The sequence below is a fragment of the Methylobacterium sp. A54F genome, from assembly GCF_053346035.1.
The window spans coordinates 54,037-277,880 of sequence record NZ_JBKFBF010000006.1 but is presented as its reverse complement, the minus strand read 5'-3'; the positions used below and the strand labels follow the sequence as shown (position 1 = coordinate 277,880).

The following is a 223,844-nucleotide window of genomic DNA, read 5'->3' as shown; positions in this document are numbered from 1 at the left end:
CATCGAGGTCACCATGGAGGACGGCCTGATCAAGGTCGTCACCCCGATCGACGACACGCCGGCCTCGAAGGCGGGGCTTCTCGCCAACGACGTCATCACACAGATCGACGACGATCAGGTCCAGGGCCTGACCCTCAACCAGGCCGTCGACAAGATGCGCGGCCCGGTGAACTCCTCGGTCAAGCTCAAGATCTCCCGCAAGGAGGCCAAGGAGCCGATCGAGGTCTCGCTCACCCGCGACGTCATCAAGATCAAGCCGGTTCGCTCGCGCACGGAGGGCGGCGACGTCGGCTACATCCGCCTGACCCAGTTCAACGAGCAGACCTTCGACGGCCTGCGCAACGCGGTGGACAAGCTCACCACGGAACTCGGACAGGACAAGCTCAAGGGCTTCGTGATCGACCTGCGCAACAACCCGGGCGGCCTGCTCGACCAGGCCGTGATGGTCTCCGACGCCTTCCTCGACCGCGGCGAGATCGTCTCGACCCGCGGCCGCAACCCCGACGAGACCCAGCGCTTCTCGGCCAAGTCCGGCGACATCACCAAGGGCAAGCCCGTGGTGGTGCTGGTGAACGGCGGCTCGGCCTCGGCCTCCGAGATCGTGGCGGGCGCCCTGCAGGATCACAAGCGCGCGACGATCCTCGGCACGCGCTCCTTCGGCAAGGGCTCCGTGCAGTCGATCATTCCCCTCGGCGGCAGCGGAGCGCTGCGCCTCACGACGGCGCGCTACTACACGCCGTCGGGTCGCTCGATCCAGGCCAAGGGCATCGAGCCGGATCTCGAGGTGCTGCAGGACGTGCCCGACGAGCTGAAGGGCAAGGACGAGACCAAGGGCGAGGCCGGCCTGAAGGGTCACCTCAAGCAGAAGGACACCGAGGAGCGCGGCGGTTCCTCGGCCTACATCCCGCCGGATCCGGCCAAGGACAAGCAGCTCACCGCGGCCGTGGACTTCCTGCACGGCATCCAGAAGGGCGCGGCCAACACTCAAAAGCCCAGCATGCCGAACTGACCCGCAGGCATCGGTGAAATGAAGCGCCCCGTCCGGCTCACCGCCGGACGGGGCGCTTCGCATTAGGGGAACGTTAACCCTATCGGCCCGCAATGGCGGCCCAGGGGCAGCGGCGCGGGGCACGGGTGCCAGCCGTCCCGGACGCCGAGGCCGTGGTGAGCGAGACGCCCGACACCGATATCCTGACGCAGCCCCTGGGGATTGCGAAGCCGCGGGCCCCGGGCCTCGTGGGGCGGCTCGCGCCCATCCGGGCCGCCGCGGCCTCGCCGCGCGCGGTCGCCATCGGCCTCGGGGGCGCCACGCTCCTTGGCCTCGCGCTTCTCCTCGTCCTGGGCGATCCGCGCGGCGGCGAGCCGCGCGCCGCCGTGACCATCGCCCTGCGCGAGGCGGAGCCGGCCCCGCCCCGCCCGCGCGCCGAACCTCCCCGCGAACCCGAGCCCGTCCCGGCGGCCGCACCTGCGCAGCGCAGCGCCGAGGAGGTCGAGAGCGCCTCGGGCGTCGTGGTCGTGCGACCGGGCGGCACCTCCGCGCCGAGCGAGGCGGTGGTGATCCGCGTGCCGTCACCCGAGCCCGCCGCCCTCGCGCCGGCGCCGGACCCGCGTCTCGCCGACCGCGGCCGGCACGGAACCCTGCCGAAGATGGGCGAGGGCCGGCTGCGCGCCCTCGACGTCTACGCCCGGCCCGACGACGGCGCAGGCCAGGGGCCGCGGATCGCCATCCTGCTCACCGGCGTCGGCATCGGCCAGACCGCCACCGCGAGCGCGATCACGAAGCTCCCGCCGGCCGTGAGCCTCGCCTTCGCGCCCTACGGAGAGGTCGAGCGCAACACGGCCCGCGCCCGCGCGGCCGGGCACGAGATCCTGCTCCAGGCGCCGATGGAGCCCTTCGACTATCCCGACAGCGATCCCGGGCCGCAGACCCTGCTGACTTCCCTGCGGACGCCGGAGAACGCCGACCGCCTGTCCTGGGCGATGAGCCGCTTTCCGGGCTACGTGGGCGTCGTCAACTTCATGGGCGCCAAGCTCATGGGCGACGCGGCCTTCGAGCCGATCCTGCGCGAGATCGCCACCCGCGGCCTCGGCTTCGTGGACGACGGCACCGCTGCCCGCCCGATCCCGGCGGCGCTTGCCGGCAAGACGCGGGTGCCGCTCGCTCGAGCCGAGATCGTGCTCGACGCCGTGCCGCGCGCCGAGGCGATCGACAAGGAGCTGGCGCGGCTCGAGGCGCAGGCCCGGTCCCGGGGCCTCGTCCTCGCCTCGGCGAGCGCCCTGCCGGTCACGATCGAGCGCATCGCCCGCTGGGCGCGCGATCTCGACGCCCGGGGCATCCGCCTCGTGCCCGTCAGCGTCCTGTTGCGGGCGCAGCCCGGCACCCGCGTGACCCGCGCCGAATAAACCGGGCCGGTCCGGAGTTCCGCGTTGCCGCCGGAGCGGCGGCTTTCTATGGTCGCCCGCGATGACGACAGAGCTTTCTCCGAGCCCTGGGCAGCGCGATCTGCCCTATCGCCCCTGCGTGGGCATCACCCTGATCAACCGGGACGGCCGCGTCTTCATCGGTCGCCGACGTCGGGAGGCGGGGCCCGAACACGTCGACGGCACCCTGGCCTGGCAGATGCCGCAGGGCGGCATCGACGCCGGGGAGGACCCGCGCGAGGCGGCCCTGCGCGAGCTCCACGAGGAGACGAACGTCGAGCGGAGTGCGGTGCGCTTCCTCGCCGAGACGCCGGATTGGCTCTCCTACGACCTGCCGCCGGCGGTGATGAAGCAGGCCTGGAAGGGCCGCTACCGGGGCCAGACGCAGAAGTGGTTCGCCTTCGGCTACCTCGGCAGCGACGCGGGCATCGACGTGCTGAGCCCCGGCGGGGGCGCCCACAAGTCGGAATTCGAGGCCTGGCGCTGGGAGCCGCTCGCGAACCTGCCCGGCCTGATCGTCCCGTTCAAGCGACCGGTCTACGAGGGTGTCGTCGCGGCCTTCGCGGGGCTCGCCTCCTGGGCCCGGGACGCTTGAGCGGAACCGCCTGAGTCCGGGGCCGGCGATGCGCTGGTGGACCATCCCGATCATCGCGGCCCTTGGGTGGTTCGTGTTCACGCTGACGCCCTTCTGGGCGCTCTACGACCTCGCCCAGGCCGTGCAGGCCCGTGACGTCGCGGAGGTGGAGCGACGCGTCAACTTCCGCACCCTGCGCCTCTCCCTCGTGCGCCAGACCACGAACGCCGCGCGGGGCGCGCTGGCCGGCGACGCGAGTCTCGATCCGCGCGAGCGCCAGAAGCTCAACGACGCCGCAGTCGGGCTCGCCCTCGCGCTGGCCGAGACCATGGTGACCGGCCAGACGGTGATCGACCTCCTCGACGACGGCTGGCCGCAGGGCCTCGACGTGGCGCGGCCGGCGGAGGTCGAGGCGGGGGCGGCCCACGGCCTGCGCATCGATCGGCTGAGCCGCCTCGTCGCCTACTACTTCGCCTCGGACATGCGGGGCTTCCGCACCGTCGTCATCCGGGTGCCGCCGGACGCCCAGCGCGACCGCCAGTTCCGGATCCGGATGCGCCTGCGAGGCTGGGTCTGGCGCCTCGTGGACATCGAGGTGACGGATACGCTCCGCGAGGAGATGGCGCGCAAGCTCGCCCGGACCCTGGCCAAGCTCCGGGCCGGCGAGCGCCCCGGCGGCCCGCTCAACCGGGCGCCCGCCGCGCCCGGTCCGGAGCGGTAGGTGCGCCTCGTCCACTCATCGCCGACGCGACCCTAGCGGCCCCTGGCGGGCTCCGCCGCTCCGGGGGCGCCCGGCTTCGGCTCGCGCGCCTCCTCGACGCTCTCCGCCTTCTCCTCGTCGGTGTCGCCGCCCTGTTCGATCGCCTTGTCGGGGTTGGCGACCAGCGCCTTCACGATCTCGATCAGGCGCTCGCATTCGGGCCCGTACTTGTAGGCGTCGAGCACGATCGCGGCGTCCCGCAGCGTGCGCAGATCGCGCACGGTCTGGCTGTTGGCACCCTCCCGCAGGGTGTTCTTCTGGGCGATCGTTTCCTCGAGCTTCGCGCCCTTCACGTCGCAGGCGGCCTGAGCCGTGCCGGCGAGGAGGATGGGGCCGAGGGCGAGGCCCAGGCGGGCGGCGCGGCGGAGGGCGCGGCGGATGGCGCGGCGGATGGCGCGGGACGTGCTGGCAGGGTTCATGATCGCTGCGGTCATGGTGGTGAAGGGCATCACGGTGAGGGGCCTGGATGCGGCCGCGCGCCGGCCGGTCAGGCGTGATGGGGGTGGCTGCGGCGCAGGAGATCGTTCGTCAGGGTGACGAGCTGGCTCGGACGGTAGGGCTTCGGGACAAAGACCGAGCGGGAAACGGCGTCGGCCTCGCAGAGGCTCCCGCGGCCGCCGGACGTGTAGACGACGGGCAGGTCGGGGCATTGGCTGCGCGCGTGGCGCGCCAGGGCGAGGCCGTTGGTGTTGCGGGCGAGATCGATGTCGGTGAAGAGCAGGTCGACGGTCTCACGCGCCAGGATGGCTTCGGCCTCGACCGCATCGGCGGCGGTCAGCACCCGGTAGCCCTCGTCGAGGAGCGCCTCGGCGGCCAGCTCGCAGACGACGGCCTCATCCTCCACGACGAGCACGGTTCCGGCCGTGACGGGGGAGAGGCTGATGGCGGCGAAGACGGTGGGAACGGCGAACGGGATCATGACGCAACTCCTACGCACCCGGCGCCGGGGCAGAGCCCACAACCGGATCGCTGGACCAACGGGCCCCCGCGCTCCGGCGTTCGCCGTGCATCTCTCGAATTGCTCAGGTTTGGTGAGCGAAGCCTTAACCCTGCTCCGGCCCTCCTGAACGGAGCGCCCGAATTGGTTAACGAACCCTTACAGCCACGCCTCGCGATTCCGGATTTATGACCCGCTCCTGGCAGTTGACCTTCGGCCTCCTCCTCACGGGGCTCGCCGGTTTCGTGGATGCCCTCGGCTTCATCCGGCTCGGCGGCCTCTACACCTCGTTCATGAGCGGCAACACCACGCAGCTCGCGGTGAGCCTCGGCCACGGACGTTGGGACCACGCGGTGATGCCGTGGCTCCTGATCGCGATGTTCCTGGTCGGCTCGACCCTCGGCAGCGGCCTGTCGATGGTCACGCCCGCCCGCTGGGCGACACCGGTGGTCCTCGCCTACGAGGCCCTGGTGATCGTCGCGGCCCTGTCCCTCGGGCTGGCGACGCCGGAGCTCGGCCTCGCCTCGCTGTTCATGGCCCTGGCGATGGGTGCGCAGAACGCGGTGCTCGGCTCGGTGCAGGGCTTCCGGGCCGGCACCACCTTCGTCACCGGCGCGCTGTTCAGCCTCGGCCAGAAGATCGCGGCGGCGCTGACCGGCAAGGGGCCGCGCTTCGGGTGGGTCGGCGACGCGGCGGTCTGGATGGCGCTGCTGGGCGGGGCCTACCTGGGGGCTGTGGCCTACGGCGCGTTCGGGCTCTATGCCCTTGTGCTTCCGGCGGGGCTCGCGGGCCTGCTCGCGATCACCGCCGCCCTGCTCGTCGCCCTCGGGCGCGCCGCCGCGACGCCCGCCTGAGGGCGGTCCATCCGGTCCGAAAGGCTTGACGTCCGCATGAACGCCTCCGCCCCGTCCCTCACGAGCCACGTCGCCCCGATCGAGGCCGGCGCGCACGTCACGGCCGCGCAGTGGCTGAAGGAGACCCTCGCCCTGGCCCTCGGGGACGGCAGCGTGGTCCTGGTCCGCGACGGCGAGACGACCCGCGCGGTGGCGCACCCGGAGGCCGGCATCCTGGTGGCAGCTGGAGATGGCGCCCGCCTCGTCACCGGCGGCGACGACGGCCGCGTCGTGGAGGTCCGGCCCGATGGCGCCGTCTCCGAGATCGCCGTCGCGAAGGGTGGAGCCTGGATCGACGCCCTCGCGCTCCATCCCGACGGCGGCCTCGCCTGGTCGGCCGGGCGCGCGGTCACGGCCCGCGACGCCAAGGGCCGCGATCGCACGCTCACCGCGCCCTCGACCGCCCGCGGGCTCGCCTTCGCGCCCAAGGGCTACCGCCTCGCGGTGGCCCACTACAACGGTGCCAGCCTCTGGTACCCGAACCACGAGACGCCGCCCGAGGTGATCGAGTGGAAGGGCTCGCACATCGACGTGACCTGGTCGCCGGACGGCCGCTTCGTGGTCACGACCATGCAGGAGAACGCCCTGCACGGCTGGCGCCTCCTTCCCGACCGCGGCCACATGCGCATGTCGGGCTATCCCGCGAAGGTGCGCTCGATCGCCTGGTCCGCGGACGGGCACTGGCTCGCGACGAGCGGCGCCGAGGCCTCGATCGTCTGGCCCTTCGACTCGAAGGAGGGGCCGGCCGGCAAGGCACCGCGCGAGTGCGGCGTGCGCCCGGCCCGGGTCTCGCGGGTCGCGTTCCATCCCAGGGCCCCGGTCCTCGCCATGGGCTACGAGGACGGCTGCATCCTGCTCGTGCGCTTCACCGACGCCTCGGAGCTGCTGGTGCGGCCGGCCCGGAAGGGCAGCGCGGTCTCGGCGCTCGCCTGGGACGCCAGGGGCGCGCGCCTCGCCTTCGGCTGCGCGGACGGCGAGGCCGGCCTGCTGACCCTGCCGGCCTGATCCGCCGGGCCGCGCGGCCTGGAACCAAGCGGGGACCCGTGCTCTTCTTCGGAATTCCCCCGGGAGGAGTGATTCGTGTTCCGTGTCATCCGGACCCTCGGCCTCGCCCTCGGCCTGCTCGGCGGGGTGATCGCGGCGCAGGGGCCTGAATTCGCGCAGCAATACGCGCAGCGCCTCGGCGGCGCCGTCGACGAGCTGCGCCGCCAGATCGCGAGCCTCGAAGCCGATGCCCGAGCGACGGGCAACACGCGCGACGGGGCGGTCGACCGCCTGCGCAGCAACGCGGACGCCCTGGTCGCCCGGCGCGGCGAGGCCGCCCGGCAGGACATCGAGCGACTGGCCCAGCTCAGCGCGCAGCAGCAGGCCCTGCAGGGCGCGACGAGCCCCCTCGGGCGGCTCGGGGCCGTGATCCGCAACCCGGACCTCCCCCTGGCGGAGGCCACCTACCGGGACTTCCAGCCCGCCGTGCCGACCACGGCCGATGGGCTGGTGGCCGGCCTCCTCGGCTTCCTGGCGACCTGGGGCGGCTGGCGCGTGGCCTCGGACGTCGGCCGGCGGGCGGGGCGGCGGATGGGCCGGGGCCGCAGGCGGACGGAGCCCACGACCGCCTGAAGAGGCCGACGCCGCGCCCGGTGTTGCCGTGGGTCTACAGCCGGACCTTCCGGCCTGCACTAGTTGGAGAGGGTTGAAGAGCGCGCGGTCGCCGTTCCGCGCCGGCATACGGTAGCCCAGACGCATCATGGCGCGCGCGTCCAACCCCACGATCGACCCTGCGCTGGACGCCGCAGCGCTCCTGCGCCGCGTCGCCTTCTTCGGGCTGTTCGTAATCCTCCCCGTGATCGCGCAGGTCGCGCGCCGCGCCGCGGTCATCCTGGCGCCGATCGTCATCATCCTGCTGATCCTCGCGAGCGCGATCGACGGCCGGCAGCGCCCCCTGCGGCCGGCCCTCGGGCGGCTCTTCGGGGCGCCGGGCTTCCTGGCCGGCATGCTGGTCATCCTGTGGGCGGCGCTGTCGCTCGCCTGGACGCCCTTCCTCGGCCCCGCCACCGAGCGCCTCGCCAACCTCATCGCCACGGTCGGGCTGACGCTGACCGGCTACCTCGCCCTGCCGGACCGGATGCGCTCGGCCAACCTCTACCTGCTGCCGCTCGGCGTCACGGCGGCGGCCCTCGTCGCCATCATGATCGGCCTGTTCGGGTCGAGCCTGATGCAGGGGACGCCGGACGAGGACAGGACGCTCTCGCGCGGCCTGATCCTGCTCCTCCTGCTCGCTTGGCCCGCCATCGCCTGGCTGCGCTCCCGCCATCGCGACCGGGAGGCGTTGGCGGTGGCCCTGGTGGTAGCGGGCGCCGTCGCGGTCTCCCCGAACGCGACGCAGATCCTGGCGCTCGGCATCGGCGCACTCTCCTTCGCGGTGGCGAGCTTCCGGCCCGCCCTCGGCGTGGCGCTGACGGCGGCCGCGACCGCGGCGGCGCTGGCCATCGCGCCGCTGATGCCCTTCGTGGGGCGGCCGATCGGCGCCGCCCTGTTCGGACCGGTGGCGCCCGGCGTGCTGTCCCTGAAGGCCTGGCAGAAGGTCGTGACCATGGAGCCCGTCCGGCTGATCACCGGGCACGGCTTCGAGACGGCGCTCCGCGGCCGCGTGGTGGGCCTGCTACCCAGCAACGCGCCGACCACCGCCCTGTTCGAGTTCTGGTACGAGCTCGGCATCGTCGGGGCCTTCGCGGCGGCCTTCGCGCTCTACGCCTCGATCCGCCGCGCCGGACGGGACGCGCCCGTGCTGGTGCCCGGCGCGATGGCGGCCTTCGCGAGCGCCTTCACGATCGCCTGCATCGGCGTCGGCCTCGCGGTGGCGTGGTGGCTCACTACGCTTTCGATCACTGTGCTGGTCTTCGTCGCGATCGAGCGGGGTCAGTTCCGCACCCGGCGCCCCAAGGTCGGCATCCTGCGCCGCGGGCGGCCCCCGGAAGCCTGAGCGGCCTCAGCTTTCCGCGGCCGCCTCGATGGCCGCCATGTCCGCGTCCGACAGGCCGAAATGGTGGCCGATCTCGTGGATCAGGACGTGGGTGACGAGGTGGCCGAGCGTCTCATCGTGCTCGGCCCAGTAGTCGAGCAGGGGCCGGCGATAGAGCCACACGGTGTTCGGCATCTGGCCGGTCGCCACTTCCCCCGACTGGGCGAGGCCGATGCCGCGGAACAGGCCGAGGAGGTCGAACTCGCTCTCGCAGGCCATCTCCGCGAGGGTCTCGTCGTCGGGGAAGTCGTCGACCACCACGCGGACGCCAGTACAGTAGGGACGGAAGGCGTCCGGCAACCTGTCCAGCGCGTCGAGGGCCATCGCCTCGATGGCGGCGAGGTCCGGGGCCCGAACGTCCGTCCAGGTGTCCGGGCTCACCGGACCTCTTCCTTCAGGGGCAGCACCCGGTCCTCCAGGAAGGCCGCGAGATCGTTCGTGATGTGATCGATGTGCGGCTCCTGGACCGCCTCCTGCTCGAAGCGCTCGCGGAAGGGGTCGAGGGTGCGGGGCACGACCAGCACGGTGGACATCCCGAGGTCGTGCGGCACCACGAGGTTGCGGGCGATGTCCTCGAAGAGGGCCGAGCGGGCCGGGTCCACCCCGTGGCGGTCGAGGAAGCGCTCGTAGGTGGTGCGCTCGGGCTTCGGCACGAAATCGGCCGCCGCGATGTCGAACACGTCCTCGAAATGATCGAGGATGCCGAGCTTCGCCGCCACGTTCTCGGCGTGCCGCCGGGAGCCGTTCGTGAGGATCAGCTTGCGGCCCGGAAGCCGCTCGATCGCGTCGCCGAGGGCGGCGTCGAGCTTGATCGTCGAGTGGTCGATGTCGTGGGCGAAGTCGAGGAAGTCGTGCGGGTCGACGCCGTCCTCGACCATCAGCGCCTTCAGCGTGGTGCCGTAGCGGTGATAGAAATACTTCTGCAGCGCCCGCGCCGAGAGCCCGTCGAGGCCGTAGAGGCGCATCACGTAGAGGGTGATGCGCTCGTCCACCTGCGGCCAGACCCGCGCGTCGCTCGGATAGAGCGTGTTGTCGAGGTCGAACACCCAGGTATCGACATGGCCGAAGCCGCGGGAGTCAGGCGTCCTGAAGTGGCTTTCGCCGGGAAGTAGCAAGGTCTGCTGCGCTTTGATCGATCGCCGGAGCCGGGTCTATGGCTCAGGTTCAAGCAGATGGGTGCCGGCGGCGCAAGGGCAAGGGCAAGGGCCGCGGGGCGGGGCGAAGGCGCGGGACGCCGCAGAACGCCCCGACCTCCGCGCCCGCGTCACTTCCGGCGGATCAGGGTGCCGGCGCCGTAATCGGTGAACAGCTCCAGGAGCACGGCATGATTGACCTTGCCGTCGAGGATGACCACGGCCTCGACGCCCTGGTCGATGGCGTAGATGCAGGTCTCGACCTTCGGGATCATGCCGCCCGTGATGGTGCCGTCGGCGATGAGGCGGCGGCAATCCTCCACGGTCAGCTCGGGGATCAGGTTCTTGTCCTTGTCGAGGACGCCCGGCACGTCGGTGAGCAGCAGCAGGCGCTTGGCCCGCAGCGCACCCGCGATGGCGCCCGAGAAGGTGTCGGCGTTGACGTTGTAGGTCTGCCCGTCCGCCCCGTAGGCCACCGGCGCGAGGACCGGGATCAGCTCGGCCTTCAGCACCGCGTCGAGCACGCCGCGCTCGACGTGCTCCGGCTCGCCGACGAGGCCGAGATCGAGCTGGCGCTCCTCGCGGCTCTCGGGATCCACCATGGTCTTCATGGCGCGCCTGGCGCGGACCATGTTGCCGTCCTTGCCGCACAGGCCGATGGCCCGGCCGCCCTCGGCCGAGATCCAGCCGACGATCTGCTTGTTGATCGAGCCGGCGAGCACCATCTCGACCACCTCGACGGTGGCCTCGTCCGTGACCCGAAGGCCGCCCCGGAACTCGGACTGGATGCCGAGCCTGTCGAGCATGCGCCCAATCTGCGGCCCGCCGCCGTGCACCACGATCGGCTTGAGGCCGGACTGCTCCAGGAGGACCACGTCCTCGGCGAAGTCCTCGGCCGCCGCCCGGTCGCCCATGGCGTGGCCGCCGTACTTGATGACCACGATCTCCTGATCGTAGCGCTGCATGTGGGGCAGGGCCTGCGCCAGGACTTCGGCCCGCACGTGCACGTTCGGGAGATCGGTCATCGTGGTCCTCCGAGACGCCCGGCGCGCGGGGGAGCCGCACCGGGTGCGGGCGGGCTTCTACATGAGTGCTGCGTCCGTGCGAAGACGGTTCCGCTCGGAGCCTCCACCGCGATCCTTGTGGGAACAGTTGTGAGGTGGGGGGATTTCCTGTCCGCTCGCGGCATTCGCCCTCGGCCGCGTGCGGGCCCTGGGCGGTCCCCGGAAGGGCTTCCCGCGCGACGAACCTGATGTCGGACCGACTGCAGCCTCGCCTTCAACGCCCCGAGATGGTCCAGCCCATCGCGCGGGGCGGTGGCAAGATCGACCGCTTGATGGGGAGCTTCACCCGGAGCCTGCCGCCGGGGGCGACGCTGATCGCCGAGGATAGCGACCACCGCTTCGTCTATCGCCTGCGCAGCGGCTGGGCCGGCCGCCTGCGGTACCTGCCGGACGGACGAAGCCAGTTCATCCTGATCTTCCTCCCGGGGGACCTGTTCGCCGTCAAGAGTCTGTTCGTCACCCATCACCCGGATGCGGTGATCGCCCTGTCCGCCATCACCGTGTCGCAGGTGGATCAGGCGGCGCTCCGCGAGGCCTACGACCGCGACGCCGACATCGCCGCCGCCTGCACCTGGCAGGTGGTCGAGGAGGAGCGCCGGCTGCATCGCTGGGTGACGGGGCTCGGCCGAGGCAGCGCGGAGGAGCGCATGGCGCTGCTGCTGATCGATTTCCGCGCTCGCCTGGTCCGCTCGGGCGTCCTCGCGCCGAGCGCGAACACCTACGAGCTCCCGATGACGCAGGAACAGCTCGGCGACCATCTCGGGATCACCAGCGTGCACGTGAACCGCGTCCTGAAGGTCCTGCGCGAGAACGGTCTCGTCGTCCTGCGCGGGCGCGAGGTCACGCTGCCAGATCCGGCAGCGCTCGCGCGGATCGCCAGCCCGCTCCTCGACACGCATGAGCGCACGGACCCGGCGATCACCGGCGTCGGCCTCGATCAGGAGACGCTCAGGAGCGGCGATGCGGGTACGAAGGGCTCGCCCAGGGAATAGACCTCGCGAACGCTCGGCAACTTGTGCACGTCAGCTTTCGACAATACTCGCTTTGGTATCGGTCGCATTATAGAAAGATCGACCTTTCCTGACGATCATCCCCGCTTGTGCGCTGGAAAACAATCATCCCGTCCGGGCCGGTCAGGGTTTGTTAACCAAGTTACGCAACCTTGAGGTGGCGTATCAGGAACAAGCGACCGATGCTCAACAGCGATCCGCTCCTCACCCGCCCGACGCTCACGAACACCAACCTCCTCGCCCATGCGCTGGCGCACCTGCGCCCCCGCGCAGATTCGGCCCGCGAGGTCTGGCGCCTGCTCACCGACAATTACGTGGTCGACCTCGATGCGGTCGCCACGCTCCTGCCCTCCGCCGAGGAGGAGCCCCGCTGGCTCGCCGCGCGCGGCTGAGCGCCATCGTCCCGCAGGGACCGGTCCCATCAGGACTGCGTGGCCGATAGGACACAGAAGTCGCCGTCAACGCCGGACTGGCACACAGGATGCTTAGTCCAGACAAAACGAGAGAGGGCAACGCCGAAGGCAATAATCACGCGGCGGCTCCCACGCCAGAGCACCACCGCGGACTTCCCGAACATCAATCAAGGGGTCCGTCATGTCCGAACTGCTCTCCGTGGCGCTCGTCTGCGCCGGTACCCTGCTGGCGCAGGACTGCTCCCGCGACACCGCGCTCGACGTCATCGTGGCTCCCGCCCGGACACCGATGGAATGCCTGCTGCACGCCCAGTCGATGGCGGCTGCTGCCGGTCTGCCGGGCGGTGACCAGCGCTATCTCAAGATTTCCTGCGAGCACCGCCACGGTGAGGGCCGTCCGGTGATCGCAGCCCGACAGGCCTCGTAGGCGCCGCGGCCCGATCGGGCGCCAGCCGGCACGCGATTCGACGCGGGGACCACCGCGCGCCGACGAAGGCCCTGTGCCATCTCGGCGTCGGTGAGGCCCGCTAAATCAATCGCAAATTGAATTTAGTCGCGGTTTGGGTGTGAGTGCAGTGATGTATTGTAATAAGGGTTGCATCGCTGCGTAATTGTGTACGCTGGGACTACATTTGTGGACGCTCAGGCAAGTGCGATGCCTTGAAGCAAGTTCGGGTCGGCTTCAGGCTCAGCGGGTCCAGGGATCCATGAGCACGCAATGCCGACATCAGCCAGTCCTACACCGTTCGAGCGCGGTCGCGCCGGCTCCTGCGCCGAAGGCGCTACATCGGCGTCCGGCCGGCTCGGTGCAGGCGGTTTCGACAGAACTGCGCGGCCTCTCGCGTGGCACTTCGGAGTGGCGGCCCTCCTCGCTCTCGCCGCGCCGGCAGCCCTGGCGGCCGGTGCGACCCGCGACGCCTGCTTCACCGACGAGAGCAAGCCGGACGAAATGATCGCGGGCTGCAACCTCGTCCTCAGCCAGCGCAAGCGCGAGACCACGACCAGCGTCGTGAATGCCTACTTCAATCGCGGTCTCGCCTACGCCAACAAGGAGGATTACGAGCGCGCCATCGCGGATTTCAGTGAGTCCATCCGTCTCGATCCGAGCAACGTCGACGCCATTCGCAAGCGCGGAGAGTCCTACGAGAGCCTGGAGCAGTACGATCGCGCCCTCAAGGACCTCGATCAGGCGGTCCGGCTGGATCCGAAGGATGCCCGGAACTTCGCGGCACGCGGGACGACCTACCGGAGCACCGGTGCCTACGAGAAATCGCTCAAGGATTACGACGACGCCCTGCGCCTCGATGCGAAGGGCAGCTGGATCCACTACGGCCGGGCGCTGACCTTCGAGAAGAACGATCAGCCGGACAAGGCTCTCCTTGATCTCGAGGCCGCCGCACGCCTCGATCCCGACGACGCCGACATCCAGCAGGTGATGAAGCGGGTGCGCGCCGTGGTGATGGCCAACACGCCGTCCGCTGCGCCCGCGGCCGCGCAGGCCGGGCCCGCGACCGTCGCGGAACTCGACGCGCAGGAGAGCGCGGTCGCCGCGACGTGGGCACGCCTGCCCTTCGGCGTGCGCACGAGCACCTTGATTGCCGGTTCGTCCGGAGGCTTCGGAATCTACGAGGCTCGCTCCTCGAACGTCTACAAGCCCGGCGAGGAGATCCTCGTCTATCTGGAGCCCATCGGCTACACCTGGGCGCCCAGGGATGGGGGCACCTACGGCATCGGGATCGTGATGGATTTCGAGCTCGTGACGAAATCCGGTGAGATCCTGGCCGGCCAGAAAGCCTTCATGGAGCAGGCTTTCGTCAGCCACCACCGGAACCGCGAGTTCTCCCTCACCTTCACGGGCACGTTCAAGGGACTGACTGCGGGCGATTACACGTTGGCCCTCGTCCTGCACGACAAGGGCAGCAGCCGGACAACCCGCGTCGAGAAGGCGTTCGTCATCAAGGAGTAAGCCAGCCGCCCGGGCGGATCGCTGCCTGGGCGCAGGCCGGTCCGGCCCGGGGGAAACGTGTCAGCCGACGAGGGTCAGCGCGTCGCCCGCACGGAGGCTCCCCCCGACCACCACCTCCGCGTAGATCCCGCAATCGCGGTGGCCGAGGTTGCGGTCGAGCGTCCACGGGATCTCGAGATCGCGAAGACCGCTCGCCGGGTCGACGTTCGTCGCCGCGCAGCGCTGCGTGCGCTGCGTGAGGCGCAGGCGAAGGCCGCTCGGCGCCTCCAGCGTCCGGCCTCCCATGTCCAGCTCGGCCCAGGCCTCCAGCCCCTCGACGAGGAGGTTCGCGCGGAAGCGCAGGGGGTCGACCGGCGCCCCGAGATAATCCTCGATCGCGCGGACGCTCGCGAGGTTGATGAGCGAGACGAAGCCGATCGCCGAGTCGGTGAAGCGATATTGCGGCGGGGCCGCGAGCACCCGCGGCTCGCCGCGCAGCGACCCGGCAAGCCGGCTCCGCATCAGGGCTTCGAGGGCGGCGCGTCCCTCCGGATCCGCGAGGTTCGCGACGAGCGCAGGGCCCTCGCCCGTCTCGACGGTCAGGGTCGCGGTCGCGTCGTCGTAGCGGGTCCGCAACTGCGCGAGGGCCTCGTCGCGCATCAGCATCAGGTACTTGGTCTTGGGCTGGTGGCGCGGCGCCACCGGGTTGAAGCCGGACGGGCCGTTCTCGATCGCGTACAGCCGGTCGCCGGGGAAGTAGCCGCTGAGTTCGAGTTCCGCCGCCTGCACCCGCTCCGGGCTCAGGCCCTTCACGGGATAGCGGTAGAGAGCGTCGATCTGCAGGTTCGGCATGCGCACAGCGTGGCCCTGAAATGCCGGGTCGCGCAAGTGAAGCTTCGCCCCTTGTGGTGCGAAATTACAACACCACATCCGTGTCACCGGCAGCCGATGGGTGCCGGTGCCTCCTGCGGCGGATAGCCGGGAGGCTTCGTTCCGGCGGACCCGTGCCCATGGCGGGGCGGCGTCCGCGGTAACGGGGAGGTGTGGACCAGTGAATTTCGAGAAGTACACCGAGCGCGCCCGCGGCTTCGTGCAGGCGGCGCAGAACCTCGCGATGCGCGAGGGGCACCCGCAGCTGCAGCCGGGCCACCTGCTGAAGGTGCTGCTCGACGACCCCGAGGGCCTCTGCGCGGGCCTGATCGACCGGGCCGGCGGACAGTCCCGCGTGGCCCTGGCACAGACCGACGCTTGGCTCGCCAAGCAGCCGAAGGTGTCCGGCAACGCGTCCGCCCCGCAGGCGACGCGCGATTTCGTGCGGCTCCTCGACACTGCCGAGAAGGCGGCCGAGAAGGCCAGTGATTCCTACGTCACGGTCGAGCGCCTGCTCCTCGCCTTCGCGGTCGAGAAGGACACGGAGGCCGGCCGCGCCCTGACCGCGGCGGGCGTCACCGCGGCCTCGCTCAACGGCGCCATCAACGCGCTGCGCAAGGGCCGCACCGCCGACAACGCGAGCGCCGAGAACGCCTACGACGCGCTCAAGAAGTATGCCCGCGACCTCACGGAAGCGGCGCGCGAGGGCAAGCTCGATCCGGTGATCGGCCGCGACGAGGAGATCCGCCGCACCATCCAGGTGCTGTCGCGGCGCACCAAGAACAATCCCGTGCTGATCGGCGAGCCCGGCGTCGGCAAGACCGCGATCGTGGAGGGGCTGGCCCTGCGCATCGTCAACGGCGACGTGCCGGAGAGCTTGCGCGACAAGAGCCTGCTCGCCCTCGACATGGGGGCCCTGATCGCCGGCGCGAAGTACCGCGGCGAGTTCGAGGAGCGGCTGAAGGGCGTTCTCTCCGAGGTCACGGCGGCGGAGGGCGGCATCGTCCTGTTCATCGACGAGATGCACACCCTCGTCGGCGCCGGAAAGGCGGACGGGGCGATGGACGCCTCGAACCTCTTGAAGCCCGCGCTCGCCCGCGGCGAGCTGCACTGCGTCGGCGCCACGACCCTCGACGAGTACCGCAAGCACGTCGAGAAGGACGCGGCGCTGGCACGGCGCTTCCAGCCCGTCTTCGTGTCCGAGCCCACCGTCGCGGACACGGTGTCGATCCTGCGCGGCCTCAAGGAGAAGTACGAGCAGCACCACGGGGTGCGCATCCAGGATTCCGCGCTCGTCGCCGCCGCCACGCTGTCGAACCGCTACATCACCGACCGCTTCCTGCCCGACAAGGCGATCGACCTCGTGGACGAGGCGGGCTCGCGCCTGCGCATGCAGGTCGATTCGAAGCCCGAGGAGCTCGACAACGTCGACCGCGAGATCGTGCGGCTCAAGATCGAGGGCGAGGCGCTGAAGAAGGAGACGGACTCCGCCTCCCGCGACCGGCTGCAGCGGCTCGAGAAGGAGCTGGCGGAGCTCGAGGAGCAGTCCTCCGCGATCACCGCCCGCTGGAAGGCCGAGAAGGACAAGCTCGGCGCCGCCGCCGAGCTGAAGCGCAAGCTGGACGAAGGCCGGACGGAGCTCGCCAACGCGCAGCGCCAGGGGCAGTACCAGCGCGCCGGCGAGCTCGCCTACGGCGTCATCCCGGGCCTGGAGAAGCAGCTCGCCGAGATCGAGGCGCAGGCCGAGAACGGCCGCGACGGCTTCGAGGAGGCGGTGACGCCGGCCCACATCGCGGGTGTGGTCTCTCGCTGGACCGGGGTGCCCGTCGACAAGATGCTGGAGGGCGAGCGCGAGAAGCTCCTCGCGATGGAGGAGGCGCTGGCCCAGCGCGTCGTCGGCCAGCGTGAGGCGGTCGAGGCGGTGGCCACTGCGGTGCGCCGCGCGCGGGCCGGGCTGCAGGACCCGAACCGGCCGATCGGCTCGTTCATGTTCCTCGGCCCCACCGGCGTCGGCAAGACCGAGCTGACGAAGGCGCTGGCCGGCTTCCTGTTCGACGACGACACCGCGCTCGTGCGCATCGACATGTCCGAGTACATGGAGAAGCACGCGGTCGCCCGCCTGATCGGCGCGCCCCCGGGCTACGTCGGCTACGAGGAGGGCGGGGCGCTCACGGAAGCCGTGCGGCGGCGGCCCTACCAGGTCGTGCTGTTCGACGAGGTCGAGAAGGCGCATCCGGACGTGTTCAACGTCCTCCTGCAGGTACTCGACGACGGGCGCCTGACGGACGGGCAGGGCCGCACGGTGGACTTCCGCAACACGCTGCTGATCATGACCTCGAACCTCGGAGCCGAGTACCTCGTCAACCAGCCGGACGGGCAGGACACGGATCAGGTCCGCGACGAGGTGATGGGCGTGGTCAGGAGCCACTTTCGGCCGGAGTTCCTGAACCGGGTGGACGAGATCATCCTGTTCCATCGCCTCAAGCGGGCGGAGATGGGGGCGATCGTCGACATCCAGCTCGGGCGCCTGCAGCGGCTCCTCGACGAGCGCAAGATCGCCCTCGACGTGGATGCTGAGGCCCGCGCCTGGCTCGCCGACCGGGGCTACGACCCGGCCTACGGGGCGCGGCCGCTGAAGCGGGTGATCCAGAAGAACGTGCAGGACCCGCTCGCGGAGCTCCTGCTCTCCGGCCGCATCCACGACGGCGAGACGGTCCCGGTCCATGCGGGTCCGCTCGGGCTGATGCTCGGCGACGTCTCGGTGGGCGCCGAGCGGCGGCCGGCCGGCGCGACGCTGAACTGATCCACGGCCCCGACGGTCCCCTCGGGGCCGCCGGGGCTTTCCTTCTGGCGGCGCAGGGGGGACAGTGTTCCCCCACGATGCCCGACGAACTCACCTACGCCATCGGCGATATCCACGGCTGCTGCGAGCTCCTCGAAGCCCTGCTCGAACGGATCCAGGCGCATGCCGGGGACCGCCCGCACCGCCTCGTCTTCCTCGGCGACTACATCGACCGGGGACCCGACAGCGCCGGCGTCATCCGCATCGTGCGCCGCCTGCACTGGAGCGACCCGGACCGGGTCACCTGCCTGATGGGCAACCACGAATCGATGCTGCTCGCATCCCTGCAGCAGCCGGGCGCCGCGACCCACTGGCTGCAGAATGGCGGCGCGGAGACGCTGGCGTCCTTCGGCCTCGACGCGATCGAGGATTTTCCGGGCGACGTTCTCGACTGGATCGAGGAGCTGCCGACCGTCCATGCGGACGCGCGGCGCTGGTACGTTCACGCGGGCTTCCGGCCGGGCGCCGCGGTGCCGGACCCCGACATTCACAACCGCCTCTGGATCCGCGACCCGTTCCTGTCCGGGGACCATGATTTCGGTCGCCACGTCGTGCATGGGCATACCCCGCAGAGCGGCGGCCGGCCCGAGCTGCGGCGATACCGGACGAACCTCGACACCGGCGCCGTCTACGGCGGCGCGCTCACGGCCGGCGTGTTCACTGCCGAGGCCGCTCCTGCGACGACGTTCCTCCAGGTCGAGGCGCGCCGCTATCAGGGCTGATTGCTGCGGGGACGGACGGGCCGGGCCGGGTTGCCGACGACCGTGGCGCCCGGCGGCACGTCCCGGGTCACGACGCTCCCGGCGCCGATGATGGCGTCGTCGCCGACCGTCACGCCGGGCATGATCAGGGCGCCCCCGCCGATCCAGACGTTGGAGCCGATCGTGATGGGCCGCCCGAACTCGAGGCCGGCGCTGCGCGAGGCCGGATCGCGCGGATGGTCGGCCGCGAGGATCTGCACGAGGGGGCCGATCTGCGTCTTCTCGCCGATCGAGACCGCGCACACGTCGAGGATCACGCAGTTGAAGTTCAGGAACACGCCGGCCCCGACGCGGATGTTCGTGCCGAAATCGCAGAAGAACGGCGGCCGGATCACCGCTCCGTCGCCGACCGCACCCAGGCGCTCCGCGAGGAGTTGCCGGCGCTCGGCGGGCGGCAGGGCAAGGGCGGCGTTGTAGCGGACGAGCCATTCCCTGGTGGCCGCCTGAGCAGCCTGGATCTCCGGATCGCCGGGATCGTAGAGATCGCCGGCGAGCATCGTCTGCATCGCGCTTCGCATGAGCTTCCCTTCATCGCCTAGACGGGCCTCGCGATGGCACGCCGACGGGTGGTTGGGAAGCGGGGCCGGGTGAGCGCTTGGGAGATATGGTCGAATCTCGCTCAGTCGGTTGCGGCGAACTCCGAGAGTCCTCGCCAAAGTACATAATTTCGATCGCTCGCCCGCGCCCGCTTCCGCGGGGCGTTCATGGTCCTTTTCTGTTGGCCCCCCAGTATAGAATTCGGAATGCCCCGGTCAGCGGCAAGGACTCTTCTTCCATGGGCCGGATCCGTGATGTCCTGAACTTGTTCGTCGTGCCGCCGGGCATGCCCGATATGCATGTCGCCCAGCTGCAGGCGCTCTCGAAGCAGGCACCGCTCTTCTACGGCGTGCTCTGGCTCAACGCCGCGCTGGTGATCGCGACCCACGTCGATCTCGCCCCTCCTGTGCTGACCTATGGGGCGCTCATCCCGCTCACGGCCTGCGCCGGACTCCGGGGGATTCACTACTATCGTCTCGCCCGCCGACCGATCACGCCGGATATGGCCTTCGATCAGCTCCGAACGCTGACCCGCGTCGTCGGGCTGCTGATCGTCGGGTCGGCGATCTGGTGCCTCCTGCTCGCCCGGTATGGCGGCGTCTACGAGCAGATGCATGTCCTGTTCTTTGCAACTTACAGCATCATAGCCAGCATCTTCGGCCTCATGCACATCCGTGCCGCAGCTCTGCGCGCCGCCACGGCGGTGGTTCCCATCGCACTCTATTTCCTGTTCCAAGACAACGGCGTCCTGCGCATCGTCGCGGTGGCGTTTCTCGTCCTCAGCGGCGCGATGGTCTACATGGCGTTGATCTACCACGAGGTCTTCTCCGCGCGGATCCTGCAGCATCTCGAGCTGCAGCGCCTGAATGCCGAGAACATGCGCCTCGCCAACGCTGACCTCCTGACGGGTCTGCCGAACCGCCGCAGCTTTTTCGCAAGCCTCGATGCCGTGCTGGCCGCCGGAGGAAACGGCGGCACGGTTCACCTCGCCCTGATCGATCTCGACGGCTTCAAGCCCGTGAACGACACCCACGGTCATCCCGCCGGCGACGCGGTCCTGCGCGCGATCGGTGAGCGCCTGCAGGTCTTCGACGGGCAGGGCTGCTTTCCGGCTCGGGTCGGGGGCGACGAGTTCGCTGTGATCATCGAGGGGCCGCGATCGGATGCGGACGTCCTGGCGCTCGGGCAACGGATCCGCACGGCCCTCTCGGAACCCATCGTCTACCGGGGATTCTGCCTCCGGGTCAGTGCCACGCTCGGCATCGCGCGGGCTGCGGACGCGGAGAGCGACGCGACGCGCCTCGTCGAGAATGCCGACTGCGCGCTCTATCACGGCAAGCTCGCCGAGAAGGGATCGGTGACGCTCTTCTCGCCGCAGCACGAGGGACATCTGCGTCGTCGCCTCCTCATCGAGCAGGCCCTGCGGCAGGCCGATCTCGAACGCGAGCTGCGCCTCGTCTACCAGCCCATCGTCGATCTCGACCGAAGCCGTATCGTGATGTTCGAGGCGCTGGCGCGCTGGGACAGCCCGGCTCTCGGGGCGGTCACACCGGGAGAGTTCATCCCGATCGCCGAGAAGGCAGGGCTCATACCGGCCCTGAGTGCGGTGCTGTTCGCGAAAGCACTGTCCGACGCGCGGCACTGGCCGGCGGATGTCCACCTAGCGTTCAACCTGTCGGCGCACGACCTCACCGCGCCGGCCACGGTCGAGCGCCTCTCGGACCTGATCGAAGCCAGCGGGATGTCACCGGGGCGGATCACCTTCGAGGTGACGGAGACGGCGCTGATCGACGATTTCGCGAAGGCCAGCGAGACCCTGCACGCCCTTCGGACCATCGGAGCCTGCCTCGCCCTCGACGATTTCGGGACCGGCTTCTCGAGCCTGAGCTACCTTCACAGGCTGCCGATCGACAAGATCAAGATCGATCGCTCCTTCGTCGCCGAGACCGTGAGCAAGCCGGCGTGCCGCGAGATCGTCCGCTCGGTGGTGGCGCTGTGCCGGAGCCTCGGCCTGGGTTGTCTGGCCGAGGGCATCGAGACGGAAGAGCAGGCGATCCTCATGCGGGGGCTCGGTTGCTCGACGATGCAGGGCTACTACTTCGAGCGCCCCATCCCCCCCGAGGCGGTCATCGACTGCCTGGCGGCTCAGGGCACTTGGCGCGATCCCGATCTCGAAGCGGCCGCCTGAGCCGGACCGCGCGGAACCTGCCCGCCGCCGGACGGTGCGAGGCGGCCTCGCTCCGTGCCACGCGGCGATGCTCGGCGGGGCGCGAGCAGCGCCGCGCCGGTCACGGCGAGCCAGCCCGCCATGAGCACGACGCCGCCGGTCGGTGCGGCCATCGGAAAGAGCGGATGGCCGGCCAGCGCGCGCAGGGCGAGATCGCCGCAGAAGAGGGCGAGGCCGAGGGCCAGCGCGAAGCCGGCGAGGCGCGCCCCCCAGGGGCGCACCAGCCCGGTGCCGCCGAGCACCGCGAGGCCGAGCAGGGCGGGCGCGTGGAGGAGCAGGAACTGCGCCGCGGTCTTCAGGGATTCGGCCCCGTTCATGTGGGCCGACGCGGCGCTGAGCCCGACGCCGAGGAGGCCGCAGGCGCCGGCGAGCGCCAGCAGGATCAGCTCGGGGAGGGGCATTCGGGTCAACGCCGGTCTCCGTTCAGGCGGGGCGCTCGGCGAGCAACCGGGCCACGGCGGCGCGCAATTCGGGGACGCCCCGGTCGTCCCGGCTCGACGTCAGGATGATCTCGGGGAAGGCCGCCGGCCGCCGGCTGATCGCCGCCGCGATGCCCGCGATCCGAGCCTCGACCTCGTGCTTCTTCAGGGCGTCCCCTTTGGTGAGGACGATCTGATAGCTCACCGCCGCCTTGTCGAGACCGTCGAGCACGTCGGTGTCGATGCCCTTCAGGCCGTGGCGTGCGTCGATCAGCATGAAGACCCGGGCGAGGTTCGCGCGCCCCTTGAGGTAGGCATGGATCAGCTCGGTCCAGGCCGCGACCTTGGCCTTCTCCACCGCCGCGTAGCCGTAGCCCGGCATGTCGACGAGGCTCAGGCGCTCGCCGATCCGGAAGAAGTTGAGCTGCTGCGTCCGGCCCGGCGTGTGCGAGGTGCGGGCCAGCGTGTTGCGGCCGGTGAGGGCGTTGATGAGGCTCGACTTGCCGACGTTCGAGCGGCCCGCGAAGGCAATCTCGACGCCGTCCATGGGCGGCAGGCGGCCGAGCGTCTGCGCGGCCGCAACGAAGTCGGCGGCGCCTGCGAAGAGCAGGCGGCCGGTCTCGATGAGGTCCGCGGCTGGCGTCTCGGCGCTCACGAGCCGCTCAGCCCTTCGCGCCGCCCTTGGCGGGCGCGGTCTTGTCGCCCCGCCGGAACGTGGACCTGAGATTGTCCCACAGCTCCACCTTCACGCCGTTGCGCCGCATGATCACGTATTGCTGGAGCACCGAGAGGGTGTTGTTCCAGGCCCAGTAGATCACCAGGCCGGCCGGGAACGAGCCGAGCATGAAGGTGAAGATGATCGGCATGAAGGTGAAGATCTGCGCCTGGACCGGGTCCGGCGGCGCGGGGTTCATCTTCATCTGCACGAACATCGTCACGCCCATGATGAGCGGCCAGATGCCGAGATGCACGAAGTCGGGCGCCGCGAAGGGCAGCAGGCCGAACAGGTTGAGGATGCTCGTCGGGTCGGGCGCGGCGAGATCCTGGATCCAGCCGAAGAACGGCGCGTGCCGCATCTCGATGGTGATGAACAGGACCTTGTAGAGCGCGAAGAAGACCGGGATCTGGATCAGCACCGGCCAGCAGCCCGCGACCGGGTTGATCTTCTCCTTCTTGTAGAGCTCCATCATCGCCTGCTGCTGCTTCATCTTGTCGTCTGCGTAGCGCGTGCGGATCGACTGCATCTCCGGCTGCACGGCCTTCATCTTGGCCATGGAGACGTAGGAGCGGTTGGCGATGGGCAGGAAGAAGATCTTCAGGATGAGCGTCACGACGAGGATCGAGACGCCGAAGTTGCCGAACAGGTGGAAGAAGAAGTCCAGCGCCCGGAACATCGGCTTGGTGATGAAGTGGAACCACCCCCAGTCGATCATCAGGTCGAACTGCTTGATCCCGAGCTCACGCTCGTAGGAGTTGATGGTGTTGACTTCCTTGGCGCCGGCGAACAGGCGCTGGGTGTAGGCACCCGTGGCGCCGGGTTCGATGCTGCGGCCGTCGGCGCGCACGCTCGCCTGGTAGACCTTCGTGGCGCCGTCGGTGCGCTCCGTGAAGGCGCCCGTGAAGGGCACGCCCTGGTCGGGGATCGCGGTGGCCGCCCAGTACTTATCGGTGATGCCGACGAAGCCGCCGGTCACGTTCGCCCAGGCCTTGCCCTTGGTGCTCGGGCCGCCGTAGGCCGGCTCCTTGGCGAGGTGGTCGTAGGTGTATTCCTGGAGGCCGTCGCCGCCGAGCACGCCGACCATGCCCTCGTGCAGGACGTAGTAGCCCTGAGTGTGCGGCTTGCCCCAGCGCGAGACGAGGCCGTAGGGGAACAGGGTCACCGAGCCCGAGCCCTTGTTCTCGACCTCGTCGCGCACAGTGAACATGAACTTGTCGTCCACCGCCAGGACGCGACGGAAGACGAGGCCGGCCCCGTTGTCGAAGCTGAGCGTCACCGGCTTGCCCGGCGACAACACTTCGCCGTCGGCTTTCCAGAGCGTGTCGTTGTTCGGCAGCGGACCCGAGTTCGTGCCCACCCAGCCGAACTCGGCGTAGTAGGGCGTCTCGGTGCCGGCGGGCGAGAACAGCACGATCTCCGGGCTCTTGTCGCTCACGGTCTCGTGGTAGTTCTTGAGGGCCACGTCGTCGATGCGGCCGCCCTTGAGCGCGACGGACCCGCGGAGTGCGGGGGTCTCGATCCGGATGCGGGGCGAGCGGGCGAGCGCCGCGTCGCGGGACTCCGGCGCGCTCTGGTTCGCCAGGGTGCCGGCGACGGGGGCGGCGGGGCCGCCCTCCTTCGGGCTCGGCGAGGGAACGCCGTCCGGCGTGACGCCCGCGGGCTGCTGGGCGGCCTGCTGCTGCTTGAGCGCCGCCTGCTCCTGGCGCTGCTGCTCGACCCGGGGCCCGGCCACGAAGTACTGCCAGCCGAGGAGCACGACGAGCGACAGGGCGATCGCCACGATCATGTTCGTCTTGTCATTGCCCATCGCTGGTTCCGTCGCAGGCGTGTCGGCCGGGGGAGGGGGCGCGGAGGTTGCCCGCGCCGCGAAGATCAGGTGTGGGCCGGGAGGCCGCTTCACCAGGGGAACGGCGCGCCTCCTTCCGGCGCGCGCCGGACGACGGCTTCACCACCACGGTGACGGCGCGGCGCACCTCGTCCTTCAGGGTCTCGAAGGAAGCCCCGAGGGCGGGGCGGCGGCCGACCAGGACGATGTCGGCGGGAGCCGCCGGCAGGTCGGGCGCGACGGCCGCGACGGCGGCGCGCAGGCGACGCCGGATGCGGTTGCGCTCCGTGGCGTGCCCGACCCGCTTGGTGAGGGTGTAGCCGAGATGCAGCCCGGCGGCGGGCTGCCCGTCGCGGATCTCGTCCGCGTCACGCAGGCGTCCCTGCGCGGTGATGTGCTCGGTGTGGAAGCGGCGGCCCTTGGCCGCCGCCAGGAACTCGGAGCGCCGCCTCAGCCGTTCGATCGTCGACAAGCCGTCCGATCCTGCGCTGGGCTCGATGCCGGTGTCCGGGGCACGCGCCGCCGCGGCGGCGCGCGGGCAACCTCAGGCCGAGAGGCGCTTGCGGCCGTGGGCGCGGCGGGCCGCAATCACCTTGCGGCCGCCAGCGGTGGCCATGCGGGCGCGGAAGCCGTGGCGACGCTTGCGCACGAGCTTGCTCGGTTGATAGGTTCTCTTCATGGCCAAGGCCTCCAAAGGTCGAGGCGCGCTCGCGGGCGGCGGCTGCCGCACCCGACCTTCACGCGTCCTTCTCGGGTGATGTCTGCAAGCACGAGGGGCGCCCGAAGGGGCGCCGCGTCGCAACTGCCGCGGCTGATAGTGGATGGGGCCCGTCGAGTCAACGTTTTGACCCTTCGTCGACCCCTCAGTGGCCCTCGAATTCCATGAGCGTCCGCACCGGAACGCCGAGGTCGCGGATCTTCTGCGCGCCGCCGATCTCCGGCAGGTCGATCACGAAGCAGGCCGCGACGATCTCGGCCCCGGCCCCGCGCAGGAGATTGATCGCGGCGGTCGCGGTGCCGCCGGTGGCGATCAGGTCGTCGACGAGGAGCACCCGGTCACCGGGCTTCACGGCGTCCACGTGGATCTCGATCTCGTCGGTCCCGTATTCCAGCGCGTAGGCCATCGAGACGGTCTTGTGCGGAAGCTTGCCCTTCTTGCGGATCGGCACGAACCCGGTCGAGAGCTGGTGCGCCACGGCGCCGCCGAGGATGAAGCCCCGCGCCTCGATGCCGGCGACCTGGTCGATCCGTCCGCCCGCGAAGGGGTGCACGAGGCTGTCGACCGCGCGGCGGAAGGCGCGCGGGTCGCTCAGCAGGGTCGTGATGTCGCGAAAGATGATCCCCGGCTTCGGGTAATCGGGAATCGATCGGATCGAATCCTTCAGCGCGATGTGGCGGCGGGCTTCCATCGGGACGGCTTCCTGGGATCGGGTCAGCGCGGCATTAAGCAGATGCGGTGCCCCCTGAACAGTGCGGGCTCAGGCGTTGGCCTTGCGCAGGAGGGTGACGAGGTTGCGCTGGAGCACCTCGTTCCCGCAGGCGACGGAGCGGGCGGCCAGCGGCTCGGCCCCGCCGTCGGCGGAGGTCACGAAGCCGCCGGCCTCGCGCACCAGGATGATTCCGGCGGCGATGTCCCAGGTCTGCAGGTCGCGCTCCCAGTAGAGGTCGAGGCGCCCGCACGCGACGTAGGCGAGGTCCAGCGCCGCCGAGCCGAGGCGCCGCGTGCCGCCCGTCACCGCCATCACGGCCGCGACTTCCTTGAGGAGGCGCGGATGGTTGCCGCGGCCGAGATAGGGCGTGCCGTAGGCCGCGAGCGCGTCCGCCAGGTCGGTGCGGCCCGAGACGCGCAGGCGGCGGTTGTTCAGGTAGGCACCCTTGCCGCGCTCAGCGACGAACAGCTCGTCCTTGACCGGATCGTAGATCACGCCCGCGACGATCTGGCCGTCGCGCTCGAGGCCGACCGAGATCGCGAAGTGCGGGATGCCGTGCAGGAAGTTCGCGGTGCCGTCGAGGGGGTCGACGTGCCAGGTGTGGCTCTTGTCCTGGCCCTCGATGATGCCGTTCTCCTCCAGCACCATGCCGTAGCCGGGCCGGGCCTTCATCAGGGCGTCCCGCAAGACCTCCTCGGCCTTCCGGTCGGCCGCCGAGACGAAGTCGCCGGGCCCCTTGCGCGAGACCTGAAGGTTCTCGACCTCGCCGAAATCGCGGCGCAGCCCGCGCGAGGCCTTGCGCACCGCATCCACCATCACGGTCATCAGGGGGGAGGAGATCATGGTGTCGGGACGCTCGCCGGAATCTGGGGATTTGCGCGCGGTTTAGCGCAAACCGCGGAAAGATCGACCCCGGCCCCGGCAGGGCGGCCGTGCACGGGACGCCGCGCCCGCCCGAAACGGGCGGGCCGGCGCCGCTGCACGGCCGAGCGCGGCGGCCCTCAGGCCGCCATCGCGGCCTTGAGGTTCTGGTCGACCTTGTCGAGGAAGCCGGTGGTGGAAAGCCACCTCTGGTCGGGCCCGACGAGGAGCGCGAGGTCCTTCGTCATGAAGCCGGCCTCCACCGTGTCGACGCAGACCGTCTCCAGCTTGCTCGCGAAGGCCGCCAGGGCCGCATTGTCGTCGAGCTTCGCCCGGTGCGCGAGGCCGCGCGACCACGCGAAGATCGAGGCGATGGAGTTCGTGCTCGTCTCCTTGCCCTTCTGGTGCTCGCGGTAGTGGCGTGTGACCGTGCCGTGCGCGGCCTCGGCCTCCACCGTCTGGCCGTCCGGGGTGAGCAGCACGGAGGTCATCAGCCCGAGCGAGCCGAAGCCTTGGGCCACCGTGTCCGACTGCACGTCACCGTCGTAGTTCTTGCAGGCCCAGACATAGCCGCCCGACCACTTCAGCGCCGAGGCCACCATGTCGTCGATCAGGCGGTGCTCGTAGGTGATGCCGATGGCATCGAAGCGCGACTTGAACTCGTTCTGGTAGACCTCCTCGAACAGGTCCTTGAAGCGGCCGTCGTAGGCCTTGAGGATGGTGTTCTTGGTCGACAGGTAGACCGGGTACTTGCGGTTGAGGCCGTAGTTCATCGAGGCCCGCGCGAAATCGCGGATCGACTCGTCCAGATTGTACATGGCCTGGGCGACACCGGCGTCCGGGAACTTGAAGACCTCCTTCTCGATCACCGTGCCGTCGTCGCCCTCGAACTTGATGGTCAGGCGGCCCTTGCCGGGCACCTTGAAGTCCGTTGCCTTGTACTGGTCGCCGTAGGCGTGGCGGCCGACCACGATCGGCTGCGTCCAGCCGGGCACGAGGCGGGGCACGTTGCGGCAGATGATCGGCTCGCGGAAGATGACGCCGCCGAGGATGTTGCGGATCGTGCCGTTCGGCGACTTCCACATCTCCTTGAGGTTGAACTCCTTCACCCGCGCCTCGTCGGGCGTGATGGTGGCGCACTTCACGCCGACGCCGTGGCGCTTGATCGCCTCGGCCGCATCGACCGTGACCTGGTCGTTCGTCGCGTCGCGGTGCTCGACGCCGAGGTCGTAGTAGTCGAGATCGATGTCGAGGTAGGGGTGGATCAGCTTGTTCTTGATCTCGGCCCAGATGATGCGAGTCATCTCGTCGCCGTCGAGCTCGACGACGGGCTTCGCCACCTTGATCTTCGCCATGATCCGCAGACCTTCCTGAAGCTGGGCCACCGGCGGCCGCCACGCAAGGCGGATGCCGCATTCCGGCGCCGTCCATAGCGCGGTGCAGCACGAGGCGAAAGGTTCGCGACCGGGCATGGCGCCTGACATCGGCCCGCCGCTGTCAGCGAGGGCGGCCCGGCGGTTCAGGGCAGATCTCGGCCGCTCCGGCGCCGGCGCTCTCGGTTGCTTTGTGCGGCGCGCGCCTCATGCTCGAATGGTCTCGGTCGAAGAGGTCCGGTGCCCTTGCGTTGCACGGCCGGTGATGCCAACCGCCGGAGCGTTGTGGGCTCGGCCCACCGGAACGAGCATCATGTCGCGATCAGGCCCCCGCGCTCCGCAGGGCGGAGACCCAGAGCTGCCGGTGGGCCTGCCGCCCGCCATCATCCTGGTCGAACCGCAACTCGCCGAGAACATCGGCATGACGGCCCGCGCGATGGCGAATTTCGGTCTGTCGGAGCTGCGCCTCGTCAACCCTAAGAACGGCTGGCCCAAGAAGGGCGTGCGTGAGGCCGCCTCGGGCGCCACGCACGTGCTCGATGCCGCCACGGTGCACGCGAGCCTCGCCGAGGCGATCGGCGATCTCTCCTTCGTGCTCGCCACCACTGCCCGGGAGCGCGGGCAGATGAAGCGGGTTTTCGGCCCGGAGGAGGGGCTCGCCGAGATCGCGGCGCGCGAAGGGCAGCGCACCGGGATCCTGTTCGGGCGCGAGAGGGTCGGGCTGACGAACGACGAGGTCTCGCTGGCCGACGCTATCGTCACCTTCCCGGTTTCGCCGGACTTCCCCTCGCTGAACCTCGCGCAGGGCGTGCTTCTGGTCGCCTACGAGTGGCGGCGCGCGAGCGGCCGGGCGCGGCTGCCCTTCTCGGGCGAGGCGCTTTCGCCGCCGGCGCCCCGCGAGGCGCTCGTCTCGCTCTTCGGATACCTGGAGGAGACCCTCGAGGCGGCAGGCTTCTACCCGCCCGAGAAGCGCGAGATCATGGCCCGCAACATGCGCGACATGCTCCACCGGATGGCGATGACCGAGCAGGACGTGCGCACCCTCCGGGGGGCGCTCCGGGCGCTCGCGCGAGCGGGCGGGGCAGGCCCCGGCGGGACAACCTGAAGCGGCTTTTGCGGACGTTCCCGTTAACGTGGAGTGCAGGTTTGCCCGTGACGATGGGCAACCATGCAGTGCGTGAGCCTCAGTCGCGTCGGCGGCGAATTCCTCTGTTCGGACCGTGAGGCAGCCTTCCAGGCGGACCGCCTGCCCGAGACCCTGCGCCATGCCGGGCTGCTCTTCGGCCTGTCGGCCGTCCTCAACTTCCTCTTTCTGGCGAGCGACTGGCGCTTCCACGGCACCGATCATTTCTGGGTGGCCGTGCCCGCCCGGCTCATCCTCGTCGCCGCGTCCATCGCCTGTCTCGCCAGCGTCCGGCGGATGCGCACCTTCCTGGCCCTGCAGCGCCTGATGCTGGGCTGGGAGGCGGTCGCGACCGTCTGCGTCGGCCTCCTCGTCTCCTCGCGGTCGGACATCGCCCTGTTCGTCGTCCTGCTGCTGCCGGCGATCTTCCTGCTCGTCGTGCCGACGAGCTTCCGCTGGACGGTCTGCGTCGGCCTCGCGAGCACCATCGCCCTGATGGCGTGCTACATGCTGCCGCCGCCCGTGCCCGACACGGCGCTGGGACTGGTGCTGGCCGTGTTCATCGAGGCGGTGGCGCTGCTTCTCGTGGTGGTCCGCTCCAATCGCCTGCGCCGCTTCGAATGGGCGGCCGTGCAGGCCGAGCGCCGGGCGAATGCCGAGCTGGAGGAGAGCCAGCGCCTGTTCGAGACCCTGTTCAAGGCGGTTCCGATCCCGGTGGTCGTCTCCACCGTCGCCGAGGGCCGCTTCACGGGCATGAACGATGCGGCCTATCGCTTCTTCGGCATCGCCGGGCCCGCGCAGCTGAGCGCGCTCACCACCCGGGATCTCATGGCGGGTGCCAACCGCCGCATCCTCCACGATGTCCTCCACCGCGACGCCCGCGTGCACGACCACGAGACCAGCCTGATGACCGCCGATGGCGGACGGCGGGACGTGCTGCTCTCGCTGGAGCCCGTCGAGATCGGCGGCAACGCCTGCGTGATCTCGACCCTCGTGGACATCACGGCCCGCAAGGCCACCGAGGAGGCGGTCCGCGAGGCGGCCAACCACGACGTCCTGACCGGGTTGCCGAACCGCGGCCTGTTCCAGGCGACCCTCGACGCCGCGATCGAGCGGGCGGCGGAGGAAGGCGGACAGGTCGGCCTGATCCTGCTCGACCTCGACGACTTCAAGGAGGTCAACGACACCCTCGGCCACGATGCCGGCGACGCGCTCCTCAAGGAGGTGGGCCGCCGACTCTCCGGCCTCGTCGGGCCGGGCGACCTCGTGGCCCGGCTCGGAGGGGACGAGTTCGTGGTCGTGACGGGGGACGACGAGGATGGGCTCGCGGCCCGCGCCGCCGCGGTGCTGGCGGTGCTGGAGCCCAGCATCGGCATCGGCGGCCGCAGCGTGACGCCGCGGGCGAGCCTCGGGCTTGCCGGCTACCCGACCCACGCCCAGAGCGCCGCCGATCTCCTGACGAACGCCGACCTCGCCCTCTACGCCGCCAAGGGTGCGGGACGGAACCAGGCGCGCCCCTTCGAGCCCGCGCTGAGGGCGAGTATCGAGGAGCGGGTGACGATCGCGCGCGAGATGCGGACGGCGCTCGCCGAGGGGCAGGTGGTTCCCTACTACCAGCCGAAGGTCTGCCTCGCCTCGGGCGCGGTGATCGGCTTCGAGGCGCTCGCTCGCTGGCGTCACCCGACACGCGGCGTACTCGCACCGTCCGCCTTCGCGTCGGTGTTCGACGATCCCGAGATCGGCGCCGCGGTCGGGACCTGCCTCGCCGCCCAGGTGGCCCGGGACGTCGCAGGCTGGCTCGACCGCGGGCTTGAGCCGGGCCGGGTCTTCATCAACCTGTCCACGGCGCAGTTCGCCGATCCCGGGGGCGGCGCCGGCATCCTGGCGACGCTCGGGAGCACCGGCGTCGCGCACGATCGCTTCGGCGTCGAGGTGACCGAGACGGTCCTTCTCGGCGACCAGGCCGAGCGGGTCGCCGCCATGCTCCAGCAACTGCACGGTGCCGGCATCCGCGTCGCGCTCGATGATTTCGGCACCGGCTACGCCTCGCTCACCCACCTGAAGCAGTTCCCGGTGGACGAGATCAAGATCGACCGCAGCTTCGTCTCCGACCTCACCCGGGACATGAACGATGCGGCGATCGTCACCGCGGTGCTGCAGCTCGGCCGCAGCCTCGGCCTGACCGTCGTGGCGGAGGGGGTCGAGACGGCGGAGCAGGCCGCCTTCCTGAAGGCGGGCGGCTGCGCCCAGGCACAGGGCTACCTCTACGCGCGCCCGACCGCACCCGATGCGGTGCCCGCGCTGCTCGAAGCCTGCGCGCGCGCGGTGCCGGTCGCCGCCTGATCGCGCAGCGGGGCCGGCTCAGCCGACCTTGGCGAGGGCCTGCTCGATATCCGCGATCAGGTCCTCGACGGTCTCGAGGCCGATCGAGAGCCGCACCGTCTCCGGCCCGACGAGGGCCGCTGCCCGCTCCTCGGGGCGAAGCTGGCGGTGCGTGGTGGTGGCCGGATGGATCGCGAGCGACTTGATCTCGCCGATGTTCACGAGGTGCGAGACCAGCTCCAGGCTCATGATGAATTCGAGGGCCGCCGGCTCGCCGCCCTTCAGCGCGAAGGTGAAGATCGAGCCGGGTCCCTGCGGGGTGTAGCGCCTCGCCAGCGCCTCGCCGGGCTGTCCGGGCAGGCCTGGGTAGCTCACCCACTCGACCTTCGGATGGTCCTTGAGATAGGCCGCGACGGCGCGGGCATTGGCACAGTGCCGCTCCATGCGCAGGGGGAGCGTCTCGATGCCGGTGAGCGTCAGGAAGGCGTTCATCGGCGAGAGGCCGGGCCCGAGGTCGCGCAGCCCGAACAGGCGGCAGGCCGTGGCGAAGCTGGTCTCCGGGAAGCGCTCGGAGACCACGAGGCCGTCGTAGTCCGGCCACGGCTCGGTGATCAGGTTGTAGTGTCCGCTCCGCGTCCAGTCGAAGCGGCCCGCGTCGCAGATCACGCCGCCGATCGTCTGGCCCGATCCGCCGAGGAACTTCGAGGTGGAGTGCACCACGATGTCGGCGCCATGCTCGATCGGCCGGATCAGCGCGGGCGAGGCCAGGGTGTTGTCGACGACGAGGGGCAGGCCGTGGCGCCTCGCCACCGCCGCGATCCCCTCGAGGTCCATCACGGCCGCGCAGGGGTTCACGATCGATTCGCAGACGATCGCCCGGGTCTCCGGCGTGATCGCCGCCTCGAAGTCCTCGGGCGTCAGACCCTTGGCGAACTGCGGCTTCAGGTCGTAGCGACCGTCGAGGCGACGCATCAGGCCGAGCGAGCCGCCGAACAGGCGCGAGGAGGCCACGTAGGCGTCCCCGCTCTTCATCAAGGTCATCAGGACGAGGAGCACCGCCGACTGGCCGGACGAGACCGCCACGGCCGCCTTGGCGCCTTCGAGGGCGGCCACGCGCCGCTCCAGGGCGGCCACGGTGGGATTGGAGCCGCGCGAGTACGAGAAGCCCGTGCTGCGCATCGCGAAGATGTCGGCCGCCTGCTCGGTCGACTCGAACACAAAGCCGTTTGTGAAATAGATCGGCTGGACCCGGGCACCGGTCGCCGGGTCGGGGCTCGCCCCCGCGTGGATGGCCTGCGTGGCGAAGCGGTGGGGCATCTTCTCGTCGGCCATGGTCTGCGACTTTGGGCTGAGGCCGCCTCAGGCGGCGCGGCTGACGAAGGCGCGGAGGGTCCGCACCAGGGTCGTCGGTTCGTAGGGCTTCGGGATGAAGCGGGCCCCGTCCGGCATGTCGTGCGGCCCCGGCGTGCCCATGCCCGAGACGACCAGGACCGGGATCGCGGGCCAGCGGTCGGCGACGAGGCGGGCCAGCGCGAAACCGTCCATCGAGCCCTGCGGCATGTCGACATCCGTCATCAGGACCTCGACGTCGTCGCGATTCTCCAGGACCTTCAGGGCCTTGTCGGCATGGCTCGCCTCCAGGACCGTGAACCCGGCATCCGCCAGGGTATCGGAGGCTTCCATCAGGAGAAGTCCGTCATCCTCGACGAGGAGCACGACGGGTTGCTCGGACGGATTGTCGGTCATCAGGCCAGCGATAATCCCTGAACTCGGAGTCCGGGGCCTATTCCCCACGCCAGCCTGCGTCAAGGAGCGGGCGCCGCCGGCGCAGTCGCACGATCCCGCCCCTGGTCCGCCGGCCAAGCGGCCTGGCTCTGCGGGACGGACTGAGCCGGGCTCAGCCGCGGGGGCCGAGCAGGATCACCCCCGCTCCGGCGAGGCAGATCGCGGCGCCCGCGACGTCCCACCGGTCCGGCCGCTGTCCCTCGGCAGCCCAGAGCCAGACGAGGGCCCCGGCGATGTAGACGCCGCCATAGGCCGCATAGGCTCGACCCGCTGCCTCACTGTCGACGCGGGCGAGCAGCGCGGCGAACACCGCGAGGGCGGCAAGCCCCGGCAGCAGCCAGAGCGTGGACCGGCCGAGGCGCAGACAGGCCCAGAACGCGTAGCAGCCGGCGATCTCGGCGAGCGCGGCCGCGGCGTAGAGGAGGAAGGAAGCCATGCGGCCTCCTTCCATGGTGGGGCAGGCGGAGCAAGCTCCCGCCAGACCGCGCAGCCTCAGGCCGCCGTGCCCAAAGCTGCGGAGAGCGGAGCATCGAGCGTCAGGACGACGCCGGTCGGCGGGAAGGTGAGATGCACCTCGCCGCCGAAGCTGTGGATCAGGCTGCGCTCGATCATCCGCGATCCGAAGCCGGTCCGGGTCGGCGGCGCGACCGAGGGACCGTCCGCCTCCTCCCAGCGCAGGTGCAGGCGCTCGGTGTCCTCCCCGCCCGCGAGGTGCCAGCTCACCGTGACGTGACCTTCCGGCACCGAGAGGGCGCCGTACTTGGCGGCGTTGGTGCCGAGCTCGTGCAGCATCAGGGCGAGGGTCAGGGCGGGACGGGGCCCGAGGGTCACGTCGGGGCCGACGATGCGGAAGCGGCCAGGCGCGCCGTCGCCGTGCAGAATGATCGCGCCGTTCACGAGGCCGCGCAGGTCCGCGCTCGACCAGGAGCCCTGGAGCAGCACGTCGTGGGCCTGCGCCAGCGCGACGAGGCGCGCACTCAGGGCTTCCCCTGCGGCCTCGCGGGAGCTGGCATTGCGCAATGTCTGCGTGGCCACCGCCTGCACCAGGGCCAGCGTGTTCTTCACCCGGTGGGCAAGCTCCTGCATCAGCAGCGTCTGGCGGGCCTCGTTCTGCTTCAGGTCGGTGATGTCCCGCGAGACGGCGAGGATGCGCTCGGGCTGTCCATCGCTCCCGTTGATCGGTGCCACCGCGATGTCCCACCAGGTCGGCGCGGCGTCGGTACCGGCGGCGCCCAGCATCGCCTGGAAGCGTCCGGAGCGGCCGGCCCGCGCCTCGTCGAGCGCCCGCATCACCTGTTCGCGGCTCTCCGGACAGGACCAGAAGCCGACCCACGGCCGCCCGATGAGGCCCGCGAAGTTCGCGACGCCGAAGATGCTCGGCCCGTTCTCGCTCAGCGTGATCAGGCGGCCGTCGAGATCGAGCACCTTCACGCAGTCGGTGCTGCTCCAGAGGATGCGGCGGTTGAACTCTTCGCTCGCCCGAAGCCGCGCATTCAGCTCCTGCGCGCTCGCGAGGCGCGCCGCGCCGGCCGCGAGGTCGCGCCGGTACAGCGCGACCGTGTGCGCGGCGGCGACCCGCATCCGCTCGGTCTCGGCCGAGGCCCGGTCCGCCTCGGCGCGGCTCGCACTGCGCTCGGCGGCGAAGATCTGGCCGAGGCGGCTGTTGCGTTCGGCTTCTGCCTCAGCCCTCAGGCAGGCCTGAGCCAGGAGCGCACGCAGTTGTGCGTTCTCGGCCTCAAGCGAGGCGACGCGGCGCTCGTCGCCGAGGCCGTAGCTCAAGATGCTCGTGCAGCCCACCGCACACCCCATCCGCGCCCGTCGGCTCCGGCCCCGGTTGATCCCGGGCGCCCGGCACGGCGCGTCGATCAGCCGATCGGCGAGGCGTTGCTACGCTGGGCCCACGCGTCGCCGGGCACGGACGGCTCAGGCCGTTTCTCGTGCCGGCGAGGCCCTCTGCGGCTCGCGATTCGGTAATGGCACGAGGCTAGCACGATCGCGCCCGGCTGCAAGTAAACTATATTGCGAAAAGAGTTCCGGGCGTCGGATCGACTGAAGACGGAATTGCGCCAGGCGCGATCACTTGTTCCGCCCAAGCAGCACCAGCCATCCGACCCCGAGGGTGAAGACGACCATCCCGATGGTGATGAAGACGGGCGTGCCGAGATCGATCAGGCGCGGCGCGAGCTGGGTGGCGAAGGCCGCGACCACCAGGGCGACGGCCACGCGCGCGGCCGCCCGCTCGATGCCGCGCGTCACCTTGTCGAGGCCCTTCACCTCGATCTCGACGGTGACGCGCCCCTGCTTCAGGCGCACCAGCATGAGGTGGATCAGCGTCGGCAGCTCCGAGGCCGCGCCGTAGAGCCCGACGCCGAGCGCCTCGGCTTTCCGCTTGAGGCCGTTCAGGGAGAACTGCCGCTGCATCGTGGTGCGCACGGTCGGTCCCGCGGCGGCGAACAGGTCGAAATTCGGATCGAGGTGGCGCATTACGCCGTCGGCGGTGACGAGGCCCTTGAACAGGATCGCGAGGTCGGTCGGCATCGCGAGGTCGTTCTCGCGGGCCATGGTCATGAAATCGGTGAGCACGAGCCCGAGGTTGAGCGGGATCGACGAGTGGCTCTCCACGAAGGCCTGGGCGGAGGCCTCGAGACGGGTCAGGTCCGGGTTGCTGGCGCCGGTCCAGTCGAGGAGCACGGCCATCAGCCCGTCCGCATCCTGCTTGAGCATGGCGCCGATCAGGACGAGGAGCTGGTTGCGCCGCTTCTGCGAGAGGCGCCCGATGATGCCGAAATCGATGAAGCCGATGCGGTTGCCGGGGAGCGCCAGCAGGTTGCCGGGGTGCGGGTCCGCGTGGAAGACGCCCTCGATGAGGGCCATGCGCAGGAAGGCGTCGGTGCCCTTCTGGGCGAGGAGCTTCTTGTCGACCCCGGCCGCCGCCAGGGCGGCCTCGTCGGTCGGCGAGATGCCGTGGATGAACTCCTGGACGAGCACCCGCTCCGAGCACCATTCCCAATGGATCTTCGGGAAGACGATGTCGTCCCGCTCGTCGAAGATCTGGGCGAGCAGCTCGCAGTTGCGCGCCTCGTTGAGGAGGTCGAGCTCGCCGTTGAGGCCGGCCGCGAGGTGGCGCATCTGCTCGCGAGGCTGGTAGCGGGCCATGTCCGGCCACTCGGTCTCGACGATGCGGGCGCCGTGGGCCATCAGGCGGAGGTCCGCGTCGATGATCTTGCGCAGGCCCGGCCGCAGCACCTTCACGACCACCTCCTCGCCGGTGTGGAGGCGTGCCCGGTAGACCTGGGCGATGGAGGCGGAGGCGATCGGGTCGGTGTCGAACTCGGCGAAGACCTCGTGCGGCGAGGCGCCGAGGTCGGCTTCGAGATGCGGCTGGATCACGTCCCAGGGCAGAGGCGAGACCTGGCTGTGGAGCTTCTCCAGCTCCTCCGTCCAGGCGGGCGAGAGGAGGTCGGGGCGGCTGGCCAGCACCTGGCCGAATTTGATGAAGGTCGGTCCGAGCGCCTCGATCGCCCGCCGCAGGCGCTCGGGCTCCGAGAGGCGCGTGACGTCGACGCGCGGCGTGCGCCGGGGAATCAACGGCAGGTAGCGCAGCCCCAGCCGATCCACGACCTTGGTCACGCCGAAGCCGATCAGGATCGTGGCGATCTCCGACAACCTCTGGCGGTCGCGCGCGGCAACGAAGGCGGTTTTCAACATCGAGCGGATGACCCGTTCATGCGCCAGGAGGACGTGCGCCCGGCAAAGCGCCAGCTTGAAGACTTTTTTAGGGTCGCGGGTCCAGCGACCCGGTCGTCCGGGCGCGCGCCTTGCGCCGTTCTCGGCGGGGAGCGTAAACCGTCGCTCGCGGTGCCGCAGCCCGAGGAGAGACCGATGACCGACCGCCTACCCGGCTTCAACACCCTGGCGATCCACGCGGGTGCGAGCCCCGATGCGGCGACCGGCGCGCGGGCGACGCCGATCTACCAGACCACGAGCTTCGTGTTCGACGACGTCGACCACGCCGCCTCGCTGTTCGGGCTGCAGGCCTTCGGCAACATCTACAGCCGCATCACCAACCCGACGAACGCGGTGCTGGAGGAGCGGATCGCGGCGCTGGAAGGCGGCACCGCGGCGGTGGCGGTGGCCTCGGGCCATGCCGCCGAGTTCCTGACGATGCACGCCCTGATGCAGCCCGGCGACGAGTTCATCGCGGCCAACAAGCTCTACGGCGGCTCGATCAACCAGTTCAACCACTCCTACAAGAACTTCGGCTGGGGCGTGGTCTGGGCCGACACCGACGATCCCGATTCCTTCGAGCGGGCGATCACGCCGCGCACCAAGGCGATCTTCTGCGAGTCGATCGCCAACCCGGGCGGGGTCATCACCGACATCGCGGCGCTCGCGGCCATCGCCAAGCGCCACAACATCCCCCTCGTCGTCGACAACACCATGGCGACGCCGTACCTGATCCGGCCCTTCGAGCACGGCGCCGACATCGTCGTGCATTCGGCCACCAAGTTCCTGGGCGGCCACGGGAACTCCATCGGCGGCCTGATCGTCGACGGCGGCTCCTTCAACTGGGCCGGCGACGCGCGCTACCCGATGCTCTCGCAGCCGCGGCCCGAATACGCCGGGATGGTGCTGTCGGAGACCTTCGGGAATTTCGGCTTCGCCATCGCGGTGCGGGTGCTCGGCCTGCGCGACCTCGGCCCGGCGCTCTCGCCCTTCAACGCCTTCCTGATCCTGAACGGGATCGAGACGCTGCCCCTGCGCATGCAGCGCCACTCCGACAACGCCCTGACGGTCGCGACGCACCTCAGCCGGCACGCGGCGGTGGAGTGGGTCAGCTATCCGGGCCTCGAGACCGACCGCTACCACGCGCTGGCCCGGCGCTACACGCCGAACGGGGCGGGCGCGGTCTTCACCTTCGGGCTGAGGGGCGGCTACGAGACGGGCGTCAAGCTCGTCTCGAACCTGCAGCTCTTCTCGCACCTCGCCAACATCGGCGACACCCGCTCGCTGATCATCCACCCGGCCTCGACGACCCACCGCCAGCTCACCGACGCCCAGAAGAGCGCCGCCGGGGCGGGTCCCGAGGTGGTGCGCCTCTCGATCGGCCTCGAGGATCCGGCCGACCTAATCGCGGACCTCGACGCGGCGCTCGCGGGCTGATCAGGGCAGCGCCCGGACGACCCGGAAGCCGTTGGCGTAGTAGCGAACGTCGGCGTCGTAGCGGAACCGGGCCGTCGGGCGGACGTAAGTCGCCGTGCTGTCGAAGGAGCCGCCGCGCAGCACGCGCTGGCCGCAGGATCCCTGCGTCCAGGGCGCCCCGTCCGGGGGGGCCCCGCGGTAGGATTCGTTCCAGCAATCCTCGACCCACTCGGCGGCATTCCCGGCCATGTCGAACAGGCCGAAGCCGTTCGCCGCGAAGCTCGCCACGTCGGTGAGCTCGGGATTGGCGACCCGGCGGCAGTCCCGGCAATTGGCCCGGCCGTCGCCGACCTGCGCGCCCCAGGCGAAGGCGGTCCCGGACCCGCCCCGGGCGGCGTATTCCCACTCCGCCTCGCTCGGCAGGCGGTAGGTCTGCCGGGTCTTCGCGGTGAGCCAGGCGACGTATTCCTTGGCATCGAACCAGCTGACGTTGGTGATGGGCCGGCTGCCGGGCTGCGCGTCCGCCGGGCTCGGCCGGTACTTGCAGGCGCCGGCCTCCACGCAGGCCCGCCATTCGTCGACGCTCGTCTCCCGCCGCGCGATGGCGAAGGGCTTTGCGAGCGTCACGCGGTGCACCGGTCGGTCGAAGGGCGTTGCGGCCGCGCCCATCTCGAAGCTCCCGGGCGGCAGGGGCACCATCTCGGGGCAGCCCTCGCAGTCGCGCAGGCTCTGGGCCGCGCGCGGTGCGGGCTCGGGTGCGCGCGACGGCGGCGGGGCGGGGGGCGGCAGGGCGGCCGTGACGACGGGAGGCGCCGGCGGCGGCGCGGCCTGGCGCTCCGGCTCCGCGGGCGGGGGAGGCGGCGGCCGACGCTGCGGGCGCGGCGGCTCGGGCTCGTCGGCCCGCGCGGAAGTTCCCGGGGCCGGCATCGCGGACGCGGTGGGATTCCTTGCGAAGCGGAATTCCTCGCTCAGGGACGAGGCGACCCAGGGCACCTGTTCGGCCTTCGAGGCGCGGGAGACGCCGATGCGGGTGTGCGAGAAGGCTTCCTCGGCGGTGATGTTCGGCGCGCGCAGCTCCTTGCCAAGCTCGCTCATGAACAGGCTGACATCGCCGCTCTCCTCCCGCACCGCCTTGCCGGGTGGGGCGGAGAACAGCACCAGCGTGCCCTCGGGCGCGTCGACCGGCGCGAGACCGGCCGAGGAGGCGCGGAAGCGCCGCTCGAAGGGGTTCGGCCGGGCGGCGTCGATCACCGCGATCTTCACGCGGGCGCCGCGCCGGTTCAGCTCGCTCAGGATCGCATCCAGGCTGAGCCCGTCGCGGCGCACCTCGGTCTCGGACCAGATCTGCGCGTTGACGGGGATGAGGTAGGTCTGGCGGCCGACCTGGATGCCGTAGCCCCCGAAATAGACGAGCGCCGCCGAGCCGGCATTGAGCTTGGCGTAGAAGGCATCGAGGGCAGCCTGGGTGTCCTCGCGCCGCAGGTTCTCGCGCAAGTCGACGTCGAACTCGCTGCGCCGCAATTCCTCGGCGAGGAGGCGCCCGTCCTTGGCGATCGTCGGCAGGGGTCCCGGCGCATCGGGATAGCGGTTGTTGGCGATGACCAGGGCGAATCGGCGCCCGGCGCCGATCGGGTTCTGCGCCTGCGCCGAGCCCGTGAGGGCCTGGAGCGCCGCGGCCGCGAGCACGAGGAGGCATCCGCACGCGGCCAAGCTGCGCCGGATCCGCGGCTTCGCGACGACGTCCTCAGCGGCTTGTCCTGGCATCGGGGGCGACCTGGGGCTGAACAGGGCTTTGGGGCTTGGCAGGGCTTGGGCCTTCGGCATGGCTTGGGCCACGGTGCTGCGAAAACGGAGAGTACGCAATAGTCGCCCGCGGGTTGTACCGGTCTCGCATGCTCTCTTGCGGAGGATCTGTGACGTGATACACAATTCGGCGTAGTAGCTTCGCGTTTCCGAGTGCCGTATCAGGTCGTTCTCGCGCTGCTCGCCGCCGAATGCCGTCGATCCGAGCGGCCGGGCAGGTTTCGATTGGCCCGCCACACCGGGGGACAGCGTGACGTGTTCCGGAATTCGGGAGGCGCTCGCCGGTACCGGCGCGGCGCTCGTCCTCCTGTTCGCCTGCTGCGAGGCCCGCGCCGAGGACCGGAAACCCGGTCCGACGGCGTCGCCCCCGGGGGCCGCCGTCTACTTCATCGAGATCAAGAACGGCAGCGTTCTGCCGCCGAAGGCGATGGTCCGCTTCGGCCTGCGCAACATGGGCGTCGCGCCGGCGGGCTCGGACCGGCCGAATTCCGGGCACCACCACCTCCTGGTCGACGTGCCGATGCCGCCCCCGGACCGGCCGATCCCGAACGACTTCAACCACCTGCACTTCGGTGCCGGTCAGACCGAGGCCGAGGTCGACCTGCCGCCGGGGGAGCATACCCTCCAGCTCCTCCTCGCGGACAAGGACCACATCCCCCACAACCCGCCGGTCGCCTCCGAGGTGATCAAGGTCCGGGTCGCCTCACCCGACGCGCCGGCACCCACCGCCGCGGCCGGTGCCGCCCAGCGGCGGCCCTCGCCTCCGGGCGCCCGGGTCTACTTCGTCCAGCCCCGCAACGGTAACGTCGTGGCGCGCAAGACCCTGATCCGGTTCGGCCTGACCGGCATGGGCGTCGCCCCGGCGGGCTTCGACAAGGCGAATACCGGGCACCACCACCTCCTGATCGATGCGGCCCTCCGCTCGCCCGACGAGCGCATCCCGAACGATTTCGAGCACCTGCATTTCGGCCTCGGGCAGACCGAGGCGCAGGTCACCCTGCCGCTCGGCACCCACAGCCTGCAGCTCGTCCTCGCCGACGCGGATCACGTGCCCCACAACCCGCCGGTGATGTCCGAGGTGATCCGCGTGACGGTCACCCGGACGGGCCGGCGGCCGAAGGCGCACCGGCGCCAGCGCCGGTAGCGGGCGAATCAGGCCGCCAGCCCCAGGGCGGCGCGGGCCTCGGCCGGCGTCGCAGCGCGGCGCCCGTGCCGCTCCACCGCCGCGACGGCGAGCCCGACGAGCTCGGCGTTGCTGGCCGCCAGCCGGTCCCGGGTGATCCGGATGTTGTCCTCGAGCCCCGTGCGCACCGCATCCGCGCCGCGCGCCAGGGCCCAGTCCATCACCACGGCCTGGTTGCGGCCGATGCCGGCCGCCGTCCACGTCGCCCCGGGCAGCACCCGCCGCAGCTCCGCGAGGAGGCTGTCGAGCAGGGGCTCCTCGGCCGGCATCGCGTTCTGCACGCCCATCACGAACTGCACGTGCGGGCGCGCATCGATCAGCCCCGCCTCGACGAGGCGCCTGGCGCCGTGCAGGTGGGAGAGGTCGAAGATCTCGATCTCCGGGCGCACCCCGAAGTCCCGCATCTGCGTCGCGAGGTCCGTGACGAGCGTCGCGTGGTTCTCGTAGACGATCGTCGGGAAGTTGACGGAGCCCGTGGACAGGGAAGCCATGTCCGGCCGGTGTCCGAGCGAGAGTCCGCGCTGGCTCGGGTCGCGTCCGCGGCCGCCTGTCGAGAACTGGACGATCATGCCGGGGCAGTGGCGGCGCAGGCCCTCCTGAACGGCGGCGAAGCGATCCGGGTCGGAGGACGGGCTCTCGTCGTCGTTGCGGACGTGGATGTGCGCGAGCGTCGCGCCGGCCTCGTAGGCCTCCCGGGTCGAGGCGATCTGCTCCGCCACCGAGATCGGGACCGCCGGGTTGTCGGCCTTGCGCGGGACCGAGCCGGTGATTGCCACGGCGACGACGACGGGGGATGGACTGGGCATGGAGCGGCCTCCTCGGCTTCCGGGCTGGTGCGGGATTATAGCCCGGCCGCCGGAAACCCGCTGCGTCCCGCCGCGCCGTTCGGGCGGGCGTTGCGCCGCGGAGCCGCACGGCGCGCGCCTTGCCCCGGGCGCCTGGAACCGGGATAGGTTGGAACCGGAATAAAATCGAATCCGCGGAGCCGGGTTGCCGCCGGCTGCAGGGAAGGACGAGCCATGGACGTCGACGCGCTCACGCTCTCGCGCATCCAGTTCGGCTTCACCATGGCCTTCCACATCATCTTCCCGGCCTTCACGATCGGGCTCGCGAGCTTCCTGGCCCGCCTCGAAGGCCAGTGGCTCTGGACCGGCGACCCGATGTACCGGAACCTCTACCGGTTCTGGGTGAAGGTCTTCGCGGTGTCCTTCGGCCTCGGCGTCGTGTCGGGCATCGTGATGAGCTACCAGCTCGGCACCAACTGGTCGCGCTACTCGGACTTCATCGGCAACGTGCTCGGGCCGCTGATCCAGTACGAGGTGATCACCGCCTTCTTCCTGGAGGCCGGGTTCCTCGGGATCATGCTGTTCGGCTGGGACCGCGTCGGCGACCGGCTCCACTTCCTGTCCACCTGCATGGTGGCCCTCGGCACGCTGATCTCGGCCTTCTGGATCCTGTCGGCGAATTCCTGGATGCAGACGCCCGCGGGCTTCACGATCGAGAACGGGCGGGCGGTGGCCACCGACTGGCTGAAGGTGATCTTCAACCCGTCCTTCCCGATCCGCTACGCCCACATGGTGCTCGGCTGCTTCCTCACCACCGCCTTCGCGGTGGCGGGCATGTCGGCCTGGATGATCCTGCGCGGGCGCAAGGAGCCGCCCGCCAAGGTCGCGGGGGCCCGGCTCTCGCTCTCCATGGCGATGTGGTTCGCGGTGATCTGCACGCCGATCCAGATCTTCGTCGGCGACGCGCACGGCCTCGCGGTGCTGAAGCTGCAGCCGACGAAGCTCGCCGCGATCGAGGCGAACTGGGAGACGCAGGCGGACATGCCCCTGCTGCTCTTCGCGATCCCGAACATGAAGGAGGAGCGCAACGACTTCGAGATCGGCATCCCGAAGCTCGGCAGCTTCATCCTCACCCACGACTTCTCGGGCGTGGTGCCGGGGCTGAAGGACGTGCGGCCCGACGAGCGCCCCCCGGTCTGGCCGGTCTTCTACTCGTTCCGGATCATGGTCGCGATCGGCATGGCGATGCTGGGCCTGAGCCTCTGGCACCTGCTCCTGCGCTATCGCGGCACCCTCTATTCCAACCGGGTCTTCCTGACCTGCGCCATGCTGATGACGCCCTCCGGCTTCGGGGCGGTGCTGTTCGGCTGGTTCACGGCCGAGATCGGGCGCCAGCCCTACATCGTCTACGGGCAGCTGCGCACCGCCGACGCCCACTCGCCGCTCACCGCCCAGGCGGTGACGACGTCCCTCATCGCGTTCCTGATCGCCTATGCGATCATCTTCGGCTTCGGCAGCTACTACCTCGCCAAGCTCCTCAGGAAGGGACCGGAGCCCCTGGAGGAGGCGGTGCGGGGGGATTCGCTGGCGGCCAAGCCCAAGCGTCCGCTCTCGGCAGTCAACGAGGACCTGAAGCCGAACCCGGCCTGACGCCGGTCTCGACCGGGAGCCGACGTGGGTCGTCGCGCTCCCGGTGCACCGGCGCTCAATGCCGCGACGGGCCGCCGGGGCGGCGCGGCGTGTCGGCATCGACCACCGGCGCGAGGCCGAGCTGGCGGGCGAGGGAGACGAGGTCCTTGAGGCGGCCCGTCTGGGTCTTGCGGCGCAGGTTCAGCCGGTGGGTCTCGACCGTCCGGACGCTGAGGGCCAGGCGGCGGGCGACCTCCTTGTTGCTGAAACCGGCGCTGAGGAAGCGCAGGACCTCGGCCTCGCGGGGCGTCAGCCCCAGGCCGTCGCTCGCCTCCGGCTGCGCGGCCGCGGCCTCGCCCTCCACGAGCCGGCCCATGCCCTCGGCGAGCGCCAGCACCGCGGTGCAGACCTCCCGGGGGGTCGCGGCCCGGGCCACGAAGGCGTCGGCGCCCGCGGCCATCAGCTCGCGCAGGTCGCCGGCGGTGAGCGCCTGGAAGGCCACCAGCGTGCGCAGGTGGGGCAGGCGGTCCTTCAGGGCCGAGACCCGGGCGATGCTATCGGCGATCCGGGTCTCGTCCACGAAGACGAGGGCCACGGCGTTGTCGGTGTCGGTCCGCGCGAGATCGGCCTCGTCGATCGTCCGGAGCGACGGCATGTGCTCCAGGGTTGCACGGAACGTCGGACTGAGCCCCTGCGGCTCGTCCATGATCAGGACTCCAACGGCTCTACTCATGCCGGTCTTCCCCTCGCTTCCCGGCCCGAAACAAGTGGGCTGGGTTGCGTAGGTAGACTTCAAGACTCGTTCCACGACGGGAGCGGGCCAAAACGGCGTGGGAGAGAGTTAATTAAGCATTGGGATAGTAAATTTCCGGTTTTCGTGTGCCCGGATGGCACAGGGCCGTTAACCGAAGCCGTTCCGTTTCGTGCCATCTCCCGCCATGACCGTCGCGCGGTGAGGCATCTACGAAGCGAGGACTGGCACGGCGGCGTTTTAGCCTGCCCGTGCCAGGATCAGGTCGGTCGTCGCCGAGACCACGCGGTCGCGGCCGCCGGTCTTGGCCTCGTAGAGCGCGATGTCGGCGCGCTTCAGCAGGCCCTCGACGGTCTCGCCCTCGCTCCACTCGCTCACCCCGAAGCTGCAGGTGAGGCGAATCGGCCCCCGGCGCCCGCGCAACCGCAGGTCGCGCGCGAGGCCGCAGAGGCGCCGGGCCGCGGCCTCCGCTTCGTCGAGGCTCTTGTGCGGCAGCACCACCGCGAACTCCTCGCCGCCGAGCCGGCCCACGATGCCGTCCTCGGCGAGCATCCGCGCGACCCCCTGGATCGCCGCGTCGCCGATATCGTGGCCGTGCTCGTCGTTGATGCGCTTGAAGTGGTCGATGTCGACGCAGATCGCGGCCATGCGGCCGTGGTTGCCGACCTGATCGGCCGCGTCGCGGGTCCGGGCGAAGAAGGCGCGCCGGTTGAGGAGGCCGGTGAGCGGGTCGGTCTCGGCGAGGCGGATCAGCTCGCCCTGCATCGACGTCAGGCGCTCGGCCGCCCGCAGGCGGGCGTGCAGCTCCTCGGCGCCGGGCGGCTTCTCGATGAAATCGTCCGCCCCGCTGTCCAGCGCCTCGGCGAGGTTGCGGGCGTTGCGCGCCGAGGACATGGTGATCACGTAGAGGGGCCGGCGCGCCTCGGCGAGGAGCCGGGCCGACCAGCACAGTTCGAGACCGGTCATCGGCCGGACCTCGAGGCTGGTGATCAGAACCCGGACGCTCGGCGTCTGGGCCAGGAAGGCGAGCGCCTGCTCGGAATCCGTGAACGCATCGACCCGATGTCCGCGCGGTTCGAGGAGGCCGGACACGATCTTCAGGACCACGCGGCTCGAATCGACGATCACGACGTGCATGGCAGTCCCAGTACAACTTCCCGAACGCAGAGACCGTCGCACCGAAAGCTTAATGCCGGGCGAAGATGCCTGAGGCGTCCCCTTCACACGCCCCGCCGCCCGTCACGCCGGACGGCCGCTACATCGTCGTGCGCGGACGCCTCTGGCGCCGGACCAATCCGGGCCTGAGCGAGGACCGGCGCAGCGCGCTGGTCGCGGACCTGATGCGGGCGCGGAGGGCCGTCGCCACGGCCAAGCGGACGGCCGACCCGGAGGCCCTGGCTGCCGCGCGGGCGGGCGTCGATGCCGCGAAGGTCGGGCTCGGCGAGCGGGGCCCGGTCTGGTGGACGGACGGCGCGCCGGACGAAACGCGCCGCCTCGCCCGCAACACGCGCTACGCGGCGTGGTTCGCCGCGCTCAGCGACGCGGCACCGACACCGAGATGATGCGGGGGCCGCCCTCGACGGGCGCCGTGTCCGCCTGCGACCAGGCGCCGTCGCGGCCCCGGTTGATCACTCGCGCGGAGGTGTTCCGCGGGCTTCGCGCGGCGGGCCGGTCGGCGTTGATGACGGTGATGGTCGGGGTGCCGACGGGCGCACGGGGGATCCCCGTCACGGTCGGGATGCCGTAGGTGCCGTAGCTCCAGGGGGAGGGGACGATCTCGCTCGGCCGCGGGAAGCGCGTCAGGGGCGCCCCCACGTAGGCGCCCCGCACCGCCTCGTCCGCGTAGCCGTATCCCACGGCGCCCTGCTCGGCGTATCCGTAGGGCGCGCCGTAGCCCCGGCCGGCGAACCGTGCGTCGTAGGCCAGGACCGGCCCGGTCAGGCCGGCGAGCATCGTGGCGGCCAGGATCAGGCGGGGCAGGCCGGTTTGCGGCATCGGGATCACTCCAACACGGGGTTTCGGGTCTCGGCGCGAATCTTGGCGCGAACGCTTTAGGCGAGAACCGGCAGGCCGTGAGGGTCGTTCCGGCCCGGCCCGGAGGACCAGCCGCGCAGAGTGCTGAGCCGGCGGCCGTGCACAGGCCGCGACGGGTGGCCCCGTCAGCGACAGGTCGTGATGCGGCGGACGATCCAGCCCTCGCCCTCGACCCAGAGGCGACGGCGGGCGCGGCTGCAATTGGTGTTGTCCTCCTCGTTCTCGACCGCCGCCGCGGGCTTCACGGGGTCGCTCGCCTCGGCGACCCGGGTCGGTCCATGGTCGGCCGCCGGCGCCGCCGCGACGGGCAGGGCGGCCATGAGGAGGAGGGCCGCCGAGAAGCCGGCGGTGGTGATCGTCGTGCGCGTCATCGTCGTGAATCCCGCTACGCACCCACCTCGGGGCACGCCCTTGTGGCCTGGACATGGGGGTGCGGCTTCACGTGCCGCATCTCTCTGCCCCAACAATCCCCGAGCGGCCCGTTCGGTTGCAGCGCGGAGGCTCCGGCCCTGACATTGTGTGGCGTTAGTATGGCGGCGAACCCCCCTGGTGCGACGATCCTGCTGCTTGGGCACGCGCGCGGTCGCCCCCGGCGACCTTGCGGCGCGTGGCCGGCAGCTATAGGCAGGGCGCTGTGAAGCAGAGCGCGGACTCATCCCAGGTCTTGGGCCAGGTCTCGCGCTCTGCCGTTCCTTTTTGAGAACATTTCTAATCTTTGCAAATCGGGTACAGGATTTTCCGCGCCTGATTTGAACGCTTCCAAACTGGAGATCGATCATGGCGGACGGCTCGACGTTCGTTCAGGCCTTCACGATCCTGTTTCGGGAAGGCCTCGAAGCACTCCTGGTGATCGCGGCGCTGGCGGCCTTCCTCCGGCGGGCCGGCGCCTCGGAGAAGATCACGCCGCTCTACCTCGGCGCCGGGGCGGCGGCGCTCGCGAGCCTCGGCATGGCCTGGGTGTTCGAGACCTACTTCGACGGCGCCCACAACGACCTGATGGAGGCGGGCGTCATGCTCGCGGCGGCGGCGCTGATGTTCTACATGAGCGGCTGGCTGTTCCTGAAGCAGGATCCCCGGGCCTGGCAGGCGGATCTCAACCGCATGGCCGAGCGGGCGCTCGGGGCCGGCACCGTGATGTCGCTGGCCGGTATCGCCTTCCTGGCCGTGTTCCGCGAGGGCGCCGAGACCGTCCTGTTCCTCCACGCGCTCGCCAAGAGCGCCAACGGCTTCGACGGCTCGCTCCTCGCCGGCCTCGGGGTCGCGGCCCTCGCCCTCGTCGCGATGTTCGTCGCCATGCAGTGGCTGGCCCTGCGCCTGCCGCTGCGGCCGATGTTCCTCGTCACCTCCGCCTTCCTGTTCATCATGGGCCTCAAGCTCGTCAGCGAGGCGATCCAGGAGTTCCAGGAGCAGGCCGTCCTGCCCTTCAGCAGCGACGGCGTCCCGGCCATCGTGGCGAACATCGGCCTCAACAACGGCACCTGGGAAGCGATCGGCGCGCAGGGCGTTCTGGTCCTGATCGCCCTGGCGTGCCTCGGCACCTGGTGGCTGCGCGGCCGCGGCAAGGCCGCCGACCCGAAGGTGGACGGCAAGGTCGACGGCAAGTACGCGGCGGCCAAGCCGGCCCGGGTCGGCTGAGCGCTGGCCCCGCTCGCGGTTGGAGCGGGTGCCGGGGATCGCGGCGGGACCTGGAGGCCTCCTTCGAGGCCCCCTCACGGGGGCACCTCAGGATGAGGTCGCAGGGTGGGAGACGCCGTCCGTGTTTCCCCGACCCGCGACCTCATCCTGAGGTGCGCAGCGAAGCGAAGCCTCGAAGGAGACCTCCAGGGATCGCCGCGGGAACTGGAAGCCGCCGCGCAGGCGCGGCCGGCAGCACAGTGAGATTCCTCAGGCCACTCCGCCGAAGGCCGCCAGGATGCGCGCCCAGGAGCGGGTGCCCTTGTGGAAGCTCCGCAGGTCGTACTTCTCGTTCGGCGAATGGATGCGGTCGTCGTCGAGGCCGAAGCCGATCAGCAGGGTGTTGCGGTCGAGCAGCCGCTTGAAGTCGCCGACGATCGGGATCGACCCGCCGGCGCCCACCGTGACCGGCGGCCGGCCCCACTCGGCCTCCAGCGCCGCCTTGGCGACGGACAGTTCCGGCATGTCGAAGGGCAGGGCGATCGCGCGGGAGCCCTTGTAGCAGATCACCTCCACCGAGCAGTCGGCGGGGATGCGGGCGCGCACGAAGCTCTCGAAGCTGCGGGCGAGCGCCTCCGGATCCTGGTCGTCCACGAGCCGGAACGACACCTTGGCGCTGGCCTCGCCCGCGATCACCGTCTTGGTGCCCTCGCCGGTGTAGCCGCCGATGATGCCGTTCACGTCGCAGGCCGGTCGGGACTGGATCAGCTCGATCAGCATCCGCCCGCGCTCGCCCGCCGGCTCCTTCAAGCCGATCGGGCCCAGAAACTTCTCCGGGCTGAGATCGAGGCCGCGCCACTGCTCCAGCACCTCGGGCGGCGTCTCGCGCACGCCCTCGTAGAAGCCCGGCAGCGCGACGCGCCCGTCCGCGTCGTGGAGGTCGGCGAGGATGCGCGACAGCACGTGGATCGGGTTGCGGGCGGCGCCTCCGAAGAAGCCCGAATGGAGGTCGCGGTCGGCGCACCGGACCTTCACCTCGAAGTAGGCGAGGCCCCGCAGGGACGTCGTGATGGCGGGCGTGGCCGGGTCCCACATCGAGGTGTCGCAGACGAGGACGATGTCGGCGCCGAGCCGGTCGCGGTTTTTCGCCACCCATTCGAGCAGGCCCTGGGAGCCGTTCTCCTCCGCACCCTCGATCAGGATGGTGACCCCGCAGGGCAGCTCCCCCGCCATCGCCTTCCAGGCGCGGCAGGCCTCGATGAAGGTCATCACTTGGCCCTTGTCGTCGGAGGCGCCGCGCCCGACGATCCGCGCCGCGCCGTCCGCGCCGGTGACGAGGCGCGGCTCGAAGGGCGGCGTCTCCCACAGGTTCAGCGGATCGACCGGCTGCACGTCGTAGTGCCCGTAGAACAGCACGTGCGGCGTGCCGGGGCGGGGCGCGTGCGCCAGCACCACCGGATGCAGCGCGGTCTCCTCGACCGTCGTCGCGAAGCCGAGCGCCGTGAGGTCCCGCTCCAGCCACCGGGCCGCGGCGCGGCAATGCTCCGCGTAGGCCGGGTCCGTCGAGATCGAGGGGATCCGCAGGAAATCGAACAGGCGGTCGAGCGCATTGTCGAGGTCGCGGTCGATGTCGTTGAGGATCGGGTCGAGCGCTGCCATCGGACGTCCTTCGGGCGAGATCGGCGGGTCCCGGAGGGTTACCCGAGCGGCGCCCGAAACGGAAACGCCGCGGCGGGCGGCCGCGCGGGGGAACGGGCGCAGATTGGAATTGTTATCGGCAGGAACGGCAGTGCCACGGCAGCGCCACGGCGCGCCCGGCCTGCCGCCCCTCCGCACGCCCCTCGTCCGGCCCGTCACGCGCCGCGTGCGATGCGGGCCCCCAACGCACGGGACTCGCCACCATGCTCATCGAAAGCGGTTCGCCGGTCCCGGCGGACACCCGCATCGGCATCCGCCTGACCATCAACGGGCAGGAGCGCGAGCTTCAGGTCGCGCCCTGGACGACGCTGCTCGACCTCCTGCGCGAGGGCCTCGACCTCACCGGCACCAAGAAAGGCTGCGACCACGGCCAGTGCGGCGCATGCACGGTGCTGGTGAACGGCACCCGGGTGAATGCCTGCCTGACGCTCGCCGTGATGAAGGACGGAGCCGAGATCACCACCGTCGAGGGGCTCGCCGCCCTCGCCAGCCGCTCCGGCACGAACGGCCTGCACCCGATCCAGGAAGCCTTCGTGGAGCACGACGCCTTCCAGTGCGGCTACTGCACGCCGGGCCAGCTCTGCTCCTCCGTGGGGCTGATGAGCGAGGGCCACGCCCGGTCGCGCGAGGAGATCCGCGAGGCGATGAGCGGCAACATCTGCCGGTGCGGCGCCTACACCAACATCGTCGACGCCATCGAGGACGTCATGAACCAGGGGGGCGCCCGATGAACCGCTTCGAGTACGTCCGCGCCGACACCGTCGCGGAGGCCGTGCAGGCCCTGAGCGCCGACCCGAAGGCGCGCTTCATCGCCGGGGGCACCAACCTCCTCGACCTGATGAAGTACGACGTCGAGCGGCCCGGCCGCCTCGTCGACATCACGCGCCTGCCCCTGAACGGCATCGAGGCCCGCGACGGCGGCCTGTCCATCGGGGCGCTCGTCACCAACGCGCAGGCGGCCTACGACGATCGGGTCCGGGCGCGCTACCCACTGCTGGCGAACGCCATCCTGGCGGGCGCCTCGGCGCAGCTGCGCAACGCCGCCACGATGGGCGGAAACCTGCTCCAGCGCACCCGCTGCTACTACTTCTACGACACGGGTACGCCCTGCAATAAGCGGCTGCCCGGCTCCGGCTGCCCGGCGATCGGCGGCGTCAACCGCATTCACGCGATCTTCGGAACCTCGGACAAGTGCATCGCCACGCACCCCTCCGACATGTGCGTGGCGCTCGCCGCCCTGGAGGCGCGCGTGCGGGTCAGCGGACCCGCGGGCGAGCGCTCCATCGCCTTCGCGGATTTCCACCGCCTGCCGGGCGACGCGCCCGAGACGGACACCACCCTCCAGCCGGGCGAGATCATCCTCTCGGTCGATCTGCCGGACGAGGATTTCTCCGGCCACTACACCTACCTGAAGCTGCGCGACCGGCTGTCCTACGCGTTCGCCCTGGTCTCGGTGGCGGCCGCCCTCGCGGTGGAGGACGGCACGGTGAAGACCGCCCGCCTCGCCCTCGGCGGCGTCGCCCACAAGCCCTGGCGCAACCGCGAGGCGGAGGCGCTCCTCGTCGGCAAGCCGGCCACCCGCGAGAGCTTCGGGCTCGTCGCCGACCGCATCGTGTCGGAGGCGCAGCCGCAATCCGCCAACGGCTTCAAGGTGGAGCTGGCGCGGCGCGCGATCGTGCGGGGGCTCGAACAGGCCGCCGCCGGCACGCCGCAGTCGCTCACCGACAAGCGCATCCAGTGAGGGCCTTCCGATGACCGAGACCTTCTCTTCAACCGGCCGCGACAGCTTCGTCGGCACCCCCCGCAGCCGCGTCGACGGCCCCGCCAAGGTGACGGGGCTCGCCAAGTACGCGGGCGAGTTCCAGGCGCCGGGCCTCGCCCACGGCACCGTCGTGTCGAGCATCGTCGCCAAGGGGCGGATCCGCTCCATCGACACCTCCGCCGCGGAGGCGGTGCCGGGCGTCCTCAAGGTGTTCACCCACGAAAACCGGCCGCGCACGGCCTTCCTCGACTACAATTACCAGGATGCGGTGGCGCCCCCCGGCTCGCCGTTCCGGGCGCTCTACGACGACAAGATCGTCTACAGCGGGCAGCCCGTCGCCCTCGTGGTGGCGGAGGACTTCGAGACCGCGCGCCACGCCGCCACCCTCGTCGCCGTGGACTACGAGGCCGAGGATCCCGTGACCGACACGAAAGCGGCGCGCGACTTCGCCTACCGGCCGCCCATGGACCGCGAGGGCATCAAGCCGCCGCCGAAGCCCTGGGGCGACGCGGACGGCGCCTTCGACAAGGCGCCGATCAAGGTGCGCGAGGACTACCGGATGGCCATCGAGCACCACAACCCGATGGAGCCCCACGCCTCGACGGTGGTCTACGAGGGCGACGGCAAGTACACGGTCTACGACAAGATCCAGGGCGTCTCGAACAGCCAGGCCTACCTCGCCAACGTGTTCGGCCTGAAGAAGGACGACGTGCGGGTGATGAACCCGTATCTGGGCGGCGGCTTCGGCTCGGGCCTGCGGCCGCAATACCAGCTCTTCCTCGCGATGCTGGCCGCCCGCGAGCTGGAGCGCTCGGTCCGCGTGGTGCTGACCCGCGACCAGATGTGGACCTTCACCTACCGGCCGGACGCGCTGCAGACCGTGACGCTCGGCGCCGACCCGGACGGCACGCTCCAGGCCCTGCGCCACGACGCCATCGAGGGGACTTCGCACTTCGAGGACTATCAGGAGGTCGTCGTCAACTGGTCGGGTGTGCTCTACAAGTGCGACAACGTCGAGCTGACCTACCGCCTGGCCAAGCTCGACATGTTCACGCCGGGCGACATGCGCGCCCCCGGCGCGGTCACCGGCGTGTTCGCCATCGAGACCGCGATGGACGAGCTGGCCTACGCGACCGGCCAGGACCCGATCGCGCTGCGCCTCAAGAACTACACGGAGTCCGACCGCACGGCGGGCGGCAAGCCCTTCGGCTCGAAGGCCCTGAAGAGCTGCTTCTCGCAGGGCGCGGAGCGGTTCGGCTGGGCGCGGCGCAACCCGGAGCCGCGCTCCATGCGCGAGGGCCGCGAGCTCGTCGGCTGGGGCATGGCCACGGGCGTCTGGGAATCGATGATGATGCAGTCCTCCGCCCACGCCATCCTGACGGCGGACGGCAGGCTCGAGGTCGGCAACTCCACGGGCGACATCGGCACCGGCACCTACACGATCCTGACGCAGATCGCCGCCGACACCCTCGGCCTCACCATGGACGACGTGACGACGAAGCTCGGCGACACCCGGCTCCCCGAGGCGCCGGTGGCCGGCGGCTCCTGGACGGCGGCCTCCTCCGGGACCGCGGTGATGAAGGCGTGCCGCGACGTCGGCCAGCAGGCCTTCCGGCTCGCCCGCCAGATGGAGAATTCGCCGCTCGCCAACGTCGACTTCGACCGCGTCGCGTTCACGAACGGCCGCATCGAGGTCGCGGGCGACCCCTCCCGCAGCGTCTCGCTCGTGGAGGCCATGCGGGCGGGCGGCGTCGACCGGCTCGAGGCCACCGCCGAGGGCGCGCCCGACAAGGACTTCAACGACGCCTACGAGGCCTACACCCACTCGGCGATCTTCGTGGAGGTGAAGGTCGACGAGGAACTCGGGCAGATCCGCCTCACCCGCGTGGTCTCGGCCATCGCGGCGGGCAAGATCCTCAACCCGAAGACGGCCCGCAGCCAGATCCTGGGCGGCGTGGTGATGGGCATCGGCTCGGCGCTGGAGGAGGAGTCGATGCTCGACCACCGCCTCGGCCGGTTCATGAACCACAACCTCGGCGAGTACCACGTGCCCGTGAGCGCCGACATCTACGACATCGACGTGATCTTCGTGGACGAGGAGGACAAGGCGAACCCCCTCGGCGTGAAGGGTCTCGGCGAGATCGGCATCGTCGGGACGGCCGCCGCCATCGCGAACGCGGTCTACCACGCCACCGGCAAGCGCATCCGCGAATTGCCGATCACGATCGACAAGGTGCTCGGCTGACGGCCGTGCGATGATCCCCGCCGGCCGGCGCTCCGCGACCTCGTGAGGCCGCGGAGCCTTGACCCGTCCGGCCCGGCACGCGAGATGCGGCGCGGGCGACATGGGGGCTTCGGCACGCCGCATGGGATTTCTGCTGGTCTTCCTCGGCGCCGGGATCGGCGGCATGGCCCGCTACGCCGTCGGCCTCACCGCCCTCCGGATCGGATCCGACTTTCCCTGGGGCACCTTCGCGATCAACGTCACCGGCTCGGTGCTGATGGGCCTGTTCACCGGCTGGGCGGCGGCGCGAGGCTCCTCGCAGGAGCTGCGCCTCCTCGTCGCCACCGGCATCCTCGGCGGCTACACCACCTTCTCGTCCTACTCGCTCGAAGCGGTCCTGCTCCTGGAGCGGGGCGACCTCGGCGCGGGGCTCCTCTACATCGTCGGCTCCGTCGTGCTCGGCCTCGCCGGACTGTTCGCGGGCCTGGCGCTGATGCGCGCGGTGCTCTGAGAGGGAGGCGATGGCCGATCTGCTGCAATCCTGGCGCTTCTGGGCGCTGCTCTCGGCGGTTTTCGCGGCCCTCACCGCGATCCTCGCCAAGGCCGGCGTCGCGCAGGTGCCCCCGGACGTCGCGACGCTCCTGCGGACGGCCGTCATCCTCCTGTTCGCCGGGGCCATCGTCGCGGCGACCGGGCAGGGGGCGGCGCTCGCGGCCGTTCCCCGCCAGGCGCTCGCACTCCTCGTGCTCTCGGGCCTGGCCACCGGTGCGTCCTGGCTCTGCTACTTCCGGGCCCTCTCGCTCGGCGAGGCCGCCCGGGTGGCGCCGCTCGACAAGCTGAGCGTCGTGCTGGTCGCCGTGTTCGGCGCGCTCTTCCTCGGCGAGTCCCTGTCCGTCCCGAACTGGCTTGGGGTGGCGCTGATCGCCGCCGGTGCCGTGCTGGTGGCGTGGCGCGGGTGATTCGCGCGCGAATAGAACGACTATAATCTGAAGCGGTTTTAAGATCAGAGAGCGCAAATTTCAAAGAACTCCAATATTGCGTCCCGGCCTTGCGTCATCCTGGCGAGCAGATCATGTCTTCAGCGCGCCGATCGAGGCCCGGTGCGGGCCCCGTCCGCGCCGTGGGCATGGAGGCCGGGATGGCGGGAGCATTGAACCTGATCAGGGGCTGCGCGCGGCTCGCGTGGTGGGATGGCTCCTGCCTCGACCTGCGCCTGCACAAGCTGCCCGCCCTGATCGAGTACGTGACGGGGGCCTCTCCCGTCGCCGCGGTGCACCGCGAGGCGAAGCGGTGAGTGCCGGCCTCGCCGCCGGGACCTGCGAGCAGGCGGAGCGCCGGGACCAGGCCGAACTGGAACTCGCCCTCATGCGCGCCTTCTGGAAGACGCTCGGCCATCGCCCGATGCCGCCGATGGCCGCGCTCGAAGCCGCGGCCCGGACCATCGGCCTGATCTACGACCAGATCGCCCGCGCGCACGAGGGGCCGGCCGGCTGCCGTTGCGGCTGGGAGCCCGATCGCGAGAGCGACCTGATCGTGCTGGAGGCGCAGCTCGCCGCGGCCCTGCTGCGGCCGCCGCACCGGACCCTCGCCGAGATGCCGGCGGCGGGCCGGGCCTGATCCGGCGGTTACGTTTCCCTCACACTCCCGGCCGATGATGGGCACCGCCCCTCGACCGGGAGACAGCCGATGGATGCCCTCTATCGCGGCCTCGAAGCCTCGCTCCTCGCCCTCGGCTTCGCCCTGGCGCTCGCCGCCTTCACGGCGATGGCGCTGCCCCATCCGCTCCCGCCGGCGAGCGCCGCGGTGACGCTGCCCATGGTGAGCGTCACGGCGGATCCGGCGATCCGCTGACCGTCACCGGGCGCGACGCAGGCGCCCCTGGTGCCCAGGCCGCGCCTCACTCCGCGGCCTGGGCTTGCCCCTGCAAGTGTCCCTGTTCCGGTCCCTGGGCCGGCGGCGTGCAGCCGGTCGCGCAGCAGCGGCCGGGCTGGCGGGTGGTCGGGGCGTTGTCGGCGGCGAGCCCGCGGTCCAGGAGGCTGCTCACCAGGGCGGCCTTCTCGCCGACCGGGTAGTTGCGCCAGATCTCGCGCTTCATGGCCTCCGGCGAACCGCCGCCGTGCAGCGAGATCACCGAGTACCAGCCGCCCTGGTGGCTCACCGTCAGATCCTCGACGAGGCGCGAAACCGCCATGCGGCGGTCCATCGGGATGTCCGCCCGCGCCCCCAGCACCGCCTCCAGGGAGGCCCGCGTCTCCGGGTTGTGGTCCTCGTCCGGGCCGGGCAGCGCGACGATCAGGCCGCCCGAGACGTAGTGGGCGATCCGGTGCATGTCGTAGATGCGGGTCGCGAGGAGGAGCTTGCCGATATTCGAGAACACCGGGTCCGGCATCACGGACCCGGCCGGGTCCGGCGCGCAGTACACGGACGCCGCGACGCCGCAGGCGAAGAAGCCCTCCGTGATGGCGATGAGCTCGACCATCGCCTCCCGGATATGGCCGTGCCGGTCCGGGTCGAGCCCGTTCGCCTCGGTCATCAGGGCGCCCGCGCCGATCAGGAGGTCGCCGAAGCCCGCCCGGGCGCCGATGCAGGAATGCCGGTGATGGGTGGCGTAGGTGGTGGTGAGGAAGCCGCCCTCCTCGGTCTCGCCCGCCAGGAAGACGCGCTCGTGGGGCACGAACACGTCCTCAAAGATCACCACGCCGGTCGACTGGCCGTAGGTGCCGGAGAACTTCGCGGCGGCCTCGCCGGGGCGGCCGGCCGGCCGCGCCACGATGGTGACGCCGGGCGCATCGATCGGCACCGCGCACGCGACAGCGCAGGCGGCGTCCTCGGGGGCATGGGTGCGGCACGGCATCACCAGGAATTCGTGCATGTAGGGGGCGCCGGTGACGATCGCCTTGGTGCCCGAGATCACGATTCCGTCCGGCCGCCGCTCCCGGATGTGCACGTAGGTGTCCGGGTTCGCCTGCGCGCCGGGGCGCTTGGCCCGGTCGCCCTTGGCATCCGTCATTGCGACGCCGAGGGTCAGGTCCCGCGCCTGCACGTCGTGCAGGTAGGCGAGGAGCCGCGGATGGTAGTCGGTGCCGTGGACGGAATCGGTGCGCTTCGTCGCCTGGAACAGCCCGTTCAGGGCGTCGTGGCTGAGGTAGCGCTGCGCGCAGCCCGAGATCTTGCACACGAGCCGCACGGCCTCGAGCTTGTCGAGGAGATCCTGGCCCGTCTCGTCGATATGCAACATGCGGTTGACGGTGCGGCCGGAGGTCCCCTGCCGGGCGAGCATCAGGCGCTCGTGCTCGGGCCGGCGTGCCAGGTCGTAGGTGATGCCGACCGCGTTGATGCCGGGGCGGAAGTTAGGGTCGTCGGCGACGCTCTCGACGCGTGCTCCGTTGACGAACACCCGCGGCCGGTAGGCACGGAGAGACTCGCGGTACTCGTCGGCGCTCATCAGCATGGGGGTCCCTCCCGGTGGGCGATCGCTTCCCTTGTGCGAAAAATCGAACAGCGTTAGATTTTCGTCAAGGGGAGACGCGCGCGTTGGCCGACAGATCCGGGCGAAGGGCCGCCGTCGCGGCGATGAAGCGGGACCTGATCCTCGAAGCCGCGCGGGCGGTGTTCGAGGCCGAGGGGCTCGACGGGGCGAGCCTGCGCGCCATCGCGGCCCGGGCCGGCTACACGCCGGCGGCGCTCTACTTCCACTTCGACTCGAAGGAGGCGATCTACGCCGAGGTCCTAGAGGACTCGCTCGGTGCGCTGGCCGCGGCCGTCGCCGGGGTCTCCGTGGCAGAGGCGGACCCCGAGGCGCGGCTGCACGCGGCCGCGATGGCCTTCTTCCGATTCTACGCCGAGAACCCGCGTGACCTCGACCTCGGCTTCTACCTGTTCCGCGGCGGCCTGCGGCCCGCGGGCCTCGGCCGCGCGCGCGACGAGCGCCTCAACGCGGCCCTGGAGGCGGCGCTCCTGCCCATCGCCCAGGCGGCCGAAGCGCTGGGCGCCGGGCAGCGCGCCGCCAGGATGCTGACGGCGGACGTCTTCGCCCACGCCACGGGCCTCCTCCTGCTGCTCCATACGGGGCGGATCCGGATGTTCGACGCCTCCGCCGCAGACCTCATGGAGGCGTATCTCCACCTGCGCATCGCCTCGCTCCGGGCCCCTCCGCCATGCTGACGCTCTCCGCCGACCGCTCGATCCTCCTCGTCGTCGACATCCAGGCCCGGCTGATGCCGGCGATCGACCGGGCCGAGCAGGTGATCGCGAATGCGGGGCGCCTGATCGAGGCAGCCGGCCTGTTCGGGGTGCCCGTCCTGTTCACCGAGCAGAACGCGGGCGGCCTCGGGCCCACCGTCGCGGAACTCGGCGCGACGCCGGAGGTCACGGCCCACAAGATGACGTTCGACGCGGTGCGCAGCGCGGGCTTCCTGGAGCGGCTGCCGGCGGACCGGGACGTCGTGGTGGCGGGCTGCGAGGCCCATGTCTGCGTGCTGCAGACGGTGCTCGGCCTGATCGGTGCGGGCCGCCGCGTCTTCCTCGTCGCCGACGCGCTCGGTGCGCGCCGTCCCGAGAACCGAGAGGCCGCGCTCGCGCGGATGGCGCGCCACGGCGCCGAGATCGTCACCACCGAGATGGCGGTGTTCGAGTGGCTCGGCACCGCCCGGCATCCCCGCTTCCGCGACGCGATCCGGCTCGTGAAGTAGCGGGTCCGGGAGGATCCGGCCGATCGACGCAGGGGATCACTCCAGCCGCACCACCACGCTGTCGCTCGCCCCCGACGCGTCGAGCACGGAGATGCGGGCGAAGCCCGCGCCGTCCGGGCGCCACTCCGTCTGGCGGCGGGGGCTCGCGGCGACCGGCAGGCTGTCGACCATCCAGGTCAGCGGCGGCACCCCGCCGAGCGCCTTCAGGGCGAGCCCCGCGGCGGGCCCTTCCGCGAGCCCGAGGTCGATCCGCGCGCCGTCCGGCGGGTAGGCGATCCGCAGCGGCGCCGTCACGGTGGCGGCGAGGGTCTTCGGGCCGTCGCGCCGGATGTGGCGCAGCGGCGGCGGCAGCCCGGCGGTCGTGGCGAGCAGCGCCCCGGGCGCCTGCGGCACGGGCTCCGGCTCGCCGCCGTACCGGCTGAAGGCATCGAACAGCAGGGGGGCCGCCACGAGGCGCCCGACGAGGCCCGGCACGCCCGCCCCGTCGGCCCGCCCGACCCAGACCGCGACGGTCACGCGGCGGTCGAAGCCGATCGCCCAGGCGTCGCGATAGCCGTAGGACGTGCCGGTCTTGTAGGCGATGCGGTTCGGCAGGGCGTTCTCGGGGGGCGCCGCTCCCCGCAGGATGTCGGCGACGTACCAGGCCGCCACCGCGTCGGCCACCGGCTGCCCCGCGGCGGCCGTCCCGGGCACGTCGGCGCGCCGCACGAGGTCAGGCACCGGGCCGCCGCGGGCGAGGCCCGCGTAGAGCCGGGCGAGGTCGGTCAGCGTGATGCCGAGGCCCCCGAGCGCCACCGGCAGGCCCGGCGCCGTGTCCCGCGGCAGGAGGATTCCGGCGCCCGCCGCCCGCAGCCGGGCGATGAGGCGGGCGGGGCCCAGCGCCTCCAGGAGCTCGACCGCCGGCACGTTGAGGGAGAGCTGCAGCGCCCGCCGGGCCGTCACCGTGCCCTGGTAGGTGAGGTCGAAATTCTCCGGCGCATAGGTCGCCGCGAAGCGGGCGGGCCGGTCGTCGAGGAGCGTCTCGGGGTGGGCGAGGCCGTTCTCGAAGGCGAGGGCGTAGATGAAGGGCTTCAGCGCCGAGCCCGGCGAGCGTACCGCCAGGGTCATGTCGATGGCGCCGCGCCGTTCCGCGTCGCGATAGCCGGCGCTGCCGACCTGGGCCAGCACCGCGCCGCTGCGGTTGTCGAGGACGAGGATCGCCGCCGACAGAACGGGGCCCGCGGCCGCCGCGCGCTCCCGCGCCAGGGTCTCCAGGCTCGCCTGCAGGCGCCCGTCCAGGGTGAGGCGCAGCACCCGCTCCTCCGGGGCCGCCGCGACGGCCGCCTCGGCCGCGTGGGCGGCGAGCATCGGGAAGGGCTTTCGCGCGAGCGGCACCGGCTCCGCCTTCGCGGCTTCGGCCTCCCGGGCGGTGATGACGCCGCGCTCGGCCGCGATGGCGAGCACCCGGTCGCGCGCCCGCCGCGCGGCCTCCGGAAAGCGGTCGGGCCGGCGCGCCTCCGGGGCTTGGGGCAAGGCGACGAGGAGCCCGGCCTCGGCCGCCGAGAGCCGGGCGGGCTCGCGCCCGAAATACGCGAGGCTCGCGGCCCGCACGCCCTCCACCGGGCCGCCGTAGGGGGCGAGCGCGAGGTAGAGGTCGAGGACGGCCGCCTTGCCGAGCTGCCGCTCCAGCGCCACCGCCCGCACCATCTGGCGGAGTTTCGCGGCGAGGGAGCGCTCCGGGCGCGGCTCCGCGAGGCGGGCCGCCTGCATCGACAGGGTGGACCCGCCCGAGACGATCCGGCCGTGCGCGAGCCACTGCCCGGCGGCGCGCAGCGTCGCGGCCGGGTCGATGCCGGGATGGGACGCGAAGCGGCGGTCCTCGTAGGCCTGCAGCATGGCGAGGAAGCGCGGATCGACCGCCGCCGCCGTGACGGGGAGCCGCCAGCGCCCGTCCGGCGTCGCGAACGGGCGCATGAGCCGCCCGTCGCGGTCGAGGACGACGGTGGAGCGCTCGCCCGCGCGCGTCAGGTCGAGGGGCGGCAGCCCGGCGGCGTAGCGCCAGAGGGCGAGGCAGGGCAGGCCCAGGAGGGTGAGGGTCAGGAGGGCGAGCGCCGCGCCCGCTCGCCCTCGCCCCCAAGCGGGCGCCTCGCGCCGCACCGCCGGCTACTTCGCCGGCCCGACCTCGACCGACCCGAAGGCGGTGCGGCCGAAGCGCTCGGGGCGGTACATGTCCTCGATCGTGGCGCCCGGGAGCACGTAGCTGCCCGGCGAGACCGCCCGCACCGTGTAGGCGGCGGTGAAGAAGGCCGATTGCTCGGGCGTCCGGTCGTAGGCGGCCACGAAGCGGTCGTCGCGGAACTCGGTGTGGACCGGCTGGACGTCGGTCTTCGCGAAGGCAAGCCCCTTGAGGGTGTCCGCGTCGAGGAGCTTCGGGTTGTCGATCTCGAGGCCCGCCGGCAGGCGGTCGACGAGGAGCAGGCGGGCGGCGCTGGCCTTGGCCTCCGTCACCTTGAGGACGACCACGAGCCGGTCGTTCTGGCGGATGCCGCCGGGCTCGACCACGCTGCCGTCGAGGCGGTGGAAGGTGCGCTCCACGGTGTAGCCGCGCGCCTCCGCGGGCTCCGGGCCGATCGGGTTGCCGCCGACGCCGACCGCGACCTGCACGGGGCCCCGGCCGGTGTTGACGATCGCCACGGGCCGCGCCTCCAGCGCCGCCGCCCGGAAGGTTCGGGCGAGGGCGCCGGCCTGGGGGGCGCCGTCCACCGTGAAGGAGAGGCCCTCGGCCTCCTTCGTCAGGCCCTGCGCGGCCAGCACCATCCAGGCGTTCTCCTGCGTGCTGGTGGGCCGCCCGCTCGCGCGTTCCTCGCTCAGCACGGCGGCGACGGGGGTCAGCGCCTCGCGGGTCGCGCCGAACTCCGCCGCCAGCGCGAGGAGGCCGGCCCCGTCGCGCAGGCGGGAGCCGTAATCGGCGCGGTAGGCTTGCGTGTCGCGGGTCGTGCGCAGGCGCGCCAGCGCCGCGTCGAGGGCGCGGGCCGCCCGGCCGCGGTCGCCCAGCAGCGCCAGCGCCGCCGCGATCTGCGCCTGCCCGAGGGGCGTCGCGAAGGCGTCGAGCTTCGTGTCGGCGAGGTAGCGCAGGTCGCCCATCACCGGGCGGCCGTTCCGGGCGAGCACGTAGGCCGCGTAGGCGAGGTCGCTGCCGCCGTCGCGGACCTCGGTGGTGTTGGCCACCGCGTTGCGCAGGCGGTCGAGGGCGCTCGTGAAGGCCGTCTGCGGCACCGCGAAGCCCCGCTCGCGGGCGCGGGTGAGGAAGTCGGTGACGTAGGCCGCGAGCCAGAGATCGTTCGAGCCCGAGGCGGACCACAGGCCGAAATCGCCGCTCGAATCCTGCCTGGACAGGAGCCGCTCGATCGCCCCGCGGACGCGGCTGTCCACCGTGTCGTCCAGCGCGAGTCCATCGAGGGTGGCGAGACGGTTCACGTAGAGGAGCGGCATCGCCCGGCTGACGACCTGCTCCGAGCACCCGTAGGGGTAGCGGTCGAGGGCCTGGAGGAGGGCGGCGACGTCCACGCCGGCGAGGGGCGAGGCCGAGACCGAGACCGTGCCGGTGCCGGGCAGGATGTCGGCGAGCATGTCGGCCGACAGGGTCAGGCCGGCGCCGGGCTGGAGCGTCTGCACGCTCCGGCGCACCAGGGCGCCGGTGCCGGGCGAGACCGCGAGCGCGAAGCTCTGCCCGGCGCTGCCGGCGAGCCCCGGCCCGGTCAGGGTCACGTCGAGGCGGGCGAGGCCCGGCCCCGCGGCGGTGATCGGGATGACGAGCTGGCCCTTGCCCCCGGCTTCGAGGCGCAGCCGCCTGTGCGCCGCCTCGGCGCCGACCAGCACCGGGCCGGCGAGGTCGAGGTCCACCGTGTAGTCGCCCGCCGGCGCCTCGACGTTGTCGAGCGCCACGAAGAAGCGTGAGCGGTCGCCGACGTTGAGGAAGCGCGGCAGCGTGCCGGTGAGCACCACGGGGTCGCGGATGATCACGTCGGCCTCCGCCTGGCCGACCCGTGAGCGGCTCCAGGCCGTCACCATCACGCGGCCGGTGCCGTTGAAGGCGGGCAGCGGGAAGTCCACCTGCGCGGTGCCGTCGGGCCCCACAGTGACGATCCCCGAATAGAGGGCGAGCGGCGCCTGCGTCGGGGGCGCCTCCCCGAGCTCCGCCCCGCCGTCGCCGCCGGAGCGGATGGCCCCCAGCGTCCCCTGCATGCCGTCGATCAGGTACCCGTAGAGGTCGCGGATCTCGGGGCCCAGCGCCTTCTGGCCGAAGTAGTAGGCGAAGGGGTTCGGCGCCTCGTAGCGGGTGAGGTTGAGGATGCCGACGTCGACGAGCGCCACCGTCACCCGCGCCTCCTCGCCGGGGCCGAGGTTCGCCACGCGCACCGGCAGGCTCAGGGTCTCGCGGGGGCGCGCCTTGGCGGGCGCCGCGATCGCCACGTCGAGGGCGCGCCGGTCGCGGTCCACCGAGAACCAGGCGAGGCCGAGCGCCCGCCCCGGCAGGCGCTTGGCCGCCTGGTCGAGGGGCCGGTAGGCGCTCGCCACGAGGTAGGCTCCCGCGCCCCACTCGGCCTTGACGGGGATCTCGACGGTGGTGCCGCCCTCCGGCACCGTCGCGGTGACGACCGCGTGGACCCGGTCGCTCACCACCGCGAGGGTCGCTGTGCCCTTGAAGGCCGGGGCGAGGCGCGCCCGCAGGGTCTCGCCGGCCGAATAGGCGCCCTTGTCGAGGGTGAGGTCGAGGAGGTCCGGCGCGTCCGCGGTCTCGCCGCCGCCCCAGCCCACCGCGAAGGTGACGCTCGCCGCCGCCCCCGGCTGCCCGGGCAGGCTCGCCTCCAGGCGGTAGCGGCCGAAGCTCAGCGGAGCCGAGACCTTGCCGGGCCCGTCCGCCCTGAGGTCGACGCGCCCGTCCGCGACGCGCCGCACCGACTTCACGGGCTCGAACGACCAGCGTCCGTCCGCCCGGTACCATTGATAGGTCTGGTCGAGGCGCGACAGGGTCCAGGTCACGCCGCTCGCGGCGAGGCGCCGGCCATCGGGCGCGGCGAGGGCGAGGTCGAAGGTGGCGGTGCCGCCCTCCGGGAGGTCCCCCGAGAAGCCCTTGCGGATCGCCAGCACCGGGCCTTCTGGCAGGATCGGCAGGGTGAGGCTGCGCGACAGGGCCCGGCCGCCGGGCTCGCCGACCTGGAGGGTGATGCGGGCCTCGAGCGGCCGCGGCACGGTGAGGCGCGGCACCGGTACGGTCAGGCTCGCGGCGCCCCGGGCGTCGGTCGTCGCGTGCTCCTCGATCTCCTGCGTCGTCGCCTCGACGGATTCGTCGTCGAGGCCCGTCGAGAAGCCGTCGAGCCCGGCGATGCCGGAGCCCTTGGCCGCCTGCACGCTGACGCTGCCCGAGACGTCGAGGCCCGAGCCCGGCGCGCCGTAGAGGTAGCGGGCCTGGACGCCGATGCGGGCCGGCTCGCCGGGGCGCAGGGTCGGCGCCCCGGGCGCGAGGCTGACCTCCAGGCGCTCGGGCACGTAATCCTCGACGAGGAAGCTCGCCTCGCCGAGGGCCGGAGCCTTCGGGTCCGTGTAGGCGGCGATCCGCCAGGTCCCGTGCAGCGCGCCGGGCAGGAGCGGCAGCGGCAGGGCGCGCCCGCCGATCCCCTGGTCGGCCACCTGCACCCGGCGGTACTCGACGCCGTCCGGGCGCTTCACCACGAGGGTCAGCGGCAGGCCCGTCACCGCGGCGCCCTGCGCGTCCCGGAGCGTCGCGGTGATCTGCACCGTCTCGCCCGAGCGGTAGACGCCGCGCTCGGGGAAGACGTGCGCCTCGATCGTGCCCGGGCTCGCCCGGCCCTTCACGCCGCGGTCCGTCAGGTCGAAGGCCGAGAGGTTGAGGTCGAGGAAGCCGTAATCGTCGCCCACCTGAGCCACCACGAGGCCGGGCGCGATGCCGCCCTCGCCGCGGGCGAGGCCGGGATCGAAGGCGGCGTGGCCCTGCGCGTCGGTCCGGCGGGTTCCCAGCACCTCGTTGTTGCGCGCGACCAGCCGGATCTCGGCGTCCGGCACCACCGCGGCGCTCGCGAGTGAGCGCAGGAACACGTGCACCCCGTCGCGTCCCTTGAAGGCGGTGAGCCCGAGGTCCGAGACCACGAACCACTGGGTCGCCTGCTGCTCGTAGCCGCCCTCCTCGTCCTGCTGCGGGCCCGCGCCGCTCGGGCGGGCCAGCATCACGTAGATGCCGGGCTCCAGCTTGCCGACCGCCTGGAGGACCGGGAAGGCGGTCGCGACCTCCTGGTTGATCTCGGCCTTGGCGGTGTCGAGGCTGCCCTTCCAGACGCGCACGCCCTTCTGGTCGGCGATGGTGCGCGCGGTGGCGCCGTTGAGCTGGCTGAGGAAATCCTCCGAGCGCAGCGCCGGCAGCAGGCCGCGGTCGCCGATCCGCAGCACCTCGACGTCGAGCTTCGGGGCGTTGACCGAGAGGAGCGGCACCCCCGCCTGCCCGGTCCGGGGCAGCACGTAGTTGCGGCCGGTGAAGCGCACCTGGGGCGAGCGGTCCCGGACGTACACCTCGTAATCGGCGGATTTCAGCAGGGCCTCGCCGACCGCGGAGGGCAGGCCCTGGCGGACCACGAAGGCGTAGCGGCTGCCGTGCTTCAGGCCGTCGACGCAGACCTGCTGGCCCTCCGCCGTCACGGCGGCGTTCGCGGTGCCCGAGATGGCGACGAAGGGCGCGAAGTCGGTCTTGCGCGCCACCGCTTCCGAGAAGGTGAAGCAGACGCGGGGCGCGGCCGCATCCGAATCCACCTTGTAGTCGAGGATGCGGAAGCCGTGCTCGGCGCGGGCCGCCTCGTAGGCCGCGCGCACGTCGCCGTCATCGGCGATGGCGAGGCTCGCCCGGTAGGCTTCGAGGGCGGGGCGCCACTCGGACTGGTTGCCGTAGGCCTCCGCCAGCACGGCGAGCGCCCGGGCCTCGTCGGGGGCGCTGCGCGCCCGCTGGTAGCTCTGGTAGGCGGCCGCCAGCGCCCGCCCGCGCAGGCGCTGGCGGGTCTGGTAGTCGCCGTGCTGGTCGTCGGAGCCCACCGCGTCGGCGGCACGCGCGTAGGCGAGCCAGTTGCGCGGGTCGGCCGGGTCGGCGGCCACCGCGGCGGTGAGGGGCCCGATGGCATCGGCCGCCCGCTCGGCCGCGATCAGCGCCTCGCCGTCGCGCCGCGACTGCGCGGCAGGCTTGAGCGGCTGGGCGGCCTCGCCGCGCAGCGCCGTCTCGAGGCGCACCGCGGCGCTTGCGAGCGCCTCCCGCACGAAGCTCTTCGGCGCGGGCGCGACCCGGGCGGCGGGGGTGGGGACGCCCTGCGCGGCGGCCGGGCCGACGAGCAGCCCGAGCCCCAGCAGGGCGAGGGCGCCGGCGCGCCACGCGGAACCGCCCGAGACCGACATCGCCATGATCCGCCTCGCCCCTGCCTCGTCCCAGCCTCGCGTTGGCCGGCGCGCGCCGCCGCCGAAGATTCGCGGGGCGCGCATCACGCGGCCGGGACCGTACCACTTGGCGTCGCGGCCGCAATGGCGACGCTCGGTGCTGCAGCGCGGCGTCCGAGCGGGAGGGGCGCGAGCCGGAGGGGCAGGCGTCCCCGGTCGGAGCGCGGATGCGGGGTTCCGCCTTTCGCGAACCGGCGACCCGGTTCCCCGTATTCCTGCGCCCGCCCCGCGATCGAACCAATGGCGGCCTGGGACGTTTGATGCGCCGACAAGGAGAGGACGTTCCATGAAAGCGCTGTGTGCAGCCGCGGCCATCGGCCTGACCCTGGTGGGCTCGGCCCTGGCGCAACCCTACGGCGGGTCCGATTACGGGTATCGGGACCGCGATTACGGCAGGGAGTACGGCGGGCGCGACCGCGGCTACCGGGATCGCGACGACGACGATTACCGCGGCCGCCGCGGTTACGGGGGCGGTTCCGTCGCCTTCGATGCCCGCGAGTACATGCGCTGCAACCCGGACGTGCGCCGGGCCGTCGAGCGCGGGCAGGTGACGTCCGCCATCGACCATTACCGGGTGTTCGGGCGGCGCGAGGGCCGGCGCCTGAGCTGCTGATCTGGCGCTGACCGCCGCGTTCTGCCACGCTTGGCCCGTTCTCCGGGCGGAGTCTGGCTCATGGCGTGTCGCGGTCGCATCGGGTGCCTCGCCGGCCTCCTCCTGGCGGCCGCGGGGCCGGGCCATGCCCAGCAGCCGGCGCAGCGCCCCCCGGCCGCCGCGCCGGACCCCGCCGTCGAGGCGATGCGCACGGCCTTCGAAGCCCTGCCGGAAGCCGACCGCCGCGCCCTGCAGGATGCCCTGATCTGGGTCCGCACCTTCAAGGGCACCGTCACGGGCGCGTTCGGGCGGCAGACCTACGAGGCGCTGACGGCGGCGGCGAGCCGGATGGGGACTGCCGATCCCCTCGCGCCGCCGGCGCGGGCGGCGATCCTGGCGGCCGCGGAATCGGGCCGCCGCGCCCTGCGCTTCAGCGTGCGGGCGGACCCCGCGAGCGGCGCCCGCATCGGCGTGCCCGAGGCGCTGGTGCCGAAGCGCAGCCCGGTCCCGGGCGGCACCCGATGGCAGAGCGAGAACGGGCGCATCACGCTGGAGACCCGCTCCTACCCGCCGGAGGGGCCGGGCCTCGACGCCCTGTTCGAGCGGGCGACCGCGCCATTCGCCGACCGCAAGGTCACCTACAAGCTCCGCCGGCCTGACTTCATCGTGGTGCGGGGCGAGACCGGCGCCGGCCGCTCCTACGTCCGCTACGACGCGGGGCCTGCGGGCGTGCGCGGGTTCGCCCTGAGCTACGAGCGGGGCGCCGAGGAGCAGGTCGAGCCCGTCGTCATCGCCATCGCCAACAGCTTCGTGCCGTTCCCGGCGGCCTCGGCCGAGCCGGGCCGGCCGGTCGCCGCGACGCCCGCGCCACCGCCGCCGGTGGCCGTTCCCGACCCCGCGCCCGCCGGGACGGGGCTCCGGGTCGCGCCCGGACGGGTGCTGACGGCCGCGGGCCCCCTGCAGGGCTGCGCCGCGCCGCGGGCGGGCGGCGCGCCGGCCCGCATCCTGAAGGCCGATCCGGCGCGGGGCCTCGCCCTGCTGGAGGCGGCGGGGGCTGCCTCTGCGACGCCCGCCCCGCGGCCGGAGCCGGTGGGGGCGGGCACGGAGCTCGTGGTGGTCGCCGCCGACCGGAGCGGCATCGCCGCGGCGCCCGGCACCGGCAGCCCGGCGGGCGGCGTGTTCGCGCCGCTGCAGCCGGGGGCGGCCGGCGCGCCGGTCCTCGACCGCGCCGGGCGTCTCGCGGGCCTCGTCGCCCGGTTCCCGGCCGCGCCGCGCCTCGTGGCCGGCGTGGTGCCGCCCACGAGCCAGCCCCTGACGCCGGCCTCCGCCGTGGCGGCCTTCCTCGCCGAGAACGGCATCGCCCCCGCGGGTCCCGCGGGGGCGGTTGCGAGCGCCAGCCTCGGCGCGGTGACGGCGCCGCTTGCGGGCGCCGTCGTGGCGATCACCTGCGGGCGGTGAGCGGGCGCGGGCCCCTCAGAGTCGTCCGGTGGCGATGAGCAGGATCAGGATGATGATCAGGAGGCCGCCGAGGCCGAAGCTCGGCCCCCGGTACGCGCCGCCGCCCAGGAAGTTGCCGCCGCCGAGGACGATCAGGATCAGGACGATGAGAAGAATAGTGGTCAGCGACATGGGCAGACTCCGATCAAGCTCCGGTTGTATGAGCTTGACCGTTCAAACGTCGCGGACCGGGATTCCGTTCAATGCATCCGGAACCATTTCACAGGAAACGGGATCCGGGGTCAGGCGCGCCAGTCAGGGAGGTCCGCGGGCGCGGCCTCCAGCCAGTCCGGCACCGGCAGCGCGCGCTCGCGCAGGAAGGCCGGGTTGAACAGCTTCGAGGCGTAGCGGGCGGCGCCGTCGCACAGGATGGTCACGATGGTGTGGCCGGGCCCGAGCGCCCGGGCGAGGCGGATCGCGCCGGCCACGTTGATGCCCGACGAGCCGCCGAGCGAGAGCCCTTCCTCCCGCATCAGGCCGAACACCACCGCGAGGGCCTCGGTGTCGGGGATCCGGAACGCCTCGTCCGGCCGGAAGCCCTCGAGGTTGCGGGTGATCCGACCCTGGCCGATCCCCTCGGTGATCGAGGAGCCCTCCGCCTTCAGGGTCCCGGTGGTGTAGTGGGCGTGGAGCGCCGAGCCCTCCGGGTCCGCGAGCGCGATGGCGACCCGCGGGTTGCGGGCGCGCAGGGCCTCGGCGACGCCCGCGAGCGTCCCGCCCGTGCCGGCGGCGCAGACGAAGCCGTCGACGGCGCCCCCCGTTCCCTCCCAGATCTCGGGGCCGGTGCCCTCCGCATGGGCCCGGCGGTTCGCGACGTTGTCGAACTGGTCGGCGAAGAAGGCGCCGGCGGGCTCCGTCGCGGCGAGGCGCTCGGCGAGGCGGCGCGCCACGTGGACGTAGTTGTTCGGGTTCGCGAAGGGTACCGCCGGCACCTCGACGAGGCGGGCGCCCGCGAGCCGCAGGGTCTGCTTCTTCTCGGCCGACTGGGTCTCGGGGATGACGATGAGCGTGCGGTAGCCCCGCACCGCCGCGACGAGGGCGAGGCCGATGCCGGTGTTGCCCGCCGTGCCCTCCACGATGGTGCCGCCGGCGCCGATCAGCCCGCGCGCCTCCGCGTCCGCGACGATCGAGAGCGCCGCCCGGTCCTTCACGGAGAGGCCCGGGTTGAGGAACTCCGCCTTGCCCAGGATCGTGCAGCCGGTCTCCTCCGAGGCCCGGCGCAGGCGGATCAGCGGCGTGCGGCCGATCGCGGAGAGGACGTCGGGGCGGGGGCTCACGCGAACACGTAGCCGCCGTTGATCCGCAGGCCCACCCGGTGGCCCGGCGGGTAGCGCACGCCGTCGAAGTCCTCGACCACCAGGGGCTTGCCGCTGCCGCGCTCCACCTCGATGCGCTGGCGCCCCTGGCTGCGGTAGGAGGAGCGCACGGTGCCGTCGAGGTGGGCCGCGGGCAGGTCGGTGAGCTGCAGCTGCCAGGGCCGCACGTAGAGCTTCACGGGCCCGATCTGGCCGGCCTGCGCGGCGACCGGGGTCGGCCGCCCGTCCACCAGCACGCGGCCACCCTCCGCGATGGCGTCGACCTCGATGGTGTCGCCGAGGAAGCGCAGCACGGTGGGGGAGGCCGGCGCCTCCTGCACCTCGTCGGGGGTGCCGATCTGCTCGAGCCGGCCCTTGTCGAGCACGGCCACCCGGTCGGACAGCTCCAGCGCCTCGTCCTGGTCGTGCGTGACGAAGATCGTGGTCTGGCCGGTGCGGTCGTGGATGTCGCGCAGCCAGCGGCGCAGGTCCTTGCGGACCTGGGCGTCGAGGGCCCCGAAGGGCTCGTCGAGGAGCAGCACCCGCGGCTCCACGGCGAGCGCGCGGGCGAGCGCGATGCGCTGGCGCTGGCCGCCCGAGAGCTGCGAGGGATAGCGGTCGGCGAAGCCCGAGAGACGGATCAGGTCGAGGAGGTCCCCCACCCGCCGCTTGATCTCGGTCTGCGAGGGCCGGTCGCTCCGCTTCCGGGCGTTCAGCCCGTAGGCGATGTTGGCCGCCACCGTCATGTGCTTGAACAGGGCGTAGTGCTGGAACACGAAGCCCACCGCCCGCTCCTGAACGGGCAGGCCGGTGGCGTCGTCGCCCCCGAACAGGATGCGCCCGCGGTCGGGGAAGTCGAGCCCGGCGATGATGCGCAGGAGCGTCGTCTTGCCCGAGCCCGAGGGGCCGAGCAGCCCGAGGAGCTCGCCCGCCCGCACGTCGAGGGAGAGGTCGTGCAGCACGGCCGCGGTGTCGAAGGTCTTGGACAGACCCTCGACCCGGATCGCGGTGGAGCCCGCGCTAATGGCGCGCCCCGGCCGCGAGCTCGCCCCCGTGCCGCCACTCCAGGACGGACTTGATGACGAGGGTGACGAGGGCGAGGCTGGCCAGGAGGGAGGCGACGCTGAACGCGGCGACGAAGTTGTACTCATTGTAGAGGATCTCCACGTGGAGCGGGATCGTGTTGGTGAGGCCGCGGATGTGGCCGGACACCACCGAGACGGCGCCGAACTCGCCCATCGCGCGGGCATTGCAGAGGAGGACGCTGTAGAGCAGGCCCCAGCGGATGTTGGGCAGCGTCACCGTCCGGAAGACGTGGAAGCCGGAGGCGCCGAGCGTCAGCGCGGCCTCCTCCTCGGAGGTACCCTGCTCCTGCATCAGGGGGATCAGCTCGCGGGCCACGAACGGGAAGGTCACGAAGATCGTGGCCAGCACGATGCCCGGCAGCGCGAAGATAATCTGGATGCCGTGGTCGATGAAGAACGAGCCGAACAGCCCCTGCGAGCCGAAGATCAGCACGTAGATCATGCCGGACACCACCGGCGAGACCGAGAACGGCAGGTCGATCAGAGTGATGAGCAGGCTCTTGCCGGGGAACTCGAACTTGGCGATCGACCAGGAGGCCGCGAGCCCGAACACCAGGTTGAACGGCACGGCGATGGCCGCGACGGTGAGGGTCAGCCGGATCGCCACCCAGGCGTCGGGCTCCCGGAAGGCGTCGAGGTAGGCGTCGAGGCCGCGCGCCAGCGCCTGGGCGAACACCGTGACGAGGGGCAGCACCAGGAACAGCGCCAGGAACACGATCGCGACCGCGATGAGCAGGGCCCGGACCGCCCGCCCTTCGGTGACGACGCTGCGGAGCGGGGCCTCCCGGGGCGCGGTGACGGCCGGAGCCGCGATGGCATCAGACATAGCCGAACCTCCGGCGGCTCCAGGCCTGGATCAGGTTGATCGCCAGCAGCGTCAGGAACGAGATCGCCAGCATGATCGTCGCGATGGCGGCCGCCCCGCCGTAGTCGAACTCCGAGAGCTTGATGACGATCAGGAGCGGCGCGATCTCGGAGACGTAGGGCAGGTTGCCGGCGATGAAGATGATCGAGCCGTACTCGCCCACGCCCCGCGCGAAGGCGAGGGCGAAGCCGGTGAGCACCGCCGGGATCAGCGGGGGCAGCACGACGTGGGTCAGGGTCCGGCCCCGGGTCGCCCCGAGGGTCGCGGAGGCTTCCTCCACCTCCCGGTCGATCTCGGCGATCAGCGGCTGCACGGTGCGCACCGCGAAGGGCAGGCCAATGAACACCATGGCGATGAAGATCCCCACCGGCGTGTAGGCCGCCTGGATGCCGACCTTCGCGAGCTGCGCGCCCACGAGGCCGTTCGGCGCGTAGAGCGAGGCGAGGGCGATGCCGGCCACCGCGGTCGGCAGCGCGAAGGGCAGGTCCACCACGGCGTCCACGAGGCGCCGCCCCGGGAAGGTGTAGCGGGTCAGCACCCAGGCCACCAGGAAGCCGAAGACGGAGGCCGTGAGCGCGGCCGCCAGGGAGGTCAGGAAGCTCACCCTGAGCGCGCTCGCCACGCGGGGATCGGTCGCCACGTCGATGATGCCGGAGACCCCGAGCCCGGACGCCTTCGCGACGAGTGCGGCGAGGGGCAGCAGCACCACGAGGCCGAGGCAGGTCAGCGCGTAGCCGAAGGTGAGCCCGAAGCCCGGGATCACGCTCGGGCGCCGGAGCAGGAAGCGGCGCGGACTGCCGGTACGGGGCGTCTCGACCATCGGCGGTTCCTATCGGCCTGCGCGGCTGATCTGGTCGAACAGGCCGCCGCTGTCGAAGTTCCGCTTCTGGATGTCGTCCCAGCTGCCCTGCAGGTCCTCGATCTTGAACATCTTGATGTCCGGCAACTGGTCGAGGTCGGCCTTGGCGGCGGCCTCGCGCTTCAGCGGCCGGTAATGGTGCTTGGCGAAGATCGCCTGGGCCTTGTCGGTGTAGAGGAAGGCCAGGTACGCCTCGGCCTGCTTGCGCGTGCCCTTGCGCTCGACGTTGCCCTCGACCAGGGCCACCGGCGGCTCGGCGTAGATCGAGCTCGGCGGGACGACAATGTCGAACTTGTCGGCGCCGAACTCCTGCAGCACCAGGAAGGCCTCGTTCTCCCAGGTCGGCAGCACGTCGCCGAGGCCGCGCTGCGCGAAGGTCACCGTGGAGCCCCGCGCGCCGGTGTCGAGGACCGGCACGTTCTTGTAGATCTGGCCCACGAAGGTGTCGGCCTTCGGCCCGTCCTTGTCCTTGCCGTAGGCGTAGCCCCAGGCGGCGAGGAAGTTCCAGCGCCCGCCCGCCGAGGTCTTCGGGTTCGGGGTGATCACCTTCACGTCGGGCTTCACGAGGTCGTCCCAGTCCTTGACGCCCTTCGGGTTGCCCTTGCGCACGAGGAACACCACCGTGGAGGTGTAGGGCAGGCCGGCATTCGGCTGCTTCTCGCGCCAGTCCGCCGGGATCTTCTTGGTGAGCCTCGCGATCGCGTCGATGTCGGACGGGATGCCGAGGGTGACGACGTCGGCGTCGACCCCGTCGATCACCGTCCGCGCCTGAGCACCCGAGCCGCCGTGCGAGGCGCGCACCGTCACGCTCTCACCGGTCTTGGCCTTCCAGTCCTCCGCGAAGGCGGCGTTGATCTCCCGGTAGAGTTCCCGGGTCGGATCGTACGAGACGTTGAGGAGGGCGGTCTCGGCCGTGGCCGGGCCGACCGCGAGGCCGGCCGACAGGAGGATGGCCGCGAGGCCCGATCCGAGGGCTCGGCGATGAAGATGCGTCACGGTCTGGTGCCTCGTGCATGCGCGCGGCAACCGGTTTCGGTCGCCGCGTCGGGGCCGCTCTGTTCTTTTTATAGAACGAATTCGCGACCGCCCGTCAAGCTGAGCATAAGGCTTGTTCCACGGGCTCGGCCTTGCGGCAGCCAGTCATGGATCAACCTTCTCGTGGATACGGGACAGTGAAGAAGAAATGGCTCCCTTCCGCACGTTTCGCAAAAAGAACGTGCTCGCGCCCCCGGTGCTGGCGAGGGGGTGCCATGCGCAACATTTTATGCAGGCGTGAAACGCAACCTTTAGTCGAGCCTGTGCAGGATGTCGGCGGGTCCAGTCGAGTTCGAGTTCTCTCCATGGATGATCGCCGGGCTGCAACACGCAACCGCGTCAACGAGGTCGGTTCCATCGCGGTCGACGAGCACACGTCGATCCCCTGTCTCATCTTCGATCTGTCGAGCCTGGGCGTGCGCCTGACGATGCTCGACGCGCACATCGTCCCCGACAGCTTCGTGCTGTCGTCGGGCTACATGTCCGAGGCTCGGGTCTGCACCACGGTCTGGCGCACGGACGAGGAGATCGGTGCCTGCTTCAGCCAGGCCGCGGCCTGACCGGTACCCGTCCGGGTCCCGGCCTCACGTCGCGTTGCACCTGCGGGTCGTGAGCGCCGGAGGTCGGGGCGTTGCGCCAGCGCATCGCCGGCAACCATGTCGCGCGATTCCGCGGGATTTCCGGCCGGTGTCGGAGACGTGCCGCGTCCGCGCCGGCTACAAGCGCGCGGCGCCTCGCCCAGGTCCAGCAACCCGCCAACCCGCGCGGACGCCGCATCCCGCTTCGTTCAACCGACCGCTCCAGCAGCCGGACCCCCACCCCATGACCGTGATCGCCCTCGTCGTCGCCGGCAACCTGATGCTCGCCGGCCTCTTCTCGCTGGTGGCGGTCGCCCTCGACTGACGGGCGCAGGGCCGCAGCTTCATCCGGCACCTTAAGATCCCTCACCCGGCTTTCTGCGAAAGCAGACCTCTCCCGACGGGGGAGTGGGAGCCCGTTGCGCGCTCTGAGCCGATCGGCAATCGCACCAACCGCAGCCGCGGAAACGCACGGCCAAGCTGACGCGGCCAGCGCCCGGCGATGCCGCGCGCGACCGACGATCCGGCTACTGCTGTCTTCAGCCCTTGGTGTGGTCGAGCTGCGCGAGCAGGCGTTCCATGGAGGGGCCGACCGGTGCCGCGAGGCTCTCGGCGAAGTGGGTGCGCAGGGTCTGCCCGAGATGCCGGCGCACCCCGGGGCTGAGCGTCCCGGCGGGCGTGCCGGCGCCCGGCCACGGGGCCTCGGGGGAGCGCGCGCGGTCCTGCGTCCCGCCCGGGCCGGCATCGGTGGAGATCTTGGACATGGCCCCGAGGCTCCCGTACGCCGCCGAAGGCAGGAGCTTGCGGCCCCTTGGTTAAGGTGACGTCACCATAGTCCAAAAAATCCGACGGTTTTCCCGCAAGCTCGCGGCAGCCACGCTGCGAGATCGGAGCGCGGCCACCAGCGCTCGCACACCCGCCGTTTACGGCTGCGGCCGATCCTGAGGCCCTCACCGACGCCCCACCGGGCCGGAGGCGGCCCGCGGCGGGCCGCCTCGCAGCGAGGATCCCGTTCATGTCGACACGCTCCGTCATCATCGACAACATCGTCCAGGTCGCCGACGAGCAGGAGAAGGCCCTGGCGCCCCTGACCGACGACCTCGTCCTCCTGGAATCCGGCCTCGATTCCCTCTGCTTCGCGATCCTCGTCAGCCGGCTGGAGGACGCCTTCGGGGTCGATCCGTTCACGGCCTCGGACGAGATCGTGTTCCCGGTCACCCTCGGCGACTTCATCGCGCTCTACGCGGCGTCGGCCGTCGATGTCGCGGCCTGAGGTGCGTTCCCTGCGGCAGGCCCTCGCCGACGCGCCGGCGGGCAGCCCCGGCGGCACGCTGCACGGGCGGGACCGCAGCCTCCCGTTCGGCGAGCTGCTGGACCTGAGCTGCATCCACGGCGAGGTCGCGGGCCGGCGGATCCTGCTCGCCGCCGGCGAGCAGTTCGCGGCGGCGCTCGCCCTGATCGGCCTCGACGGCCTCGCCGAGGCCGTGGTGTTGTGCCCGCCCGACCTCGATCCGGCCCACCTTCCGGTGATCGCCGAGCGGGCCCGCGCCGACAGCCTGCTCACCGACCGGCCGCGCAGCGCCTTCCCGGGGCTCGACCACCTCGCCCTGATCGACTGCGCCTGGCCGCCGGTCCCCGCCGCCCGGGAACCCGCCTTCGAGCGGCCCACGGAGTGGCTGCTCCTGACCTCCGGCACCACCGGGGTGCCGAAGCTCGTGCGCCACGATTTCGCGGGCCTCACCGCCGCGATCCGGCCCCGGCCTGAGGGCGCGCCGCCGCCGGTCTGGGCGACCTTCTACGATATCCGCCGCTACGGCGGCCTGCAGATCTTCCTGCGCGGCGTGCTGGGCGGCGGTTCCCTGGTGCTCTCCGCGTCGGGCGAGCCGGTCTCGGACCACCTCGCGCGGCTCGGGGCCCACAGCGTCACCCACATCTCGGGCACGCCCTCGCACTGGCGCCGGGTGCTGATGAGCCCTGGCCGCACCGCGATGGCGCCGACCTACGTCCGGCTCTCCGGCGAGATCGCCGACCAGGCGGTCCTCGACGGCCTGGCGGAGGCCTATCCGGCGGCCGCGATAGGCCACGCCTACGCCTCCACCGAGGCCGGCGTCGGCTTCGAGGTGACGGACGGCCGCGAGGGCTTCCCGGCCGACCTCGTCGGGCGGACCGGGGCCGAGGTCGAGATGCGCGTCGTCGACGGCTCCCTGCGCATCCGCTCGCGCCGCACCGCCTCCGACTACGTGGGCAGCGCCGGCCTCGCTCTCGCCGACGCGGACGGATACGTCGACACCGGCGACATGGTCGAGGCGCGGGACGGGCGCTACCACTTCACGGGGCGGCGCGGCGGCATCATCAACGTCGGCGGCCTCAAGGTGCATCCCGAGGAGGTCGAGGCGGTGATCAACCGGCACGCGGGCGTGCGCATGTCCCTGGTCGAGGGACGCCGCAACCCGATCACCGGCGCCGTCGTCCAGGCGAGCATCGTGCTCGCCGAGGACGTCGCGGAGCCCGAGGCGGTCCGCCGCGAGGTCCTGGCGACCTGCCGGCAGGCGCTCAGCCCCCACAAGGTCCCGGCGCTGCTGCGCATCGTGCCGAGCCTCGCCGTCACCGCCGCCGGCAAGCTCGCCCGTCACCCGGCCTGAACGGCCTGCCCGAACGCCTGAGGAACCCCGATGCCGAACGTCCTCGTCACCGGCGCGAGCCGCGGCCTCGGCCTCGCCATCGCGACGCGCCTTGCCGCCTCGGGCTTCGACGTGATCGCGGTGGCGCGCAACGACAGCGCGGGCCTCGCCGAGGCGCGGGCCGCCCACGGCAGCGCGCCGGGCTCCCTCCACTTCCGCGCCGCGGACCTTGCCGACATCGAGGGGCTCGCGCCCCTCGTCCGGGGGCTGCGCCGGGAGTTCGGGCCCCTCTGGGGGCTCGTCAACAACGCCGGGCTCGGCACCGAGGGCCTGCTCGCCACGATGCAGAACCCGCACATCGAGGCCCTGATCCGCCTCAACACCCTCTCGCCGATCATGCTCACCAAGTTCGCGGTGCGGGGGATGATGGCGGACGGGGCGGGCCGCATCGTCAACATCTCCTCGATCATCGCCGCAACGGGCTACAGCGCGCTCTCCGTCTACGCCGCGACGAAGGCCTCCCTCGTGGGCTTCACCAAGTCGCTCGCCCGCGAGGTCGGCCACCTCGGCATCACCGTGAACGCGGTCGCGCCGGGCTTCGTCGACACGGACATGACGGCGGGCCTCGACGGGGCGAGCCGCGAGCGGATCGTGCGCCGCAGCGCCCTGCGGCGCCTGCCGGAGGCCGGGGACGTGGCGGGCGCGGTGGAGTTCCTCCTCGGTCCCGGCGGCCGCAACGTCACCGGCACCGTGATGACGATCGACGCCGGCAACACCGCGTGAGTTCGCCCACGCCGCATTTCGCGGCTCCGCCAGACAAAGCGCAGATCCAACACAGATCAAGCTCGGCCGCTCGACGCAGCTTTGCTTGCCGGAACCCGCGCGGCTGCGGTGGATTGCCGGAGAGTGTCCGCAGGGAGGCGGGCCGACCGGCGCCCCTGCTGACCGAATGCTGTGCAGCACTCGGGTGCGGCGCCGCGTGACGCCTCCCGCGATGCGGACGGAGCCGCACCGAGGGAACCGCCATGTACGCCTCGCACAAGCCCCTGCGCGAGCAGGTCATCGTCGTCACCGGCGCCACGAGCGGCATCGGCCTCGCGACCGCCCGGGAGGCCGCACGGGCCGGGGCCGAGGTGGTGCTGACCGCCCGCAACAGCGAGGCGCTCGTCCGCGTGCAGGAGGAGATCCGGGAGGCCGGCGGCGCGGCGATTCACGTCGTCGCCGACGTCGGGCGACGCGCCGACCTGCAGGCCGTGGCGGACGCGGCCGTCGAGCGGTTCGGGCGCATCGACACCTGGGTGAACAACGCGGGGCTCTCGATCTTCGGCCGCCTGGAGGCGGTGAGCGACGAGGACCACGAGCGCCTGTTCCAGACGAACTTCTGGGGCGTGGTCTACGGCTCCCTGGTCGCCCTGCCGCATCTGAAGCGGAGCCGCGGGGTGCTGATCAACCTCGGCAGCGTCGCTTCCGACGTGGCGATCCCCCTGCAGGGCATGTACTGCGCCAGCAAGCACGCCATCAAGGGCTTCACGGACGCCCTGCGGGTCGAGCTCGAGGAGGCCGGTGAGGCGGTCGCCGTCACCCTGATCAAGCCGGGCTCGATCGACACGCCCTTCCCGCAGCACGCTCGCAACTACACCGACCGGGAGCCGAAGCTGCCGCCGCCCGTCTACGACGTCCGCGAGGTGGCCCACGCCATCCTGACGGCGGCCGTGCACCCGCAGCGCGACATCTACGTGGGGGGCGCCGGGCGCCTGATGAGCGCCTTCCAGGCGCTCGCGCCCCGGACCTTCGACCGCCTCAGCCGGGGGGCCGTGCAGCAGCAGCAGCGGGGCGAGCTGCCCCGCAACCCGGGCGGGTCCCTGGACGAGCCGGGCGACGGGGAGGGACATGCCGGCGGCGGTCATCCGGGCTACGTCCGCCGGCGCAGCACCTACACGCGCGCCTCGATCCACCCGGCGGCGACGGGCCTCCTCGTGACGGCGGGCGTCGCAGCGGCGGCCGCGCTGATGCGCGGCTCGGGCCGGCGCTGAGGGCGGCCGTGGCGGCCCCGATTCACCGCTCAGGCCGCCACGCTGCCGGGGCGCGTGGCGCGCAGGGTCTGGTACTGCGCGAGCATGCCCGCCACCATCGCCGGCACGCCGTAGCTGCCGGCCCGGGTCCGCGCGGCCTCGCCGAGGCCGCGGCGCAGCTTGCGGTCGGCGAGGAGCCGGACCACGGCGTCCCGGGCCGCGTCCGGCGCACCGGCCGGCACCAGGAGGGCGGCGTCCGCCCAGAGTTCGCGGTGGGCGGGGATGTCCGACAGAACGAGCGCGCAGCCGGCGGCGGCCGCCTCCAGCACCGGCAGCCCGAAGGCGGCGTGACGGGCGAGCGCGGCGTAGATCGGGCGCTGGTCGAGGCGGCGCGCCAGCTCCTCGGGCGACAGGGGCCCGAGGGGCTCGACGGAGCCGGGCCGGGCCGCCCCGCCGGGCAGCGGGCCGGAGGCGCATACCGGGACGGGCAGTCCCTCGGCGACGGCCTCGAGGTCGCGCGAACCGTCGGCCCGGTCCCAGGTCGTGGCGGCGGACAGGACGTAGGGGGCGCCGTCGCGGGGGTTCAGGTAGCTCCGGGGGCCGAGGCCGTGATGCACGACCGCGGGTTCGCGGGTCAGTCCGTAGGCGGCCATCGTCGCCCGCGCGGCCGCGCGGGTCGGCGCGATCAGGCGGTCCGCCCGGCGCAGGCCCTCGCCGGTGAGGTCGCGGCGCCAGGCGAGGTCGTCGGGCAGCGGCCCGGTCTCGGTGGCCTGCCAGAGGGTCGCGACGCAGCCGTGGCAGGTCGCGAGGGTCGGCACCGGGAAGCCGCCGCTCGCCAAGAGGCCGGCGCCGTGCAGGTGCACGAGGTCCACGTCGAGGCGCCAGGCCAGGGCCGCGAGGGCGTCCGATGTCTCGCGCACGGCGACGGCGCTGCGGGCGGTCCGCTCGCTCGGCTGACCGAGGAACAGCAGGTTCACCCGCGGATGGGCGGCGGCCTCGGCCCACCGGGCCGGGTCGGGCGCCGCGCCGAGCACCGCGAGGGTCACGACCGCGCCGCGCTCCGCCAGCCCGGCGGCGAGCGGCAGCGTGACGGGCCAGACCGTGTCCGCGGCCTCCGTGGTGAGCAGGATGCGCATGTCCACAGGGTCGTCCGCCAGGCCGCTCGCCGCTGCCTCGGCGTCCGGTCCCCTCGGGGCGGCCTCGTGCGGGAAGAATGGGCGCATGGTCTCGCGGACCCTCGTTCGATCCCCGGGGGAGGGGCGGTCGGTTCCGCACAGACCATGCAAACCACGCGCCCGTCATTAACGCATGTCAGTATTTCGGCCGCCGCTCAGCCTGTTCCTCGTCCGAAATCTGAATTTGGCGCTGATCCAGCCATTCGAGCCATCGTATCGGCTGCTGCTCGCGAGATGAAGGATGCCCATGAACGGTGAGGGTGACTGCCTGCGCCACGGAGACCTTGGCGCGAACTGCCTTCACCTGTGCGTCGACATGCAACGCATGTTTGCCGAGCGTACGGACTGGTTCACGCCCTGGATGGAGCGGGTGACCCCCCGCGTCGCGCGGATCGCGGAAGCCCATCCGGAGCGCACGCTGTTCACCCGCTTCGTCCCCGCCGCGCATCCGGGGGAGGGGCGTGGGACGTGGCGCGGATACTACGAGCGCTGGGCCTCGATGACCCGGGAACGCCTCGCCCCGGGGCTCGTCGACCTCGTGCCGGAACTCGCGCGGTTCGTGCCGCCCGCCGAGGTCGTCGATAAGGCCTATTACTCGCCCTGGCTCGGCACGGACCTCGACGGGCGCCTGCGCGACCGAAGGGCCGACACCCTCATCGTCACGGGCGGGGAGACCGACGTCTGCGTCCTCAGCGCGGTCCTCGGCGCCGTGGATCTCGGCTACCGCGTCGTCATCGTCACCGACGCCCTGTGCTCCTCCTGCGACGAGGCCCACGACGCCCTCATGACGATGTACCGGACCCGCTACGGCCAGCAGGTCGAGACGGTGTCGAGCGATGCCGTCCTGGCGGCCTGGCGCTGAGGACATTCAGCGGTGTGCGAAGGCCTGCGGCGCGCGCGGCAAGGATCAGCGCCGCCGCGGCAGCGATGAATGCCCGAAGCCCCAGGGTTGAAACGAGCATTCCCCAATAGCCGCCGCATCTACTCATCCTAAGGTTGAGCTGCTGATGCGCCCTGCACGCCCTGCGTCGGGCCGAAGCTTTACTACGAGTCCGGGCTGACCCACACTGGGACGACTTTGAATCGTTGAGTCGGCCGAGGAGTCGGAGAGCGAGGCAGCGGCGCGGGAACCGGAACGGCTTCCGTCCGCCCGACGCAGGATGCATCGGATGGCATGGACCGCACCCGGGGCCGCACCCGGGACAGCACAGGACGGTGCGCCGTCGCGGCTCTTCCGGATCCTCCTCGCCGGGGCCGGCATCCTCCTCGCCGCAATCCTCGTGATCGCCGCCGTGCTGATCATCAAGGGGCTGCGCGACAAGGAGCTCGCCGACGCCCGCCGGGAATTGATGACGCTCGACACCGTCCTGGCGGAGGAGACCGCCCGGGCGATGCAGAGCGTCGACCTCGTGCTGACGAGCGCCATCGAGGGGCTCGGCCTCGACGAGGCGGCGCCCGGTGCCGACTTCGCGCGCCTCGTCTCCGGGCGGGAGGTCCATGACAACCTGAAGGTGCGGGTCGCCGGCATCCCGCAGCTCGACGCGGTGTCGGTGGTCGGCGCGGACGGGCGCGTCCTCAACTTCTCGCGCTACTACCCCGTCCCGGACATCAACCTCGGGGACCGGGACTACTTCGCCTACCTGCGGGATACGCCGGTCCAGGAGCCCTACATCACCGAGCCGGTGGAGAACCGGGGCAACGGCACCTGGACGATCTACCTCGCCCGGCGCCTCACGGGGCCGGACGGGCGCTTCGCTGGCCTCGTGCTCGGTGCGATCAACCTCAGCTACTTCGACAACTTCTACCGCTCGCTCAACCTCGGCGGCCAGTCGGCCGTGAGCCTGTGGCGCCGGGACGGCACCCTGCTGACCCGCGAGCCGGCCGTGCCGGGCGTCGGGCGCCGGTTCAAGATCAAGGCGTTCGCCCCCGAGATCCTCAGCAAGCCGGCCGGCTTCTACGAGATCGCGGACTCGATGGACGGGGCCCGCCGCCTCGTCGCCACCCGCACCATCCAGGGCTACCCCCTCGTCATCAACGTCACCCGCACCCGCGACGAGGTGCTGCACGACTGGCGCTACGAGGCGATGCTCGGCGCCGGCGCGACGCTGCTCTGCCTGGTCGCGCTCCTCCTGCTGCTGTGGGCGCTCGGCCGCCAATCGCGCGCCAACCTCGCCCGCGCCGCCGCGATCGCCGAGCGGGAGGAGGCCGTCCGGGCGCGCGAGGTCGCGGAGGCGCAGCTGCGGCAATCCCAGAAGATGGAGGTGCTGGGCCAGCTCACCGGCGGCGTCGCGCACGACTTCAACAACATGCTCAACATCATCCTCGTGAACCTCGAGATGGTCGAGGCGCAGATCCCCGAGGGCAAGGCGCGCACGCGGGTGCAGAACGCCCTCGCGGGGGCGCAGCGCGCCGCGGCGACCACCCACAAGCTCCTGGCCTTCGCCCGGGCGCAGCCGCTCTCGCCGGTGATGATCGACGTGAACGCGCTGATCACCGACTTCTCCGAGCTCCTGCGCACCACGATGGGCGGGCGCGCCCGCCTGGAATTCGTCCTCGCCCCGAACCTGCCGCGGCTGTGCATCGACCCGAACCAGCTCGAGAACACGATCCTGAACCTGACCGTGAACGCGCGCGACGCGATGCCGGACGGCGGCACCCTCACGCTCTCGACGCATCTCGCCGCGGGGGAGGGGCAGCCCTCCCTCGTCGTGGCGGCCTCCGACACGGGGGTCGGCATGTCCGAGCAGGTGCTCGCCCGCGCCTTCGAGCCGTTCTTCACCACGAAGCCCGAGGGCAAGGGCACCGGCCTCGGGCTCAGCCAGATCCTCGGCTTCGTGCAGCAATCCGGCGGCACCGTCGACATCCGGAGCGCGCCGGGGGCGGGCACCACGGTGATGCTCGTCTTCCCGGTCCAGCCGGCCGGCGCGGCCTCCCTCGCGGCCTGACCCGCAACCCTCAGGCGGACCGGCCGCCGCGCAGGGCCCCGGCGAGCCGTCGCAGGGCCGGCTCGATCGCCGGCTCGGGGATGGCCGCATAGCCGAGGAGGAGGCCGGGCTCCGCGCCGGCGGGGTCGGCGTAGTAGGCCGAGAGCGGTGACACCGCGAGGCCGGCCCGGGCGCAGGCCGCCGCCGCCGCGGCATCGTCGAAGGGCCGGCCGGGGGCTGGGCGGGCGACGAGGTGCATGCCCCCGTCCCGCGGGGGGACGTCGAGGAGGCCCGCGAGGTGGCGCGGCGCCGCCGCGACGAGCGCCGCCTGCCGCTCGCCGTAGAGCCGCCGCGTCCGGCGCAGATGCGCGGCGAAGTGGCCCTCCTCGATGAAGCGGGCGAGCGCCTCCTGGCCGAGCTCTGGGGCCGGCGCGCCCGCCCGGGAGAGGGCGCCGCCGAAGCCCGCCGCGAGGGCCGCCGGCAGCACGAGGTAGCTCAGCTGGAGGGCGGGCGTGAGCACCTTGGAGAAGCTGCCGACGTAGATCACCCGGCCCGCCCGATCGAGGGCGCTTAAGGGGGCGAGGGGGCGCCCGGCGTAGCGATACTCCCCGTCGTAATCGTCCTCGACGATCCAGCCGTCCCGCGCCTCCGCCCAGGCGAGCAGGGCGAGGCGGTTCTCGGGGCTCATCATCGTGCCGAGGGGGTAGTGGTGGGCGGGCGTCACCACGGCGAGGCGGGCGGCGGGCTCCAGGGCCGCGGCCCGCGCGGCGCAGAACCCGTGCGGCCCGACCCGCACCGGCACGGTGCGCAGGCCCGCCGCCCGCAGGGCCGCGCCGAGACCCGGGAAGCCGGGCTCCTCCACGAAGGCCGCCTCGCCGGGGTCGAGGAGCAGTTCGGCGAGGAGCCGCAGGCTCTGGCGGATGCTCGCCGTCATCACCACCGCCTCGGCGGCGCAGGGCACGCCGCGCCCGGCTGACAGGTAGGCGGCGACGGCGGCGCGCAGGCGCGGCGAGCCGCGCGGGTCGGTCGCCGCCCCGGCCCGGTCGCGCCATTCCGCGGCGAGCAGCGTCGCGAAGATCCCGGACGGGAAGGCCTCGCGCGAGGGGCGCCCAAGCGCGAAGGCGTCGGCATCGGGCGGGCCGGCATCCCCGGCGGCCGCCAGCCCCGCGCCGCGGCGGGAGAGGGCGGGCGCCGGCGCGGGGGGCGCCGCCGGCGGGGCGGCGCCCGGCCGGCTGAGCAGGTCGTCCGGCAGCGTCGCGGCGACCCGCGTCCCGGAGCCGCCGCGGCTCGTCAGGTAGCCTTCCGCCCCGAGCTGCTCCAGGGCGAGGAGCACGGTGCCGCGGGCGCAGCCGAGGTCGGCCGCCAGGATGCGGGAGGCCGGCAGGCGCGCGCCCGGCCGCAGGCGCCCGGCCAGGATGGCGGCCCGCAGGGCCTCCCGCACCCGCGCATGGAGCGGCCGGTCCAAGGCGGGCCCGAGGTCGAGGTGGAGGGGCAGGGGCGCGGCTCGGCAACGGGTCATCCGCGAAGTGGTCCAGTTGATCGGTCTGAAGTGGACCTTTTTCCTGAACCGCTTTCGGGTCAAGCGTCCTGCGAAATTCCAACTCGGTCCGGAGGACGCGCATGTACCAGCCGCAGCACTTCCGCGAGGACGCGCGCGCCGCGCAGCACGCGCTGATCCGCGCCCATCCCCTCGGCCTCCTCGTCAGCGCGGGCGCGAGCGGCCTCCTCGCGAACCCGGTCCCGTTCCTGCTCGACGCGGACGGCGACGGGCCCGGGACGCTGCGAGCCCACCTCGCCCGCCCCAACCCGCAATGGCGCGACCTCGACGGTCTCGCCGAGTGCCTCGTCGTCTTCCAGGGGCCCGACCGCTACGTGACGCCATCCTGGTACGAAACGAAGCGCGAGACGGGCCGGGTCGTCCCGACCTGGAACTACGCCACCGTGCAGGTCCGCGGCCGGCCCCGCGTGATCGAGGATGCGGCCTGGCTGCGCCGCCAGATCGACGACCTCACCGCCCTGCAGGAGGCCGCGCGGCCCGAGCCCTGGGCCGTCGCGGACGCACCGCCCGCCTTCACGGCGGCGCAGCTGCGCGGGATCGTCGGCATCGAGATCCCGCTCACCCGGCTCGACGGCAAGTGGAAGGTCAGCCAGAACCGCTCGGAGGCGGACCGGGCCGGCGTCGCGGCGGGCCTGCGCGCCGAGATCGGCGCGGCGGACGCCATGGCGGAGCTCGTCGCCGCGGGGGGCTGCCCCCGGTGAGCGCGCACCTGAACGCCTACGGGCAGCCGATCGGCCCCGCCCTCCCGGACTGGACCCCGCGGCCCCGACCGCCGCGGACCCCCATGGTCGGCCGCACCTGCCGGGTCGAGCCCCTCGACCCGGCGCGGCACACCGACGACCTGTTCGAGGCGCTGGCCGGCGACGGGGCGCGCTGGACCTACCTGTTCGGCGAGCCGCCCGAGAGCGCGGCCGCGTTCCGGGACCGCCTGGAGGGTCTCGCGGCGAGCGCCGACCCCCTGCACCACGCGATCCTCGACACGGGCAGCGGCCGCGCCCTGGGGCTCGCCGCCTACCTCCGCATCGAGCCCACCCACGGCGTCCTGGAGGTAGGCCACATCCATCTCGGCCCCGCGCTCGCCCGGACCCCGGCCGCCACCGAAGCGATGGCCCTGATGATGGCCCGCGCCTTCGACGAGCTTGGCTACCGCCGCTACGAGTGGAAGTGCGACAGCCTGAACGCGCCCTCGCGGAGCGCGGCGCTGCGGCTCGGCTTCACCCACGAGGGCATCTTCCGCAACGCCGTCGTGGTGAAGGGCCGCTCGCGGGACACGGCCTGGTACGCGGTGACGGACGCCGAGTGGCCGCGCCTGCGGGCCGCCTTCGCGGCCTGGCTCGACCCGCAGAACTTCGACGGCGCGGGGCGCCAGCGCCGGTCGCTCGCCGATCTGCGGGTGGGTTGAGCGGCCCGACCCGCGCCGTCCACGGCCGAGCCTTGCCGCGGGCTCGCCTGCGGCCAGATGTAGGGGAGACCGTCCGGCCGCGCTTGCCGCGGGGCCGGGCGCGTCGCCGCGCCGAGGGAGACCCGCCTTGCCCGAGCAGGACCGCCTGGAACTCCGGCCGCCGGAGCTGCCCTCGCCCTGGGCGACGGCGGGCCGCACGCGCCTGCAGGCGGAGGCCCGCGCCTTCGCGCGCGACGTCGTGCTCCCCATCGCCGACGCCCTCGACCCGCAGAAGGGCGAGATGCCCCGCTCGGTCATCGACCAGATGGCGGAGCGCGGCTGGTTCGGCATCACCATCCCGGCCGAGCACGGCGGCCTCGGCCTCGGGGTGTTCGAGTACTGCCTCGTCTCGGAGGAGCTCGCCCGCGCGTGGCTCTCGGTCGGCAGCATCCTGGCGCGGGGGCAGGGGCTCGGCACCCAGACCCTCGACGACGACCGCCGCCTCGGCCTCCTGCGCAAGTCGGCGCAGGGGCGCTGGATCGGCAGCATCAGCCTCTCGGAGCCCGGCGCCGGCTCGGACCTCGCCAACGTGCAGACCCGGGCCGTGCGGGAGGGCGACGACTGGGTGCTCACCGGGCGCAAGCGCTGGGCGGGCTTCGCGCAGGGCGCCGACTTCATCGAAGTCCTGGCCCGCACCCGGGAGCCGCGCGAGGGCGAGCCGCGCTCGGCGGGGCTGGAGCCGTTCCTCGTCGTCAAGGAGCCCGGCACCTTTCCGGCGGGCATGACCGGCCGGGTGATCGACAAGATCGGCTACCACGGCTTCCTCACCTTCGAGCTCGACCTCGAGGGCGTGCGCGTGCCCGACAGCGACCGGCTCACCGGCCTCTACGGCGATGCGGGCGCGGACGCGGATTCGGGCGGCTTCGCGGCCGTGCAGCGCGGCCTCAACATCGCCCGCGTCCACACAGCGGCCCGCGCGGTGGGCGTCGCGCAGGCGGCGCTGGAGGACACGCAAGCCTACCTGCAGGAGCGCGAGCAGTTCGGCCACCCGATCGGCGCCTTCCAGGCCCTGCGCTTCGCCCTCGCCGACATGGCCGCCGACGTCGCGCAGGCGCGCGCCTTCTGGTGGCAGGTGGCCCACCTCCTCGACGCCGGCGAGCCGGCCGAAAGCGAGTCGGCGATGGTGAAGCTGACGGCCACCGAGATGGCGGTGCGCGTCACCAACCAGGCGATGCAGCTCCACGGCGGCAACGGCTACACCACCGAGCGTCGGGTGGAGCGCTACTGGCGCGACGCCCGCCTGACCACGATCTTCGAGGGCACCAGCGAGATCCAGCGCCGCATCATCAGCGACCGGATGCTGCCGAAGGCGTGAGCGCGCAAGGCCGCCTCCGCGGGGTGCCGCTCAAGGCGCTGCAACTCGTGAATGGGATGGCCGGCCCACCAGGGCGGCTGATCCGGTCCGACCGGTCGAATGGTCGGAGTGGCAGGATTTGAACCTGCGACCCCCACGTCCCGAACGTGGTGCGCTACCAGACTGCGCTACACTCCGAAGGCCGGCGTCTCCACCAGCGAGCGGGCTTATAGCGGGCGGGGTCCGGGGTCGCAAGCGGGGAATCGCGCCCGCGGCCAAGTTGGCACCAAGGTCGGTCGAGCCGGCGCTCGCGGACAAGCATTCGGCGTCAGCCCAGGGCGTCGGTCCAATCGGGTGGGAGGGTCAGGCGGCGGATAGGCTCGTCGGCGGCCGTGAGCGCGGCCGTGCCGACCGTTCCGGGGCCGGGCTCCAGGTCGTGGAGGGTCCAGCCGGCCGCCGGGCCGGCCGGTGGGCGCAGCAGGGCGGCCTCGTCCGGCGGGACCGTGACGCTGAAGGCGGAGAGCGGAGCCGAGAGGCCGAGGCCCAGGGCCTTCACCACCGCTTCCTTGCGGGTCCACAGGCCGAGGAAGGCGCGGTCCCGCGCCGCGTCGGGCAGGCGGGCGAGGGCCTGCGCCTCGTCGGCCGCGAACAGGTCGCGGGCGAGACGCAGGGCGTCCGGCATCGGGCGCAGGGCCTCCACGTCCACGCCGATCGGCGCGCGGGTCGAGAGGCCGACGAGGGCGCGGGGGCCCGAATGCGAGAGGTTGAGGTGGAGCGGTGCCTCGCTTGGCCCTCGGGCCAGCTCCGGCTTGCCGGTCGCATCCGCCGTGAAGGCGAGCGTGCGGGGATCGGTGGCGCGGGCCGCGCCGAGGATCAGGCGCAGGGCGGCGTGGCTCGCCACGAACCGCTGCCGGTCCTCCGGCCGGAGGAAGCGGTCCGCCCGGGCCCGCTCCGCCGGGTCGAGGAGGCGCCGGCAGGCGTCCAGGGCTTCCGGCGGGAGGCGGAGGTCGATGCTCCACACGGCGCTGCCCCGCGCCGGGCCCGGCGGCGCAACGGTCCAGCCCGCGGGTGTCACGGCCCGACCCGTCCCGGCGCAGGCGCCGCGCCTGCGCGGAAGCGGCGCGGGGTCGCGCCCAGGGCGGGAGGGTGCAAGCGCGGCGCTGGCTGGAGCATCATGGCGCGCGAAGGCATGCCCGGTTTCCCGGGCTCCCCGCAACCCTGGCGAGATCGGGCTTGAGTCATGCGGTCGAGGACGAGCGGACCCCCGCGGGGCGCGACCGCGTGAGCGGCGGAGCCCGCATCCGCTCGGGGCCTGCCGACCGGCTCCCCACCCTCGACGACCGCCGGGTGCGCAGCGCCGTGTTCTGCGCGATCTACCTCTACCAGGGCCTCGTGGCGGGCTTCTCGCTGACGGCGCTCGCCAACCACCTCGCGGCGCAGGGCGTCTCGGCGGGTGAGGTCGCCCTGCACTTCGCGGTGGCGGGCCTGCCCTGGACGGTGCAGCCCGTGCTGTTCGGGCCCCTCGTCGACCGGGCGCCGCACCGGCGCATGGGGCGGCGGCGGCCCCTCCTGGTCCTCGCCATCCTCGGCTGCCACGCCGCCCTGTGCGGCCTCCTCGCGGTGCCGGCACCCGAGGCGCTCGGGCCCCTCGGCCTCGTCTTCCTCGCCCATAGCGGCTGCGCGGCGCTCCTCGACACCGCCTGCGACCGGTTGATTCTCGATCACGTGCCCGTGGCCGAGCTCGGCCGCACCAGCGCCTGGACGCGCGGCGGCTTCATCGTCGGCACGAGCCTCTCCGCCGCCCTGTTCGGCTGGGCTCTCGACGCCCTCGGCTTCCGCGCGAGCGTCCTCCTCCTCCTCGCCTGCGGGATCCTCGTCACGCTGCCGCCGCTCCTGGTGCGCGAGGCGCCCGGCGACGCGCTCGTCGACCTCGCGCCGGTCGTATCCCCGGGGGCCACCCGGCCGCCGGTGCCGCTCGGACGCTTCCTGCGCCGCCTCGCCCTCAGCCTGCGGCGCCCGCAGGCCCTGCGCATCCTCCTCCTGTGCATCGGCATCGATGCAGCTCTCGCCTGGTTCGAGCTGCGCTTCGCCGTCGCGCTCGTGCAAGGGGAGGGCTGGGGCGCGGCGGATCTCTCGCGCTGGCAGGCCGGCCTCGCGCTCGCGAGCGGCACCCTCGGGGCCGCCCTCGTCGGCGCCTGGGTTGACCGGGCCGGGCCGCTGCGGCCCGTGCGGGGGCTGCTCGCGGCGAGCGCCGTCGGCTTCCTCGCGGCGGCGGGCCTCATCGCGGCGGGGCTTGCCGGGGCGGCCGGGGGGGCGGTCCTCGTCCTCACGAACGTGGTGCCGGGCCTCGTCGTGGTGGCGCTGGTGCCGGCCCTGATGGGGGTGACCCGGGGGCGCAGCGGGGCCGCGACGCAGTTCGAGGTCTACATGGCCGCGATGAATCTCGGCTCGGTGGCGGGGGGCGCCGCCGGCGGCACGCTGGCGGCCGGGCTGCCCCTCGCTGTGGTCGCCCTCGCCGCCGCCGCGGCCCTGGCCGGGTGCGCCGCCCTGGCCGGAGCCGCCCTCCGCGCGCCGGGCGGCGGCCGCTGAGGGGCGCCTCAGTCGCGGCCCTGCGGCCCTGGGTCGGCCCGGGAGCGTCGGCGGGCGCACGCGAACAGCATGCCGAGACAGAGGAGCTCGATCCCGCCGAGGCTCGCCCAGAACAGCAGCAGGGCCTGCCACCACCGGAGGCGGCCAGAGACGACCGAGCCGATGGCGGCGCTTGCCAGGAGGGGCACCGCCACCATCAGAATCAGGGCAAGGTATCGCGGGGCGGTCCACATCTCGGGGCTGAGCGAATTGAGCGGGATAGGCTCCGATGCACCGGGTCTTCTGAACAGTCGAGGTGGTTCAGTGGTCTTCAGCAGGTTTTCGGGGCTGTTCCGCAGTCTTGCGCGTGGGGCACACGTCGCGGCCCGTGGCCCGCGACCCGGTGCGGATCGGCCGCGGGTCCAGGCGGCGAACCCGCGATGCCCGTAGGGGCTTTCCCATCGGCGCGGCGCCCGCCGCGAGCGGAGGCGGCCATGGAAGGCGGACTGCTCTGGCTCGGCATCATCGGGGCCATCCTGGCCCTCTCGGCGCTGGCGCTCGGCATCGCCGTGCTCGGCCGGCGCCGGCGCGGCTTGTGACATCGGACCGCCGCGGTGCCTGCTGGACCGGGTCGATCGAACGGCTGCCGGGAGCATGGAATCTCCCGGCGCGACCTTATTCTGAGGCGTGCAGCGAACTGGGCGCCCGAAGGAGGGTTCCGGGGCTTTCGGAGACTTTCGGAGGGCTCCTTCGAGGCCCCCTGCGGGGGCACCTCAGGATGAGGTGAGAGGGTGGGAGAAGCCCGGTGCTGACCTGCTTCCCACCCTCCACCTCATCCTGAGGTGCGCAGCGAAGCGAAGCCTCGAAGGAGGCCGCCAGGGACCGCGAAGGCTCCTGGCGGGCGGCCCCGGTCCAGCCGGCCCTCAGGCCATCCCGGCGCCGTCGCGGCCCTCGACGACCTCGAGGGCGCGCACCACCGCGAGGCCGGTGACCTGCGCGTCGACCTCGCCCGCCGGGGTCTCGGGGAAGACCGCCACGGCTTCCACCTCGCGGCCGGCGAGGACGCCGACCACGACTTTCAGCGCCGGACCCTCCGGGCCCGCCTCGTCGCGGATCAGGGCGACGATGTGCCCGGCGGCGTCGCCGAAGACGCGCAGCAGGCTATGGCCCTCCTCGGGCGCTTCCGGCATCGGCGGCCGGACGCGGCTTCCGAAATCCGGGCGAAGGATGTTGCTCATCCGGCGAGTATAGACGAGCCGCCGCCGGCCGCACGGCGGCGGCGGGGCCCGCGGGAGACGAGCGGCCGAGGATGTCATATCTCTCCGGCGCCCATGTCCCTCCCGCGCCAATGTCTCTCCGGCGCCCATGCGGGCGGAGCGCGGCCGGCCGGAGCCCGAGCGAGCGATGATGGATATGCCGCCTGCCCTCATCGCACCCGCCGTCGCCGAGGCCTGCCCGGCCGCGATGCGCGCGCGCCTGCTCAGCGCCCCAGGCCCCGGGGACGACGCGGTGCGGCTCACCTGCTCGGTGACCCTCGGGCCGGGGGACCAGGTGCGCCGCCGGGTGATCCTGGAGGGGCGCGAGGCCTCGGGCGTCACCCTCGACTGCAACGGTGCCACCATCGGGCAGGCGGACCCGCCGCCGGCCTTCGCGGCCTTCGCGATCGAGGTGCGCTCGGCGCCCGCCGCCGACGGCAGCGCCCGCTGGGAGCGGCCGGAGGACGTGACGATCCGCGGCTGCACCATCCTGGGCCACGTCCGGGTCTGGGGCATGGGCCAGAGCGGGCAGGGGGCCGCCGTGCGGGCGTCCTCGCACAGCCTCGGCCACACCGAGCGCGCGCAGGCCGCCGCGCCCGCCCGGGTGAGCCTCCTCTCGTCGCGGATCACGGCGCTCGGCTACACCCCCGTCTACCTTGCGCCGGGCGTCACGGGCTTCACCCTCGCCGACAGCACGCTCACCGGGCGCGCGGCCTCGGTGGCGGTCTACCTCGATGCGGAGAGCGCCGGGAACGCGATCCTGCGCAACCGCTTCGACATCGAGACCGGGCGCGAGGTGATCGCGGTCGACGGCTCGGCCCGCAACCGGATCGCCGACAACGCCTTCACGCTGCACGGCGAGGGCGCGATCCGCCTCTACCGCAATTGCGGGGAGGGCGGCACGGTGCGCCACCAGACGCCCTCGTCCAACACGATCCGCGGCAACGTCTTCCGGCAGGCGGGCTTCCTGGCGCCCGAGCCCGTGGTGGTGAACTCGCGGGGCGGCTGGCGGCTCTATTGCGGGGCCGATGCGGGCTACCCGTTCGGCAGCAGCCTCGACAACGGCGACAACGGCGTCGGCAACGTGATCGAGGACAACCGCACCGAGTGAGACTCGGCCCGGCTCAGCTTCCCATCACCAGCGCCCAGAAGCGCTTGTAGCGGGTGCCCGGCGCGTCGACGCGGGCGATGCCCATCCGCTTGATCTGCGGGATCAGCATGTTGCGGTTGTGTTCCGGCGAGGCCTTCCAGCGCGCGAGCACCTGCTCGAAGGTCTCGGAGCCGGCGCTCAGGTTCTCGGACGCGAAGGCGCGGCCGAGGCCGGCGGAGGCCATGCGCGACGCGAAGGTGCCGCCGAGCTCGTGGCTGAGGCGGCCCACGCGGGCGTTGCTGCCGGCCTGGTGGGCGGCGGCGAGAACGAGCCCGGGATCGATCGTCACCGGCCCGAGCCCGTGCTGCGCCCGGTAGCGGGAGATCGCGGCCGCCGCGGCCTGCTCGTCGAGGATGACGATCGCGGTCGGCTGGTCCGCCTCGGTCAGGAGGGTCGGGCCGCCGCAGCCGGCAAGGCCGAGGGCGAGGAGCAGGCAGGCGGCGCCGAGGCGCAGGGGAGAGGCGGGACGGGACGGCACGGGCGGGCTCGCACGGGGACGGAAGGGCCCGGCTCTCCGGGCCCGATGCGGCGAAAGCTGGGCGCGCGGGGCTGCCCGCGGCCGGGGCCGCCCGGGTGTGGCCCCGGGGCCGCAGCCCCTCAGGCCCAGCCCGGCGCCACCTCGCACCGGGCGACGACGGGCGCGAAGGCGAGGAGCAGCGCCCGGTCGAGCTGGCCGCGCATCGCCGACATGGCGGTCACCGCCTCGGTGCCCCGCAGGGGCGCCCGGTAGATCCGGCGCTCGGTGAGCGCGGAGTAGATGTCGCAGATCGTGACCATCCGGACGAGGTCCGGCACGGATTGTCCCGCGAGGCCGTCCGGGTAGCCGGTGCCGTCGAGCTTCTCGTGGTGGTGGCGGACCACCGCGACCACGTCCGGCTCGAAGCCGCCCTGCGCCACGAGGAGGTCCGCGCCGATCGCGGCGTGGCTCTCCATCAGCGTCCGCTGCTCCGCCGTGAGGGGGCCGGGCTTGTTCAGGATCGCCGCCGGGATGCGGGCCTTGCCGATGTCGTGCAGCAGCGCCGCGCGGGTCAGCCGGCGCAGGCTCGATTCGGGCAGCCCGATCTCGGCCCCGAAGGCCGCGGCGTAGCCGGCGACGCTGAGCGTGTGCTGGTAGACCCCGGCGTCGTGCTGCCAGACGATCGCGAGCCAGGCGGAGATGCCCGCCTCCGAGACCGCGTCGAGCACCGTCTCGGTGCCCCGCTCGACCGCGCCGGCGCCGATCGCGCCGTCCTGCCCCGCATGGGTGAACAGGTCCGCGACGAGGCCCGTCGCGGCCTCGCTGCGCATGGCGAGGCGCCGCGCCCGCAGGGCCCGGCGGCCCTCGGTGCGGTCGATCGCCTCCAGGATGCAGGCCAGGACGGTCTCGACCGGGGTTGCGGCCGGGATCTCCTTGTCGAGGTCCGAGTCGGGCGGGGCGATGCGGGCGGGCAGGCTGGCCTGGCGCAGGAGGTGGAGGCAGAACACGCCGGCCGCGCGCAGGCGCCCGGCCTGTGCGGCCGCGGCCTCGGCATGCTCGGAACCGCAGGCGAACACGGCGAGCAGCGGCCGCTCGGCCGGCAGCGCGTCCGTGGGCGCGAGGATCCGGCAGGGCAGCGCGCGGCCGACGCTGCGCAGGAGCGGCCCGGCCTCGGCGGGCCGGTCGGTGATCAGGAGGATGAAGCCGTCATGCTTCATGGGGCGGGTCCGGCACCGTGCGGCCCCGCCGCGCGACGCGGCGGGCACGGTAAAAGATCTCTTGAGACTACCCGCCAAGCGTGAGTCAATTCTTTCCGCAACGGCCTCCCGGGTGCGGAAAACTGATGTCGGCAGACGAGGCCGGGCGCCGCCGCGCCCGGCCGCCGGGGAGACCTACTCCGCCGCGATCTGCGGCCGCTCCAGCACCGACGCGACCCGGGCCGCGCAGAACTTGAACTCCGGGATCTTGCCCATCGGGTCGAGGGCCGGGTTCGTCAGGAGGTTCGCGGCGGCCTCGGCGTAGCAGAACGGCATGAAGATCATGCCGACCGGCACGTCGCGGTCCGAGCGCACCTTCACGTTCACGGCGCCGCGGCGGGTCTCGAGCCGCATGGTGTCGCCGGGCGCGAGGCCGAGGCGGTGCAGCTCCCGCGGGGCCATGAAGGCCACCGCCTCGGGCTCAAGGGCGTCGAGGACGCCGGCGCGGCGGGTCATCGAGCCCGTATGCCAGTGCTCCAGCACCCGGCCGGTGGACAGCACCATCGGGAACTCGGTGTCGGGCACCTCGTCCGGGGGCACGATATTGGCTGGCACGATCTTGGCCCGGCCGCTCTCGGTCGGGAAGCCCGCGTAGAAGATGATCTCGTGGCCGGGCTCGTCCGGCGCGTCCACCGGGTAGGTGACCGCGCCCTCCCGCTCCAGGCGCTCCCAGGTGATGTTGTTGAGCGAGGGCATCACCCGCGCCATCTCGTTGAAGATGTCGGCCGGCCCCTTGTAGGTCCAGGACAGGCCGAGGCGGTTCGCCATCTCCTGCAGGATCCACCAGTCCTGGCGCGCGTCGCCGGGCGGCGGCACCACCGGCCGGGCGATCTGCACGCGCCGATCGGTGTTGGTGAAGCTGCCGGCCTTCTCGGCGAAGGCGGAGGCCGGGAGCACCACGTCGGCGTGGAAGGCGGTCTCCGTCAGGAAGAGGTCCTGCACCACGAGGTGGTCGAGCATCGCCAGCGCGTGGCGGGCGTGGTTGAGGTCGGGGTCCGACATGGCGGGGTTCTCCCCCTCCACGAACATGCCGCGGATCTCGCCCGCGTGGATCGCGCGCATGATCTCGACCACGGTGAGGCCGGGCTTCGGGTCGAGGGCCTGGCCCCAGAACTCCTCGAACAGCTCCCGCACGGCGGGCTTCGCCACCGACTGATAGTCCGGGTAGACCATCGGGATCAGGCCGGCGTCGGAGGCGCCCTGCACGTTGTTCTGGCCGCGCAGGGGGTGCAGCCCGGTGCCGGGCCGGCCGATCTGGCCGGTGACGAGCGCGAGCGCGATCAGGCAGCGGGAATTGTCCGTGCCGTGGACGTGCTGGCTGACGCCCATGCCCCAGAAGATGATCGAGGACTTCGCCCGCGCGTAGAGACGCGCCACCTCGCGCAGGGTCTCGGCGTCGATGCCGCAGACGGGGGCCATCTTCTCCGGCGTGAACTCCTGGATGCGCGCCTTCAGGGCCTCGAAGTTCTCGGTGTAGCCGGCGATGTACTGGTCGTCGGTGAGCCCCTCCGTCACGATGACGTTGAGCATGGCGTTCAGCATCGCCACGTCCGAGCCCGGCTTGAAGGCAAGGTGCCGGTGGGCGTGGCGCGACAGGACCTGGCGCCGCGGATCCATGATGATCAGCTTGGCGCCGCGCTCCTTGACGGCGTTCTTCAGGAAGGTCGCGGCGACCGGGTGGTTCACGGTCGGGTTCGCGCCGATCACCACGATCACCTCGGCGTCGAGGGCCGCCGAGAACGGAGCCGTGACGGCGCCCGAGTTCAGGCCCTCCATCAGCGCCGCCACCGACGAGGCGTGGCAGAGCCGGGTGCAGTGGTCGACGTTGTTCGAGCCGAAGCCGAGGCGCACGAGCTTCTGGAAGAGGTAGGCCTCCTCGTTCGAGCCCTTGGCCGAGCCGAAGCCGGCGAGCGCCGTGCGGCCGTGAGTGTCGCGCACCGTCCGCAGGCCGCCGGCCGCCCGGTCGAGGGCCTCCTCCCAGGTCGCCTCGCGGAAATGCGTCCAGGGGTTGGCCGGATCGACCTGGTCGTTCGCGTCCTTGGCCACGCCGTCGAGGCGGACCAGGGGCTTCGTCAGGCGATGGGGGTGGTGGATGTAGTCGAAGCCGAAGCGGCCCTTCACGCAGAGGCGGTTGTGGTTCGCCGGGCCGTCGCGCCCTTCCGCGTAGACGATCCGCTCGTCCTTCACCTTGTAGGTGACCTGGCAGCCGACGCCGCAATAGGGGCAGAGGGAGTGCACCTCCCGGTCGGGATAGACTGTGCGGGTCTGGTTCGCGTCGAGGTAGGCGGAGGGCATCAGGGCGCCGGTCGGGCAGGCCTGCACGCACTCGCCGCAGGCCACGCAGGTCGACTGCCCCATCGGGTCATCGAAGTCGAACACCGGCTTCGCCCCGGCCGAGCGGTAGGCCATGCCGATGACGTCGTTGACCTGAACCTCGCGGCAGGCGCGGACGCAGAGGTTGCACTGGATGCAGGCGTCGAGGTTGACGCTCATCGCCGGGTGGCTGACGTCCGGCGCCCAGCGCTCCGCGGCCGGGAAGCGGCTCTGCGTCACGCCGGCGTGGTCGGCCTGGTGCCAGAAGTGCGAGTCGGGATCGTGCGAGGTCTCCCGGGCCGGCTGGTCGGCCACGAGGAGTTCCAGCACCATCGCGCGGGCCTTGACGGCCCGGTCGCTCTGCGACTTCACCTTCATGCCGACCGCCGGCACGCGCTTGCAGGAGGCGGCGAGCACCCGCTCGCCCTCGATCTCCACCATGCAGGCGCGGCAGTTGCCGTCGGGCCGGTAGCCGGGCTCGGGCTTGTGGCAGAGGTGGGGGATGTGGTTGCCGAGGCGCTGGGCGACCGACCAGATCGTCTCGCCGGGGCGCGCCTCGATGGTCTCGCCGTCGAGCTCGAACACCACGCCCGGGATGCCCGCCGGGATGTTCTTGAGGCCGAGGGTGCCGCTCGCCACGGGGCCGGCCTGGCCGCCGGCCTTGGCCCCTTGCGTGTAGGAGCCGCCCTGCGCGGTCGCGCCGGGGCCGCCGGCGCTCTGCGGGCCCTGGGGCGCCGTCGCCTTGGCGTCGGTGCCGGCCGGGTTGCTGTTCTGCGTGCCGCTACTCATCGGGTTCCGCTCCCGCTCCGCGCCCCTCCGGGGGTCGACAGAGCTCTGAGGTCCTGGTCCCCGGGTCTCGTTCCCCGGGGTCGTGGGCGGCCGCCCCGCGGGCGGCCTCCTCCGTATCGTGCGGGCGCTATTCCGCCGCCATCGGGCGCGGGGTCGGGAACAGGTCCGGGAAGTAGGTGATCACGCTGGTCAGCGGATTCGAGGCCGCCTGGCCGAGGCCGCAGATCGAGGCGTCCCGCATGCACTGGGACAGGGCGCCGAGGAGCTCGGTGTCCCAGACCCCGTTCTCCATCAGCACCCGGGCCTTCTGGGTTCCGGAGCGGCAGGGCGTGCACTGCCCGCAGGACTCGTCCTCGAAGAAGCGCATCAGGTTGAGCGCCGCCCCGCGCACGTCGTCGCGCTCCGACAGGATGACGACGGCGGCCGAGCCGATGAAGCAGCCGTACTTCTCCAGCGTTCCGAAATCGAGCGGGATGTCCCCCATGCCCGCCGGCAGGATGCCCCCCGAAGCGCCGCCCGGCAGGTAGGCCGCGAAGGTCTCGCCCTCGCTCATGCCGCCGCAATACTCGTCGATCAGCTCGCGCACGGTGATGCCGGCCGGCGCGAGCTTGACGCCGGGCTCCCGCACCCGGCCCGAGACCGAGTAGGAGCGCAGGCCCACCCGGCCGTTGCGGCCGTGGCCCTTCCACCACTCCGCGCCCCGCTCCAGGAGGTCGCGCACCCAGAACAGGGTCTCGACGTTATTGATCAGCGTCGGGCGCCCGAACAGGCCGACCTGGAACGGGAAGGGCGGCTTGTGGCGCGGCAGGCCGCGCTTGCCCTCGATGGATTCGATCAGCGACGATTCCTCGCCGCAGATATAGGCGCCGGCCCCCCGCCGCAGGTGGAGACGCGGGCCGCCGGGGGGCAACTTGGCGATCTCGCGGGCCAGGATCTCGCGGGCGATCGGGTACTCGTCGCGGATGTAGAGGTAGACGTCGGCGGCCTCGACCACGTGGGCGCCGATCAGCGTGCCTTCGAGGAAGCGGTGCGGGTCGCTGTTGAGGTAGAGCTGGTCCTTGAACGTGCCGGGCTCGCCCTCGTCGCCGTTCACCGCCATCAGGCGGGGCCCGGGCTCGCCCCGGACGGAGCGCCACTTGCGCCCCGTGGGGAAGCCCGCACCCCCGAGGCCGCGCAGGCCGCCGTCGTCGAGCACGGCGAGCACGTCGTCCACCGAGAGGGCCCCCGAGCGCAGGCGCTCCAGGGTCGCGTAGCCGCCGCCCGCCCGATAGGCGTCGTAGTCGATGTAGTCCGGCAGATGCGGGTGGTTGTCGCCGGCCGAGGCGGCGGCCTTCACGGCCGCGACGTCGGTGCGGTGCAGGAAGTTGTGCCCGACCTCGGCCACCGGCGCGTGGTCGCACAGGCCCATGCAGGGCGCGCGCACGACCCGGATGCCGGGCCCGAGCTCCGCCTGAAGGTCGGACAGGAGCGCCTCCGCGCCGAACATCGCGCAGGTGATGCTGTCGCAGACCCGGACGGTGAGGGCCGGGACGTCCTCCTCGCCCTCCCGCACCACGTCGAAATGGGCGTAGAACGTCGCGGTCTCAAAGACCTCAGCGAAGGCGAGGCCCATCTCGTCCGCGAGCGCCCCGAGATGGGCGGCGCTGATCTGCCCGTAGCTGTCCTGGATCCGGTGCAGGTGCTCGATCAGCAGGTCGCGCTGCCGCGGGGTGTCACCGAGCAGATCCGCGATCTCGACCTTGGCCTGCGGATCGACCTGGCGTCCCTTCGGCACGGGCCGGGCCCGCTCGCGGCCTCGGCCGGGATGGTCGAAGCGCTGGACGCGGGAAATATCGTGCTGGCTCATCCGGCTACTCTAGATCCTGGCATACAGAATACAAGAAGGTAGCACCGCTGCCCGGCTGAGGATCTCACGCTGGGGCGGGCGGCGTCCGGGCTGCCAAGGTAAGTCACGGGCAGATCCGGGCGCAGTCCGTTCCAGGGCGGCCATAGCACGGGGCCGAACGTCGGAGAAGTTCTCAAGAATAGGGGGCCACCTGCACCCTGTTCGTATCTCGCGACAAGGCACGAAGCCTGTCCGTTTCAGGACAGGCAGAGTTTCCTTTTGCAGTGCAAAAGATTTATCAACGATCTGCCGCGCCAGAGCTTTCCTGCTCGCCAGTGCATAGGTTCGGCCGCGGTGCGGCAAACGCCGCAACGGCGGAGAACGACTTTGCAGGATCTTGCATCCTGCGAACGCTGCATATGGGGGTAGCAGGCGTCGGCCTGGGTCGACGCGGCACGGCGGCTATTGGCCGCCGAAGGACCGGAGGGGGCGCCCCGCCTCGGAGCGATGGGCCATCCGCACGGAGCGGTCCTGGGCGGAGACGAGGCGCGGGCCGGCGACGGCCTCCAGCGAGACCTCGAAGGCGTCGAGCGCCTCGTTCACCCGGGCAATGGCCGGTTCATCGAGGGTCGCACCGTCGCCGAGAGCGAGGTCGGCGACCGCGTGGCGGACGCGGTCCACCAGTTCGGGTGTGAGGGGCGGCTTGGTCTCGGCCGCGTAGGCTCGCGCGATCTCGGCGTCCCACGCACCGCCCGGATCCGTCCCCACACCGCTCATCGACCAACCTCGCGAACCGCTCTCGCCCGGAAAGGTCGGGCGTCGGGGCGCGAGGACAAGCTTCGAGGGGTTAAAAAGTGCGAACGCCTCCGCGGCGGGCGCGGCGGGCGCGGCGGCGCTGCCGACCGATCAGGCGGCGCGGGCGTGACGCTCGTCCCCGCCGAAGGTGCGGGATCCCGTCGGGACGCCGACATCGTCGCTCATGCGGTCGGCGAGCTTCACGACGAAGAGGGCGTGCAGGCTGGCGAGGGCGACGAAGAGGGCGAGCAGGGTGCTGAGCATGGTCGGCTCCAGGGCGATGTTGCGATGCGGTAGATCGCATGTTGCCCTGCACGTTGGTATACCAAACACCACACGTCCGGCATGCCGCGCGTGCATGGGTACGCGCCGGCATCAGGCGATGCGGACGGGTCGGCCGTCGAGATGGTATCGATCAGGGTGCTGCGGTCGCGGCGCGCCGTGAGCCCACGAACGCGGGGGACGTCAGTCGAGGTAGTCGCCGTAGGTGTTGACGTGGAGCGCGAGGCCGAGGCCGTGCTCGCGCACGAGGCGCTCGGCGAGGTCGGCCTCGCGGGCCTCGAGGGCCTTGATGATCGCCACGTGCTCCTTGATCGACTTCTCCGAGCGGTCGCCCTGGCGCAGAGCCGTGTTGCGGATGCCGCGGACGTGCATCAGCAGGTTGCTGGACAGCCCCTCGATGACGCTGCACTGCCCGAGCGAGATGATCTTCTGGTGGAAGCGGATGTTGGCGTCCGAGTACTCGTCGATGTGCTCGGACGGGCGGCCCTCGTAGAATTCCGGGAACGCCTCGCGCAGGGACAGGAGCTGCGAATCCGTCGCCCGCTCGCAGGCGAGGCGGGCGGCCATGCTCTCCAGCGCCGCCCAGGCGTGGATCATGCCCACGATCTCCTGCTTCGTCTTCTTGATGACGAACACGCCCCGTCGCGCCTCGGAGCGCACGAAGCCCTCCTGCTCCAGCACGGTCAGCGCCTCGCGCACCGGCGTGCGGCTGACGCCGAGGTCGAGGGACAGCTTGCGCTCGTCGAGCCGCACCTCGTCCGGGCGGCCGTAGATGTCCATGTTGGTGATGGCGGACTTGAGCGCCTCGTAGGCGAGGGTGCGAAGGCTCGAACTGGCGACGATCGGCCTGATGCTGAACTGCTCGCTCTTCGTCATGCCCACACCCACACCTCGCGACGGCCGCCGGCGGCGCGCCGCCCGGCCGCACGTTCGCCCCGCCGAGGGACATCCGGCATCGTTCGCGACCGGCGCGTTACATTTCGGGCAATCTGGTATGCCACGCCAGCGATGTCAAATCGTTGGCGGGACAACGTGCGGGCAACGCCGACATTGCATTGCGAAGATATTTTGCAGTGCAACCAGCGTTGTTCTCCGACGACCGCGCGTATTAAACCCTTGCGATCCTGCTCGCTCTGGTTGTCGTAGGGCCGGAGCCGCGGTGCGCCGCGAATATTCTGCACTTTGGTGCTTCGGCGATTGACAGGGCGGCCCCGGTCGGCAAAAAATCGTCACTGGTATACCGTCGACCTTATGCAGTCGCCGCTCGAACCCCGGAAGGTTCGAGCCCGCGGGTCGCGTAGAACGGAGCCGCAGCCGACGAAGAAGCGGCGTCCTTTCCAAGGAACAAAGATCAGGAGAAACGCTCATGTCTGAAACCCGGGATGGGGTACGGGGCAGCCGCTGGCTGCAGCTCGTATTCGGCATTGTCTGCATGTGCATGATCGCCAACATGCAGTACGGATGGACCTTCTTCGTCAATCCGATGCAGGAGCGGCACGGCTGGGACCGCGCCGCGATTCAGGTCGCCTTCACGCTCTTCGTCGTCACCGAGACCTGGCTGGTGCCCGTCGAGGGCTGGTTCGTCGACAAGTACGGCCCGCGCATCGTCACGCTGTTCGGCGGCGCGCTCTGCGCGATCGCCTGGGTGATGAACTCCTACGCGACCTCGCTCACCATGCTCTACGTCGCCGCCGCGATCGGCGGCACCGGGGCGGGCGCCGTCTACGGCACCTGCGTGGGCAACTCGCTGAAGTGGTTCCCCGATCGCCGCGGGCTCGCCGCCGGCCTCACCGCCATGGGCTTCGGAGCGGGCTCGGCCCTCACCGTCGTGCCGATCCAGGCGATGATCAAGTCGCAGGGCTACGAGGCGGCCTTCTTCTGGTTCGGCATCGGCCAGGGCCTCGTGGTGATGCTGATCGCCCTGTTCCTGGTCTCGCCGCGCAAGGGCGACGTGCCGGAGGTCGCCCGCGTCAGCCAGAGCCGGCGCGACTACACGCCCGGCGAGATGGTGCGCACGCCGATCTTCTGGGTGATGTACGCGATGTTCGTGATGATGGCGGCCGGCGGCCTGATGGCGACCGCCCAGCTCGGCCCCATCGCCAAGGACTTCAAGATCGCGGACGTGCCGGTCTCGCTGCTCGGCATCACCCTGCCGGCGCTCACCTTCGCGGCGACGCTCGACCGGGTGCTCAACGGCGTCACGCGGCCGTTCTTCGGCTGGGTCTCGGACCATATCGGCCGCGAGAACACGATGTTCCTGTCCTTCGGCATCGAGGGGCTCGGCATCTACGCGCTCAGCGTGTTCGGGCAGGACCCGATCGCCTTCGTGCTGCTCACCGGCCTCGTGTTCTTCGCCTGGGGTGAGATCTACTCGCTGTTCCCCGCGACCTGCGGCGACACCTTCGGGTCGAAGTACGCGGCGACGAATGCCGGGCTCCTCTACACCGCCAAGGGCACCGCGGCCCTGATCGTGCCCTACACCAGCATCCTGACCACGATGACGGGCAACTGGCACGCGGTGTTCCTGGCGGCGGCGGCCCTCAACATCATCGCGGCGCTGATGGCGATCTTCGTCCTCAAGCCGATGCGCGCCGCCTACACCAAGCCGCCGGCGGTCCTCACCCCGGTCCCCGCGCAGTAGGGGCGCAGGCCCGGCGTCGCAGGGGGCGGCGCCGGGCCGGATGTCAGGTTTTTCCTGACTGCCCGGATTCCCGCGAATCACGCAGTTTGGACCTCGAACTACCCCCCTAGTTCGTTCCAATGCACTTAAGCCCCGCAAGCCCGAAAGGGCGTGCGGGGCTCTTCCGTTGGGGCCTCGCGCCGCGCGCCGGGCGGCCCCGAAATCCTCAGGAGATCAGGTCGAGCTTCGACAGCTCCATGCCGGCGTCCCGGATGGCGGCCGGCAGGGCCGCGAAGTCCCGGTAGCCGGCCTCGCGCGCCATGGCGTCGAGCGCCGTGGTCTTGTCATCGGCCGCGCCCGTCCACAAAATAGCGCCGCTGGTCTTCTGTCGAACCTGAAAGATGCTCATCGTACCGTCCTTCGGCCGCCCCGCCCCAATTGACGATGGTTAACGATTGAATAACGCTTCCCCTGCACCGTGGTTGCAGGGTCGGGCAGGCTTTGCCGTGGGGCCTGGGGCACCGGACGGGAGCGCCATGAATTCGCCGGCCTGCCCCCTGAAAGCAGTCCCGCGCCGTCGCGAGGCCGCGCCCCGCCTTACAACCTCCTTCGGTGCCATGGCCCGCCTTCGCTGCCTTCTCGTCCTGCTCCCGCTCCTCGCCGCGTCGCCCGCGCGCGCCCTGGAGCAGGCCGCCGTGCCCGATGCCGGGGTCCTGGCGCCCGCCGTCACGGCGGTGCCCGCGCGGGTGCGCGAGGTCGTGGAGCGCGCGGTCGTCACCGGCACGCTGGTGCCCCGCGACGAGATCCTGGTCTCCCCCGAGATCGAGGGCTACCGCATCACCGACCTCCTGGTGGAGGAGGGCGACCGGGTCGCGAAAGGTCAGGTCCTCGCCAGGCTCTCGCGGGAGATGATCGAGACCCAGGAGGCGGCCAACGCCGCCGCGATCGCCCGCGCCGAGGCCGCGATCGTCCAGGCCCGCAGCCAGATCGTCCAGGCGGATGCCGCGCAGGTGGAGGCCCGGCAGGCGCTGGAGCGCGCCCAGTCCCTGGTGCGCACCGGCAACGCCACCGCCGTGACCCTGGAGCAGCGGGTCGCGACCGCCCTCGGGGCCGAGGGCAAGCAGGCCGCCGCCCGCGGCGGCCTCCAGTCGGCGGAGGCCGACCTCGCTACCGCCCGGGCGCAGGCCGCCGAGATCGCCCTGCGGCGCGCCCGCGCCGAGATCCGCGCGCCGGAGGCCGGCATTGTCAACCGCCGCACCGCCCGCGTCGGCGCCACCGCGACGGCGGTCGGCGAGCCGCTGTTCCGCCTGATCGCCCGCGGCGAGATCGAGCTGGAGGGCGAGGTCCCCGAGACCTCCCTGCCGCGCCTGACGGTCGGCGCCCCGGCCGAGCTCGAGCTGGACGACGGGCGCCGGCTCGCGGGCCGGGTCCGCCGGGTCTATCCGGAGGTCGACCGGGCTACCCGCCTCGGCAAGGTCCGGGTCGCGCTCACCGAGGATGCGAGCCTGCGCATCGGCGCCTTCGCGCGCGGCACCGTCGAGCTCGCCCGCCGCAGGGGCGTCACGGTCCCGGTCTCGACCCTGCTGTTCGGGGCCGATGGCGGCGCGAGCCTTCTCGTCGTGAAGGACGGCCGCGTCGAGGCCCGCCGCGTCGAGACGGGGCTCTCGGCCGGCGGCGTCACGGAGATCCGCCGCGGCGTGGCGGATGGGGAGACGGTGGTGCTGCGCGCCGGCAGCTTCCTGCGGGACGGCGACCGGGTCCGCGCGGTGGCGCCGGAGGGCCTCGCGCCCCTGGCCGAGGCGCGCTGAGGAGACGAGTGATGCGCCTCAACGTCTCCGCCTGGGCGATCCGCAAGCCGCTGCCCTCGATCGTGCTGTTCCTCGTGCTGGTGGTGCTCGGCCTCGTCAGCTTCCGCAGCCTGCCGATCACCCGCTTTCCCAACATCGACATCCCGATCGTCTCGGTGACGATCACCCAGTCCGGTGCCGCGCCGGCCGAGCTGCAGACCCAGGTGACGAAGTGGGTCGAGGATTCCGTAGCAGGCGTGAAGGGGGTCAAGCACATCCTCTCGACCATCACCGAGGGCAGCTCGACCACGACGATCGAGTTCCGCCTGGAGGTGAACCAGGACCGCGCCGTCAACGACGTGAAGGACGCGATCTCGAAGATCCGCATGAACCTGCCGCGGACGATCGAGGAGCCGATCATCAGCCGCGTCGAGATCGCGGGCCTGCCGATCATGATCTACGGCGCCTCCGCGCCGGCGATGACGCCCGAGGACCTGTCCTGGTTGGTGGACGACGTGGTGGCGCGCCAGATCCAGGGCGTGCGCGGCGTCGGCGGTGTCGAGCGCCTCGGCGGCGTCGCCCGCGAGGTGCGGGTCACCCTCAAGCCTGACCGGCTCCTCGCCCTCGGCATCACGGCGGCGGACGTCAACCGGCAGCTGCGGCTCACCTCCGCCGACATGGCGGGCGGGCGCGGCGAGGTCGGCGGCCAGGAGCAGTCGATCCGCGCGCTCGCGGCCTCGGCGAGCCTCGAAACGCTCGCCGCCACCTCGATCGTGGTGCCGGGCAACCGCAAGGTCCGCCTCGACGAGCTCGCCACCCTGGTCGACGGCGCCGAGGAGCCACGCACCTTCGCGCGCTTCAACGGCGAGCCGGTGGTCGCCTTCGCGATCTCGCGGGCGACCGGGGCGAGCGACGCGGAGGTCTCCACCGGCGTCGCCGCCAAGATCGCGGACCTCGCCCGGAGCAATCCGGGCGTGCGCTTCGATCTGATCGACACCTCGGTGACGAACACCGTCGGCAACTACCACTCGGCCATGATGGGCCTCATCGAGGGCGCGGTGCTCGCCGTCGTCGTGGTGCTGCTGTTCCTGCGCGACTGGCGCGCGACCCTGATCGCGGCCGTCGCCCTGCCGCTCTCGGTGCTGCCGACCTTCTGGGTGATGAGCGCGCTCGGCTTCTCGCTCAACGCCGTGAGCCTCCTCGCCATCACGCTGGTGACCGGCATCCTGGTGGACGACGCCATCGTGGAGATCGAGAACATCGTGCGCCACATGCGGATGGGGAAGTCGCCCTACCGCGCCGCGCTCGAAGCCGCCGACGAGATCGGGCTCGCGGTCATCGCCATCACGGCGACCATCATCGCGATCTTCGCGCCCGTCTCCTTCATGGGCGGCATCGCGGGCCAGTACTTCAAGCAGTTCGGCCTCACCATCGCGGCGGCCGTGTTCATGTCGCTGCTCGTGGCCCGCCTGATCACGCCGCTGCTGGCCGCCTACTTCCTGCGCGACCACGGGCCCGACGAGACCCGCGAGGGTCCCGTGATGCGCGGCTACACGCGCCTCGTCGCCTGGTCGGTGCGGCACAAGTACCTGACGCTGATCGCCGGTCTCGGGTGCTTCGCGGCCTCCATCGCCTCGACGGGCCTGCTGCCGGCGGGCTTCCTGCCGGCGGAGGACGCGGCCCGCACGCTGTTCGTGGTGGAGCTGCCGCCGGGCGCCCGCCTCGCCGAGACGACGCGGGTCGCCGACAAGCTCGTGGATCGGATCCGCGCGCTGCCCGAGGTGCGCAGCGTCTTCGTGGACGGCGGCCGCCAACTGCCGGGCAAGAAGGAGGTGCGGCTCGCGAGCCTCACCATCAACCTGACCCCGAAGAACGAGCGCCACCGGACCCAGAAGGAGATCGACGTCGCGGTGGGCGAGATCCTGCGCGAGGAGCCGGACATCCGCTTCTGGGCCCTGCGCGAGGGCGGCCAACGCGACCTCGCCCTCATCATCGCGGGCCCCGACAAGGCGGTGGTGGCCGACGTCGCCGCTCGCCTCCAGCGCGAGGCCGCGGGGGTGCCCCACCTCGTCAACGTCATCTCGACGGCGCCCCTCGACCGCACCGAGATCCGCATCCGGCCGAGGCCCGGTGTGGCGGCCGACCTCGGCGTCTCGACGGACCTGATCGCCGAGACCGTGAGGGTCGGCACCATCGGCGACATCGGCGCCAACCTAGCCAAGTTCAACGCGAAGGACCGGCAGGTCCCGATCCGCGTGCAGCTCCCCGAGCGGCTGCGCGGCGACCTCGCGGCCCTCGCCTCCCTCAAGGTGCCCGTGAAGGGCGGCGCCGCGGTGCCGCTCTCCACGGTGGCCGAGATCAGCCTCGGCCAGGGCCCCACCGCAATCGACCGCTACGACCGCGCCGTGCGCGTCGCCATCGAGGCCGACATGCAGGGCTCCGACGCGCTCGGCTCCCTGATCCAGAGCGTGATGGAGCTTCCGGCCGCTCGGAACCTGCCGCCGGGCGTGACCATCAGCCAGACCGGCGACGCCGAGGTCATGGGCGAGGTCTTCGGCGGCTTCGCGATGGCCATGGGCGCCGGCATCATGATGGTGTTCGGCGTGCTGATCCTGCTGTTCGGCAGCTTTTTCCAGCCCGTCACCATCCTGTTCTCGCTGCCGCTCTCCATCGGTGGCGCGATCCTCGGGCTGCTGATCCTGCACAAGCCGATCTCGATGCCGGTCGTCATCGGCATCCTGATGCTGATGGGCGTGGTGACCAAGAACGCGATCATGCTGGTCGACTTCGCGGTGGAGGAGATGGCCCGCGGCGTCGACCGTGCCACCGCGATCATCGACGCCGGGCGCAAGCGCGCGCGGCCGATCGTGATGACGACGATCGCCATGGCCGCCGGCATGGTGCCCTCCGCCATGGCGCTCGGCATCGGCGGCGAGTTCCGCGCGCCCATGGCCATCGCGGTGATCGGCGGCCTCATCGTCTCGACCGGCCTCTCGCTCGTCTTCGTGCCGGCCTTCTTCGTGCTGATGGACGACCTCTCCCGCCTCACCGCCCGCCTGTTCGGACGCTTCGTCGGCGAGCGGGACGACCCGCTGGACGATCCCGGCTTCGAGGATCCCGGCCACGCGGCGAACGATGGCCGGGTGGTGCGCCTGCCGCGGGCGGCGGCCGAGTAGGCTCGTCGCACGAGGGGGCCGTTCCACCGGGCATCCGTCCCCGTGGGTCCCGGCGCGGGTCGCCCTCCCCGGCAGGGGAGAGGGGCGGTCGCCGAGGCGGATCTCAGCCGGCCCGCACCCGCTCCACCGCCACGAGGTCCAGCCGGTCGAGGCGCTTCGCCAGCACCGTGTCGCCGGGGGCGGCCCCGTGCAGCTCCCGCCAGTTGATGCCGCTGCCGTCGGGCAGGAGCACCTCGCCGTCGAGGCGCATCGGGGCCGCGGCGTCCTGGGCCGCCAGCGCGTCCAGGAAGGCGCGCGGCACGGGTCCGTCCCAGCACCAGAGGAGGTCGAGGTCCGAGGTCTCGGCGAGGTAGGAAAGCCCGGTCGCCGCCTGCCAGAGCAGGCCGCCGAAGACCGCGGGCTCGGCGCCGTGCGCGCGCCCGAGGCCCACGAGGGCGTCGATCGTGTCGTGCCAAGTCGCGGGGGCGGCAGCCCGCGCCTCCGCGAGGGCGAGCGGCGGGCGGGCCGTCGCGGCATTCGACGGCAGGGCGAGGCCGATGCGGCGCTTGCCGAGGGCCGGCGGCAGCGGCAGGCCGATCGGCAGGTGATCCGCCGCCTCGCCGGGATGGCGGCGCCGCACGATCACCGGCCAGCCGCGCGCTGCCCAGTCGGGGAGGTGGGGCACGCCGGCGAGGTCGGGGCGCGCGGCGAGCGCCGCGGCCCATGCGCCGGGCTCGACCGTCAGGAGGTCGTGGCGGTCCGGCGCCTCAGGCGCCGGCGGCACGCGCCACCCGCTCGGCGATGTCCTGCGCGACCGGGCGGCCGCCCCGCGCCCGGCCGGCGGCGTCCCGCGCGTCCGCCTCCGGCAGGTCGGCGAGCAGCGTGAGGATCTGCCCCGGCAGCGGCTGCCCGGGGTCCAACACCGCCTGCACGGCGCCGGTCTGCACCATGTTGTCGAGGCCCGGCGCGAAGACCGGCGTGTCCTTCGCCATGGCCTCCAGCGTCTCGAGGGGCAGCTTGGTGACGCGGGCGACGGAGGGCAGGTCCATCACGCTCGGGTTGGCGCCCGGCAGACCGACGAGGATCCGCGTCGCGAGCGCCGTCGCGATGAAGGCGCCGGCCGCCGAGTGGCCGTAGATCAGCCCGAGGGTCGGGTGGCCGCTCGCATCGGCGAGCCGCAGGGCCTTGGCGAGGTGGGCGAGGTACTCGTTGAGGCCGAGGAGCTCGTCCCGCCGGCTCATGCGCTGGCTGTCGGAATCGACGAGCACCAGGATCGGCGTCGCGCCGCCCGCCCGGATCACCGCGAGCACGGCCCGCGCGAGGCGGCAGGCTCCGTCGACCCCGAGGGCGGTGTTGCCCGCGACCCCGATCACCGCGACGCGCGCCTCACCCAGCGGCGCGTGCCCCACCACGAGCCCGTCCGCCACCGTCACGGCGTGCCCGTCCGGGAAGAGGCGGCCGAGCAGCGCCTCGATGTCGACGCTAGCGTGCGCCATGGCTCAAGCCTCCGAGGCCGGCAAGGAGGCTCTCGAACGCCTCCGTGGTCAGGGACGGCACAGCGTCCGGATCGTTGACGCCGAGGCGACCCCAGATCTCGGTTCCGTCGCGGCAATCGCCGAAGCGGGCGAGGCGCTCCTCCAGCCGCGCCTGCTCGGCTTCGAGCGTCGCGAGGTCGAAGGCGGGCGCGGCGGCGATCAGCTCCAGGGCTGCCGCCCGGAAGGCGGCCGGGGTGTCGTCCGCGTAGGCGTCGGCGCCCCCGAGGAGACGGCGGTGCTTGCCCCCCATGGTGCGCCAGACGAGCGCCCGGTCGCGGGAATCGAATTCCTCGACGCCCTTGTTGGTCTCGATCACCTCCGGGCCCGAGACCGAGATGCGCCCGCCCTCCGAGACCGCGAGGCCCGAGCAGGTGCCGGCGATGAGGCCGCCGCCGCCGTAGGCGCCGGCCCGGCCGCCGACGAGGCCGACCACCGGCACCCCGGCGGCGCGGCAGTCGCAGATCGCCCGCATCACCTCCGCGATGGCGGTCTCGCCCGCATTCGCCTCCTGCAGGCGCACGCCGCCGGTGTCGAACAGGATCAGCACGGTGGCGGGCCGCACCTTCAGGGCCGCGCGCAGGAGCCCGACGAGCTTCGCCCCGTGCACCTCGCCGAAGGCGCCCCCCATGAAGCGGCCCTCCTGGGCGGCGGCGAGGACCGGCTGCCCGTCGAGGCTTCCCCTCCCGACGACGATGCCGTCGTCGAAGGCCCGCGGCAGGTCGAACAGCGGCAGGTGCGGGCTCATCGCCCGCTCCTGCGGCCCGAGGAACTCGGCGAAGCTGCCGGGGTCGAGCAGCGCGTCGAGGCGGGCGCGGGCGCTCGCCTCGTACCAGCTCATGGCCTCGGCCTGGGGGGCGCTCATCCTCAGCTCTCCATCAGCCTGGCGCCCTGGAGCAGGCGCAGTGCGACGGTGTCGGGGCGGGCGCCGCCGTCGTTGATGCTGATGCGCAGGCCGCCGGGCTGGGCGCGGCCCACGAAGTCGGCCACCACCGCCTCCCAGACGTCGCCGTAGCCGTTGATCGGCGTGGCGATCTCCACCGTGCAGGTGTCGGGGGGCAGCACGCGCTCCAGGAGCACCTCGAGGTTGCCGGAGGCCACGACGCCGGTGATCGCCTGGGACTTGCCGCCTTTCAGGGGCGCGGCCGTGGCGTGGCGGAAGGTGTACGTCTCCATGCGTGGCCTCACCAGTTCCGGAACTTCGCGGGCGGGTCGTAGAGGCCGCCCGACCAGTGCACGAGGTCCTTGATCGACTTCGCCGCGAGGAGCGACCGGTCGGCGTCGAGGGGCTCGATCCCGAGATCCTCCGGGCGGCGGATGATGCCCCGCGCGCGCAGCCGCTCGACCATGGCGCGGTCGCGCCCCCGGCCGACCTCGGTGTAGCCCGCGACCCCCCGGATCGCCTGCTCGCGCTCGTCGGCCGTCCGGCAGAGCAGCAGGTTGGCGATGCCCTCCTCGGTGACGATGTGGGTGACGTCGTCGGCGTAGACCATCACGGGGGCGAGCTCGAGCCCGATCCTGCGGGCGAGCTCCAGCGCGTCGAGACGCTCCACGAAGGTCGGCACCAGCTTGTCGCCGAAGGTCTCGACGAGCTGCACCACGAGCTTGCGCCCGCGCATCAGCATCGGGTCCCCAGCCTCCAGCGCCTCGTGCCCCGCCTTCATCCAGGTGTCGGAGGGGTGGCGCCGCCCGTGCGGGTCCGAGCCCATGTTCGGCGCGCCGCCGAAGCCCGCGACGCGGCCCTGCGTGACCGTGGAGGAGTGCCCCGACAGGTCGATCTGCAGCGTCGAGCCGATGAACAGGTCGCAGGCGTAGAGGCCCGCCGTCTGGCAGAACGCGCGGTTCGAGCGCAGGCTGCCGTCGGCGCCCGTGAAGAAGATGTCCGGCCGCTCGCGGATGTAGCGGTCCATGCCCACTTCCGAGCCGAAGCAGTGGACCTGTTTCACGAAGCCGGACTCGATCGCCGGGATCAGGGTCGGGTGCGGGTTGAGCGCCCAGTGGGTGGCGATCGTCCCGCGAAGCCCGAGACGCTCCGCGTAGGTCGGCAGGATCAGCTCGATCGCCGCCGTGCCGAAGCCGATGCCGTGGTTCAGGCGCCGGATGCCGTACTCGGCGTAGATGCCCTTGATGGCCATCATGGCCATCAGGATCTGCGTCTCCGTCACCGCCGCGGGGTCGCGGGTGAACAGGGGCTCCACGTAGAACGGCCTGTCGGCCGCGACCACGAAGTCGATGCGGTCGCCCGGGATGTCGACGCGGGGCACGCGCTCGACCACCTCGTTCACCTGCGCCACCACCACGCCGTTCTTGAAGGCGGTGGCCTCCACGACCGTCGGCGTGTCCTCGGTGTTGGGGCCCGTGTAGAGGTTGCCCTCCCGGTCCGCCGAGACCCCCGCGATCAGCGCCACGTTCGGCGTCAGGTCCACGAAGTAGCGGGCGAACAGCTCCAGGTAGGTGTGCACCGCCCCGAGCTGGATCTGGCCGCCGTAGAGCATCCGGGCGATGCGCGCGCCCTGCGGGCCCGAATACGAGTAGTCGAGCCGCTTCGCGATGCCCTGCTCGAAGATGTCGAGGTGCTCGGGCAGCACGATGCCGGACTGCACCATGTGCAGGTCGTGGACGCGGTCCGGATCGCACTGGCTGAGTGCCCGGGCCAGCGTGTCGGCCTGCTTCTGGTTGTCGCCTTCGAGGCAGACGCGGTCGCCGGGGCGCAGCACCGCCTCCAGGAGATCGACGGCGCGGGCGGCCGGCACCACCTTGCCGTCGGCGAGCGCCCGGCCCGCCTCGATCCGCGCGTCGCGCGCCGCCCGCTCCCTGCGCCAGTCCGCCATCCGGTCCTCCCGGCCCGTGCGTATGCGGGGCCCTGGGTCTCGGCCGGCTTCATTATGCGAAGCCGCCGATCGATCACATCCTTGTATCCCGAATTGCTAGTCAGTCAATACTCTGTATACTGAAGGCAATCACCGGCCCGTGACCGGATACCCAAGGAAACGCCCGATGCGCCTCGCATATCCCTGGCCCCTCCGCGGGAGGGCGCGGCCATGATCGTCTTCGGCGTCGCGCTGCTGGCGGCCTGCACCCTCGTCGGCGTGTTCCTGGGCGACCTCCTCGGCGTCGCCCTGGGCGTGAAGGCCAACGTCGGCGGCGTCGGCATCGCCATGATCCTGCTCATCGCGATCCGCGTCTGGCTCGTGCGGCAGGACCGGCTGGGGAAGGGCCTGCGCCTCGGGGTCGAGTTCTGGGCCGGCATGTACATCCCCATCGTCGTCGCGATGGCGGCCCAGCAGAACGTGGTGGCGGCCCTGAGCGGCGGGCCCATCGTGGTCATCGCCGCGGTCGTCTCCGTCCTGGTCTGCTTCGCGGCGGTCGCGGTCCTCGGCCGGATCGGCCGGCGGGATCCGGGCAGCGCGTCGGTGGAGGCGGGCGGCGCGGTGATCGAGGGCGACGCGGCTCGGCCGCGCGAGGGCTGAGGGAGGGGGTCGAGCGCCATGCTGCACATGATCGAGCACGTCTTCGTCGAGCAGAGCCTCGTCGCCGCCTTCGCGGTGGTGGGCGCCCTCATGCTCGTCTCGAACCTCGTCGCCCGCCGCCTCACGGGCGGGCGGGTCCACGGCTCGGCCATCGCCATCGTGCTGGGCCTCGTGCTGGCCTACGTGGGCGGCCGCATCACGGGGGGCACCAAGGGCCTCGCCGACATCCCGGCGCTCGGCGGCATCGGCCTGATGGGCGGCGCGATGCTGCGCGACTTCGCCATCGTCGCCACCGCCTTCGAGGTCGACGTGGTGGAGGCGCGCCGCGCGGGCCTCCTCGGCGTCGTGGCCCTCGCCCTCGGCACGGTGCTGCCCTTCGTGGTCGGCGGCCTGACGGCGGTGGCCTTCGGCTACCACGACGCGGTCTCGATCACGACGATCGGGGCCGGGGCGGTCACCTACATCGTCGGGCCGGTCACCGGAGCGGCGCTGGGGGCGGATTCCACCGTGATGGCGCTCTCGATCGCCACGGGCGTCACCAAGGCGGTGATCGTGATGGTCGGCACGCCCCTCGTCGCCCGGCTCATCGGCCTCGACAACCCGCGCTCCGCCATGGCCTTCGGGGGCCTGATGGGCACGGTGAGCGGCGTCGCCGGGGGCCTGGCCGCGACGGACCCGAAGCTCGTGCCCTACGGCGCGCTGACGGCGACCTTCCACACCGGAATCGGCTGCCTCGTCGGCCCGTCGCTGTTCTTCCTGATCGTGCGGGCCATGGTGGGATGAAGGGCCCGGGCACGCACGTTGCCCTTCGGACGGTCGAGCGGGAACCAGGGGCTCCGATGGACGTGCAACTCGCCGAGGGCCGCAGCCTCCTCTCGGACCAGATCCGCAACGCGCTGACCGACGAGATCGCCGCCGGGACGCTCGCGGCCGGCACCGCCCTCGACGAGCAGGACCTCGCCGACCGCTTCGGCGCCTCGCGAACCCCTGTGCGGGAGGCGCTGCGCCAGCTCGCCTTCAACGGCCTCGTCGAGGCCCGCCCCCGCCGCGGCATGGTCGTCACGCGCATGACGCCCGAGCGGATCATGGACATGTTCGAGACGACCGCCGAGTTCGAGGCTTTGTGCGTGCGGCTGGCCGCCTACCGGATGACCCCGCTGGAGCTGAGCGGCCTGATGGCCCTGCACGAGAGCTCCGGCCCGATGGTCGAGGCGGCCGACTACGACGCCTATGACGGGCTCAACCGCGCTTTCCACGAGGCGCTCTACGCGGGCACGCACAACGGCTTCATGGCCGAGCAGGCGCTGGCGCTGCGGTCCCGCCTCTCGGCCTTCCGCCGCACGCAGCTCCGGCAGGGCGAGCGCATCCGCCGCTCGCGAGCCGAGCACGGCGAGATCCTCGCGGCCATCGCGGAGGGCGACGGCGAGGCCGCGGCCCGCCGGATGCGGGCCCACATGCTCAACGCCGCCAGCGCCCTCGGGCGCTACATCGCGGATCATGCCGGCCCATAGGCCGGCTCGGCCGACCACGCCGGCCCATAGGCCGGCGGCGGGCGCCGCTCAGGCGGCGAGCGCCCGCGGCGCGCGGGGGATGCTCGCCTCGGCCGCGAACAGGGTCTGGTAGAGGGCCGCCGGGGTGAAGGCCCGGCCGGCGCGGTCGGTGATCCGCACATCCGCCATTCCCGCGGCGCTGAGGGTCATGCCCTGGTCCAGCGCGCTCAGGAGGGAGCCGTGCTGATAGGTCAACCGGCGCAGGGACGCGCGGGCGCTGACGGTGAAGCTCACGTCGGGAATCCTGGTGCTGCCGCCAATGCCCGGCGCGGGCGACGCGGAACGCGACGAGCCCGGCCCGGCGGCGCCTCCGGCAGTCGAGCTGCGCCGCGACCGGCTCACTGATCGCCTAAAGTGGCCCGAGATTGACGAAACCTCACCGGATCGTGGCATCACGGCGGCGAACCACAGGTTACGCCGCGCGACTGCTCACGCGATAGGCAGAGTCGGCAAAGGATCGCGCCGGGCCCGTCCTGCGATGTCGGGGGAAGCGAAGTGGTGCCGCAAGAGGGATTCGAACCCCCGACCCCCTCATTACGAATGAGGTGCTCTACCAGCTGAGCTATTGCGGCAGGATCCGGCGGCCGTCGGTCGCGGTGGATCGTTGGGGCAGGCTCTTATCCGGCCGGGCGGCGCTTTGCAAGGTCGCGACCCTCGGGCAGGGCCCCGGCCCTTCACCGTCGCGACCCCTGTCCGATGCAGGCGTGCCACGGCCGGGCGGCATCGCGCGGCGGGGGCGTCGCGCAACCTTGACGGTCGGGGTGCGGGGCGGAAGGGTTGGGTCCCGCGCAGCCGCGCGGGTCGTCCGCGAGGCCCCGCATGTCCCTCATCGCCCGCCTGCGGGCCTACGCCGCCGAGGCCTTCGGGGTCGCCGCGCCGGACGGCGCGGTGATCGACGAGGAGCACCTCGCCGCCACCGCGCTCCTCGTCCACGTCGCCCGCGTCGACGGGGTGCTGGCGCCGGCCGAGTCGGCCCGCCTCGCCCGCCTCGTGCAGGGCCGCTACGCGGACGGGCCGGAGGCGGCCGACGCGCTGATCGCGCGGGCCGCCGCCATGGATGCGGAGACCCGCGACGTGGCCATGCTGGTCGAGATGATCGGCCGCGAGACCGGCGAGGGCGAGCGCGCGCGGCTCCTCGCCATGGCCTGGTCGGTGGCGGCCGCGGACGGCACCGTCGACGAGTTCGAGGAGGCCCTGGTCTGGCGCCTCGGCGCGCTGCTCGGCCTCGACGAGGCCGGGATCGCCGCGGCCCGCCGCGACGGCCTCGCGGCGCGCGACGGCGCCGCCCCGTAGAGGCTCCGGATGGTCGCGAGCCTCGGCCTGATCCTGCTGGCGCAACTCCTCGGCGAGGTGCTCGCCCGGGGCAGCGGCTTGCCGGTGCCGGGGCCGGTGATCGGCATGGCCCTGATGCTCGGCTTCCTGGTCCTGCGCGATTCCGGCCCGCCCGCGGTGCCGCGCCTGCTGCCGGGCCCGCTCACGGACGGCACGCTGGAGACGACCGCGCGTGCGCTCCTCGCCAACCTGTCGCTGATGTTCGTGCCGGCCGGCGTCGGCATCGTCGGGCGCCTCGACGTGGTGCGGGCGCAGGGCGCGCGGCTCGCCGTCGTCCTCGTGGTCTCCACCGCCGCGACCCTTGTCGTGACGGTGCTGGTGTTCCTCGCCGTGTCCCGCCTGATGCGCCCGCGGCAGGGCCCATGAGCGGCGAGTTCGCGGTCTGGGTCTACCTCTCGCGCACGCCCCTCCTGTGGCTCACCGTCACCCTCTGCGCCTACCTCGTGGCCGACCGCATCGCGGCGGCGACCGGGCGCAACCCGGCCGCGAACCCGGTGCTCATCGCGACCTGCATCACGGCCGCGATCCTGGCGCTGACGGAGACGCCCTACGCCACCTACTTCGCGGGCGCGCAGTTCGTGCACTTCCTGCTCGGGCCCGCCACCGTGGTGCTGGCGATGCCCCTCTACGAGCACCGCGCCACGGTGATGCGGGCCCTGGTGCCGATGCTGGCGGCGCTCGCCGCGGGCTGCGCGGCCGCCCTCGGCTCGACCATCGGCCTCGCCGCGCTCCTCGGCGTGCCCCACGGCGTGATCGTGTCCCTGGCGCCCCGGTCCGTCACGTCGGGCGTCGCCATGGGCATCGCCGAGGCCCTCGGCGGGGACCCGACGCTCACCGCGGTCCTCGTGATGACCACCGGCATCATCGGCGCCATCCTGGTCACGCCCCTCATGAACCTGATGGGGATCACCGACATGCGCGCCCGCGGCTTCGCCACCGGGCTCGCGGCGCACGGCGTCGGCACCGCCCGGGCCTTCCAGGTCAGCGAGGTCGCCGGGACCTTCGCGGGCATCGCCATGGGGCTCAACGCCTTCCTGACCGCTGTACTGGTTCCGCTGGCGCTCAGCTTCGTCGCACACTGAAAATTGCGGCTCGTCCCAAGGAGATCGCAGGTCGGATCGCCTTTCTGGCGCAGCGGGTTTGACCTAAAACCTTGCATCGTTGCGCGATGGCACTTGAACCCTGAGCAAAACTCGGTTGAAGCTCGCCGAAGGACCGGGTTCGGTCAGAGGCGGGCGGGTGAGCGGGTGATGTGCGGCGAAGGTGGCCCGCTGAGATCAGTCGTCGGGGCGCGGGAGGCCGCGATGTCCACAGACGGCCCGTGCGTCATCCTGTGCGGGCCGCGGATCGACTTCGCCGCGGCCGCGCGTGACGGCGCCGGGGGCCGGCCGTGAGGACGCTCGACGCCCACGATGCCCTGCCGACGGGCGGGGCGTTCGGCCTCGCGAGCGTCCGCGAGGTCGAGGCCGGCGCAGCCCCGACCGTTGCGGTGGACGATGCGGGCCTGCTCTTCCGGGGGCACTACGCCCGGGTGGGGTCCGACCTCATCCTCAGCGACGAGGGGCACCGCCTCGTCGTGCGGGACTACTTCTCCGTCGAGAAGCGCCCGGCCCTCGTCGCCCCCAACGGCGCGAGCCTGCCGGACGCGGTCGTGGCCGGCCTCAGCCTGGCGCCCGGCGGCATCGCCGTGGCGCAGGCCGGCGCGGGCGGGGCGAGCGACGCCTCCGCGGCGATCGGGCGGGTGCAGAAGCTCACCGGCAGCGCCACCGTGATCCGCAACGGCACGGCGGTGACGCTCCACGTCGGCGACCTCGTCTACAAGAGCGACATGGTGCAGACGGAGGGCGCCTCCTCCCTGGCCGTCGCCTTCCTGGACGGCACGGTCTTCAACCTCTCCGCCAACGCGCGGATGATGCTGAACGACATGGTCTACCAGGCCGAGGGCGGCGCGAATGCCTCGCTGTTCAGCCTCGTCCAGGGCACCATCACGTTCGTGGCCGGCAAGGTCGCCAAGACCGGCGACATGAAGGTCGGCACGCCGGTCGCCACCATGGGGATCCGCGGCACCGCCGTGCACGTCCAGATCGACGCGAACGACGGCACCACCCGCTTCTCGGTGATGACGGAGCCGGACGGCACGACGGGGCGCTACGACGTCTTCGACCGCGCCGACCCGACGAAGCTGCTCTTCACCGTCTCCGATCCCGGGCTCGCCCACATCGTGCGGCCGAACGGCCCCTCGGACGTCACCTTCGAGCAGGTCGCCAAGACGCCCTTCGACATTCAGGTGGAGCAGGGCTTCGTCCAGTCGATCTTCCGGACGCAGCAGGAGGCGCCGCGCCTGCCGGTCTACCAGGGGCCCTCGACGGGCGGGGGCGGCGGCTCCAGCACGCCCCCGAACCTGATCCAGCCGCAGCCCGGCCCGCAGCCCGGGGAGGGCCCCGCGCAGCAGCCGGGTCCACAGCCCGGCCCCCAGCCGCCCGGCCTCGGGCCCGGCAACCCCCTCGTGACGCCGCCCCCGACCGAGCCGCAGCCGAGCCACGGCGCCGAGCCGCCGCGGGCCGGCGGCCAGGTTCCGGCGACCGGCCCCGCGACGGGGCCCGCCACCAACCCGAACCCGACGACCAACCCCGCCACGGGGCCGACGACCACGCAGCCCACCACCGGGCCGACCGAGACCACGCCGACCACCGGGCCGACCACCAACCCGACGACGAATCCGACCACCGGGCCGACCACGCAGCCCAACACCCAGAACCCCGCCACCGAGCCGACCCAGAACCCGACGACCAACCCCACCACGGGCCCGACGACGCAGCCGACCACCGAGCCGTCGGGGAACGGCGGCGGCGGCGGGGGAGGGGGCGGCGGAACCACGACCGGCGACCTGCGCCTCGCGCCCCAGACGGCCGCGGTGGCCCAGGGCGGCGTGGCGGCGCAGACCGGCGACGGCAGCGGCGTCCTGGCCCCCGGCACCACGCAAACGACCGAGGGGGCCCGCATCACCGGCGCTCAGGCGGCCGGCCACGCCGAGGCGCCCGTGACGCAAGGGGGTACCGTCCTGACGGGCCGCTACGGCGACCTGACCCTGCGGGCGGACGGCACCTACAGCTACGCGGCCAACAACGCCGCGCCCCTCGCCGAGGGCCAGCAGGACACCGACGTGTTCACCTACCGGGTGGCGGGCCGTGACGGCGCCACCGCGCAGGGCACCCTCACCGTGACGGTGACGGGCCTCAACGACAGGCCGGAGATCGAGGAGGCCTCGGCCGGCAACGCGTCGGGCCGCGTCCACATCGACGCTTCGGTGGCGCAGCCCGACGCGGCGGCCGCCGGCGATGTCCGCCCAGCGGCCGCGGCCGTCGCGCAGCCGGAGGCGACCTCCCCCGGCGGCGGCACGTCGAGCGACCTGCTCAAGCAGACCGTCACCGTGGCCTTCTCGGACCCGGACCGCGGGGACACCCACGCGGCGAGCGCCTCACTGAAGGTCGACTCGGTCGAGTGGCACACGGCCGCCGCGGAGGGGACGAGCGGCTCCGCCCCCGCGCGCGGCACGTTGCCGGCGGACGTGACCGCCACCGTCACGGCCGCGCTGGAGCGGGCGCTCGCCCAGAGCGCGCTGACGGAGCCCGCCGCCGGGGCGGACGGCAAGGCCGTCCTGACCTTCAGCCTGCCGGCCGAGGACGTGGCCTTCCTGGCGAAGGGCGAGAGCCTGACCGCCACCTACGCGGTCCTCGTCACGGACCGGGCCGGCGGGGACGGGGGGACGAGCCGCCCGCTCACCGTCGACGTGACGATCACGGGAACGAACGATGCGCCGGTCATCACCGGGGCGCGGCCGGCCCCGGTCACGATCGAGGCCGCGCCGTCCAACGGCCGCGCGCCCCTCGATGCCACGGCCGCCTCCTACCTGACCACCGGCGGCGGGCTCGTTGCGACCGGGAGCGGCGACGCGCCGTTCGGCGCGCTCGCGCTGGAGCCTGGCGACGACAACTCCTCGGCGCCGATCGACATCACCGCCGTGTTCGGCGCCCAGGGGCTCAACTTCTTCGGCACGGCCTACAGGACGCTCTACATCAACAACAACGGCAACATCACCTTCGCGGGGCCCTCCGGGACCTACACGCCGACGCGGATCGATGCCGGTCAGAACAACCCGATCATCGCGGCCTTCTGGGCGGACGTGGACACCCGCGGCGGCGGGCAGGCCGAGACCCCGGGCGGCCACTCGACGGGTGCGAACCGGGTCTACGTCGATGCCGACGCCGCGCACGGCGTCCTCACCGTCACCTGGGACGATGTCGGCTACTACAACACCCGCACCGACCACCTGAACGCCTTCCAGCTCCAGCTCGTCAGCCTCGGCAACGGCGATTTCGACATCGCCTACCGGTACGAGGCGGTGAACTGGACGACGGGCGAGGTGAGCGGGGGCGCGGCGGCCCGCATCGGCTACGCCTCCGGCACCGGCACCGCCGTCGAGCTGCCGGTCTCCGGCGACGACGCGGCCCTGCGCGCCCTGCCGACGACCTCCGGCAATACCGGCATTCCGGGCCTCTACGTCTACGAGGTCACGAACGGCACCGTCACCGAGGCGCCGGCCCTGCGCAGCAGCGGGACCTTCGCCTTCACGGACCCGGACCTCAGCGACCGGCACGGGGTGACGACCGCCCTGCCGGCGGGCGCCATCCAGTGGCAGAGGGCGAACGGCACCTCGGCGGGCACCGTCGACGACGCGACGCGGGCCGTGCTCGCCTCGGCCTTCGCGGCCGCCATTGACACGGAGAGCGCGGGCCACGGCTCGGTCAAGTGGAGCTTCACCCTCGCCAACGCGTCGGCCGCCTTCCTGGGGGCCGGGGAGCGGCTGACCGCGACCTACACGGCGACCGTCACGGATGCCTGGGGCGGGGCGAGCGAGGCGGTGCCGGTCGCCGTGACGCTCGTCGGGGTCAACGACGCGCCGGTGATCACCGGCAACGCCGCGGGCGACGACCTCCGCCTGTCGGCGGCCTCCGCCGAGGCCACATCTGCCGGAGCCGGCAGCAGCGGCACGGTTGCCTTCTCGGACCCCGACCTCCACGACACCCACACGGTGAGCTACAGCCTCGTCGCCGCGCAGGTCCGCGGGGAGGGCGGCTCCACGGCCGTCACCGGACAGGCGCTGGACGACCTGCGGACACGGCTCGAGACAGCGCACAGCTTCACGGTCGGGACGGTGACCGAATCTGACGGCCAGGGCCGCGCGACCTGGACGTTCCACGCCCCGCCCGCGGGCGATGGCGCCGCGCCGGACGCCTATGATCTGACCTACGCGATCACCGTGAAGGACGCCGGCGGCCTGTCGGCGACGACGACCGTCACGGTCGCGGCGCAGCCGAACCACGCCCCCGTCGCCACCGACCCGACGGCCGTGCTCGATGCCGCGGGCAACGCCGCCGGCACCCTGGCGGCCAGCGACGCGGACGGCGACCCCCTCACCTTCGCGCGCGTCGCCGACGACGCGACGCATCACGGCACGCTGGAGATCGACGCCGCGACCGGCCGCTACACCTACCTGCGCGATGCGGGCTTCGCGGGCTCGGACGCCTTCACGGTCTCGGTCACGGACGGCCGCGGCGGCGCGACGACCGCGATGATCTCGATCCCCGCCGTGGGACCGGCCGCGAACGGCCATGCCCCGGTCGCGGTGGACGGCGACGCCACGGTCGGAGCCGGCGCGACCCTCTACGGCCGGCTCGCCGCGACCGACGAGGATCCGGGCGACCACGTCGCCTTCGATCCGGTGCAGAACCTCGACACGACCTACGGACGCGTCACGATCCGGGATGACGGGACCTACACCTACACGAACCGGTCCGCCCCGAGCGCCTCGGGGGACGCCCACGGCTTCGACGACAGCTTCGATTTCCTGGTGCACGACGACGCGGGGCATACCGACCGCGGCACGGTGACGATCCACGTCACGCCGCCATCGGGGACCGGCCCAGTGGCCGGGGAGGATAGCCCGGGCGGAGGCATGAGCGGACATTCGTCCGACGGACACTCCGAGACCGGGAGCGAGACGCCGGCCGGGGCGGGAACCACGTCGACCGGCGAACAGCCCACCACAAGTCAGTCCTCGACCGGCCAGACTCCCGCGGACGCGGGCACGGAGGCTTCGGGCCCCGGCGGCACCGCGACCCAGGCCAGCGGCGAGGGCTCCGCGACGAACGGGACGGCCCCGCACGCGGCCGCCATCCCCGGCCATGACGGGCTCGACGGTCACGACACCTTCGTGTTCGCGCCCACGCCGGTCTCCACGGCCGAGGTGCCGACCATCAGGGGATTCTCCGCCGCGACGGACGTGCTCTCCCTCGACAGCTTCCACTTCAGCGCCGCGGTGACGGCGGGCGAGCTCGCGGCCGCCGTCTCGGTGCAGGAGAATGCGGCGCACGGCTTCGACCTCGTGGTCCGGGCCGAGGCCGACCAGGAACCGACCGTCCTCGCCCATCTCGAAGGGGCGATCGGCCTCGGCGACGCGGTGGCGCTCGCCTGGGCCGGGCACGTCGCCCACGTGACCGCCACCGGCCACGCCGCCTGATCGGGGGCGCGGGGTGAAGCCCGAAGCGCCGCCGCCGGTCGCCCGGCCCCGCCGCCGGCCCGGGCGGCGCCTCGCCCGCCGCCTCGGCCTCGACCGGGCGCTCGCCCTGGCGCTCCTCGGCCTCCTCGTCGCCGTCCGCCTGTGGGACCCGGCCCCCGTCGAGATCCTGCGGCTGCGCACCTTCGACGCCTTCCAGGTGCTGCACCCGCGGCCCACGAGCTTCCGGCCAGTCGTCATCGTCGACATCGACGAGGAATCGCTGCGCGCCTACGGGCAATGGCCCTGGGCGCGCACGCGGGTCGCCGAGCTGGTGCGGCGGCTGCGCGAGGCGGGCGCGGCGGCCATCGCCTTCGATGCGGTGTTCCCCGAGCCCGACCGGCTCTCGCCCGCCCGGGTCGCCGAGGCCCTGGAGGGGCTCGACCCCGCCGCGAAGGCGGCGCTGGCGCGCCTGCCCGGCAACGACGCGGTGCTGGCAGAGGCGGTGGCCGGCGGCCGGGTGATCCTCGGCCAGACCGCGCTGACGAGCGCCACCGACAACGATGCGGCCCTGCCCCAGACGGGCTTCGCCGCCCTGGGGCCGGACCCCGCGCCCTTCATGGCACAGTTCCCGGGCCTCCTGCGCAACCTGCCCGAGCTGGAGCAGGCGGCGGCGGGTCGGGGCCTCTTCACCATCGTGCCGGAGCGCGACGGCATGGTGCGGCGCGTACCCCTCGTGATGATCGCCGAGGAGCGCATGGTGCCGGCCCTCAGCCTGGAGGTGATCCGCGTCCTCTCCGGGGCCGGCGCCGTCCTGGTGCGCAGCGACGCGGCCGGCGTCACCTCGGTCGCGCTGCAGGGCCTCGACGTGCCGACGGACGCCAGCGGCGCCGTCTGGCTCCACTTCAACCACCACGACCCGGCGCGCTTCGTCTCGGCGCGGAGCGTCCTCGACGGCTCCCTCGACCCCGAGCGGGTGCGCGAGAAGATCGTGTTGATCGGAACCTCGGCGCTGGGCCTCCTCGACAACAAGACCACGCCGGTGGACCGGGTGATCCCCGGCGTCGAGGTGCACGCGCAGGTGCTGGAGAGCGTGCTCTCGGGCGCCACCCTGTCTTACCCGAACTACGCGGTTGTGGTGGAGGTGGCGCTCGCCGTCGCGGTGTCCCTCGGCATCATCGTGCTGGCGCCGGCACTCGGGGCGCTGCGCCTGCTCCTCCTCGGCGCCGTGGTGGCGGTGTCGCTGGCGGCCACCTCGTGGTTCCGCTTCACGCAGCTCGGGATCCTCCTCGATCCGACGTTCCCCCTCGGGGCGAGCTTCTCGGTTTACGCGGTCCTCGTCTTCACGAACTACGCGCGCGAGCAGCTCGGGCGGCAGCGGATCCGCTCGGCCTTCGGCCAGTACCTTTCGCCGGCCCTCGTGGACGAGCTCGCGGCGAACCCCGAGAAGCTGCGCCTCGGCGGCGAGGAGCGGCAATTGTCCATCATGTTCAGCGACGTGCGCGGCTTCACGGCGATCGCCGAGTTCTACAAGGCCGACCCGGCGGGCCTCACCGCGCTGATGAACCGCTTCCTCACGCCCCTCACCAACGCGATCATCGAGCGGCGCGGCACCATCGACAAGTACATGGGCGACGCCATCATGGCGTTCTGGAACGCGCCGCTGGACGATGCCGACCACGAGGCCAACGCCGCCCAGGCCGCCCTCGACATGCTGGAGCGGATGGGCGCCCTTAACGCCCTGCGCAAGGCGGAGGCGGAGGCCGGCGGCTACCCGGTCCTGCCCCTCGACGTCGGCATCGGCATCAACACGGGGCGCTGCGTCGTCGGCAACATGGGCTCCGACCTGCGCTTCGACTACTCGGTGCTCGGCGACACCGTGAACCTCGCCTCGCGCCTCGAGGGCCAGTCGAAGACCTACGGGGTGCGCACGGTCCTCGGCGCCGCCACCGCCGCGGCCCTCGCCGGGCGCTTCGCGCTGATCGAGATCGACCGCATCCGCGTGAAGGGCAAGCGCGAGGCCGAGACCATCTCGACGCTGCTCGGCGATGCGCGCGTGCGCGCCGCGCCGGCCTTCTCGGCGCTTGCCGAGACCCACGGGGCGATGCTCGTCGCCTACCGTGCGCGGGACTTCGCCGCGGCCCGCGGCTACCTCGACGCCGCCGCCGAGGGCTACGCGCGCTTCGGCCTGGAGGGGCTCGCCGCCCTCTACGCAGCCCGCATCGCCGGCTACGAAGCGGACGCGCCGCCGGCGGACTGGGACGGGGTCTACGTCGCTCTGACGAAGTGATCGGGCGCTGACGAAGTGACGGAGGCTCAGGCGGCGAGCCAGCGCCGCCACATGCCCCGGAAGGCCGTTCCGACATCCGCCGCCAGGGCGGCATGGTCCATGAGAGGGGAGGCCGCCATGCGCCCCTGCAGGCCGTCGCGGAGCGCCGCGAGGCGGTCGCGGTCATGCGCGAGGCCGGCCGCGATGGCGACGTACGCCTCCGGCGAGTCCGCCACGAGCTCGGGCAGGCCGGCGGCGCGCAGGATTGCCTGGCCCATCCGGCCCGCGGTGTGGCGCCCTTCGAGGGTCACGAAGGGGACGCCGAGGTAGAGCGTATCGAGGCTCGTGGTGCCACCGTTGTAGGGGAACGGGTCGAGGGCGATGTCGATCCGGTTGTAGAGGACGTAGCGGGTCTTCGGGGTGCGGGCCTCGAGGTCGACCCGCTCGATCGGCAGCCCGGCCCGGGCGAGCCGCTCCAGGGCCCCCGCACGGGTTACGGGATCATGGATCCCGACGATCTCGAACAGGATGCGGGCGTCCGGGACCTGCCGGAGGATGCTGGCCCAGACCGCGAGCGCGTCGTCGCTGACCTTGGTGAAGCGGTTGAAGCACCCGAAGGTGACGTATCCGTTGTCGCGGCAGGGCGGATGGTCGATCACCGGCGGCATCAGGGGATGCGCCTCGTAGCAGCCCGAGACGTGCGGCAGGCGCCACAGCGTCTCCGTGTGCAGGTGGTCCGTCGAGCCCTCGGGCTCGAAGTTCGCGTCGGTGAGGCGGTAATCCATCGCCCGCAGGCCGGTGGTGCCGGGATGCCCGATCCAGGTCACCTGCACCGGCGCGGGCTTGCGCGCGAAGACGAGCAGGCGGTTGCCGGCGCTGTGGCCGGAGAGGTCCACCAGGATGTCGATCCGGTCCCGCTCGATCAGGTCCGCCACCGCGTCGTCGCTGTGGCCGACGATGTTGCGCCAGTGCGCGAACATCCCCTTCAGGCGCAGCGTCGTCGCGTCCTCGGCCTCCGAGTTGGCGTAGGCCACGGTCTCGAACGCCGCGCCGTCGAAGTGGCGCAGGAACGGCTCGAAGAAGTAGGTCACCGCGTGCTCGCGCAGGTCCGCCGAGACGAAGCCGACCCGCAGGCGCCGGTCCGGGTCGCGCGCGTTCGCGAAGGGGCGGGTGCGCAGCGCCGGGTCGCCGAAGCGACGGCCGAACGCGGCGGCGTCGGCGTAGTAGGCCTCGGGCGCCACCTCGGCGGCGTAGAGCTTCGCGAACAGCCGGTTGCTGTGCACGAAGGCGAGGGAGGGATCGAGGCGGAGCGCCTCGTCGAAGGCCGCGATCGCCTCCTCCAGGCGGCCGAGATCCTTCAGGACCACCCCGAGGTTCGAGTGGGCGTTGGCGAAGGTCGGGTCCGCCGCGACCGCCCGGCCAAGGGCTTCGAGCGCCAGGGTGTGCCGACCCTGCCGCTGCAGCACGCCCGCGAGGTTGCTGTGCGTCAGGGCTCGGGTCGGGTCGATGGCGAGGGCCCGCTCGAAGGCCTGCATCGCCGCCGAGAGGTCGCCCTGGCGGGAGAGGATCGAGCCGAGGTTCGAGAAGTAGGCGGCCTGCGCGTCGTCCCGGTGGATCGCGATGCTGACGAGGTCGAAGGCCTGCTGCAGGCGGTTGGTCTGCGCCGCGATGGCGCCGGCGAGGTGGACCGCCTCGGTGCGGCTCGCATCGAGCAGGATCACGGTGTCGAGGAACGGCTCCGCCCGCAGGAACTCCCCCGCCTCGTAGTGGATCTGCGCCTCGGCTTCGAGCGTGTCGCAGAGCTGGGCCCGGATCGGCGCCATCACCGCATCGGAGAAGCCCTGGGCGAGGAAGCGGGCGAGGATCGCGCGGGCGTCGCCGAGGCGGTCGGCGGCGAGCAGCGCGACGATCAGGGCGAGCCAGTGCTGGGGCTCGCCGGGCGCTCCCTTCAGGGCCGCCGCGAGGTGGGGGACGGCCTGCGCGGAATCGTGCCGCGCGCTCGCGATCAGGCCGAGGCGGTAATGGGCGGCGGCGTCGCCGGGACTGACTTCGAGGAAGCGCAGGTACTGCGCCTCTGCGTCGCGCAGGCGTCCCGCCTCGTGGTGGGCGAGGGCCCGCCGGAAGAGCTTGTGGGGGCCCGGCGCGGCTGCGACCGGGCTCGGGTGTCGTGTGTTCCGAAGCATTGGGGCACCCGCCTGGGATCGTCCGAGCCTGACCGCCTCAGGGTTAAGGCGGGGTAAAGCGGCCTGCCCGGCGAATAGCGGCGCGTGGGGGACCGATGTGCGAAGGCCCCGCCGACCGGAGGGTCGACGGGGCCTTCGCGGAGCGCGGCGCGGTGGGGATCAGCGCAGGAGCTGGAGGATGCTCTGCTGGGCCTGGTTCGCCAGCGACAGCGCCGAGATGCCGAGCGACTGGCGGGTCGAGAGCGCCTGCGAGTTCGCGGCCTCCTCGTTCAGGTCCGCGTCGGTGAGGTTCGAGGAGCCCGTCTCGAGGACGTTGATGATCTTCTTGGTGAAGTCCTGGCGGTTCTGAACGACCGAGAGGTTCGAGCCGAAGGTCGAGGACTGCGAGCGCAGGGTGTCGGAGGCGCCGGTGAGGCTGGTCAGCGTCTTCTTGATGTCGGTGTCGAGCAGGAAGTTGCCCTTGCCGTCCGCCGAGCCGGCGCCAACCGTGTCGCCGGTGATCGCCTTGAGGTTCAGGCCCGTCGAGGTGGCATCCACGCCCTGAACGTCGAGGTTCGACGTGTCCTTCTCGTTGAAGGCGATGTGCAGCTTGTTGGTGCTGGCGCTGCTGGAAAGCAGGTTGACGCCGTTGTAGCTCGCATCGCGGGCCAGCTGGTCGATCTGGGTGAGCAGCTGGTTGTACTGGGCGGCGAGCGCCGTGCGCTGGGCCACGCCCGTCACGGCGAGGTCCGAGCTCTGGGTCTGGACCGTGGTCGCGTAGGCGCTCGCGGTGCCGGTGCCGGCCGCGAAGCCGAGCGCCGTCTGGTCGGTGGAGTCCTTGAACTCGACGTCGGCGCTGGCGCTCAGGACGATCTTGGTGCCGGTGGTGTCCTTCGTGAAGGCGCTGCCCGCTCCCTGCGCGCTCACTGCCGAATTGAGCTTGGCGATGGCCTGGTCGATCGTGTCGGTGGAGGCCAGCGTGGTGCTGACGCTGGTTCCGTTGACGTAGAGGTCGACCGTGTTCGCGGCGGCGCTGTACTTGGTCGAGGCGGTACCGCTGGTGGTGATCTGGGTCGACAGCGCTTGGTTGGCGGTGGACTTGGCGGAGTCGACGAGCTTCTGGATCGAGGTGAGGCCCTGGTTGGCCGCCTGGATCGTCTGCACGCCGTTCGAGATCGAATCGAGCAGCGCGCCGAGGTCCGAGGAGCGGTTCGTCAGGGTCTGAGCCGTGAAGAAGTTCACCGGATTGTCGAGGGCCGAGGAGACCTTCTTGCCGGTGGACAGGCGGTTCTGGGTCGTCGCCGTTAGGGCGGCGGTGTCCTGCAGCGAGAGCAGGTTCTGGCGGGTGGCCGCCGACAGCGTGACTTCAGAAGACATGGTCTGCGATCCGTCCGATACGCTACACGATTAAGGTTAATTGACGCTCCTATCCTTGCTTTTCGGTTAACAAATCGCGGCAACAGCGATTTTTATCGTCCTCGCAAGCTTTCGTGGCCGATTCGCGGCCCTTGCGACCTCGATCTGCAACGAAAAGGGGCCGGAGCGCTCGGCTCCGGCCCTTCGAGGATCGCTTGACCGTGCTGCGGCGGAGCCGGGCTCAGCGCAGGAGCTGAAGGATGCTCTGCTGGGCCTGGTTCGCCAGCGACAGCGCCGAGACGCCGAGGGACTGGCGGGTCGAGAGCGCCTGCGAGTTCGCAGCCTCCTCGTTCAGGTCCGCATCCGTCAGCTTCGACGCGCCGGTGTCGAGCACGTTGATGAGCTGCTTGGAGAAGTCCTGACGGTTCTGCACGACCGAGAGGTTCGAGCCGAAGGTCGAGGACTGCGCACGCAGGGTGTCGGAGGCCTTGGTCAGCCCCGTGAGGGTCTTGTTGATGTCGGTGTCGAGCAGGAAGTTGCCCTTGCCGTCCGCCGAGCCGGCGCCGACCGTGTCGCCGGTGATCGCCTTGAGGTTCAGGCCCGTGGAGGTCACGTCCACGCCCTGAACGTCGAGGTTCGACGTGTCCTTCTCGTTGAAGGCGATGTGCAGCTTGTTGGTGCTGGCGCTGCTGGAGAGAAGGTTGACGCCGTTGTAGCTCGCATCGCGGGCCAGCTGGTCGATCTGGGTGAGCAGCTGGTTGTACTGCGTGGCGAGGGCCTTGCGCTGGGACACGCCCGTCACGGCGAGATCCGAGCTCTGGGTCTGGACCGTGGTCGCGTAGGCACTCGCGGTGCCGGTGCCGGCCGCAAAGCCCAGCGCCGTCTGGTCGGTGGAGTCCTTGAACTCGATGTCGGCGCTGGCGCTCAGGACGATCTTGGTGCCGGTAGAGTCCTTCGTGAAGGCGCTGCCCGCACCCTGCGCGCTCACCGCCGTGTTGAGCTTGGCGATGGCTTGGTCGATCGTGTCGGTGGAGGCCAGCGTGGTGTTGACGCTGGTTCCGTTGACGTAGAGGTCGACCGTGTTCGCCGCAGCGCTGTAGGCCGTGGAGGCGGTACCGCTGGTGGTGATCTGGGTCGACAGCGCCTGGTTGGCGGTGGACTTGGCGGAGTCGACGAGCTTCTGGATCGAGGTGAGGCCCTGGTTGGCCGCCTGGATCGTCTGCACGCCGTTCGAGATCGCGTCGAGCAGCGAGCCGAGATCCGTGGAGCGGTTGCTGAGCGACTGCGAGGTGAAGAAGTTCACCGGGTTGTCGAGGGCCGACGAGACCTTCTTGCCGGTGGACAGGCGGTTCTGAGTCGTCGCCGTGAGGCCGGCGGTATCCTGCAGCGAGAGCAGGTTCTGACGGACGGCGGCGGTGAGGGATACGCTGGACATGACGAGGATCCGTATTGGCTGAGATATCGTCGTTCTGACGACGCTCTGAGGAACCACGCTGCGCCCTACCCGTGGCTTAAGCCGAATACTTAAAATGATCTGAAATCCCGGCCTCGCGCGGTTCCGCGGGGTCGGTCTTCAAACAACCTTAAGGCTTTGTGACCATCCTCGGCGGAACCCCGGAACGGAGTCCCGACCATGCCCCTGCGGATCGAGCTGAAGCCGTCGGAGCGGCTGATCATCAACGGCGCCCTGATCCGCAACCTCGACCGGAAGTCGGTCTTCCTGGTCGAGACGCAGTGCAAGTTCCTGCGCGAGAGCGAGATCATCCGCGAGAGCGAGGCCGACACGCTGTGCAAGCAGCTCTGCGTGACGCTGCAGGTGATCTACCTGTCGGACGAGCCCACCGCCGCCGAGGACCTCCTCACCGTGCAGTCGACCCGCATCCTCCAGGCGATGCCGGGGGCGGCCCCCTACCTGATGGCGATCCACGACGACGTGGCCGCCAAGCACTATCACCGCGCGATCAAGTGCGGGCGTCAGCTCATCGCCTACGAGGCGTCCCTCGCGGAGACGTCCGACCCGGCCTGAATCCCGGGCAGCGCCTTTCCCCCGGAAAGGAACCGCCCAGGGATGGCCCGTGCGTGTATGAGGGGGCCCGGGGACAGACCGGGCTCGGGATCGTGGAAGAAGCAGTCTACCGCTGGCTCATCGCCACCGCCGCGATCCGGGCGGACGTCGCCGCGCTCATTGGCACGGGGCTCGCCCTGTTCGTCACGGTCCACGCCCTGTTGCGCAAGCGGCGGGTCAGCGTGGCGGTGGGCTGGATCGGCCTCGCCTGGCTCTCGCCGCTGTTCGGCTCGGCCCTCTACGCGATGTTCGGGGTGAACCGCGTCACCCGGCGGGCCCGGCGGATGCGGCCGCCGCCCTCGGAGGAGGGCGGCGACGCCCACGGGCCGAACGCCGCGGTGCCGGAAGCCTTCACCCAGCTCGACCGCGCCGCGCTCTGGATCACCCGCCTGCCGGCGGTGGGCGGCAACAGCGTCCGGATGTTCCGCAACGGCGACGAGGCCTACCCGGCGATGCTGGAGGCGATCGGGCAGGCGCGGGAGAGCGTGGCCCTGTCGAGCTACATCTTCCGCGACGACGCCACGGGCCGGGCGTTCTGCGCGGCCCTTGCGGCGGCGAAGGCGCGGGGCGCCGAGGTGCGGGTGATCATCGACGGCGTCGGCGGCGGCTGGTTCCGCACGCCGGCCTACCGGCGCCTCGTCCATGCCGGCGTGCCGGCGGGGCTGTTCATGCACTCGGCGCTGCCCTGGCGGATGCCGTTCCTGAACCTGCGCACCCACAAGAAGCTGCTCATCCTCGACGGGCGGGTGGCCTTCACGGGCGGCATCAACATCTCGGACGCGAACCGCGTGGCGGAGGGGCCGCCGCACCCGGTGCGGGACACCCACTTCCGCATCGAGGGGCCGGTGGTCGAGCAGCTCGCCATGGCCTTCGCGCAGGACTGGGCCTTCGTGGCCGGCGCGGAGCTCGAGGGCGCGCGCTGGTTCCCGCCCCTGCCGGCCGTGGGCGACAAGGTCGCCCGCGTCGTCACCTCGGGGCCCGATGCCGACATCGAGAAGATCGAATTCGTGATCCTGCAGGCGCTCACCTGCGCCCGGCGCTCCGTGCGCCTCGTGACGCCCTACTTCCTGCCGAGCGAGGTGATGGTGAGCGCGCTGGGCCTCGCCGCCGTGCGGGGCATCACCGTCGACGTCGTCATCCCGCGCACCAGCGACCACCGCTTCGTGGACTGGGCGACCCGGGCCCACGTAGCCGGGCTCCTGCGCAGCGGCGTGCGGATCTGGCTCGACGAGCCGCCCTTCGACCACTCGAAGGCCCTCGTGGTCGACCGCGAATGGTGCTTCGTCGGCAGCGCCAACTGGGACATGCGCAGCTTCCGCCTGAACTTCGAGATGAACGTCGAGGTCTACGACACCGTCCTGGCGGAAGCCCTCGACGACTTCATGGCCGGCAAGATGGAGACGCCGCTGACGCTCGCGGCGGTCACGGGCCGGAGCCTTCCCGTCCGCCTGCGCGACGCAGCCGTCCGACTGCTGCTGCCATACCTCTGAGCCGGGGCACCCGGGCGGACGTCATGCGGTCGGGCGCCGGCGCGAGGTGGACCACGATCGGCCGGTGGTCCGACGCGCCGCGGGGCAGCACCCCGTGCTCCACGCAGACGAGGCCGCGGGCGAGGCAGCGGTCGAGGCGCAGCGGCACGGCGCGGGCCATCGCGTGGGTCGGGCGCCGGGGGCCGACGTCGCGGAAGCCCGGCAGCAGGGCCGGCCCGACGATGTTGTAGTCGCCGAGCACCGCGGCGCGCTCGGGCAGGTGGGCGACGATGCGCCGGAGCTGGCGCCGGTTGAGCACCTGGCCGTGCGAGAGGTGCACGTTGGCGACGCCGAAGCGGCCGAGGTCGAGCACCTGGCAGACCCGGTCGAACAGGGCGCCGGAGGGCAGCTCGATCACCCTCGGCGGGGTCGCCCACGGTTCGCGGCTCCACAGGGCGAGCCCGTGGATGCGGCCGGGCAGCTGCGCCCAATGGTAGAACCCGCCCACCCGCTCCTGCAGGGCGCCGATCTCCCGGGTCGCCTCCTGCATCAGCATGAGGTCCGGCGCCTCCTGGGCGATCAGCGCGGCGATGTGGTCGACCGCCGCCCCCGTCCGCCGCAGGAGGTTCCAGCTCACGATCTTGCAGGTCTCCGGCTGGAGCGCGGCGCGGCGGAGGGGAGCCCCGCTCGCCGAGCCGTCGGCGAGGGAGGTGCGGTGGCGAGAATCGAGCATCGCGTCCCGTTCGGGCTCCGGCGTGAGGGTCTCGGGGCGACGTCGCCCGCGGCGCGCGTGGAGTTCGACCTTGCGGCGGCGTCCCGGGGGCGGCCCCCGAGACGTCACCCCAAGCCTTGGCCGCCGCTCCTCAACGCGGCACCCCGGCGGCGGCTCCACTATCGCGTCAGCGGCACGGCACCCCGGGCGGGCAACGATGCGGCCCGCCTCCGCCGCCCCCGCCGTGCTGCGCCGGCGGATGCGGGGCCGCTTGCGGATGCGGGGCCATCATCGGGCGCGGCGCCGCCTGCTGGCGCTGCTGCATCACCATCTGCTGACGCTGCATCATCTGCTGCTGGCGCGCGGCTGCCTGCATCTGCTGCGCGCGCTGGGCCGCCTGCACGGCCTGCTGGGCCTGGATCGCCTGATGCGCCCGCGCGGCCTGGGCCTGGGCCGCCGCGCGCTGCGAGTCCTGGGCGGCGCGCATCTGCGCGGCGCGGGCGGCCTGCGCCTCCCGGGCTCCGCGGGCCTCCTGCGCCGCTCGCGCCTCCTGTGCTCCTCGCGACTCTTGGGCGGCCCGCAGGCGCGGATCCGGGCCGGGCGGCGCCGTAGCCGGGCGGGCGAGAGGCTGCGCGCCCGCGCCGGGGCGGGCGGCGAGGTTCTGGGGGCCGGGATTCTGAGAGGGGAAGATCTGGGGCGTCAGGCTCCCCCCGGGCACGGACCGCGCGGCCGCCGCCGGAGGCATCCGCCCGATGGTGCGCGGGTCGGCGGGGCGCCCGGCCTGCGGCGGCAGCGGCTGGCCGCCCGCGCCGGGCAGGGGCTGGCCGAGGCCCGCCCGCACGGCGGGTCCACCCGGCACGCCCTGCGAGCCCGAAAGGCCCGGTGCGCCCGGAACGGTCGCCGGGCGGGCGGCCTGCTGCGGCTGCGCGGTCCCCGGAGGCAGCGGGCCGGGGCCCATCCGCATCGGCACCTGCCCGGGACCGGCGACGGCCGGGCCGGGCATGGCCTGCCCGCCGGGGTTCGGGCCAGGGCCAGCCTGGCCGACCGGAATCTGTCCGGGCCCCGCCCTGCGGGCGAGGGAGGGCGGCAGGGCGACCCGGGTCGCGGCGGCCCCGAGGGCGGCGCCCGCCACCGCCCCCGCGGCGAGGCCGGCGGCAGGGGGGACGCCCGCATTGCGCGCGTTGATGGCGTTGATCACCGTGGTGTTGTGGATGTTCTGGTAGATCACGTTCTCGGGCGGCGCGGCCACGTAGGCCGGGGCGCTCACGTAGGCCGGCACCGGCACGAAGGCGGGCGTCGGCAGGGCGTAGAGCGCGACCGGCGGCGGGGGCGGGGTCAGCTCCACGATGTAGGCCGGGGGGGGCGGCAGGAAGACCACGGGCAGGGGCGGGGGCGCCACGAGCCCGTAGACCGGATCGGCGAAATAGACCGCGGGCCGCTCGACGTAGACGATCTCCTCGGGCGGCGGCGGCCCGAACTCGTAGGCGATGGCCGCGTAGCGCGGCGGCGGCTCCAGCGCCGCGGCGAGGGAGGCGAGGCGCCGGCGCGCGTCGTAGGCGTGCGGCCCCCGCGGGTAGCGCCCGAGATAGGACCAGTAGGCGTCCGGCGTGTCCGCCAGGCGGCTGCGCCGCCAGGTCAGCGCCTCGCGCCGGGCCGCGAGGATCGCGCGCACGCGCCGGGCCATCGGGTCGCTCGGATAGGCCGAAACGAAGTCCTGGTAGCCCTGCAGGGTGTCGCGCTCCAGGCAGACCGCGTAAGCGTCCCGCGCGCCGATATCCTTGAGGGGCCTCTCGGCGAGGCGCGCCGCCTCCTCCGGGCGGGCCAGGGGAGGCGCGCCCGCGGCGCGCTCCAGGAACACGAACGGGGCCTCGATCCGCGCGGCATCCCAGGGCACCTCGGCGCCCTTCGTGGCCGCGTCGACGCGCAGGCGCACCCGGTCGAACAGCGCGGCGGGCGCGAGGCCGCCTTCGCGGATCATCTCCACGAGGGCCTGGGCGTAGGCGCCGTAGGGGCCCGTCTCCTCGGGCCCGACCGTGCCGGGCGCGGCGTTGAAGGCGATGAGGCTGCCGGGCTCGGCTTCCGCGAGGGCGAGGCCGCCCGCGAGCGGCTCCTTCGTCCGGAACGGGCTCCGACGGCCGGCATCGAGCACGACGAAGCGCGCCTTGAGGGGCAGGCTCGCGAGCCGCTTCACGTAGTCCGAGACGCGCAGGGCGGCGACGGGCACGTCGGCGGCGCCGGCGATCCGGGCGTCGACGGGCACGAAGTAGTTCTCGCCCTCGACCTGGAGGCCGTAGCCGGCGAGGTAGACGAAGGCCACGGTGTCGGGCCCCGAGGCCGCGGCCTTCTCCACGAAGTCGCGCAGGGCGTGGCGCAGGGCCTCCTCGTCGAGGTCGCGGGCGCCCGCCACGTCGAAGCCCGCGGCCTGAAGGGTCTGCGCGACGAGGCCGGCATCGTTGGCGGTGGTGGCGAGCGCGCCCTCCGGGTAGGCGGCGTTGCCGATGACCAGTGCGATGCGCTTCTCGGCGGGCTCGGCCCGTGACGGGAGCGGCGCCGGCAGCAGCGCGGCGAGCGCCAGCAGCAGGACCGCGGCTCCGCGCGGGAGCCGGACTGAGAGCATCCGGGCCGACAGCATCCGGACCATGGGCGTCCTCCGACCGTGCCTCTTCTGGGGACGCGATGATCGAGCCCGCGCCCGTGAATTTGACCTGAACGTTGATTGAGGCGATCTCACGTTCGCGCGAGAGGGCGCCTGCGCGGGGAGCCAAGGCGTCCGCGCGAGAACGGCACGGCAGGGCGGCGCGGCACACCACATGGCACCCAACATGGGACGAGCGGCCGGGGGACGGAGGAATCCGGGGCCGGTGCCCCGCCGGGCCGGACGGGCGCGATGAGCCGCTTCACCTTCATCCACGCCGCGGATCTGCACCTCGGCAGCCCGCTCACCGGCCTCGCCCTCAAGGATCCCGACATCGCCCGGCGCTTCGCGCAGGCCGGCCGGCGGGCCTTCGAGGATCTCGTGAGCCTCGCCATCGAGCGCGCGGTCGCCTTCCTGATCGTGGCCGGCGACGTCTACGACGGCGACTGGTCTGACAACACGATCGGCCTGTTCTTCGCCCGCCAGGTGGCCCGCCTCGACCGGGCCGGCATCCCGGTGATCCTCGTGCGCGGCAACCACGACGCCGAGAGCGTGATCACCAAGGCGATCACCCTGCCGGGCTCCGTACGCACCTTCCCGACGGCGCGGGCCGACACGCACCGCCTCGACGCGCTCCGCGTGGCGCTGCACGGGCGCAGCTTCCCGAACCGGGCGGTGGAGGAGAACTACGCCCTGGCCTACCCGCCCGCGGTGCCGGGCTGGTTCAACATCGGCGTCCTGCATACCTCCTGCACGGGGCACGCCGCGCACGCGACCTACGCGCCCTGCACGGTCGCCGACCTCGCGGGGCGCGGCTACGAGTACTGGGCGCTCGGGCACGTCCACGACTACGCCGAGCTGTCCCGGGATCCCTGGATCCTGTTCCCCGGCAACCTGCAGGGGCGCAGCATCCGCGAGTTTGGGGCGAAGGGCGCCGTCGCGGTCAGCGTGGCGGACGGCCGGGTCGCGGGGGTCGAGCGGCTGATCGTCGACCACGCCCGCTTCCACCTCGTGCCGGTCGATCTCTCCGGCGTTCAGACCGAGCAGGCGGCGATCGAGGCCGCGGAGGCGGCGCTGCGGCCCCTGCGGCACGAGGCCGAGGGGCGGCTCGCGGCGGTGCGGGTGCGCCTCCACGGGGAGACCCCCGCCCATGACCGGATCGCGGCCGACCGGAGCGCCATCACGGCCGAGATCCAGGCCGCCGCCCACCGCGTGCACGAGGACATCTGGCTGGAGCGCCTGCGCATCGAGACGACGCGCCCCCGCCGCGAGCCCGGCGGGGTGCAGGCCGGCACGGCCGCGATCGACCCGGCGACGCTCCTCGCCACCATCGACCGGGACCCCGAGTTCCGCGAGCGGGCCCGCGCGGCACTCGCCGAGATCACGGCCAAGATGCCCGGCGGCCTCGGTTCGGAAGCCGACCTCGCGGGTGACCTCGACGCCCTCTGCGCCGAGGCCGAGGCGGTGATCCTCGGACGCCTCGGCGGACGGAGCTGCTAGAGCCCGGACATGCGTCTCCTCAGCCTGAACCTCGAGCGCTACGGCGCCTTCACGGACCGCGTCGTCGCCTTCCGGGCGGAGGCGCGGCTGCACGTCGTGCTCGGCCCGAACGAGGCCGGCAAGAGCTCGGCGCTCGCCGCCGTCACGGACCTCCTGTTCGGCATCGAGGCGCGCACCCGCTACGCCTTCCGGCACGACATGCCCCTGATGCGGATCGGCGCCGAGATCGCCGCCGCGGACGGGCGCCGCCTCGCCGTGCGCCGCCGCAAAGGACTGCGCAACACCCTCGTCGACGCGGCCGACGCGCCGCTGCCTGAGGACGCGCTCGCGCCCTTCCTCGGCGGTCTGACCCGGGACGTCTTCTGCCGGGCCTTCGGCCTCGACGCCCGGGCGCTCCGGGCCGGCGGCGAGGAGATGATGGACGCGAGCGGCGAGGTCGGCGCGAGCCTGCTCGCCGCCTCCTCGGGCCTGCGAGGCTACACCGGCCTGCAGCGAGACCTGGAGACCGAGGCCGCGGACATCTTCATGCCCCGCGCCGCCCAGCACCGGACCTTCTACCAGGCGCTCGGCCGCTACGACGAGGCCCGCAAGGCGATCCGCCAGGGCGAGCTGCGGGCGGGCGACTGGCGCGACCTCAACGAGGAGATCGAGGAGGCGGGCCGGCGCCTCGACGCGATCCGCGCCGAGCGCGGCCGCATCGCCCGCGAGCGCACGCGCCTGGAGCGCCTGAAGCGCGTGGCCCCACTCATCGCCGCGATCGACGCGGCGCGGGAGCGGGCCGAGGCCGATGCCGGGCTGATCGAGGCCGGGGCCGGCGCGCTCGCGCGCCTCGGCGGGGGCCTCGCGGACCTGGAGGCCGCCGCTGCGGAGGCCGCGCAGGCGCGCGCCGCCCTCGCGGAGGCCGAGCGCGAGCTCGCCGCGGTCCCGGCCGCGGACGGCCTCGCGGCGGCGGCGGACGCGATCCTCGACGCCTTCCGGGGCATCGACCGGTTCGAGAAGGACGGCACCGACCTGCAGCGCATCCAGGGGGCAGCCGAGGCCTCGGCGGTCGAGCTCGCCCACCTCGCCCGGCGCGTCGGGCTCGCCGACGCGGACGCCCTGCGGGACCGGTTGCCCTCGGACGCTGCCCGCACCCGCATCGAGGCCCTGATCCGCCGGGGCCGCGAGGCAGAGGCCGCCCGCGCCCGCCTCGTGCGGGACCGGGCAGCGCGGGCCGAGGAGCGGGCGCGCCTCGCCGCGAGCCAGGGCGAGGGGCCGCCCATCGATCCCGGGCCGCTGCGCCGCGACCTCCAGAGCTTCTTGGGGCTGCGGGCCGAGATCCTCCGGAGCGAAGGACTCGACGCGGCCTTGAGGCGCGCGACGACGCTCCTCGCGCTCCAGGGGGCGCGCCTCTCGCCCCCCGTCGCCGACATGGCCGCGCTGATGCGCACGGGCCTGCCGAGTGTCGGCGCCATCCAGCGCTTCCGGCAGCGGGCGGAGGGCCTGGAGCGCGAGCGCGTCCGCGCCGCCGACCGGCGGGAGGCGGCCCGCCGGGCGGTGGCCGACCGCGAGGACGGGCTGCGCCGGCGCGAGGCCGGCCGGCCGATCCCGACGAGGGCCGAGCTCGACGCCCTGCGGGTCGCCCGCGACGGCCTGATTGCCCGCCTGGGCGCCCGCGAGGCCGCCGACGTTCCCGCGCTCGCGCGGGCCGTCGCGGCGGCGGACCAAGCGGCCGACGCGCTCGTGGCCGACGCGGCCCGGGCGGCCGAGCAGGCCGCCGACCTGCAGCGCCTCGCGGTGGAGCGCGCCGCCGCCGAAGCCGTGGAAGCTGCCCTCGCCGATATCGTCGCGGAGGGCGAGGCCGCCGACGAGGCGTGGCGCGGGGCCTGGGCGCCGGCCGGCATCGACCCCCACCCGCCGGGCGAGATGGCCGCCTGGCGGACCGAGGTGGAGGCCCTCGTCGAGAGCGGCGAGGGGCTGGAGACGCAGCGCATCGAGCACGCCCACGCGAGCGCCCGCATCGAGGCGGCCCGGGCGCCCCTGGCCGAGCTCGGCCTTCGCGCCGGCCTCACCGACCTGCCGGGCCTCGACGCGGCGCGGCTCCTCGAACGGCTGGAGGAGCACCTCGCCGACCTCACGGCGCGCTGGGAGCGGGCGCGCGAGGTGCGCCTGCGCCTGCGCGCGGCCGACGAGGAGATCGCCCGGCTCGATGCCGGGCTTGCCGAGGCGGCCGGCGAGGCCGCGCGCTGGGGGGAGGCGTGGCAGGCGGGTCTCCGCGCCTTCGGGCTCGACGGCGTCGCCGGGCTGGAAGAGGCGGAGGCCGCCCTCGACGCCTGGCGCATGGTCCCCGCGTCCTTACGCGAGCGCGAGGACCGCCTCGGGCGCGTGGCGGGCATGCGGCGGGACATGGAGGCCTATCGGGACGCCGTGGCGACCTTGTGCGCGGCGCACGCGCCGGAGCTCGCCGACCTCGCCCCCGGCGCGGCCATGAAGGCGCTGCACGTCCGCCTGCAGGCGGCGCTGGGCCACGAGACCCGCCGCGCCGAGCTGGTGCGCCGGCGCGACGCTGCCGCGCGCCGCCACGCGTCCGCGGCGCAGGCCTCCGCGGAGGCCGAGGCGGCGCTTGCCGAGCGCCTCGCCGAGCTGTGCCCCGGGGCAGCGCCGGACCCGGCCGTCGCCCGGGCGCTGCACGGGCGCCTCAGTGCCCGCGCGGCCCTGCGGGCGGAGCTTGCCGAGCGCCGCTCGGAACTCGCCCGCGCCGCGGACGGCCTCGCCGAGGACGCCCTGCGGGCCGAACTCGCCGAGACCTCCGCGGAGGCGATCGAGGCGGTCCTGAGCGGCTTCGTCCTGGAGGAGGAGGACCTCGACCAGCGCGGCAAGGTCGCGTTCGCGGATCGCGACCGGGGCGAGCGCCGCCGCGTGGAGCTTGAGGGCGGGACCGGGGCGGAGCTGGCGCTCGCCCAACGCAAGGCGGCGGAGGCCGAGCTGCAGGGCACCGCGCGGCAATGGGCGGTGCTGCGGCTCGCCGGTCTCCTCCTCGGCTCGGCGGTCGCGCGTCACCGGGCCGGCCAGCAGGACCCGCTGCTGACCCGCGCGGGCGGCCTGTTCGCCGGGCTGACCGGGGGCGCCTTCGCGGGGCTGGCGCAGGATTACGACGAGGCGGACGCGGCGCGGATCGCGGGTCGGCGCGCCTCGGGCGAACTCGTGCCGGTGACGGGCCTCAGCGAGGGCACGCGGGACCAGCTCTACCTGGCGCTTCGCCTCGCCTACCTGGAGGACTACGCCGGCCGGGCGGAGCCGGCCCCCTTCGTCGGCGACGACCTCTTTCTCACCTTCGATGACGCCCGCACCGCCCACGGCCTCGAGGCGCTCGCGGCGGTGGGCGAGCGCCTGCAGCCGATTCTCTTCACCCACCACGCCCACGTCGCCGAGATCGCCCGGGCACGCCTCGGCGACGCGGTGGACGTGGTGAATCTGTAGGAGGAATCAGGGGGCCGCTCCCGGCCCGGGCCTACCCGGCTCCGCCCACGAGCCTCGCGACGACGCCGACGATCTCACCCAGCTGAACCGGCTTCTGGAGCCGCTCGACGCTCTCGAACTCGGGCGGGATCACCTCCAGATCGTAGCCGGTGGTGAACAAGAACGGGATGCCCCTGTCCTTGAGCGTCGCGGCGAGCTTGAAGGAGGGTCCCCGCCCGAGGTTGATGTCCACCACGGCCGCGTCGGGGCGCTGCTGTTCCAGCGCGTCGTGGGCCGCCTCCTCGCTCGGGTACGGTCCCAGGATCTCGGCGCCGGCACCGCGCAGGGCACGGGCCGCATCCTTGGCGAGGTAGAAGTCGTCCTCGATCACGAGCACGCGCCGGCCGCTCAGATCGAACTCACCCGCCATGTCGAGTGCCCCTCCGAAGACCGTCGCCCGCTGGGGTGCGTCCGTTTCCAGGATGCTGTCGCCATCCTCCAGGGGAAACTCCAGGCGGCAGCGGGCCCCGCCGGGCTCGATGACAACCTTGCCGTGGCCGCCGAGTTCGTAGGGAACGCGCTCCTCGATCAGCTCGCTGCCGAAGCCGCGCCGCGGCGGCACGGGCGGGTCGGCCCGAGGCGCCCCGTCCTCCGTCCAGTCGAAGCCGAGCCAGGTCGCTCCGCGCCGCTCGAACGTCGCCCAGCGCACCGTGACACGCCCGTGCGGTGCGGCGAGCGCGCCGAATTTCAGGGCGTTGGTCGTCAGTTCGTGGACGGCGAGCGTCAGCACCTCGGCGGCCTTCGGCGAGAGGACGAGGTCGGGTCCATCGACGCGGTACTGGCTCTCGTGCCGCGCCTTGGCGCTGAGTTCGTCTCGCACGACCTCCGTGACGCCGACGCCGACATTCGCCGCACGGGTCAGCAGCGCCTGGACCCGGGCGAGCGTCATCAGGCGTCCCACCAGCCTCTGCGCGTAGTCCGGCACGGTCTCGGCCCGTTCGGCCGTGCTCTCCGTGATGGCGCGGATGACAGCCATGATGTTGCGGACCCGGTGCTGCAACTCGGCGAGCAGCACGCCCGCATGCTCGGTGGCGAGCCTCGCCTCTGTCACGTCCTGTGCGATGCCGCCGATGCGCTGCACGCGGCCGTGCGGGTCGTGCAACGGAAAGTCCGTGTTCCTGATCCAGCGGAACGCGCCGTCCGAGGGGCGCTGGATGCGGAACGCGTGCACGACCGCCTCGCCCGTCCGCGCGCGCCGCAGATGCTCCAGGGCCAGATCCCGGTCCTCCGGCACGACGAGGGCGGCCCAGTGCTCCACGCCGCCGAGCAGCGCCTCGGGCGGCACGCCGTAGATCGTCCTTATGGCCGGGCTGACGTACTCCATCGTCAGCGTCTCGCCGTCCCGGATCCAGAGGGCGTCGGCCGAAGAGGCGGCGAACTGGGAGAACCGCTCCTCGCTGTCGCGCAGGGCCGCCTCCGCCCGGGCACGCTCGATGGCCGACCAGATGCGCTCGCCCACCTCGCGCAGGAGTTCGATCTCCTCGGCGCCCCACGCGCGCGGCCACGAGGTGGTGACGCAGAGCGCACCGACCAGCCCGTCCGCCTTGATCAGCGGGGCCCCCGCGCACGCGATGATCCGGAGCGCTGCCAGCGCGGCCCTGTCGGCCTCCGGGATCAGCGCGGAGGTCCGCGTATCGGCCACGACGTGGCACTCGCCCCGGCGCAGGATATCGACCGACCAGGAGAAGCTCGCGACGGGATGCTCGCCGACGAGCGAAGGGGCATCCTCGGAGACGTAGTCCCGCGCCACGGAGGCGATGCCGCGCGCCTCGTCGACCTCGACGTAGTAGGCGCGCTCGACCTGCAGGCGCTCGGCGATCAGGCGGCAGGCCGCGTCCTGGATCGCGACGGCGTCGGCGAGCGAGCGCAGCGCGTCGCTGAGCCTGAGCAGGAACGCCTGCCGCTCCTCGCTCGCGCGCAGCGCCGTCTCCGCGGCCTTGCGGGCGGTCACGTCGCTCGCGGTGCCGAACCACTCGCGGATCTCGCCGGCCTCGTCCAGCAGCGGAACGGCGCGGGACTGGGTCCAGCCCAGGCTGCCGTCCTGGCGCCGCACGCGGTGCTCGAGCTCGAACGTCGCCCGGGTGCGGATCGCCTCCTGGATCACCGCCGTGACCCGCGGCTGGTCGGCCGGGTCGATGTACGCGCCGAGCCAGCTGCCGCTCGGGCTCCGCGTGTCGGTGAGGAAGCCGCGCCCGTTGAGTTCGCGCATCTCGGACCAGTCCGGGCTCATGCGATAGATCGCGTCCGAACTCGCGGTCACGAAGGCCCGCAGCCGCGCCTCGCTCTCCCGCGTCTTCTCCTCGGCGCGCTTGCGCGCCAGGACGTCCATGAACAGGACGGCCACCTGCCGCCGCTCGGGCGCCCCGACGGGGAAGGCGAAGACGTCGTACCAGCGCCCGAGGGCCTCGGCCCGGTCCTCGAAGCGTTCGGGGCGCCCGGTGCGGGCGATCCGACCGTAGGTCTCGAACCAGTGAGCCTCCAAGTCGGGAACGAGGTCACTGACCCGCCGTCCGACAGGATCGACGAGCCCCGTCTGCTGCGCAAAGGCGGCGTTCACACTGAGCAGGCGGTAGTCGACCGGTCGCTGCGCTTCGTCGAACAGAACCTCGATGGTGCAGAAGCCCTCGTCGATGGCGTCGAACAGGTATCGGTACTCGGCCGCGGCCGCGCGCAGCCGCTCCTCGGCGCGCTGACGCATGCCGATCTCTGAGCCGGTCATGTGGACGTAGGCGACCCGCCCGTCCGCCTCGTGCACGGGCGTGAGGAGGGCGTCGAAGACATCGTCCATCGCGCCTTTGTCCCGCGTGTCCAGGGGCTCGCCCGTGACGCGGACCGTCTCGCCTCTGAACGCGCGGGCGTAGTAGGGCGCCACGGTCTCCCACCCGGCCGGGAACGCCTCCGCGAGGGGGCGTCCGAGGGCCTCTGGGTGGCGGTCGCCGTAGAGCGCGGCCGCGGCATCGTTGTAGATCAGCACGCACTCGGGCCCGCAGGCGAGGCTCGACACGAGCGGGCTGGCGAGCACCAGCTCGACCATCAGCCTGAGGCGGTCGGACCATCCCGCGATCGGGCCGAGCGCGGTCGCAGCCCAGTCGAAGCCGCGGATCCGCGCGGCCGCGTCACCGCCGCTACGCGGCCAATCGGGTTCGGCATGTCGCTCCTGCATCGGCGGACGATGCCCGCCGGGCCCCGTCAGGACAACATTTCGCCGGCCTGCCAGGCGTGTATCGACGCCGATCTGGCGAGGGACTTCGGGCTCGATCTGCTGCGGCGAAGCCCCGAGCGGGTCAGGCCGCCTCCGTTCCCAGGTACCGCGCCTCGAGGTGCGCCAGGAACGCCTCCGTTCCGAGCGGCCGGCCGGTGGCGGCCTCGAGCAGTGCATCTGTGCTCATCAGGCTGCCCTGGGCGTGGACGTGGCGGCGCAGCCAGCCGCGCAGGGGCGCGAAGTCGCCGCGGGCGAGGCCCGCCACGAGGTCGGGCTCTGCGGCGCGGGCCGCCCGGAAGAGCTGGGCGGCCGCCAGGGCGCCGAGGGTGTAGGTCGGGAAGTAGCCGAAGCTGCCGCCGGGCCAGTGGATGTCCTGCAGGCAGCCGAGGCTGTCGTTCGGCACGGTGAGGCCGAGGAGCGCGTGGACGCGCTCGTCGAAGGCGCCGGGCAGGTCGGCCACGGCGAGGTCACCCGCGATCATCGCGGTCTCCAGCTCGTAGCGCACGAGGATGTGGGCCGGGTAGGTCGCCTCGTCGGCGTCGACCCGGATGAAGCCCGGCTCAACCCGGGTGTAGAGCGCGTGCAGGTTTCCCGGCGTCCAGGCCGGGCCCTCGCCCCCGAAGGCGTCGCGCAGGAGGGGCGCCAGGTAGGCGCAGAACGCCGCCGAGCGGCAGGCCTGCATCTCGACGATGAGGGACTGGCTCTCGTGCAGGCTCATGCCCCGGGCCTCGCCCACGGGCTGGCGCCGCCACGCCGCGGGCCGGCCCTGCTCGTAGAGGGCGTGGCCGGTCTCGTGCAGCACGCCCATCAGGGCCCGCGTCGCGTCGGCCTCGTCGTAGCGGGTGGTGATGCGCACGTCGTCGGTGGCGCCGCCGCAGAACGGGTGGAGCGAGACGTCGAGGCGCCCGCGGGCGAAGTCGAAGCCCACCGCGCGCATCAGCACGAGGCCGAGGTCGCGCTGGCGCTCCACGGGAAAAGGGCCGGGCAGGGGCAACGGCGCCGGCTCCGCCGCCTGCCGCGCGCGGGCCTCCGCCACGAGGCTCGGCAGGCGGGCGCGAAGCGCGGCGAACAGCGGATCGATGGTGGCCCGCCGCATGCCGGGATCGTAGCCGTCGAGGAGGGCGTCGTAGGCCGTGAGCCCGAGCGCCGCACCCTTGGCGGCGCCGATCTCGCGCTGCAGGCGCAGCACCTCGGCGAGGTGAGGCCGCAGGAGCGCGAAGTCGCCGGTGCGGCGCGCCTCGCGCCACGTCATCTCGCTGCGGGAGACCGCCCGGGAACTCGCCTCCACGAGGTCGCCGGGCACCGCCGCGGCGTGGACGAAGCCGCGGCGCATCTCGCGCAGGTTCGCAGCCTCCCAGGGCCCGAGCGCCCCTGCCACGTCCTCGGCGGCCGCCAGCAGGTCCGCGGTTTCCGGACCCGTCAGGATCTCGTGGGCGAGGCCGCGCAGCACCGCGAGCTGGTCGGCCCGCCCGTCCGCCGCCCCGTCCGGCATCAGGGTCTGGGAATCCCAGCCGAGGATACCGGCCGCGCCCCCGAGGGCGTCGAGGCGGCTGAAGCGGGCTTCGAGGGTGCGGTAGGCTTCCATGCGGTCCTCGCGTTCTGTCTCACGCGGCGCAGCATAGCCGGCGCCGGATCGCCGCGCGCCGCAATCCGTCCGAATACCATCGTGGCAGCGACGTCTGTAAATTGAATGCAAAATGTGCGGCCGTCGCCGGTCCTAGTCCGTAGGCAACCGTCGGTTGCCGCGGACGCGGCGAAGCTGACGGCTCGCTGGACGCGTGATCGGGTGTGCTCAATCCTCGCGGTGGGCTGGGTCGGGCGAGGGCTCCGTTTCCTGGTGGGCGGCTGCGCGCTGCTTGTTGCGGAGGTGGCGGAACAGGATGTCGCTCAGCGCGGCGCCGGCCCGCCGGCGCAGGGCGTCCAGGATCTCCTCGTGCTCCCGCATGGCCTCGCCCCAGCGGTCGCGCTGCGCGTCGAGGTTGGCCGAGTAGCGCACGCGCCGCACCTGCCCGGCCAGGATGTCGTAGCTGGCGCGCAGCGTCCTGTTGCCGGCCGCCTCGACGATCTTCTCATGGATGGCCTGGTTGCACCGGAAGTATCCATGCAGGTCGCGCCGAAGGTAGAACACGTACATCTCGTGGTGCAGGCGCTCGATCTCGGCGAACATCGGCTCGGTGATCCGCTCGCAGGCGAGCCGGCCGGCGAGGGCTTCGAGACCGCCCATGACGTCGAAGAGCTCGACGAGCTCCTCGCCCTCGATCTGCCTCACCCGGGCGCCGCGATTGGGCAGCAGGTCGATCAGGCCCTCGGAGGCCAGCACCTTCAGGGCCTCGCGCAGGGGCGTTCGCGAGATCCCGAAGGTCTCGCACAGCTGCCGCTCCGGCACCCGGGCGCCGGCGGGAAGGTTGCCCTCGACGATGAAGTCGCGCAGCCGCTTCAGGACCTCGTCGTACACCGTCTTGCCGGACGCCGGGACGGCGTCCGGCGCCGTGTCCGCCCGGTGTCCGTTCAGGTGTCCGGGCATGGGCTGATCGGTGTCCGGCGGGCTCGGTGACGTCCTCATGGAGCGTTTGTAGCACCTCGCTCCCCGCTAGGCGACGCGCCGGGATGCGGATGCGCGGCGGGCAGACGCTCCGATCGAATGCATACGGTCTGCGCTCGATGTCCGGTCGGGACGGATCCACGCCTTGCATCCTCTAAAAATGAATGCAAAATTATGAATGACAGAACAGATTCGGGGCGATCCTGCGCTCCCGAGTTGACGGGAGAACGCCATGACCTCGCGCACCGGGCGCCATTTCCTCCAGATTCCGGGCCCGAGCCCGGTCCCCGAGCGCGTGCTGCGCGCCATGGACATGCCGGTGATCGATCACCGCGGGCCGGAGTTCGGGCGGCTCGGCCGCGAGGTCCTCGACGGGGCCCGCAAGGTCTTCCAGACCGAGGGACCCGTCGTGATCTTCCCGTCCTCCGGGACGGGGGCGTGGGAGGCGACCATCGTCAACACGCTCTCGGCGGGCGACAAGGTCCTGATGTTCGAGACGGGCCACTTCGCCACCCTGTGGCGGCAGATGGCGGCGCGCTGGGGCATCGAGGTCGAGTTCGTGCCGGGCGACTGGCGTCGCGGCGTCGATCCCGAGATCGTCGAAGCCAAGCTCGCCGAGGATCGCGCACGCGCGATCAAGGCCGTCATGGTCGTGCACAACGAGACCTCCACGGGGGTGACGAGCCGGGTCGGGGCGATCCGGCGCGCGATCGACCGGGCCGGCCACCCGGCGCTCCTCCTCGTCGACACGATCTCCTCGCTCGGCTCCGCGGACTTCCGGCACGACGAGTGGGGCGTCGACGTGACGGTGAGCTGCTCGCAGAAGGGGCTGATGCTCCCGCCGGGCCTCGGCTTCACCGCCATCTCCGAGAAGGCGCTCGCCGCGTCCCGGTCGAACACGCTGCCCCGGTCCTACTGGGACTGGGCGGAGATGCTGAAGCCGAACGCCAACGGGTTCTTCCCCTACACGCCCGCCACCAACCTGCTCTACGGCCTGCGCGAGGCCATCGCGATGCTGCTGGAGGAGGGCCTGCCGGAGGTCTTCGCGCGCCACCAGCGGCTCGCCGCCGCGACCCGCGCCGCGGTGCAGGGCTGGGGCCTCGAAGTGCTCTGCCAGGAGCCCGAGGAACATTCGCCGGTGCTCACCGCGGTCCTCATGCCGGAGGGCCACGATGCCGACGCCTTCCGCAAGGTCGTACTCGACCGGTTCGACATGTCGCTGGGCGCCGGCCTGAGCAAGCTGGCCGGCAAGGTCTTCCGCATCGGCCATCTCGGCGAGACCAACGCGCTGACGCTGATGGGCGCCCTGTCGGGCGTCGAGATGGGTCTCGCGGCCGCCGGCGTGCCGCACCAGGGCGGCGGCGTCGTCGCGGCCATGCACAAGCTCCGCAAGCCCCTCGACCGCTGAGGTCGGGCGCCGCCGGCCTGCAGGCCTCACAGCTTCGCGGTCCGCCCCCGGCGGCGGGCCGCCGCACCCCACGCCCGACCCGAGCCGGTCCGGCGGATGCCCACCGCCGGGCCAACCGGCGGCTCCAGCGACCGAGCCCGGCAGACAAGACCGGGCCATCGCATCGATCTCACCGGAGGACGCCCCATGATCGCGATACCGAGGCGCGTGACAGCGCCGGGCATGGTCTTGTTCCTGCTCTGCCTGATGTACTTCATCACCTACGTCGACCGGGTGAACGTCGGCACGGCCGCGCCCGCCATCAAGGCCGAGCTGGGCCTGACGAACACCCAGCTCGGGTTGATCTTCTCCGCCTTCGCCTACCCCTACGCCGCGTTCCAGATCATCGGCGGCGCCATGGCCGACAAGTGGGGCGCGCGGCGCACGCTGTTCATCTGCGGCCTGATCTGGGCCGCCTCGACGATCGCCACGGGCTTCGTCGGCGGCGTGGTCTCGCTGTTCCTCGTCCGCTTCATCCTCGGCTTCGGCGAGGGCGCGACCTTTCCGACGGCGACGCGGGCGATGCAATCGTGGGTGCCGTCCGACCAGCGCGGCTTCGCGCAGGGCATCACCCATTCCTTCGCCCGGTTCGGCAACGCCGTCACGCCGCCCCTTGTCGTCCTACTGATGGCATTCATGGGCTGGCGCGGCGCCTTCGTGCTGCTCGGCATCGCCAGCTTCGCCTGGGTCGCGATCTGGTACGTCTATTACCGGGACGACCCGCGCGAGCATAAGGCCATCACCGCGGAGGACTTGGAGCGCCTGGCGATCCACGGCCGCAAGGCCGCCGCCCCGAAGCCCCCCGTGCCGTGGCGCCGCCTCATCCCGCGGATGGCCCCGGTGACACTGACCTACTTCTGCTACGGCTGGTCGCTCTGGCTCTACCTCAACTGGCTGCCGTCCTTCTTCAAGGACGGATACGGCCTCGACATCAAGAACTCGGCGCTGTTCGCATCCGGCGTGTTCTTCGCCGGCGTCGTCGGCGACACGCTCGGCGGCGTCATCAGCGACCGCATCCTGCGCAAGACGGGCGACCTGCAGAAGGCGCGCCGCAACGTGATCTGCATCGGGATGCTGGGCGCCGCGGCCTGCCTCGCGGGCGTGTTCTTCACCAAGGAGCTGACCATCATCGCGCTGCTGCTGAGCGGCGGGTTCTTCTTCCTCGAACTCGTGATCGGCCCGATCTGGTCGGTGCCCATGGACATCGCGCCCCAGTATGCCGGCACGGCGAGCGGGTTGATGAACTTCGGCTCGGCCTTCGCGGCCATCGTCTCGCCGCTCACCTTCGGCTGGATCGTCGACGTGACGGGCAACTGGATCCTGCCCTTCGCGGGCTCGGTCGGCCTCCTCGTCCTCGGCGCGGCGCTCGCCTTCACGATGCATCCCGAGCGCCCGTTCGAGGCGCTGCCCCCGCCGCTGCCCCAGCCCGCGCCCGCCGAGTGAGCGCGGGAGAGGCCTCCGCCGCGCCCTGACGGCGCGGCCCGCAGGCCGGATGCGGGGCGTTGCGTCCCCGCATCCGCGCACCTGCATCGGCCGGTCAGGCCGGCCCATCCGCTGTCCCCTTCCCATTCCGTCCCCCGGGCCGTTCGCCGCGGGACGCCGGGCCCTATCGGCACCGCGGTCCGCTATGATCGGCGGCGCGGGCCGTGAGACCGCGCGCCCGGCGGGGCACGCCCGACGCCCGGAATAGGGCTGACACATGACCGTGAGCTGGATTGCATTTTAAATACAAAATCCATATCCAGGGAAAAATCGCGGGTGGGAGGTTTCGATGGCGCAAGCCGCGCTCAGGCACGAACCGGTCGCCGACCGGGCGCTCTTCCCCGACGCAGGCCGCGCCCGCCTGGCCCGGGCGCTCGCCGGCGAGGTGCGCTTCGACGCCTTCACGCGGGGCCGCTACGCCACGGACGCATCGATCTACCAGATCGTGCCGGCCGGCGTCGTCCTGCCGCGCAGCGCCGCCGACATCGTCGCCACCCTGAAGATCGCCGCCGAGCACGACGTGCCGGTGATCCTGCGCGGGGGCGGCACCTCGCAGAACGGCCAGCCGATCGGCCGCGGCCTCGTGGTGGACTGCTCGCGCCACTTCAACGGCGTGCTGGCCTACGACCGCGAGGCGGGCGTCGTCACGGTCGAGCCCGGCATGGTGCTGGAGCGCCTGAACGCCCGGCTGAAGGCGGACGGCTGGTTCTTCCCCGTCGAGCCCTCCACGGCGAGCCGCTGCACCATCGGCGGCATGGCGGGCAACAATTCCTGCGGCGCCCGCTCGCTCCGCTTCGGCAAGATGAGCGACAACGTGCTGGGCCTGGAGGCGCTGTTCCACGACGGCGAGCCCTTCGGCTTCGGGCTCACCGGCAACGAGGCGTCCGGCGTCACGGGCTCCGAGCGGGCCGAGGACCTGGCGCGGCGGATGCTCGACCTCGCGCACGCCAACCGCGACGAGATCGAGCGCATGTACCCGCGGGTGCAGCGGCGGGTCGGCGGCTACAACCTGGATTCGCTGATCGAGCCGCGCCCGAACCTCGCCCACCTCCTCGTCGGCTCGGAGGGGACGCTCGCCGCGACGACGAGCGTGACCCTCAAGCTGTCGCGCCTGCCCACCCACCGGGTGATGGGCGTGTGCCACTTCCCGTCGTTCCGGGCCGCCATGGAGACCACCAAGGCGATCGTCGACCTGAACCCGGTGGCGGTCGAGCTCGTCGACAACAACGTGCTGGTGCTCGGCGCCGACATCCCGCTCTTTCGCACGACGCTCGCCGACATCACCCGCGGCCGGCCGAACTGCCTGCTGCTCGCCGAGTTCGCGGGCGAGGACCGCGACGCGCTGATGCGCGACCTGAAGCGCCTCGACGCCTGCATGAGCGACCACGGCTTCCCGGATGCGGTGGTCGAGGTGCCCGAGCCCGCGCGCCAGAAGCCGGTCTGGGAGGTCCGCGAGGCCTGCCTCAACATCATGATGTCGATGAAGGGCGACGCGAAGCCCGTCTCCTTCATCGAGGATTGCGCGGTGCCGCTGGAGCACCTCGCCGACTACACCGACGCGGTGACGGAGGTGTTCACGAAGCACGGCACCCGCGGCACCTGGTACGCCCACGCCTCGGTCGGCTGCCTGCACGTGCGCCCGATCCTGAACATGAAGGAGGGCGGCGACGTCGCGAAGATGCGCGCCATCGCGGAGGAGACCGCGGAGCTGGTGCGCCGGCACAAGGGCTCCTACTCGGGCGAGCACGGCGACGGCATCTCGCGCTCGGAGTTCGTGGAGCCGCTGTTCGGCGCGCGCCTGACCCGCGCCTTCGAGACCGTGAAGGACGGGTTCGACCCGGACAACCGGCTCAACCCCGGCAAGATCGTGCGGCCCCTGCGCATGGACGACCGCGACCTGATGCGGTTCCGGCCCGACTACGCGGTGACGGAGCCCGCCAAGCCGGCGCTCGACTGGTCGGACTGGGGCGGCTTCGGCGGCGCCGTCGAGATGTGCAACAACAATGGCACCTGCCGGAAGCTCGCGGGCGGGGCGATGTGCCCGTCCTACCGGGCGACCCGCGAGGAGCAGCACCTCACCCGCGGCCGGGCCAACTCCCTGCGGCTCGCGATCTCCGGGCAGCTCGGGCCCGAGGCCCTGACGAGCCCCGAGATGAAGCGCACGATGGACCTGTGCGTGTCCTGCAAGGCCTGCCGGCGGGAATGCCCCACGGGCGTCGACATGGCCCGGATGAAGGTCGAGTTCCTGCACCACTACCACGCCCGCCACGGGCTGCCCCTGAAGGAGCGGCTGGTGGGCGAGCTGCCCCGCTACGCCGGCCTCGCCGCGCGCCTCGCGCCGCTCCTCAACCTGCGCGACCGGGTGCCCGCGCTCGCGCGGCTCTCGGAGCGCCTGGCCGGGCTCTCCGCGCGGCGCAGCCTGCCGCGCTGGCGCAGGCCCTGGCGGGAATCCGGCGAGGTCGCCCACCCGTCCGACGTGTCGGGCGCCTTCCGGGACGTCATCCTGTTCGGCGACACCTTCAACCGGGCCTTCGAGCGCGAGAACCTGGAGGCGGCCGAGCGCGTGCTGACGGCGGCCGGATACCGCCTGCACCGGGTCGCCCCCGCCCGCGGCAACCGCCCGCTCTGCTGCGGGCGCACCTACCTGGCCTCGGGCCAGACCGACCGCGCCCGCGCCGAGGCCCGCCGAACCCTCGACGCGCTCCTGCCCTTCGTGCGGGCGGGCGCCCGGGTGGTCGGCCTCGAACCGTCCTGCCTCCTGACCTTCCGGGACGAGTTCGGCGCCCTGCTGCCCGGCCCCGACGCGGCGCTCCTCGCCCGCAGCAGCCTGCTCTTCGAGGAGCTCCTGGCCACCGACCTCGCGGCGGGGCGCATCGCCCTGCCGCTCGCCGACCAGGGGGGGCGGGTGGCGCACCTGCACGGGCATTGCCACCAGAAGTCGTTCGGCGCCTTCACGCCGGTGGAGACCGTGCTGCGGCAGGTGCCTGGGCTCGACGTGCGGGTGATCGAATCGAGCTGCTGCGGCATGGCGGGCGCCTTCGGCTACGGCGCGGAGACGATCGACGTGTCCTTCGCGATGGCGGAGCTGTCCCTGTTCCCAGCCCTCCGGGGCGCCGCGCCCGGCGACCTCGTGGTCGCGGACGGCACGAGCTGCCGCCACCAGATTCACGATGGCCTGGGATTGCACGCGGAACATGTGGCCCGCGTGCTGGATCGCGCCCTGATCTCTCGACACTGATTTCAAGCACGCCTAAACGTAACAGGACACGAGGCCCACGCTTTTCCCAGTCGTTGCTATATGAACAAAATCGAGACCGGCCTCGGCATCAACCGCCGCTACCTCCACGACGAGGTGGCGGACCGGATGCGCGACCTGATCCAATCCGGCGAGATGGAACCCCGGGCGCGGATCAACGAGGCCGAGCTGACCGAGCGCTTCGGCATCTCGCGCACGCCGCTGCGCGAGGCCATCAAGATCCTGGCGACGGAGGGGCTGCTCGAGCTCCTGCCGAACCGCGGCGCCCGCGTCGCCAGCATCTCGCAGGTCGAGATCGAGGAGATGCTGGAGGTGATCGCCGGCCTGGAGGCCACCGCCGCCGACATCGCCTGCCGGACGATCACGGACGGCGAGATCGCGCACATCCAGGCGGAGCACGACGCCATGGTGACGGCTTGGCGGGCGGGCGACGAGGCCGAGTACTTCCGCCTCAACCGCAACATCCACGAGGCGATCATGGCCGCGAGCCGCAACGGCACGCTGGCGGCGATCTACACGAGCCTGTCCGGGCGCATCCAGCGCTCGCGCTACTCCGCCCACCAGACCGCGGAGCAGTGGGCGCAGGCGGTCTCCGAGCACGAGCAGATGGTCGCGTTCCTGCGCGTCCGCGACGGCGCCGCCCTCTCGCCGCTGATGCGCCAGCACATCCGCGGCAAGAAGCCGGTGATCGCGGCGAACTACGGGCCGGGCGAGGGGCCCTGAGGGGCGCTCCGGCTTCCGCGCGATTCCTAGAGGCCTGCTTCGAGGCCCCACGCCTCCGCGAGGAGCGCGTAGGAGCGCCGCCGCGCCGCCTGGTCGTGGACGGCCGTGAACACCATGACCTCGTCGGCCTGCGTCGCGGCCGCGAGCTCTGACAGGATCCCGCGTAGCGTCGCGGGCGCGCCGACGTGGAGCCGTGCCCGGCCGCGGGCGATCCGGGCCCGCTCGGCCTCGCCGTACGGGTAGGCTTCCGCCTCCGCGAGGCTCGGCAGCGGCGCGTACTCGCCCCGCTCCCGGCGCAGCGTCGCGAGCTGGCTGCTCCGCGCGAGCCGCTCGGCCTCCGCATCCGTCTCCGCGCAGACCGCCGCCACGGCGAGGATCGCGTGCGGCCGCTCGCGCCAGCGCGAGGGCCGGAACCCGTGGCGGTAGGCCAGCATCGCGTCGGCCGCGTCGTGGGCCGCGAAGTGCTGCGCGAAGGCGAAGCCGAGGCCGACCTGCGCGGAGAGCTGCGCGCTGTAGTCGGACGAGCCGAGCAGGTGGATCGGCGGCAGGGCGACGCCGTCCGGCATCACCGCGATCTGCCCGAACGGGTGCCCGGCCGGGAAGCCGCCGCTCCCGAACAGCATCAGCTCCTGCAGGCGCTCCAGGAAGTCGTCGCCGCCGCGCGGCGCGTCCCGGCGGCGCAGCGCCTGGGCGGTGACGCCGTCGGTGCCGGGCGCCCGGCCGAGGCCGAGGTCGATCCGCCCCGGGAAAAGGGCCTCCAGCACCCGGAAGCGCTCGGCCACCATCAGGGGCGCGTGGTTCGGCAGCATGATCCCGCCCGAGCCGACCCGCAGATGGCGCGTCGCCGCCGCGATCTGCCCGATCATGATCTCGGGCGCGGGGCTCGCCACCGAGGGCAGCGCGTGGTGCTCGGCGAGCCAGTAGCGGGTGTAGCCGAGCCCGTCGACGTGGGCGGCGAGCGCCAGCGAATCGTGCAGGGCGTCCGCGGCGCTCGCGCCCACGTTGACGAAGGACAGGTCGAGGACGGAGAGCGGCAGCATCGGCCTCAGATGGGGAGCTGCCCCCGGCCGCGCGCGCCCCGTCCATGCGCTGCGGGAAACTGAGCCATGCATCCGGCAGGGCTGCACATCCGCGCCGGGAATCGCCCGCATCCGCGCTTGCCCGGCTCAGGACCCGCGACTAGGGTCCGCGCCGCGAACGACCCGGCCCGCGCGTGCCCGCACGCCCCGCCCGTTCGGCGCCGGCCGTGCCCCTGCGAGGCGGCCGCCATCACGTCCTGACGAACCGGAGTTACAGCCATGGGCTTTCTGGCCGACGCCCTCTCCCGCGTGAAGCCGTCCGCGACCATCGCGATGACGCAGAAGGCGCGCGAGCTGAAAGCCGGCGGCATGGACGTGATCAGCCTGTCGGTCGGCGAGCCCGACTTCGACACGCCGGACCACATCAAGGAAGCCGCCATCGAGGCGATCCGGCGCGGCGAGACCAAGTACCCGCCGGTCTCCGGCATCACGCCGCTGCGCGAGGCCATCGTCAAGAAGTTCAAGCGCGAGAACGGGCTCGACTACAAGGTCTCGCAGACCATCGTCGGCACGGGCGGCAAGCACGTCATCTACAACGCGCTGCTCGCCACCCTGAACCCCGGCGACGAGGTGGTGATCCCGCGGCCCTACTGGGTCTCGTACCCGGAGATGGTCGTGCTGTGCGGCGCCACCCCGGTCTTCGCCGAGACCGACATGGCGCACGACTTCAAGCTGCAGCCGGAGGAGCTGGAGCGGGTCATCACGCCGAAGACCAAGTGGATCATCCTCAACTCCCCCTCGAACCCCTCGGGCGCCGCCTACACGCGGGAGGAGCTGAAGAAGATCACCGACGTGCTGATGCGCCACCCGCAGGTCTGGGTGCTCACCGACGACATGTACGAGCACCTCACCTACGGCGAATTCGAGTTCGTGACGCCGGCCCAGGTCGAGCCCGGCCTCTACGAGCGCACGCTCACCATGAACGGCGTCTCCAAGGCCTACGCGATGACCGGCTGGCGCATCGGCTACGCGGCCGGGCCCGAGCAGCTCATCAAGGCGATGGACTTCGTGCAGGGCCAGCAGACCTCGGGCGCGTCCTCCATCTCGCAATGGGCGGCGGTGGCCGCCCTCGACGGCACGCAGGAGCACCTCAAGCGCTTCAAGGCGGCCTTCCAGGAGCGGCGCGACCTCGTGGTCTCGATGCTGAACCAGACCAAGGGGCTGAAGTGCCCGGTTCCGGAGGGCGCCTTCTACGTCTACCCGTCCTGCGCGGAGACGATCGGGCGCAAGGCCCCCTCGGGCAAGACCATCGAGACCGACGAGGACTTCGTGACGGAGCTCCTCCAGGCGGAGGGCGTCGCCTCGGTGCACGGTTCGGCCTTCGGCCTCGGCCCGAACCTGCGCATCTCCTACGCGACCTCGACGAAGACCCTCGAGGAAGCCTGCACCCGCATCCAGCGCTTCTGCGGCGCGCTGCGCTGATCCGCCCGGCCTGACCGGGGCCCCACCGAACGCCCGGCACCCCGTGCCGGGCGTTCCGCGTTCAGGCGGATCGTCACAGACCCGCCGAACGGCCGAGGTGCCGGTTGCGGCCAAGCCCTGCGCCGCCTACATCGGCGGTCCCCGCGGCCGATGCGCCTGAAGGTTTCGCGAGCCCGCTCGGGCCTGCATGGCCGTGGGGCCGGTAGTGACGGGACGGCCCGGACCAGTTCTCTGGGGCGCACCTGTGAGGCTCAGTGGGCCGAGTCGCTGCAGGCGTGTCGGGAGCGCGGGGAACAGGAACCGCGGACCTTGGCGCATGGCCCACCTGCTTTCCTGCCCCCTTCCGGGACGGGGCCCGGCGCCTCCCGCAAGGCTTCCTTCACCCTCCGCGCAGAGGATGGCGACGGGCCGGTGAACCGGCCGCGTCTCACCGCGTTCTCTCGGGCCTGACCACCATGCGACGCCTCCTCACGGGTGGCATCAAGGCGATCCTGGCGATTGCCGCCCTCTCCACCGCGGCCCACTGGGCCATGCGCGTCCAGCGCGAGCCCGCGCCGCGGGCCGTCGCGGCGATCCCCGACCCGGCGACGACGGGCTCGATCGAGGCCCGCCCGGCCGAGCGCGGGGCGCTCAGTGCGGTCCCCCGGCCGCCCGAGGTGACGAGGCCGTCCGAGGTCGCCCGCGGCTACGATCAGGACCACCTCGCGGCCCTGATCGCCCGCAGCGGCGCTGGGGGCGAGAAGCCCCGCGTGAAGGCCGCAGCCAAGCGCTGAGGCCCGCCGCCGTCACGCCAGCGTCAAAGGGCTCTGCTTCGGTCGCCGGCCCGAACCGTTGCCGGAGGCGCCGTGACCGACCGCCCGAACCTCACCCGCCGCCAGGCCGTCGCCGCAGCCGCGGCCCTCTCGCTGGCCGCCGGCACCGGGGCCGGCGCGCAGGCGGCGCCCGAGGCCACCGGCATCGTCTACGAGGCGTCGACGCCGGGCGCGGCCCGCTCCGAGGGCAGCCGCGGCATCCCCGACGTGCTCGTCTCGAACGGGCGCGAGATCGCCCGCACCGACGCCGAGGGGCGCTACCGGCTGCCGATGCCGGGCGACGGCATCGTCTTCGTGATCAAGCCCGCCGGCTGGGCGCTGCCCCTCGGGCCCGACAACGTCCCGCGCTTCTCCTACATCCACCAGCCGGACGGCACGCCGCCGGCGCTGAAGCTCCGCTATCGCGGCATCGAGCCCACCGGGCCGCTCCCGGCCTCGGTCGATTTCGGGCTGACCCGGGCGGAGGAGCCCGACGCCTTCGAGGCCATCCTGTTCACCGACCCGCAGCCCGAGAGCCCGACCGAGCTCGGGCACGTCCGCGACACGGCCGTGGCGCGGGTGCTCGGGATGCCGGCGGCCTTCGGGCTGACCGCCGGCGACATCCTGTTCGACGACCTCTCCCTCTACGGGCGCTCGAACCGCATCCTCGGCACCGTCGGGATCCCGTGGTTCAGCCTCGGGGGCAACCACGACCTCAACTTCGAGGCGCCGGACGCGCGCCACAGCCGCGAGACCTACAAGCGCGTCTTCGGCGCGCCGAGCTACGCCTTCCACCACGGGCGCGCGCTGTTCATCATGCTCGACAACGTGCGCTGGCTCGGGCCGGATGCCGCCAAGGGCAACGGCAACTACGAGGGCCGGATCGGCGAGCGCAACCTCGCCTTCGTGCGCAACCTCCTGGCGGTCACGCCGCAGGACCGGCTGATCGTGCTGGCGACGCACATCCCCCTCGTCACCGACGTGGCGGACGATGCCCGCCAGCGCACGGTGGACCGCGATGCGCTCCTCGACCTCCTCGACGGACGTCAGGTCCTGAGCCTCGCCGGGCACACCCATACCACCGAGCACCATTACCCGCGGCCCGGCCACCATCACCACGTGCTCACCGCCGTCTCGGGCTCGTGGTGGAGCGGGCCGAGCACGCGCACCGGCATCCCGTCCGCCGACAGCCGCGACGGCACGCCGAACGGCTTCCACGTGCTCTCGGTCTCCGGCACCGACTACGCGACCCGCTACCACCCGGCGCAGAGCGAGACGGACGGCACGATGCGGATCGTGCTGGAGAGCCAGCTGCGCGGGGGCGCCCCGGAGGTGCTGCGCAACCACCGGCCGATGCAGACCCTGCGCTCGCCGGTGCCCTTCGAGAGCCTCGGCGCCACGGACCTCGTGGTGAACGTGTTCGACGGCGGCCCGCGCACCCGCCTGCGCTATCGCCTCGACGGCGGCGCACCGGCGGACCTCGTCCGCACGCGCCGGCCGGACCCCTTCGTGGCCGAGCTCTTCACCCGCTACCCGGAGACCACGAAGAGCTGGGTCCGGGCGGAGCCGTCGAGCCACGTCTTCACGGCCCGCCTGCCGGCTGGCGCGGCCCGCCCCGGCGCCCACCGCATCACCGTCGAGGGCACCGACGAGTACGGCCGCCCGATCCGCGGCAGCCTCGTGCTCGAGGTGACGGGGGAGGGGTGACGGGCGAGGTGGGCCCACGACGTCCGCGGGGGCCTGCCGATGCAGGGCCCGTTTCGATCGAGCGGATCACCCACCACCCCCGTCATTCCGGGGCGCCGGAGGCGCGCCCGGAATCCAGGGCCGCCGACTTGTCTCGTCCTGCCGCCTCGGCAGGTCTGGATCCCGGGCTCCGCTGCGCGGCCCCGGGATGACGGAGGTGGGTGGGGGTGGTGCGGATCGTCCCCTCGTCCGGGTGGAACCCCCGTGCGCGCGACCTCGTTGACCCGCCACATCCCCACAATCCGAAGGACGCTTCGCATGGCCAATCCCGGCCTTCCGACTCCCGATCCCACGCCCGGCGACCTGCCGGTGCCGCCCTCGCCGGACGAGCAGCCCGATATCGGCCCGACCGGCCCGCGCACGCCCTATCCGGTCAACGACCCCGGCATCGACGAGCCGACCGGCCCGGGCTCCGAGCCTGACTACCTGCCCGGTGGGCCGACCGACCCCGGCGTCCGGATGTAGAACGCGAGGGCCGCGGCTCAGTGGCCGCCGTGCGACGCGCGCACGTCGCGCGGCGCGTTGAGGATCTCGGAGAGGCTCGTCGCGACGTGGCGGGCCTCTTCGTCCGTCAGGCGGAGCTGGAACGGCGGCAGGGCGCCCGCCTGCAGGGCGACGACGGCCTGACCCTGATCGTCGGTGCCGACCTCGATCGCCGAGGAGGTGACCTCCAGCATGGCGACTTCCTCGTCGCCGAGTTCCTCCGCCAGATCGGCATCCTCGGGCTCGTCGATCGCGGTCAGAAGCTGGCCCACGGCGCGCACCAGGGCGCGGGCGGCCCGCGCATCCATCACGACCGCCGTCGCCTGGTCGTCCTTCTGGAAGGAAAGCTGGATGTTCGCGCCTTCCAACGAAACCGAGATGCCCGCCATGAATCGCCTAACTGCCTGGATCTGAATTCTTATATGCACCCTGGGCCGCGGAAATTACAGGGCGCGGCCGACCCTTCCCATGCGCCCGCAGCCTAGCACGGGCGCGCCGTCCGGCACCCTCCGCGGCGACCGATTGCAGGGGACGCCTTGTTACGGACGCACGGGGCGACTACATAGGAGATCGGGGGGCTACCCTTGAGACCGACGCTTCAGAGGGTCTTGCGTCTCACGCCCCGCCGCTCCGTCTAGACTACGGAAGAGGTCATACCGCTTGCGTCGATGAGACGTGAGATGATGACCAATGGACGATACGAGGTTCTATACGTGAATACCGGCACTGTTAAGTGGTTCAACGAGACCAAGGGCTACGGCTTCATTCAGCCTGATGACGGCGGCAAGGATGTGTTCGTTCACATCTCGGCAGTCGAGCGGGCTGGCCTGCGCAATCTCATCGAGGGTCAGAAGGTCTCCTACGAGATCCTGACCGACAAGCGCAGCGGCAAGGACGCGGCCGGCAACCTCCAGGCGGCCTGAGGCTGCCTCGGCCGGCCCGCACGGGCCGGCCTCCCGACCGGATCGCCCGGCCCAGCCACCGCGCGCCATCCGACACCTTCCGACGCCGCCCGCTCGACACGGGTGCGGTTGCGCCGGACGGGACATCAAGGCTTCACAAGAATCAGAAACGACGTCGAGGCGACCTATTGGGTCGGATATCGACGGTTTGAGATAGAAGAACAAAAAACAATGCAGTTCGAGTATACCCGGCGCCGTAGCGCCCATTCGCCCGTCACCGACGCGGCGACCTTCCGGGTGAGCGGCCTCAAGCGGGCCACGACCGCCGCACAGGCGACCGTCGACCTCACCCACATGATCGACAAGTCCTACAGGTACCATTCGCCGCGCGAGCTGCGCTGGCATCTCGCCGAGCGCTTCGGGCTGTCGCCCGCCGCGGTGAACCTGCGGGAAGCCGCCCACGCCTGAGGGCGTGCCGGCATCGATCCCCAAAAGGCGGCGCTTCGGCGCTGCCGTTCGGTCCCAAGGCGGCGCCCCGGCGCCGCCGTTCCCGTTTTCAGGGGCCCGTGATCAGGCCGTGCCGGACAGGCCGGCCATCACCGCGTCCCGCAGGCCCAGGGGCACCGCGACGAGCTCGCCGTGCACCGGGTCCGGCCGGTTGTAGGCGGTGGGGCGGCCCGAGAGGTCGCACACCGTTCCGCCGGCCTCGCGCAGGATGAGGTCGGCCGCCGCGAGGTCCCAGTCGCGGGCGTCCGACGAGACCAGTCCCACATCGATCGACCCCTCCGCGACCCGGGCGACCCGGAGCGCGAGGGACGGGACGCGCTCGACGCGCACGAAGTCCGCCGCCGCCCCGTCCACGGCGACGCCCCGGGCGAGCCGGTCGAAGAGCGGCTTCGGGCCGGTGACCCGGGCGCCCGGCAGGACGTCGCGGGCCGAGGCCGTGATCGCCTCGCCGTTGCGGGTCGCCCCCCGGCCGGCCACCGCCTCGTAGGAGGTCTCGCCGGCCGGCGCGTGGACGAAGCCGATCAGCGGCTCGCCGGCCGACAGCAGCGCCACCGCGATCGACCAGTCCGGGTGGCCCGACAGGAAGGCCCGGGTGCCGTCGATCGGGTCGACGATCCAGACGAGGTCGTGACCGAGCCGCACGGGATCGTCGCGCGTCTCCTCCGACAGCCACGCGGCCTGCGGCACGATCTCGCTGAGGCGGATCTTCAGGAAGGTGTCGACGGCCACGTCCGCCTCCGTCACCGGCGAGCCCCCCGCCTTGGACCAGATTCGCGCGCCCGTCTGGCGGCCCTCCCGGAAGTGCGGGAGCGCGAGGGACGCCGCCTCGCGGATCGCCGCCCGCAGCGGCGGCATCAGGGCCAGGGCGGCCTCGGCGGTCATCGGTTGGGGCATGGCGTTCCGGTTCGGGTTCCGCTGCGGGAACCCGGTGGAGGGATGGCGCGCGGCTCTGGGGAGGGCACTCTTGCGCCCGCGTCCTCACGTTGTACGGCCTGGGCCGGGGGGCCACAAGGATCGGCCGATCCCCCGCGGGCTCCGGGGGGCGATTCGGATGCGGGCCGATTGCCGCAATCACGGCAAGGAAGCATTGAGCATTCCGAGCGTCAAACCCGCATCCACCTTCGCTTAACGCTCGCTCTTAAGCTGGTCTGAGGAGATCAGGCGCAATTTTGCTTGCATAACGGACGGCCCACGCAGGCCGCCACTTGCAACAGGGCGTCAGGCAGATGAACACTGATCGGACCATGACCGTGCAGACCCACGATCATCTTCATCAGGACGGAATCGCCGCGGAGTGCCGCCCGTTCCGGGCCTCTCCGCTGCCGGTCCTCGGCGGCCGCGCCGAGGCCGGCACCCGGCTCGCCGGCGTCGCCCTGGCCTTCGCCGACGCGGACGAGGCGGGCGAGCGCTTCGCGCTCCTCCTCGTCGATGCCGAGGGCGAGGTGGCGAGCCGCCTCGGCCCCTTCGAGGAGGAGGACGTGGTGGCGCTCTGGCGCGACCTCGCCGCGAAGTCGGGCCTGCCCCGCATGGTCCTGCGGGAGGACGGCGTGCTGGCCCCCGTGGGCCAGCAGATCGGCCGGGTCGCCCTCGGCCGCACCCGGATCCGGCGCCGCCACGGCCTGCTCGGCGACCGGCGCCCGCGCTTCCTCGTCCGCCGCAAGACCGGCCGCCTGCCGGTGCGCCCGCTGATCCACCGGGGCGAGAAGGAGATCATCGCCCGCTCGTGAGCGCTCAGCCGCCCCAGCCCTGACGGATCGTGTCGAGGGCGAGACCCGCGAACAGGATCAGGCCCGCATCGCGGTTCGACCGGAACAGGCGCAGGGCGCCCTGCCCGTCGCGCTCGCGCAGGACGAGGACCTGGCGCGCCAGATGGGCGCCGAACAGCCCCACCCCCAGGAAGCCGACGAGGCCCGCCCCCGCCGCATGGGCCGCGAGCCCCACGAGCAGCGCCGCGAGCCCGTAGCAGAGCGCCACCGCCAGGCGCAGGCCGCCGCCGAACAGCCGCGCCGAGGAACGGATGCCGGCGATCTCGTCGTCCTCGATGTCCTGCACCGCGTAGATCGTGTCGTAGCCGATCACCCAGGCGACCGCGCCGGCGTAGAGCAGGAGCGCCGGCGCGCCGAGGCTGCCGAACACCGCCACCCACCCCATCAGCGCGCCCCACGCGAAGGCGAGGCCGAGCACCGCCTGCGGCATCGGCATCACCCGCTTCATGAAGGGGTAGATCGCCACCGGCAGGAGCGAGGCCACCCCGACGCCGATCGCCACGGTGTTGAACTGCAGCAGCACGGCGAGCCCGACCAGGGCCTGCGCCACCAGGAACAGCGCGGCGGCCTTCGAGCTCACCTGCCCGGAGGGCAGGGGCCGCGAGCGCGTCCGCTCCACCTGGGCGTCGAGGTCGCGGTCGGCGATGTCGTTGTAGGTCGAGCCGGCGCCGCGCATCGCCACCGCCCCGATCAGGAACAGCGCGAGGTGCCACGGGTCCGGCCAGGGCCGCCCGGCCGCCGTGGTGGCGAGCGCCGCCGACCACCAGCACGGCAGCAGCAGCAGCCACCAGCCGATCGGCCGGTCGATGCGCGCGAGCCGCAGGTAGGGCCGCGCGCGCCGGGGCGCCAGGCGGTCCACCCAGTGCCCCGCCACCGCATCGGCGACGCGACGGTCCTGCGCCTCACCGCTCACGGAGGGGGGCCGGGGGTGCGAGGCGAGGGGCGGGGAGGGGCATGCCGCGGGCGTGGGGAGGAGGGCGAACGAGCAAGGCCGACCCCATAGTCGGGATCGGCCTGGTTTTCCAACGCGCATCGGCCCGCGCGAGGCGCAGCGACCGCGAATCCGCCCGGGCCGGACCCGGGCCTGCCTGCGCGTCTTAGAGCGCGCCCTGCGGCATCTTGAACGAGCCGGTCAGGCCGGGGCCGCCGAGGAGACCGCCGCCGCCGCCGTTCTGCGCCTGGGCGCGCGCCTGCGCCTCCATCTTCGAGGCCTGGGCCGCGACGCCGCAGATCTTCGTGCGGATGCCGCTGACCTTCACGTGGTCGGCCTTGAAGCCCTCGGCGAAGGAATCCGGGATCTGGCACCATTCCTTGTTGGCGCCGATCCACTTTACGGCCTCGGCGCCGTTCGCCTGGAGCTTGCCGAACAGCGAGCACGCCTCCTGCGGCGTCATCTTCTGCTTCGAGGTCGAGGCCGCGTTGGCCTTCGCCACGAGGGCCTTGCGGGCCTCCAGCGTCTTCTGGATCTCGCCGCACTCGACGCTCTGCGCGAGGGCCGCGGCCCCGAACAGGAGGCTGCCGGCGAGCGCGCCGGCAACCGTCGCGATGATCTTCGATTGCATTGCCTCGGTTCCCTTCTCGCCCGGTTGCCGCACCGGTCCGTCGTCCCTCGTACCCGTCAGGCCGTTCTGCACGAGAATGTGGCGGCTCTTCGGAGGGCAGCCCCCGGGCCGCCCCCGGCGGTGGGCAAGACGCGGAAAAGACGTCTCCGTAACTTTTCTGCAACGATCGGGCGGGCCGCCGCCGCGTTGACAGGGCCGGGGAGCCGGGTGACGAGCGCGGCCGAAGGACGTCCCACGGCAGCTCACGCATGGCGGCTTACGATTTCACCGCGCCCCGGCTCTACGTCGAGGCCGACCTCGCGATGGGCGCGCGCCTGCCCCTCGACCGGGCGCAGGCGAACTACCTCCTCAACGTGCTGCGCCGCGGGCCCGACGATCCGGTGCTGCTGTTCAACGGCCGCGACGGCGAGTGGCGGGCGACGCTGGCCCCCACGGGCCGCAAGAGCGCCGACCTCGTGGTCGGCGCCCGCACCCGGGCCCAGCCCGCGCCGGCCGACCTGCACTACCTGTTTGCCCCCCTGAAGAGCGCGCGCCTCGACTACCTCGCCCAGAAGGCCGTCGAGATGGGCGCCGGCGCCATCCGGCCGGTCTTCACGCGCTACACGCAAGGGGAGCGCATCAAGGCGGAGCGCCTGCGCGCCAACGCCATCGAGGCCGCCGAGCAGTGCGGCATCCTGGCGATCCCCGAACTGCCGGAGCCGGCGCGCCTGCCGGAGGCGCTGGCCGACCTCGCGCCGGACCGCCTCCTGGTGTTCTGCGACGAGGACGCGCCCGTCACCGATCCGGTCGCGGCGCTGCGGGCGGCGGCGGACCCGGGCGCGCCGCCGCCCCTCGCCGTGCTGATCGGGCCCGAGGGCGGCTTCGCCCCCGAGGAGCGCGCGCTGATCGCGCAGCGCCCGAACACCGTCGCGCTCTCGCTGGGCCCCCGGATCCTGCGGGCCGACACCGCGGCGGTGGCGGCCCTCACCCTGGTCCAGGCCGTGCTGGGGGACGCCCGCTAGCGCGCCGGAGCCGTCCCTGCGGGCGACGACGGGTGCGCCGCCGCACACCGGCAGGCGTCCCCGGTGATCGTCCGGGATGGCGGAGAGCCTGCCGCCCGTACCCGCCGCGTTGTCCGCCCTTGCGGCCTGCATTAAGGACACGACATCCCGATCGAGGAACCGGCCTGCGCGACGGACGCGCGCGGCCAAGCCTCCATCTCACCAACGGTTCCGGCACGGCGAGGCAGCGCATGGCGCGCGACAGCTCCGACACGACCCCGCTCACCTCGCGCACAGAGCTGATCGCCTGGTTCGCGGCCGGCGAGAAGCCGCGCGACAGCTTCGCGATCGGCACCGAGCACGAGAAGATCCCGTTCTACCGCGCCGACCACGGGCCGGTGCCCTACGAGGGCGAGCGCGGCATCCGCGCGCTCCTCGAAGGGCTCGGCCGCGAGACGGGCTGGGAGCCGATCGTCGATGCCGGCAACGTCATCGGGCTCGCGGGCGGGGAGGGCGGGGCCATCTCCATCGAGCCCGGCGGGCAGTTCGAGCTGTCGGGAGCACCGCTTCCGGACGTGCACGCGACGGCGGCCGAGCTGCGCGAGCACCTCGCCGCGACGGCGCGGGCCGCCGAGCCCCTCGGCATCGACTTCCTCACCCTCGGGATGAGCCCGAAGTGGCGGCGGGAGGAGACCCCCGTCATGCCCAAGAGCCGCTACCGCATCATGGCGAGCTACATGCCCAAGGTCGGCAAGCTCGGCCTCGACATGATGCTGCGCACCGCCACCGTGCAGGTGAATGTCGATTTCGCCTCCGAGGCCGACATGGTGCGCAAGATGCGCGCCTCGCTCGCCCTGCAGCCCGTCGCCACCGCCCTCTTCGCCAACTCGCCCTTCACGGACGGGCGGCCCAACGGATACCTCTCGCGCCGCTCCGAGATCTGGCGGGACACAGACGGCGACCGCACCGGCATGCTGCCCGAGGCCTTCGAGGCGGGCTTCGGCTACGAGACCTACGTGGACTGGCTCCTCGACGTGCCGATGTATTTCGTGAAGCGGGGCGACACCTACCACGACGTCGCGGGCGCCTCCTTCCGGGACCTGATGGCCGGGCGCCTGCCCCAGCTCCCGGGCGAGCGCGCCACCGTCTCGGATTGGGCGAACCACGCCTCCACCGCCTTCCCGGAGGTGCGCCTCAAGCGCTTCCTGGAGATGCGCGGCGCCGATGTGGGCGGCCCCGAGATGATCGCCGCCCAGTCGGCCTTCTGGGTGGGCCTCCTCTACGACGAGGGGGCCCTCGATGCCGCCCTCGACCTCGTGAAGGGCTGGAGCGCCGCCGAGCGCGAGGCCGTGCGGGCGACCGTGCCGCGCCTCGGCCTCACCACGCCGATCGCCGGCCGCAGCCTCGGCGCCGTCGCGGCGGAAGCCCTCGCCATCGCACGCAGCGGCCTGCAGGCGCGGGCGCGGCGCGATTCCTGTGGACGGGACGAGACCCTCCACCTGCAGCCCCTCGAGGCCATCGTCGCGGCCGGCCGCTCCCGCGCCGACGACCGCCTCGCGGATTACGAGGGCGCCTGGCAGCGCTCGGTCGAGCCCGCCTTCACCGACTGCGTGTTCTGACCCTTCGACGCAGGACGGAAATCCTGCGAGCGTTCCGCATCGGGCCCGCCCGAAGCCGTCCGCGACGCGCCGCCCGGGCGTTCCGCGGCCGCTTCCGGCTGCGCGCCGGACGGTTCACCGCAGGAGTCTCGCCATGCATCGCCTCGACATGCCTCGCCTCATCATGCCTCGCCTCAACAGCCTCGTTCCCGCCGCCTTCCTCGCCGCGACGGTCGCCGGCCTGTCCCCCGCCGCCGCCGCGCCGCTGCCGGCCCTCACCGCCGCGCAGGTCGGCGGCCCCGCGGACGCGCTGACCCAGGTCGGCTGGTACGGCCGCGGCTACGGTCACGGCGGCTATGGCCGCGCCTACGGCTACGGCCGCGGCTACGGCTATGCGGGGTACGGCCGGGGATACGGACGCGGCTACGGCGGGGGCCTAGCGGGTGCCGCGATCGCCGGCACGGCCCTCGGCCTGATCGGGGGCGGCCTCGCGGCGGCCGCGGCGCCGAGCTACTACGGGGGCTACGGCGGGTACGGCTACGGCGGCGGCTACTACGATGCCGGTTACGCCGGATATTCCTATCCGTCCTACGGCTACCCGTCTTACGGTTACGGGTACGGCTGCGGCTGCTGAGGGCGCCGGGCCGGCGCCCCGCATGGGGTCCCAGCCCCGTCGCACGGCCCGTCGCACGGCCCCGGCGCGTGCGGGGGCGCGCGCAATCATGTGCGCCCTCGCACGCGCGGAGCGGAACGGTTTCGGGGCCATGCTCGTTGCACGGGCAACACTCATCAGGAGACCTGCGCGCATGTCCCGCATCCTCAGCCTCGCCCTCGCCGGCACCGCTGCCCTCAGCCTGTCGGCCACCAGCTTCACCGCGGCCCAGGCGGCGCCGCTCCCGGCCGTCAGCTCCGCCCAGGTCGGCGGCGCGAAGGCGGCGGGTGTCGAGAACGTCGGCTGGCGTCGCGGCTACTACGGCGGCGGCTACCGGCACTACGGCTATCGTCGCGGCGGCGTCGGCGGCGCCCTCGCGGCCGGTGCCGCGCTCGGCATCATCGGCGGTGCCCTCGCGGCGAGCGCCGCCCCGCGCTACGGCTACTACGACGGCTATTACGGCGCCGGCTACGGCGGCGGTTACGGCTACCCGGCCTACGGCTACAGCTACCCGGCCTACGGTTACGGCGGCGGCTACGGCTACCCGGCCTACGGCTACGGCTGGTAAGTCCCGCGGGTCCCGCCTGACAGGCGGGGTCGCCCCGGTCTAGAGATCCCGTCGGCGCAACCCGCGCCGGCGGGATTTTCGTTGATGGAGCGTGCGGGGCATCGCGTGGACCTCGACCTCAGCGGCCTGAAATGCCCGCTTCCCGTGCTGCGCACCCGCAAGGCGCTGCGGGGCCTGCCCGCCGGCGCGCGGCTCGTCGTGACGACGACCGATCCGCTGGCCGGCCTCGACATCCCCAACCTCGTTCGCGAGGAGGGCGACCGGCTCGAGGCGCAGGAGCAACTTCCCGCGCCGGCGCACGCGCCGGCCGCGCTCCGCTTCACCATCCTGCGCACCTGACCCAAGCGACCGAGCTTTACCGCGCCCCGCCTCATTCGTGCGCCAACTCCGTTTTAGGAGGCCAAACCGATCGCGGGCGCAGGCCCGCCCGGGACGGGGAGGGTCCTTTCGCATGGCAGCGAGCATCCGCGGCACGCGCATCCTGCACGATGGCTGGACACGCTTCCTGGTGGCCGAGGTGGAACTGGCCGACGGGACGCGCCTGAAGCGCGAGGTTGAGGATCACGGGCGCGCCGTCGCCGTCCTGCCCTACGACCCGGAGCGCCGGGTCGCGATCCTGATCTCGCAGTTCCGCGCGCCGCCCTTCTTCGCGGACGGCACGGACGCGCTGCTGGAAGTGCCGGCCGGCCTTCTCGACGAATCCGACCCCGAGGAGGGCGCGCGCCGCGAGGCCTTCGAGGAGACGGGCCTGCGCCTCGGCGCGCTGGAGCCGGTGACCCGGGCCTGGACGATGCCGGGCATCTCCACGGAGCAGATGGACTTCTTCCTCGCGCCCTTCACGGCCGACGACCGGGCGGGGCCGGGCGGCGGCCTCGCCGAGGAGAACGAGGCGATCACCGTGCACGAGGTGCCGCTCGGCGAGCTCGCGGCCCTGAGCGAGCGCGGCGGCATCACCGACGTGAAGACGCTGCTCCTCGTCTACGCCCTGCGCCTGCGCCGGCCAGACCTGTTCGCCTGAGCGGCCGGCCACTCGCCGGCCCGCCCTGTTCTGCTTTGGGGCCGGCCACTCGCCGGCCCGCCCTGTTCCCCTTTGGGGCCGGCTACTCGCCGGCCCTTGCCGACGCGTCGAGGGCGGCGGGCTCGTCGAGGGCGCCGAGGAGCAGGGCCGGCGCGGGCATCGCGTCGCCGAGGTTCCGGTCCGACGCGGCGAGCAGCAGGAAGCGCCAGGAACGCACGAAGTAGCGGCGGAACATGCGCCGCGGCGCCAGCGCGAAGCGGAACAGCCATTCGAGCCCGGCCCGCTGCATCCGCAGCGGCGCGCGGGGCACGAGCCCCGAGGCGACGCTCAGCGCCTCCCCGACCGACAGGACGAGCGGCGCGCCGACGAGGGCGGCGTGCCGGTCGATCCAGATCTCCGATTTCGGCGCGCCCACCCCCATCACCAGCAGCGTCGTACCGTGGCTCCGCACGCGCTCGGCCAGGGCGAGGCCGTAGGCGGCGTCGGCCTCGAAGCCGAAGGGCGGCACCTCGGTCACCACGGCATCGCCTGGGAGCCCGGTCTGCACGAAGCGGTGGTGCATCCGCTCCGCGACGTCGCGGTTCGCGCAGACCAGGAAGATCCGGGTGCCCGGTGCCGGCACGCGGGTCAGGACGTGGCCCAGCAGGTCGTGGCCGGTGACCCGGCGTGCGCCGGGCGAGCCCCGCAGGCGGGCGAGCCAGACCAGGGGCATCCCGTCGAGGGTGCGCACGGCCGCGCCCGCATACGCCTTCCGGAAGGCTCCGCTTTCGGCCAGGATGACGATGTGGTCGACGTTGGCGGTGACGACGAGGCGGGGCCGCACGGCCGGCAGCGCCTCGGCGGCGGCGACGATCGCGGCGGGGCCGGCGGTGGAGAACGCGGTGCCGAACAGGTGCAGGCTCGCCCGCCGCTCCGAGGGAACCGCATATTTAGGGTTGTGTGTGTCTCTGGCCGTGTGGGCCGTTCGGCCGTCCGTGCGATGAGGTCTGGAATGGACGGCGCCGACGTCGAGCAGGGATGGTCCGAGGGGCGCAACAGGAAGTTGTGGCGCCTCCTCGCTCGCGCGACGCCCACCGGCCGGGTCGGCCTCAGGGGCGGGCAGGCCGTCGCGACGCTCACCTTCGACGACGTCCCGGCCTCGGCCGCCGCGGTCGGCGCCCCGGTGCTGGAGCGCCACGGCCTCGCCGGCACCTTCTACGTGGCCGCCGCCCTGTGCGGGCGGCAGGACCGCCACTGGCGCACCGCCGATCGTCCCGCCGTCCGGGCCCTCGCCGAGGCCGGCCACGAGATCGGCTGCCACACCGCCCGCCACGTCAACGTGCAGTCCCTCGACGCGCGGGCGCTCGCCCGCGAGTGCGACCGCAGCCGGGATCTCATCGCGGAGATCTGCGGGCGGGTGCCGCAGCACTTCTGCTACCCGTTCGGCGATGTCGGCCTGCGCCAGAAGCGGGTGCTCGCCCGGCGCTTCGCCACCTGCCGCTCGATCTACGAGCAGGTGAATGCCGGCCGCGTCGACCCGGCGCTCCTCGGCGCGATCGGCCTCTTCGACGCGACGCTTCCCCGCGACCGCCTCGTGCGCCTCGTCCGGACGGCGCAGGCCACCAGGGGCTGGCTGATCTTCTACACGCACGATGTCGATCCCGATCCGACCCCGATGGGCGTCTCGCCCGCCCTGCTGACGGAGACCCTGGCGGTGCTCGCCGACCACGGCGTGCCCGTCCTGACGATGACCGAGGCCGCCCGCCATCACGGCCTGCCGGTCCCGGCCTAGTCCGCCGCCCTCAGGCATCGGCGGCCCGAAAGCTGCGGGCGCCCTCGCCGCGCGTCGCCGCGGTGGGGTTCCTGGCCGCGGGGCGCCGGGTCCGGTCGCGGTCCGCGCCGAGCGACAGCGCGATGCCGGCGCCGAGCAGCATCCCGAGCAGCAGCGCGACGGGCAGCACCACCTTGGGGGAGGGCGGCCAGGTGCGCAGGCGCGCGGGCGTCGCGGGCGAGATGATGCGCACGTTCGTGCTGTTCAGCCGCTCCTGCTCGCTCGCCTCCCGCGAGCGGCGCAGGAAGGCCTCGTAGACGCCGCGGCGGGACTCGACCGCCCGCTCCAGCTCGCGCAGGCCGACATTCGCCCGGTCGCTCGCCGCGTTCTCGGTCTTCACCCGGTCCAGGCTCTTGCGGATCGCCGCCTCGCTGGCGGCCGCCCGGTCGAAATCCTTCTGGGTGGTCTCGATGATGCGCTCCTTCTCGCGCTGGATCATGCGCTGCAGGTCGCGCTGCTGGGCGTACTGCTCGGCCATGGCGGGGTGGCGCTCGCCGAGGCGGGTCGCGAGCTCGGCGGTGTTGCGCGACAGCGTCGCGAACTGCTGGCGGAGCGCCTGCATCTCCAGGGACTGCAGCATCTCGGGCAGCGCCGTGCCCGCATCCCCGACCTTCATCTTGCGCGCCTGGTCGAGGCGCGCGCGCGCCTCCGCGGCCTTGATCGAGGCGGTGACGAGCTGCTGGTTGAGGTCGCCGAGCTGCTGGTCCGTGAGGAGCCGGCCGCTCGAGGCCACGAGGTGGTTGTCCTCGCGGTACTTCACGACCCGGCTCTCGGCCTCCTCGACGTCGAGCCGCAGGCTCGCGAGCCGGCCCGAGAGGGCGTCGGAGGCGCGCCGCGCCGCCTCGGTGCGGGCGCCGGCCTCCTCCGCGAAGTAGGCCTCGCCGATCGCGTTGGCGATGCGGGCCGCCTTCTCGGGATCGCGCGACTGGACCGCCGCCTCGATCACGAAGGTGCGCTCGGCCCGGCGCACGGCGAGCTTGGTGCGCAGGGTGTCGAGCGCGATGTTGACGGGGTCGCGGCTCGCCGCGGGCGGAACCATGCCGAGCGCCCGCTTGATCGCCTCGAGGGTGGCGTTGTCGCCGTCCGGCCGCACGAACTCGTCGTCCGCGTCGAGGTGCAGCTTGGTGACCACCCGGCGCAGCACGTTGTCGGACTGGATCACCCGCACCTGGCTCTCGGCGATGGAGACGCCGCTGTCGGCCTGGGGCGTGCGGGCGCTCACCTCGTTCTCGACGACGCGCAGGTCGGAGGGGTCGATCAGCACCTGGATGCTCGAGGTGTAGCTCGGGGTCAGCAGCCCGAGCAGCGCCACCGCGCAGGCCACCATGAACAGGCCGCCGAGGACGATGAAGCCGCCGCCCCGCCAGAGCCGGCGGGTGATGACGCGGGCGCTCGGACGCTCGGCCTCCCGGCGCGGCAGGACCACGTCGATCGGCTCGCCGCGGAGGGGTGTCGAGAAGTCGAACATCTGCCAGTTCCTGACCGCTTGGTCGCCGGGAGGTCCGGCCCGTTCATCCCATCCTGCTGCGCCTCTGTGCCGTTCCGGTACGAGGCGCCAGCGATGGCGTTACGGATCGCGTAAGTTTCGCAAGCTTCGTACCCGGAAAATAGTGCGGTGTTCTGCGCATACGCGCGTGTCCATCGCTATAAACCGGTGCACATGCCAAAAGGGGCTAAAGTTCTGCCATTCATCATTAATGGCGGCGCGCTCGCCCGAGCTTGGCGCCCGTCCGCGAGAACTCTGCGGGCCGTGCGATCCTAGGCTTGGGGCCGGGTCGCATCGGTCGCGGCGGGGACGAGGCCGCCGGCCGCGTAGGCCGCGGGACCGCGCGCGAGGAAGTCGCGGAAGCGGGCCGCATCGGCCGCCGCCAGGTCGTTCCAGCGCCCGACATTCGGGCGCGCCCGCGCGGCGGCCTCCTGCAGGCCTCCGGCAGCGACCCACTCCGCCAGCGCCGCGGCCGCGCCTGCCGGATCGGTCGGTTGGATCAGCAGGGCGGATGCGCCGAGCACCTCGTGGAAGACCGCGTCCTCGGGCGCCACCACCGGCAGGCCGCCGTGCTGGACCTCGAGGAGCGGCAGCCCGAGCCCCTCGGCCTTGGAGGTGGAGAGGAGGAGGTGGCTCTCCGCCACGAGGCGCCGGAGGCCGGCATCGTCCACGTAGCCGTGGAGGCGCAGCCAGGGCGGGGGATCGGCGAGGAAATCGTGCCGGCCCCAGCCGACCCGCCCGACGATGTGCAGCTCGGCCGGGATCCCGCCCCGGTTCAGCGCGGCGGCGAGCGCCACCGCCGCCCCGTAATCCTTGCGGGGCTCGATGGTGCCGATGGCGAGCATCCGCAGGGGCTCCCCGGCCGGCCTGCCGGCGCGGGCGCCGAGGTCCGCGAGACCGAAGACGTCGCGCACGGCCGGCCGCAGGAGGGCGACCTGCGCCTCCGGGCGGCAGAGCTCGCGCAGGGCGGCGCCGGTCGCCTGCGAGTTCACCAGGAATCGGCGGCCCCAGCGCATGGCGAGGCGGAAGCTCGGCGCCATGTAGAGGCGGCTCTTCAGGCTGAGATCCGCGCTCCGCGTGACCAGGAAGGTGTCGTGGACGTAGACGAGGCAGCGCTCCGCGAAGGGCGCGCAGAGGGGCGGCGGCGGGAAGCCGGGGAACACGAACAGGGCGGCGGGGTCGGCCAGCGCCCGCGCGGGCAGGCCGAGCTGCTGGGCGGCGATCATGTGCGCGAGGCCGCGGCTCTCCAGGATCCGCACCGTGTGGGGCGCGAGGCGCTCCGGGGCGAACAGGTCGATCGCCACGCGCTCGATCCCCGTGACGTGCCCGCGCACGTGGGTCCGGTCGACGTAGATCCGCCGGCTCATCGGCCCAGCCGCAGGTGGGCGCGCAGGCGAGCGGCGCCGTAGAGGCCGCGGCGGAGCCAGAGCGGGAGGGTGCGGCCGAGAACCGCCTGCTTGGCGCGCCGCAGCGTCCGCACCAGCGGGGGCGCGGGGGAAGCCGCTGCGCCGACTTCGCCCGGCCGGCGTGCCCGCGCCATTGCGAAGGTGGCGAGCATCTCGGGCGCGAAGCGGGACGGCGCGCCCCGCGGCGCCAGGCCGAGCCCTTCCAGCGCCGCCTGGAGCGAGAGCGCGGCGGCGGCGTGGCTGAAGCGCGATTCGAGGGCGATCCGCGCGAAGGCGCCGAGGCGGGCGAGGGCGGCGCGATCCGCCACGAGCGCTTCGAGCGCTTGGGCGAGCGCCCCGGGCTCGACGGGCACGAGGCGCCCGCTGACGCCGTCGATGACCGAGGTCGTCAGGCCGGCGGTGCGGTAGGCGAGGGTCGGCACCCCGCAGAGACCGGCCTCGATCGGGGTCTGGCCGAGGGTCTCCAGGCGGCTCGCGGTGACGTGGAGGTCGCAGGCGCCGTACCAGGCGGCGAGGCGCGCCTCGTCGTGGATCAGGCCGGGCACGAACAGGTTCGGCAGGCCGAGCCGGCCCGGATCGTCGAGGCGGCCCACCGCCACGAAGCCGATGCCGGGCCCCGCCACCCGCAGGAGCGCCGCGCGCAGATCCGAAAAACCCTTGTCGGGCCCGTCGACGATGACGGACGAGACGAGGATCAGGAGATCATCCGCCGGCAGGCCGAGCTCGCGGCGCAGGGCCTGCCGGTCCCGGGGCCGGAAAACGCCGGTCGGGAAGGCGAGGGTGAGCGGGGCGACCCGCGCGCCGTCCGGTGCGAGCGCGCGGGCCTGCTCCGCGGTCCAGGCGGAGTTGGCGAGGAGCAGGGGGCCGCCGGGGGCGCCCAGCACTGCGCGCTTGCGGGCGAGCGCCGGGGCGATGCGCCGGGGCGCGAGCTGCGGGTACTCGTCCGGGCTCGGGCATTCGGCGTCGCAGCCCGTGGCGATGCGCAGGCAGCCCCGCGGATGGGCGCAGCGCCCCGTCAGGGCGAACAGGTCGTGCAGGACGGAAGCGACGGGCAGGGCGGTGCCGAGGCGCCCGAGGATGTCGAGGCTGCGCGTCGCCCCGTGCAGGTTGCCGGCGAGCACGAGGTCGTGCCCGCCGCCGCGGATCGCGGCCTCGGTCCGGGGGAAATGGTCGGTCCACTCGGCCGCTGCGGCCGGCGACTCGTCGGTCAGCGCGTAGGCCGCCACCCGGTGCCCCGACAGGCGCAGGGCCTCGGCGAGGCGGCGGTGGGCGATGCCCGCGCCGCCGGCATAGCCGGTGCCCGTGAGGGCGGCGACCGAGAGGCCGGGCGTCAGAGCGTGGCCGGTCTCTCGCCCGGGTGCACGGTGGAGAAGGACCGGGCGTCCGATCCGGGCGAGGGGGGCGCCCGCGCGGGCGAGCGCCGCCCAGGCGGCGGCCGCGTCGAGGCCGCGGGCGGTCCCTGCCAGGGCCTCGCGCCCGAACAGGATGCCGCCATCGAGGGAAGCGGGCTTCGCGCCGTCGAGGGCCGGCACGTCGAGGGCGAGCACGTCGAGGCCCAGCACCTGCCGGTCGAACAGGACCCGCAGGCCCGCCACCGCGTCGGCGCCGGCGAGCGCGCGTTCGAGGGCGAGCGCCTGCAGCGCGCCGGGGGCGAGGAGGTCGCCGGCGCGCAGGAGCAGCACGGCCGCGACCGTCTCCTCCGCGAGGATGCCGGCGAGCGCCGCCTCCGCCGCGGCCGCGGGCACGAGGTCGTGGCGCAGCTCCGGGTAGTCCTGGCGGGCGACGCTCGCGACGCTGGCGGATGCCAGGTCCGGCGCGTCGGCCGGCACGGCGGTCAGGACGCGGATGCGCGGCCAGGGGCGCCCGTCCGGCAGGGTGGCCGGCCGTGGCAGCGGCGCGTCCGGCGTGCCGAAGGGCCAGTCCGCCACCCCATGGGGCTCCGGCTCCGGCCGCTCTCCGGCGCCCGGCGTCACGGCGCGGTCTCGGCGATCTGGGTCATGCGCGGCATCCTGGCGTCAGAAGGTGAAGATCGTCTTCCCCCCTTCGCGGGACATGAGCTGCGGGACACCCCATATCACGGCTCCGCACGAGCCCACGGACGCGACCCATGGCCGACACCGCCCGCCGCTTCATCCCCCTCTCGATCGCCGTGCTGACGGTCTCCGACACCCGCACGCCCGGGGACGACCGCTCGGGCGACACGCTGGAGCAGCGCCTCACCGAGGCCGGTCACCGGCTCGCGGCGCGCGCCATCGTGCCGGACGAGGTCGTCGCGATCCGGGCCCGGGTCGAGGGCTGGGCCCGCGACCCCGGCATCGACGTGGTGATCAGCACGGGCGGCACCGGCTTCACCGGCCGCGACGTGACGCCCGAGGCGCTGGAGCCCCTGTTCGAGAAGCGCATGGACGGCTTCTCGGCGGTGTTCCACCGGATCTCCTACGACAAGATCGGCACCTCGACCCTGCAGTCGCGGGCGACCGCGGGGGTGCTGCACGCCACCTACGTGTTCGTGCTCCCGGGTTCGCCGGGCGCCTGCAAGGACGCCTGGGACGGCATCCTCGCCCAGCAGCTCGACTACCGGCACCGCCCCTGCAACTTCGTGGAGATCATGCCGCGCCTCGACGAGCACCTGCGCCGGGGCGCGTCGGTCGCCGTCTGATCAGGCCCTGTCGAGGCGCGCCAGGAGCAGCTTCGGCTTGAGGCGCGGGCGGAAGGCGGGGCCGGCGGCCAGGCGCTCGCGGCGCACGAGGTCGCCCGGCCGCGCCCGCGCGACGCCGATCACGCCCTCGCCGCGGGCGGCGAGGCGGACCGGCAGGTTCGCGTGCGTCCGGCGCAGCCGCGCCAGGGCGACCTCCGGCCGGGCGGTCTCCACGAAGCGGTCGAGGATGCGGATCCAGCCCGTCGCCGGCACGTCGCCGGCCTCCAGGCAGAGCACCCAGTCGCGGCGCGCCGCCCGCGCCCCGACGCACCAGGGGCTCGCGCCCGGCGGCCGCACCACGAGGGTCGCGCCGGTCGCCTCCGCCACGGTCTCGATGCCGGCATGGCCCGCGGCCGCGACGATCACGGCATCGCCGACGAGGCCCGCGGCAACGCCCGCCACGAGGGCGCTCAGGGTGTCGGCGAGGCGGTCGACCGAATCCGGGTCGGCCGGCCGCGCCACGTAGGTCAGGGCCGAGATCATGCGCGCCCATAGACCATTTTTCGCGAGGGAGACCAGCGTCTTGCGCCGCCTTTGCCCAGGCGCCGCCGATTCGCTCCGCCCAGCGCCGAATTGCCCGCAAATGAGGCGGATCGCCGGCCCTTCGTTCGTGTTATGTTCCGGTCACGCAACGATCGGAGCCGGAACGCCATGGACCCGGACAGCCCCGCCGGCCCGGACCGGCGGCTCGGCCACGCGAGCTCGCCGCCGGAGGCCCGGCGCGGGCGCGGCGCCACCGCCAACCCGACCGGGCGCTTCGAGGCGGCGCGGCGCGAGGCCTTCGACGACGGCTGGACCGCGGACGCGCCCGCCCGCCTGCGCACGCAGGTGACCCTGGAGCGGGCCCGGGGCATCATCACCCGCAACGACTCGCCCGACATTCCCTTCGACCGGTCGATCAACCCGTACCGGGGCTGCGAGCACGGCTGCGTCTACTGCTTCGCCCGCCCGAACCACGCCTACGTCGGCCTCTCGCCCGGGCTCGACTTCGAGACGCGCCTCTTCGCCAAGGCCGATGCGCCGCGCCTCCTCGAACGCGAGCTGTCGGCCCCGGGCTACCGGCCGCTGACGATCGCCCTCGGCACCGCCACGGACCCCTACCAGCCGATCGAGCGCGAGCACCGCCTCACGCGCGGGCTGCTCGACGTGCTGGCCCGCTTCCGGCACCCGGTCGGGATCGTCACGAAATCCGACCTCGTGACCCGCGACCTCGACATCCTGGCGCCGATGGCGGCGCAGGGGCTCGTCAAGGTGGCGGTTTCGGTCACCACCCTCGATCCCGGGCTCGCCCGCCGCCTGGATCCGCGGGCGCCCCACCCGGCCAAGCGCCTCGCGGCGATCCGGGCGCTGAGCGAGGCAGGCGTCCCCGTGATGGTGATCGTCGCCCCCGTGATCCCGGCGCTGAACGACCACGAGATCGAGGCGATCCTCGCCGAGGCGCGGGCCTGCGGCGCGCGCGAGGCGAACCACGTGCTGCTGCGGCTGCCGCACGAGCTGCACGACCTCGTGGCCGACTGGCTGGCCGAGCATTATCCGGGGCGGCGCGCGCACGTCCTGTCCCTGGTCCGGCAGGCGCGGGGCGGGCGCGCCTACGACGCCGCCTTCGGCCGGCGCATGACCGGAGCGGGCCCCTACGCCGAGCTGATCGGCCGCCGGATGCGCCTCGCCAAGGCGCGGCTCGGCTATGCCCGCGAGCGGATCACCCTCGATTCGGGCGCGTTCGCGGTGCCGGGCGGGCAGCTCACCCTGCTGTGAAGCCCCGGGTGAAGCTGACCCGGTGGTGGGGCGTGCGCCCGAGGCGGGCGAGCCCCGCGAGGTGGACGGCGGTGCCGTAGCCGACGTTGCGCTCCCAGCCGTAATCCGGGTAGCGCCCGGCGAGGCGCCGCATCAGGCCGTCCCGCACCGTCTTGGCGACGATGGAGGCCGCGGCGATCTGGGGCACGAGGCGGTCGCCGCCGACGACCGCGCGGCAGGGCTGAGCGAGGCCGGGCACGACGTCGCGCCCGTCGACGAGGACCGTCGCGTCGAGGCGCAGGGCCAGCACGGCCCGGCGCATGGCGTCGAGGGTCGCGCCGCGCACGTTCACCCGGTCCACGAGGGCGCGCGAGCCCGCCGCGACGGCGACGCGGCCGTGCGCGCGGATCAGCGGCGTCAGCACTGCCCGCACGGCCTCCTTCACGCGCTTGCTGTCGTCGAGCCGGGCGAGGAGGTCGGCGGGGATCCGGGCGGGGTCGAACCACACGGCCGCGACCACCACCGGCCCGCACAGCGCGCCGCGCCCGACCTCGTCGCAGCCGATCACGGCGGGGTACGCCGCGGCGCTCGCGGCATCGAAGGGGGGCATGGCGGGTCCCGGGCTCGTCCGGGCGATCTCTGCGCGCCGGCGGCGGCGGGGTCAAACCGTCAGCCGATCCCCACGGTCTCGGGCGGAGCGGCCGTGGCGCGGCGGCGCGGCGCCGGGCCCCGGGCGTGCGCGACGGCGATGTTGCCGAAGAACTGCCGCGCGCTCTCGGCCCAGGTGTAGCGGAGCGCCTCCGCCCGGCAGCGTTCCCGCGGGACCGCGAGAGCGGCGAGGGCGGCCGCGCGCAGGTCCGCGTCGAGGACGCCCGCGCCCGTGCCGGCGATCACGTCGAGGGGGCCGGTCACGGGATAGGCCGCCACCGGCAGGCCGCAGGCGAGGGCCTCGAGCAGCACGATCCCGAAGGTGTCGGTGAGGCTCGGGAACACGAAGGCGTCGCAGGCGCCGTAGAGCGCGGCGAGCCCCGCGCCGGTGCGGGTGCCGAGGAAGCGGGCCGCCGGATAGAGACGCTCCAGGCGCGCGCGGTCCGGCCCGTCGCCGATCACGACCTTGGTGCCCGGCAGGTCGAGGCCGAGGAACGCCCCGACGTTCTTCTCCACCGCGAGGCGGCCGACGAACAGGAAGAGCGGGCGCGGCAGGCCCGCGAGCTCCGCCGGCGCCGAGGCTCCGGGCGCGGCCGGCCGGAACAGCTCCGTGTCGACGCCGCGGGTCCAGCGCATCAGGTTCGCGAAGCCGCGGCCCGCGAGGTCGCGCTCGAGGGAGGGCGTGCTCACCATGGTGCCGCTCGCCGCCCCGTGGAAGCGGCGCAGCCAGGCGTAGCTCCAGGATTCCGGCACGGGCGCGCGGGCCGCGAGGTACTCGGGGAAGCGCGTGTGGTAGCTCGTCGTGAAGGGCCGGCCGGAGGCCAGGCAGTGGCGGCGCGTCGCGAAGCCCACCGTGCCCTCGGTGGCGATGTGGACGTGGGTCGGCGCGAGGGCGGACCAGCGCCCCGCCACCTTCCGGCGGGTGGCGTGGGCGAGGCGGATCTCGGGATAGCCCGGCAGCGGCAGCGAGCGGAAGTCGCGGTGGCTGAGGATCACGGTCTCCCAGCCGAGCGCCGCGCCCGCCGCCGCCATGTGCTCCAGCGAGCGCACGACCCCGTTCACCTGCGGGTGCCAGGCATCCGTGGCGATGAGGAGCCTCACGCGACTGCCCGCCGGCCCGGCTCGGGCGCCGCCTCGGCGCGGCGCGCGGCCTCGCCCTCCGAGGCCGCTTCCGCGGCCGCGCGGGCGCGCAGGACGCTCGGGTAGTGGAGCACCTCCAGGGTGCCGTCGTAGTGCTCGACGACCGCCGTGCAGGATTCCACCCAGTCCCCGGTGTTGATGTAGCGCAGGCCCTCGATCTCGCGGTTGGCCGCGTGGTGGATGTGGCCGCAGATCACCCCGTCCGCCCCGACGCGCCGGGCCTCGGCGGCCAGGAACTCCTCGAACTTGCCGATGAAGTTGACGGCGTTCTTCACCTTCAGCTTGGCCCAGGCCGAGAGCGACCAGTAGGCGAGGCCGAGGCGGCGCCGGACCCGGTTGAGGACGGTGTTGACCGAGAGCGCGAGGGTGTAGGCGCCGTCGCCCAGGTAGGCGAGCCAGCGGGCATGGCGCACCACCATGTCGAACTGGTCGCCGTGGATCACGAGGTAGCGGCGGCCGTCCGCGGCGGTGTGGATGCAGCTCTCGGCGATCTCGACGCCCCCGAAGGTGGTGCCGATGTAGTCGCGCAAGAACTCGTCGTGGTTGCCCGGGATGTAGATCAGCCGCGAGCCCTTGCGGACCTTGCGCAGGAGCTTCTGCACCACGTCGTTGTGGGCCTGCGGCCAGTACCAGCCCGAGCGCAGCTGCCAGCCGTCCACGATGTCGCCGACGAGGTAGATCTCGTCCGCGTCGTAGTCCTTGAGGAAGCCCAGCAGGAGGGTCGCCTGGCAGCCCTTCGTGCCGAGGTGCATGTCGGACAGGAACAGGGTCCGGACCCGAACGGCCTCGTCAGTGTCATCGGCCACGAGCGTCTCCGGGCGGCGTCTGTCGCCGTCAGGCAAACCGCAAACGCGTCTCAGTTTGATGACACGGCCGGGACCCGCCCGCGGATGCTGCAATGCCGTTAGATTTGCGCACTGCAGCATGAATTCCTTGCGGCGCGAGACAAATTTTTTGAATTCCGCCCAAGTTTTTTCGGTTTTCCTTCCGCGGGCAAGATTGTCATACTTGTGGCCAAGGAGACCCCCGGGCACGTCCCGGGGCCGGCAGCGGCCAACGGGATCGCCGACGACGGGACGGTTCAAGCATCCAAGGCAAGCATCCAAGGAAGGTGTCGATGGCCGGCGGAGCGCGCTTGCATGCGCGGCCCGGCCGACGCAAGGAAGACGACGCGAGTAAGACTCGGCAATTCGGAGGCGACCGGCCCGCTCAGCGGGCCGCGACCGCGAGCGGCACCCCGCCGCCCTGCCGCTCCGCATCGCTCCCTGGTTCGATCAGCGGGCGGACGACGCGCGGAACGGAAGAGCCGGCAGCCATGCCGCCCCACCCCGACCGCGACGGCCCCGGCCCCGGTCTGCCAGCCCGCAGAGACCAGCCCCGGATCACGGCTCGCCGCGCGACGCCGGTTCAGGATCATCAGCACGCCGATGCGCCGGCACGGGAGCCGGCCATCGCACCAGGACAATCGGAGGATACACATCATGGCGGCAACGAAACGGCCGGGTCGCAACCACCTCTTCGTGCCGGGCCCCACCAACATCCCGGACCGCGTGCTGCGGGCGATGATGGTGCAGTCCGAGGACCACCGCTCGGTCGACTTCCCGTCGCTGACGAAGCCCCTGTTCGAGGACACCAAGAAGGTGTTCGGCTCGACCGAGGGCACCATCTTCCTGTTCCCCGCCTCCGGCACCGGCATCTGGGAATCGGCGCTCTGCAACACGCTCGCGCGCGGCGACAAGGTGCTGTCCTCGCGCTTCGGCCAGTTCAGCCACCTCTGGATCGACATGGCCCAGCGGCTCGGCCTCGACGTGATCGTGCAGGAGGAGGCCTGGGGCACCGGCGCCAACCCGGACCGGATCGAGGAGGCGCTGCGCGCCGACAAGAACCATGAGATCAAGGCCGTCATGGTGGTCCACAACGAGACCGCCACGGGCGTCACGAGCGACATCGGCGCCGTGCGCAAGGCGATCGACGCCGCCGGCCACCCGGCGCTGCTCTTCGTCGACGGCGTGTCCTCGATCGGCTCGCTGCCCTTCAAGGCGGACGAGTGGAAGGTCGACGCGGCGATCGCCGGCTCGCAGAAGGGCCTGATGCTGCCGGCCGGCCTCGGCGTTGCCTGCATCAGCCCGAAGGGCCTGAAGGCCGCCGAGAGCCAGGCGGGCAAGAACGACCGCCTCGCCAAGGTCTACTTCGACTACGCCGACCAGCTGAAGGCGAACCCGGGCGGCTACTTCCCCTACACGCCGCCGCTGCCGCTCCTCTACGGCCTGCGCGAGGCCCTGGCCTGCCTGTTCGAGGAGGGGCTCGAGAACGTCTACCACCGCCACCACGTCCTCGGCGAGGCGACCCGCCAGGCCGTGGCCGCCTGGGGCCTGAAGACCTGCGCCAAGGAGCCCAAGTGGAACTCCGATACCGTCACGACGATCGTCGTGCCGGAGGGCGTCGATGCCGCCAAGATCATCAAGCACGCCTACGTCCGCTACAACCTCGCCCTCGGCGCGGGCCTGTCGGAAGTTGCCGGCAAGGTGTTCCGCATCGGCCACGTCGGCGACCTGAACGAGCTGTCGCTCCTCGGCGCCATCGCGGGCGCGGAGATGTCGATGCTCGACAACGGCGTGCAGGTCACCCCCGGCTCCGGCGTCGCCGCGGCCTCGAGCTACCTGCGCGAGAACCCGCTCTCGAAGTCCTGAGCGGATCGGGGCCGGCCCGCCCGGGCCGGCCCCGCACCCCGCCGAGGCCGGCGGGGAGCCCCGACACCACGCGTCCATCACAGGCCGGATCGGCGAAGAGGGTCTCCATGACGAAGAAGATCGTGTTCCTCGACCGGGAATCGCTCGACGCGAAGGTGCGCGAATTCAACTTCCCGCACGAGTACGTGGAGTACGAGTCGACCTGGACGCCCGAGGAGATCGTCGAGCGCCTGAAGGGCGCCGAGATCGCGCTCATCAACAAGGTCCCGATGCGGGCCGACACCCTGGCGAAGCTCCCCGACCTGAAGCTGATCGCGGTGGCCGCCACCGGCACGGACGTGGTCGACAAGGCCGCCGCCAAGGCGCAGGGCATCACGGTCGTCAACATCCGCAACTATGCCTTCAACACCGTGCCCGAGCACGTGGTCGGGCTGATGTTCGCCCTGCGGCGGGCGATCGTGCCCTACGCGAACTCGGTGCGCCGGGGCGATTGGAACAAGTCCACGCAGTTCTGCTACTTCGACTACCCGATCTACGACATCGCCGGCTCGACGCTGGGCATCGTCGGCTACGGGGCGCTCGGCAAGTCGATCGCCAAGCGCGCGGAGGCGCTGGGCATGAAGGTGCTGGCCTTCGACGTCTTCCCGCAGGACGGCCTCGTGGACTTCGAGACGGTGCTGACCCAGTCGGACGTGATCACGCTGCACGTTCCCCTGACGCCCGACACCAAGAACATGATCGGCCGCGACGAGCTGAAGCGGATGAAGAGCTCCGCCATCCTGATCAACACCGCCCGCGGCGGCCTCGTGGACGAGGCGGCGCTGCTCGAGGCGCTCAAGGACGGCACCATCGCCGGCGCCGGCTTCGACGTGGTCGCCCAGGAGCCGCCGAAGAACGGCAACATCCTGTGCGACGCCGACCTGCCGAACCTGATCGTGACCCCGCACGTGGCCTGGGCGAGCAAGGAGGCGATGCAGATCCTCGCCGACCAGCTCGTCGACAACGTCGAGGCCTACGTGGCGGGCAAGCCCCAGAACGTCGTCGAGGGCTGAAGGCCCCGGCCGGCTCCCGCGGCGGGAACCCGCCCGGGGTTGGCGCATCGAGAGACCGGGAGGCGGGCGCCCGAGGCGGGCCCCGTCCGAGGAAACGCGAAACCGCGCCCGACGCGCGGACGGAAGGTGACTCCATGAAGAAGCTGCTGTTCCTCTTCGACACGGATCCGGTGCCGAGCGTGTTCGACACCGTCGTCGGCTACGACGGCGGCGCCGACCACATCACCGGCTACGGCAACGTGACGCCCGAGAACGTCGGCGCCCTCGTCGACGGCACGATCTACACCCGCGGCGGCTCGGAAAAGAAGTCGACCGCGATCTTCGTCGGCGGCGGCAACATGGCGGCGGGCGAGGCCGTGCTGGCGGCGGTCAAGAAGCGCTTCTTCGGGCCCTTCCGGGTCTCGACCATGCTCGACTCGAACGGCTCGAACACCACCGCGGCCGCGGGCGTCGCCCTGGTCGCGAAGGCCGCGGGCTCGCTCCAGGGCAAGAAGGCCGTGGTGCTGGCCGGCACGGGCCCGGTCGGCATGCGCTCGGCCGCGCTCCTCGCCGGCGAGGGCGCCGAGGTCATCCTCGCCGCCCGCCAGCAGGACCGCGCGCAGGCCGCGGCTGACGCCGTGAACAAGCGCTTCAAGGTGAACGTCAAGGCCGCCGCGACCCCCGACGCCCCCTCGCGGGCCGCCCTCGTGAAGGGCCAGAACCTGATCTTCTCCGCCGGCGCCATCGGCATCGAGCTCCTCTCCGAGGACGCCTGGAAGAACGAGCCGAGCATCGAGTTCATCGCCGACTACAACGCCCAGCCGCCCCTCGGCTTCGGCGGCATCGAGGCGATGGACAAGGGCAAGGAGCGGCACGGCAAGCACGTGTTCGGGGCCCTCGGCATCGGCGGCCTGAAGCTGAAGCTGCACCGCGCCTGCGTCGGCCAGCTCTTCGACAACACCGAGCAGGTGCTCGACGCCGAGGAGATCTACGCCCTCGCGAAGAAGATGGCCTGAGGAGGACCCACATGGCCGAGACCGAGACCATCAAGGCGTTCCTCGACGGGCTCGCGAGCGCGGCCCCGACCCCCGGCGGCGGCGGTGCCGCCGCCATCTCGGGCGCCATGGGCGCCGCGCTGGTGTCGATGGTGTGCAACCTCACCATCGGCAAGAAGAAGTACGTCGAGGTCGAGGGCGAGCTGAAGGAGATCCTCGCCAAGTCCGAGGACCTGCGCCACCAGCTCACGGGCATGATCGCCGACGACGTCGCGGCCTTCGACGCGGTGATGGGCGCCTACGGCCTGCCCAAGGCGAACGACGACGAGAAGGCCGTGCGGGCGGAGCGCATCCAGACCGCCCTCAGGACGGCCACCGACGTGCCGCTCGCCTGCTGCCGGGCCTGCCGGGCGGTGATCGACCTCGCCGAGGTGGTGGCCGACAAGGGCAACCTCAACGTCATCTCGGATGCCGGCGTCGCCGTGCTCTCGGCCCATGCGGGCCTGCGCAGCGCGGCGCTGAACGTCTACGTCAACGCCAAGGGCCTCGACGACCGCGCCTTCGCGGACGAGCGCCTGAGGGAGCTCGAGACGCTCCTGGGCGATGCGGGCCCGCTGAACGAGAAGACCTACGAGGTCGTGAAGGCCAAGGTGACCTGAGCGATCGTGAATCCGGAGCCCGCTGCGCCCGCGCGGCGTGGATCCGACCCACGACCTCATCCTGAGGCGACCGCGCCCGCGGCCCTCGAAGGAGGCCTCCAGATCGAGCGCGGTCCCTGGAGCCCTCCTTCGAGGCTGCTCCGCAGCACCTCAGGATGAGATCGAGGACGGGTGGATCGCCCGAGACGGCCGCCGCTCGCCGGGCTTTGTCCAGGCGATGCCGCCGCGTCCTCGCAGCAACCGCAAGTCCAGCCCGTCTGTATTGATAATAATGCTGCGGCGCACAATACGACGTCACAATGCATTCCCCGCCCTCAAGGCGAACTCAACGAGAATGCAAAAAAATATGAACGGCGCCGCGTCTCCCGAGAACTAAATTTTGGGAGTAGACCAATCGGGGAAACGCCAAGGAGGTCTCAGATGGACGTTCACGAGTATCAAGCCAAAGAGCTGCTCGCGAGCTTCGGCGTCGCCGTGCCGAAGGGCGCCGTCGCCTTCAGCCCCGACCAGGCGGTCTACGCCGCCACCGAGCTCGGCGGCTCGTTCTGGGCCGTGAAGGCGCAGATCCACGCGGGCGCCCGCGGCAAGGCCGGCGGGATCAAGCTCTGCCGCACCTACAACGAGGTACGCGACGCCGCCAAGGACCTCCTCGGCAAGCGCCTCGTCACGATCCAGACCGGCGCCGACGGCAAGCCCGTCCAGCGGGTCTACGTCGAGACCGCCGACCCGTTCGAGCGGGAATTGTACCTCGGCTACGTCCTCGACCGGAAGGCCGAGCGCGTCCGCGTCATCGCGAGCCAGCGCGGCGGCATGGACATCGAGGAGATCGCCGCGAGCGAGCCCGAGGCCCTGATCCAGGTGGTGGTGGAGCCGGCGGTCGGCCTGCAGCAGTTCCAGGCCCGCGAGATCGCCTTCCAGCTCGGCCTCAACATCAAGCAGGTCTCGGCCGCCGTGAAGACGATCATGAACGCCTACCGGGCGTTCCGCGACTGCGACGGCACCATGCTGGAGATCAACCCCCTCGTCGTCACCAAGGACGACCGGGTGCTGGCGCTCGACGCCAAGATGAGCTTCGACGACAACGCCATGTTCCGTCGCCGCAACATCGCGGACATGCACGACCCCTCCCAGGGGGACCCCCGCGAGGCCCAGGCCGCCGAGCACAACCTCAGCTACATTGGCCTCGAGGGCGAGATCGGCTGCATCGTCAACGGCGCCGGCCTCGCCATGGCGACCATGGACATGATCAAGCACGCGGGCGGCGAGCCGGCGAACTTCCTCGACGTCGGCGGCGGCGCCTCGCCGGACCGGGTCGCCACCGCCTTCCGGCTGGTGCTCTCCGACCGCAACGTGAAGGCGATCCTCGTCAACATCTTCGCGGGCATCAACCGCTGCGACTGGGTGGCCGAGGGCGTCGTGAAGGCGGCGCGCGAGGTGGAGATCGACGTGCCGCTGGTGGTGCGCCTCGCCGGCACGAACGTGGAGGCCGGGCAGAAGATCCTCTCCGAGAGCGGGCTCGACCTCATCACGGCCGAGACCCTGTCGGAGGCCGCGCGCAAGGCCGTCGAGGCCTGCGACGGCGCCAAGGCCCACAGCTGAGATCCGGGGAGAGACGCGTCATGAGCATTCTGATCGACGAGAAGACCCCGATCATCGTCCAGGGCATCACGGGCGATAAGGGCACCTTCCACGCCAAGGAGATGATCGCCTACGGCTCGAACGTCGTCGGCGGCGTCACCCCCGGCAAGGGCGGCAAGACCCACGTGGGCGTGCCGGTGTTCAACACCGTGAAGGACGCGGTGCGCGAGACCGGCGCCACCACCTCGATCACCTTCGTGGCCCCGCCCTTCGCGGCGGACGCCATCATGGAGGCGGCCGATGCCGGGCTGCGGCTGATCTGCTCCATCACCGACGGCATCCCGGCCCAGGACATGATGCGGGTGAAGCGCTACCTGATGCGCTACCCCAAGGACCGCCGCTCGATGGTGGTCGGCCCGAACTGCGCCGGCATCATCTCGCCCGGCAAGTCGATGCTCGGGATCATGCCCGGCCACATCTACCTCAAGGGCAATGTCGGCGTGATCTCGCGCTCCGGGACGCTCGGCTACGAGGCCGCCTCGCAGATGAAGGCCCACGGCATCGGCATCTCGACCTCGGTCGGCATCGGCGGCGACCCGATCAACGGCTCGTCCTTCCTCGACCACCTCACCCTGTTCGAGCAGGACCCCGACACGCACGCGGTGCTGATGATCGGCGAGATCGGCGGCCCGCAGGAGGCCGAGGCCTCGGCCTGGATCAAGGAGAACATGACGAAGCCCGTCATCGGCTTCGTGGCCGGGCTGACCGCCCCGAAGGGCCGCCGCATGGGCCATGCCGGCGCCATCATCTCCGCCACCGGCGACAGCGCCGCCGAGAAGGCCGAGATCATGCGCTCCTACGGGCTCACCGTGGCGCCGGATCCGGGCTCCTTCGGCGACACCGTCGCCGAGGTGCTGAAGCGCGCGGCCTGAGCCGCCTCGACCCGTCCGTCCCCTCTCGCCCGAGAGGGGGCCCGGGGCGCTGCCGGCGGGTTCGCCGCCCTCCCGCCGCCGCCGCCTCCTGCCTCCTCCCCGCAACGGGGAGGGGGGTCCCGTCGCGCCATGTCGCGGGAGCCGTTCGATGACCCTGACCCTACACGCCTCGCCGGGCCACGCCGCCGACACCGCCTTCGCGCCGCCGGTCATCACCGGCACCTCGGCCGCGGAGGCCCTCGACATCCTGTTCCACGCCCTGCTCGACGTCGCCCGCCGGCACGAGCCGGAGCTGGAGGCCGTGCTGCACGGCCGCGCCAACATCTCGGACTTCACCCCCGAGATGCTCGCCCGCGCCCTGCAGGTGCAGGGCATCTGGTTCCAGCTCCTCTCGATCGCCGAGCAGAACGCCGCCATGCGCCGCCGCCGGCACATCGAGCGCACGGAGGGGCGCGCGGCGCTCGGCGGCTCCTTCGCCAAGGTCCTGTCCGAGGCGGTGGAGAGCGGCATCAAGGCGCCGCAGATCCACGCCCTGCTGAAGGACCTGCGCATCCGCCCGACCATCACGGCCCACCCCACCGAGGGCAAGCGCGTGACGGTGCTGGAGAAGTTCCGGCGCATCTACCTCGTGCTGCGCGAGCTCGAGATGCCGCGCTGGACCGAGCGCGAGCGCAACGGCCTGATGAACGAGCTGCGCGACCAGATCGAGCTCGTCTGGATGACGGGCGAGCTGCACCTCGAGAAGGCAACCGTCGAGCGCGAGGTCGCCTGGGGCCTGCACTTCTTCGACGAGACCCTGTTCGAGATGCTGCCCGAGGTGCTGTACTCGCTGGAGGAGAGCCTCGCGCAGTACTTCCCCGACGAGACCTTCGAGGTGCCGCCCTTCTTCCAGTTCGGCTCATGGATCGGCGGCGACCGCGACGGCAACCCCTACGTCACCGCGAGCGTCACCCGCGAGACCCTGCAGCGCAACGCCCTCGCGTCGCTGCGCCGCTACCGGGAGGGCGTGACCAACCTCGGCCGCACCCTCTCGCTCACGGAGCGCTCGCTGCCGGTGCCCGAGAGTTTCCGGACCGCGCTCGCGCACCTGCTGGCCGAGAGCGGCGACGGCCGCGCCATCGCGGGCCGCAACCCCGGCGAGGCCTACCGCCAGTTCCTCACCTGCATCCTGCGGAAGCTCGACGCGACGATCCTGCGCAACGAGGGCGGGCGCCCGACGGGCCCGGACTACCCGAGCGCGGACGGGCTCATCAACGACCTGCGCACGCTGGAGAAGGGCCTCGCCGACGCGAAGTGCGGCTCCCTCGCCACGGACCTCGTGCGCCCGGTCCGCCGGATGGTCGAGATCTTCCGCTTCTCCACGGTGCGGCTCGACCTGCGCGAGAACACGACCCGCACCACCCAGACCCTGCAGGCGCTCTGGCGCCAGCAGAACGGGGCGAACCGGGAGCCGCCGGCCGTCGACGCCCCGGCCTGGAAGGACTGGCTGCTGGCCGAGCTCGCCCGGCCCCGCGACCCGGACCGCAGCTTCGACGACCTTCCGGACGAGGCACGCGAGACCCTCGACACCTTTGCGCTGGTCGGCGAGATGCGCGACACCCTGGACCGCGAGGCGTTCGGGGCCTTCATCCTGTCCATGACCCGCTCGGTCGCGGACGTGCTCGGCGCCTACCTCCTCGCCAAGGAGGCCGGCATCTACCTCGACAGCGCCGGCACCGAGATCTGCCCGCTGCCGATCGTGCCCCTGTTCGAGACGATCGACGACCTGCGCGCCGCGCCCCTCATCATGAAGGAGCTGATCGCGATCCCGGTGGTGCGCCGCTCCACCCGCTGGCAGGGCGGCGTGCAGGAGGTGATGATCGGCTACTCGGATTCGAACAAGGACGGCGGCTTCGTCGCCTCGAACTGGGAGCTCTACAAGGCGCAGGCGAAGCTCACGACGCTCGGCAAGCACGCGGGCGTGCCGATCGCCTTCTTCCACGGGCGCGGCGGCTCGGTGAGCCGCGGCGGCGTGCCGACGAACCGGGGCATCGCGGCCCAGCCGCCGGGCTCCATCAACGGGCGCTTCCGCACGACCGAGCAGGGCGAGGTCGTGTCGTTCAAGTACGCCAACCGGGGCACCGCCGCCTACCAGATGGAGCTCCTCGCCGCCTCGGTCTTCGACCACGCGCTCCAGAGCGAGCAGCAGACGCAAGGCCTGCCCCGCAACGAGTTCGACGACGCACTGGAGGCCCTGTCGGGCGCCTCGCGGGCGGCCTACGTCAACCTGATCCAGCGCGACGGGCTCGTCACCTATTTCCAGGCCGCGAGCCCGCTCGACGAGATCGCGCTCCTCAACATCGGCTCGCGTCCGGCCCGCCGCTTCGGCGCGCGCTCGCTCAGCGACCTGCGGGCGATCCCGTGGGTGTTCGCCTGGTCGCAGAACCGGCACGTCATCACTGGGTGGTACGGGGTCGGCTCCGGCCTGCAGAGCTTCCTGGAGGTGCGCGGCGAGGCCGGCGAGGCGCTGCTCCGGCGCATGTTCCGGGATTGCCGGGTCTTCCGCCTGATCATCGACGAGGTCGAGAAGACCCTGCTCATGGTCGACCTCGAGATCGCCCGCGACTACGCGGGCCTCGTGGCCGACGAGGCGGTGCGGCAGGACATCTTCGGGATGATCGAGGCGGAGTACGCGCTCACCCGCGAGATGGTGCTGCGGGTGAGCGGCGGCGCCGAGCTCGGCGAGCGGGCGCCGCTGTTCCGCGACCGGCTGCAGGGGCGGCTCCCCACCATCAACCAGGTGAGCCGCGAGCAGGTGGAGCTCCTGCGCCGCTACCGCGGGGAGACCGACGAGGACCGGCGCGAGGCCGTGAAGTCGGCCCTCCTCCTGTCGATCAACTGCATCGCCGTCGGCTTCGGCGCGACGGGGTGACCGAGACGAACCGCCGGCCCTGTCTCGCGGGGCCTGCGGGGGCACGTTGTAACGGGTCCACCCCGCGGACTAGCTGCCGCGGGGCGCACCCATAGATACGGTCGCGACGACCGCAGAGGAAGGAACGCGCATGAGCTTCACCCTGATCCAGCAGGCCAAGGCCCGCCTGCATCGCTCGGAACTGGCGGTTCCGGGCTCGAACCCGACCTTCATGGAGAAGGCCACGAGCTCGGCCGCCGACGTCATCTTCCTCGACCTCGAGGACGCGGTGGCGCCCGACGACAAGGAGAAGGCCCGCACCAACATCATCCAGGCGCTCAACGACCTGGATTGGGGCAGCAAGACCATGATGATCCGCATCAATGGTCTCGACACCCACTACATGTACCGCGACGTGGTCGACATCGTCGAAGCCTGTCCGCGCCTCGACATGATCCTGATCCCCAAGGTCGGCGTGCCGCAGGACGTCTACGCCATCGACGTGCTGGTGACGCAGATCGAGCAGGCCAAGAAGCGCGACAAGGCGCTGGGCTTCGAGGTGCTGATCGAGACGGCGCTCGGCATGGCCAACGTCGAGGCGATCGCCCAGTCCTCCAAGCGCCTGGAGGCTATGTCCTTCGGCGTCGCCGACTACGCGGCCTCGACGCGCGCCCGCTCGACGGTGATCGGCGGCGTGAACGCCGACTACAGCGTGCTCACCGACAAGGACGAGTCCGGCGGCCGCCAGACCCACTGGCAGGACCCGTGGCTGTTCGCCCAGAACCGCATGCTGGTGGCCTGCCGCGCCTACGGCCTGCGCCCGATCGACGGCCCGTTCGGCGACTTCTCGGATCCGGACGGCTACGTCTCGGCCGCCAAGCGCTGCGCGGCGCTCGGCTTCGAGGGCAAGTGGGCGATCCACCCGAGCCAGATCGACCTTGCGAACCAGGTCTTCACCCCCTCCGAGGCCGAGGTCACCAAGGCCCGCCGCATCCTCGAGGCGATGGAGGAGGCCGCCAAGGCCGGCCGTGGCGCCGTCTCCCTCGACGGCCGCCTCATCGACATCGCCTCGATCCGCATGGCCGAGGCGCTGATCGAGAAGGCCGACGCGATGTCGGCCAAGTAGGACGCTGCCGAGTAGGACGCTGCCAAGTAGGACGCGGCCAAGCAGGACCTCACCCCGCCCCCGGCCCGTTGCGGCCCGGGGGCGGCCCGGCGCATGCTCTCGGCTCGTCGCCGCCGCACCCTGGGCCGCCGCACCCCCGGCCGCCGCCCGCGGGCGGCCTGCCCGGGAGCCGCCCATGACGTTCACAGCCGTCGATCCCCTCGTCGCCGCCGGCGTCCTCGTGGCGACCGGCGTCACCGACGCGGCCTACGTGTTCTTCAATGCGGCGGTGGGCGCGCGCCAGCGCGTGCGGGCCGCGAACTGGAGCGCGATCTGGTACCTGCTCTCGGCCTTCGCCGTCATCAGCTACACGCAGAACGCCCTCTACGTGATGTTCGCGGCGCTCGGGTCCTGGCTCGGCGCCTACGCCTCCGTCACCTGGCTCGCCCGCGGCCCCGAGGCCGGAACCGGCCGCCATCCCTAGCCCTTCCATCCCCGTCGCGCTGGTGCGACGCAGAAGTTCGAGGAGTCCTGCCATGCACGTCACGATCGAAGATGCGCACAAGGCCATCGAGGCGGCCCGCGCCAAAGCGGTCGAACTCGACACGCAGATGTGCATCGCAGTGGTCGATTCCGGCGGCAATCTGAAGGCGTTCTATCGGATGGACGATGCCTGGGTCGGCTCCATCGACATCGCCCAGAAGAAGGCCAAGACCTCCGTGTTCTTCGGCATGATGACCGGCCAGATCGGCAAGCTCTCGCAGCCCGGCGGCTCGCTCTACGGCATCGAGCACTCGAACGACGGCCTGATCACCTTCCCGGGCGGCATCCCGATCGTCGACGCGGACGGCGTGATGTCCGGGGCCATTGGGGTCAGCGGCTCGACGGTCGAGAACGACCACGCGGTGGCGGAGGCCGGCGCCCGGGCGATCGGCACCACCGAGCTGCCCGCGCATCCCTGGCGCACCTGATTCCCGGCTCGTCCCGGCGCCGGGAGAACGGAGGGCGGACAACCGATGGTTAAGCATCCCGGCCTATCACGGCGGGGTGAGGCATCGAGGCCTGCCAGGGGAGCGCCGATGAACCGGGAACAACTCGCCGACGCGCTGCGCCGCCTCGTCGCCACCCAGGTCGAGGACATCGAGCGGGCGGTGAGGGACGGCCACAAGACCATCGCGCTGAACGAGCTGGCGGACCTCAACCGCCAGCTCAAGGCCTTCGCGGCAGCGCTCAAGAAGGCGCCGGCCCGGGCCTGAGCCGGGCCGAGCCGGCGGGGCGAGCCGCTACCAGCGCGGGCCCTCCCAGTGCCGGCGGGGCGGCACGTCCTCCGGCGGGAGCGGCGGCCCGAAGTGATCGGCGAAGTGACCGCGGCGGAAGCGCGGGCCGTCCCCGAAGCCCGGATGCTCGTCGCAGACGCGGACGCGCCGAACCACCTCCTCGCCGTCGATATCGATCCGCCGCTTCACGAACGTCCGGCAGGCGTCCGGCGGCGCCTCGAAGCGGGGCCCCGCGGTGAAGCGGGGCGGATAGGCCGGCTCGGGCGGGGGCGGGGGCGGGGGGCGCTCGTCGAACGCCTCGACGTCCGGTCGCGGCGGATAGGAACCGTCGAAGTCGGCGGCGCTCGCCGGGACGGCGAGGAACGCCAGCCCCGCGACGGCGGCGAGACGGAGGATGAGGGGCACGGCCGGCACCTTGTCGCTCTCGCGCAGCCGGCGGGATGCGCGGCTGCGGATCGGCGGGAAGACTGCGCCACCGATCCTGAACCGCGGCAGCCGCCGCGCGTCGGCCGGCGTTCATGCGGACGGCGGTCCGGGACCCGGCTGGCTGGGGACATGTCTGCTGCAACCTGACGAACCCTTGACCGAACCATCGCGACCGTGGCGTGTTCATGCTTTGTTCGAAAGCAGGACGAGTCATGCCTCCGCAGCCCAGCGCCGCCGCGTCGCACGCCCCGATGGTCGAGGCGATCGCGGCCGCCTACCTGGAGGCGGCGGCCGGCGATCCGCGGCTCGCGATGCGGCGGATCATCGAGGACGCCCTGACGGACCTCTGCGAGGCCGAGCGGCGCACCCTGCGGCGCGACCGCCTGATCTCCCACGGCTACGTGCGCGGCTCGCCGGAGCGGGCGGCGGAGCCCTGAAGCGCCGGTTCAGTCCCGCGCCTCGCCTTCCATGTCCTTGTTCTCCATGTCCTTGTTCTCCTCGACCTGCGGGGCGACCTGGCCGAAGTTCAGGACCGCCACCAGGGTGACGCCGCCGAAGACGTTGCCGAGGAGCGTCGGCAGGAAGAAGCGCAGCATGTAGTCCGCGAGCGTCGCAGCGCCGGTGGCCACGAGGTAGAACCCCTCCACCGAGCCGGCGATGACGTGGGCGAGGCCGCACATCGAGACGAGCCAGGTCATCAGGATGATGACGAAGCTCGCGGCCTGGCCGGTGGCCGGCAGGATCCAGACCATGAGGGCGATGATCCAGCCCGCGAAGATCGCCTTCACGAACGTCGTCCAGAACGGGAAGGCGATGGCGTGGTGGCTGATCTCCGCGAAGGCGGCCTTCACGCCCGGCTCGAACGCCTCCGAGCGCGCGAGCACGAGGGCGATGGCGGCGGTGGCCAGCACGTTCCCGGCGAGCACGATCAGCCACAGCCGCAGCACCCGCAGGCCGGTCTTCACCGAGCGGTCGTGCAGCAGCGGCAGGATCGGCGTGATGGTGTTCTCGGTGAAGAGCTGCTGGCGCCCCATCACGACGACGAGGAAGCCCACCGCGTAGCCCATGCTGACGACGAGCTTCGCCCACTCGGTGTCGGGCAGGTGCGCCTTCAGCACGCCCGGCACGATCAGCGAGAGGGCGATGGAGAGGCCGGCCGAGAGCGCCGACAGGAACAGCGCGCCGCCGTGCCGGCGCAACTCCACGTCGCCGTCGTGGCGGATGACCTCGTGCAGGATGTAGGCGTCCGGCCGCCGGATGTCGTCGATGGCCTCGACGAGCTCGTCGTGCTCCGACCGCCGGTCGGCCTCGTTCTTCTGCGCCATTGATGTCCGCCTCAGGCCCGCAGGCGCGCGACCAGGGCCTCGACCTCGGCGCGGGCCGCATCGACCGCCGCCCCGTCCTTGCCCCGCACCACGATGCGGTTGCGGAAGCCCTCCTGCGTCATCGAGGGGTAGGAGCCGATCGACACGGAGGCGTGCCGGCCGGCGATCGCGGAGAGGTCCGCGGCGTAGTTGCCCTCCGGCACGTTGCCGGCCTCGACGGTCTCCGAGAGCATCTTCGCCCCGGTGGCGAGGCCCGGCCCGATCGCGTCGAGCATGGCCTGCATGATCGCCGGCACACCGGCCATGACGAAGACGTTGCCGATGCGGAAGCCCGGCGCCTTCGAGATCGGGTTGGGGATCAGGTCGGCCCCGTCCGGGATCCGGGCCATGCGCAGGCGGGCCGCGTTGAGGTCCTCGGGCTTGTGGCGCTCGAGCAGCATCGCCTTCGCGCGCGGGTCGACGTCGATGCCGACCCCGAAGGCCTCGGCCACGCAATCCGCCGTGATGTCGTCGTGAGTCGGCCCGATGCCGCCGGTGGTGAACAGGTAGGTGTTGCGGGCCCGCAGGGCGTTCACGGCCTCGACGATGGCGGGCGCCTCGTCGGGCACGATCCGGACCTCCTTGAGGTCGATGCCGACCGCCGTGAGGTAGTCCGCGATGGTGCCGATGTTCCGGTCCTTGGTCCGCCCGGAGAGGATCTCGTCCCCGATGACGAGGACGGCGGCGGTGACGGGCTCTGTGCTCATGGGGATCCGGATCGGGGGGTGTCGCTGGAAGGTAGGGCGCGCGCCCCGCCGCGCCACCGCCGTCCCTCTGGCGGACGCCGCCGGCGCGGCCTATGGCGGGCGGTCCGCGACCGCTCAAGCCCGGTGCCCCATGCAGCTCGCCGCGCCCCTCGTCGAGGGGCGACTCCTGCGCCGCTACAAGCGTTTCCTCGCCGACGTCGCCCTGGCGGACGGCAGCGAGGTCACGGCCCATTGCGCGAATCCCGGGGCGATGATGGGCCTCCTCGCCCCGGGGAGCCGGGTCCTCCTGTCCCGCGCGGCGAGCCCGACGCGCAAGCTCCCCTATTCCTGGGAGTTCGTGGAGGCCGAGCTGCCCGGCGGCCCGCAATGGGTCGGCATCAACACGATGCGGCCGAACGCCCTCGTGGCCGAGGCCTTTCGCGAAGGCCGCCTCTCCCCGCTCGCGGGCTACGAGAGCCTGCGGCCGGAGGTGGCCTACGGCCGGGCGAGCCGGGTCGATTTCCTCGCGACGGGCGGGGGCCTGCCGCCCTGCCACGTCGAGGTCAAGAACTGCCACCTGCTGCGCCGCGTGGCGCTCGCCGAGTTCCCCGACTGCACCGCGGCGCGCAGCGCCCGCCACATGGACGAGCTCGCCCGGGTCGTGGCCGAGGGCGGCCGCGCCGTGCTGATCGTGGTGATCCAGATGCGGGCCGAGGCCTTCGACGTCGCCCGCGACATCGACCCGGCCTTCGACCGGGCTTTCCAGGCGGCCCGCGCCGCGGGCGTCGCGGTCCACGCCTACCGCTGCCGGATCGACCCGGCGGCCGGCACGGTGGCGATCGACGATGCCGTGCCGGTCCTCGGCGCGCCGGCTTGAGAGACCTGCGCGCTCGGCCGATCAGGCGTTCCGCTCGAACACGAGGTTGAGGCGCGAGCGGGCGATCTCGCGGTAGCCGTGGGTCGCGAGGAGGCCCGGCAGGTCGAGCTGCCACTGGTCGGTGCCGTTCTCGACGAGCAGCAGCCGCGGCAGCAGGGAGGCGGGGGCCTCGCGCAGGAAGGGCTCGAGGATCAGGTCCTCGGCGCCCTCCACGTCGAGCTTGACCGCGTCGATGCGCTCGATCCCCTCGCTCGTGCAGAGCTGCAGCAGGGTGACGGCCGGGACCTTGATCCGCGCGCCCTCGTTGGTGCCGACGATCTTCAGGCTCGATTCGCCCCGGTTGCGGGGATCGATGAACAGGGTCAGCTCGCCCGCCTTGTCGGCCACCGCGCAGGCCAGGGCCTTGACGGTGTGGAACGGGTTCTGGGCGATGTTGTAGGTCAGGCGGTCGAACACGTCGGGCTGCGGCTCCACCGCCAGCACCCGGGCGCGGGGCCCCGCGAAGGCCGCGACGAACAGCGCGTAGGCGCCGATATTGGCCCCGATGTCGAGGAACACGCTCTCGGGCCCGAGCTTGCCGCGCAGCAGCGCGCGCTCCTCGGGGTCGAAGAACTGCGGGGTGAAGAGCACCTTCTTCTCGCAGTTGTTGTTGTAGGGGTGCAGCCGCATCCGCGCGCCGTAGCGCTCCACGTCGAGGGGGCGGCCGCGCAGGAGCGAGATCGCGATCCGGCGCAGGAACAGGGCGAGGCGCCGGCCGCGCCAGCTGCCGGCCGGGATCCGCCCCGTGCGCTCGGTGATGCGCGCGACGAGGCCGGTGGGGGCGTAGGTGCCGAAGGGGCGTGAATCCGTCATCGCGCGGCGTGATGCCAGCCAAGCCCTTCCGCCGCAAGCATTCCGGCACTATGCGGGGTCAATCCAGGGACTGACCGGGGCGACGACGGGATGCAGAGCTTCGATTCGGACGGCGTGCGCATCGCCTACATCGACGTGCCGGCGAAGGCGGGCGGCGGCGATCCGGTGCTGCTCATCCACGGCTTCGCCTCGAACCACGCGGTCAACTGGGTCAACACCACCTGGGTCCGCACGCTGACGGAGGCCGGCTACCGCGCGATCGCCCTCGACAACCGCGGCCACGGCGAGAGCGAGAAGCTCTATGACCCCGCCGCCTACTCCTCCGAGGCGATGGCGGGCGACGCGGTCCGCCTCCTCGACCATCTCGGCATCGGGCGGGCCGACGTGATGGGCTACTCGATGGGCGCGCGCATCAGCGCGTTCATCGCCCTCGATCACCCGGAGCGGGTGCGCTCGGTCCTCATCGGCGGCCTCGGCATGCACCTCGTGGAGGGCCGCGGCCTGCCGGCCGGCATCGCGGAGGCGCTGGAGGCGCCCGCCGGCACCCCCGCCCCGAACCCGACCGCGGCGGCCTTCCGCACCTTCGCGGAGCAGACCCGCAGCGACCTGCGGGCGCTCGCCGCCTGCATGCGGGGCTCGCGCCAGACCCTCTCGCGGGCGGAGGTCTCGCAGATCGAGGCGCCGACGCTCGTCTCGGTGGGCACCCTCGACACGGTGGCGGGCTCCGGCCCGGCGCTGGCGGCCCTGATGCCCGACGCCCGCGCCCTCGAGATCGAGGGCCGCGACCACAGCACCGCGGTCGGCGCCCGGCCGCACCGGGAGGGCGTGCTGGCCTTCCTCGCCGCGCGGGCCTGAAGCCCCCACGGCCGCCCCCAGGCCGGGACGGCCCGCCTCAGCTCTTCAGCCGGTAGCCCGTGCGGAAGATCCAGGTGACGAGGCCGAGGCAGATCGCCAGGAACAGGCCCGTCATGGCGAGGCTGACGCCGAGGCTCACGTCGGCCGTCCCGAAGAAGCTCCAGCGGAAGCCGCTGATCAGGTAGACGACCGGGTTCGCGAGGCTCACCGTGCGCCAGAACGGCGGCAGCATCTCGATGGCGTAGAAGCTGCCGCCCAGGAAGGTGAGCGGCGTGACGATGAGGAGCGGCACGAGCTGCAGCTTCTCGAACCCGTCCGCCCACAGCCCGATGACGAAGCCGAACAGGCTGAAGGTCACGGCGGTGAGCAAGAGGAAGGCGATCATCCAGACCGGGTGCTCGATGCGCAGCGGCACGAACAGCGCCGAGGTCGCCAGGATGATCAGCCCGATCAGGATCGACTTCGAGGCCGCCGCGCCGACGTAGCCGAGCACTACCTCCACGGGCGAGATCGGCGCCGAGAGGATCTCGTAGATCGTGCCGGCGAAGCGCGGGAAGTAGATGCCGAAGGAGGCGTTGGCGATGCTCTGCGTCAGCAGCGAGAGCATGATCAGCCCCGGCACGATGAACAGGCCGTAGGGCACCCCGTCGACCGCGGTCACGCGCGAGCCGATCGCGGCGCCGAAGACGACGAAGTACAGGGAGGTGGAGATGACCGGCGCGAGGATGCTCTGCATCGCCGTGCGCCAGAAGCGGGCCATCTCGAAGCCGTAGATGGCGCGGATCGCGGGCCAGTTCATGGGTCGGCTCATGGGTCGGCGCGCTCCCGCACGAGGTCGACGAAGATGTCCTCCAGCGAGCTCTGGCGGGTGCTGAGGTCGCTGAAGCGGATGCCGGCGGCGGACAGGTCCGTGAGGAGCCGGGTGATGCCGGTGCGCGCGGCGCGGGTGTCGTAGGTGTAGGTCAGGCGGCCGCCGTCCGCCGCGCGCTCCAGGCCGTAGCCGGCGAGCGAGTCCGGCACCGCGTCGAGCGGCTCCGTGAGCTGCAGGGTGAGCTGCTTGGCGCCGAGCTTGCGCATCAGCTCGGCCTTCTCCTCCACCAGGATGATCTCGCCGCGGCGGATCACGCCCACCCGGTCGGCCATCTCCTCGGCCTCCTCGATGTAGTGGGTCGTGAGGATGACGGTGACGCCCGTCTCGCGCAGCCGCCGGACGAGGGCCCACATGTCCTGGCGCAGCGCCACGTCGACGCCGGCGGTCGGCTCGTCGAGGAACAGGATCTGGGGCTCGTGGCTCAGGGCCTTCGCGATCAGAACCCGCCGCTTCATGCCGCCCGACAGCGTCATGATGCGGCTGTCCCGCTTCTCCCAGAGCGAGAGGTCGCGCAGCACCCGCTCGATGTGGCCCGGATCCTTGGGCAGGCCGAACAGGCCGCGGGTGAAGCTGACGGTGTCCCAGACGGTCTCGAAGGCGTCGGTCGTCAGCTCCTGGGGCACGAGGCCGATGATGCGCCGGGCGGCGCGGTAGTCGGTGGCGATGTCGTGGCCGTCAGCCACCACCCGGCCGGTGCTCGGCGTGACGATGCCGCAGATGATGTTGATCAGGGTCGACTTGCCGGCCCCGTTCGGGCCGAGCAGGGCGAAGATCTCGCCCCGGGCGATGTCGAGGTTCACGTCGCGCAGCGCGGCATGCCCCGAGGCGTAGGTCTTCGAGAGGTTCGAGACCGCGATGATCGGCGCCATGGCGTCTCCGGAATGCCCAGCGGGCCGTCCCCGTGGCGGGGGCCGGCCCTCGGAACGAAAAAGCCGCCCGGAGGCGGCTCTCTCACGGCGGTGTCGGGCCGCTCAGGCCCGGAGGCGCGTGCGGACCTCGCCGAGGCTGCGGCGAACCAGGTTCTCCGCGGTCTCGCCCTGCATGCGCTCGCGCAAGATGGTCTCGGAGACGCGCACGGCGGCCTCCGCGGCGGCGGCGCGGACCTGGGCCTGCGCCTGGGCCTCGGCCTGGGCGATCTTGGTCTCGGCCGCCTTGGTGCGGCGGGCCACGAAGTCGTTCAGGCGCTGGTGGCCTTCGGCGGCGGCGCGCTCGGCCTCCTCGCGGGCGCCCGCGACGATGGCCTCGGCCTCGCGCTCGGCCTCGGTGCGGCGGCGCTTGTAGTCGGCCAGCACGGCGGCGGCCTCCTCGCGCAGGCGGCGGGCCTCGTCGAGCTCGTGGCGGACGCGCTTCGCGCGCCCGTCGAGCCCCTTGGTCATCATGCCGAAGCCGCCGACCTTCCAGACGATGGCCATGAAGACCACGAAGGCGACCGCGACCCAGAATTCAGCCGTGAGCAGCATGGAAGCGGGTCTCCGTCAGTGCGCGGTCGCGGCGCGGTCGAGCGCCCGGTCCAGGGTGGCGGCGTCGGGGGCCTGCCCGGTGAGGCGCTCGACGATCGCCGCGGCGGTCTCGCCCGCGATGGTGCGGACGTTGCCCATGGCCTCGTCGGTGCGGGCCCGGATCGTCGCCTCGGAGGCGGCGAGCTTCTGGTTCAGCTCGGCCTCGAGGGACTTGCGCTTGGTCTCGGCCTCGGCGGAGAGCGCGGTGCGGGTCTCCTGCGCGATGTCGCGGGCCTTGCCCTGGGCCTCGCGCAGGGAGGTCTCGTAGGCGACGCCGGCGGCGTCGGCCTCGGCTTTCATGCGCTGGGCCTCGTCGAGGTCGGCCGAGAGGCGGCCGGCGCGCTCGTGCAGGATCGCCTGGATCCGCGGCAGCGCGACCTTGTCCATGAGGTAGTAGAGGAGCCCGAACGCCAGCGCGAGCCAGATCAGCTGCGACAGGAAGGTGTGGGTCTCGAAGGGCGGGAAGGCGGCGCCGTGCGGGGCGGCCTGCTCGGTATGCGCCCCGACATGGGTGTCGGCATTGGGCGAGGGATGGGTGAGGGGGTTGGGCTGCGCCATGGCCTCGTCCGTCTGATCCAAAAAAGGAGCGCCCCGTGTCCCGGAGCGCTCACCCGTGGCTTGCCGGCGGCAGGTGCCGCCGCCCTCCCCAAGCCGGTGCCGGGGAGGGCCGTCCGCCTCAGACGGCGAAGAGCAGGAGGAGCGCGATCAGCAGCGAGAAGATGCCGAGCGCCTCCGTCAGCGCGAAGCCGAGGAGCAGGGTGGCGCGCTGGCCGTCGGCCGCGGAGGGGTTGCGAAGGGCGCCGGCAAGGAACTGACCGAACAGGTTGCCGAGGCCGATGCCGGCGCCGGCCATGCCGAGGCAGGCGAGACCGGCACCGATGTACTTCGCAGCGACGGGATCCATGAGTAACTCCTAGGTGGTTCTTTAAGCGATGGTTCGCGGCGGGAAGGAGCCGGCCGTCAGTGGCCGGGGTGAAGGGCGTCGTTGAGGTAGATCGCCGTCAACGTCGCGAAGACGTAGGCCTGGAGGGCCGCCACGAGGAACTCGAGGGCCGTGAGCGCGATCGTGAGGAACAGCGGGAGGGGCGATAGCACGCTCCAGGCGCCGGCGAGAAGGAGCTGGACCACGAAGAACGCGAAGATCTTCATCGCGATGTGGCCGGCCAGCACGTTGGCGAAGAGACGGACCGAGAGGCTGATCGGCCGCGAGATGAACGAGATCACCTCGATCGGTACCAGGATCGCCAGCAGCGGCTTGGGCACGCCCGAGGGCACGAACAGGCCGAAGAAGTGGGCGCCGTGCTTCATCACGCCGTAGATCACGACCACGCTGATCACCAGGGCGGCGAGGCCGAAGGTGACGATGAGGTGGCTCGTCACCGCGAAGGCGTAGGGGATCATCCCGAACAGGTTCAGGATCAGGACGAACATGAACAGGGAGAACACCAGCGGCATGAAGCGCCGGCCCTCGTCGCCGGTGGCCTGGTGCACGGTGTCGGCGATGAACTCGTAGAAGACCTCGGCCAGGGACTGCATCCGGCCCGGCACGACCGAGCGGCCGGCGGTCGCCACGATGGTGATCAGCGCGATCACGCCGACGGCGGCGAACATGTAGAGCGCCGACTGGGTGAACGCGATCTGCTGGTTGCCGATATGGCCCAGCGAGACGAGCGGCTTGAGCTCGAACTGGTGGATCGGGTCGATGCTGACCGCCATTCTCTGCTTCCGCCCTTGCCCGTATGCCTCGGCCAGGCGGCACCGGGGATGATCCCCGATCCGCCGCCCCTCGGATCCCCGTTCGCGCTCACGACCCCTGCCCGCGGTCCTGCGGGCCGTCCCGTCCGGCACGCTGCCCGGCAAAGCCCGAGGCGCGCATCACGTTGTAGACGCCCGCGACGAAGCCCAGCATCAGGAACACGATCAGGCCCCAGGGCTTCGCACCCGTGAGATGATCGAAGATCCAGCCGAGGATTCCCCCCGCGATCACGCCCGCGACGAACTCCGTGGAGAGCGTCATCGCTTGCCCGAGCGGGGATGGTCCGGCGGACGGCCCGGAACGCGTCGACGGGTCGGAGGAGGCCGGCGGCCGCTTCCGGTCGATCTGCGTCTCGAGACGTCGGAGCCTCGCGGAGAGATCGCTGTCCGGCGTCGATCCCCGTTCTCCCTCCCCCTCGTCCTTCGCGTCGTTGCCGCTCACGGCGATAACTCACATTGGCGAGAGTGATGGAACCGGCTGGATCGCCCCCTTCAAGCGCGGCGCACCATAGTTTCGCCCACCTTGGGTGTCAAGGCAGCCGAAACGCACCTTAACGCATTGATTTTGCTTGATAATTCGCGTTCCGGCGCGATTGCGCCGAAACCTTCCGGCACGGAGATTCCGAAGGGTCAGGCGCCGAGGATCGGCTTGATCACCTTCTCCATCCCCTCGACCGTCATCTCGCCCTTGTAGCGCTCGCCGTTGATGAAGAACGTCGGGGTGGAATCGACCTTGAAGGTGTCGAGGCCCCGCTGCTTCACGGCGTTGACGCCGGCGTAGAGCTTCTGGTCCTTCAGGCAGGCCTCGAACTTCTCCTTCGAGAAGCCGGCCTGGCGCAGCATCTGCTCCAGGGCGTCGACGGGCGATTGCGGCTTCTGCACGTAGGCCCAGGCCTGCTGCTGGTCGAACAGCAGGTCGGTGATCGGGTAGTACTTCGCGTCGCCGTCGCAGCGGGCGAGCATGAAGGCCGCGGTGGCGAGCGGATCGAGGGGGAACTCGCGCAGCGTGAAGCGCACCTTGCCGGTGTCGATGTAGCGCTCCTTGAGCGTCGGCCAGGTCTGGCGGTGGAAGGCCGCGCAGTGCGAGCAGGTCATCGAGGCGTACTCGATGATCGTGACCTTCGCGTCCGCGGGCCCGAGCCAGACGTCGCCGAGGGGGCCCGGCTGCATCAGGGCGGCGACGTTCTCGCTCTGCGCCAGCGCGGACAGCGACAGCCTCGGCAGGAGCACCGCGGCCCCGAGGGCGGCACCGGTATACTTCAGGGCATCGCGTCGCGTGATCATGGGGGCGGGCTCCGCTGACGTACTTCCTTCGCCGGTTGCGGTAGAGTTTCGCGCGCACCCTGGCAAGGCGCGGATCCCGCGGCGTTATCGCTTCGGGGGCGCGGGGCTGCCGGCCACCACCGCGGTGCCGAGGCGGTCGAGGGCGTCGCGCAGGGCGTCGTCCGCGACGCGCGAGACCGCGAGCGCCACCTCGCCCCGCCGGGCTGGGTCGAGGGCGGCGGCCTCGGCCCGGCGGCCCGGCCGGGCCATGCGGCCCTGCTGCAGCACGAGGCGGTGGATGCACGCCCAGCCGTAATGCGCGTTGATGCGCTCGATCACCACGGGCGCGAGGTGCTGCAGCTCGACCGCGAACACGCCCTCGACGCGCACCACCAGGGTGCCCGAATCGGGCCGCCCGTCGCCGTCCCGGCGCCGGCGGCGCGGCCACTCGATGCGCGAGGGCTGCGCGTAGCGGGCGAGCCGCGCGCCGACGATGTCGGGCCAGGCCGCGAGGATGTCGGTGGAGGCGAAGCCCTGCGCCGCGAAGGCGGGGCCGATGCAGCCCTCGATGAGCTCGGCCAGGGGTTTGACGCGCGCCATGGTGTGCGGGACGGCTCCGGACGGGATTGGCGGCCATCATAGCCGAACCCGCGCCCGCGGGGGAGCGCCACCAGACCATCACCCGAGCGCTTTGAAGGGCCTGTGGCTGAGGCTATGGACAAGCCGCATGTCCGCCCGCCCGCCCGCCCGCATGTCCCTTCCCGAAGGTCCGACGCCCCGGGCCGCCGACCTCCTCGCCTGGTACGACCGGCACCGCCGCGTGCTGCCCTGGCGGGCGCTGCCCGGCGAGCGGCCCGACCCCTACCGGGTCTGGCTCTCCGAGGTGATGCTGCAGCAGACCACCATCGCGGCGGTGAAGCCCTATTACGCGCGCTTCCTCGAGCGCTTCCCCGACGTGGCGGCGCTGGCCGGGGCGCCCGAGGAAGCGGTGATGAGCGCCTGGGCAGGCCTCGGCTACTATTCCCGGGCGCGCAACCTCCACGCCTGCGCCAAGGCGGTGGCGGCGGCCGGCGCCTTCCCGGACACGCTGGAGGGCCTGCGCCGGCTGCCCGGCATCGGCGCCTACACGGCCGGCGCCATCGCGGCGATCGCCTTCGACCGGGCGGAGGCGGCGGTCGACGGCAACGTGGAGCGCGTCGTCAGCCGGGCCTACGCGGTGGAGGCGCCGCTGCCCGGCGCGCGGGCCGAGATCCGGCGGCTGACGCAGGCGCTGGTGCCGGCCGAGCGGCCGGGGGACTTCGCGCAGGCCGTGATGGACCTCGGCGCCACCCTGTGCACACCGAAGCGCCCCGCCTGCGCCCTGTGCCCCTGGATGGCCCCGTGCCAAGCCCGCGCGCAGGGGCTGCAGGAGACGTTCCCGCGCAAGCTCAAGGCGGTGAAGGGCGCGCTGCGCCGGGGGGCGGCCTTCGTGGTGCTGCGGGCCGGCGACGAGGCCGTGCTGCTGCGGACCCGGTTGCCCGGCGGCCTCCTCGGCGCCATGGCGGAGCCGCCGATGAGCCCCTGGGAGCCCGATTACGACCCGGCCCGGGCCCTCCTCGATGCGCCCCTCGACGCACGCTGGAAGCGCCTGCCGGGCCTCGTGCGGCACGGCTTCACGCACTTTCCCCTGGAGCTGACGGTGTTCCTCGCCCGGGTCGGGCTGACCTGCGCGGCGCCGGAGGGAATGCGCTTCACCCCCCGCCGGGACCTCGCCGAGGAGCCGCTGCCGGGCCTGATGCGCAAGGTGCTGGCGCACGCCCTCGACCCGCAGCCGGAGGCCCCGAAGCGGCCGGCGGGGCGGCCCGCCAGGGCGCGCGAGCCCGCGCCCGTCCCGCTCTTCGCCGAGCCCGAGGCGCCGCCGCCCCCGCCCGAGCCGCGGTTCCGGCCGGTGCCGAAGCCCGGGCCGCGGGCGGTTGCGCCGCCCCCCGCCGAGAGCTTCGACGACGAGGCCCCGTCCGAGGCTCCGTCCGAGGCCCCTCCGGCGCCCGCCCGCAAATCCAGCGCCAAGCCCGCCCGCCCGCGCGCGGGCCGGCGCTGACGGGGCGAGCCCTTAACCTGGGCCGGTCATCTCGAACCAGAACGAGGCGCCGGGCTTGCGGGTGTCGTTCGCGTAGTGGAACGGGATCGGCGGGCGGCCGTCCCGACCGGCGAAGATCGCGCGGACCCGGGCGCCGAGGGCCTCGTCCGCGCAGAGGTAGGAGACCGGGGCCAGCACCCGGAAGGGCGGCCGGCCGAACAGCATCATCGCGGCGAGCAGGTACTGCTCGTTGTAGAGCCGCGCGTTCCACTCCGGCGGGTAGTCGTCCGGCAGGAAGATGTCGTGGATCTGCACGATGACGCCGGGCTTCAGCCGCGGCAGCACCTCGAAGAAGAACACCGTCACGTCGGAGTTCGGGAAGGCCCGGTGCGAGCCGTCGAAGAACAGGACGTCGCCGGCTTCCAGGGTGTCGAACAGCTCGAGGTCGCAGGCCTCCAGCGGCGCGCGCACGACCCGGTCGCAGATGTGGTCGATCTCGGCCCGGGGCATCGGGTCGACGGAGACGATCCGGGTGTCGAGGCCGAGCCGGTCGATGGTCCGGCGCGCGAAGCAGGTCGACTGGCCGGATCCGATCTCTAGGTAGCGCGCCGGCCGGCGCGACCCGAGGATCGTCATCAGCGCCGCCCCGTCGAGGGCGGTGAACCAGGTGTTGTTCCAGCACGGGCTGCTCGGCTCGCCCGCCGGCCGCTCGTGGGGCACCCCGTGGATCAGGTCGGCATGCGCGGCGAGGTCGTCCAGGAAGGCCTCGTAGCCGGGGCGCTCGGCCTCCAGCACCGCCCGCAGCATCGCGTGGGGCCGGCTGCCCGGCTGCCAGCGGGGGCGCGGCGAGACCGGGTAGTAGTCGTGGACCGTGTGGCTCCAGCAGAACGCGTCCTTGCTGGCGCGGAAGACGTCGAGGCCAGCCTGCCGGCCGGCGCGCCTGATCAGGCTGTTGAGCATCGAAAACTCCCTCCCGGCCGGTGCGGCGAACCCGCCGCCGGTCCTCTGATCCGTGCGGCCGTCGCCCCAAAAAGACAACTCAGAATTGTACTGATAGGGCCCGCCCCCAGGCCTCGCCAGCCGTCCCGGCGGGATGTCCCCGCTATCGACACCGGGCGGCGATCTTCGCCATCTTAGGGTTAGCGATTCGGCATAAGCGGAGGCAGCGGGGTCCCTTGATCGCTCTGTGGTTGTATGATGCGCGCCGAAGACGGGATCCGCACCATGACCCTCAGAACCGCACCCCGCCCCGCGCCGGACGCCCTGGCGGACGAGACCGCCGCCCACGGCGCGATGTCGCAGCCCGCGCCGCAATCTCAGCCGGCGACCCTTCAGCGCACGACCTGGGCCGTCACGCGCGACGCCCTGCGGGCGGACCGGGCCCACTGGCAGCGCCGCTGCGAGACGCGGGGCGGCCTCACCTGGGTGCACCGCGGCTACCAGGCGGTGTGGATCTACCGCCTCTCCCGCTACGCGCACGAGCGCGGCTGGCGCGGCGCGGCCTGGTTCCTCTGGATCGCCAACCTGTGGCTGACGGGCGCCGACATCGTGCCTTCGAGCCGGATCGCGGGCGGCCTGTTCCTGCCCCACCCGCAGGGGACGATCATCGCGGGGGCGGTGGGGCGCGACGTGGTGTTCGGCCTCAACGCGCGGATCGGCGGCCTCTACAAGGCGCCCGACCGGGACATCGGGGGCGGGCCGGGGCTCCCGGTCGTCGGCGACGGCGCGGTGCTGGAGGCGGCGGTGCTGGTGCTCGGCGCCGTGCGCATCGGCGACCGGGCCCATGTCGGCCCGGGTTGCATCGTTCTGAAGGATGTCGCGGCCGATGCCGTGGTCGAAGCACAGGATGGGCGCGAGGACACGCCGGCCGCCGGCAGGTCGAGAGCCTGATCCGCGCCTAAAGCCAAGGCTCTATGCCCAAGCTTCGAGTCCGCGGACCTATCCCTGAGTTGTCGGCCGGCGGTCATATTCTTGCCGCTTCGATCGATCATCTGTAGAAGATCTTCACACGCCCCGGGAATTCGATCCCGCCCGGTCGGTCGCGCGAACGGCGCGCCCGGCCGCTCCGTCCACGCGTGTCATGGGGGTTCTGCCTGATGTCGAAGTTCGTCACGATCTGCGCACTCCTTGCCGGCCTGGCGACGCCGGCCGTCTCCGCGGAGCAGCGCAGCTTCAACGGCACATGGTCGGTGGAGCTCGTGACCGAGAGCGGCGTCTGCGACGCGCATTACCGCTACTCCCTCGCCGTGCAGGAGGGGCGCATCAGCCTCGCCTCGGCCGAGGACGGCGCGCGGGTGAGCGGCCGGGTCGCGCCGGACGGCACGGTCGGCCTCAGCGTCTCGAACGGCACCGCGAGCGGCGCGGCCTCGGGCCGGCTGCAGGCGCAGGGCGGCTCCGGCACCTGGAAGGTCTCGGCCCTCTGCTCCGGCCGCTGGACCGCCCGCCGCCATGCGACCCGCACCGCCCAGGCGGAGTAGAGGGGGGCGGCCCCCGGCCGGGGGCTTCGAAGGCAGGTTCCAGGACTCGTGCGGGGGCTGGAGGGCTCCTTCGAGGCTTCGCTTCGCTGCGCACCTCAGGATGAGGTCGCGGGTGGGAGGCACCTCGACACGCGGCAGGTCCCATCCACCCACCTCATCCTGAGGTGCCCCCGCAAGGGGGCCTCGAAGGAGCCTTCCAGGGATCGCGCGGGATCTGGAACCCGCCATCGCGGCTCGTCGAGCCGAACCGGCGCCTCAGGCCGCCGCGAGCCAGCTCCGTGCCTCGTCGAGGCGGGACCGCTCGAAGACCTTGATCTGGGCCGGCGAGACGAAGTTGAAGGTCTCGGCCAGGACCTTGAGCCACTGGGCATCGGTCACCAGGGCGACGTGGCTGACGCTCTTCATCATCGAGAGGCCGAAGCGCGGGTCCTTGAAGAAGGCGGCGGGCTCCATGCCCTGGAAGGCGCGGATGTCCTCGAGGAGCTTCAGCTTGCCGCCCGTCTCCAGGTCGGCCTTCATCGCCGCCATGACGGTGTTCATCTCCTCGTCGGTGATCTGGCCGTCCACCACGATCTCGGCGACGTTCGAGTCCGGCTTCTTCGTGTAGCTCAGCACGTGCGAGGCTCCTCTCTCGGTCCGTGCAACGGACCGGTCGGGCGCAGCTTACGGGAGAACCGGCCTCACAGAAAGCTCTGCGGGTCGACGTCGACCGTCACCTTCACGTTGCCCCGCACCTTGGGCCCGCGGGCGAGCCAGTCGCGCAGGTAGCCCTGCAGGTCGACGCCGCGCTCGGTCTTCACGAGGAGGCGGAAGCGCCAGCGGCCGCGGATCAGGGCCAGCGGCGCCTCGGCGGGGCCGAGCACCATCACGCCGGCGGGCGGCTCGGCGGCCCGGGCCAGCGCCTGCCCGTGGGCCTCGGCCACCTCCCGCTCGTTGGCCGAGACGATGAGCGCCGCGAGCCGGCCGAAGGGCGGCAGGCCGGCCGCCTCGCGGGCGGCGATCTCCTCCTCGTAGAACCGCTCGGCATTGCCCGAGAGCAGCGCCGCGATGACGGGGTGATCGGGCTGGTAGGTCTGCACCAGCGCCCGGCCCGGCCGCTCGCCGCGCCCGGCGCGGCCGGTGACCTGCTGCAGGAGCTGGAAGGTCCGCTCGGCCGCCCGCGGGTCGCCCGAGGTCAGGCCGATATCGGCGTCGAGCACGCCCACCAGGGTCAGGTGCGGGAAGTTGTGGCCCTTGGCGACGAGCTGCGTGCCGACGACGATGTCGCACTCGCCCGCCGCCACCGCCTCCAGCTCCGCCCGCAGGCGCTCGGCGCCGCCGGGGAAGTCGCTCGACAGCACGATGATGCGCTTGTCGGGGAAAAGCTCCGTAACCTCCTCGGCGATGCGCTCGACGCCGGGGCCGCAGGGGGTCAGGTTGTCGAAGGTGCCGCACTCGACGCAGGCCTCCGGGCGGCGCTCGGCATAGCCGCAATGGTGGCAGACGAGGGCGCGGCGGAAGCGGTGCTCCACGAGCCAGGTCGAGCAGTTGCGGCACTGGTAGCGGTGGCCGCAGGCCCGGCAGAGGGTGAGGGGCGCATAGCCCCGCCGGTTGAGGAACAGCAGCGCTTGCTCGCCGGCCGCGAGGTTGTGCTTCACCGCCGCGACCATCGGGGGCGCCAGGAAGCGGCCGCGCTCCGGCTTGTCGAGGCGCATGTCGATGGCGCGGATGTCCGGCAGGCGCCGCCCCCCGAAGCGCTCCGGCAGGGCCACGTGGCGGTAGCGCCCGCGCTGGGCGTTCACCCGCGTCTCGATGCTGGGCGTCGCCGAGGCCAGCACCACGGCGCAGCTCTCGATCCGCCCCCGCACCACCGCCATGTCGCGGGCATGGTAGTGGACGCCGTCCTCCTGCTTGTAGGCGGATTCGTGCTCCTCATCGACCACGATGAGGCCGAGCCGGGCGAAGGGCAGGAACAGGGCGGAGCGGGCGCCGACCACCACCGAGACCTCTCCGGCGGCCACGGCGCGGCGCAGGCGCTCCCGGCGCTTGCCGCCGATCCCCGAGTGCCAGGTGGCCGGGCGCACGCCGAAGCGCTGCGCGAAGCGGTCGAGGAACTGGGCGGTGAGCGCGATCTCGGGCATCAGGATCAGGGCCTGGCGCCCCGCCCGCACGCAGTCGGCGACCGCCTCGAAGTACACTTCGGTCTTGCCGGAGCCCGTGACGCCCTCGAGCAGCGTCGCCCCGGCCTCTGGCGCCTGCGACAGGGCGGCGGCGGCGGCGGCCTGCGCGGCGGAGAGGGGCACGCGCGGGTGGTCCGGGTCCGGCGGCAGGGCGACGGGCTCGGGCTCCAGCGCCACCGCCTCCAGCGCGCCGTCGTCGATCAGGCCGTCCACCACGCTCAGGGAGACGCCGGCCTCCTTGGCGAGCGCGCTCTTGCCCCGCATCGTCCCGTCGGCGGCCACCGCCAGCACCTTGGTGCGCGCGGGCGTGGCGCGGGCCGGCGGCCGGCCGGTGGCGCGGACGCCGACGCGCGGATTCTCGCGGGCCGCCGCCTCGTCGGGCAGGCGGAGCGTCATGGCGAGCGCCGAGCCCTTGGGCGCCAGGGTGTAGCGGGAGAGCCATTCCACGAGCTGGCGCAAGCCGTCGCCCAGCGGGGGCACGTCGAGGCGGCCGGTGACGGGGCGCAGGTTCGAGCCGCCGGGGCGCTCCGCGACGCCCCAGACCACGCCGATCGTCTCGCGAGGGCCGAGCGGCACCTGCACCACGTCGCCCTCGGCAAGGGTGAGCCCCGCCGGCACGGCGTAGCTGTAGGCCGTGTCGAGGGCGAGGGGGATCAGGATCTCGGCGACGGCGGGCATGGGCTCCGGCAGCGGTGGGGTCCGGCGGGATGGGGGCGCCGTTCTATATATGTGCTCAAGGGCCCCGTCGAACGGCCCCGTCGCCGGGTCGCTCGCGCAGGCCGAGGGCGAGGGGGAGCGCCGCGAGGCTCAGGGCGGCCATCACCCAGAAGGCGCCCGCCCCGAGGGCGCCGTAGAGGCTCCCGGCCGCGAGGGTCAGCGCGGCGCCGGCCAGCCCGAGCGCGACGGTGCCGTAGAGGGTCAACGCGGTCGCCCGCAGGGCCGGCGGCACGCTCGCCTCGATCAGGCCGAGGCAGGCGAGGTGCAGGAGCGCGAAGGTGAGCCCGTGCAGGGTCTGCGCGCCGACGAGCCAGGGCAGCGCCGTGGTCTGCGCCATCACCGCCCAGCGGAGCGCCCCGGCGCCGGCCGCGAGGGCAAGGCCCCCGGCGAGGCCGATCCGGTCGAGGAGGGGCGGGCCGACCAGCAGGAAGACCACGATCTCGGCCGCCACCGCCTCGGACCACAGGAGGCCCGCGGGCCCGGCGCCGATGCCGGAGGCGCGCCACAGGATCATCGAGAAGCCCTCGTGGAGCGCGTGCGCGCCGACGACGAGGGCCGCCACCACGAGCACCCGGCGGAAGCGCGGCAGGCGGAGCAGCGCACCGACGCCCGGCCGATTCCCCTGCTCCGGATCGCGCTCCGCATCGGGCACGAGCCGGGCCGCCAGCGCCGCGCCGAGGAACACCGCGCCGCCGCACAGGATCGCGGCGTCGAGCCCCCGGGCGGCGACGAGCCAGCCGACGAGGCTCGTCGCCCCGATGAAGGCCGCCGAGCCCGCCGCCCGCACGGTGCCGTAGCGGAAGCCGGGCCGGCCCCCGGCGGCCGCGAGCGCCAGCACGTCGGCCAAGGGCGCCAGCGGCGCGGTCGCGACCGCGTAGGCGAGGCCGATCACCATCAGGGCCGGAAAGCCGTGCCCGGCGAGGTGGGCGAGCGCCGCGAGGCCGGTCAGCGCAGCCGACAGGGCGAGGACGCGGCGGGTCGCGCCCCAGCGGTCGGCGATCCGGCCGGCGAGGGGCCCGGCCGCGAGGCGCATCACCGTCGCGGCGGCGAGCACGCTGCCGATCTCGCCGGACCCCAGGCCGCGCTCCGCCAGGAGATTCGGCAGGAACGGCGACACGCAGCCGTAGCCGCCGTAGAGCGCGCCGTAGAGCAGGAGGAAGCGAGGCAGCGCCGCCGATCCGAACACGCATCCTCCCGGGGCCCCTCGGTCTCGCGCCGGGGCACGGCTGCGAGATAGCGCCCCGCGCGGGCTTCGGCACCGGCGCCGGTCGCGCGGGCGGGCTATCCCGTCGCCGCGTCCTTGCCGTAAGGGAGCGGACGTGCCCCGCCCCGACCCATCCATGCGCCCGCCGCCCGCGCCGGACCCGGCGCCCCGCCTCGTCCTCGACGCCCTGCGCTGCCGGCTCGGCGGCGTGCAGGCGCTCGACGGCGTCAGCCTGACCGTGGCGGCCGGCGAGATCGTCGGGCTCCTCGGCGACTCGGGTTGCGGCAAGAGCACGCTCCTGCGGATCGTGGCCGGCCTGGAGCGGGCGGATTCCGGCGAAGTCCGCCTCGACGGCGCCTCGCTCCTCAATCGGCCGCCGGAGGCCCGCGGCGTCGGGCTGATGTTCCAGGACTACGCGCTGTTCCCCCACCTGACGGTGGCCAAGAACGTCCGCTTCGGGCTCGCCGGGCGCCCCCGCGCGCAGGCCGCCGACCTCGCGCGGGCGCGCCTCGCCGAGGTCGGCCTCGGCCACCGGGCGGGCAGCTACCCCGCCACCCTCTCGGGCGGCGAGGCCCAGCGCGTGGCGCTCGCCCGGGCGCTGGCGCCGGGGCCGCGCATCCTGCTCCTCGACGAGCCGTTCTCGAACCTCGACCGGCGCACCCGCGACCGGGTCCGCGCCGACACGGTGGCGGTCTTGCGCGAGGCCGGCACCACCACGCTCCTCGTGACCCACGACCCCGAGGAGGCGCTCGGCACCTGCGACCGCATCGCGCTCATGCGGGCCGGCCGGATCGTCCAGGCCGGCACCGGCGCGGACCTGTACGACCGTCCGGCCAGCCCGTTCGCGGCCCGCTTCTTCGGCGCGACGCTGGACATCGCCGGACAGTGCCTGGACGGGCGGCTGGACACGCCGCTGGGCATGTTTCCGGCCCGGGGCTTCGAGGACAACGTGCGGTTGTGCGCCTGCCTGCGGCGCGACGCCCTGCGCCCCGGCCCGCCGGGCCGCGGCGTCCCGGGCCGCGTCCTCGCCCGCGCCTTCCTGGGCGACCGGGCCGAGCTCACGGTCGCGGTGCCCGGCCTGCCCGAGCCCGCCACCCTCGCCGTGCCGCCCCAGGACGGCCCGGTGCCCGGCGACGCGATCGGCCTCGAGCTGACCGGCCGCGGCGCATTTATTTTCGCCGCCGAGGCGGATTAAACGGGCCCCTCGAACGAGGCCGGACAAAAGCCGGCGGGCCACGCTGGTATTTCTTTTAACTGTTTTAAATCAAGCGCTTCGGGCTTGCAATTCGGGCGCCCCTCCGTCTGAAGCTTCCCCGTGATCACGCGGGAGGGAACGATGGCGGGGCGGCTTGCAGGGGCGTGTGTGGGGGCGGTGCTGTGCCTGGTCGGCGCGGGCGCCGGGGCCGCCGAGGTGAACCTCTACACCACCCGCGAGCCCGGCCTGATCCGCCCCCTGCTCGATGCCTACACGGCGAAGTCGGGCGTCACGGTCAACACCGTGTTCGTGGAGAAGGGGCTCGCCGAGCGCGTGGCCGCCGAGGGCGAGCGCGCCAAGGCCGACGTGCTGATGACCGTCGACATCGGCAACCTCATCGACCTCGTGGACCGCGGGCTCGCGCAAGGCGTGAAGTCCCCGGTGCTGGAGGCCGCGGTGCCGGCGGCGCTGCGCGACCCCGAGGGCCGCTGGTTCGCCCTCTCGACCCGCGCCCGCGTCGCCTACGCGGATGCCGACGACCTCAAGGCCCTCCAGGCCCTGGCCTACGAGGATCTCGCCGACCCGAAGTGGAAGGGCAAGCTCTGCCTGCGCTCCGGCCAGCACCCCTACAACACGGCCCTCATCGCCCATCACCTCGTCAAGCACGGGCCCGACAAGACGGAGGCCTGGCTCACCGGCGTGAAGGCGAACCTCGCCAAGAAGCCGGCCGGCGGCGACCGCGACGTCGCCAAGGACATCCTCGCCGACACCTGCGAATTGGGGCTCGGCAACTCCTACTACGTCGGCCTGATGCGCTCGGGCCGCGGCGGCCCGGACCAGAAGAAGTGGGGCGAGGCGATCCGCGTGGTGCTCCCGACCTTCGCGGGCGGCGGCACGCACGTGAACGTCTCGGGCGCCGTCGTGGCGAAGAACGCCCCGAACCGCGACGAGGCCGTGCGGCTCCTCGAATACCTCGTCTCGGACGAGGCGCAGGGCCTCTACGCCCGCACCGACTACGAGTACCCGGTCAAGCCCGGCGCGCCGATCGACCCGCTCCTCGCCGAGCTGGGGCCGCTCAAGATCGACGACACGCCGCTCGCCGAGATCGCGCGCAACCGCAAGGCCGCAAGCCTCCTCGTCGACAAGGTCGGGTTCGATCAGTGAGGCGACCCCCCGACCGGTGACGACGCACTCCGCCCCGCGCCTCGCCTGGGGGGTCGCGGCGCTCGTCCTCGTCGGGGTCGTGCTCAGCCCGCTCGCCTCCCTCGGCGTCGAGGCGCTGCGCGGCTCCGGGGAGCTGTGGCCGCACCTCCTCGCGCACGTCCTGCCCCGGGCCACCATGCAGACCGCGCTGCTGCTGGCCGGGGTCGGGCTCGTCGTCGCGCTCGTCGGCACGGGCGCGGCCTGGCTCGTCGCCGCCTACGAGTTCCCGGGCCGGCGGCTCCTCGAGATCGGCCTGGTGCTGCCGCTCGCGGTGCCGACCTACATCGTCGCCTTCGCGTATCTCGACCTGCTCCACCCCCTCGGCCCGGTGCAGACGGGGCTGCGCGACCTCCTCGGCCTGTCGCGCCCGCGCGACCTCGCGCTGCCCGACATCCGCTCCCTCGCGGGCTGCGTGCTGCTCCTCGGCTTCGTCCTCTACCCTTACGTCTACCTGCCCGTGCGCGCGCTCTTCCTGATGCAGGGCGCGAACCTCCTGGAGGCCGCGCGCAGCCTGGGCGCCGGGCCGGCCGCGATGTTCGCCCGCGTGGCGCTTCCGCTCGCCCGCCCGGCGTTGGCCCTCGGCCTCAGCCTCTCGCTGATGGAGACCCTGAACGACATCGGCGCGGCCGAGTTCCTCGGGGTGCGCACCCTCACGGTCCAGGTCTACGCGACCTGGGTCAACCGCACCGACCTCGCGGGCGCCGCCCAGATCGCCCTCGTGATGCTGGCGATCGTGGTCGTCCTCGTCGCCGTGGAGCGGCACGCGCGCCGGGGGCGCGGCTTCGCAGCCTCGGCGCAGCGTCCGCGGCGCATGGCGCGCCGCCGCCTCTCGGGCCTGTCGGCGCTGGCCGCGACGGGTCTCGCCCTCGCGCCGGTCGCCGTCGGGTTCCTGGTCCCGGCGGGCTATCTGGCGACGAAGGCGGCCGAGCGCATCGCCCGCGCCGGCCTGCCCGCCACCCTGGTGCCGGAGATCCTCAGCACCGTCCTCTACGCCGGCCTCGCGACGGCCCTCGCCGGCGCCGTCGGCTTCCTGGTGGCCGCCAGCCCGCGCCTCCTGTCGCGGCGGCTCGGTTCTGTCCTGATCCGGGCGGCGAGCCTCGGCTACGCGCTGCCGGGCACCATCCTCGCGATCGGCCTGCTCGGACCGTTGGCGCTCGCCGACGCCTCGCTGAGCGCCGGGCTCGAAGCGACCCTCGGTGTCGCACCCGCGTTGATCGGGCTCGGGACCGGCGGCGCGCTCGTCACCGCCTATTGCGTGCGCTTCCTCGCGGTGTCGATCGGCAGCTGCGAGGCTGGCCTCGCCCGCCTGCCCGGCAGCGTGCCGGATGCCGCCCGGGTGCTCGGCCGGGGGCCGTTCGGTGCGCTCGCGCGGGTGCAGCTTCCCCTCGCCTGGCCCGCAGCGGCGAGCGGGGCGCTCCTGGTGTTCGTGGATTGCGTGAAGGAGCTGCCGGCGACACTCCTCCTGCGCCCCCTCAACGTGGAGACCCTTGCGACGCACCTCTACGGTGAGGCCGCCCGCGGTACCTACGAGGATGGCGCCGTGGCGGCCCTCCTCATCGTCGCGGTGGGCCTGATCCCCGTGGCGGTGCTGCTCAGGCTCGGGGCCGTGAGCCGCTGATCAGGCGGCCCCCGTCGACCCACGCAGCACCGCGCGGCCGCTCAGCACCACCTTGCGCACCGGCTGACCCGGATTCTCCAGCCGGTCGAACAGCAGGCGCATGGCCTGCGCGCCGATCTCGGCGACGGGCTGCTCGATCACGGTGAGGCCGGGCTCCACCAGCTCCGTCCAGGGCTCGTTGTCGAACCCCGCGAGCGCGATGTCGGCGGGCACCCGAAGGCCCTTCGCGCGGATCGCCCGCACGGCGCCCATCAACATCAGGCCGTTCGAGAGGATCAGGGCCTCTGGCCGGTCAGGCCGGGCGAGCCAGCGGCCGATCTCGGCCTCGGCGGCCTCGGCGTTCGGCGGTGCGGAGCGGACCGCCGGCACGAGGCCGTGCAGGGCCATCGCCGCCTCGTAACCGGCCCGCCGCTCCTGCGCGGTGGAACTCGTCGAGCCGAACAGGCCGCCGATCCGGGAAAATCCCTGCGCGACGAGGTGGTCCACCAGCGCGCCGCTCGCCGCCACGTTGTCGAGGACCACGCTGTCGTGGCTTCCCGGCAGACCGGCGCGGTCGATGAACACCACCGGGAAGCCGAGGCCGCCGGCCTTCAGGCCCGCCGCCGTCGAGCGGGTGGGCGCGAAGATCACGCCGGTCACCCGCTCCTCCTCCATGAGGCGGAGATACATCGCCTCGCGCGAGGGATCCTCGTCGGTGTTGCAGAGGATCACCCGCATGCCGGCCGCGTAGGCCGCGTCCTCCACCGCGCGGCTCACCGCCGTGAAGAACGGGTTGCGGATGTCGGCGACGATCAACCCGATCGTCTGCGTCGCCTGCGAGCGCAGGCGCCGCGCCGAGAGGTTCGGCCGGTAGCCGGTCGCCCGCACCGCGGCTTCCACCTGCTCGCGCAGCGCCTCGCTCACCGGGCCGCGTCCGAGCGCCCTCGACACCGTCGCGGTGGAGACGCCCGCCGCGCGGGCCACGTCCCGGATGCCGACACTCATGGGTAACGGACACGCATGGGGCACTGCCACTCATCTATCCGCATCACCGGCGCGGTGACGGGAAACGTTTGCAGAAACTGTGCGATGGTTCTGCCATTCGGCATCGGGCGCCGCAAGCGCAATCTGTAGTCGCGACAGTGTTCGCGAGTGACGGCAGTTGACACGATTTATGAAAACGTTTTCAGTAGCCGCAACAACGAATCCGGCCGACTCGCCGGAGCTGCACCGGGAGGAGAGGGCACGCCATGCTCGCACCGACGCCGACGTTCACCCCGCGCCTGCTGATCCGCACGGGCGCCGCGCCCGCCGACAAGACGGCGGCGATCCGCGAGGCCGCCCAGCTCCTCTCCGCCTCGGGGTGCATCGACCCCGCCTACGGCGAGAGCATGCTGCGGCGCGAGGAGGTGGCGAACACCTATCTGGGCCACGGGGTCGTGATCCCCCACGGTATGGTCGACGATCGCCACCTCGTCCGGGAGAGCGGGCTCGCCGTGCTGCAGGTGCCGGGCGGCATCCCCTGGCACGACGGGCAGATGGCCTACCTCGTCGTCGCGATCGCGGCGCAGTCCGATACCCACATCACGGTGCTGCGCCGCCTCACGCGCCTGATCCAGGACGAGGCCCGCCTCGAAGTCCTGCGCACCACGACGAAGCAGGACGAGATCGCGGCCGCCCTCTCCGAGGACGCGGCGGCGCCGGGCTCCGCGGGGCCCGCCACCGACCTGCGCCAGCGCTTCGAGTGGACTGTCGACTACCCGACCGGCCTTCACGCCCGGCCCGCCTCCCACTGGGTCGAGACGGCCCGCGCCCTCCCGGCCCGCATCCAGGTCCGGCACGGCGCCCAGGTGGCGGATGCCAAGAACCTGATCGCGCTGCTCCAGCTCGGCCTGCGCTGTGGCGACGCCGTGACGATCTCGGCGGAGGGCGACGACGAGGCCGGTGCGCTGGCGAAGGTCTGCGCCGCGGTGACCGGCCTCAGCGCCGGCGAGAAGGCGGCTGCCCAGCGCGCCGCGGAGGCCGCCGCCAGGGCGGCCGGCCCGGTCGCGGGCTGGAACCCGGCGGACGCACCGCAGATCGTGTCCGGCATCGGCGCGAGCCCCGGCATCGCCATCGGCCCGGTCCACGTGCTCGCCGCCGCCGAGGTGAGCGTGCCGGACGAGCCCGAATCGCTTCAGAGCGGCGGCGACCGCCTGCACGCGGCGCTCGCGGCCACCGGCGACCAGCTCAAGGCGCTCGCCGACGACACCGAGCGCCGCCTCGGCAAGGCCGATGCGGGCATCTTCCGGGCGCAAGGCGAGCTCATCGCCGACACCGACCTGATCACCCTGGCCTGCCAGCTCATGGTCGAGGGGCACGGCGTCGCCTACGCCTGGAACGCGGCGGTGGAGCGCCTCGCCGGCCAGCTCTCGGCGCTCGGCAACCCGGTCCTCGCCGGGCGCGCCGCGGACCTGCGCGACGTCGGCCGCCGGGTGCTCGCCCAGATCGACCCGGCGCTGAAGAGCGGGCACGACCTGCCGGACGAGCCCTGCATCCTGATCGCCCAGGATCTCGCGCCCTCCGACACGGCCGGCCTCGACCCGGCCCGCGTCATCGGCCTCGCCACCGCGCAGGGCGGCCCCACCTCGCACACCGCGATCCTCGCCCGCACCCTCGGCATCCCCGCGATCGTGGCGGGCGGCCCGGGGCTGATGGCCCTCCAGAACCGCGCCACCGCGATCCTCGACGGCACCACCGGCCGCCTCTACCTCGATCCGAGCGAGGCCGACCGCGCCTCCGCGGCGGCCTGGCGGGAGCGCCAGCGCGAGCAGGCCGAAGCCGAGGCGCGCGAGCGGGCGCTTCCCGCCCGGACCCGCGACGGCCACGCCGTGGCGATCGGCGCCAACGTCAACAATCCCGAGCAGGTGCCGTTCGCCCTCGACCAGGGCGCCGAGGGCGTCGGCCTGATGCGCACCGAGTTCCTGTTCCTGGAGCGCGGCGACACCCCCTCGGAGGACGACCAGTACGAGACCTACGCGGGGATGCTGAGGGCCCTCGACGGTCGGCCCCTGATCGTGCGGACGCTCGACATCGGCGGCGACAAGCAGGTCGCGCATCTCCACCTGCCGAAGGAGGAGAACCCCTTCCTCGGCGTGCGCGGCGCCCGCCTGCTGCTGCGCCGGCCGGACCTGATGGAGCCGCAGCTGCGCGCCCTCTACCGGGCGGCGAGGGACCACGTGCCGGCCGATGCCCCCACGGGCAAGGAGGCGCCGCTCTCCATCATGATGCCGATGATCACCTCGGTCCCCGAGGTGCTCCGCCTGCGCGAGGTCTGCGAGCGGATCCGGGGTGAGATCGGCGCGCCGCCGGTGCCCCTCGGGATCATGATCGAGGTGCCGGCCGCCGCGATCCAGGCCGACGTGCTCGCCCGCCACTGCGACTTCTTCTCGATCGGCACCAACGACCTGACCCAGTACGCGCTGGCCATCGACCGGCAGAATACCGAGCTCGCGCCGGAGGCCGACTCGCTCCACCCGGCGGTGCTGCGGCTGATCCACATGACCTGCGAGGGCGCGGCGCGGCACGGGCGCTTCGTTGGCGTCTGCGGCGGCATCGCGGGCGATCCGTTCGGGGCCTGCCTGCTCGCCGGCCTCGGCGTGCACGAGCTCTCGATGACGCCCCGCGACCTGCCCGGCGTGAAGGCGCGCCTGCGGGCTGCCGAGATGGGCGAGCTGCGGGCGCTGGCCGCCAGGGCCTGCGCGCAGGAGGACGCCGCAGCCGTGCGCGCCCTCGACACGGGCGCCGACGCCGGGGCCGCGGCATGAGCACCGTCGTCACCCTGACCCTGAACCCGGCGATCGACCAGACCGTCACCCTCGGCCGGCTGGTGCCGGGGGCGGTGCACCGGGCGCAGGCCGTCCGGGCGAATGCCGGCGGCAAGGGCGTGAACGTCGCGAGCTGCCTCGCCGATTGGGGCGTGCCCACGGCCGCCACCGGCATCCTCGGCCAGGACAACGCCGCGCCCTTCGAGCAGATGCTGGCCGAGAAGGGCATCGACGACCGCTTCGTCTGGATCCCGGGCGAGACCCGGACCAACCTGAAGCTCCTCGATTCCGGCAGCGGCGAGACCACCGACATCAACCTGCCGGGCCTCGCCGTGACGCCCGGAACCCTCGACGCCGTGCGGGCGGTGCTGGGCGACCTCACGGGTCCCGGCAGCCTCGCGGTGCTGGCCGGCAGCCTGCCCGGCGGCGTCGCGCCGGACGCCTACCTCCACTTCACCGCCGACCTGAAGGCCCGCGGCGCCCGCGTCGTGCTCGACGCGTCGGGGCCGGCCCTCGCGGCGGCGCTCGCCGCCCCGCCGGATGCCCTGCCCCACGCGATCAAGCCGAACCGGCACGAGCTGGAGGAGTGGGCCGGCCGGCCCCTCGACGGCCTCGGCGAGGTGCTTTCGGCCGCCCGCGCCCTCTGTGCGCGCGGCATTCCCCTGGTGGCCGTCTCCCTCGGCGCGGACGGGGCGCTGTTCGTCGGGTCCGGTGAGGCCCTGCACGCCCGCCCGCCCGCCATGCCGGTCGAGAGCACCGTCGGGGCCGGCGACGCGCTGGTGGCCGGTCTCGTCGCCGGCCTGCACGCCGCCCTGCCGCTGTCCGACATCGCCCGGCTCGCCCTGGCCTTCGCGGCCGGCAAGCTCACGCGAGCGGGCCCGAACCTGCCCCCGCGCGACACCGTGCGGGGCATCGCCGAGACGATCCGGGTGGAGCCGATGGGCTGAGGCGGGCGGACCCGCCCCCGACGACAATCAAGACCCAACAGGAGGAAACCATGGCCCAGCTTCTGGCGGTGGTGGGAGGCGGAGACCTCTCGACCCATGCCGTTCTCGCCCTCGAAGCCCTGCGCAAGGCGGCCGGGCGCCGCAACCAGTCGATCGCGCTGGAACTGCGCGGGCGGGGCACCAGCGGCAACCCGATACCCGACGCCGCGATCCGCGAGGCCAGGGCGGTCCTCCTCGTGGGCGAGGGCGATCTCGGCGAGGGCCGGTTCGGCGCCCTGTCGCGGGCCAAGGTCGCGATCGCCGACGTCCTGTCCGACGTCAACGGGGTGCTCGACCGGGCGCTCGCCGGCGCGGCGCCGGCCGCCGCCGCCGACGCGGCCGGGCCGAAGCGCATCGTCGCCATCACCTCCTGCCCCACCGGCATCGCCCACACCTTCATGGCGGCCGAGGGCATCCAGGCCGCCGCCAAGGCGCTCGGTCACGACGTCCGCGTGGAGACGCAAGGGTCGGTCGGCGCCCGCGACGCGCTGACGGCACCCGAGATCGCGGCGGCCGACATCGTCCTGATCGCGGCCGACACGGGCGTCGACCGGGCCCGCTTCGCCGGCAAGCGCGTCTACGCGACGAACACCAAGGCGGCGATCCGCGACGGCAAGGGCCTCATCGCCACCGCGCTCGCCGAAGCGCAGCTGCAGGCGGCGGGCGGTGCTGCCGAGGCGAAGGCAGAGGGACCCGCCCGCCCGGCGGCGGCCGAGACGAAGGCCGGGGCCTACAAGCACCTGATGACCGGCGTCTCCTTCATGCTGCCCTTCGTGGTGGCGGGCGGGCTCCTGATCGCGCTGGCCTTCGCGGTGGGCGGCATCGACGCCATGGCCCCCGGCAACGCCGGCACCCTCGGCTACGCGCTGGGCGAGATCGGCGCCAAGGCCGCCTTCGCGCTGATCGTCCCGGCGCTCGCCGGCTACATCGCCTACTCGATCGCCGATCGCCCAGGGATCGCGCCGGGCATGATCGGCGGCATGCTGGCCGCCAACCTCCAGGCGGGCTTCCTGGGCGGCATCGCGGCGGGCTTCATCGCCGGCTACACCACCGCCTTCCTCAACCGGCACATCCGCCTGCACAGGAACCTCGAAGGGCTCAAGCCCGTCCTGATCCTGCCGCTCCTCGCCACCACGATCACGGGCCTCCTCATGGTCTACGTGGTCGGCGTGCCGGTGGCCTCGGTGCTCGCCGCGCTCACCGGCTGGCTCAAGGGGATGCAGGGGGCGAGCGCCCTCGTCCTCGGGCTCGTCCTCGGCGGCATGATGGCCGTCGACATGGGCGGCCCGATCAACAAGGCGGCCTACGCGTCCGCCGCCGCGCTGCTCTCCTCGGGCGTCGACGCCCCGATGGCTGCGGTGATGATCGGCGGCATGACGCCGCCGCTCGGCATCGCGCTGGCCACCCGCCTGTTTCCCGGCCGCTTCACCGGCCCGGAGCGCGAGGCCGGCGGCGCTGCGGCGGTGCTCGGCGCGGCCTTCATCACCGAGGGGGCGATCCCGTTCGCGGCCGCGGACCCGCTGCGGGTCATCCCCTCCATGGTGGCGGGCTCCGCCATCGCCGGCGCGACCGCGCTCAGCCTCGGCGTGCAGCTCAAGGTGCCCCACGGCGGCCTATTCGTGCTGCCGATCCCGAACGCCGTGACGAACGTCACCGGCGCCGTGATCGCGCTCGCGGCCGGCACGGCGGTGACCGCGCTGATGGTCGGGCTCCTCAAGAAAAGGGCCGCCTGAGGCAAGCGCGCCACGGACGAAGATTGAGGAGTCCGAATAGTCTCCGAACATGAGCAATCATGATCGAGGATCTATTTGAGCGGTAACTGTTCAAAGGTTGCGAACGAGAAGACCGAAATGCACAACCCGGCGGCAGACCGGGACGACAAGGCGACGAAGATTCGGGAATCGGGGGACATCATGAAGGGGATCTGGACGGGGTTGATCGCGCTCGGGCTGGGCGCGGCAGGGGGGGCGGACGGCGCCTGGGCGCAGGACCTCCCGGCGGGAACCGGCATCGGCGTGCCGGCGACGGTGGCGCGGCCGGGCACGCGAGCCCGGCAGGCGCCTCCCCCCCGGCCGGACGGGGCGGGCTTCGACGGGGCCGACAGCGCCGCCGGGGCGGCCGACACCCTCGGCCAGACGGCCACGCCGCCGACCCTGCCGCCGGGCACCTACGACCTCGGCAACGGGCTCAGCCTCATCGCGAACTACACGGGGCAGGGGGCGATCAATCCGATCGGCGGCATCCGTCAGGGCTCGGCCTGGGCGGGGCAGGTCTTCTTCGGCATCGACGGCGACCTGCAGCGGCTCGCCGGCATCGACGGCGGCTCGTTCCACGTGGCGGTGACGAACCGCCACGGCCGCAACCTCGCCGGCGACTTCATCGGCAACAACACCAGCGTGCAGGAGATCTTCGGCGGCGGGCAGACCACGCGGCTGACCCTGCTCTCCTACCAGCAGAAGCTGTTCGACAACCGCCTCGACATCGAGTTCGGGCGGCTGGTCGCCAACATCGCCTTCCTGAACTCGCCGCTATACTGCAACTTCCAGTCGAATTCCGCCTGCGGAAACCCGACCTTCGTCTTCAAGACGTCGAACTTCACCTTCTGGCCGGTGTCGAGCTGGGGCGCGCACGCCAAGGCCTGGCTGACCGACAAGGTGTTCTTCCACGTCGGCGCCTACGAGGTGAACCCGCTGCATCAGCAGCCCGGCGACAACGGCCTCGACTTCTCCCTGAAGGGGGCCACCGGCGCGATCGTGCCGTTCGAGCTCGGCTACTCCACCACCTTCGCCAACGATGTCCTGCCACGCAACTACGGCATCGGCGGGTGGTACGACGCCTCCGACTACGCCGACCCGGTGCGCGACGTCACGGGCAACCGGGCGGTCCTCACCGGGCTGCCGCTCGCCACCCGCTTCGGCCGCTCTGGCGTCTACGCCCGCTTCGACCAGATGATCTGGCGCCCGGACCCGACAGCGCCGCAGGGCCTGACCGTGTTCGGCGTCGCCATGACGGGCACCTCGGGCCGCCTCGTCGAGGACTACTTCCTGGAGATCGGCGCGCTCCAGACCGGCACCTTCGCGAGCCGGCCCTTCGACACGGTGGGCTTCGTCATCAACACCCAGAAGTTCAGCCCGCTGGCGCTCTCCAACATCACCCTGGCGCAGAACGCGATCGGCCTGAACCGGGTCATTCCGAGCCAGCAGATCATGATGGAGCTGAACTACGGTATCCAGGTGAACCCGGCGATCCGCCTGACCCCGAACCTGCAATACATCATCAACCCCGATCAGACCCGGTTCCCCTTCTACCCGAAGAACATTCCGGACGCGTTCGTGGTCGGTGCCAAGCTGTCGGTGGACCTGTTCACCCTGGCGGGGCTGGCGAAGGGGCCGGGCAGCTGGTGAGGACGCACGCCTGACGCGCGTCCGCCGTTCCGAGCGTCGGGGCGGTTGGCCGCAGGCGCGCTGTCCCGATGGATCCAACGCCGCCCCGGGAGGTTCCTCGGGCTCACGGCGCCGCTCCGGGTGCCGCCGAGACGGCAGGGCTCATGGCAAACGACCATCCGGCACACGACGAAGCGCGGCAGGAGATGTCCGAGGACGGTGCTGCGGGGCTGTCCCGGCGCCATCTCCTGCGGGCCGGCGGTCTCGGACTGACGGGGGCGGCGCTTCTCGGGATCGTGCCGGCCCGGGCGGCCCAGAACCCGCCGGGCGGCCCGGCAGTGCCGGCCGATACCGGGGCCGTGCAGGGCGGCCGGGTGGTCTTCCCGAATTGGCGCGGGGCGGGCGACCGCCCTCCGCCGCCGCCGCCCGCCCCGCAGCCCCCGGAGAAGCGGGTGGGCTACTGCGTGATCGGCCTCGGCCGCCTCAGCCTTGAGGAGATCCTGCCCGCCTTCGGCGAGGCGAAGCGCGCGCGGGTCGTCGCGCTGATGTCGGGCTCGCCCGAGAAGGCGAAGCTGGTGGCCGAGCAGTACGGGATCGGCCCGGACGCGGTCTACGGATACGGCGACTGGGAGCGCCTGAAGCAGAACCGCGCCGTGCAGGCGGTCTACATCGTGACGCCGAATGCGCTGCACCGCGAGCACGTCTTGGCCGCGGCTGCGGCCGGCAAGCACGTGCTCTGCGAGAAGCCGATGGCAGCCTCCTCGGCGCAGGCCCGCGACATGATCGCGGCCTGCGAGGCGGCCAAGGTGCACCTGATGATCGCCTATCGGTGCCAGTACGAGCCCTTCAACCGCGAGGTGGTGCGCCTGACCCGCTCCGGCGATCTCGGCAAGCCTCGCATGATCCAGGCCTTCAACGGGCAGACCACTGGCCTGCCGGAGCAGTGGCGCCTCAAGAAGGGCCTCGCCGGCGGCGGGGCGCTGCCGGATATCGGGCTCTACTGCCTCAACGGGGTCCGGGCGCTGCTCGGCGAGGAGCCCGCCTCGATCACGGCGCAGATCCAGTCGAGCCCGGAGGATTCGAAGTTCCGAGAGGTCGAGGAGAACGTCAGCTTCACGCTGCGCTTCCCGTCCGGCGTCCTCGCGCAATGCATGACGAGCTACGGCGTGCACGAGGCGCGCCGGCTCACGGTGCACACGAGCCTCGCCGAGATCGACCTCGAGAACGCCTTCGCCTACCGGGGGCAGCGCCTGGTCGTCTCCCGGCCGGAGGGCAAGACCGAATCGCGCGACGAGCGCCAGCTCACCCCGAAGAACCAGTTCGCGCTGGAACTCGACCACTTCGCGCGCTGCGTCCAGGAGGGACGGCGCCCGCGGACCCCGGGCGAGGAGGGGTTGCAGGACCACGTCCTGATGGAGGCGATCTACGAATCCGCCCGCACCGGCGCCCCGGTCGAGGTCGGTCCGCCCGCCGGGGCCGGGAGCGGCCTCGACGTGACCCGCGGGCCCGAGCCCGACGAAGCCGGATAGAGAGCCGGTCCGCGACCGCGAGGCGGTCCCCGCCTCACCCC

General features: G+C 72.5%; 203 protein-coding genes, 2 tRNA genes and 1 pseudogene (2 of these 206 only partly in view). 107 read left to right on the top strand and 99 right to left on the bottom strand.

What is annotated here, in order from left to right; translation table 11 throughout:
• From ACLBXP_RS12515 to ACLBXP_RS12500, 4 genes are all read left to right on the top strand, one after another.
• Positions 1-1,009: the 3' portion of a S41 family peptidase gene (locus ACLBXP_RS12515; protein ID WP_447667985.1), read on the top strand. Its footprint begins 314 nt before the window's first position; 1,009 of the gene's 1,323 nt are visible here — the last part of the coding sequence; its start codon lies off the left edge, out of view; its stop codon occupies positions 1,007-1,009.
• A gap of 155 nt (positions 1,010-1,164) precedes the next feature.
• A complete protein-coding gene (locus tag ACLBXP_RS12510; protein ID WP_447667984.1) occupies positions 1,165-2,403 on the top strand; it encodes a divergent polysaccharide deacetylase family protein in 1,239 nt (412 codons plus the stop codon).
• Between the two features lie 61 nt (positions 2,404-2,464).
• Complete coding sequence (locus ACLBXP_RS12505) at positions 2,465-3,016, top strand: RNA pyrophosphohydrolase (protein ID WP_447667983.1); 552 nt, start codon at positions 2,465-2,467, stop codon at positions 3,014-3,016.
• A gap of 28 nt (positions 3,017-3,044) precedes the next feature.
• Positions 3,045-3,716, top strand: a complete 672-nt coding sequence (locus tag ACLBXP_RS12500) for a DUF2939 domain-containing protein (RefSeq protein ID WP_447667982.1) — start codon at positions 3,045-3,047, stop codon at positions 3,714-3,716.
• Between the two features lie 32 nt (positions 3,717-3,748).
• Here ACLBXP_RS12500 and ACLBXP_RS12495 read toward each other — a convergent pair whose 3' ends face one another.
• Complete coding sequence (locus ACLBXP_RS12495) at positions 3,749-4,189, bottom strand: photosystem reaction center subunit H (RefSeq protein ID WP_447667981.1); 441 nt, start codon at positions 4,187-4,189, stop codon at positions 3,749-3,751.
• 53 nt (positions 4,190-4,242) lie between these two features.
• The gene (locus tag ACLBXP_RS12490) at positions 4,243-4,674 is read right to left on the bottom strand and encodes a response regulator (protein WP_447667980.1); all 432 of its coding nucleotides are present in this window, start codon (positions 4,672-4,674) and stop codon (positions 4,243-4,245) included.
• Positions 4,675-4,880: 206 nt separating this feature from the next.
• Between ACLBXP_RS12490 and ACLBXP_RS12485 the strand changes: the two genes are divergently transcribed.
• The 4 genes from ACLBXP_RS12485 to ACLBXP_RS12470 all read left to right on the top strand — a co-directional run bounded on the left by ACLBXP_RS12485 (position 4,881) and on the right by ACLBXP_RS12470 (position 8,565).
• Positions 4,881-5,546 (top strand): YoaK family protein, encoded by a 666-nt coding sequence (locus ACLBXP_RS12485; protein ID WP_447667979.1) that lies wholly within the window; start codon positions 4,881-4,883, stop codon positions 5,544-5,546.
• Between the two features lie 36 nt (positions 5,547-5,582).
• Entirely contained in the window at positions 5,583-6,590 is a 1,008-nt protein-coding gene (locus tag ACLBXP_RS12480; protein ID WP_447667978.1) for a WD40 repeat domain-containing protein, read from the top strand.
• A gap of 75 nt (positions 6,591-6,665) precedes the next feature.
• Positions 6,666-7,202: a DUF2937 family protein gene (locus ACLBXP_RS12475; protein WP_447667977.1), complete on the top strand. Its 537-nt coding sequence runs from the start codon at positions 6,666-6,668 to the stop codon at positions 7,200-7,202.
• Positions 7,203-7,329: 127 nt separating this feature from the next.
• On the top strand, positions 7,330-8,565 hold the full coding sequence (locus tag ACLBXP_RS12470) for a peptide ABC transporter permease (RefSeq protein WP_447667976.1): 1,236 nt from the start codon (positions 7,330-7,332) through the stop codon (positions 8,563-8,565).
• A 6-nt stretch (positions 8,566-8,571) separates the two neighbouring features.
• Here ACLBXP_RS12470 and ACLBXP_RS12465 read toward each other — a convergent pair whose 3' ends face one another.
• The 3 genes from ACLBXP_RS12465 to argB all read right to left on the bottom strand — a co-directional run bounded on the left by ACLBXP_RS12465 (position 8,572) and on the right by argB (position 10,762).
• Positions 8,572-8,928, bottom strand: a complete 357-nt coding sequence (locus ACLBXP_RS12465; protein ID WP_447668041.1) for a metallopeptidase family protein — start codon at positions 8,926-8,928, stop codon at positions 8,572-8,574.
• A gap of 53 nt (positions 8,929-8,981) precedes the next feature.
• On the bottom strand, positions 8,982-9,719 hold the full coding sequence (locus ACLBXP_RS12460) for a pyrimidine 5'-nucleotidase (RefSeq protein ID WP_447667975.1): 738 nt from the start codon (positions 9,717-9,719) through the stop codon (positions 8,982-8,984).
• 149 nt (positions 9,720-9,868) lie between these two features.
• On the bottom strand, positions 9,869-10,762 hold the full coding sequence (gene argB, locus ACLBXP_RS12455; RefSeq protein WP_447667974.1) for an acetylglutamate kinase: 894 nt from the start codon (positions 10,760-10,762) through the stop codon (positions 9,869-9,871).
• Positions 10,763-11,028: 266 nt separating this feature from the next.
• On the opposite strand from argB, the gene ACLBXP_RS12450 reads away from it, so the two are divergent.
• The 4 genes from ACLBXP_RS12450 to ACLBXP_RS12435 all read left to right on the top strand — a co-directional run bounded on the left by ACLBXP_RS12450 (position 11,029) and on the right by ACLBXP_RS12435 (position 14,190).
• The gene (locus ACLBXP_RS12450; RefSeq protein ID WP_447667973.1) at positions 11,029-11,793 is read left to right on the top strand and encodes a Crp/Fnr family transcriptional regulator; all 765 of its coding nucleotides are present in this window, start codon (positions 11,029-11,031) and stop codon (positions 11,791-11,793) included.
• Between the two features lie 200 nt (positions 11,794-11,993).
• Positions 11,994-12,203, top strand: coding sequence for a hypothetical protein (locus ACLBXP_RS12445; RefSeq protein ID WP_447667972.1), 210 nt, complete (start codon positions 11,994-11,996; stop codon positions 12,201-12,203).
• Between the two features lie 202 nt (positions 12,204-12,405).
• Positions 12,406-12,651 (top strand): hypothetical protein, encoded by a 246-nt coding sequence (locus ACLBXP_RS12440; protein ID WP_447667971.1) that lies wholly within the window; start codon positions 12,406-12,408, stop codon positions 12,649-12,651.
• 429 nt (positions 12,652-13,080) lie between these two features.
• Positions 13,081-14,190, top strand: a complete 1,110-nt coding sequence (locus ACLBXP_RS12435) for a tetratricopeptide repeat protein (RefSeq protein WP_447667970.1) — start codon at positions 13,081-13,083, stop codon at positions 14,188-14,190.
• Positions 14,191-14,250: 60 nt separating this feature from the next.
• On the opposite strand, the gene ACLBXP_RS12430 is transcribed toward ACLBXP_RS12435, so the two are convergent.
• A complete protein-coding gene (locus tag ACLBXP_RS12430) occupies positions 14,251-15,021 on the bottom strand; it encodes an MOSC domain-containing protein (protein WP_447667969.1) in 771 nt (256 codons plus the stop codon).
• 199 nt (positions 15,022-15,220) lie between these two features.
• On the opposite strand from ACLBXP_RS12430, the gene clpB reads away from it, so the two are divergent.
• Positions 15,221-17,842, top strand: coding sequence for an ATP-dependent chaperone ClpB (gene clpB / locus ACLBXP_RS12425; protein ID WP_447667968.1), 2,622 nt, complete (start codon positions 15,221-15,223; stop codon positions 17,840-17,842).
• A gap of 77 nt (positions 17,843-17,919) precedes the next feature.
• Entirely contained in the window at positions 17,920-18,603 is a 684-nt protein-coding gene (locus tag ACLBXP_RS12420) for a metallophosphoesterase family protein (protein ID WP_447667967.1), read from the top strand.
• Here the strand turns inward: ACLBXP_RS12420 and ACLBXP_RS12415 are convergent.
• Positions 18,594-19,160, bottom strand: coding sequence for a sugar O-acetyltransferase (locus ACLBXP_RS12415; protein ID WP_447667966.1), 567 nt, complete (start codon positions 19,158-19,160; stop codon positions 18,594-18,596). The two genes, ACLBXP_RS12420 and ACLBXP_RS12415, sit on opposite strands and share 10 nt — an antisense overlap.
• A gap of 86 nt (positions 19,161-19,246) precedes the next feature.
• Here ACLBXP_RS12415 and ACLBXP_RS12410 point away from each other — a divergent pair, with 86 nt between their 5' ends.
• A complete protein-coding gene (locus ACLBXP_RS12410; RefSeq protein WP_447667965.1) occupies positions 19,247-21,367 on the top strand; it encodes a putative bifunctional diguanylate cyclase/phosphodiesterase in 2,121 nt (706 codons plus the stop codon).
• Between the two features lie 71 nt (positions 21,368-21,438).
• Here the strand turns inward: ACLBXP_RS12410 and ACLBXP_RS12405 are convergent.
• The 8 genes and pseudogenes from ACLBXP_RS12405 to ACLBXP_RS12370 form a co-directional block, all read right to left on the bottom strand.
• Positions 21,439-21,807, bottom strand: a pseudogene (locus ACLBXP_RS12405) (DUF423 domain-containing protein); the annotation flags it as partial.
• A 22-nt stretch (positions 21,808-21,829) separates the two neighbouring features.
• A complete protein-coding gene (yihA, locus tag ACLBXP_RS12400; protein WP_447667964.1) occupies positions 21,830-22,480 on the bottom strand; it encodes a ribosome biogenesis GTP-binding protein YihA/YsxC in 651 nt (216 codons plus the stop codon).
• A gap of 7 nt (positions 22,481-22,487) precedes the next feature.
• The gene (gene yidC / locus ACLBXP_RS12395; RefSeq protein ID WP_447667963.1) at positions 22,488-24,350 is read right to left on the bottom strand and encodes a membrane protein insertase YidC; all 1,863 of its coding nucleotides are present in this window, start codon (positions 24,348-24,350) and stop codon (positions 22,488-22,490) included.
• Positions 24,340-24,840, bottom strand: coding sequence for a ribonuclease P protein component (gene rnpA, locus ACLBXP_RS12390; RefSeq protein WP_447667962.1), 501 nt, complete (start codon positions 24,838-24,840; stop codon positions 24,340-24,342). Before rnpA ends, yidC begins: the two co-directional genes overlap by 11 nt.
• A gap of 72 nt (positions 24,841-24,912) precedes the next feature.
• Positions 24,913-25,047, bottom strand: coding sequence for a 50S ribosomal protein L34 (gene rpmH, locus ACLBXP_RS12385; protein ID WP_012253788.1), 135 nt, complete (start codon positions 25,045-25,047; stop codon positions 24,913-24,915).
• A gap of 184 nt (positions 25,048-25,231) precedes the next feature.
• Positions 25,232-25,777, bottom strand: coding sequence for an adenine phosphoribosyltransferase (locus tag ACLBXP_RS12380; RefSeq protein ID WP_447667961.1), 546 nt, complete (start codon positions 25,775-25,777; stop codon positions 25,232-25,234).
• 69 nt (positions 25,778-25,846) lie between these two features.
• Entirely contained in the window at positions 25,847-26,641 is a 795-nt protein-coding gene (locus ACLBXP_RS12375; RefSeq protein ID WP_447667960.1) for an inositol monophosphatase family protein, read from the bottom strand.
• Between the two features lie 158 nt (positions 26,642-26,799).
• Positions 26,800-28,014 (bottom strand): NADP-dependent isocitrate dehydrogenase, encoded by a 1,215-nt coding sequence (locus ACLBXP_RS12370; RefSeq protein WP_447667959.1) that lies wholly within the window; start codon positions 28,012-28,014, stop codon positions 26,800-26,802.
• A 331-nt stretch (positions 28,015-28,345) separates the two neighbouring features.
• On the opposite strand from ACLBXP_RS12370, the gene ACLBXP_RS12365 reads away from it, so the two are divergent.
• Positions 28,346-29,137, top strand: a complete 792-nt coding sequence (locus ACLBXP_RS12365) for an RNA methyltransferase (RefSeq protein ID WP_447667958.1) — start codon at positions 28,346-28,348, stop codon at positions 29,135-29,137.
• Between the two features lie 63 nt (positions 29,138-29,200).
• A complete protein-coding gene (locus tag ACLBXP_RS12360) occupies positions 29,201-31,498 on the top strand; it encodes a putative bifunctional diguanylate cyclase/phosphodiesterase (protein WP_447667957.1) in 2,298 nt (765 codons plus the stop codon).
• An 18-nt stretch (positions 31,499-31,516) separates the two neighbouring features.
• Here ACLBXP_RS12360 and ACLBXP_RS12355 read toward each other — a convergent pair whose 3' ends face one another.
• From ACLBXP_RS12355 to ACLBXP_RS12335, 5 genes are all read right to left on the bottom strand, one after another.
• Positions 31,517-32,809, bottom strand: a complete 1,293-nt coding sequence (locus ACLBXP_RS12355) for an O-acetylhomoserine aminocarboxypropyltransferase/cysteine synthase family protein (protein ID WP_447667956.1) — start codon at positions 32,807-32,809, stop codon at positions 31,517-31,519.
• A 27-nt stretch (positions 32,810-32,836) separates the two neighbouring features.
• The gene (locus ACLBXP_RS12350; RefSeq protein WP_447667955.1) at positions 32,837-33,223 is read right to left on the bottom strand and encodes a response regulator; all 387 of its coding nucleotides are present in this window, start codon (positions 33,221-33,223) and stop codon (positions 32,837-32,839) included.
• 151 nt (positions 33,224-33,374) lie between these two features.
• A complete protein-coding gene (locus ACLBXP_RS12345; protein WP_447667954.1) occupies positions 33,375-33,698 on the bottom strand; it encodes a YnfA family protein in 324 nt (107 codons plus the stop codon).
• A 56-nt stretch (positions 33,699-33,754) separates the two neighbouring features.
• The gene (locus ACLBXP_RS12340) at positions 33,755-35,041 is read right to left on the bottom strand and encodes a sensor histidine kinase (RefSeq protein WP_447667953.1); all 1,287 of its coding nucleotides are present in this window, start codon (positions 35,039-35,041) and stop codon (positions 33,755-33,757) included.
• Between the two features lie 297 nt (positions 35,042-35,338).
• Positions 35,339-36,970: an ABC1 kinase family protein gene (locus tag ACLBXP_RS12335; RefSeq protein WP_447667952.1), complete on the bottom strand. Its 1,632-nt coding sequence runs from the start codon at positions 36,968-36,970 to the stop codon at positions 35,339-35,341.
• 174 nt (positions 36,971-37,144) lie between these two features.
• Here ACLBXP_RS12335 and ACLBXP_RS12330 point away from each other — a divergent pair, with 174 nt between their 5' ends.
• A complete protein-coding gene (locus ACLBXP_RS12330; protein WP_447667951.1) occupies positions 37,145-38,425 on the top strand; it encodes an O-acetylhomoserine aminocarboxypropyltransferase in 1,281 nt (426 codons plus the stop codon).
• Here ACLBXP_RS12330 and ACLBXP_RS12325 read toward each other — a convergent pair whose 3' ends face one another.
• Positions 38,426-40,114: an SUMF1/EgtB/PvdO family nonheme iron enzyme gene (locus ACLBXP_RS12325; protein WP_447667950.1), complete on the bottom strand. Its 1,689-nt coding sequence runs from the start codon at positions 40,112-40,114 to the stop codon at positions 38,426-38,428.
• A 343-nt stretch (positions 40,115-40,457) separates the two neighbouring features.
• Here ACLBXP_RS12325 and ACLBXP_RS12320 point away from each other — a divergent pair, with 343 nt between their 5' ends.
• Positions 40,458-41,351 carry a DUF4399 domain-containing protein gene (locus ACLBXP_RS12320; protein ID WP_447667949.1) on the top strand — a complete coding sequence of 298 codons (894 nt, stop codon included), beginning with the start codon at positions 40,458-40,460 and terminating at the stop codon, positions 41,349-41,351.
• A gap of 8 nt (positions 41,352-41,359) precedes the next feature.
• Here the strand turns inward: ACLBXP_RS12320 and ACLBXP_RS12315 are convergent, their stop codons facing one another.
• Entirely contained in the window at positions 41,360-42,196 is an 837-nt protein-coding gene (locus ACLBXP_RS12315) for a 3-keto-5-aminohexanoate cleavage protein (RefSeq protein WP_447667948.1), read from the bottom strand.
• Between the two features lie 213 nt (positions 42,197-42,409).
• Here ACLBXP_RS12315 and ACLBXP_RS12310 point away from each other — a divergent pair, with 213 nt between their 5' ends.
• A complete protein-coding gene (locus ACLBXP_RS12310) occupies positions 42,410-43,825 on the top strand; it encodes a cytochrome ubiquinol oxidase subunit I (protein ID WP_447667947.1) in 1,416 nt (471 codons plus the stop codon).
• 55 nt (positions 43,826-43,880) lie between these two features.
• Here ACLBXP_RS12310 and ACLBXP_RS12305 read toward each other — a convergent pair whose 3' ends face one another.
• Both ACLBXP_RS12305 and ACLBXP_RS12300 read right to left on the bottom strand, forming a co-directional pair.
• Positions 43,881-44,537, bottom strand: coding sequence for a response regulator transcription factor (locus tag ACLBXP_RS12305; RefSeq protein WP_447667946.1), 657 nt, complete (start codon positions 44,535-44,537; stop codon positions 43,881-43,883).
• Positions 44,538-44,795: 258 nt separating this feature from the next.
• A complete protein-coding gene (locus ACLBXP_RS12300) occupies positions 44,796-45,692 on the bottom strand; it encodes a GGDEF domain-containing response regulator (protein ID WP_447667945.1) in 897 nt (298 codons plus the stop codon).
• Between the two features lie 65 nt (positions 45,693-45,757).
• On the opposite strand from ACLBXP_RS12300, the gene ACLBXP_RS12295 reads away from it, so the two are divergent.
• The gene (locus ACLBXP_RS12295) at positions 45,758-46,117 is read left to right on the top strand and encodes a hypothetical protein (protein WP_447667944.1); all 360 of its coding nucleotides are present in this window, start codon (positions 45,758-45,760) and stop codon (positions 46,115-46,117) included.
• Here ACLBXP_RS12295 and ACLBXP_RS12290 read toward each other — a convergent pair.
• On the bottom strand, positions 46,089-46,550 hold the full coding sequence (locus tag ACLBXP_RS12290) for a hypothetical protein (protein ID WP_447667943.1): 462 nt from the start codon (positions 46,548-46,550) through the stop codon (positions 46,089-46,091). The genes ACLBXP_RS12295 and ACLBXP_RS12290 overlap by 29 nt on opposite strands.
• A 164-nt stretch (positions 46,551-46,714) precedes the next feature.
• Entirely contained in the window at positions 46,715-46,960 is a 246-nt protein-coding gene (locus ACLBXP_RS12285) for a hypothetical protein (RefSeq protein WP_447667942.1), read from the bottom strand.
• Positions 46,961-47,366: 406 nt separating this feature from the next.
• Between ACLBXP_RS12285 and ACLBXP_RS12280 the strand changes: the two genes are divergently transcribed.
• Positions 47,367-48,224 carry an FTR1 family iron permease gene (locus tag ACLBXP_RS12280; RefSeq protein WP_447667941.1) on the top strand — a complete coding sequence of 286 codons (858 nt, stop codon included), beginning with the start codon at positions 47,367-47,369 and terminating at the stop codon, positions 48,222-48,224.
• Positions 48,225-48,473: 249 nt separating this feature from the next.
• Here the strand turns inward: ACLBXP_RS12280 and ACLBXP_RS12275 are convergent, their stop codons facing one another.
• A complete protein-coding gene (locus ACLBXP_RS12275; RefSeq protein WP_447667940.1) occupies positions 48,474-49,862 on the bottom strand; it encodes a M20/M25/M40 family metallo-hydrolase in 1,389 nt (462 codons plus the stop codon).
• A 242-nt stretch (positions 49,863-50,104) separates the two neighbouring features.
• Here ACLBXP_RS12275 and ACLBXP_RS12270 point away from each other — a divergent pair, with 242 nt between their 5' ends.
• The 8 genes from ACLBXP_RS12270 (at position 50,105) to ACLBXP_RS12235 (ending at position 55,738) form a co-directional block, all read left to right on the top strand.
• Positions 50,105-50,632: a (2Fe-2S)-binding protein gene (locus ACLBXP_RS12270; protein ID WP_447667939.1), complete on the top strand. Its 528-nt coding sequence runs from the start codon at positions 50,105-50,107 to the stop codon at positions 50,630-50,632.
• Positions 50,629-51,642, top strand: a complete 1,014-nt coding sequence (locus ACLBXP_RS12265; protein ID WP_447667938.1) for an FAD binding domain-containing protein — start codon at positions 50,629-50,631, stop codon at positions 51,640-51,642. The genes ACLBXP_RS12270 and ACLBXP_RS12265 overlap by 4 nt, the downstream gene beginning before the upstream one ends.
• A gap of 10 nt (positions 51,643-51,652) precedes the next feature.
• Entirely contained in the window at positions 51,653-53,908 is a 2,256-nt protein-coding gene (locus ACLBXP_RS12260; protein WP_447667937.1) for a xanthine dehydrogenase family protein molybdopterin-binding subunit, read from the top strand.
• A 121-nt stretch (positions 53,909-54,029) separates the two neighbouring features.
• Positions 54,030-54,398 (top strand): fluoride efflux transporter CrcB, encoded by a 369-nt coding sequence (gene crcB, locus ACLBXP_RS12255; protein WP_447667936.1) that lies wholly within the window; start codon positions 54,030-54,032, stop codon positions 54,396-54,398.
• A gap of 10 nt (positions 54,399-54,408) precedes the next feature.
• The gene (locus ACLBXP_RS12250) at positions 54,409-54,846 is read left to right on the top strand and encodes an EamA family transporter (protein ID WP_447667935.1); all 438 of its coding nucleotides are present in this window, start codon (positions 54,409-54,411) and stop codon (positions 54,844-54,846) included.
• 179 nt (positions 54,847-55,025) lie between these two features.
• The gene (locus ACLBXP_RS12245) at positions 55,026-55,181 is read left to right on the top strand and encodes a hypothetical protein (RefSeq protein ID WP_447667934.1); all 156 of its coding nucleotides are present in this window, start codon (positions 55,026-55,028) and stop codon (positions 55,179-55,181) included.
• On the top strand, positions 55,178-55,504 hold the full coding sequence (locus ACLBXP_RS12240; RefSeq protein WP_447667933.1) for a hypothetical protein: 327 nt from the start codon (positions 55,178-55,180) through the stop codon (positions 55,502-55,504). Before ACLBXP_RS12245 ends, ACLBXP_RS12240 begins: the two co-directional genes overlap by 4 nt.
• Positions 55,505-55,573: 69 nt before the next feature.
• Complete coding sequence (locus tag ACLBXP_RS12235; protein WP_447667932.1) at positions 55,574-55,738, top strand: hypothetical protein; 165 nt, start codon at positions 55,574-55,576, stop codon at positions 55,736-55,738.
• A 46-nt stretch (positions 55,739-55,784) separates the two neighbouring features.
• Here the strand turns inward: ACLBXP_RS12235 and ACLBXP_RS12230 are convergent, their stop codons facing one another.
• Positions 55,785-57,338, bottom strand: coding sequence for a 4-hydroxyphenylacetate 3-hydroxylase family protein (locus ACLBXP_RS12230; RefSeq protein WP_447667931.1), 1,554 nt, complete (start codon positions 57,336-57,338; stop codon positions 55,785-55,787).
• Between the two features lie 83 nt (positions 57,339-57,421).
• Here ACLBXP_RS12230 and ACLBXP_RS12225 point away from each other — a divergent pair, with 83 nt between their 5' ends.
• Positions 57,422-58,051 carry a TetR family transcriptional regulator gene (locus ACLBXP_RS12225; protein ID WP_447667930.1) on the top strand — a complete coding sequence of 210 codons (630 nt, stop codon included), beginning with the start codon at positions 57,422-57,424 and terminating at the stop codon, positions 58,049-58,051.
• Positions 58,045-58,578 carry an isochorismatase family protein gene (locus tag ACLBXP_RS12220; RefSeq protein ID WP_447667929.1) on the top strand — a complete coding sequence of 178 codons (534 nt, stop codon included), beginning with the start codon at positions 58,045-58,047 and terminating at the stop codon, positions 58,576-58,578. The genes ACLBXP_RS12225 and ACLBXP_RS12220 overlap by 7 nt, the downstream gene beginning before the upstream one ends.
• A 36-nt stretch (positions 58,579-58,614) precedes the next feature.
• On the opposite strand, the gene pbpC is transcribed toward ACLBXP_RS12220, so the two are convergent.
• Both pbpC and ACLBXP_RS12210 read right to left on the bottom strand, forming a co-directional pair.
• Complete coding sequence (gene pbpC / locus ACLBXP_RS12215; RefSeq protein ID WP_447667928.1) at positions 58,615-60,714, bottom strand: penicillin-binding protein 1C; 2,100 nt, start codon at positions 60,712-60,714, stop codon at positions 58,615-58,617.
• 6 nt (positions 60,715-60,720) lie between these two features.
• The gene (locus tag ACLBXP_RS12210; RefSeq protein WP_447668040.1) at positions 60,721-66,009 is read right to left on the bottom strand and encodes an alpha-2-macroglobulin family protein; all 5,289 of its coding nucleotides are present in this window, start codon (positions 66,007-66,009) and stop codon (positions 60,721-60,723) included.
• Between the two features lie 325 nt (positions 66,010-66,334).
• On the opposite strand from ACLBXP_RS12210, the gene ACLBXP_RS12205 reads away from it, so the two are divergent.
• Both ACLBXP_RS12205 and ACLBXP_RS12200 read left to right on the top strand, forming a co-directional pair.
• Complete coding sequence (locus tag ACLBXP_RS12205; RefSeq protein WP_447667927.1) at positions 66,335-66,661, top strand: hypothetical protein; 327 nt, start codon at positions 66,335-66,337, stop codon at positions 66,659-66,661.
• A 60-nt stretch (positions 66,662-66,721) separates the two neighbouring features.
• On the top strand, positions 66,722-68,098 hold the full coding sequence (locus ACLBXP_RS12200; protein WP_447667926.1) for a serine protease: 1,377 nt from the start codon (positions 66,722-66,724) through the stop codon (positions 68,096-68,098).
• Between the two features lie 15 nt (positions 68,099-68,113).
• On the opposite strand, the gene ACLBXP_RS12195 is transcribed toward ACLBXP_RS12200, so the two are convergent.
• The 6 genes from ACLBXP_RS12195 to ACLBXP_RS12170 form a co-directional block, all read right to left on the bottom strand.
• Positions 68,114-68,269 (bottom strand): DUF3309 domain-containing protein, encoded by a 156-nt coding sequence (locus ACLBXP_RS12195; RefSeq protein ID WP_447667925.1) that lies wholly within the window; start codon positions 68,267-68,269, stop codon positions 68,114-68,116.
• 110 nt (positions 68,270-68,379) lie between these two features.
• Entirely contained in the window at positions 68,380-69,414 is a 1,035-nt protein-coding gene (locus ACLBXP_RS12190; RefSeq protein WP_447667924.1) for a cysteine synthase A, read from the bottom strand.
• Positions 69,411-70,436 carry a sulfate/molybdate ABC transporter ATP-binding protein gene (locus ACLBXP_RS12185; RefSeq protein WP_447668039.1) on the bottom strand — a complete coding sequence of 342 codons (1,026 nt, stop codon included), beginning with the start codon at positions 70,434-70,436 and terminating at the stop codon, positions 69,411-69,413. The genes ACLBXP_RS12190 and ACLBXP_RS12185 overlap by 4 nt, the downstream gene beginning before the upstream one ends.
• Positions 70,437-70,452: 16 nt before the next feature.
• On the bottom strand, positions 70,453-71,343 hold the full coding sequence (gene cysW, locus ACLBXP_RS12180) for a sulfate ABC transporter permease subunit CysW (RefSeq protein ID WP_447667923.1): 891 nt from the start codon (positions 71,341-71,343) through the stop codon (positions 70,453-70,455).
• The gene (gene cysT, locus ACLBXP_RS12175; RefSeq protein WP_447667922.1) at positions 71,336-72,202 is read right to left on the bottom strand and encodes a sulfate ABC transporter permease subunit CysT; all 867 of its coding nucleotides are present in this window, start codon (positions 72,200-72,202) and stop codon (positions 71,336-71,338) included. Before cysT ends, cysW begins: the two co-directional genes overlap by 8 nt.
• 9 nt (positions 72,203-72,211) lie before the next feature.
• Complete coding sequence (locus tag ACLBXP_RS12170) at positions 72,212-73,237, bottom strand: sulfate ABC transporter substrate-binding protein (protein ID WP_447667921.1); 1,026 nt, start codon at positions 73,235-73,237, stop codon at positions 72,212-72,214.
• A gap of 344 nt (positions 73,238-73,581) precedes the next feature.
• Between ACLBXP_RS12170 and ACLBXP_RS12165 the strand changes: the two genes are divergently transcribed.
• Positions 73,582-73,836, top strand: coding sequence for a PilZ domain-containing protein (locus tag ACLBXP_RS12165; RefSeq protein ID WP_447667920.1), 255 nt, complete (start codon positions 73,582-73,584; stop codon positions 73,834-73,836).
• A gap of 127 nt (positions 73,837-73,963) precedes the next feature.
• Complete coding sequence (locus ACLBXP_RS12160; RefSeq protein WP_447667919.1) at positions 73,964-74,179, top strand: hypothetical protein; 216 nt, start codon at positions 73,964-73,966, stop codon at positions 74,177-74,179.
• Between the two features lie 214 nt (positions 74,180-74,393).
• Here ACLBXP_RS12160 and ACLBXP_RS12155 read toward each other — a convergent pair whose 3' ends face one another.
• Positions 74,394-74,618: a hypothetical protein gene (locus ACLBXP_RS12155; protein ID WP_447667918.1), complete on the bottom strand. Its 225-nt coding sequence runs from the start codon at positions 74,616-74,618 to the stop codon at positions 74,394-74,396.
• Positions 74,619-74,869: 251 nt separating this feature from the next.
• On the opposite strand from ACLBXP_RS12155, the gene ACLBXP_RS12150 reads away from it, so the two are divergent.
• From ACLBXP_RS12150 to ACLBXP_RS12135, 4 genes are all read left to right on the top strand, one after another.
• Positions 74,870-75,127, top strand: coding sequence for a phosphopantetheine-binding protein (locus ACLBXP_RS12150; RefSeq protein ID WP_447667917.1), 258 nt, complete (start codon positions 74,870-74,872; stop codon positions 75,125-75,127).
• On the top strand, positions 75,114-76,496 hold the full coding sequence (locus ACLBXP_RS12145) for a class I adenylate-forming enzyme family protein (RefSeq protein ID WP_447667916.1): 1,383 nt from the start codon (positions 75,114-75,116) through the stop codon (positions 76,494-76,496). Before ACLBXP_RS12150 ends, ACLBXP_RS12145 begins: the two co-directional genes overlap by 14 nt.
• 30 nt (positions 76,497-76,526) lie before the next feature.
• Positions 76,527-77,258 (top strand): SDR family NAD(P)-dependent oxidoreductase, encoded by a 732-nt coding sequence (locus tag ACLBXP_RS12140; RefSeq protein WP_447667915.1) that lies wholly within the window; start codon positions 76,527-76,529, stop codon positions 77,256-77,258.
• Positions 77,259-77,500: 242 nt separating this feature from the next.
• On the top strand, positions 77,501-78,508 hold the full coding sequence (locus tag ACLBXP_RS12135; protein WP_447667914.1) for an SDR family oxidoreductase: 1,008 nt from the start codon (positions 77,501-77,503) through the stop codon (positions 78,506-78,508).
• A gap of 29 nt (positions 78,509-78,537) precedes the next feature.
• Here ACLBXP_RS12135 and ACLBXP_RS12130 read toward each other — a convergent pair whose 3' ends face one another.
• A complete protein-coding gene (locus tag ACLBXP_RS12130) occupies positions 78,538-79,710 on the bottom strand; it encodes a glycosyltransferase family 4 protein (RefSeq protein WP_447667913.1) in 1,173 nt (390 codons plus the stop codon).
• A gap of 88 nt (positions 79,711-79,798) precedes the next feature.
• A complete protein-coding gene (locus tag ACLBXP_RS12125) occupies positions 79,799-79,984 on the bottom strand; it encodes a hypothetical protein (RefSeq protein WP_447667912.1) in 186 nt (61 codons plus the stop codon).
• On the opposite strand from ACLBXP_RS12125, the gene ACLBXP_RS12120 reads away from it, so the two are divergent.
• Both ACLBXP_RS12120 and ACLBXP_RS12115 read left to right on the top strand, forming a co-directional pair.
• Positions 79,979-80,524, top strand: coding sequence for a cysteine hydrolase family protein (locus ACLBXP_RS12120; protein ID WP_447667911.1), 546 nt, complete (start codon positions 79,979-79,981; stop codon positions 80,522-80,524). The two genes, ACLBXP_RS12125 and ACLBXP_RS12120, sit on opposite strands and share 6 nt — an antisense overlap.
• A gap of 307 nt (positions 80,525-80,831) precedes the next feature.
• Complete coding sequence (locus tag ACLBXP_RS12115; protein WP_447667910.1) at positions 80,832-82,607, top strand: ATP-binding protein; 1,776 nt, start codon at positions 80,832-80,834, stop codon at positions 82,605-82,607.
• 10 nt (positions 82,608-82,617) lie between these two features.
• Here the strand turns inward: ACLBXP_RS12115 and pdxR are convergent, their stop codons facing one another.
• A complete protein-coding gene (gene pdxR / locus ACLBXP_RS12110) occupies positions 82,618-84,105 on the bottom strand; it encodes a MocR-like pyridoxine biosynthesis transcription factor PdxR (protein WP_447667909.1) in 1,488 nt (495 codons plus the stop codon).
• A gap of 101 nt (positions 84,106-84,206) precedes the next feature.
• Here pdxR and ACLBXP_RS12105 point away from each other — a divergent pair, with 101 nt between their 5' ends.
• From ACLBXP_RS12105 to ACLBXP_RS12095, 3 genes are all read left to right on the top strand, one after another.
• Positions 84,207-84,845, top strand: coding sequence for an FMN-binding negative transcriptional regulator (locus tag ACLBXP_RS12105; RefSeq protein WP_447667908.1), 639 nt, complete (start codon positions 84,207-84,209; stop codon positions 84,843-84,845).
• Positions 84,842-85,546 (top strand): GNAT family N-acetyltransferase, encoded by a 705-nt coding sequence (locus ACLBXP_RS12100; protein WP_447667907.1) that lies wholly within the window; start codon positions 84,842-84,844, stop codon positions 85,544-85,546. Before ACLBXP_RS12105 ends, ACLBXP_RS12100 begins: the two co-directional genes overlap by 4 nt.
• A gap of 127 nt (positions 85,547-85,673) precedes the next feature.
• The gene (locus ACLBXP_RS12095; protein WP_447667906.1) at positions 85,674-86,900 is read left to right on the top strand and encodes an acyl-CoA dehydrogenase family protein; all 1,227 of its coding nucleotides are present in this window, start codon (positions 85,674-85,676) and stop codon (positions 86,898-86,900) included.
• A 100-nt stretch (positions 86,901-87,000) separates the two neighbouring features.
• On the opposite strand, the gene ACLBXP_RS12090 is transcribed toward ACLBXP_RS12095, so the two are convergent.
• Together ACLBXP_RS12090 and ACLBXP_RS12085 are read right to left on the bottom strand one after the other, a co-directional pair.
• Positions 87,001-87,077: transfer RNA gene (locus ACLBXP_RS12090), tRNA-Pro, on the bottom strand.
• A gap of 130 nt (positions 87,078-87,207) precedes the next feature.
• A complete protein-coding gene (locus tag ACLBXP_RS12085) occupies positions 87,208-87,900 on the bottom strand; it encodes a 4'-phosphopantetheinyl transferase family protein (RefSeq protein WP_447667905.1) in 693 nt (230 codons plus the stop codon).
• Between the two features lie 212 nt (positions 87,901-88,112).
• On the opposite strand from ACLBXP_RS12085, the gene ACLBXP_RS12080 reads away from it, so the two are divergent.
• Positions 88,113-89,468, top strand: a complete 1,356-nt coding sequence (locus tag ACLBXP_RS12080) for an MFS transporter (RefSeq protein WP_447667904.1) — start codon at positions 88,113-88,115, stop codon at positions 89,466-89,468.
• Between the two features lie 8 nt (positions 89,469-89,476).
• Here the strand turns inward: ACLBXP_RS12080 and ACLBXP_RS12075 are convergent, their stop codons facing one another.
• Together ACLBXP_RS12075 and ACLBXP_RS12070 are read right to left on the bottom strand one after the other, a co-directional pair.
• A complete protein-coding gene (locus ACLBXP_RS12075) occupies positions 89,477-89,656 on the bottom strand; it encodes a hypothetical protein (protein WP_447667903.1) in 180 nt (59 codons plus the stop codon).
• A 714-nt stretch (positions 89,657-90,370) separates the two neighbouring features.
• Complete coding sequence (locus tag ACLBXP_RS12070) at positions 90,371-90,685, bottom strand: hypothetical protein (protein WP_447667902.1); 315 nt, start codon at positions 90,683-90,685, stop codon at positions 90,371-90,373.
• Positions 90,686-90,860: 175 nt separating this feature from the next.
• Between ACLBXP_RS12070 and ACLBXP_RS12065 the strand changes: the two genes are divergently transcribed.
• A complete protein-coding gene (locus tag ACLBXP_RS12065; protein ID WP_447667901.1) occupies positions 90,861-91,814 on the top strand; it encodes a right-handed parallel beta-helix repeat-containing protein in 954 nt (317 codons plus the stop codon).
• A 13-nt stretch (positions 91,815-91,827) separates the two neighbouring features.
• Here ACLBXP_RS12065 and ACLBXP_RS12060 read toward each other — a convergent pair whose 3' ends face one another.
• The 7 genes from ACLBXP_RS12060 to ACLBXP_RS12030 all read right to left on the bottom strand — a co-directional run bounded on the left by ACLBXP_RS12060 (position 91,828) and on the right by ACLBXP_RS12030 (position 100,446).
• Positions 91,828-92,331, bottom strand: a complete 504-nt coding sequence (locus ACLBXP_RS12060; RefSeq protein ID WP_447667900.1) for a CAP domain-containing protein — start codon at positions 92,329-92,331, stop codon at positions 91,828-91,830.
• Positions 92,332-92,450: 119 nt separating this feature from the next.
• Complete coding sequence (locus tag ACLBXP_RS12055; RefSeq protein WP_447667899.1) at positions 92,451-93,527, bottom strand: HD-GYP domain-containing protein; 1,077 nt, start codon at positions 93,525-93,527, stop codon at positions 92,451-92,453.
• Between the two features lie 174 nt (positions 93,528-93,701).
• The gene (gene fdhF / locus ACLBXP_RS12050) at positions 93,702-96,668 is read right to left on the bottom strand and encodes a formate dehydrogenase subunit alpha (RefSeq protein ID WP_447667898.1); all 2,967 of its coding nucleotides are present in this window, start codon (positions 96,666-96,668) and stop codon (positions 93,702-93,704) included.
• Positions 96,669-96,795: 127 nt separating this feature from the next.
• Entirely contained in the window at positions 96,796-98,514 is a 1,719-nt protein-coding gene (locus ACLBXP_RS12045; protein WP_447667897.1) for an NAD(P)H-dependent oxidoreductase subunit E, read from the bottom strand.
• Positions 98,515-98,955: 441 nt separating this feature from the next.
• The gene (locus ACLBXP_RS12040; protein ID WP_447667896.1) at positions 98,956-99,270 is read right to left on the bottom strand and encodes a hypothetical protein; all 315 of its coding nucleotides are present in this window, start codon (positions 99,268-99,270) and stop codon (positions 98,956-98,958) included.
• Between the two features lie 129 nt (positions 99,271-99,399).
• Positions 99,400-99,552 (bottom strand): hypothetical protein, encoded by a 153-nt coding sequence (locus tag ACLBXP_RS12035; RefSeq protein WP_447667895.1) that lies wholly within the window; start codon positions 99,550-99,552, stop codon positions 99,400-99,402.
• Positions 99,553-99,753: 201 nt separating this feature from the next.
• The gene (locus ACLBXP_RS12030; RefSeq protein ID WP_447667894.1) at positions 99,754-100,446 is read right to left on the bottom strand and encodes a GntR family transcriptional regulator; all 693 of its coding nucleotides are present in this window, start codon (positions 100,444-100,446) and stop codon (positions 99,754-99,756) included.
• A gap of 490 nt (positions 100,447-100,936) precedes the next feature.
• Here ACLBXP_RS12030 and oxlT point away from each other — a divergent pair, with 490 nt between their 5' ends.
• Entirely contained in the window at positions 100,937-102,211 is a 1,275-nt protein-coding gene (oxlT, locus tag ACLBXP_RS12025) for an oxalate/formate MFS antiporter (protein WP_447667893.1), read from the top strand.
• Between the two features lie 205 nt (positions 102,212-102,416).
• Here oxlT and ACLBXP_RS12020 read toward each other — a convergent pair whose 3' ends face one another.
• Complete coding sequence (locus ACLBXP_RS12020) at positions 102,417-102,599, bottom strand: hypothetical protein (RefSeq protein ID WP_447667892.1); 183 nt, start codon at positions 102,597-102,599, stop codon at positions 102,417-102,419.
• Between the two features lie 208 nt (positions 102,600-102,807).
• Here ACLBXP_RS12020 and ACLBXP_RS12015 point away from each other — a divergent pair, with 208 nt between their 5' ends.
• Together ACLBXP_RS12015 and ACLBXP_RS12010 are read left to right on the top strand one after the other, a co-directional pair.
• Positions 102,808-103,998 (top strand): efflux RND transporter periplasmic adaptor subunit, encoded by a 1,191-nt coding sequence (locus ACLBXP_RS12015; protein WP_447667891.1) that lies wholly within the window; start codon positions 102,808-102,810, stop codon positions 103,996-103,998.
• A gap of 11 nt (positions 103,999-104,009) precedes the next feature.
• Positions 104,010-107,153, top strand: coding sequence for an efflux RND transporter permease subunit (locus ACLBXP_RS12010; RefSeq protein WP_447667890.1), 3,144 nt, complete (start codon positions 104,010-104,012; stop codon positions 107,151-107,153).
• A gap of 103 nt (positions 107,154-107,256) precedes the next feature.
• On the opposite strand, the gene mdcG is transcribed toward ACLBXP_RS12010, so the two are convergent.
• The 5 genes from mdcG to mdcA are packed head-to-tail and all read right to left on the bottom strand — an operon-like array spanning position 107,257 to position 111,495.
• Positions 107,257-107,916, bottom strand: a complete 660-nt coding sequence (mdcG, locus tag ACLBXP_RS12005) for a malonate decarboxylase holo-[acyl-carrier-protein] synthase (protein WP_447667889.1) — start codon at positions 107,914-107,916, stop codon at positions 107,257-107,259.
• Positions 107,900-108,628 carry a biotin-independent malonate decarboxylase subunit gamma gene (mdcE, locus tag ACLBXP_RS12000; RefSeq protein WP_447667888.1) on the bottom strand — a complete coding sequence of 243 codons (729 nt, stop codon included), beginning with the start codon at positions 108,626-108,628 and terminating at the stop codon, positions 107,900-107,902. The genes mdcG and mdcE overlap by 17 nt, the downstream gene beginning before the upstream one ends.
• Positions 108,615-109,529: a biotin-independent malonate decarboxylase subunit beta gene (locus ACLBXP_RS11995; protein WP_447667887.1), complete on the bottom strand. Its 915-nt coding sequence runs from the start codon at positions 109,527-109,529 to the stop codon at positions 108,615-108,617. Before ACLBXP_RS11995 ends, mdcE begins: the two co-directional genes overlap by 14 nt.
• Before the next feature lie 2 nt (positions 109,530-109,531).
• Entirely contained in the window at positions 109,532-109,840 is a 309-nt protein-coding gene (mdcC, locus tag ACLBXP_RS11990; protein ID WP_447667886.1) for a malonate decarboxylase acyl carrier protein, read from the bottom strand.
• 8 nt (positions 109,841-109,848) lie between these two features.
• Positions 109,849-111,495 (bottom strand): malonate decarboxylase subunit alpha, encoded by a 1,647-nt coding sequence (mdcA, locus tag ACLBXP_RS11985; RefSeq protein WP_447667885.1) that lies wholly within the window; start codon positions 111,493-111,495, stop codon positions 109,849-109,851.
• A 210-nt stretch (positions 111,496-111,705) separates the two neighbouring features.
• On the opposite strand from mdcA, the gene madL reads away from it, so the two are divergent.
• The 3 genes from madL to ACLBXP_RS11970 are packed head-to-tail and all read left to right on the top strand — an operon-like array spanning position 111,706 to position 113,645.
• Complete coding sequence (madL, locus tag ACLBXP_RS11980) at positions 111,706-112,134, top strand: malonate transporter subunit MadL (protein ID WP_447667884.1); 429 nt, start codon at positions 111,706-111,708, stop codon at positions 112,132-112,134.
• Between the two features lie 18 nt (positions 112,135-112,152).
• Positions 112,153-112,917 (top strand): malonate transporter subunit MadM, encoded by a 765-nt coding sequence (gene madM, locus ACLBXP_RS11975; RefSeq protein WP_447667883.1) that lies wholly within the window; start codon positions 112,153-112,155, stop codon positions 112,915-112,917.
• 56 nt (positions 112,918-112,973) lie between these two features.
• Positions 112,974-113,645: a GntR family transcriptional regulator gene (locus ACLBXP_RS11970; protein ID WP_447667882.1), complete on the top strand. Its 672-nt coding sequence runs from the start codon at positions 112,974-112,976 to the stop codon at positions 113,643-113,645.
• Positions 113,646-113,693: 48 nt separating this feature from the next.
• Here the strand turns inward: ACLBXP_RS11970 and ACLBXP_RS11965 are convergent, their stop codons facing one another.
• Together ACLBXP_RS11965 and ACLBXP_RS11960 are read right to left on the bottom strand one after the other, a co-directional pair.
• Positions 113,694-113,918 (bottom strand): hypothetical protein, encoded by a 225-nt coding sequence (locus tag ACLBXP_RS11965; protein WP_447667881.1) that lies wholly within the window; start codon positions 113,916-113,918, stop codon positions 113,694-113,696.
• A gap of 262 nt (positions 113,919-114,180) precedes the next feature.
• Positions 114,181-114,256: transfer RNA gene (locus ACLBXP_RS11960), tRNA-Thr, on the bottom strand.
• Between the two features lie 247 nt (positions 114,257-114,503).
• On the opposite strand from ACLBXP_RS11960, the gene ACLBXP_RS11955 reads away from it, so the two are divergent.
• From ACLBXP_RS11955 to ACLBXP_RS11935, 5 genes are all read left to right on the top strand, one after another.
• Positions 114,504-114,977 (top strand): tellurite resistance TerB family protein, encoded by a 474-nt coding sequence (locus ACLBXP_RS11955; protein WP_447667880.1) that lies wholly within the window; start codon positions 114,504-114,506, stop codon positions 114,975-114,977.
• 9 nt (positions 114,978-114,986) lie between these two features.
• Positions 114,987-115,382 (top strand): CidA/LrgA family protein, encoded by a 396-nt coding sequence (locus ACLBXP_RS11950; RefSeq protein ID WP_447667879.1) that lies wholly within the window; start codon positions 114,987-114,989, stop codon positions 115,380-115,382.
• On the top strand, positions 115,379-116,098 hold the full coding sequence (locus ACLBXP_RS11945) for an LrgB family protein (protein WP_447667878.1): 720 nt from the start codon (positions 115,379-115,381) through the stop codon (positions 116,096-116,098). The genes ACLBXP_RS11950 and ACLBXP_RS11945 overlap by 4 nt, the downstream gene beginning before the upstream one ends.
• Before the next feature lie 308 nt (positions 116,099-116,406).
• Positions 116,407-121,596, top strand: coding sequence for a VCBS domain-containing protein (locus ACLBXP_RS11940; RefSeq protein ID WP_447667877.1), 5,190 nt, complete (start codon positions 116,407-116,409; stop codon positions 121,594-121,596).
• A 13-nt stretch (positions 121,597-121,609) separates the two neighbouring features.
• Positions 121,610-123,862: a CHASE2 domain-containing protein gene (locus ACLBXP_RS11935; RefSeq protein ID WP_447667876.1), complete on the top strand. Its 2,253-nt coding sequence runs from the start codon at positions 121,610-121,612 to the stop codon at positions 123,860-123,862.
• 26 nt (positions 123,863-123,888) lie between these two features.
• Here ACLBXP_RS11935 and ACLBXP_RS11930 read toward each other — a convergent pair whose 3' ends face one another.
• From ACLBXP_RS11930 to ACLBXP_RS11920, 3 genes are all read right to left on the bottom strand, one after another.
• The gene (locus ACLBXP_RS11930; protein ID WP_447667875.1) at positions 123,889-126,024 is read right to left on the bottom strand and encodes a tetratricopeptide repeat protein; all 2,136 of its coding nucleotides are present in this window, start codon (positions 126,022-126,024) and stop codon (positions 123,889-123,891) included.
• A gap of 159 nt (positions 126,025-126,183) precedes the next feature.
• Positions 126,184-127,380, bottom strand: a complete 1,197-nt coding sequence (locus ACLBXP_RS11925; protein WP_447667874.1) for a flagellin N-terminal helical domain-containing protein — start codon at positions 127,378-127,380, stop codon at positions 126,184-126,186.
• 220 nt (positions 127,381-127,600) lie between these two features.
• On the bottom strand, positions 127,601-128,794 hold the full coding sequence (locus ACLBXP_RS11920; RefSeq protein ID WP_447667873.1) for a flagellin N-terminal helical domain-containing protein: 1,194 nt from the start codon (positions 128,792-128,794) through the stop codon (positions 127,601-127,603).
• A 198-nt stretch (positions 128,795-128,992) separates the two neighbouring features.
• On the opposite strand from ACLBXP_RS11920, the gene ACLBXP_RS11915 reads away from it, so the two are divergent.
• Positions 128,993-129,385 (top strand): flagellar biosynthesis repressor FlbT, encoded by a 393-nt coding sequence (locus tag ACLBXP_RS11915; protein WP_447667872.1) that lies wholly within the window; start codon positions 128,993-128,995, stop codon positions 129,383-129,385.
• Positions 129,386-129,477: 92 nt separating this feature from the next.
• A complete protein-coding gene (locus ACLBXP_RS11910; protein ID WP_447667871.1) occupies positions 129,478-130,914 on the top strand; it encodes a phospholipase D-like domain-containing protein in 1,437 nt (478 codons plus the stop codon).
• Here ACLBXP_RS11910 and ACLBXP_RS11905 read toward each other — a convergent pair.
• Entirely contained in the window at positions 130,847-131,626 is a 780-nt protein-coding gene (locus tag ACLBXP_RS11905; RefSeq protein ID WP_447667870.1) for an endonuclease/exonuclease/phosphatase family protein, read from the bottom strand. The two genes, ACLBXP_RS11910 and ACLBXP_RS11905, sit on opposite strands and share 68 nt — an antisense overlap.
• A gap of 166 nt (positions 131,627-131,792) precedes the next feature.
• Positions 131,793-134,246 carry a caspase family protein gene (locus ACLBXP_RS11900; protein WP_447667869.1) on the bottom strand — a complete coding sequence of 818 codons (2,454 nt, stop codon included), beginning with the start codon at positions 134,244-134,246 and terminating at the stop codon, positions 131,793-131,795.
• A 246-nt stretch (positions 134,247-134,492) separates the two neighbouring features.
• Between ACLBXP_RS11900 and ACLBXP_RS11895 the strand changes: the two genes are divergently transcribed.
• The gene (locus tag ACLBXP_RS11895) at positions 134,493-135,740 is read left to right on the top strand and encodes a metallophosphoesterase family protein (protein WP_447667868.1); all 1,248 of its coding nucleotides are present in this window, start codon (positions 134,493-134,495) and stop codon (positions 135,738-135,740) included.
• A gap of 9 nt (positions 135,741-135,749) precedes the next feature.
• The gene (locus ACLBXP_RS11890; RefSeq protein WP_447667867.1) at positions 135,750-139,199 is read left to right on the top strand and encodes an AAA family ATPase; all 3,450 of its coding nucleotides are present in this window, start codon (positions 135,750-135,752) and stop codon (positions 139,197-139,199) included.
• A 31-nt stretch (positions 139,200-139,230) separates the two neighbouring features.
• On the opposite strand, the gene ACLBXP_RS11885 is transcribed toward ACLBXP_RS11890, so the two are convergent.
• The 3 genes from ACLBXP_RS11885 to ACLBXP_RS11875 all read right to left on the bottom strand — a co-directional run bounded on the left by ACLBXP_RS11885 (position 139,231) and on the right by ACLBXP_RS11875 (position 144,964).
• Positions 139,231-142,401 (bottom strand): PAS domain-containing protein, encoded by a 3,171-nt coding sequence (locus tag ACLBXP_RS11885; protein WP_447667866.1) that lies wholly within the window; start codon positions 142,399-142,401, stop codon positions 139,231-139,233.
• 121 nt (positions 142,402-142,522) lie between these two features.
• Positions 142,523-144,025 (bottom strand): carboxypeptidase M32, encoded by a 1,503-nt coding sequence (locus tag ACLBXP_RS11880; RefSeq protein WP_447667865.1) that lies wholly within the window; start codon positions 144,023-144,025, stop codon positions 142,523-142,525.
• A 207-nt stretch (positions 144,026-144,232) separates the two neighbouring features.
• Positions 144,233-144,964, bottom strand: a complete 732-nt coding sequence (locus tag ACLBXP_RS11875) for a GntR family transcriptional regulator (RefSeq protein ID WP_447667864.1) — start codon at positions 144,962-144,964, stop codon at positions 144,233-144,235.
• Between the two features lie 250 nt (positions 144,965-145,214).
• Here ACLBXP_RS11875 and ACLBXP_RS11870 point away from each other — a divergent pair, with 250 nt between their 5' ends.
• The 4 genes from ACLBXP_RS11870 to ACLBXP_RS11855 all read left to right on the top strand — a co-directional run bounded on the left by ACLBXP_RS11870 (position 145,215) and on the right by ACLBXP_RS11855 (position 151,890).
• Positions 145,215-146,390, top strand: a complete 1,176-nt coding sequence (locus tag ACLBXP_RS11870; RefSeq protein WP_447667863.1) for a pyridoxal-phosphate-dependent aminotransferase family protein — start codon at positions 145,215-145,217, stop codon at positions 146,388-146,390.
• Positions 146,391-146,576: 186 nt separating this feature from the next.
• Positions 146,577-147,872, top strand: coding sequence for an MFS transporter (locus ACLBXP_RS11865; protein WP_447667862.1), 1,296 nt, complete (start codon positions 146,577-146,579; stop codon positions 147,870-147,872).
• A gap of 328 nt (positions 147,873-148,200) precedes the next feature.
• Entirely contained in the window at positions 148,201-151,149 is a 2,949-nt protein-coding gene (locus ACLBXP_RS11860) for an FAD-binding and (Fe-S)-binding domain-containing protein (RefSeq protein WP_447667861.1), read from the top strand.
• Between the two features lie 60 nt (positions 151,150-151,209).
• On the top strand, positions 151,210-151,890 hold the full coding sequence (locus ACLBXP_RS11855; protein ID WP_447667860.1) for a GntR family transcriptional regulator: 681 nt from the start codon (positions 151,210-151,212) through the stop codon (positions 151,888-151,890).
• Positions 151,891-151,916: 26 nt separating this feature from the next.
• Here ACLBXP_RS11855 and ACLBXP_RS11850 read toward each other — a convergent pair whose 3' ends face one another.
• Positions 151,917-152,930, bottom strand: a complete 1,014-nt coding sequence (locus tag ACLBXP_RS11850; protein ID WP_447667859.1) for an LLM class flavin-dependent oxidoreductase — start codon at positions 152,928-152,930, stop codon at positions 151,917-151,919.
• Between the two features lie 258 nt (positions 152,931-153,188).
• Here ACLBXP_RS11850 and ACLBXP_RS11845 point away from each other — a divergent pair, with 258 nt between their 5' ends.
• The 4 genes from ACLBXP_RS11845 (at position 153,189) to ACLBXP_RS11830 (ending at position 157,393) form a co-directional block, all read left to right on the top strand.
• A complete protein-coding gene (locus ACLBXP_RS11845) occupies positions 153,189-154,391 on the top strand; it encodes a pyridoxal phosphate-dependent aminotransferase (protein ID WP_447667858.1) in 1,203 nt (400 codons plus the stop codon).
• Between the two features lie 455 nt (positions 154,392-154,846).
• Complete coding sequence (locus ACLBXP_RS11840) at positions 154,847-155,164, top strand: hypothetical protein (RefSeq protein WP_447667857.1); 318 nt, start codon at positions 154,847-154,849, stop codon at positions 155,162-155,164.
• Between the two features lie 72 nt (positions 155,165-155,236).
• Entirely contained in the window at positions 155,237-156,889 is a 1,653-nt protein-coding gene (locus tag ACLBXP_RS11835) for a calcineurin-like phosphoesterase C-terminal domain-containing protein (RefSeq protein WP_447667856.1), read from the top strand.
• Between the two features lie 297 nt (positions 156,890-157,186).
• A complete protein-coding gene (locus ACLBXP_RS11830) occupies positions 157,187-157,393 on the top strand; it encodes a hypothetical protein (protein ID WP_447667855.1) in 207 nt (68 codons plus the stop codon).
• A 17-nt stretch (positions 157,394-157,410) separates the two neighbouring features.
• On the opposite strand, the gene ACLBXP_RS11825 is transcribed toward ACLBXP_RS11830, so the two are convergent.
• Entirely contained in the window at positions 157,411-157,800 is a 390-nt protein-coding gene (locus tag ACLBXP_RS11825; protein ID WP_447667854.1) for a hypothetical protein, read from the bottom strand.
• 324 nt (positions 157,801-158,124) lie between these two features.
• On the opposite strand from ACLBXP_RS11825, the gene ACLBXP_RS11820 reads away from it, so the two are divergent.
• Positions 158,125-158,334 (top strand): cold-shock protein, encoded by a 210-nt coding sequence (locus ACLBXP_RS11820; RefSeq protein ID WP_447668038.1) that lies wholly within the window; start codon positions 158,125-158,127, stop codon positions 158,332-158,334.
• 210 nt (positions 158,335-158,544) lie between these two features.
• Positions 158,545-158,781: an AsnC family transcriptional regulator gene (locus ACLBXP_RS11815; RefSeq protein ID WP_447667853.1), complete on the top strand. Its 237-nt coding sequence runs from the start codon at positions 158,545-158,547 to the stop codon at positions 158,779-158,781.
• Between the two features lie 102 nt (positions 158,782-158,883).
• On the opposite strand, the gene ACLBXP_RS11810 is transcribed toward ACLBXP_RS11815, so the two are convergent.
• Entirely contained in the window at positions 158,884-159,714 is an 831-nt protein-coding gene (locus tag ACLBXP_RS11810; RefSeq protein WP_447667852.1) for a 3'(2'),5'-bisphosphate nucleotidase CysQ, read from the bottom strand.
• A gap of 350 nt (positions 159,715-160,064) precedes the next feature.
• Between ACLBXP_RS11810 and ACLBXP_RS11805 the strand changes: the two genes are divergently transcribed.
• A complete protein-coding gene (locus ACLBXP_RS11805; RefSeq protein WP_447667851.1) occupies positions 160,065-160,547 on the top strand; it encodes a DUF6101 family protein in 483 nt (160 codons plus the stop codon).
• Between the two features lie 4 nt (positions 160,548-160,551).
• On the opposite strand, the gene ubiA is transcribed toward ACLBXP_RS11805, so the two are convergent.
• Positions 160,552-161,499, bottom strand: coding sequence for a 4-hydroxybenzoate octaprenyltransferase (ubiA, locus tag ACLBXP_RS11800; RefSeq protein WP_447667850.1), 948 nt, complete (start codon positions 161,497-161,499; stop codon positions 160,552-160,554).
• Between the two features lie 184 nt (positions 161,500-161,683).
• Positions 161,684-162,148 carry a hypothetical protein gene (locus ACLBXP_RS11795; protein ID WP_447667849.1) on the bottom strand — a complete coding sequence of 155 codons (465 nt, stop codon included), beginning with the start codon at positions 162,146-162,148 and terminating at the stop codon, positions 161,684-161,686.
• Between the two features lie 248 nt (positions 162,149-162,396).
• Between ACLBXP_RS11795 and ACLBXP_RS11790 the strand changes: the two genes are divergently transcribed.
• The 6 genes from ACLBXP_RS11790 (at position 162,397) to ACLBXP_RS11765 (ending at position 166,964) form a co-directional block, all read left to right on the top strand.
• Positions 162,397-163,149: a 16S rRNA (uracil(1498)-N(3))-methyltransferase gene (locus ACLBXP_RS11790; protein ID WP_447667848.1), complete on the top strand. Its 753-nt coding sequence runs from the start codon at positions 162,397-162,399 to the stop codon at positions 163,147-163,149.
• 230 nt (positions 163,150-163,379) lie between these two features.
• A complete protein-coding gene (locus ACLBXP_RS11785) occupies positions 163,380-164,747 on the top strand; it encodes a glutamate--cysteine ligase (protein ID WP_447667847.1) in 1,368 nt (455 codons plus the stop codon).
• A gap of 133 nt (positions 164,748-164,880) precedes the next feature.
• Positions 164,881-165,360 (top strand): hypothetical protein, encoded by a 480-nt coding sequence (locus ACLBXP_RS11780; RefSeq protein WP_447667846.1) that lies wholly within the window; start codon positions 164,881-164,883, stop codon positions 165,358-165,360.
• Positions 165,361-165,532: 172 nt separating this feature from the next.
• Positions 165,533-165,946 carry a hypothetical protein gene (locus ACLBXP_RS11775; protein ID WP_447667845.1) on the top strand — a complete coding sequence of 138 codons (414 nt, stop codon included), beginning with the start codon at positions 165,533-165,535 and terminating at the stop codon, positions 165,944-165,946.
• An 84-nt stretch (positions 165,947-166,030) separates the two neighbouring features.
• Positions 166,031-166,285, top strand: a complete 255-nt coding sequence (locus ACLBXP_RS11770) for a sulfurtransferase TusA family protein (RefSeq protein ID WP_447667844.1) — start codon at positions 166,031-166,033, stop codon at positions 166,283-166,285.
• A gap of 112 nt (positions 166,286-166,397) precedes the next feature.
• Positions 166,398-166,964: an NUDIX domain-containing protein gene (locus tag ACLBXP_RS11765; protein WP_447667843.1), complete on the top strand. Its 567-nt coding sequence runs from the start codon at positions 166,398-166,400 to the stop codon at positions 166,962-166,964.
• A gap of 82 nt (positions 166,965-167,046) precedes the next feature.
• Here the strand turns inward: ACLBXP_RS11765 and ACLBXP_RS11760 are convergent, their stop codons facing one another.
• Positions 167,047-167,787 (bottom strand): WecB/TagA/CpsF family glycosyltransferase, encoded by a 741-nt coding sequence (locus ACLBXP_RS11760; RefSeq protein ID WP_447667842.1) that lies wholly within the window; start codon positions 167,785-167,787, stop codon positions 167,047-167,049.
• A 168-nt stretch (positions 167,788-167,955) separates the two neighbouring features.
• Here ACLBXP_RS11760 and ACLBXP_RS11755 point away from each other — a divergent pair, with 168 nt between their 5' ends.
• Positions 167,956-168,735 carry a polysaccharide deacetylase family protein gene (locus ACLBXP_RS11755; RefSeq protein WP_447667841.1) on the top strand — a complete coding sequence of 260 codons (780 nt, stop codon included), beginning with the start codon at positions 167,956-167,958 and terminating at the stop codon, positions 168,733-168,735.
• Positions 168,736-168,745: 10 nt separating this feature from the next.
• Here the strand turns inward: ACLBXP_RS11755 and ACLBXP_RS11750 are convergent, their stop codons facing one another.
• The 3 genes from ACLBXP_RS11750 to ACLBXP_RS11740 form a co-directional block, all read right to left on the bottom strand.
• Positions 168,746-170,242 (bottom strand): GumC family protein, encoded by a 1,497-nt coding sequence (locus tag ACLBXP_RS11750; protein ID WP_447667840.1) that lies wholly within the window; start codon positions 170,240-170,242, stop codon positions 168,746-168,748.
• 290 nt (positions 170,243-170,532) lie between these two features.
• Positions 170,533-171,627 carry a glycosyltransferase gene (locus ACLBXP_RS11745; protein WP_447667839.1) on the bottom strand — a complete coding sequence of 365 codons (1,095 nt, stop codon included), beginning with the start codon at positions 171,625-171,627 and terminating at the stop codon, positions 170,533-170,535.
• Positions 171,624-173,594 (bottom strand): glycosyltransferase, encoded by a 1,971-nt coding sequence (locus tag ACLBXP_RS11740; protein ID WP_447667838.1) that lies wholly within the window; start codon positions 173,592-173,594, stop codon positions 171,624-171,626. The genes ACLBXP_RS11745 and ACLBXP_RS11740 overlap by 4 nt, the downstream gene beginning before the upstream one ends.
• 179 nt (positions 173,595-173,773) lie before the next feature.
• On the opposite strand from ACLBXP_RS11740, the gene moaB reads away from it, so the two are divergent.
• Positions 173,774-174,325 carry a molybdenum cofactor biosynthesis protein B gene (moaB, locus tag ACLBXP_RS11735; protein WP_447667837.1) on the top strand — a complete coding sequence of 184 codons (552 nt, stop codon included), beginning with the start codon at positions 173,774-173,776 and terminating at the stop codon, positions 174,323-174,325.
• Here the strand turns inward: moaB and ACLBXP_RS11730 are convergent, their stop codons facing one another.
• Entirely contained in the window at positions 174,326-174,847 is a 522-nt protein-coding gene (locus ACLBXP_RS11730; RefSeq protein WP_447667836.1) for a hypothetical protein, read from the bottom strand.
• Positions 174,848-175,015: 168 nt separating this feature from the next.
• Between ACLBXP_RS11730 and ACLBXP_RS11725 the strand changes: the two genes are divergently transcribed.
• Complete coding sequence (locus ACLBXP_RS11725; protein ID WP_447667835.1) at positions 175,016-176,119, top strand: PA0069 family radical SAM protein; 1,104 nt, start codon at positions 175,016-175,018, stop codon at positions 176,117-176,119.
• Here the strand turns inward: ACLBXP_RS11725 and ACLBXP_RS11720 are convergent.
• From ACLBXP_RS11720 to ACLBXP_RS11710, 3 genes are read right to left on the bottom strand one after another with little or no spacing between them, the layout of a single operon-like run.
• Positions 176,106-176,708: a ribonuclease HII gene (locus ACLBXP_RS11720; RefSeq protein ID WP_447667834.1), complete on the bottom strand. Its 603-nt coding sequence runs from the start codon at positions 176,706-176,708 to the stop codon at positions 176,106-176,108. The genes ACLBXP_RS11725 and ACLBXP_RS11720 overlap by 14 nt on opposite strands.
• 59 nt (positions 176,709-176,767) lie before the next feature.
• A complete protein-coding gene (locus ACLBXP_RS11715; protein ID WP_447667833.1) occupies positions 176,768-177,847 on the bottom strand; it encodes a glycosyltransferase family 4 protein in 1,080 nt (359 codons plus the stop codon).
• Positions 177,844-178,692 carry a UDP-2,3-diacylglucosamine diphosphatase gene (locus ACLBXP_RS11710; RefSeq protein WP_447667832.1) on the bottom strand — a complete coding sequence of 283 codons (849 nt, stop codon included), beginning with the start codon at positions 178,690-178,692 and terminating at the stop codon, positions 177,844-177,846. The genes ACLBXP_RS11715 and ACLBXP_RS11710 overlap by 4 nt, the downstream gene beginning before the upstream one ends.
• A gap of 675 nt (positions 178,693-179,367) precedes the next feature.
• Between ACLBXP_RS11710 and ACLBXP_RS11705 the strand changes: the two genes are divergently transcribed.
• The 11 genes from ACLBXP_RS11705 to ACLBXP_RS11655 all read left to right on the top strand — a co-directional run bounded on the left by ACLBXP_RS11705 (position 179,368) and on the right by ACLBXP_RS11655 (position 191,022).
• Positions 179,368-180,576: an aminotransferase class V-fold PLP-dependent enzyme gene (locus tag ACLBXP_RS11705; protein WP_447667831.1), complete on the top strand. Its 1,209-nt coding sequence runs from the start codon at positions 179,368-179,370 to the stop codon at positions 180,574-180,576.
• Positions 180,577-180,683: 107 nt separating this feature from the next.
• The gene (locus ACLBXP_RS11700) at positions 180,684-181,628 is read left to right on the top strand and encodes a D-2-hydroxyacid dehydrogenase (RefSeq protein WP_447667830.1); all 945 of its coding nucleotides are present in this window, start codon (positions 180,684-180,686) and stop codon (positions 181,626-181,628) included.
• 134 nt (positions 181,629-181,762) lie between these two features.
• Entirely contained in the window at positions 181,763-182,623 is an 861-nt protein-coding gene (locus ACLBXP_RS11695) for an NADP-dependent methylenetetrahydromethanopterin/methylenetetrahydrofolate dehydrogenase (protein ID WP_447667829.1), read from the top strand.
• 11 nt (positions 182,624-182,634) lie between these two features.
• Entirely contained in the window at positions 182,635-183,261 is a 627-nt protein-coding gene (gene fchA, locus ACLBXP_RS11690; RefSeq protein WP_447667828.1) for a methenyltetrahydrofolate cyclohydrolase, read from the top strand.
• A gap of 420 nt (positions 183,262-183,681) precedes the next feature.
• Positions 183,682-184,860: a malate--CoA ligase subunit beta gene (locus ACLBXP_RS11685; RefSeq protein WP_447667827.1), complete on the top strand. Its 1,179-nt coding sequence runs from the start codon at positions 183,682-183,684 to the stop codon at positions 184,858-184,860.
• A gap of 20 nt (positions 184,861-184,880) precedes the next feature.
• Complete coding sequence (sucD, locus tag ACLBXP_RS11680; RefSeq protein ID WP_447667826.1) at positions 184,881-185,771, top strand: succinate--CoA ligase subunit alpha; 891 nt, start codon at positions 184,881-184,883, stop codon at positions 185,769-185,771.
• 148 nt (positions 185,772-185,919) lie between these two features.
• Positions 185,920-188,682, top strand: coding sequence for a phosphoenolpyruvate carboxylase (locus tag ACLBXP_RS11675; RefSeq protein WP_447667825.1), 2,763 nt, complete (start codon positions 185,920-185,922; stop codon positions 188,680-188,682).
• 130 nt (positions 188,683-188,812) lie between these two features.
• Positions 188,813-189,787, top strand: a complete 975-nt coding sequence (locus ACLBXP_RS11670; protein WP_447667824.1) for an HpcH/HpaI aldolase/citrate lyase family protein — start codon at positions 188,813-188,815, stop codon at positions 189,785-189,787.
• Positions 189,788-189,962: 175 nt separating this feature from the next.
• Positions 189,963-190,250 carry a hypothetical protein gene (locus ACLBXP_RS11665; protein ID WP_447667823.1) on the top strand — a complete coding sequence of 96 codons (288 nt, stop codon included), beginning with the start codon at positions 189,963-189,965 and terminating at the stop codon, positions 190,248-190,250.
• A 52-nt stretch (positions 190,251-190,302) separates the two neighbouring features.
• Positions 190,303-190,737 (top strand): GlcG/HbpS family heme-binding protein, encoded by a 435-nt coding sequence (locus ACLBXP_RS11660; RefSeq protein ID WP_447667822.1) that lies wholly within the window; start codon positions 190,303-190,305, stop codon positions 190,735-190,737.
• Positions 190,738-190,845: 108 nt separating this feature from the next.
• Positions 190,846-191,022, top strand: coding sequence for a hypothetical protein (locus ACLBXP_RS11655; protein WP_447667821.1), 177 nt, complete (start codon positions 190,846-190,848; stop codon positions 191,020-191,022).
• Positions 191,023-191,049: 27 nt separating this feature from the next.
• On the opposite strand, the gene ACLBXP_RS11650 is transcribed toward ACLBXP_RS11655, so the two are convergent.
• Entirely contained in the window at positions 191,050-191,448 is a 399-nt protein-coding gene (locus ACLBXP_RS11650) for a hypothetical protein (RefSeq protein ID WP_447667820.1), read from the bottom strand.
• A gap of 233 nt (positions 191,449-191,681) precedes the next feature.
• Between ACLBXP_RS11650 and ACLBXP_RS11645 the strand changes: the two genes are divergently transcribed.
• A complete protein-coding gene (locus ACLBXP_RS11645) occupies positions 191,682-191,906 on the top strand; it encodes a hypothetical protein (RefSeq protein ID WP_447667819.1) in 225 nt (74 codons plus the stop codon).
• A 9-nt stretch (positions 191,907-191,915) separates the two neighbouring features.
• Here the strand turns inward: ACLBXP_RS11645 and ACLBXP_RS11640 are convergent, their stop codons facing one another.
• On the bottom strand, positions 191,916-192,794 hold the full coding sequence (locus ACLBXP_RS11640; RefSeq protein WP_447667818.1) for a formate/nitrite transporter family protein: 879 nt from the start codon (positions 192,792-192,794) through the stop codon (positions 191,916-191,918).
• Positions 192,795-192,805: 11 nt separating this feature from the next.
• Positions 192,806-193,540 (bottom strand): competence/damage-inducible protein A, encoded by a 735-nt coding sequence (locus ACLBXP_RS11635; RefSeq protein WP_447667817.1) that lies wholly within the window; start codon positions 193,538-193,540, stop codon positions 192,806-192,808.
• 130 nt (positions 193,541-193,670) lie between these two features.
• On the opposite strand from ACLBXP_RS11635, the gene sfsA reads away from it, so the two are divergent.
• Positions 193,671-194,396 (top strand): DNA/RNA nuclease SfsA, encoded by a 726-nt coding sequence (gene sfsA, locus ACLBXP_RS11630; protein ID WP_447667816.1) that lies wholly within the window; start codon positions 193,671-193,673, stop codon positions 194,394-194,396.
• A 21-nt stretch (positions 194,397-194,417) separates the two neighbouring features.
• Here sfsA and ACLBXP_RS11625 read toward each other — a convergent pair whose 3' ends face one another.
• Positions 194,418-195,248 carry an FkbM family methyltransferase gene (locus ACLBXP_RS11625; protein WP_447667815.1) on the bottom strand — a complete coding sequence of 277 codons (831 nt, stop codon included), beginning with the start codon at positions 195,246-195,248 and terminating at the stop codon, positions 194,418-194,420.
• A gap of 90 nt (positions 195,249-195,338) precedes the next feature.
• Here ACLBXP_RS11625 and ACLBXP_RS11620 point away from each other — a divergent pair, with 90 nt between their 5' ends.
• Positions 195,339-196,103 (top strand): alpha/beta fold hydrolase, encoded by a 765-nt coding sequence (locus tag ACLBXP_RS11620; protein WP_447667814.1) that lies wholly within the window; start codon positions 195,339-195,341, stop codon positions 196,101-196,103.
• A 37-nt stretch (positions 196,104-196,140) separates the two neighbouring features.
• Here ACLBXP_RS11620 and ACLBXP_RS11615 read toward each other — a convergent pair whose 3' ends face one another.
• The 9 genes from ACLBXP_RS11615 to ACLBXP_RS11575 form a co-directional block, all read right to left on the bottom strand.
• Positions 196,141-196,902 (bottom strand): ABC transporter permease, encoded by a 762-nt coding sequence (locus ACLBXP_RS11615; RefSeq protein WP_447668037.1) that lies wholly within the window; start codon positions 196,900-196,902, stop codon positions 196,141-196,143.
• An 8-nt stretch (positions 196,903-196,910) separates the two neighbouring features.
• Entirely contained in the window at positions 196,911-197,843 is a 933-nt protein-coding gene (locus ACLBXP_RS11610) for an ABC transporter ATP-binding protein (protein ID WP_447667813.1), read from the bottom strand.
• Positions 197,844-197,945: 102 nt separating this feature from the next.
• Positions 197,946-198,431: a F0F1 ATP synthase subunit B family protein gene (locus tag ACLBXP_RS11605; protein ID WP_447668036.1), complete on the bottom strand. Its 486-nt coding sequence runs from the start codon at positions 198,429-198,431 to the stop codon at positions 197,946-197,948.
• 18 nt (positions 198,432-198,449) lie between these two features.
• Positions 198,450-199,031 (bottom strand): F0F1 ATP synthase subunit B family protein, encoded by a 582-nt coding sequence (locus ACLBXP_RS11600; protein ID WP_447667812.1) that lies wholly within the window; start codon positions 199,029-199,031, stop codon positions 198,450-198,452.
• Between the two features lie 118 nt (positions 199,032-199,149).
• Positions 199,150-199,377, bottom strand: coding sequence for a F0F1 ATP synthase subunit C (locus tag ACLBXP_RS11595; RefSeq protein ID WP_007566773.1), 228 nt, complete (start codon positions 199,375-199,377; stop codon positions 199,150-199,152).
• 56 nt (positions 199,378-199,433) lie between these two features.
• Entirely contained in the window at positions 199,434-200,189 is a 756-nt protein-coding gene (locus tag ACLBXP_RS11590) for a F0F1 ATP synthase subunit A (protein ID WP_447667811.1), read from the bottom strand.
• An 88-nt stretch (positions 200,190-200,277) separates the two neighbouring features.
• Entirely contained in the window at positions 200,278-200,670 is a 393-nt protein-coding gene (locus tag ACLBXP_RS11585) for an AtpZ/AtpI family protein (protein WP_447667810.1), read from the bottom strand.
• A 188-nt stretch (positions 200,671-200,858) separates the two neighbouring features.
• Positions 200,859-201,512: a thioredoxin domain-containing protein gene (locus tag ACLBXP_RS11580; protein WP_447667809.1), complete on the bottom strand. Its 654-nt coding sequence runs from the start codon at positions 201,510-201,512 to the stop codon at positions 200,859-200,861.
• 84 nt (positions 201,513-201,596) lie between these two features.
• Positions 201,597-202,091, bottom strand: a complete 495-nt coding sequence (locus ACLBXP_RS11575) for a DUF721 domain-containing protein (protein ID WP_447667808.1) — start codon at positions 202,089-202,091, stop codon at positions 201,597-201,599.
• 127 nt (positions 202,092-202,218) lie between these two features.
• On the opposite strand from ACLBXP_RS11575, the gene mutY reads away from it, so the two are divergent.
• Positions 202,219-203,568, top strand: coding sequence for an A/G-specific adenine glycosylase (gene mutY, locus ACLBXP_RS11570; protein WP_447667807.1), 1,350 nt, complete (start codon positions 202,219-202,221; stop codon positions 203,566-203,568).
• A 12-nt stretch (positions 203,569-203,580) separates the two neighbouring features.
• Here the strand turns inward: mutY and ACLBXP_RS11565 are convergent, their stop codons facing one another.
• Positions 203,581-204,507, bottom strand: coding sequence for a class I SAM-dependent methyltransferase (locus ACLBXP_RS11565; RefSeq protein WP_447667806.1), 927 nt, complete (start codon positions 204,505-204,507; stop codon positions 203,581-203,583).
• Positions 204,508-204,771: 264 nt separating this feature from the next.
• Between ACLBXP_RS11565 and ACLBXP_RS11560 the strand changes: the two genes are divergently transcribed.
• Both ACLBXP_RS11560 and ACLBXP_RS11555 read left to right on the top strand, forming a co-directional pair.
• On the top strand, positions 204,772-205,437 hold the full coding sequence (locus ACLBXP_RS11560; RefSeq protein ID WP_447667805.1) for a serine O-acetyltransferase: 666 nt from the start codon (positions 204,772-204,774) through the stop codon (positions 205,435-205,437).
• 206 nt (positions 205,438-205,643) lie between these two features.
• Positions 205,644-206,024: a hypothetical protein gene (locus ACLBXP_RS11555; RefSeq protein ID WP_447667804.1), complete on the top strand. Its 381-nt coding sequence runs from the start codon at positions 205,644-205,646 to the stop codon at positions 206,022-206,024.
• Positions 206,025-206,279: 255 nt separating this feature from the next.
• Here the strand turns inward: ACLBXP_RS11555 and ACLBXP_RS11550 are convergent, their stop codons facing one another.
• The 3 genes from ACLBXP_RS11550 to ACLBXP_RS11540 all read right to left on the bottom strand — a co-directional run bounded on the left by ACLBXP_RS11550 (position 206,280) and on the right by ACLBXP_RS11540 (position 210,086).
• Entirely contained in the window at positions 206,280-206,639 is a 360-nt protein-coding gene (locus tag ACLBXP_RS11550; RefSeq protein ID WP_447667803.1) for an STAS/SEC14 domain-containing protein, read from the bottom strand.
• Positions 206,640-206,704: 65 nt separating this feature from the next.
• Positions 206,705-208,861: a primosomal protein N' gene (locus ACLBXP_RS11545; RefSeq protein ID WP_447667802.1), complete on the bottom strand. Its 2,157-nt coding sequence runs from the start codon at positions 208,859-208,861 to the stop codon at positions 206,705-206,707.
• A 55-nt stretch (positions 208,862-208,916) separates the two neighbouring features.
• Complete coding sequence (locus ACLBXP_RS11540) at positions 208,917-210,086, bottom strand: MFS transporter (RefSeq protein WP_447667801.1); 1,170 nt, start codon at positions 210,084-210,086, stop codon at positions 208,917-208,919.
• Between the two features lie 154 nt (positions 210,087-210,240).
• Here ACLBXP_RS11540 and ACLBXP_RS11535 point away from each other — a divergent pair, with 154 nt between their 5' ends.
• From ACLBXP_RS11535 to ACLBXP_RS11525, 3 genes are all read left to right on the top strand, one after another.
• Complete coding sequence (locus ACLBXP_RS11535; RefSeq protein ID WP_447667800.1) at positions 210,241-211,299, top strand: ABC transporter ATP-binding protein; 1,059 nt, start codon at positions 210,241-210,243, stop codon at positions 211,297-211,299.
• A gap of 141 nt (positions 211,300-211,440) precedes the next feature.
• Positions 211,441-212,463, top strand: coding sequence for an extracellular solute-binding protein (locus tag ACLBXP_RS11530; protein WP_447667799.1), 1,023 nt, complete (start codon positions 211,441-211,443; stop codon positions 212,461-212,463).
• 16 nt (positions 212,464-212,479) lie between these two features.
• Positions 212,480-214,120 carry an ABC transporter permease gene (locus ACLBXP_RS11525; RefSeq protein ID WP_447667798.1) on the top strand — a complete coding sequence of 547 codons (1,641 nt, stop codon included), beginning with the start codon at positions 212,480-212,482 and terminating at the stop codon, positions 214,118-214,120.
• Here ACLBXP_RS11525 and ACLBXP_RS11520 read toward each other — a convergent pair whose 3' ends face one another.
• Positions 214,121-215,104 (bottom strand): LacI family DNA-binding transcriptional regulator, encoded by a 984-nt coding sequence (locus tag ACLBXP_RS11520; protein ID WP_447667797.1) that lies wholly within the window; start codon positions 215,102-215,104, stop codon positions 214,121-214,123. It abuts the gene before it with no gap.
• A gap of 245 nt (positions 215,105-215,349) precedes the next feature.
• On the opposite strand from ACLBXP_RS11520, the gene ptsP reads away from it, so the two are divergent.
• The 5 genes from ptsP (at position 215,350) to ACLBXP_RS11495 (ending at position 223,803) form a co-directional block, all read left to right on the top strand.
• Positions 215,350-217,905 carry a phosphoenolpyruvate--protein phosphotransferase gene (gene ptsP / locus ACLBXP_RS11515; protein ID WP_447667796.1) on the top strand — a complete coding sequence of 852 codons (2,556 nt, stop codon included), beginning with the start codon at positions 215,350-215,352 and terminating at the stop codon, positions 217,903-217,905.
• Complete coding sequence (gene pfkB / locus ACLBXP_RS11510) at positions 217,902-218,852, top strand: 1-phosphofructokinase (RefSeq protein ID WP_447667795.1); 951 nt, start codon at positions 217,902-217,904, stop codon at positions 218,850-218,852. Before ptsP ends, pfkB begins: the two co-directional genes overlap by 4 nt.
• 50 nt (positions 218,853-218,902) lie before the next feature.
• The gene (locus ACLBXP_RS11505) at positions 218,903-220,624 is read left to right on the top strand and encodes a fructose-specific PTS transporter subunit EIIC (RefSeq protein ID WP_447667794.1); all 1,722 of its coding nucleotides are present in this window, start codon (positions 218,903-218,905) and stop codon (positions 220,622-220,624) included.
• A gap of 180 nt (positions 220,625-220,804) precedes the next feature.
• Positions 220,805-222,295, top strand: coding sequence for a carbohydrate porin (locus tag ACLBXP_RS11500; RefSeq protein WP_447668035.1), 1,491 nt, complete (start codon positions 220,805-220,807; stop codon positions 222,293-222,295).
• A gap of 185 nt (positions 222,296-222,480) precedes the next feature.
• On the top strand, positions 222,481-223,803 hold the full coding sequence (locus ACLBXP_RS11495) for a Gfo/Idh/MocA family protein (protein WP_447668034.1): 1,323 nt from the start codon (positions 222,481-222,483) through the stop codon (positions 223,801-223,803).
• Between the two features lie 34 nt (positions 223,804-223,837).
• Here ACLBXP_RS11495 and ACLBXP_RS11490 read toward each other — a convergent pair whose 3' ends face one another.
• Positions 223,838-223,844, bottom strand: the 3' portion of a protein-coding gene (locus ACLBXP_RS11490; protein WP_447667793.1) for an isocitrate dehydrogenase kinase/phosphatase AceK regulatory subunit. 1,793 nt of this gene lie beyond the right edge of the window; the window shows 7 of its 1,800 coding nt (coding positions 1,794-1,800); its start codon lies off the right edge, out of view — the gene reads right to left on this strand; its stop codon occupies positions 223,838-223,840.

Bases quoted from the DNA above. Each gene is read 5' to 3' on its own strand.
- ACLBXP_RS12505 (WP_447667983.1), top strand. From the start codon at position 2,465: ATGACGACAGAGCTTTCTCCGAGCCCTGGGCAGCGCGATCTGCCCTAT.
- ACLBXP_RS12500 (WP_447667982.1), top strand. From the start codon at position 3,045: ATGCGCTGGTGGACCATCCCGATCATCGCGGCCCTTGGGTGGTTCGTG.
- ACLBXP_RS12495 (WP_447667981.1), bottom strand. From the start codon at position 4,189: ATGACCGCAGCGATCATGAACCCTGCCAGCACGTCCCGCGCCATCCGC.
- ACLBXP_RS12490 (WP_447667980.1), bottom strand. From the start codon at position 4,674: ATGATCCCGTTCGCCGTTCCCACCGTCTTCGCCGCCATCAGCCTCTCC.
- ACLBXP_RS12485 (WP_447667979.1), top strand. From the start codon at position 4,881: ATGACCCGCTCCTGGCAGTTGACCTTCGGCCTCCTCCTCACGGGGCTC.
- ACLBXP_RS12480 (WP_447667978.1), top strand. From the start codon at position 5,583: ATGAACGCCTCCGCCCCGTCCCTCACGAGCCACGTCGCCCCGATCGAG.
- ACLBXP_RS12470 (WP_447667976.1), top strand. From the start codon at position 7,330: ATGGCGCGCGCGTCCAACCCCACGATCGACCCTGCGCTGGACGCCGCA.
- ACLBXP_RS12465 (WP_447668041.1), bottom strand. From the start codon at position 8,928: ATGGCCCTCGACGCGCTGGACAGGTTGCCGGACGCCTTCCGTCCCTAC.
- argB (WP_447667974.1), bottom strand. From the start codon at position 10,762: ATGACCGATCTCCCGAACGTGCACGTGCGGGCCGAAGTCCTGGCGCAG.
- ACLBXP_RS12450 (WP_447667973.1), top strand. From the start codon at position 11,029: ATGGTCCAGCCCATCGCGCGGGGCGGTGGCAAGATCGACCGCTTGATG.
- ACLBXP_RS12445 (WP_447667972.1), top strand. From the start codon at position 11,994: ATGCTCAACAGCGATCCGCTCCTCACCCGCCCGACGCTCACGAACACC.
- ACLBXP_RS12440 (WP_447667971.1), top strand. From the start codon at position 12,406: ATGTCCGAACTGCTCTCCGTGGCGCTCGTCTGCGCCGGTACCCTGCTG.
- ACLBXP_RS12430 (WP_447667969.1), bottom strand. From the start codon at position 15,021: ATGCCGAACCTGCAGATCGACGCTCTCTACCGCTATCCCGTGAAGGGC.
- ACLBXP_RS12420 (WP_447667967.1), top strand. From the start codon at position 17,920: ATGCCCGACGAACTCACCTACGCCATCGGCGATATCCACGGCTGCTGC.
- ACLBXP_RS12415 (WP_447667966.1), bottom strand. From the start codon at position 19,160: ATGCGAAGCGCGATGCAGACGATGCTCGCCGGCGATCTCTACGATCCC.
- ACLBXP_RS12410 (WP_447667965.1), top strand. From the start codon at position 19,247: ATGGTCGAATCTCGCTCAGTCGGTTGCGGCGAACTCCGAGAGTCCTCG.
- yidC (WP_447667963.1), bottom strand. From the start codon at position 24,350: ATGGGCAATGACAAGACGAACATGATCGTGGCGATCGCCCTGTCGCTC.
- rpmH (WP_012253788.1), bottom strand. From the start codon at position 25,047: ATGAAGAGAACCTATCAACCGAGCAAGCTCGTGCGCAAGCGTCGCCAC.
- ACLBXP_RS12380 (WP_447667961.1), bottom strand. From the start codon at position 25,777: ATGGAAGCCCGCCGCCACATCGCGCTGAAGGATTCGATCCGATCGATT.
- ACLBXP_RS12375 (WP_447667960.1), bottom strand. From the start codon at position 26,641: ATGATCTCCTCCCCCCTGATGACCGTGATGGTGGATGCGGTGCGCAAG.
- ACLBXP_RS12370 (WP_447667959.1), bottom strand. From the start codon at position 28,014: ATGGCGAAGATCAAGGTGGCGAAGCCCGTCGTCGAGCTCGACGGCGAC.
- ACLBXP_RS12365 (WP_447667958.1), top strand. From the start codon at position 28,346: ATGTCGCGATCAGGCCCCCGCGCTCCGCAGGGCGGAGACCCAGAGCTG.
- ACLBXP_RS12360 (WP_447667957.1), top strand. From the start codon at position 29,201: ATGCAGTGCGTGAGCCTCAGTCGCGTCGGCGGCGAATTCCTCTGTTCG.
- ACLBXP_RS12355 (WP_447667956.1), bottom strand. From the start codon at position 32,809: ATGGCCGACGAGAAGATGCCCCACCGCTTCGCCACGCAGGCCATCCAC.
- ACLBXP_RS12350 (WP_447667955.1), bottom strand. From the start codon at position 33,223: ATGACCGACAATCCGTCCGAGCAACCCGTCGTGCTCCTCGTCGAGGAT.
- ACLBXP_RS12345 (WP_447667954.1), bottom strand. From the start codon at position 33,698: ATGGCTTCCTTCCTCCTCTACGCCGCGGCCGCGCTCGCCGAGATCGCC.
- ACLBXP_RS12335 (WP_447667952.1), bottom strand. From the start codon at position 36,970: ATGTTGAAAACCGCCTTCGTTGCCGCGCGCGACCGCCAGAGGTTGTCG.
- ACLBXP_RS12330 (WP_447667951.1), top strand. From the start codon at position 37,145: ATGACCGACCGCCTACCCGGCTTCAACACCCTGGCGATCCACGCGGGT.
- ACLBXP_RS12315 (WP_447667948.1), bottom strand. From the start codon at position 42,196: ATGCCCAGTCCATCCCCCGTCGTCGTCGCCGTGGCAATCACCGGCTCG.
- ACLBXP_RS12310 (WP_447667947.1), top strand. From the start codon at position 42,410: ATGGACGTCGACGCGCTCACGCTCTCGCGCATCCAGTTCGGCTTCACC.
- ACLBXP_RS12305 (WP_447667946.1), bottom strand. From the start codon at position 44,537: ATGAGTAGAGCCGTTGGAGTCCTGATCATGGACGAGCCGCAGGGGCTC.
- ACLBXP_RS12300 (WP_447667945.1), bottom strand. From the start codon at position 45,692: ATGCACGTCGTGATCGTCGATTCGAGCCGCGTGGTCCTGAAGATCGTG.
- ACLBXP_RS12295 (WP_447667944.1), top strand. From the start codon at position 45,758: ATGCCTGAGGCGTCCCCTTCACACGCCCCGCCGCCCGTCACGCCGGAC.
- ACLBXP_RS12290 (WP_447667943.1), bottom strand. From the start codon at position 46,550: ATGCCGCAAACCGGCCTGCCCCGCCTGATCCTGGCCGCCACGATGCTC.
- ACLBXP_RS12285 (WP_447667942.1), bottom strand. From the start codon at position 46,960: ATGACGCGCACGACGATCACCACCGCCGGCTTCTCGGCGGCCCTCCTC.
- ACLBXP_RS12280 (WP_447667941.1), top strand. From the start codon at position 47,367: ATGGCGGACGGCTCGACGTTCGTTCAGGCCTTCACGATCCTGTTTCGG.
- ACLBXP_RS12275 (WP_447667940.1), bottom strand. From the start codon at position 49,862: ATGGCAGCGCTCGACCCGATCCTCAACGACATCGACCGCGACCTCGAC.
- ACLBXP_RS12270 (WP_447667939.1), top strand. From the start codon at position 50,105: ATGCTCATCGAAAGCGGTTCGCCGGTCCCGGCGGACACCCGCATCGGC.
- ACLBXP_RS12265 (WP_447667938.1), top strand. From the start codon at position 50,629: ATGAACCGCTTCGAGTACGTCCGCGCCGACACCGTCGCGGAGGCCGTG.
- ACLBXP_RS12260 (WP_447667937.1), top strand. From the start codon at position 51,653: ATGACCGAGACCTTCTCTTCAACCGGCCGCGACAGCTTCGTCGGCACC.
- crcB (WP_447667936.1), top strand. From the start codon at position 54,030: ATGGGATTTCTGCTGGTCTTCCTCGGCGCCGGGATCGGCGGCATGGCC.
- ACLBXP_RS12250 (WP_447667935.1), top strand. From the start codon at position 54,409: ATGGCCGATCTGCTGCAATCCTGGCGCTTCTGGGCGCTGCTCTCGGCG.
- ACLBXP_RS12245 (WP_447667934.1), top strand. From the start codon at position 55,026: ATGGCGGGAGCATTGAACCTGATCAGGGGCTGCGCGCGGCTCGCGTGG.
- ACLBXP_RS12235 (WP_447667932.1), top strand. From the start codon at position 55,574: ATGGATGCCCTCTATCGCGGCCTCGAAGCCTCGCTCCTCGCCCTCGGC.
- ACLBXP_RS12230 (WP_447667931.1), bottom strand. From the start codon at position 57,338: ATGCTGATGAGCGCCGACGAGTACCGCGAGTCTCTCCGTGCCTACCGG.
- ACLBXP_RS12220 (WP_447667929.1), top strand. From the start codon at position 58,045: ATGCTGACGCTCTCCGCCGACCGCTCGATCCTCCTCGTCGTCGACATC.
- ACLBXP_RS12210 (WP_447668040.1), bottom strand. From the start codon at position 66,009: ATGTCGGTCTCGGGCGGTTCCGCGTGGCGCGCCGGCGCCCTCGCCCTG.
- ACLBXP_RS12205 (WP_447667927.1), top strand. From the start codon at position 66,335: ATGAAAGCGCTGTGTGCAGCCGCGGCCATCGGCCTGACCCTGGTGGGC.
- ACLBXP_RS12200 (WP_447667926.1), top strand. From the start codon at position 66,722: ATGGCGTGTCGCGGTCGCATCGGGTGCCTCGCCGGCCTCCTCCTGGCG.
- ACLBXP_RS12195 (WP_447667925.1), bottom strand. From the start codon at position 68,269: ATGTCGCTGACCACTATTCTTCTCATCGTCCTGATCCTGATCGTCCTC.
- cysW (WP_447667923.1), bottom strand. From the start codon at position 71,343: ATGTCTGATGCCATCGCGGCTCCGGCCGTCACCGCGCCCCGGGAGGCC.
- cysT (WP_447667922.1), bottom strand. From the start codon at position 72,202: ATGGTCGAGACGCCCCGTACCGGCAGTCCGCGCCGCTTCCTGCTCCGG.
- ACLBXP_RS12165 (WP_447667920.1), top strand. From the start codon at position 73,582: ATGGATGATCGCCGGGCTGCAACACGCAACCGCGTCAACGAGGTCGGT.
- ACLBXP_RS12155 (WP_447667918.1), bottom strand. From the start codon at position 74,618: ATGTCCAAGATCTCCACCGATGCCGGCCCGGGCGGGACGCAGGACCGC.
- ACLBXP_RS12150 (WP_447667917.1), top strand. From the start codon at position 74,870: ATGTCGACACGCTCCGTCATCATCGACAACATCGTCCAGGTCGCCGAC.
- ACLBXP_RS12145 (WP_447667916.1), top strand. From the start codon at position 75,114: ATGTCGCGGCCTGAGGTGCGTTCCCTGCGGCAGGCCCTCGCCGACGCG.
- ACLBXP_RS12140 (WP_447667915.1), top strand. From the start codon at position 76,527: ATGCCGAACGTCCTCGTCACCGGCGCGAGCCGCGGCCTCGGCCTCGCC.
- ACLBXP_RS12135 (WP_447667914.1), top strand. From the start codon at position 77,501: ATGTACGCCTCGCACAAGCCCCTGCGCGAGCAGGTCATCGTCGTCACC.
- ACLBXP_RS12130 (WP_447667913.1), bottom strand. From the start codon at position 79,710: ATGCGCCCATTCTTCCCGCACGAGGCCGCCCCGAGGGGACCGGACGCC.
- ACLBXP_RS12120 (WP_447667911.1), top strand. From the start codon at position 79,979: ATGCAACGCATGTTTGCCGAGCGTACGGACTGGTTCACGCCCTGGATG.
- ACLBXP_RS12115 (WP_447667910.1), top strand. From the start codon at position 80,832: ATGGCATGGACCGCACCCGGGGCCGCACCCGGGACAGCACAGGACGGT.
- pdxR (WP_447667909.1), bottom strand. From the start codon at position 84,105: ATGACCCGTTGCCGAGCCGCGCCCCTGCCCCTCCACCTCGACCTCGGG.
- ACLBXP_RS12105 (WP_447667908.1), top strand. From the start codon at position 84,207: ATGTACCAGCCGCAGCACTTCCGCGAGGACGCGCGCGCCGCGCAGCAC.
- ACLBXP_RS12070 (WP_447667902.1), bottom strand. From the start codon at position 90,685: ATGAGCAACATCCTTCGCCCGGATTTCGGAAGCCGCGTCCGGCCGCCG.
- ACLBXP_RS12065 (WP_447667901.1), top strand. From the start codon at position 90,861: ATGCCGCCTGCCCTCATCGCACCCGCCGTCGCCGAGGCCTGCCCGGCC.
- ACLBXP_RS12055 (WP_447667899.1), bottom strand. From the start codon at position 93,527: ATGAAGCATGACGGCTTCATCCTCCTGATCACCGACCGGCCCGCCGAG.
- fdhF (WP_447667898.1), bottom strand. From the start codon at position 96,668: ATGAGTAGCGGCACGCAGAACAGCAACCCGGCCGGCACCGACGCCAAG.
- ACLBXP_RS12045 (WP_447667897.1), bottom strand. From the start codon at position 98,514: ATGAGCCAGCACGATATTTCCCGCGTCCAGCGCTTCGACCATCCCGGC.
- ACLBXP_RS12040 (WP_447667896.1), bottom strand. From the start codon at position 99,270: ATGAGCGGTGTGGGGACGGATCCGGGCGGTGCGTGGGACGCCGAGATC.
- ACLBXP_RS12035 (WP_447667895.1), bottom strand. From the start codon at position 99,552: ATGCTCAGCACCCTGCTCGCCCTCTTCGTCGCCCTCGCCAGCCTGCAC.
- ACLBXP_RS12030 (WP_447667894.1), bottom strand. From the start codon at position 100,446: ATGACGAAGAGCGAGCAGTTCAGCATCAGGCCGATCGTCGCCAGTTCG.
- oxlT (WP_447667893.1), top strand. From the start codon at position 100,937: ATGTCTGAAACCCGGGATGGGGTACGGGGCAGCCGCTGGCTGCAGCTC.
- ACLBXP_RS12020 (WP_447667892.1), bottom strand. From the start codon at position 102,599: ATGAGCATCTTTCAGGTTCGACAGAAGACCAGCGGCGCTATTTTGTGG.
- ACLBXP_RS12015 (WP_447667891.1), top strand. From the start codon at position 102,808: ATGGCCCGCCTTCGCTGCCTTCTCGTCCTGCTCCCGCTCCTCGCCGCG.
- ACLBXP_RS12010 (WP_447667890.1), top strand. From the start codon at position 104,010: ATGCGCCTCAACGTCTCCGCCTGGGCGATCCGCAAGCCGCTGCCCTCG.
- mdcE (WP_447667888.1), bottom strand. From the start codon at position 108,628: ATGGCGCACGCTAGCGTCGACATCGAGGCGCTGCTCGGCCGCCTCTTC.
- ACLBXP_RS11995 (WP_447667887.1), bottom strand. From the start codon at position 109,529: ATGAGCGCCCCCCAGGCCGAGGCCATGAGCTGGTACGAGGCGAGCGCC.
- mdcC (WP_447667886.1), bottom strand. From the start codon at position 109,840: ATGGAGACGTACACCTTCCGCCACGCCACGGCCGCGCCCCTGAAAGGC.
- mdcA (WP_447667885.1), bottom strand. From the start codon at position 111,495: ATGGCGGACTGGCGCAGGGAGCGGGCGGCGCGCGACGCGCGGATCGAG.
- madL (WP_447667884.1), top strand. From the start codon at position 111,706: ATGATCGTCTTCGGCGTCGCGCTGCTGGCGGCCTGCACCCTCGTCGGC.
- madM (WP_447667883.1), top strand. From the start codon at position 112,153: ATGCTGCACATGATCGAGCACGTCTTCGTCGAGCAGAGCCTCGTCGCC.
- ACLBXP_RS11970 (WP_447667882.1), top strand. From the start codon at position 112,974: ATGGACGTGCAACTCGCCGAGGGCCGCAGCCTCCTCTCGGACCAGATC.
- ACLBXP_RS11955 (WP_447667880.1), top strand. From the start codon at position 114,504: ATGTCCCTCATCGCCCGCCTGCGGGCCTACGCCGCCGAGGCCTTCGGG.
- ACLBXP_RS11950 (WP_447667879.1), top strand. From the start codon at position 114,987: ATGGTCGCGAGCCTCGGCCTGATCCTGCTGGCGCAACTCCTCGGCGAG.
- ACLBXP_RS11945 (WP_447667878.1), top strand. From the start codon at position 115,379: ATGAGCGGCGAGTTCGCGGTCTGGGTCTACCTCTCGCGCACGCCCCTC.
- ACLBXP_RS11930 (WP_447667875.1), bottom strand. From the start codon at position 126,024: ATGCTTCGGAACACACGACACCCGAGCCCGGTCGCAGCCGCGCCGGGC.
- ACLBXP_RS11925 (WP_447667874.1), bottom strand. From the start codon at position 127,380: ATGTCTTCTGAAGTCACGCTGTCGGCGGCCACCCGCCAGAACCTGCTC.
- ACLBXP_RS11920 (WP_447667873.1), bottom strand. From the start codon at position 128,794: ATGTCCAGCGTATCCCTCACCGCCGCCGTCCGTCAGAACCTGCTCTCG.
- ACLBXP_RS11915 (WP_447667872.1), top strand. From the start codon at position 128,993: ATGCCCCTGCGGATCGAGCTGAAGCCGTCGGAGCGGCTGATCATCAAC.
- ACLBXP_RS11905 (WP_447667870.1), bottom strand. From the start codon at position 131,626: ATGCTCGATTCTCGCCACCGCACCTCCCTCGCCGACGGCTCGGCGAGC.
- ACLBXP_RS11900 (WP_447667869.1), bottom strand. From the start codon at position 134,246: ATGGTCCGGATGCTGTCGGCCCGGATGCTCTCAGTCCGGCTCCCGCGC.
- ACLBXP_RS11895 (WP_447667868.1), top strand. From the start codon at position 134,493: ATGAGCCGCTTCACCTTCATCCACGCCGCGGATCTGCACCTCGGCAGC.
- ACLBXP_RS11890 (WP_447667867.1), top strand. From the start codon at position 135,750: ATGCGTCTCCTCAGCCTGAACCTCGAGCGCTACGGCGCCTTCACGGAC.
- ACLBXP_RS11885 (WP_447667866.1), bottom strand. From the start codon at position 142,401: ATGCAGGAGCGACATGCCGAACCCGATTGGCCGCGTAGCGGCGGTGAC.
- ACLBXP_RS11880 (WP_447667865.1), bottom strand. From the start codon at position 144,025: ATGGAAGCCTACCGCACCCTCGAAGCCCGCTTCAGCCGCCTCGACGCC.
- ACLBXP_RS11875 (WP_447667864.1), bottom strand. From the start codon at position 144,964: ATGCCCGGACACCTGAACGGACACCGGGCGGACACGGCGCCGGACGCC.
- ACLBXP_RS11870 (WP_447667863.1), top strand. From the start codon at position 145,215: ATGACCTCGCGCACCGGGCGCCATTTCCTCCAGATTCCGGGCCCGAGC.
- ACLBXP_RS11865 (WP_447667862.1), top strand. From the start codon at position 146,577: ATGATCGCGATACCGAGGCGCGTGACAGCGCCGGGCATGGTCTTGTTC.
- ACLBXP_RS11860 (WP_447667861.1), top strand. From the start codon at position 148,201: ATGGCGCAAGCCGCGCTCAGGCACGAACCGGTCGCCGACCGGGCGCTC.
- ACLBXP_RS11855 (WP_447667860.1), top strand. From the start codon at position 151,210: ATGAACAAAATCGAGACCGGCCTCGGCATCAACCGCCGCTACCTCCAC.
- ACLBXP_RS11850 (WP_447667859.1), bottom strand. From the start codon at position 152,930: ATGCTGCCGCTCTCCGTCCTCGACCTGTCCTTCGTCAACGTGGGCGCG.
- ACLBXP_RS11845 (WP_447667858.1), top strand. From the start codon at position 153,189: ATGGGCTTTCTGGCCGACGCCCTCTCCCGCGTGAAGCCGTCCGCGACC.
- ACLBXP_RS11840 (WP_447667857.1), top strand. From the start codon at position 154,847: ATGCGACGCCTCCTCACGGGTGGCATCAAGGCGATCCTGGCGATTGCC.
- ACLBXP_RS11830 (WP_447667855.1), top strand. From the start codon at position 157,187: ATGGCCAATCCCGGCCTTCCGACTCCCGATCCCACGCCCGGCGACCTG.
- ACLBXP_RS11825 (WP_447667854.1), bottom strand. From the start codon at position 157,800: ATGGCGGGCATCTCGGTTTCGTTGGAAGGCGCGAACATCCAGCTTTCC.
- ACLBXP_RS11815 (WP_447667853.1), top strand. From the start codon at position 158,545: ATGCAGTTCGAGTATACCCGGCGCCGTAGCGCCCATTCGCCCGTCACC.
- ACLBXP_RS11810 (WP_447667852.1), bottom strand. From the start codon at position 159,714: ATGCCCCAACCGATGACCGCCGAGGCCGCCCTGGCCCTGATGCCGCCG.
- ACLBXP_RS11805 (WP_447667851.1), top strand. From the start codon at position 160,065: ATGACCGTGCAGACCCACGATCATCTTCATCAGGACGGAATCGCCGCG.
- ACLBXP_RS11795 (WP_447667849.1), bottom strand. From the start codon at position 162,148: ATGCAATCGAAGATCATCGCGACGGTTGCCGGCGCGCTCGCCGGCAGC.
- ACLBXP_RS11790 (WP_447667848.1), top strand. From the start codon at position 162,397: ATGGCGGCTTACGATTTCACCGCGCCCCGGCTCTACGTCGAGGCCGAC.
- ACLBXP_RS11785 (WP_447667847.1), top strand. From the start codon at position 163,380: ATGGCGCGCGACAGCTCCGACACGACCCCGCTCACCTCGCGCACAGAG.
- ACLBXP_RS11780 (WP_447667846.1), top strand. From the start codon at position 164,881: ATGCATCGCCTCGACATGCCTCGCCTCATCATGCCTCGCCTCAACAGC.
- ACLBXP_RS11775 (WP_447667845.1), top strand. From the start codon at position 165,533: ATGTCCCGCATCCTCAGCCTCGCCCTCGCCGGCACCGCTGCCCTCAGC.
- ACLBXP_RS11770 (WP_447667844.1), top strand. From the start codon at position 166,031: ATGGAGCGTGCGGGGCATCGCGTGGACCTCGACCTCAGCGGCCTGAAA.
- ACLBXP_RS11765 (WP_447667843.1), top strand. From the start codon at position 166,398: ATGGCAGCGAGCATCCGCGGCACGCGCATCCTGCACGATGGCTGGACA.
- ACLBXP_RS11755 (WP_447667841.1), top strand. From the start codon at position 167,956: ATGGACGGCGCCGACGTCGAGCAGGGATGGTCCGAGGGGCGCAACAGG.
- ACLBXP_RS11750 (WP_447667840.1), bottom strand. From the start codon at position 170,242: ATGTTCGACTTCTCGACACCCCTCCGCGGCGAGCCGATCGACGTGGTC.
- ACLBXP_RS11745 (WP_447667839.1), bottom strand. From the start codon at position 171,627: ATGAGCCGGCGGATCTACGTCGACCGGACCCACGTGCGCGGGCACGTC.
- moaB (WP_447667837.1), top strand. From the start codon at position 173,774: ATGGCCGACACCGCCCGCCGCTTCATCCCCCTCTCGATCGCCGTGCTG.
- ACLBXP_RS11730 (WP_447667836.1), bottom strand. From the start codon at position 174,847: ATGATCTCGGCCCTGACCTACGTGGCGCGGCCGGCCGACCCGGATTCG.
- ACLBXP_RS11725 (WP_447667835.1), top strand. From the start codon at position 175,016: ATGGACCCGGACAGCCCCGCCGGCCCGGACCGGCGGCTCGGCCACGCG.
- ACLBXP_RS11720 (WP_447667834.1), bottom strand. From the start codon at position 176,708: ATGCCCCCCTTCGATGCCGCGAGCGCCGCGGCGTACCCCGCCGTGATC.
- ACLBXP_RS11705 (WP_447667831.1), top strand. From the start codon at position 179,368: ATGGCGGCAACGAAACGGCCGGGTCGCAACCACCTCTTCGTGCCGGGC.
- ACLBXP_RS11700 (WP_447667830.1), top strand. From the start codon at position 180,684: ATGACGAAGAAGATCGTGTTCCTCGACCGGGAATCGCTCGACGCGAAG.
- ACLBXP_RS11695 (WP_447667829.1), top strand. From the start codon at position 181,763: ATGAAGAAGCTGCTGTTCCTCTTCGACACGGATCCGGTGCCGAGCGTG.
- fchA (WP_447667828.1), top strand. From the start codon at position 182,635: ATGGCCGAGACCGAGACCATCAAGGCGTTCCTCGACGGGCTCGCGAGC.
- ACLBXP_RS11685 (WP_447667827.1), top strand. From the start codon at position 183,682: ATGGACGTTCACGAGTATCAAGCCAAAGAGCTGCTCGCGAGCTTCGGC.
- sucD (WP_447667826.1), top strand. From the start codon at position 184,881: ATGAGCATTCTGATCGACGAGAAGACCCCGATCATCGTCCAGGGCATC.
- ACLBXP_RS11675 (WP_447667825.1), top strand. From the start codon at position 185,920: ATGACCCTGACCCTACACGCCTCGCCGGGCCACGCCGCCGACACCGCC.
- ACLBXP_RS11670 (WP_447667824.1), top strand. From the start codon at position 188,813: ATGAGCTTCACCCTGATCCAGCAGGCCAAGGCCCGCCTGCATCGCTCG.
- ACLBXP_RS11665 (WP_447667823.1), top strand. From the start codon at position 189,963: ATGACGTTCACAGCCGTCGATCCCCTCGTCGCCGCCGGCGTCCTCGTG.
- ACLBXP_RS11660 (WP_447667822.1), top strand. From the start codon at position 190,303: ATGCACGTCACGATCGAAGATGCGCACAAGGCCATCGAGGCGGCCCGC.
- ACLBXP_RS11655 (WP_447667821.1), top strand. From the start codon at position 190,846: ATGAACCGGGAACAACTCGCCGACGCGCTGCGCCGCCTCGTCGCCACC.
- ACLBXP_RS11645 (WP_447667819.1), top strand. From the start codon at position 191,682: ATGCCTCCGCAGCCCAGCGCCGCCGCGTCGCACGCCCCGATGGTCGAG.
- ACLBXP_RS11640 (WP_447667818.1), bottom strand. From the start codon at position 192,794: ATGGCGCAGAAGAACGAGGCCGACCGGCGGTCGGAGCACGACGAGCTC.
- ACLBXP_RS11635 (WP_447667817.1), bottom strand. From the start codon at position 193,540: ATGAGCACAGAGCCCGTCACCGCCGCCGTCCTCGTCATCGGGGACGAG.
- sfsA (WP_447667816.1), top strand. From the start codon at position 193,671: ATGCAGCTCGCCGCGCCCCTCGTCGAGGGGCGACTCCTGCGCCGCTAC.
- ACLBXP_RS11625 (WP_447667815.1), bottom strand. From the start codon at position 195,248: ATGACGGATTCACGCCCCTTCGGCACCTACGCCCCCACCGGCCTCGTC.
- ACLBXP_RS11620 (WP_447667814.1), top strand. From the start codon at position 195,339: ATGCAGAGCTTCGATTCGGACGGCGTGCGCATCGCCTACATCGACGTG.
- ACLBXP_RS11615 (WP_447668037.1), bottom strand. From the start codon at position 196,902: ATGAACTGGCCCGCGATCCGCGCCATCTACGGCTTCGAGATGGCCCGC.
- ACLBXP_RS11610 (WP_447667813.1), bottom strand. From the start codon at position 197,843: ATGGCGCCGATCATCGCGGTCTCGAACCTCTCGAAGACCTACGCCTCG.
- ACLBXP_RS11600 (WP_447667812.1), bottom strand. From the start codon at position 199,031: ATGGCGCAGCCCAACCCCCTCACCCATCCCTCGCCCAATGCCGACACC.
- ACLBXP_RS11595 (WP_007566773.1), bottom strand. From the start codon at position 199,377: ATGGATCCCGTCGCTGCGAAGTACATCGGTGCCGGTCTCGCCTGCCTC.
- ACLBXP_RS11590 (WP_447667811.1), bottom strand. From the start codon at position 200,189: ATGGCGGTCAGCATCGACCCGATCCACCAGTTCGAGCTCAAGCCGCTC.
- ACLBXP_RS11580 (WP_447667809.1), bottom strand. From the start codon at position 201,512: ATGATCACGCGACGCGATGCCCTGAAGTATACCGGTGCCGCCCTCGGG.
- ACLBXP_RS11575 (WP_447667808.1), bottom strand. From the start codon at position 202,091: ATGGCGCGCGTCAAACCCCTGGCCGAGCTCATCGAGGGCTGCATCGGC.
- mutY (WP_447667807.1), top strand. From the start codon at position 202,219: ATGTCCGCCCGCCCGCCCGCCCGCATGTCCCTTCCCGAAGGTCCGACG.
- ACLBXP_RS11565 (WP_447667806.1), bottom strand. From the start codon at position 204,507: ATGCTCAACAGCCTGATCAGGCGCGCCGGCCGGCAGGCTGGCCTCGAC.
- ACLBXP_RS11560 (WP_447667805.1), top strand. From the start codon at position 204,772: ATGACCCTCAGAACCGCACCCCGCCCCGCGCCGGACGCCCTGGCGGAC.
- ACLBXP_RS11555 (WP_447667804.1), top strand. From the start codon at position 205,644: ATGTCGAAGTTCGTCACGATCTGCGCACTCCTTGCCGGCCTGGCGACG.
- ACLBXP_RS11545 (WP_447667802.1), bottom strand. From the start codon at position 208,861: ATGCCCGCCGTCGCCGAGATCCTGATCCCCCTCGCCCTCGACACGGCC.
- ACLBXP_RS11535 (WP_447667800.1), top strand. From the start codon at position 210,241: ATGCGCCCGCCGCCCGCGCCGGACCCGGCGCCCCGCCTCGTCCTCGAC.
- ACLBXP_RS11530 (WP_447667799.1), top strand. From the start codon at position 211,441: ATGGCGGGGCGGCTTGCAGGGGCGTGTGTGGGGGCGGTGCTGTGCCTG.
- ACLBXP_RS11520 (WP_447667797.1), bottom strand. From the start codon at position 215,104: ATGAGTGTCGGCATCCGGGACGTGGCCCGCGCGGCGGGCGTCTCCACC.
- ptsP (WP_447667796.1), top strand. From the start codon at position 215,350: ATGCTCGCACCGACGCCGACGTTCACCCCGCGCCTGCTGATCCGCACG.
- pfkB (WP_447667795.1), top strand. From the start codon at position 217,902: ATGAGCACCGTCGTCACCCTGACCCTGAACCCGGCGATCGACCAGACC.
- ACLBXP_RS11505 (WP_447667794.1), top strand. From the start codon at position 218,903: ATGGCCCAGCTTCTGGCGGTGGTGGGAGGCGGAGACCTCTCGACCCAT.
- ACLBXP_RS11500 (WP_447668035.1), top strand. From the start codon at position 220,805: ATGAAGGGGATCTGGACGGGGTTGATCGCGCTCGGGCTGGGCGCGGCA.
- ACLBXP_RS11495 (WP_447668034.1), top strand. From the start codon at position 222,481: ATGTCCGAGGACGGTGCTGCGGGGCTGTCCCGGCGCCATCTCCTGCGG.